Here is a 230,686-nt window from a genome sequence, read left to right on the forward strand (position 1 = left end):
GTAGTAATTCAGTCCAAGGATATCGAGGAAATCTTCGCTGCCGCCCAGTTCCGGGGCGTCGCGTCCGGCCAGCCAATCCCAGGCTTCAAATTGCGCCTGATGTTGCGCGTCGGCATAGGGTTTGCTGTCGGGATTCGCGGGGTCGGTGGCAACCTGTACCAGTGGATCGGTCAGCACAAAACGCGCCTGCGGATAGATCTCGCGAATGGCATGCATCGCTGCCAGCGATGCGCGTACCAGCTGACGCTTCAGCTCTTTGCCGCGCTGACTGGAATAGGGATCGAGCCAGGCGACATCGGCGCCAGCCCACGACCAGAAGGAGATTTGATTGATCGGCGTAAAAAACGGTTGCTGCACCCCTTCATCACGCATCAACTGCGCCATCGCGCGGGCGAAGCGTTCAAAATGCTGGACAAAGGCGGCACTCCAAATGTCGAGATGGTCGGGATAGCCAAAATGCGCCAGTTCCCAGATGATTTGCAGATCATGGCGCGCCGCCGCGTGCACCATTGGCAGAAAAGAGTGCCAGTCATATTCGCCTGGCGTGGACTCAATCAGATACCAGCGTGCGCCATCGCGCGCGGTGCGCAACCCTTCCTGCGCCAGCGCGGCATAATCCTTCTCCAGCAGCATGTCATGACCGCTACTGATCACCATATCCAGTCGCCGCCCTCCGGCACGACGGGAAGTCGAACAGGGAAAACTACCCTGAAAAAAACTGCGAAACAGCCGGGGCTGATAGCGCGGGGATGGGGGATCAAGGGGGTGTTGCGCCATTTTTCCTCTCCTCACGGGGAACGCCGAATGCAGATCGTCCCGCTAAGTCTAGACTAAATTAAGCGCAGGCCAGCCGCTGCAACCGGAAGCCTCTGATTGCGATGCGCGGTGCTGCCACCAACAATAAGAAGATTATGTGTTGCAGGGAACCTGTATGAGCGAAGCCGTACCACGCCATTTTGAGGAACATCAGCGAAACTGGCTTAACGAAATTGTGGATGCACGCTGCGCGCGCCATCCGGGGATGAGTGGCGTCCATCCTCTCAATGATGGGCTGGATGCGTTTGCTGCACGTTATCTGTTGATGGGCATGGCCCGAAACACCATCGATGTGCAGTACTACATCTGGCAAAACGACATGTCAGGCCGCCTGCTGTTCAGCGCGCTGCTCGATGCAGCGGAGCGCGGCGTTAAGGTGCGGCTGCTGTTGGATGACAACAACACGCCCGGCCTCGATGAAACCCTTGCCGAACTGGACCGCCATCCCAATATCGCGGTGCGATTGTTTAATCCTTTCTCGTTTCGCACCTTGCGTATGCTGGGCTATCTGACCGATTTCGCCCGCCTCAATCGCCGTATGCATAATAAAAGCCTGACGGTGGACGGTGCCGTCACCCTGGTGGGGGGACGAAATATTGGCGATGAATATTTTGGCACCGGTGATGAGCCGTTGTTCACCGATCTCGACGTGATGGTCATCGGCCCGGTGGTACCGGAAGTCGCGCAGGATTTTGAGCGCTACTGGCGCAGCAAAGCCGTTTTGCCATTACGCAGCGTGGTGGAGGTGCGCGGCGAACACCAGGCCGTACGACTGCCGGAAGCCTGGCAAGATAGTGAGGCGGTACAGCGTTATCTGGCGCGGCTGGATCACTCCCCATTTGTTGGTCAGATGGCAGAGGGGACGCTGAGTATGACCTGGGCTGCGACGCGCTTGTTAAGCGATGACCCGCGCAAAGGGCTGGGCAAAGCGAAGCGTTCCTCTTTGCTGCCACAGCGAATGCTGGAGGTGATTGGAACGCCACAACAGCAGTTCGACATTATCTCGGCCTACTTTGTCCCGACGCGAGCTGGTGTGGCACAGCTGCTGGCGTTGAAACGGCGTGGGGTCAAAATCGCGGTTCTGACTAATTCACTGGCCGCTAATGACGTCAGCGTGGTGCACGCGGGTTATGCGCGCTGGCGCAAAAAGTTGCTCCGTCACGGCATCGCGTTATACGAACTGAAACCACAGGCCAATGCCAGCGACGCGCCCCACGATCGCGGGCTAACCGGGAACTCCGGTTCCAGCCTGCATGCCAAAACCTTTACCGTGGATAATCGTAAAGTGTTTATTGGATCGTTTAATTTCGATCCTCGTTCAGCGGTGCTTAACACCGAAATGGGACTGGTGATTGAGAGCGACACCCTGGCGCAGCGTACCCATCAACGCTTTATTCAGGGGATGCGGGACCGTGCCTGGATGTTACGGCTTGATGGATGGGGCCGGGTGAATTGGGTGGAATATCCGGGTGAGGCCGGTGAGGTGGTGCATATTCACGAGCCGCAATGTACCTGGTTTCAGCGGCTGATGGTGCGACTGGTGTGGCATTTGCCGATTGAATGGTTGTTGTGAAAGCAGCGGGCCAGCTTAGCTGGCCCGTGGGTTATGCACGCTGTGGTTTGCCGGAGAACAGAAAGCGCAGCAGTGGAATACGCAGATGGATTTCATACAGGGTAAATGACACGCCAAACACCATCAGCAGGCCGAGGAAAAAACCCAGCGTGTTATTGCTGATCAGTGGGGTGATAAAAATGCCGTACAGCAGGGTGAGCGGATGGTGCACCAGATAAATAAACAGCGAGGCATTCACCAGATACATGATGCGGGGCGAATGGCTGTTCAGCAGTTTATGTCCGAAGCAGAAACAGACGTTCAGCATGCACAGGCCCATCAGGGTTGAAATCACGTTGTCGATTTCATACAGCCAGCCATCGCCGCTGCTGAAGCGTTGATTGAGGCTGTAAGCGACAAACACCGCAATGGCACCAAAACACATCACCGGATTAAAACGCACAAACAACGCCTTCAGTGGCGGATGTTTCCAGCTCAATGCTCCCAACATAAAGAAGGGCAGGAAGAACAGGCTTTGCATCACGGCGGTGCTGAACAGGCCATCCATTAACCATGCGGGCTGGAAATAAAAGATTGCGCGGCGGAAGACGCACCACGCCAGCGACCATGCCAGTAACGCCAGCGTCAGTTTGCCCCAGCCCACACGGGTGTAATCAATCTGTCGATGCTGGGAGCGCAGCCAGCGGAAGGTGATCATGCCGAGGCTGGTGAGAATGACCAGCACCACCAAAAACCACAGGTGAGAAATCAGATCCCACACCACCGCATTGTACTTTTGATACAGGGAGAAACTGTCCCAATCTCCGACTTTATCTGTCAGATTTTTTAGCAGAAAAAACTGCGGCAGGGTGATCAACGGCACGGCGGTTAGCAGCGGGATACCCACGCGCTCCAGACGCACCTTCAACCAACGTTGTGGCTTATAGCGCAGATATAGCATGTAGGAAAAATAGCCGGAAATGACGAAAAACACCTGCATGCGAAAAGCGTGAATGAAGTCATTAAACACCGTCAGCCACATCGAGGCATCCTGGCTATTTACTGCCCATTTTTGTGTCGAGTAAATCAGGGAGACGTGAAAGGGTACGCCCAATAGCATTAAATAAGCTCGAATCGAATCGAGAAAATATTCGCGTTCGGATTTTGCTGCAGTCATAAGCATCCAATAGTTTTGTGTCCTGGCCGGTTTCGCCCTGAAACCGGATTATGCCGGACGAAAATTCTACCGGCTGTAAACGAGGTATACTATAGGCTGATTCTGTATCGTCTAATTATCCTAAAAGCGCATTTTCCACTTACAAATAAGGGGAACAATCGGTTACATACGCTGTCGGAAAAAAGAATAATCCTTTAAGATATGCGGGTTTGATCTAAGCACACGCGAAAGGGGGGGATGTGCTGACTTTAGAAAAAAATATGGCCGGACTGAAGAAGATGCGCTGGTTAGGCGCGGCAGTTCTGCTGGCGTTGTACGCGAATAATAGCTGGGCGTTCAACCTCGATGATGTAGCAAAACAGGCTCAGGCGATGGCAGGCAAAAGCTTCGAAGCGCCGAAGAGCAATTTACCCTCTCAGTTTCGTGAAATGAAATTTGCTGACTATCAGCAGATCCAGTTTAACCACGATAAAGCCTACTGGGGCAAACTGCGCACGCCATTTAGACTTGAGTTCTATCACCAGGGTATGTACTTCGATACGCCGGTGAAAATTAACGAAGTCACTGCCAGTACGGTGCGTGAAATCAAGTACAATCCGGACTATTTCAACTTCGGCAACGTCAAGCATGACGCAGACTCGGTGAAAAACCTGGGTTTTGCCGGATTCAAAGTACTTTATCCGCTTAATGAAAAGGGTAAAGACGACGAAATCACCAGCTTCCTCGGAGCCAGCTACTTCCGCGTTATTGGTGCAGGTCAGGTTTATGGCCTGTCAGCGCGCGGTCTGGCCATCGATACGGCGTTACCTTCAGGCGAAGAGTTCCCTCGCTTTAAAGAGTTCTGGATCGAGCGGCCAAAACCGCAGGACAAGCAACTGGTGATCTATGCGTTGCTGGATTCACCGCGTGCCACGGGTGCCTATCGCTTTATCGTACGTCCGGGTAAAGAATCTACTGTCGATGTGCAGGCGAAAGTCTATCTGCGTGACAACGTTGGTAAACTGGGTGTCGCGCCGTTAACCAGTATGTTCCTGTTCGGGGCTAACCAGCCGTCGCCGGTCAGCAACTTCCGTCAGGAGCTGCACGACTCCAACGGTCTGTCTATCCATGCCGGTAACGGTGAGTGGATTTGGCGTCCGCTGAATAACCCGAAACATCTGGCGGTCAGCACCTTTACCATCGAAAGCCCGAAAGGCTTTGGCTTGCTGCAACGTGGGCGTGATTTCAGCCATTATCAGGATCTCGACGATCGTTATGATCTGCGCCCGAGTGGCTGGGTTGAACCGTTAGGCGATTGGGGCAAAGGCCGGGTTGAGCTGGTGGAAATCCCGACGGCGGATGAAACCAACGACAACATTGTGGCCTTCTGGACGCCGGAAAAATTGGCTGAGCCGGGCAAAGAGATGAGTTTCCAGTATCGTCTGCACTTTACCCGTGACGAAAATCTGCTGCACTCCGATGACGTTGCCTGGGTGAAAGATACCCTGCGTTCCGCCGGAGATGTGAAGCAATCAAATCTCGTACGTCAGCCGGATGGCAGCATCGCCTTCACCGTCGATTTTGTTGGCAGAGCGATGAGCAAACTGCCGGAAAATACGCAGGTTGCACCGCAGGTCAGTGTGGGTAATAACGCTGAAGTGGTGGAGCAGAGCGTACGCTACAACCCGGTCACTAAAGGCTGGCGCCTGGTGCTACGTTTGCGCGTGAAAGATAACAAGCAGCCGACCGAGATGCGTGCGGCGCTGGTTAGTGGCGACAAGACATTGACGGAAACCTGGAGCTATCAGCTACCTGCCAATGAATAACTCGACTTTAACACCTCAATCTTACGTGGAAGCCCTGCCGCTCGATGCGGCAGGTCGTGCGCGTCTGAGCGTTTCGTTACAGAATGCGCAGGCGTTCCACGCTATTCATGCGTCGCTGGGACACGATGATGCCGCCAGCGAGCGCCCGGATGATGCGCCGCTAAAATCGGTGTCGTCCCGTGTGCAGTTGGCCTGGCCAGATTCGCTGGCTGAGGGTCAGCAACTGGGTAAAGATTATCTCGGCCGTACTATCCTGAAGGCGATGCCAAAGGTTACGCGTTCGCTGATGTTCCCGGAAGCCTGGCGTACCAACCCGTTGGCTCGCGCCTGGGATTCGTTACGTGGGCATAAATCGACGCCACGTTACAAAACGGCGGAAGAACAAAAAGCGGAAGATAAGTGGCGTCACGTTGGTTCGATGCGCCGCTATGTTCTGCTGATTCTGACGCTGTTTCAGACCGTGGTTGCTACCTGGTACATGAAAACCATTCTGCCGTATCAGGGCTGGACGCTGCTCGATCCGATGGAACTGTTTAACCAGAACTGGTTGCAGTCGGTGGAGTTGATCCTGCCGTATATTCTGCAAACCGGCATTCTGTTCCTGTTCGCCATTCTGTTCTGTTGGGTGTCTGCCGGTTTCTGGACCGCACTGATGGGCTTCCTGCAACTGCTGATTGGTCGTGATAAGTACAGCATCTCGTACTCCACGGTGGGGGATGAAGCCCTCAACCCGGAGCATCGTACTGCACTGATCATGCCGATTTGTAACGAAGATGTGGAACGCGTATTCGCGGGCTTACGTGCGACCTGGGAATCGGTCAAACGCACCGGGAACGCAGAACACTTTGACGTCTACATTCTGAGTGACAGCTACGATGCGGATATCGCGATTGCCGAGCAGAAAGCCTGGATGGAGCTGGTGCGCGATGTCGGTGGTGCGGGCAAGATTTTCTATCGTCGTCGTCGTCGTCGTGTGAAACGTAAAAGTGGCAACATTGATGACTTCTGCCGTCGCTGGGGTAGCAACTACAGCTACATGGTGGTACTGGACGCCGACAGCGTGATGAGCGGTGAGTGTCTCACCGGTCTGGTACGCATGATGGAAGCCAACCCGAATGCCGGTATTATCCAGTCGTCACCGAAAGCGTCAGGCATGGATACGCTGTACGCACGTTGTCAGCAATTTGCTACCCGCGTATACGGTCCGCTGTTTACTGCCGGGTTGCACTTCTGGCAGTTGGGCGAATCCCACTATTGGGGTCATAACGCCATCATTCGTGTGAAGCCGTTTATCGAGCACTGTGCGCTGGCACCGCTGCCAGGCGAAGGCTCCTTTGCCGGTTCGATTCTGTCGCATGACTTTGTCGAAGCTGCATTGATGCGTCGTGCCGGATGGGGCGTGTGGATTGCATACGACCTGCCGGGTTCCTACGAGGAGTTGCCGCCTAACCTGCTGGATGAGCTGAAACGTGACCGTCGCTGGTGTCACGGTAACCTGATGAACTTCCGCCTGTTCCTGGTAAAAGGGATGCACCCGGTACACCGCGCGGTGTTCCTGACGGGCGTGATGTCATACCTGTCAGCGCCGTTGTGGTTTATGTTCCTCGCGCTCTCCACCGCCTTACAGGTGGTCCATACGCTGATGGAACCCACCTACTTCCTGCAACCACGTCAGTTGTTCCCGGTGTGGCCGCAGTGGCGTCCCGATCTGGCGATTGCGCTATTCTCAACCACTCTGGTGTTACTGTTCCTGCCGAAACTGCTCAGCGTGGTGCTGATTTGGTTCAAAGGCGCAAAACCTTACGGTGGGGCAGTGCGCTTGTTCTTCTCGTTGCTGCTGGAAATGCTGTTTTCGGTTCTGCTGGCACCGGTGCGTATGCTGTTCCATACCGTGTTTGTGGTCAGCGCATTCCTCGGCTGGGAAGTGGTGTGGAATTCACCGCAGCGTGACGATGATGCGACGCCCTGGAGTGAAGCCTTCCGCCGCCACGGTTCGCAGATGCTGCTCGGGATTGTCTGGGCTGTCGGCATGGGCGTGCTGGATCTGAACTTCCTGTGGTGGTTGTCGCCGATTGTCTTCTCACTGATTCTGTCACCGTTCGTCTCAGTCATGTCGAGCCGTGCCACCATTGGTCTGAAGAGTAAGCGCGCGAAGCTGTTCCTGATCCCGGAAGAGTACGATCCGCCGCAAGAGTTGGTCGACACGGACAACTATCTGCAACTGAACCGCGAACGTGCGCTGAAGAATGGCTTTATGCATGCGCTGTTCAACCCGGCATTTAACGCTCTGGCGACGGCAATGGCGACTTCACGTCACCTGCACAGCAAAATACTGGATCATTCACGCGATCGGCGTGTGGATCAGGCATTGAGCGATTCGCCGGAAAAACTGAACCGCGAGCAGCGTTTACAGCTGATTAGCGATCCGGTGGTGCTGGCGCGCGTGCATACGCGCCTGTGGGAGAATGGAGAGAAATATCATGAGTGGGTTGAGAGCTATCAAAAGCTGAAGCTAAACCCGCAGGCACTGCCTCAGCAGTCATGATATCGGGTCAGTAACCCAGTTAAAAAGCCGCTATCGCAACACGATAGCGGCTTTTTTTATCTGTTACGACAGCAAGACTGTTCCGACTAACGCAATCTTTACGCTGTCGGGTGTGGTTATTCACCCATACTGACGGCTAAAATAGCGCCAGGCCATTGTGAGAATTTGTTGTGAATCGTTTCATGAAATTCATCGTTGTAAGTGCAGCCATTCTGTTACTGAGCGGATGTGGCAGCATTATCAGTCGTACCGTGCCGGGGCAGGGGCACGGTAATCAATATTACCCAGGAGTGCAGTGGGATGTGCGTGACGGCGCATGGCGGATGCTTACCATCCTCGATTTACCGTTGTCATTGGTGATGGACACGCTGCTATTACCGGTGGATGCCCATCACGGACCTTACGAATAAGCTTTACGCCCAGCGGTCAGAATCACTGTTATCGTCGTCCCATTCGGCTGCTGCGGCTTCACCTTCTTCAGTATCCATCGGCGGTTCGAGCTGAAACTCTCCCTCATCCCATTCATGTAGCGTATTTTCAGATTGCCACTCCTGACGAAGCTCAATTTCGTCATAGTCATCATCAAAAATGGCCTGAGCTGCTTCGCCGCTGCGAATAGGCAGACATTCACCTTGTCCATCCTCATCAGCGAAAAACTCAGCCTGCCACATGATGTCGCCATCCTGCATGACATATTTTTGCAGAGCGAATTGGTTGACGACGGCATCGTCCTCATCCAACTCAGGTTGACTGGCGAGAAACTCTTCACGCGCCGCCTCGATGGCTTCGACTAAGGTGCTATACATGCTCATCGCAATCTCCTTGCCTGTTGAATAGGGCTTCCAGAGAAGAATAGACGAAAAATCACCATGCGAAGGAGGGAATAACATTCGGGCGGATGAGGTGCCACATCCGCCCGAATGTGTCAGTGCATTTTTTGTGGAAAATGCAGTACAGGCCGCACAGATTCGCGGATAACTGGCGCAGAATAACGAATGCAACATTTAATACAGGGTTTCACCTTTTTAAAATTAATGCGCGCAATCGATAAGGCCTGATTTAAATTATAGAGCGTACCAATAAAGACCATATCCTCCTTTTCGGGCAGACGCTTACACTCTTTCCGATGCAGTAAATGGTAATTGTCCTGATCGGTACTGACCGTCACATAATAATAGATGCCTTTATTCATATTATGAGTTCCTGCTGTATATTTGCTGTGTGTAATCTTTATTATTTTTTTGAACAGTTATTGAACTAACTGTCATTAACGAAACTAACTGGAATCGAATTCACTAACAAATTCCAGAAAGGTATAAAGAGGGTGTATCTTTTTTAGAAACGGAATAAGCGTTGCAGCTACCAGGATAATTCCTTGTAAATTAAGTTAATTTTTCTGCATTGATTAGCGATTTCAAAGAATTTAGTAATATTAAATAGGAATATGCCTGGAATTGGAAAAAAACAGGTCCATACAACCATATTGCGATCAATAAATTTTATTTAATCTTTCAGGTGTAAATCAACGACATGCGCATAAGATGTCGCATCGTAAGCAGCACGGGCTTAAGTAATGATCACCATTGTCTGATTTTATTCTGAGAAAGCTCTATAAATATATGGTCTGAGAAAATACGCCAGCTTCAATTAAGTCTGGTACAGTTTTAACAAAAAACTGACGGATAATGTCATGAATTAAGTCGAATTTCAGTTTTGATGCAGAGGGACACTCCCTGTGTCCCACATCACATTAATAACGCGAGGGTTGACCTTCTGGCTGGGTTTTGAAACGACGATGCAGCCACATGTACTGCTCCGGGGCCAGCAATACGCTCTCCTCAACCACTTTATTCATGCAAATTGCGGTGTCGAGTTCGCTTTCCAGCGAAAATTTTTCACGGATATCCGGCATGATTTTCAGTTCGTAGCCACGGCCATGTGGCAGGCGGCGGGCCAGAAAGGGGACAACACTGGGATTTGCCAGACGGATCAGCATATGCGTCCCGGTCGTGGTGGCGGCATCTTCAACGGCAAAAAACGGCGCGAACACACTGCTACGCGGGCCATAATCATGGTCAGGTGCATACCAGATAATGTCGTTGTTTTTCATTGCGCGGATCATGCCCTTAAGGTCTTTACGATCGAGCATGCTTTTATTGGAACGCATACGTCCCCAGGTTTGCAGCCAGTCGATCAGTTTGTTGTCGTTTGGCCGATAAACACCGATGCCGGGATTGTTCATGCCAAAAACACGGGCGCCCAACTCCAGGGTAAGAAAATGCATCCCGATAAGTAAAATACCGCGTCCGGCAGCCAGTGAAGAGTCAATATGCTCCAGACCGGTACAGGCTACCCATTTGCGGATACGCCAGTCCGGCCAGAACCAGGCCATACCGGTTTCAATCAACCCCATGCCGACCGATTCAAAATTGTGTTTTACCATCGCATTGCGTTCGCTGATTGGCATATCAGGAAAACATAACTCCAGATTACGTTGGGCAATTTTGACGCGACGCTTCAGAAACCGCATGGCAATGCGGCCCAGACCACAGCCGATGACGGATAAAACCGGGTAAGGCAATAGCACCAGTAAATAGAGAGCCCCAATACCTAACCAGGTAAACCAGTAGCGTGGATGAAGGAGTTCACGGGAAAATTGTGGAAGTTGAGTCATTGAAATGTCAGTATCCTGCGTCTTGTACCAGAGGTACCGGTTCCTGTTATTTGTGTCTATTGTGCCATTTTTTCTCTCTGACTGAAATCAAGCATAGCTCCACTGCTAATGTCTGAATTCACCTTATCGCATTAAAATATAATTACCGGACAAAAATGCGGCACAGCTCACCCTCGCCGATATTCGCGGCAAAGGCTATGCATTGTGGTGATTTCAGGTATCATGTGCGCGCTCATTTTTTCCTATTGCTAACAGGAACGAACACCATGCCAGTGTTACACAACCTTGTTTCCAATAAAGAGCTGAAGGCACGCATGCTGGCTGAAACCGAGCCGCGTACCACAGTCTCTTTTTATAAATACTTCCAGATTGCCGATCCCAAAGCATTCCGCGATGCGTTGTACATTGGGTTAACCAAGCTCAAGGTATTTGGCCGCGTGTATGTCGCCCATGAAGGCATCAACGCGCAAATCAGTGTGCCTGCCAGCCAGTATGAAAGCATGAAAGCTTTTCTCTACGGCTTCGATCCGGCACTGAATAATCTGCGTATGAATATCGCGCTGGATGATGATGGGAAATCATTCTGGGTTTTGCGCCTGAAAGTACGCGATCGCATCGTCGCAGACGGTATTGAAGACAACAGCTTTGATGCCAGCGATGTCGGTAACTATCTGAAAGCCGCCGATGTCAATGCGATGCTGGATGATCCCAATGCGGTGTTTGTCGATATGCGTAACCACTACGAATTCGAAGTGGGGCATTTTGATAATGCGCTGGAAGTCCCTGCTGATACTTTCCGCGATCAGCTGCCGATGGCGGTCGACATGCTGAAAGACCAGAAAGATAAAAAGATTGTTATGTATTGCACCGGCGGCATTCGTTGCGAGAAAGCCAGTGCCTGGATGAAACATAACGGTTTTGATGATGTTTATCACATCGAAGGCGGCATCATCGAATACACCCGCCGGGCGCGCGAGCAGGGGTTACCGGTACGTTTTAAAGGCAAAAACTTTGTCTTTGACGAACGTATGGGGGAACGCATTTCCGATGATGTGCTGTCGAATTGTCATCAGTGTGGCGTGTCTTGTGACACCCACACCAACTGCGTCAATGACGGCTGTCATTTGCTGTTTATTCAGTGCCCAAGCTGTGCCGAGAAGTTTCACAATTGCTGTAGCCCGCTGTGCATGGAAGAGTCAAAACTGTCGCCGGAAGAGCAGCGCACACGTCGCGCTGGTCGTGAAAATGGCAACAAAGTCTTCAATAAATCGCGTGGTTTGCTCAACATGACGATGGCAATTCCGTTGCCAGAGAAGAAGTAAGTAACCGGCAGCCTGCCATGATGCAGGCTGCCTCATTTTTTTACTGTCGAACCCCTTCGACTGAAATAATCAATTCCGCTTTTTGCGATGCTGGTCCCAGATCTTTGTTGATGTTGAATTCTTTCAACACCACATCGCCACTGGCCTCAAAGCCTGCACGATAGCCTCCCCAGGGATCTTTACCTTCGCCAATCAAATGCGCATTCAGCGTAATCGGTTTGGTTACGCCGTTGAGGGTCAAATCGCCGGTGATTATATACTCCTTGCCTTCTTTCTTAACGGCAGTGGAGACAAACGTCGCCTGCGGGAATTTGTCCGTATTCAGGAAATCAGCACTGCGCAGGTGTTTATCACGTTCGGCATGGTTGGTATCGAGACTACCGGTATTGATGGTGACATTGACTTTGTCGGCACCTGGGTTCGCTTCATCAAAGGTAAAACTGCCATCGAAATCCTTAAAGCTACCGTAGAGCCAGCTGTAGCCGAGATGCTGAATACGGAACTGGACAAAGGCGTGTTGTCCCTGTTTATCAAATTTGTAATCTGCGGCATTGGCCGTCAGGCTGGCGGCCAGTAAACCAGCACCTGAAAGCATCAGCAGGGTCTTCTTAAGCATGTCACTTTTCCTTTTCAGAGGTTAATGGGATGCGGCAACCCAGCATCCTTTGCAGCGTGATATCACGGTCAATAAAGTGGTGTTTCAGCGCGGCAAGCCCGTGTAGTACCGAAAGCACCACCACCGTCCAGGCGAGCCAGAGATGAATATCGCCAGCCACATCGGCTTGTTCTGCTGCCCCAGCAACCAACGCGGGGATATTGAACCAGCCAAACAACGAAACAGATTTACCGTCAGCGGTGGAGATCAAATAGCCACTGACCAGAATGGCCAGCAGCAGGCTGTACAGCAGCCAGTGAGCGGCAATCGCCGCAAACCGGACTACAGGGGAGTAGCTGCGCAGTGGTGCCGGAGGAGGGGACAGGAAACGCCACAGCAGACGTAGCAACAGGGCCATCAATAACAGGATGCCAATACTTTTGTGAATTTCTGGTGCGCTGTGATACCAGCTGTCGTAGTAACCCAGCCCGACCATCCACAATCCGAGCGCAAACATGCCATAAATGGCGAGCGCCATTAGCCAGTGTAATAAGATAGATATCAAACCAAATTGCTGTGGGGAATTGCGCCACATCATCGGTAAATCCTGTTTGGAAATAACTGGTAATTAGAATCCATATATTGAAATACAAAATCAATCACCCTTACTTTTCTATAAACTATGAAATAACCATTCGGTATTTATGGTGATATATGCCTGAAGCGCTCAGAAATATTGAATAACTACGCGGGAAAGTCGCTGGAATAAAGCGTTGAAATTAATTACTACACCTTTTGCGCTGTCATTTAATCCAGTAATTAAATATTTGTGGGTTTATGTCAGGAAGTGTCAGGCAGGCCGCTAGCGTAGCGCAGCGGCCATCAGATGTCAGGCAAAACGCGACAGTGAGAAGGGGGTAATATCGAACGAAAAAGGCTTGTCCTGAGCAAACTCACTGGCCAATTCACCCAGTACGCTGGCGAATTTAAAGCCATGGCCGCTCAGTCCGGTGATAATTAAGCGGTTTGGCTCGCCTGGTAACGTATCAATGATAAAGTCCTCGTCAGGCGTGTTGTCATAGCTACAGGCTTCACCATGTAAACAAACCCCCACGCCAGGCAGAAACTGGCGTAAAAAGCTGAAGGCTTCGCTACCATCGGCGGCGACACTGCCGAACGGCTTGCGATCCGCAGGTGTCTGCATAACCTGCCCACCATCATGTCGGCCTACTTTGAGCGCATTATTGTCTGCCGGGAAGCCATAGAAGTGACTACCGTCGCTCATCTCTACGGTAAAACCAGGGAATTGGTTGTTTTCACTGTAGCGCCCATCCGCCTGATGCCAGGCAAACACTTTTCGCACCGGGGTGACCGGCAAATTGTTCACCAACTGGCTCACCCAGGTTCCGGCACTGACCAGCAGTTTACGGGCGCGAAACATGCCTTCACTGGTGGTGACCTGTTGCAGATCGTTATCCCGACCAATGTCTGTCACCGGGCAGTTAAATAGCTGCGCGCAGCCCGCCTGTTCCGCCAGTTTTACCCAACTGCGCACCGCCTCTTCGCACTTGAGAAAACCGGAATTGGGTTCGAACACCCCAATATAACCATCGGGTACGGAAAATTGTGGCCAGCGTTTGCGGACTTCATCTGCCTGCAAAATCTGTACGTCAAGTTGCCAGACGCGCGCGCTGTCGATGACGTTTTGAATAAAGGTGGAAGTGACAGGAGCGAGGTTGAGGATGCCGCTACGGTGCATAATGCGTTCACCACCGCGTTGTTCCAGTTCATCCCACAAGGTTTGTGCACGCAACACCAACGGAACATAGCGTTCGCCCTCACCGTAGGCGTGGCGGATTAAGCGGGTTTCACCGTGATGGGTACCCTGAGTATGGGGCGGGTGGGCACTATCAATCATCAATACCGAGAGACCCGCCTGAGTGGCATAGTACCCGGCGGCTGCACCTACTGATCCACTGCCAACCACAATCAGATCATAAACCATGTGACATTACTCCTGAAAAACGGCGAACTTTTTCAGCAGCATATCAAAAGAGCGCGCACATGAAAAAGGCACCCTTGAGGGTGCCCCTTACACGCGATGGGAGAAATTAATGCTTTTGATTATCGCGTAGGTATTGCTCGGTAGACTCAATTTTCGCAATGCCAGCTTCAAGTATCGAGATAAACTGTCGGGCCACGTCGGTGGTCAGCCAGTAGGTAGGGCCAACATCAGCTTCTTCTTCTTTCTGATCCTGCGATGATAGCGAGTGCAGGCGAATCATCATGGCGTCATAGCTGTCAACGGTGCTAATGTCCCATCCCACTAATGGATGAGTCTGGATGACGTCTTTATTTCTGTCCATTATAACCTCCTTTTTACTCGTTAAACGAAGTGCTTCTTGAGGTTCAATGCGGCTGTTCTTGCACAAGCGAGATAATTATAACATGAAACGAACGGTACAATAGTTAAAAAATGTGGTGGTGAAAAAAAACACAAAATAAATGCTTTTGAGATGCGTCTTTTTAAAAATAATAATACACCTACCGGCGTGGGTATTTTTCCGCGCAACAAATTACCGACGCTAAAGAGATTATCGGCAGCAAAGTCGCCTGGCTTTAGGAAAACTCTTGAGCCGATGAAAACTGTGAAGTTAGCCCTTTTCCTGGTCCTGAACGGTTCCCGCGCATTTTTGAATCTCTTCAGCCAGACGAGCAAATTGGTGCTGTAACTGCTCGTCGTGGTTCTGATTTTGCGCTTCGAGCGTCAGATTATGGACCAGCAACTGGCTGGCGCGATCGTCCAGACAGAAGGTCAGATTGGCGAAGGCACTTTCCAGCACGGTCAAGCGGCGTTGCTGTTCGCTGATTAATGCCAGCAGCTCGCCAAACGTCATTGCCTCTTCCGGTTTATCGTGAGTCATGTAAAACGTCTCCTGTCAGCATGACGTGCGCAAGAATGGGTGGGGAGTAATGATGATTTTAGATGCAGAGAGTTTGTCTGGCGAGGCGGAAATAAAACAAAAAAGCCGGGTGGCGAAACCCGGCAAAAACTGCGCAGTGGCGGTTAATCGGTAATAAACCAGTCGTCAGCGCTTTCCCAGGTTTCCTGTAAAATATCGCTGATACGTTCGCGATTTTCTTTGCAACCACCAAAAACGCTCAGTTGATTGCCGCTGGCATAGCGAACTTTGACGTGATGTTCATCGTCTGGGAAATCACGGGAGATGCGGCGGGTAAGCTCTGCGCTTAACGCATCCAGTGCGCCCGCAGGAAGGGGCTGAGTTTTTGCTACGGTAATTTCAACACGCATAAACGCCTCCGAGATAATATACTGGTTATTTGTACAGTATAATTATCCCGAAGGCAAGCGTGAAAAATATCAGTCAGTCACACGCCAGTTAAGTGTCTCACCGGCGAGGAAGGGCACCAGGGTATCGTCAGCGACCGCCACGCTCTGTTCAACCGTCCACGGCTCCCGCACCAGCGTCAGTGTCCCTTCATTCAATGGCAAGCCGTAGAAGTTTGGCCCGTTTTCGGAACAGAAGGCTTCAAAGTGCTGCAACGCACCCAGTTCTTCAAATACGGTAGCGTAGGCCGGTAAAGATGTCGGCGCGTTGAAGACCCCGGCACACCCGCAACTGGCTTCTTTCAGATGACGCAAATGCGGCGCAGTATCGGTGCCGAGGAACACACGACGGTTTCCGCTGGCGACCAGTTTGCGCAGTGCCTCCTGATGAATATTACGCTTCAGGATCGGCAGGCAATACAGGTGGGGACGCACACCGCCAACCAGCATATGGTTACGGTTAAACATCAGATGCTGGGGAGTAATGGTCGCGCCCAACAGTTCATTACCGGCAGCAAGATATTCAGCCGCTTCTTTGGTGGTGATGTGCTCCATCACGACTTTCAGGCCAGGGAATTGCTGACGCAGCGGTTCCAGTACGGTTTCGATAAAACGTGCTTCGCGGTCAAAAATATCAATGTGCGAATCGGTTACTTCACCGTGCACCAGCATCGGCATGCCGATTTGCTGCATCCGTTCCAGCACGCGAGCGATGGACGCGATATTGGTCACGCCGTGGCTGGAGTTAGTGGTGGCATGGGCCGGATAGAGTTTTGCGGCCGTAAACACCCCGGCACGAAAGCCTTGTTCAATCTCATCGGGATCCAGAGAATCGGTGAGGTAGCAGGTCATCAGCGGCGTAAAGTTATGCTCTGCTGGCAGTGCAGCGAGAATGCGATCGCGATACGCGATGGCAGCAGCAACGCTGGTCACCGGCGGAACCAGGTTTGGCATGACAATCGCACGACCATTCACCGCACTGGTGTAAGGCAAAACTGCCTGAAGCATTGCGCCATCGCGCAGATGGATATGCCAGTCGTCAGGGCGGCGAATCGTGATTTGCTGGGGTTGGGCTGTCATTCAAAAGGCTCCGGCTAGGTAGAAAACGAAAGGCACGTTTAGGCCGGGGAGTAATCATAAGGATGTGAGCAACCGTTTGCACGGGATTTTATTCATGTTGCGTAGCGGCGCGATTGATCGCGCGGGTTTTACCCCGTACAGCGCGATCAATCGCGCCGCTACGTATCATTGCAAGGGAATTAGTCAGTGAACGGGATCACCAACTGACCGGGTTTCACTTCCAGGCCTTTGGCGAATTTCTTCGCCAGCGCTTCGCCTTTGCTACGATCTTCGCTCAACACATACGCGGGTTTTTCATCGAAGTAACGTTTCAGCGATTCATTGAGATAAGGCGTCAGCGTTTTCATGATCGACGCCATTTTTTCCGGTTGCACCTGGGCATCAACGATCTCCAGATCCTTCAGGTAGATTGCCCCCTGTTGCGCATTGAAAACCGGCTGTGCTTTCATTTTTAGCTGCATTTCAGCTTGCTGTGGGCCAAACAGGGAGCTGACATTAATGTTAGCTTTACCGGATAAGGTGATCTTACCGGGTTCTTCACGGCCAATCTGGCTGCTCAAATCAGTCAACACAATATGCGCATTCACCAGTCCGGAAACACCCACATCCTTCTCGAAGTTGTTGTGTTTTTGCAGTGCCTGATTAACTTCCTGCTCGCTGATTGTGTATTGGGTTAATTGGTTACAGCCGGCCAGCAGCACGGCAAAAAGCAGGGCCATCAGCCCGGGAAATGCCTTCTTCATACTTTCCTCATCCTGAACAATACGGCAAACGTGCCATAGCCTGCCTGAATCAGGGGCGGGTGTCACCAGGAGAGCGATGAGAAACGCGCGGGCGCTCCTCATCAAAACGGTCAGGCAGCAATAGATGACAGCAAATTCACCTGGGTTTGTTTCGCCATATTGTCGCGATAAGCCGCTACCCGGCTTGGCCATTCGATACCGGCAACCAGGGTCAGTGAACGTAACAACGGAAACAAATTGATATCATCTATTGATAGCTCACCGTTTACCGCATTGGGTTTGACGATCAATTTATCCAGCTGACGCAAATCATCGTTGATGTTTTTGATTAATCCGGGTGAATGTTTGCGCAGCTCGCCAAAATCGCCGATGCTGGCCTGCTTTTTCTCCCGGAAATAATGACGGGCTTCAGGGGTGGCGAACTCAGCAAAAGCAGCGTCAGCAATACGCGGCAGCAGAAGTTTATTCACGTAACCATTCACATGGCGCAACCAGTCGGTGATGGCGGGATTGATTTTGCCATTTAACAAGGTTTCGCCATCCTGCTTATCCACCAGACGGACAATATCCATACTCTCCGGCATCGCGCTGCCATCGGCTTTTTGCAGAATGGGTGCCATCTTTTGACCAATGAGCTTTTTGGGGGTGTTCTCGTCGTCATTGAGCATCACGACCAGTTCAATGGGCAGATTTTTCAGGCCAAAAATCATGCGCGCTTTGACGCAAAAAGGGCAGTGATCGTAGATGTAGAGTTTCATCCTGTTTCTCCTCGGTTCCCGGGGGTGACTGGCGTCACCCTTTTTACAGACGTGCGGGAAGTATGGGAGAGATTATGGGTGCGGGCAAATCAGCTGCTGTACAACGCCGGGGCCACCGAGCGCGGTTGAAACTGCCACCACAGCGCCAACAGCGTCATGCTGCCCACCGCGCTGAGCAGCATCCACGGCAATTCCGGCAGCGAAAGTTGCTGCCCGACATCAAACATCCAGCCACCGCCGGAATAACCAATCAGACCACCAATCGCCAGGCCAAGACGGCTGAACCCCATATAGCTACCACGCGCGCGTGGGCTGGCAAGCGAGGCGCTGAGGGTCTCTCGCGCCGGTTCAGCAATGATCGAGCCGAGATAAAACACGGCGATCAGGAAAAACAGCGACGGCAGCGTCGTGGTCAGACCCACCGGCAACAGGCTGATGGTCATCAGAAATAATCCGGCCATCAGCCGTGTCTCCAGCCGGAAGCGTTTTTCACTCCAGCGTGCCAACGGATAGAGCAGGCTCAGCGAAAGTAGCGCTTCAATGGCGTACATCCATTTCACCGCCGCGGGTGCCCCCGCAACCTGGTTAACCATCACCGGTAGCATTAGCATCACCTGCACGGCAAGAATGTAGTAACCGGTCAGCGTCAGTACATACAGGCGAAAACGTTTGTCCTGCCAGACGCGGTGCATACCTTCACGCATCGCGATACGTTCGGTGGAGATACGCCAGGCGGGCAACCAAATAGCGTTAAATAATGCCGCGCTGACAAAAACCGCCGCACCTACCCAACAAACCAGACGGAAGTCCCAGGCCAGTAACCAACTGCCGATCAGCGCACCCAGTACCGCGCCCGCGCTGTCCTGCATCATCAACAGGGAGAAGAAGCGACCACGTTCGCGGGCGCGTACCAGCTTCACCACCATCGCGCTGCGGGGAGGATCGAACAGCGTGCCGCCAAGGCCCGATAACAGGCAGGCCAGCCACAGCACCCAGGGTTCGTGCGCCAGCGCCATACAGGCAAAGCCCGCAGCGCGCATCAGCATCCCCGAAACGATAAGGGGACGAGCGCCGAAGCGGTCAGCAATCGCACCGCCAAAAATACCGAAACCCTGCTGCACAAACTGACGCAGACCCAGCGCAATCCCGACCATCAGCGCGGCCCAGCCGAGTTGTTCGACAAAGTGAATGGAGATGAGAGGAAATACCACAAAAAAACCCAACACCACCAGCATGTTATCTACTAATAAAAATGTTTTACCAAGGCGTCGTGCCCGCGCAACCCGAGACATGCTAAATCCTGAGCAAGGAAGAGAGGAGAAAAGAGACCAGTTGGTCTATTTTCCGCCTGTGCAGGCAGGAAAAACAGGATTATCAGGATGATATTTTTTCATCGAGCCGGTAAAGAAATTAATCCTGAATTGGGATGAATAGCGAAGGGCGGGAAACGGGGTTTTACCGCAAGCAGGGTGACGGTTATAGTGAGATATAACGCCGATGGCGTACTTCCTTCTTAAGTCTTGGATTTCAGGAGTCAAGATGTTTGGCTATCGTTCTGCTGGGCCGCGCGTGCGCCTCACTACCGATCGTTTGGTGGTCCGTTTAGTTCATGAGCGTGATGCCTGGCGGTTGGCAGATTACTACGCGGAAAACCGTGTTTTTCTCAAGCCCTGGGAACCGGTACGTGATGAAAGTCATTGCTATCCGTCTGGCTGGCAGGCGCGTTTGGGATTGATTGCCGACATGCACAAACAAGGCTCGGCATTTTATTTTGTCTTAATGGATCAGGAAGAGCGTGAAGTGCGCGGCGTTGCCAACTTCAGCAACGTGCTACGAGGCTCCTTTCACGCTTGCTACCTTGGCTATTCATTAGGAGAGAAATGGCAGGGGCAGGGACTGATGTTTGAAGCCCTGCAAAGCGCTATTCGATATATGCAGCGGCAGCAGCACATGCACCGTATTATGGCGAACTACATGCCGCATAATCAGCGCAGCGGCGATCTGCTGGCACGTCTGGGCTTTGAAAAAGAGGGTTATGCCAAAGATTACCTGTTAATTGATGGCCGCTGGCAGGATCATGTTCTGACAGCCTTAACCTGGCGCGAGTGGACCCCGGACCGCCGCGGATAAGAAAAGGGAATAATTCGATGAAAATGGCATTATCAGTGCAGGCATTGCGTGTGATTGGTTGTCTGCTGGAAAAACAGGTCACCACACCCGATCAATATCCGCTGTCGCTCAATGGGGTGGTCACCGCCTGCAATCAAAAATCTAACCGTGAACCGGTGATGAACCTGAGCGAGAGCGAGGTGCAATCCCAGTTGGATGAACTGGTCAAAAAGCACCTGGTCACGTCGAACAGCGGCTTTGGTCAGCGCGTCAGTAAATATGAACAACGCTTTTGCAACTCCGCGTTTGGTAATCTGCAACTGAGTAGCGCGGAAGTGGCGGTGTTGACGTTGCTGTTTTTACGTGGAGCGCAGACACCCGGCGAGCTGCGTACCCGCAGTGGTCGCCTGCATGAATTCAGCGATATGAACGAGGTTGAGCAGACGCTGAACGGCTTAATTTCCCGTGAAGATGGCCCTATGGTGGTGCGTCTGGCGCGAGAACCGGGTAAGCGTGAAAGTCGTTATATGCATCTTTTCGGCGGTGATGTGGTAGATGTACCGGCCACAACCACCGCTGAAGATAATGCAGATCTGGAGGAGCGGGTCGCCCAACTGGAAGAAACGGTAGCCCGGTTGCAGGCGCAACTGGAACAGTTGCTGCAACAGGAGCATTAAAATGACATTGCGTATTGGGATGGTCGGATTAGGCGGCATTGCACAGAAAGCCTGGCTGCCGGTGTTGTCGCAAGCGCAAGGCTGGCAACTGGCCGGCGCGTTCTCACCTAATCAGTCCAAAGCGCAGCCGATTTGCGATAGCTACCGCATTCCCTGTTTTGGTCAGCTCGATGCGCTGGCGGCCGCCAGCGACGCGGTGTTTGTGCATAGCAGCACCGCCTCACATTACGAGGTGGTCAAAGCGTTGCTGCTGGCAGATAAAGATGTCTGCGTCGATAAACCTCTGGCGGAAACGCTACAGCAGGCTGAAGCGCTGGTGGCGCTGGCGGAGAAACGCAAACGCAAACTGATGGTGGCATTCAACCGTCGTTTTGCGCCGCGTTATCAACAATTACAGGCTGAAATGGCGCGTGCCGCATCGCTGCGTATCGAAAAGCACCGTGCCGACAGTGTCGGGCCGCAAGATTTGCGTTTTACGTTGTTAGACGACTATCTGCATGTGGTTGACACCGCGTTATGGCTGGCCGGTGGTAAACTCTCGCACCTCCACGGTCATATTGAAACCAACGAGCAGGGAGCGATGCTGTATGCGGAACACCATTTTTCCGCAGGTGCGCTGCAAATCACCACCAGCATGCACCGTCGTGCCGGAACGCAACGTGAAGTGGTGAGTGCCATTTGTGAGGGTGATTACATTCAGGTGGCAGAGATGCGTGACTGGCAACAGGAAAACCTGACAGGGTTACGCCTTGACGCGCCACCCGCATGGCAGAGTCATCTGACACAGCGTGGTTTTACCGGGGCCGCTCACCATTTTATTCAGTGCGTACAAAATCAGACGATGCCTGTAACCAGTGGCGAACAAGCGCTGGCGGCGCAGCGTCTGGTGGAAAAGCTGTGGCGTGATGCCGAACAGGAATAATCCCTTGTAACACTCAATGCTGGTCATTTCCCGCCGTGGCAGTAGACTATCGCCGGGCATTTTCGAATGCCCGCGCTAAGTTGCTCATTTATCCGACTCTTTTCAGGATGCGCCGCTAATTATGAATTTGTTGAAATCGCTGGCAGCGGTCAGTTCGATGACCCTGTTTTCCCGCGTGCTGGGCTTTGCCCGCGATGCCATCGTGGCGCGAGTGTTTGGTGCCGGAATGGCCACCGACGCCTTCTTTGTCGCCTTTAAACTGCCTAACCTGCTGCGACGTATTTTCGCTGAAGGGGCCTTCTCTCAGGCATTTGTGCCGATTCTTGCCGAATACAAAAGCAAGCAGGGCGAAGAAGCGACTCGGGTATTTGTGGCCTATGTTTCCGGGCTATTAACTCTGGTACTGGCGCTGGTGACGGTGTTGGGCATGATTGCCGCGCCCTGGGTGATTGTGGTGACTGCGCCGGGCTTTGCGGATACCGCCGATAAGTTTGCGCTCACCAGTTCGCTGCTGCGGGTGACTTTTCCGTATATCTTTCTGATTTCAATGGCATCGCTGGCTGGGGCCATTCTGAATACCTGGAATCGATTTTCGGTTCCTGCCTTTGCCCCGACGTTGTTGAATATCAGCATGATTGGTTTTGCGCTGTTTGCCGCACCGCATTTCCATCCGCCAGTGATGGCGCTGGCCTGGGCCGTGGTGGTGGGGGGCGTGTTGCAGTTGTTCTATCAACTTCCGCATCTGAAGAAAATTGGCATGCTGGTACTGCCGCGTGTCAACCTGCGTGATGCGGGTGTCTGGCGCGTCATGCGTCAGATGGGGCCGGCGATTCTTGGCGTCTCCGTCAGCCAGATTTCTCTTATTATCAACACCATCTTTGCATCATTCCTCGTCTCGGGTTCCGTCTCCTGGATGTACTATGCCGACCGCCTGATGGAGTTTCCTTCTGGCGTGTTGGGCGTGGCACTGGGGACTATCCTGCTGCCTTCGCTGGCGAAAAGTTTTGCCAGCAATAACCATGATGAGTATTCACGGTTGATGGACTGGGGGTTACGCCTGTGTTTCCTGCTGGCACTGCCGAGTGCGGTGGCGCTGGGCATTCTTTCCGGTCCCCTGACTGTGGCCCTGTTCCAGTACGGGAAATTTACCGCCTTCGATGCAGCGATGACGCAACGTGCCTTGATTGCCTACTCGGTCGGGCTGATGGGGTTAATTGTGGTGAAAGTGTTGGCACCGGGTTTCTATTCTCGTCAGGACATCAAAACGCCGGTGAAAATTGCCATTATCACCCTGATCATGACGCAGCTGATGAACCTGGCGTTTATCGGGCCACTGAAGCATGCCGGGTTGTCGCTCTCCATCGGTCTGGCGGCCTGCCTCAATGCGGCACTGCTTTACTGGCAGCTGCGAAAACAACAGATTTTTCAGCCACAACCGGGCTGGTTTAGCTTTTTGATCCGTCTGTTGATCGCCGTGGTGGCGATGGCGGTGGCGCTGCTGGGCCTGTTGTATGTCATGCCGTCATGGGAAGTGGGACATATGTGGTGGCGTTTACTGCGTCTGGCGGCGGTGTGTGCTGTCGGTGGCGGGGCGTATTTTGTGGTGCTCGGTCTGATGGGATTCCGCCCGCGCGATTTTGCCCGCCGTACGCAGGCATAAAAGCGCTCTGACCTTGCGTGATAAATCGCGCCGCTACAAAAATCCGGGCGCGATTTAACGCACAAAAAACCGCCTCGTTATCAGCGATGGCGGTTTTTTTACATCTGGAACGCGGACGGTTACCCTTTGCGGCTCAGTGTTGACTGACCTTTACCTAATCCGTCCGGACCATAAAATGCCTGCGTTTGATGGGGCTTCAACACCGCTAACGCATCATCGGTAAAACGGATCTGCTGCTGTAGCAGCAAACCATTATGCGTATTGGCGTCACGCAGTTGACGCGTATGTTTCTGGATAGACGTCCAGCGGCGTGACATATCGCTGTTGCCACGATAAGGCGCCTGCGTACCGGTGCTTTGCTCGGTAGTCCGGCGCATCTCGTCAAGATAATTCAGCGTCGAGAGCAGCGCGCTTTTATCTTCGGTGATGCGCTGCAACAGGTTACCGTTAATCAGGCCGGAAGCAAGTTGCTGCTGTTCTTCATTCATCACTTCGCGGAGTGAAGAGAGCACTTCCTGCATCTTATCTAATGTGGTCAACAGATTGTTCATCGGGATTAATTACCCTCTAAATACGCCTTAGTATCAGCAATCAACGCGTCGGCGATCTTGCCGGTATCCATTTTCAGTTCGCCATTGCGAATGGCGGTTTTCAGTTGCTCAACGCGCGCAGTATTGATGTCGCTGCTGCCGGGTTGTGTCAGCTGCGCCTGGGCAGCGCTCAGTTTCACCTGCGCACCACTTTCGCTGGTGCTGGTCGTGGCTGCGGTGCTGCTCTGGCGCACTTTGCTGCCGTTGTCCGTATTTTCACGGGTCTGAACAGTGCTCGGCGGCTGAATAGGCTGGGTTCTGTCGATGCTCATGGTCTTGCTCCTGTAAGGTCAGTTGGGGATAAGCCAACTGAGTCAGCATAGGGTAATTTCTTTGTTGCTTTCACTATCGGCAGAAAAACAGGGTTCTTTAGCGCTTTATAGCGATATAAGAATATTCCCATCCTCGCCGACCCGGCCGCTGACGACCTGACCATTACCCATCCGTACTCTGACCATCTGCGCGGTGGTCGCATTATTTAATGCCTTGCCTTCGCTACTGGCATCAAACCCGTTACCGCTGGCCACCACAATCACATTTTGTCCTGCTTTTACCCGCCAGGGCAGACGCACCATAGTGGCGGTTACCGGCTGCCCGGGGGTGATATCGCGCATGGCGATGGCATCGGCCACGTTATCGGTGGAGAACAGGGTTCGCGCGGGCAGCGTATCCAGCCGCCCGGATTGTAAACGAAAATCGCTGGCCGTGACGTTGCTGCCACGCATTAACTGATGATTTGCCACCAGATAAACACCGGTGACCTGCACCTGAACCTGCAAATAACGGCGATTCTGCCCGCAATTGGTGGCGATGCTCATGTTGCCCCACTGGCGACTGTTGCCGGGCAACACAATTTGTGGCGCAGCGCAGTCTGGCCACTGCGCTTGTGGCGTTCGAATCACCACATTCATCCCTGCCGCGTGTTGCGGATCGCGCGCTTTAAAGTACTGCGTCAGCTGGGCCTGGAGATCGGCCGCCTGACCGGGCAGCGCCAGGGCCAGCAAAATTGGGGCCAGTAAGGTTGTAAATCTGCGCATAACACGCCTCCTGACTGAAGATGGCACTGAGTCTACTCCTCTCGCAAAAAAATCAATGTCAAAAATAGCCAATGTTTTTGGCGCTATTCAGACGATAGCCCTTGCTTTTCCCCAATTAAGCTGTCAGCTCGAAATTCTCATTCGCGGAGGAAGCATGCTCGACAAACTCGATGCCGCGCTGCGATTTGGTACAGAAGCCCTTAACTTGCGAGCGGAGCGTCAGGAGATCCTGGCATCCAACATTGCCAACGCCGATACCCCGGGTTACCAGGCTCGGGATATCGACTTTGCCAGCCAGCTCAGCAAGGTGATGGAAAACGGTCGCTCGGAGGGCAGCAGTTTGGCGCTCAAAGTGACGTCTGCCCGCCACATTGAAGCGCAGAGCGACGCTCAGCCGTCGATGGATCTGCTGTACCGCATTCCCGATCAGCCTGCCGCGGATGGCAACACCGTGGATATGGACCGGGAACGTACGCAGTTCGCCGACAACAGCCTGAAATATCAAACCGATCTCACCCTTATCAGTAGCCAAATCAAAGGCATGATGAGCGTTCTGCAGGGGCAATAACAATGGCATTGCTAAATATCTTTGATATCGCCGGGTCGGCTATGACGGCGCAGTCGCAGCGCCTCAACGTCAGCGCCAGTAACCTGGCTAACGCCGACAGCGTCACCGGGCCGGATGGTCAGCCCTACGTGGCGAAGCAAGTCGTGTTTCAGACCGATGCCGCGCCGGGTATGGCGACCGGTGGCGTCAAGGTGGCGGGGGTGGTGGACGATCCTTCCCCGGCGAAACTGGTGTATGACCCGGGCAATCCGATGGCTGACCAGAAAGGTTACGTCAAGATGCCCAATGTGGATGTGGTGGCAGAGACGGTGAACACCATGTCGGCCTCACGCAGTTACCAGGCCAACGTTGAGGTCCTGAACACCGTGAAATCAATGATGATGAAAACGCTGACCATGGGTCAGTAACGGAGAAACACAATGGGTATCGCGGTAGGCGTTAACGAAAACCTGGACCCCACGGTCCTCAGCTCCTCCAGCAGTAGCAGCACCGGTAACAGCGCAGAAGACTTACAAAACCAGTTTCTGACCATGCTGGTGACGCAGTTGCAGAACCAGGATCCGACTAACCCGATGGATAACAGCCAGCTCACCACGCAGTTGGCACAGATCAACACCCTGAGCGGCATTGAAAAACTCAATACCACGCTGGGTTCGATCTCCGGGCAGATCAGCACCAGCCAGAACCTGCAAAGTACCACGCTGATTGGTCATGGCGTGATGGTGGATGGCAGCCAGATTTTGGTAGGCAGTGGCACCACCACGCCATTTGGTGTGGAGCTGACCACCGCGTCAACCGCCACCACCGCCACCATCAAAGATTCAACCGGTGCAACCGTGCGCACCATTGATCTCGGCGCATTGTCGTCAGGCGTTCATACCTTCTCGTGGGATGGCACCCTGACCGACGGCTCAACTGCCCCGGATGGCAAATATACCGTTTCGATTGCCGCCAGCAATGGCAGCACCCAACTGGTGGCTCAGCCGTTGAATTACGCCTACGTCAGTGGCGTCAGTACAACGGATGACACCTCGACACTGGACCTCGGCACCATGGGCACCGCGACCCTTGATGAAGTACGTCAGATTCTCTAATTAACCTGTAACCCGGAGAAATTAACATGTCTTTTTCCCAAGCGGTGAGCGGCCTGGGCGCTGCTTCAAGCAACCTCGACGTCATTGGTAACAACATCGCCAACTCCGCGACAGCGGGTTTTAAATCCAGCACCATCGCCTTCGCTGACCTGTTCGCCGGTTCAGACGTTGGTCTGGGGACTAAAGTTGCAGCGGTGATCCAGAACTTTAACGACGGCACCACCACCACCACCAGCCGTGGTCTGGACGTGGCGCTGAGCGGCAACGGTTTCTTCCGTATGACTGACAGCAGCGGCGCGGTGTACTACTCGCGTAACGGTCAGTTTACGCTGGATGAAAACCGTAACCTGGTCAACACGCAGGGCCTGTACGTGACCGGCTATCCGGCCAGCGGCTCCCCGGCTACCATTCAGACCGGTGCCAACCCGGTGGCGCTGAGCATTCCAACCACCCAGATGTCAGCAAAAGCGACCTCCACGGCAACGCAGGTGGCGAACCTTAACTCCACCAGTGATATCCCGACGGTCACCACCTTTGATGCGTCGGACGTTGACAGCTACAACGCCAAAAGCACCATGACGGTGTACGACTCCCAGGGTAACGATCACACCCTCGACATGTACTACGTCAAAACCGGTGATAACGCCTGGACCGTCCATGCTATCGACTCCACCACCGGGACTTCTGCGGGTGATTTCGACCTGACGTTTGACAGTAGCGGTAACCTGACCAGCGTGGGCGGCGTGACCGGTGCCACCACCGTAGCCCTGAGTATTGACGGGACCAACGGTGCAGCCGCAGGTCAGTCCATTACCCTGAGCATGCAAGGCAGCCTGCAACAGAACACCGGCACCACCACCTTCGGTAACCCGACTCAGGATGGCTATGCGCCGGGCGATCTGACCACCTACACCATCAACGATGACGGCACCATCACCGGTACCTACTCCAACCAGCAAACGCAGCTGTTGGGTCAGATCGTGCTGGCGAGCTTCTCTAACCCGGAAGGGTTGCAGTCTGAAGGTGACAACGTGTGGAGCGCCACCAGTTCTTCTGGTCAGGCGGCGATCGGTACCGCAGGCACCGGCACCTTCGGTTCACTGACCGCAGGCGCGCTGGAAGCCTCCAACGTGGATTTGAGTCAGGAACTGGTCAACATGATCGTCGCGCAGCGCAACTATCAGGCGAACGCGCAGACCATCAAAACCCAGGACCAGATCCTCAATACCCTGGTCAACTTACGCTAATTCACTAACGGGATTGCATTATGGATCACGCGATATATACCGCGATGGGAGCCGCCAGCCAGACGCTGGAGCAGCAGTCCGTCACGGCCAGCAACCTCGCCAACGCCTCCACGCCGGGTTTCCGTGCTCAGCTGGAAGCGTACCGCGCGGTGCCGGTCAATGGCTGGTCGCTGCCGACGCGTACCCTGGTGACGGCCTCTACGCCGGGTGCCGATATGAGTGCAGGGGCGATGGACAATACCGGTCGCGCACTCGACGTGGCGGTGGGGCAGGACGGCTGGCTGGCGGTACGTACCGCCGACGGCAGCGAGGCTTACACCCGCAACGGTAACATTCAAATCAGCTCCACCGGCATCCTGACAATCCAGGGCAATCCCGTGATGGGCGATGGCGGGCCGATTGCCGTGCCGCAAGGCGCTGAACTGACTATTGCAACGGATGGCTCCATCACCTCTCGTAACCCGGGTGATGCACCCAATGCCACGGTGCAGATTGGTCGTCTGAAGCTGGTCACGGCGACCGGCCAGGAACTGCAACGCAGTGACGACGGGATGTTCCGTCCTACCGCACAAACCCAGGCTACACGCGGTGCGACGCTGGCGCAGGACGCCAACGTGCAGGTGTCGCCGGGGGTGCTGGAGGGCAGTAACGTTAAGCCCGTGGAAACCATGGTCGATATGATCGCCAACGCCCGGCGTTTTGAGATGCAGATGAAAGTGATCTCGAACGTCGATGAAAACGAACAAAAAGCCAATCAGTTGCTCAACATGAGCAGCTAAGGCTGAGGACAAAACAATGATTCGTTCCTTATGGATTGCGAAAACCGGCCTTGATGCCCAACAAACCAATATGGACGTCATCGCCAACAACCTGGCGAACGTCAGCACCAACGGTTTTAAGCGTTCGCGTGCGGTTTTTGAAGACCTGATGTACCAGACCGTGCGCCAGCCGGGCACGCAGTCATCCGAGCAAACCACGTTACCGTCTGGTATGCAGATTGGTACCGGTGTGCGTCCGGTGACCACTGAACGTCTGCATACTCAGGGCAACCTGTCGCAAACCAGTAACTCAAAAGACCTGGCGATTAACGGTCAGGGTTACTTTGAAGTGCAGATGCCGGATGGCACGTCCGCCTATACCCGCGATGGTTCATTCCAGGTGGATCAGAATGGTCAGCTGGTGACCAACTCAGGTTATACCGTGCAGCCAGGTATCACCATTCCTGCCAACGCCACCAGCATCACTGTTTCGCGTGATGGCATCGTGAGTGTGACGCAGCAGGGTCAGACCAACCCGACCCAGGTGGGCCAGTTAACACTCAGTACTTTTATGAACGACGCCGGTCTCGATAGCCTGGGTGAAAACCTCTATCAGGAAACCCAGGCATCGGGTGCGGCTACCCAGAGCACGCCTGGCCAGAACGGTGCCGGTTTGTTGTATCAGGGTTATGTGGAAACCTCGAACGTCAACGTGGCGGAAGAACTGGTTTCCATGATCCAGACGCAGCGCGCTTATGAGATCAACAGTAAAGCGGTCAGCACGTCCGATCAGATGTTAGCGAAGTTAACCCAGTTATAAATCTGGTGTCGTTGGGCCAGCCTGGCTGGCCTGATTAAGAACATGAAAAAGGTCAGAACTCCGTGGCGAAGCAAGTGATTCTCAAGCCTGGTCATTGGTTAGTAGCGTTATCACTACTGACATTAAACGGTTGTGCGCTGGTTCCACGCACGCCACTGGTACAAGGCTCGACAACGGCTGAGCCAACGCCTTCTGCGCCACCGGTGGTGAATGGTTCCATTTTTCAGGGCGTTGCGCCGCTGAACTACGGCTATCAGCCGCTGTTTGAGGATCGTCGTCCACGCAATATCGGCGACACCCTGACCATTACCTTGCAGGAAAACGTCAGCGCCAGCAAAAGTTCGTCTGCCAATGCCAGTCGTGATGGCAGTGGAAGCTTTGGGCTGACTACCGTGCCAACCGCGTTGAATGGTTTGGTCGGCGCGAGTGGGGAGAAGGTCGGTCTTGATGGCGAAGGCAAAAACGACTTCACCGGCAAAGGCGGTGCTACGGCAAATAATACCTTTACCGGCACCATCACCGTCACCGTGAATCAGGTGCTGTCCAACGGCAACCTGCGCGTAGTGGGTGAAAAACAGATCGAGATTAATCAGGGAACCGAATTTATTCGTTTCTCCGGTGTGGTTAACCCCCGCACCATCAGCGCCAGTAACGCGGTGCTGTCAACCGCAGTGGCCGACGCACGTATTGAGTATGTCGGCAATGGTTATATCAATGAGGCGCAGACGATGGGTTGGTTCCAGCGTTTCTTCCTGAACGTTTCGCCGATGTAAGAGGTTACGATGAAAATGAACACTCTGCTGCGTTTGAGCCTGAGCTTCCTGCTCGGATTCAGCCTTATCGCTCATGCTGACCGCATCCGCGATCTGACCACGGTACAGGGCGTGCGCGACAACCAGTTGATCGGTTATGGCTTGGTGGTGGGGCTGGACGGCACCGGTGACCAGACCACGCAAACGCCGTTTACCACACAAACCGTCAGCAACATGCTGTCGCAGCTGGGGATCACCGTACCGACCGGCACCAACATGCAGCTGAAAAACGTGGCGGCGGTGATGGTCACCGCCTCACTGCCGGCCTTTGCGCGTCAGGGACAAACCATTGATGTGGTGGTGTCGTCACTGGGTAACGCCAAAAGCCTGCGTGGCGGTACGCTGCTGATGACGCCGATGAAAGGCGTGGATAACCAGGTCTATGCGCTGGCGCAGGGTAACATTCTGGTCGGTGGTGCCGGTGCCGCTGCGGGTGGCAGCAGCGTCCAGGTAAACCAGTTGAACGGTGGTCGCATTACCGGTGGGGCCACGGTGGAACGTGAGCTGCAAAGCAACTTTGGTAGCCAGAGCACCATCAACCTGCAACTGAACAACGAAGATTTCACTATGGCGCAGCGTATTGCGGATGCCATCAATCGTGGTGGCTATGGTTATGCCCAGCCGCTGGATGCGCGTACCGTGCAAATTCGTGTGTCGCCGAATAATAGTTCGCAGGTGCGCCTGCTGTCGGATATCCAGAATCTGGATGTTTCCGTACCGCTGGAAGACGCCAAAGTGATCATCAACTCACGTACCGGTTCGGTGGTAATGAACCGCGAAGTGACGCTGAGTACCTGTGCGGTCGCGCAGGGCAACCTGTCGGTCACCGTCAATCAGCAGCAGAACGTCAATCAGCCGAATACGCCGTTCGCAGGTGGTCAAACCGTGACGACCAATCAGACGCAGATCGATATGCGCCAGAGTGGTGGGGCGCTGCAACACGTCAACGCCAGCGCCAACCTCAATAATGTGGTGCGTGCGTTGAATGCGCTGGGTGCAACACCGATTGACCTGATGTCAATTCTGCAATCAATGCAGAGTGCGGGCTGTCTGCGCGCCAAACTGGAAATTATCTGATGAGTGATACGCAATCGCTGATGAATGCGGCTTATGACAGCCGCTCGCTCAATGACCTGAAACGCGAAGCCAGTCAGGACCCGAAAGGTAAAGCCTTACAGGTGGCGAAGCAGGTTGAAGGCATGTTCGTGCAGATGATGCTGAAAAGTATGCGTGAAGCGTTGCCAAAAGATGGCCTGTTGAGCAACGACCAGACGCGGCTTTTTACCTCAATGTACGACCAGCAGATTGCGCAGGAGATGGGCAAACGCGGACTTGGCCTGGCTGAAACCATCGTCAAACAGATGCAACCCGCACAGGAACCGGATGAGCGTGCGGGTACCGTACCGATGAAGCTGGATAACAGCTTCATTTACAGCAGCATGGCGCCGATGCAGCTGGAACAAATGGTACGTAAAGCGATGCCGCGACTGCCGGTATCACCCGGCAGTTTATCCGGCGACAGCAGCGACTTTATTGCTCAACTGGCGCAGCCTGCCAAAGTGGCGAGTGACGAGAGCGGTATTCCACACCATCTGATTCTGGCGCAAGCGGCGCTGGAGTCCGGCTGGGGGCAGCGTCAGATTCTGACGCGTGACGGTAAACCGAGCTACAACGTGTTCGGTATCAAGGCCAGCGGTGACTGGAAAGGTGAAACCACCGATATCATGACCACCGAATATGAACACGGCGAAGCGAAAAAAGTACGCGCAACCTTCCGTGTTTACGGCTCCTATCTGGAGGCGCTGACGGACTACGTCAAACTGCTGTCAAACAACCCACGTTATGCCGCGGTCGCCAACGCGCAGACGGCGGAGCAGGGGGCACAAGCGTTGCAGGCTGCCGGTTATGCGACTGACCCGAGATATGCTCAGAAATTGGTGGGAATGATCCAGCAATTCAAAAACATGGGCGAAAAAGTTGTGAAAGCGTACAGCCACGATTTGACCGATTTGTTCTGATTTTTTGCCTCAAGTTTCACTTAAGCACGCCGATAACCTTCATACAACCCGGGCGTTTCATCGCCCCGGTAACCGCACTGATGACAGCCAGCCCGGTGAACGGGAAATTAAGGAACCGAGATGTCCAGTATAATCAACTCAGCGATGAGCGGGCTGAGCGCCGCACAGGCCGCATTAAGTACCACCAGTAACAACATCAGTAACTATACCGTGGCGGGTTATACACGCCAGACGACGATCCTGGGGCAGGCAAACAGCACCCTGTCTGGTGGCAGCTATTACGGTAACGGTGTGAATGTGACGACTGTGCAGCGTGAATATGATGAATTCATCACTGCGCAGTTACGCAGTGCCAGTGCGACCTATAATGCGCAAAATACCCAATATTCTCAGATCTCAAATATTGACGATCTGTTATCAACCTCGACCACCAGCCTGTCAACGTCGATTCAGGACTTCTTCACCAACGTACAAAACGTGGTCAGTAACGCCGACGATCCGTCAGCGCGTCAGTCAATGCTGAGTAATGCTCAGGGATTGGTCAACCAGTTCCAGACGACAGCACAATATCTGACCAATATGCAGACCAGCGTCAACACCGATATCACCTCCAGCGTTGACCAGATCAATACCTACACCAGCCAGATTGCCAACCTCAACACCCAGATTGCCAAACTGACTACCGGTGATGGCACTGCGCCGAATGACCTGCTGGATCAGCGCGACCAACTGGTGAGCAGCCTGAATGATATCGTCGGTGTCACGGTGTCGCAGCAGGATGGCAGCTATATCGTTTCAATGGGCAGCACCACGCTGGTCAATGGCAGCAAAACCACTTCGCTGGTGGCGATGCCTTCCAGCAGCGACCCTTCACGTATCACCGTCGGTTATGTTGATAAGCAGGCGGGTAACGTAGAAATTGCTGAGAAAACCCTGACAACCGGTTCGTTGGGTGGTCTGCTGGCGTTCCGTACCCAGGATTTGGATACCGCTCAGAACCAGCTCGGCCAGCTTGCCGCTGCCTTTGCTACCAGCTTCAATACCATCCATAAAGAAGGGTATGACAGCAACGGTGATCAGGGCACTGATTTCTTTAACATCGGCAGCCCGGAAGTCCTGAGCAACACCAAGAATACCTCCAGTGCCTCACTGTCAGCGGAATGGACCGACACCAGCGCGCTGAAAGCCTCAAACTACACGGTCAGCTACGACGGCACCAACTGGTCGGTGACTCGTCAGTCGGACAACGTTAGCGTGACGGCGACGCAGGGAACCGATGCCGATGGTAACACCACGCTGAGCTTTGATGGTCTTCAGTTAACCGTAAGTGGTACGCCGGCGGCGAAAGACAGCTTCCTGGTAAAACCGGTGCAGAACGTGATTGGTGATATGTCAGTGGCGATCACCGATGAGTCGCAGATTGCGGCGGCAGGTGCCGTAGATGGTGCCAGCGATAATACCAATGCGCAAAAACTGCTGGATTTGCAGGACAGCAAACTGGTGAACGGTAACGCCACCCTGGCCGAGGCGTATGCCAGCATCGTCAGTACGGTGGGTAACAAAACCAGCACGCTGGAAACCACCAGTACCACTCAGGAAAGTGTGGTGAGTCAGTTAAGTGATCGCCAGCAGTCAATTTCGGGCGTCAACCTCGATGAAGAGTACGCCAACCTGACTAAATATCAGCAATATTACACGGCTAACGCGCAGGTGCTGCAAACCGCCAGCACCATTTTCAACGCGTTGATCGATAGCCTCGGCTAAGCAGAGAGGATAAAAAACCATGCGTCTTAGTACCAATATGATTTTTAACCAGCAGGTGCGCGGTATCACGGATTCGCAAGCTTCCTGGCTCAAAGTCGGTGAACAGCTTTCCAGCGGTCGCCGCGTGACTAACCCCTCTGATGACCCGATTGCGGCTTCGCGCGCTGTGGTGTTGTCGCAGACTCAGGCCAAAAGCGCTCAGTACGCTACTGCGCGTAGCTTTGCCAACCAGAGTCTGTCAATGGAAGAAAATACGCTTTCCAGCGTCACCAGCAGCATTCAGGATGCGCAGACCCTGATTGTTCAGGGTTCAACCGGTACGTTGAGTGATGATGACCGTGCCTCGATCGCCACGTCACTGGAAGGGATCCGCTCGCAATTGCTGGGGCTGGCTAACAGTAAAGACGGTAACGGCAACTATATTTTCGCCGGCTATCAAACCGATACCGAGCCATTCACTGATGATGGCACTGGCGTGACCTATGTCGGCGGCAGTGATCCGATTACGCAAAAAGTGGATGACAGCCGCACCATGTCGGTTGGCGATACCGGTACTTCGGTGTTTATGTCGATCACCAGCAACGCCAAAGCAGAGCCGGACGGTAGCGCCAGTGAAACTAACCTGTTCAATATGCTCGACAGTGCGATTGCCGCGTTGAAAGTGCCACAGGACAACGCTGACGATGCCACCAAACAAACGTTCCAGGATGCGATGGATAAGACCAACCGTGGTTTGAGCAACTCACTGAACAACGTGCTGAGCGTGCGTTCTGCGGTGGGCTCAAAAATGTCTGAGCTGGACACGCTGGATGCGCAGGGTGATGACCGCGATACCATTATGGCGTCACAAATGAGTGACCTGGTGGATGTGGATTACACCTCGGCTATCTCCAGCTACACCATGCAGCAGACGGCGTTGCAAGCCTCCTACACGGTCTTTACCCAGATGTCGAAGATGTCACTGTTCCAATTGAATTCGTAACTGACCTGAAGATTTGAGCGTACTTAAACCGGGTGCGCTTGCTTTTTCCCACTGCCCTCACAGGCCGTGGGATTTTTTTTGCCCGCAGCGGCGCGATTTAGCGCGCAATGCGTGAAAAATCCGCGCGATAAATCGCGCCGCTACGGATAGATACAAATAAAAAACCCCGGACTGGCCGGGGTTTGCTGTGTGACGTAGCGCTAACTTAGACGCTTTCTGGCTTGGTTGCCGGTGCGGTCGCCTGCTGTGTGGCGCTATGACCGCCAGCCGATCCACGGCCCGCAAAGGCAAACGGTGGACGTACCCAATCGCTATGGCGAGCCGGTTCAGGTTCCCATGCCGGTGCCGGTGCTTTGGTCATCGGTGCCGAAGCATAATGCTTCCAGCGGGTTTCTGCGTTGTTGGCCACGGTAGCGTGAGCGGCGACTGGCGCATCAGGTTCCGCAACTGGCGCTGGCTGCGCTTCTGCGGCAACCGGCGTGGACAGTACCTCTTCCACTGGCGCAGTCACTTCCGGTGCCACCTGAGCAGGTGCTTCGATGGCAGCGGTTACGGCTTCGTTGACCTCAGCAGCAATATCAACCACCGGTTCGGCCTGCGCGGCGGTTACTTCGGCAACCGCTTCATCCGCCGCTGAAATCACGGTCGGTTCTTCATTGACCGGAGATTCAATCGGACGGGTGTCATCGGTGTTCACTACCGGAACGTCGGTGTGTGCCTGCGGTTCCACTACTTCGACGACTGGCTCAGCAACCACTTCCTGGGCTGGCTCAACGCTGGCAGGCAGAGCAACGGCAGCGGCCGTCTCTTCGCGGCTGTAATCCGGCGTCTCGTTCAGTGCATCCTGTGTGACCAGTTCTTCATTGGTTTGTGCAACCGGATAACGTACCCAGACTTTGCCAGAGGCCATTTCCGGTGAAGCCGAAGCCGCAGCCAGAGGCATTGCAGATTGGGTCGGATAGCGCTCATCACGGTAACGGCGACGACGCTGACCGCTGACACGCAGGTGGCGCGGTGAACGACGTGAACGGCGCGGCATATTGGCGCTGTCACGGTTATCAACGTCATCCTGATCATCATTGACCGCTTCCGGTTCTTCATTAGCGACTGCACGCGGCGCAGTTTCAACCGGAGCGATAACGTTCTCGGTTGTCGCTTCGCTTTCATCACCAAAACGCACTTTCTGGCTCAGTTGGCGTTGTTTACGACGCGGCATGACCTGAACACGTTCTTCTTCCTGCGCTGCCTCATCAACGATTTCAGCCTGCACCACCGGCTCAGCGGCTTTCTGTTCCTGCTGCTGGGCGCGTTTCTCTTCCTGACGACGACGCTGGCGTTCCGCACGTTGTTCGCGACGCTGTTGTTGCTGCTCTTCGCGTTGCTGGCGTGCTTCTTCGCTTTGTGCCGGGCTGCGTTCTTCACGCGGCTCGTTCTGGCGTTTATTGCGGCGGTTTTCGGTGGTTTCACGCGCTTCGCGTGGCTCACGCGGCTCGCGTGCTTCACGTCCCGGCGCATTTTCAGCGTTACGCGGAGTGCGTTCACGACGGTTATTGCGGCGGTTGTTGCGACGATCGCCACGCTGTTGACCGTTTTCATCAGCGTTTGCTTTGCTTTCCTGTTTCTCGCTGGCTTCCGGCGTAGTCGCCGGTGCATCACCAACAAACAGTTTTTTCAATCCACCCAGCAGACGTGCCATAAAGCCGGTTGACGCAGCCGGTGCTGCGACGGTGTCGGTTGTCCTGGCCTTCTTCGGCTCAGCTTTCACCGCAGGCTTGCTCTCTTCTGCCACTTCAACCGGTGCAGGCGGTGCATCCGGCATCACAAAGGCGGCGAGGGCAGGTTGCTCAGGACGACGACGTTCTGACTGCTCTTCTTCGGAAGGCAGTGCCATTTCTGCTTCATGCAGTTTCGGCAGGTGGTAGCTCAGCGTTTGCGTCTCTTCGCCTTTGCGCACGCGCAACACGGAGTAGTGCGGCGTTTCCATCTGATCGTTCGGTACGATGATGGCGCGCACGCCACCCTGACGCTTCTCAATGGCGCTGACTGCATCACGTTTTTCGTTCAGCAGGTAGGAAGCGACCGGAACCGGCACAATGGCGTGGACTTCTTTGGTGTTGTCCTTCAGCGCTTCTTCTTCAATCAGACGCAGAATAGACAGCGACAGCGATTCGTTATCACGGATGGTGCCGGTGCCGCTACAGCGTGGGCAGACGTGATGACTGGACTCGCCCAGTGATGGGCTGAGGCGCTGACGTGACATCTCCAGCAGACCAAAGCGTGAAATATGGCTGATTTGAATACGTGCACGATCCTGACGTACCGCTTCACGCAGACGGTTTTCCACGGCACGCTGGTGGCGTACCGGCGTCATATCGATGAAGTCGATAACAATCAGACCACCGAGGTCACGCAGACGCAGCTGACGAGCGATTTCGTCTGCCGCTTCGAGGTTGGTATTGAACGCCGTCTCTTCGATATCACCACCGCGCGTCGCGCGTGCTGAGTTGATATCAATCGCCGTCAGTGCTTCAGTGCTGTCAATGACGATAGAGCCGCCAGATGGCAGACGCACTTCACGCTGGAAAGCAGATTCAATCTGCGATTCGATTTGGTAGTGGCTGAACAGCGGGATTTCACCGGTGTACAACTTGATTTTGCTGCTGAAGTCCGGACGACCGAGCGCAGCGATATGCTGACGCGCCAGTTCGAGGACTTTCGGGTTATCGATGAGGATTTCACCGATATCCTGACGCAGATAGTCGCGGAAGGCGCGCACGATCACATTACTTTCCTGATGGATCAGGAAAGGTGCCGGGCGGCTTTCAGCGGCTTTTTTGATCGCTTCCCAGTGTTTCAGACGGAAGCTAAGGTCCCACTGTAACGACTCGGCGGATTTGCCAACGCCAGCGGTGCGCACAATCAGGCCCATGCCTTCCGGCAGTTCCAGCGCTGACAGGGCTTCTTTCAGTTCGGTGCGATCATCGCCTTCAATACGGCGCGAAATGCCACCCGCACGCGGGTTGTTCGGCATCAGCACCAGGTAGCTACCGGCCAGTGAAATAAAGGTGGTCAGTGCTGCTCCTTTATTACCACGCTCCTCTTTATCAATTTGAACGATGACTTCCTGACCTTCACGCAGAACATCTTTAATATTGGGACGTCCGTGCGCGTTGTAACTGGCGGGGAAATATTCGCGGGAAATTTCTTTCAGAGGGAGAAAACCGTGACGCTCAGCACCGTAATCAACAAACGCAGCTTCCAGGCTGGGTTCAATACGGGTGATTTTACCTTTGTAGATGTTGGCTTTTTTCTGTTCGTGTCCGGGGCTTTCGATATCCAGATCGTACAGACGTTGTCCATCAACCAGGGCAACGCGCAACTCCTCCTGCTGAGTTGCGTTAATTAACATTCTTTTCATCGTGACTTACTCGTTATTCTCTCATGAGTGACAAAGCTGCGGGCATCGTTACCCTGGACGAGAATCAACCGATGGCCCCGTGTCTTTAATGCACAGACGTCAACCTCACGGTTGTCGGCGGCTAAAGGGGCGCAAATCTTGTCGGTGGCCTGTTTTTCATAAGGAAATCCAGCGCCTGAAGGTGGAAGTGCTACAGAGTATTCAAAAATCCACACATCCCAGTCTGTCGTCCTGGCTGCAACCCGCAGCCCGCTAAGTGCCTGATTTAACATTACGTCTTACGCCATTGCTGCGTGTCCGTTTAATCCGGCAAAATGACTTATTTCGCTCTTTTTTCTGCCTGAATCTTTCCAGGACAGAAACCCCTGCATTATTCCATTGCTCACCAACATATAGCAAGGCGACTTTTGCCGAGCTGTGAAGTTTATTCATCCTTAACCTGTTCATTTGCAGGGGTTATCATCGCATTGTTGAAAAAGTCAGCATTTCGACTCTTTAGCGCCGCGACAACCAGAGAGTTAAGCACAGAAAAAGGGGTGGCGCTATCCGGGGACACTATTTAGAATCGCCGCCATGAAAACTGAGAATCCCGGCGTACAATTTGTCGCCATTACGGCTGAAAATGCCGGACAACGTATCGATAACTTTTTGCGCACCCAATTGAAGGGTGTGCCGAAAAGTATGATTTATCGCATCCTGCGTAAAGGGGAAGTGCGGGTAAATAAAAAACGCATCAAACCTGAATATAAGCTGGAAGAGGGCGATGAGATCCGTATTCCACCCGTACGGGTTGCGGAACGTGAAGAGCAGACTGTCTCGCCGAAGCTGGAGAAAGTGGCTTCACTGGCTGACGCCATCCTGTATGAGGATGATTATCTGCTGGTCCTGAACAAGCCTTCCGGCACCGCCGTACATGGCGGCAGCGGTTTAAGTTTTGGCGTGATTGAAGGTTTGCGTGCGTTGCGCCCGGAAGCGCGTTTTCTCGAATTGGTGCATCGTCTCGATCGCGACACCTCGGGTATCTTGCTGGTTGCGAAGAAACGCTCGGCACTGCGTTCCCTGCACGAACAGCTTCGCGACAAAGGCATGCAAAAAGATTACCTGGCGCTGGTGCGTGGCGACTGGCCATCCCACCTGAAAGTGGTACAGGCACCGTTGCTGAAGAATATCCTGCAAAGCGGTGAGCGCGTGGTGCGCGTCAGCGCGGAAGGTAAACCTTCGGAGACACGGTTTAAAGTGGAAGAGCGTTTTGGCTTTGCCACCCTGGTAAAAGCCAGCCCGGTCACTGGCCGCACTCACCAAATTCGTGTGCATACTTTGCATGCGGGCCATCCCATCGCGTTTGACGATCGTTATGGCGATCGGGAATTTGAACGCCAGTTGGCACCGACCGGACTTTCCCGTCTGTTCCTTCATGCGGCGGCGTTGACGTTTACCCATCCCAATACCGGTGAGATGTTGCGGATGGAAGCGCCGCTGGACGGCGCTTTGAAGCATTGCCTGTCGCAGTTACGCCAGAAAAAGGCGTAACGTCACGGGCATCAACACAAGGGGTTGATGCCCGCTTCTCGTAACATCCCATTCAGCGCAATCAGCGGCAACCCAATCAAGGTATTGGGATCGCGTCCTTCCAGCCGTTCAAACAGACAAATGCCAAGGCCTTCGCTTTTGAAGCTGCCTGCACATTGCAGTGGCTGTTCTTTGGCAACATATCCGGCAATTTCGGCTGCACTCAGCGTGCGAAAATGGACGGTGAAGGGTTCACAGCAGAGAAATTGCTGCCCGCTTTGCGGTTGGATGAGCGCCAGGCCGGTATAGAAGGTGATGGCTTTGCCACTGGCGGCAGACAGTTGCTTGCGCGCGTTTTCTTCCGTGTGCGGCTTACCGGTGATCTGTCCGTCCAGCACGCAGACTTGATCGGAACCGATGATCCAGCGATCCGGATAGTCGGCCGCCAGCGCCCTGGCTTTCGCCAGCGCGAGGCGTTGTACCAACGCATCTGCCGCTTCACCGGGCTGCGGCGTCTCATCGGTGTGCGGTGCCGCGCAGAGAAAAGGCAGGCCAAGCTTACTTAATAAAGCCTGGCGGAAGGGTGAGGTTGAAGCTAAAACCAGCGATGTCGTCATTTTTTTGCAGAATAGATAGCGTAAAGGAGACAGTCATTTTAAACTGTGCGCCGCACTGGATGCGACTAACGGGTGAAAGATGCTGTAAAACGGCCTTTTTCTTTGACTCTATGACGTTACAAAGTTAATATTCGCGCCCTATGCAAAAGGTAAAATTACCCCTGACGCTCGATCCGGTACGCGCTGCGCAAAAACGCCTTGATTATCATGGTGTTTATTCGCCTGAATTGGTGGCGCGCGTGGCCGACTCGGTCGTGAGTGTGGACAGTGATGTGGAATGTGCCATGTCGTTTGCGGTTGACAACCAGCGCCTCGCGGTTCTGCAAGGAACAGCGGATGTGCAGGTAACGTTGTTATGTCAGCGCTGCAACCAGCCGTTTCCGCATCAGGTTCACGTAAGCTATTGCTTCAGTCCTGTCTCTACTGAAGAGCAGGCCGAAGCACTGCCGGAAGCCTACGAACCGATCGATGTCGATGATTTTGGCGAAATCGATCTGTTGGCGGTGATTGAAGATGAAATCATCCTCGCACTGCCGGTGGTTCCGGTGCATGATTCTGAACACTGTGAAGTGTCCGACGCGGACATGGTTTTTGGTAAGTTGCCTGAAGAGGCAGAAAAACCAAATCCATTTGCCGTATTAGCCAGTTTAAAGCGTAAGTAATAGGAGTAAGGTCCATGGCCGTACAACAGAATAAACCCACCCGTTCTAAGCGTGGTATGCGTCGTTCTCATGATGCTCTGACCACCACCACTCTGTCTGTAGATAAAGTTTCTGGCGAAACTCATCTGCGTCACCACATCACTGCGGATGGTTACTACCGCGGTCGCAAGGTTATCGCTAAGTAATTCTTGCGGTTACGCAAGGCGATACTTTGACACGTTTGACCCTGGCGATAGATGCCATGGGCGGGGATTTCGGTCCCTGCGTGACAGTGCCTGCAGCCTTGCAGGCACTGGCCTCTCATTCGCACCTGGTTCTCCTTCTGGTCGGTAATCCCGACACAATCATGCCATTACTTGCCAAAGCGGATTCCTCTGTAGCGGGGCGTGTGCAGGTGATCCCTGCCGAATCGGTTATTGCAAGTGATGCCAGACCCTCACAGGCGATTCGTAACAGTCGCGGCAGTTCCATGCGTATCGCGTTGGAGCTGGTGAAAGAGGGTAAGGCACAAGCCTGTGTCAGCGCGGGGAACACCGGCGCGCTGATGGGGTTAGCCAAATTGTTGCTCAAGCCGCTGGATGGCATTGAGCGCCCGGCGCTGATGACCGTTCTGCCACATCAGCAGCACGGCAAAACGGTGGTGCTGGATTTGGGCGCCAACGTAGAGTCCGACAGTGAAATGTTGGTGCAATTTGCGGTGATGGGTGCGGTGGTCGCCGAAGAAGTGCTTGCCATTAACCAGCCGCGCGTTGCGTTGCTCAATATCGGCCAGGAAGAGACCAAAGGTCTGGAAGCCATCCGCACAGCAGCGGCGGTGCTGCGGGAATCCCCGCAGATCAACTATATTGGTTACCTTGAGGGGAATGATCTCCTCACCGGCAAAACGGATGTGCTGGTTTGCGATGGCTTTGTTGGCAACGTCACGCTGAAAACGATGGAAGGTGTGGTAAGAATGTTTCTTTCGCTGCTTAAATCGTCAGGGGAAGGAAAAAAACGGGCCTGGTGGCTGAAGTGGCTGGGGCGCTGGATCCAAAAGCGTCTGGCGAAGCGTTTCGGTCACCTCAACCCCGACCAGTATAATGGCGCTTGTCTGTTAGGATTGCGCGGAACGGTGATCAAGAGCCACGGCGCGGCGAATCAACGTGCGTTTGCCGTAGCGATAGAACAGGCAGAGCAGGCGGTGCGGCGGCAAGTCCCGGAACGGATTGCTGCGCGCCTGGACACTGTATTAGCCAGGAGTGACAAAGCGTAGATGTTTACCAAAATTCTCGGTACGGGCAGTTATTTGCCCAGCCAGGTACGTACCAACGCGGATCTGGAAAAAATGGTGGAAACTTCGGACGAGTGGATTGTCACCCGTACCGGCATCCGTGAACGCCGCATTGCTGCGCCGGATGAAACTGTCGCCACAATGGGCTTTTCGGCAGCACAGCGCGCGCTGGAAATGGCGGGCGTTGCGGCGAGTGACGTGGGTCTGATTATTGTGGCGACCACCTCTTCGAGCCACGCATTCCCAAGCTCGGCCTGCATGATCCAGCAAATGCTGGAGATCAACGACTGTGCTGCGTTTGACCTTGCAGCCGCGTGCGCAGGTTTTACCTATGCCCTGAGCGTAGCCGATCAGTACATCAAAAATGGCGCAGTGAAACATGCGCTGGTGATCGGTGCGGATGCACTGGCACGCACGCTTGATCCTGCCGATCGTGGCACCATCATTCTGTTCGGTGATGGCGCGGGTGCGGTGGTTCTGGGCCAGAGCAGCGAACCGGGCATTCTTTCTACCCATCTGCATGCGGATGGTCGTTACGGTAAACTGCTGACGCTGCCATATCAGGACCGCGAGCAACAGGATCAACCTGCTTACCTGACGATGGCAGGCAACGAAGTCTTCAAAGTGGCGGTTACTGAACTGGCGCATATTGTGGATGAAACCTTGCAGGCCAACAATCTCGATCGCGAAATGCTCGATTGGCTGGTGCCGCATCAGGCTAATCTGCGCATTATCAGCGCCACGGCGAAAAAACTCGGTATGGGCATGGACAAAGTGGTGGTGACGCTGGATCGTCACGGTAACACCTCTGCGGCTTCTGTACCCAGTGCGCTGGATGAAGCGGTACGTGATGGTCGCATCAAACCGGGACAACTGATTCTGCTGGAGGCCTTTGGTGGTGGTTTCACCTGGGGTTCCGCGCTGGTTCGCTTTTGATTACAGGAACGAATGATGACGCAATTTGCTTTTGTGTTCCCCGGACAGGGATCACAGACTGTGGGCATGCTGGCTGACCTGGCCACTGAATACCCGCAGGTAGAGGCTACTTTCCGTGAAGCTTCAGACGCACTGGGTTATGACTTATGGCAGTTGGTTCAGCAGGGGCCGGCTGAGGAACTGAACAAAACCTGGCAGACACAGCCCGCGTTGCTGGCGGCTTCAGTTGCGATTTATCGCGTCTGGCAGAGCAAAAATGCGCCTCAACCTGCCATCATGGCCGGCCACAGTCTGGGTGAATACTCAGCGCTGGTCTGTGCGGGCGTACTGAATTTTGCCGATGCCATCAAACTGGTTGAGCTGCGTGGCAAACTGATGCAGGAAGCGGTGCCGGAAGGCACTGGCGCGATGCAGGCGATTATCGGACTTGATGATGCCGCCATTCGTAAAGCCTGTGAAGAGAGTGCGCAAGGCCAGGTGGTGTCGCCGGTTAACTTTAACTCGCCAGGCCAGGTGGTGATTGCGGGTAACAAAGAAGCCGTTGAGCGTGCAGGCGCTGCCTGTAAAGCCGCAGGGGCGAAACGTGCGCTGCCGTTACCGGTCAGCGTGCCATCTCACTGCGCGCTGATGAAGCCAGCGGCAGAGAAACTGGCGGTGGCACTGGAAGCGATCAACTTTAATAGCCCGTCAGTCCCGGTGGTTAACAACGTTGATGTGCAGTGTGAAACCTCAGCCGAGGCGATTCGTAGCGCGCTGGTGCGTCAATTGTACAGTCCGGTACGCTGGACAGAAGCAGTTGAGTTTATGGCCGCGCAAGGCGTGACTCAGTTGCTGGAGATTGGTCCGGGTAAAGTGTTGACCGGTCTCACTAAACGTATTGTGGATACCCTGACCGCAGCCGCAGTGAACGATCCTGCTTCATTGACTGCTGCGCTTAGCCAGGAATAAGAGGAAAATCATGGGCTTTGAAGGTAAAGTTGCGCTGGTTACCGGCGCGAGCCGCGGTATTGGTCGCGCCATTGCGGAAACGCTGGCGGCACGCGGTGCCAAAGTGGTGGGAACTGCCACCAGCGAGAGCGGCGCGGAGGCAATCAGTGCTTACCTCGGCGACAGTGGTAAAGGTCTGCTGTTGAACGTGACCGATCCTGCTTCCATTGAGAGTGTGCTCGAGAAAGTGCGCGCAGAATTTGGCGAAGTGGACATTTTAGTCAATAATGCAGGCATTACGCGTGATAATTTACTGATGCGCATGAAAGACGATGAATGGGCGGATATCCTCGATACCAACCTGACGTCAGTTTTCCGTCTCTCGAAGGCGGTTATGCGTGCCATGATGAAGAAACGTGTGGGCCGTATCATTACCATCGGTTCTGTAGTTGGAACCATGGGTAACGCGGGCCAGGCAAACTATGCAGCAGCAAAAGCAGGTTTGATTGGCTTTAGCAAATCACTGGCGCGAGAAGTCGCGTCCCGTGGCATTACCGTAAACGTCGTGGCTCCGGGCTTTATTGAAACGGACATGACGCGTGCACTGAACGAAGATCAGCGCTCGGGCATTCTGGCGGAAGTTCCAGCAGGTCGCTTAGGTGATCCGCAGGAAATCGCCAATGCTGTTGCATTCTTAGCCTCTGACGAAGCCGCCTATATCACGGGTGAGACGCTACACGTCAATGGCGGTATGTACATGGTCTGATAATCACGAAATAATTTGCATTATTCGCGGTAAAAACCGCAGAATAGCGTAAAATCGTGGTTCGACCAGCCGGGATTTTGTTGCATCTTTTTCAACATTTTATACACTACGAAAACCATCGCGAAAGCGAGTTTTGATAGGAAATTTAATAGCATGAGCGACATTCAGGATAGAGTTAAGAAGATCATCATCGAGCAGTTGGGCGTGAAACCGGAAGAAGTGACTAATGAAAAGTCTTTCGTTGACGACCTGGGTGCTGATTCTCTTGACACCGTTGAACTGGTTATGGCTCTGGAAGAAGAGTTCGATACCGAGATTCCAGACGAAGAAGCTGAGAAAATCACTACCGTTCAGGCAGCGATCGACTACATCACTAGCCACCAAGGCTAATGAATATCCTTCAGGCGGTCGCTCGACCGCCTGAGTTTTATAGTTTGTCCCACATAGCTTTTTTTTATCCCTCCCTGGAGGACGAACGTGTCTAAGCGTCGTGTAGTTGTGACCGGTCTTGGCATGTTGTCTCCTGTCGGCAATACCGTAGAGTCTACCTGGAGTGCTCTCCTTGCCGGTCAGAGCGGCATTACCCTGATCGACCATTTTGATACCAGTGCCTATGCAACACGTTTTGCAGGTTTGGTAAGAGATTTTGATTGTGATGAATTCATCTCGCGCAAAGATCAGCGCAAGATGGATGATTTCATCCAATATGGCATCGTTGCTGGCATACAGGCTATGCAGGACTCCGGTCTGGTCGTAACTGAAGAAAATGCTGGTCGTTTTGGTGCGGCGATTGGTTCCGGCATCGGCGGATTGGGTTTGATTGAAGAAAACCATTCCTCGCTGGTCAATGGCGGTCCCCGCAAAATCAGCCCGTTCTTTGTGCCTTCTACCATTGTAAACATGGTCGCGGGTCATCTTACGATTATGTATGGCCTGAAAGGTCCGAGCATCTCTATCGCCACGGCCTGTACTTCGGGTGTACATAACATTGGTCATGCGGCACGCATCATTGCTTACAACGATGCTGATGTCATGCTGGCCGGTGGTGCAGAAAAAGCCAGTACCCCTCTGGGTGTCGGTGGCTTTGGTGCGGCGCGTGCACTCTCCACCCGTAACGATAATCCGCAGGCGGCAAGCCGTCCGTGGGACAAAGATCGTGATGGTTTTGTGCTGGGTGACGGAGCAGGCATTGTGGTGCTGGAAGAGTATGAGCACGCGAAGAAACGCGGTGCGAAGATTTATGCTGAAATTGTCGGTTTCGGCATGAGCAGCGATGCTTACCACATGACCTCTCCGCCGGAAAACGGCGCAGGCGCGGCGCTGGCTATGGTCAACGCTCTGCGTGATGCACAGTTGAATCCGGAACAGATCGGTTACGTCAACGCGCATGGCACCTCAACGCCAGCCGGTGATAAAGCGGAAGCGCAGGCGGTGAAATCGGTCTTTGGTACGGCAGCCAGCTCTGTGATGGTCAGCTCAACCAAATCGATGACGGGTCACCTGTTGGGTGCTGCGGGCGCGGTAGAATCTATCTACTCAATCCTGGCATTGCGCGATCAGGCAATTCCACCGACCATCAACCTCGATAACCCTGATGAAGGCTGTGATCTGGACTTCGTGCCACACACGGCGCGTCAGGTGAGTGGTCTGGAATACACGCTGTGTAACTCCTTCGGTTTCGGTGGAACCAACGGTTCACTGATTTTCCGCAAAGTGTAAGTCACATCGTTCCAGACAGAGGCCCGCAATGCGGGCCTTTTTTATATTTTGTCACGCAGTTGCATAGAATCTTACGGCCTTCAATGCTATTCAAAGCAAGGTCAATTGATTGGGGTCGTTATGATGTGGATAAATGGCGCAGAACAGACGCAACTGACCGCGCGCGATCGGGCGGTGCAATTCGGTGATGGCTGTTTTACCACGGCGGCGGTACAGCAGGGCGAGATCCAACTGTTTGCGGCGCATTTGCAACGTCTGAAACAGGGTTGTGAGCGGTTGCTGATGGCTGAACCTGACTGGCAGCAGCTCGAAGCGGAAATGCGCGTTGCCGCGCACAACCAACAACAGGCGGTGTTAAAAGTCATATTGACCCCAGGCGCAGGTGGACGCGGTTATAGCCGTGCAGGATGCAGCGCCCCAACACGTATTCTCTCACTTTCCCCCTGGCCGCAGCATTATCAGGCGCTACAACAGCAGGGCGTACGTCTGGTAACCAGCCCGGTACGACTGGGACGTAACCCGCTGTTGGCGGGGATCAAACACCTCAACCGACTGGAGCAAGTGCTGATTCGCCATCATCTTGACCAGACCGACGCCGACGAGGCGCTGGTGCTTGACACTGAGGGGACGGTGGTGGAATGCTGTGCGGCCAATTTATTCTGGCGTGAGGGCGACACCGTCTTCACGCCGCGACTTGAACAGGCTGGCGTTGCCGGGATTATGCGGCGTTATCTGATGGCGCAGATGGCAGCCGCAGGTCAGGATTGTCAGTTGATTGATGGCAGCAGAGAGAGGCTACTCGCCGCAGATGAAGTGGTGATATGCAATGCCCTGATGCCAGTTTTACCCGTGCGTAGCATTGACGACATTACGTTTAGCGCACGTTCGCTGTACCAGCAACTGCTCGCCAGTTGCCAGAAAATGGAAGCATCATGACTCGAATGAAAAAAATTATCGCCGGCGCCACGGTGATTATTGGCCTCGCTGCGGCCTTTAGCTATTGGCAGATTGAACGTTTCGCCGATACACCTTTGACGTTGCACCAGGAAACCATTTTCACCCTGCCTGCGGGCACTGGCCGGGTGGCGCTGGAAGCGCAACTGGAGCGCGAACATGTTATCGCGCCGAGCCTGTGGTTTGGTCCCTTATTAAAGCTGGAGCCGGAACTGGCGCGCTTTAAGGCCGGTACTTATCGACTGGAAAGCAATATGACCGTCCGTCAATTGCTGGAATTGCTGGCGAGTGGTAAAGAAGCGCAGTTCCCGGTCCGTTTTGTGGAAGGTTCTCGCCTCAAGGAGTGGCTGGCGCAGTTGCGTGCCGCACCTTATCTGAAGCACACCCTGAAAGATGACCAGTTCGCGACGGTGGCTGCGGCACTGAAACTCGATGCTAACCAGCTTGAAGGCGGATTCTATCCTGATACTTATCTGTATACCGCCAACACCAGTGACGTCGCGTTGCTGGAGCGCGCCCATGCGCGGATGAACAAACTGGTGGATGAGATCTGGCAAGGTCGCATGGATAATCTGCCCTATAAAAAGGAGCAGGATCTGGTGACGATGGCGTCGATCATCGAGAAAGAAACCGGCGTCAGTGAAGAACGTGCACGCGTCGCCTCGGTGTTTATCAACCGTCTGCGGATTGGCATGAAGTTGCAGACCGATCCCACGGTGATTTATGGCCTGGGTGATAACTACACCGGTACTATCACGCGTAAAGATCTCGACACGCCAACCGATTACAATACCTATACCATCAGCGGTATGCCGCCGGGGCCGATTGCGATGCCGGGCCGGGCTTCACTTGAAGCGGCAGCACACCCGGAAAAAACCAATTACCTCTATTTTGTTGCGGATGGCAAAGGTGGTCACACCTTCACCACCAATCTGGTCAGCCATAATAAAGCCGTGCAGGCGTATCGGCTGGCAATGAAGGAAAAAAATGAAAAGTAAGTTTATCGTCATTGAAGGCCTTGAAGGGGCAGGCAAAACCACCGCGCGTGATGCGGTGGTCGAGGTACTGCGCGAGCAGGGCATTGATGATCTGGTGTTTACCCGTGAGCCGGGCGGCACGCCGCTGGCGGAGCAGTTGCGCGTGCTGGTTAAGCAGGGCATTGATGGCGAGCAGGTGACGGACAAAGCCGAATTGTTGATGTTGTATGCGGCACGCGTGCAACTGGTGGAAAACGTGATTAAGCCAGCTCTGGCACGGGGTGCCTGGGTGATCGGCGACCGTCATGATCTCTCATCGCAGGCCTATCAGGGCGGTGGACGCGGCCTCGACACGCAATTGATGACGACGCTGCGTGATGCGGTGCTGGGCGAGTTTCGCCCGGACTGCACGCTGTACCTCGATGTCACACCGGAAATTGGTTTGCAGCGTGCGCGTGCGCGCGGTGAACTAGACAGGATTGAACAGGAATCGCTGCGCTTTTTTGAGCGCACCCGCGAGCGTTATCTGGCCCTGGCGGCCGAGGATCCAACCATTATCACCATCGATGCCACTCAAACATTGCCGCAGGTGACCGCGTCAATCAAAGCGGCGGTGCAGCGCTGGCTGGTGGGTCAGACGGCATGAACTGGTATCCGTGGCTGAATCAACCCTATCGGCGCATCATTACCCGGCATCAGAGCGGCCAGGCGCACCATGCGCTGCTGATTCAGGCGATTGAAGGGATGGGTGATAATGCTCTGGTATGGGGTGTCAGCCGCTGGCTGATGTGCCAGCAACCGGAAGGGTTGAAGAGTTGTGGACACTGCCACGGCTGTCAGTTGATGCAAGCGCAGACGCACCCGGATTGGTATCGACTCGAAGCCGAGAAAGGCAAATCCTCGTTGGGGATAGATGCAGTGCGTGATGTGACGGAAAAACTCTACCATTTTGCCCAGCAGGGTGGGGCCAAAGTGGTGTGGTTGCCGGATGCGGCGCAGTTGACCGAAGCGGCGGCCAATGCCTTGTTGAAGACCCTGGAGGAGCCACCCGCCAATACCTGGTTTTTCCTCAGTACCCGCGAACCCTCGCGCCTGCTTGCCACGCTGCGTAGCCGTTGTATGACCTGGCATCTGTCGCCACCCGATGAAATCCACAGCCTGCAATGGCTGCAAAAGCAGATTTCGCAGCCGGAAGAGACGTTGCGTGCGGCGTTGCGTTTAAGTAACGGTGCGCCTGCGGCGGCGTTGACCTTGTTGCAGCCTGAGCGCTGGCAGACCCGCGAGACGTTGTGTAATGCGCTGGCGGGTGCGTTGCAGCAGGACATCCTGCAACTGTTGCCATGCCTGAATAGCGATGACGTTGCTGACCGTCTCGCCTGGCTCCTCTCGTTGCTGGTCGATGCGATGAAGGTGCAACAAGGCGCGAGTCGCTGGCTGAGCAATGGCGATCGTCCCGATGTGGTGACGTTACTGGCGCAGCAATTAAACAGCAACGCCCTGAATGCCAGCGTGCAGTTGTGGATGCAGTGCCGCGAGCAACTGCAACAGGTGGCGGCGCTCAATCGTGAATTAATGTTGACCGATCGCCTGTTGAGCTGGAGTCGTCTGCTCAGCCCGGCCACCTTCGGATAACGGTAAAAAGAGAGAAGTATGTTTATTGTTGATTCCCACTGCCATCTCGATGGCCTGGATTATGAAAAGCAGCATCGTGACCTGGATGATGTGATCGCCAAAGCGGCGGCACGCGATGTGAAATTTATGCTGGCAATTGCCACCACCTTACCGGATTACCACACCCTGAAAGCGCTGGTGGGTGAGCGCGACAACATTGCGCTGGCCTGCGGGGTGCATCCGCTTAATCAGGAAACGCCGTACGATGTTGAAGAGTTTCGTCGTCTGGCGACGGAAGATCAGGTGATCGCGTTGGGTGAAACCGGCCTCGATTATTTCTATCAGCAGGAAACCAAAGCGCAGCAGCAGGCTTCATTCCGTGAGCATATCCGTACCGGGATTGCGCTTAACAAGCCGATTATCGTGCATACCCGCGACGCGCGTGAAGACACGCTGGCAATCCTGCGCGAGGAACAGGTGGAGAAGTGCGGCGGCGTGTTGCACTGTTTCACCGAAGATCGGGAAACAGCAGAGAAACTGCTGGATATGGGCTTCTATATCTCCTTTTCCGGAATTTTGACGTTCCGTAATGCCGAGCAGATCCGCGATGCGGCGCGTTATGTGCCGCTCGACCGGATGCTGGTCGAAACCGATTCACCTTATCTGGCACCGGTGCCGCATCGTGGCAAAGAGAACCAACCGGCGTTTACCCGCGATGTCGCTGATTATATGGCGGTACTGAAGGGCGTCGATATTGAAACGCTGGCAGCCGCAACCACCGAAAATTTCTCCCGCCTGTTTCATGTCCCGATGAGCCGCTTGGGCGGTTAAGACACTTTATTTCAAACTCTGTAATTAATCAGAAATTCATCAGACTGGCTGTGCCTGAAAGGGCACAGCCAGTCATTTATTGTCGTAAATAGCAGCAAGTCAGTCAGAATTACCTGAAAGCCGAACAGTGGCATGAGCGAAACGTGATAGCCGTCAAAGTAAGAAAATTCTATTTATTTTACTCTTCGTAATAAATCAAAAGACGCTCAGCGTCATCCCGGTAGAGGGTCCTCCCCCCTCTGCCACGCGCACTGCGCGAAATGCACTCATACTCAGGAGCTTCACGCTATGTTCAAGAACGCATTTGCGAACCTGCAAAAGGTAGGTAAATCGCTGATGTTACCGGTGTCGGTATTGCCGATCGCCGGTATTTTATTAGGTGTTGGTTCTGCCAACTTCAGCTGGTTACCTGCGGTGGTATCGCATGTGATGGCCGAGGCTGGCGGTTCGGTGTTTGCCAACATGCCGCTGATTTTTGCCATCGGTGTGGCGCTCGGCTTTACCAACAACGACGGCGTCTCTGCGCTGGCGGCGGTGGTGGCTTACGGCATTATGGTGAAAACCATGGCAGTCGTGGCCCCGTTGGTGCTGCATCTGCCTGCGGCTGAAATCGAGGCGAAACATCTGGCCGATACCGGCGTACTAGGCGGGATTATCGCCGGTGCGATCGCGGCGTATATGTTTAACCGCTTCTACCGTATCAAGCTGCCGGAATACCTTGGCTTCTTTGCCGGTAAACGCTTTGTGCCGATTATCTCTGGCCTGGCGGCTATCGTACTGGGTGTGCTGCTGTCCTTCATCTGGCCACCGGTGGGTACCGCGATTCAGGACTTCTCGCAATGGGCGGCTTATCAGAACCCGGTGGTTGCTTTCGGTATCTATGGCGTGGTTGAACGTGCGCTGGTGCCGTTTGGTCTGCACCATATCTGGAACGTACCTTTCCAGATGCAGATTGGTGAATTCACCAACGCGGCAGGCCAGGTGTTCCACGGTGACATTCCGCGTTATATGGCCGGTGACCCGACTGCGGGCAAACTGTCTGGCGGCTTCCTGTTCAAAATGTATGGTCTGCCAGCCGCTGCTATCGCTATCTGGCATTCAGCTAAACCAGAAAACCGCGCCAAAGTGGGCGGTATCATGATCTCCGCTGCGCTGACCTCGTTCCTGACCGGTATCACCGAGCCGATCGAGTTCTCCTTTATGTTCGTGGCACCGATCCTGTATGTGATTCACGCCATTCTGGCTGGTCTGGCATTCCCGATCTGTATTCTGCTCGGTATGCGTGATGGCACCAGCTTCTCACACGGTCTGATCGACTTTATCGTGCTGAGCGGCAACAGCAGCAAAATCTGGCTGTTCCCGATTGTCGGTATCATCTACGGTCTGATCTACTACACCGTATTCCGCGTGCTGATTGCCAAGCTGAACCTGAAAACGCCGGGTCGTGAAGATAACGCCGTTGAGCAGAGCAGTGCGACCGGTAGTGAAATGGCGGGTAAGTTGGTTACTGCATTCGGTGGTAAAGAGAACATCACTAACCTTGATGCCTGTATTACCCGTCTGCGCGTCAGCGTGGCTGATGTGGGCAAAGTTGACCAGACTGAACTGAAAAGCCTCGGCGCGCGTGGCGTGGTGGTGGCAGGTTCCGGTGTTCAGGCGATTTTCGGCACCAAGTCCGATAACCTGAAAACTGAAATGGATGACTATATCCGTAATATGTAATCACTCCGACGAGTGATAAACAACGGCCCCCAATGTGGGGGCCGTTTTGTTATAAATACACCCGTAAATACTCTGTCAGGCACAGCAGCGCCATCGCCTGACCATAAGGCATCGACGTCAGGGGCACCTGACGGTAATAGTCCAAATCGTTACCCATCGCCGTACCAAACGACACCTGCTTCAGCTCGCCATCGTCATCAATATTGGCAATCACGCCACGTAACGCCTTTTCCGCGACAGGCAAATAGTCGCGTGACAGATAGCGTTTGCGCACCGCTTTCAGGATGCCATAGGCAAAACCGGCAGTGGCGGAGGCTTCGGGGTAACTGTGTGGATCGTCCAGGAGGGTATGCCACAGGCCGCTGCTGTGCTGGCAGTCGGCCAGCGCTTTGACCTGGCTTTCCAGCACCTGAAGCAGGAAACGACGCGTGGCGTGCTGCTCCGGCCAGTTCATCAGTTCGAGGAAATCCGGGATGACAATGGTGACCCAACTGTTGCCGCGCGCCCAGCGCGCGGCGGCAAAGTTGTGGCGGCCGGCGAAATTCCAGCCGTGGAACCATAAACCGGTCTGACGATCCATCAGGTATTGGGTATGGAGAAGAAACTGGAAACTCGCTTCTTCAACAAATTCCGGCCGTTCCAGCAACTGACCAATCTTCGCCAGCGCCATCACGCTCATCATCAGGGTATCGTCCCACAACTGCTGGGTATTTTCGTTGTTATAGACGATGTGCTGCAATCCACCGTTTTCGGTACGTGGCATCTCATACATTACCCATTCCGCCCAGCGCTCCAGTACCGGTCGCCAGGCTGCATTGCGCGTCTCTTCATAGCGGTATGCCAGCGTCAAAAACGGACAGACGGTGTTGACGTTCTTGGTGGGGGTGCCTTCTGCCAGGCGGGTGCTGAACCAGTCATCGATGATCTGCAACGTGGCCAGGTCGCCTGTCTGCTGATAAAAATGCAGCATGCCATACAGCCCGATACCGTGCGTCCACTCCCAACCTGCCCAGCCTTTGGTATCAATTACGCGGCCATCATCGAGGCGCAGCAGAAATTCGCCGCTTTCGTCGCGGATATTGACCAGATTTTGCGTTAACTGATGGATCAGCTGCACCAATTCCTTACGCGGCAGCAGATACTCGGGCTGACGTAACAAGTTGCTATGTTTTACCGGAAATACGGTCATGATCTATTCCTATCGTTTTGAAGGGGCAGGGAGAGGATGTAGCGCGCTGGCTTTTCGCGGTAAAGGCGGTGCCGCGGGCTTAAGGCGATTGAGGTAGCCAACGTTGTTGTTACCCCATAAATGTTCGTAGGGCATCCCCGCCAGCGTTTCGACAATCTCGCGTGCTTCCGGGGTGATACGCTCCGGCACTGGACGCCCGGCATCACGCATCTTCAGCGTCTCTTCACGCAACACGGTGTGGGTATGCAGATTGAGTTTAAAGCGCAGCGACACCAGAAAACCGCAGGTCAGTACGCAGACGGTGCCGATACTGAGGATCGCCAGAATGGTGTGGCTTACCGCCGGTACCTGCGTGGTATGCCCGGAAACAAATCCCGCCAGTTGCAACACGATGCCAACCAGCATGACGGCTCCGGCCTGAGAGGCTTTGCGGGTCAGCGTCATAATGCCGGCAAAGATCCCTTCACGGCGCTGACCGGTGACCACTTCATCCACATCGGCGATATAGGTGTAGGTATTCCAGGGCACATAGTTGATGCCACCCCGTCCCAGTCCGGCCAGGCCGGAAATCAGCACCAGCAGCGCCATGTTGTTATTCATGCCGGTGTACCACAGGCCTGCATAGGAGAGGGCGCTCAGGCCGAACAGTATCACCACCAGACGATACGCCGGTGCCGGTCCCAGGCGGATGCACAGTGGGATCATCGCCATCACCGCGATAAATTGCAGCACCGCCATGGTGCCCATCAGGCTGGAAGCAATCTGCGCGCTTTGCATTAACACGAATACCACGTACCAGGTGAAGACCGCGTTAAACACGTCCTGCGCGATGTAGCCACCGAGATACATGCCGAGATGCTGACGGAAGATACGAATGCGCAGCGTCGAACCGAGTTCGATGTAGAGGCGTTTCAGACTTTGCCACAGCGACAGGCCGGATTTCTCCTGCTCGGCACGCAGGGATTCCGCTGAAAAATCAGCCGGGTGGCGCTCCCAGGTAAAGCGCCACACCAGCGTCAGCACCAGGGCGCAAATCACCGCGAACACCAGGCTGGCATAGAAGAACGACAGCGGATTTTCTTTGCCGAACCAGCCAATCAGGATACCCGGCAGAAACGCCGCCAAAATCGCCGACAGCTGCGCCAGGGCGATGCGTGCGCCCGAGAAGCGAGTTTTCTGTTTGAAATCATCGGTCATCTCTGGCACCAGCGTTTCGTAGGGCACCAGAATCATGGTGTAGACAATATCGAACAACAAATAGGTCAGCAGATACCACCAGAAACTCATGTCGGCGATCCACATCAGGCTATAGCTGAAGACGCAGGGGATACCGAGCATGATAAAGAACTTGCGGCGACCAAAGCGTTTACCCAGCCAGGTGGAGCCGAAGTTATCGGTGAGAAAACCCATTAACGGACTGACCAGCGCATCCAGCACGCGCGCGGCAGCAAAGATAAAGGTGGCTTCGATAGGGGTCAGTCCACAAAACGTGGTGTAGAAATACAGCAGCCAGGCGGCAGTCAGCGCCGTGGTGCCTGCGCCGAGGAAATCCCCGGAGCCATATGCCAGATAGTGGCCCAAACCAATCTTACGTGAGCGCATTGCAGGTACTCCCTGAGACAAATGTGGTGTACATCCCTCATCCTTCCGGACAGCTGGCTCGGATTGGTTAGAAAGTAGAGCGGGAAGCGGTGCTAAACCTTCGCGATTTGGCAAGCTTCCCTGCACAAGTGGCAAAATCGCAAAGAAACGATGGTGATAAATCTAATTTATAAAACAGTGTTTCATTTTCGTGGTGGGAAAAATGTCAGAATTGTGTCGCGACGCGATTTATGGCGCGGAAAAGTGATGTAAACGCAGCCATTTAATGTAAGAAAAGTGGTCCCGAGGTTGAAAGAAACAGAATTCCTCCCGCATACTGCCTGACTAAACTCCAGGTTTAAGGAAATGCACCATGGCTGAAGAAACCATTTTCAGTAAAATCATCCGTCGCGAAATCCCCGCTGACGTGGTTTATCAGGACGAACTGGTTACCGCCTTCCGTGATATCGCACCCAAAGCACCTACGCATATTCTGATCATCCCTAACGTGCTGATTCCCACCGCGAATGATGTGCAGGCCGCACACGAGCAGGCATTGGGGCGCATGATTACCGTCGCAGCGAAAATCGCCCGTGATGAAGGGATCGCCGAAGATGGCTATCGTCTGATCATGAACTGCAACCGTCATGGCGGCCAGGAGGTTTACCACATTCATATGCATCTGGTCGGCGGCAAACCGCTTGGACCGATGTTGGTTGACTAAACCTCAGGCAGGACTTGCTATGCGTCAATGGCTGAGCGGCCTGTTATTGCTGACCCTGGCGGGTTGCAGCAGTGATAAGCCGATGATCAATACTTCGCAATCGCTGGTGATGGAATCGTCAGTGCTGTCGGCCGGTATCATCACCGATGAGCCGAAGCTGGCGGGTAATGATGGGCAACTGCGCGCTGCCAGCGTGCTTTACAATCAACGCGAAACGCCGGTCACTGTACACTATCGTTATTATTGGTACGACGATAAGGGGCTGGAAATCACGCCGCGCGAACCGGCGCAGACGCTAACGGTTCCCGCGCATGGCAGCGTGGAAGCCGCATCGCAAATCGGCAATCTGACCGCCAGCAAGGTGCGTCTCTATCTTTATCTCTGAGGAGTAATCCGTGATTCGCAGTTTACAACGTTCCGGCGCGCTGTTATTTGCGCTGATGCTGACCGGCTGTGTGATTAAACAGCAAACACCGGCTCCGGTAGAACCGACCCAACCGACGACACCGACTCAGCCTGTTCCGCCGCCAACCCAGCCGCAACAGCCACCGGAAACGGTGCCACAGCCGCCTAAGTTGAAAACCATCAACTGGAGCGCCAGCGTACAACCGCTGGTGGCCAACATGGTGCAATCAGCCGGGGTCAATCCGGGCAGCGTGCTGATGGTGGATCGCATCAAGAACAGCACCAATGGCGCGTTGCAGAGCGACAAAGCCACCGATGCTATCCAGAATGCGCTGGCGAACAACGGCAAGTTTACCCTGGTAACGCCGGAGCAACTGGCGCAAGCGAAACAGGCGCTGGGTTTATCGGCGGACGACAGCCTCAACTCGCGCAGCAAGGCGATTGGCCTGGCACGTAACGTGAACGCGCAATATGTGTTGTACAGCAACGCCGCGGGTGATGTGAAATCCCCGACGTTACAAATGCAGCTGATGTTGGTGCAGACCGGCGAAATTATCTGGTCAGGAAACGGTGTTGCACAGCCCTGATATTCAGCTGAATTATCTGATTGAACAACAATGGCCGACGGCGCAAGCTGGCGGTCATTTTTTCACGTTGCCAGGTCTGAGTGGACAGAGTGTACGCATCGATAGTGGGCAGGGTTCATTGCTGGCGCGGCGCGCACCTGGCTCACCGATTCCCTTTGTCGACCGTCAGCGTGAATATCGTCTGCTGAACAAACTCCAGGCCTCCCAACTGGCACCTCGCCCCCTGGGCTGGCGCGAGCCCTGGCTGCTGTTGCCGTGGATAACGGGAGAGGTGTTGTCAGACGCCGAATTCAGCCAACAGCGTGAGGCGGTGGTGGCGTTACTGCAACGTCTGCATCAACAGCCGCTGACCGGCTATCGGCTCTCCCTTACGCCGCTGTTGCAGCGTTACTGGCAGCTTTGTCAGCAGAAACACTGGCGCTGGCAGCGCCGATTGCAGCGGTTGGCGAAAGTGGGTGAGCCGCGTCCATTACGTCTGGCTCCCATCCATATGGATGTTCACGCCGGGAACCTGATCATGACCGATGCGGGACTGCGTCTGATTGACTGGGAGTATGCGGCCGACGGGGACGTCGCGCTGGAACTCGCGGCAATTTGCGCGGTCAATCCAGCACAGCAACAGGAATGGATCGCGACTTATGCCGAGGCGACGCAGCTGATTCCCGCCGTATTGCAGCGGCAAATTCAGCAATGGCAGCCGTGGCTACAGGTGTTGATGGCCAGTTGGTACCAACTCCGCGCCGAGCAGAGCCAGGATGACACGCTGGAGCAACTGGCGCGTGCCAGCTGGCAAGACCTTTGATTTTACAGGATTGATATGATGACGATGAATACCCCCGGACCACTGATGCTCGACGTCGAAAGCTATGAGCTTGACGCCGAGGAGCGGGAAATTTTGCAACATCCGTTGGTAGGTGGCCTGATTCTGTTTGCCCGCAACTATCATGACCCGGCGCAGTTGGCTGAACTGGTGCGGCAGATTCGTGCGGCATCGCATAGCCGCCTGGTGGTCGCGGTGGATCAGGAAGGTGGGCGGGTACAACGTTTCCGTGAAGGATTCACCACGTTACCGGCAATGCAGTCGTTCGCGGCGTTGCATGATCTGCCGACCGCAGGAGACGTGGCGCAGCAGGCAGGCTGGCAAATGGCGGCGGAGATGATTGCGCTGGATATCGACATCAGCTTTGCTCCGGTGCTGGATATTGGTCATATCAGCGCGGCGATTGGCGATCGTTCGTTCCATGCCGATCCGCACATCGCTTTACAAGTGGCGCGTCGCTTTATCGCGGGCATGCATGAAGCGGGTATGAAAACCACCGGCAAACATTTTCCCGGACACGGTGCGGTGAGCGCCGATTCGCATAAAGAGACGCCACGCGATCCGCGTGATGCCGGCACCCTGCGTCAGCATGATATGGCGATCTTCCAGCAACTGATTGACGAGCGTGCGTTAGATGCGGTGATGCCCGCCCACGTTATCTATACTGAGGTGGACCCGTTACCTGCCAGCGGTTCGCCTTACTGGTTGAAAACCGTGTTGCGTGAGGAGCTGGGCTTCGACGGGGTGATTTTCTCCGATGATTTGTCGATGGAAGGCGCCGCCGTCATGGGTAGCTACGCTGAACGCGCGCAACAGTCGCTGAACGCCGGATGTGACATGATTCTGGTATGTAACCATCGTCAGGGGGCGATCAGCGTGCTGGATAATTTGATCCCGATCGGGGCGACGCGGGTGGCGCAGTTATACCATCAGGGACGATTCACGCGCGATATGCTACAGGCGAGCACGCGCTGGCAGCAGAATCAGCGCCAGCTCAGTGAGCTGCAACACCGCTGGCTGGCACACAAAGCGTCGGGCAGATAACGGCCGCTGCCCGGAACGTTCACCACGCTGAGGATAATCATGATCATCTATTTGCACGGTTTCGATTCCAACAGTCCGGGCAACCATGAAAAGGTGCTGCAATTGCAGTTTATTGACCCGGACGTCAGGCTGATCAGTTACAGCACCCGCCACCCAAAACACGATATGCAGTTTTTGCTGAAAGAGTGTGACAAGCTGCTGCATCAGGCTGCCGATGATCGGCCGCTGATTTGTGGTGTCGGCTTGGGGGGGTATTGGGCCGAACGTATCGGCTTTCTGTGTGGCATTCGCCAGGTGATCTTTAATCCTAACCTGTTCCCGGAAGAGAATATGGAGGGCAAGATCGATCGCCCGGAAGAGTACGCCGATATCGCCACCAAATGCGTCAACAATTTTCGCGAGAAGAACCGCGATCACTGCCTCGCCATTTTATCACGCCATGATGAAGCGCTGGATAATCAACGCAGTGCCGCACAGCTGCATCACTTCTATGAAATTGTCTGGGACGAAGAAGCCAGCCATAAATTCAGGAACATCGCACCGCATCTTCAACGCATCAAAGCCTTCAAAACCTTGGTTTAATCCTGCCTGCGCCGTGTGATGCGGCGCAATGTTTGTGTAACATTCTGATAATGCCGCTGAAAGATTGATGTACATCAATTTTGTTGTGATATCCCGATCCCGCCATGATATTCTGCCCTCAGCTCGCGATTTAATTTCGCCAACCCTATGTTTATTAAGGTTTTTTATTAACCATTAATTAACTTTTGGTTTACAACTTTGAGGGGGTCTTTGTTGACTACATCTATGAAAAAAATTGTGATTGTCGGCGGTGGTGCCGGCGGCTTAGAGCTGGCCACCCAGCTCGGACACAAGCTGGGCCGGAAAAAGAAAGCTGAGGTGATTCTGGTTGATCGTAACCACAGCCATCTGTGGAAACCGCTGCTGCATGAAGTCGCTACCGGTTCACTGGATGAAGGTATTGATGCGCTGAGCTATCTGGCCCACGCACGTAATCACGGTTTTCAGTTCCAGTTGGGGTCCCTGACGCAGATCAACCGTGAAAACAAAACCATCGAGCTGGCAGAGATTCTCGATGCGGAAGGTGAAGTGTTGGTGCCGCAGCGTGAGTTGGCCTATGACACGCTGGTGATGGCGCTGGGCAGTACCTCGAATGATTTCGGCACTCCGGGTGTGAAAGATCACTGCATTTTCCTCGACAACCCGCATCAGGCGCGTCGTTTCCATAACGAAATGCTCAACCTGTTCCTGAAATTCTCGGCCAGCGAAGGCCGCCTGGATAAAGTGAACATCGCCATTGTCGGCGCCGGTGCGACCGGCGTTGAGCTGTCAGCGGAACTGCATAATGCGGTGAAACAGTTGCACAGCTACGGCTACAAAGGTCTGGATAGCTCCGCGCTGAATGTCACGCTGGTGGAAGCCGGTGAGCGTATTTTGCCTGCGCTGCCGCCACGTATTTCTGCCGCGGCGCATCAGGAGTTGACCAAACTCGGCGTGCGCGTGCTGACGCAAACCATGGTCACCAGCGCCGCAGCCAACGGCCTGAACACCAAAGGTGGCGAGTTTATCGAAGCCGACCTGATGGTGTGGGCGGCCGGTATCAAGGCACCTGATTTCATGAAAGAGATCGGCGGGCTGGAAACCAACCGCATCAACCAACTGGTGGTGAAGGACACGTTGCAGACCACCCTGGATGATGACATCTATGCCATCGGCGACTGCGCCTCCTGTGCGCTGCCGTCTGGTGGTTTCGTGCCGCCGCGTGCGCAGTCTGCTCATCAGATGGCCTCGCGCGCGCTGGAGAACATCCTGGCGCAGATGAAGGGCAAGCCGCTGAAAGCCTATGTCTATAAAGATCACGGCTCGCTGGTGTCGCTGTCGCGCTTCAGTACCGTCGGCAGCCTGATGGGCAACCTGATGCGTGGTTCGATGATGGTCGAAGGGCGTATCGCCCGTTTCGTCTACATTTCTCTGTATCGTATGCACCAGATCGCCCTGCACGGTTACTTCAAAACGGGCCTGATGATGTTGGTCGGTAGCCTGAACCGCGTGCTGCGTCCTCGCCTCAAGCTGCACTAAGCCATTCCGGGCGGTTTCAGCCGCCCGAATCTGCTAACTGATTGAAAACGTTCAGACCGGCCCGCAGCGCCGTCTGGCGTTTTTCTGAACTAAGAACTCTCCGAAAAGCTGGCCCTGACGGCCCGGCGCTGCGTTTCCTCCATTAATCTGATGTTGCAAAATCGGGCCATCTGTAAAACTTATCTCACAGACACGGCGCGTCGCGCACGCCGGTTATGTCCCGGCTACACAGGATGCTGTGAGTTTCAGGATTGCGCGGTAACAACTTCAGGAGGACATTCCTGTGAACAAATCAATGTTAGCGGGTATCGGTATTGGCGTAGCGGCCGCATTAGGGGTTGCTGCAGTTGCCAGCATGGATGTCTTTGACCGTGGCCCGCAATACGCTCAGGTTCTCTCCGCAACACCGATTAAAGAGAGTATCAAGCAACCGCGACAGGAGTGTCGCAATGTGACATCAACCCATCGCCGTCCGGTGCAGGATGAGAATCGTTTGACCGGTTCCGTATTGGGTGCGGTGGCTGGCGGTGTGCTGGGTCACCAGTTCGGTGGTGGACGCGGCAGGGATGTGGCGACAGTCGCAGGCGCACTGGCGGGTGGCTACGCCGGTAATCAGGTACAGGCAGGTATGCAGGAACGTGATACCTACACCACTTCAGAACAACGTTGCAAAACGGTGTATGACAAACAGGAAAAAATGCTGGGTTATGACGTGACCTATAAAATAGGCGACCAGCAGGGCAAAATCCGTATGGAAAAAGACCCTGGCACCCGCATTCCGCTTGACCGTAATGGTCAGTTGATCCTGAATTCAAATCAGGCCTGATTGGGCAAAGACACATCACAGCAGGGGGCGATCCTCAGGGATCACCCCCCTAATCATTTCTGGCATATATCGCGCGGATTTTTATAAAAAATAGCGCGATAAATCGCGGTGCTACAAATTAAAGTCATTTTTCATGGCTAATTATCGCCTCATCCCTGAGGCGCTACAGATATATGAAAACTACAACCATCAAATACCTGAGTTATTGGTTAACCCACTCAATGCTGAGCCAAGGCCACTCACCACGCCACCGACGGTCGATAGCACCGAACCGAGTAAGCCCGTGACAGTTGAGGTGAGGTTACCCACGACTCCGCTCACATCCGCGACACCGGGAAGTGATACCGCGCCGCCGCTAACCTGTGAAATTTCCTGCTCAGAGAGTTCACGCATTGATTCATTCATAGTTGGACTCCAGATTATCAAAAAATGGTTGACTGGATGATAACGATATTTGAATCGGGCCTTGTTTTTTGAAAGCCCTTATTCAGGATAGACGGCATTGGATGAATGAAAAGAATATTTTTGAAAAATAATTGGCCCTAAAAAAGAAAGTTATTTTTACTGGCGAAAATAAGTCTCCGGTATTTTTCCGGATTATTTTATATAACCATCAATACGGAAAAGAATAATTCCGTAATAAACTCAGTTCTGTCCTAAATAGGTTATGACCACTCAGCCATATCGATCACCCGGTCTGCCGAGGCGATAGTTGAAGGGCGGTGGGCGATCAGGATACGGGTGATGTTCAGCCCGCGGATGGCTGCATTGATTCGGCTCTCGTTATCGACATCAAGGTGGCTGGTTGCCTCATCCAGAAATAACACCTGGGGGCGACGATACAGTGCGCGGGCGATCAGCAGCCGCTGCTTTTGCCCGCCAGAGAGACTTCCCCCTAACTCACTGATCAACGTTTGATACCCCATCGGCATTGCCAGAATATCATCGTGAATTTGGCTGAGTCTGGCGCATTCCTGTATCCACGCATCATCTGGCTGGGTATCAAAGGAGCAAATGTTCTCCGCCACGGAACCGGCCAGTAGCGTGTCCTCCTGAAGTACGCAGGCGATACAGGCCTGCCAGTTGGCGATCCCGCTGGCACGAATGTCGATGCCATTGACATACACCTCTCCGCCTGTCGGCTTCAGCAATCCGGCCATAATCTTCAGCAGGGTGGTTTTTCCTCTACCGGAGGGGCCGGTGATCGCCACACATTCTCTGGCATGAATATCCAAATCCAGCTCATTGAACAGCAAGGGGCTGAACGGGTCGTGCCGGAAGGTCAATTTTCTGACGGATAATGCCGCTGGCTCCTCGTGGTGCAGAAGCGGATGGACAGGCGCGCCAGGTGTCGTTTCAGGTGTCGCAAGGACGATATCGGCCACGCGGTCCTTATGCACAGACAGCATGCGGAGCTGGAGCACATTATCCAGCAGGGCCGCAGTGCGATCGGCAAAGAGTCCACGATAGGTGCTGAAGGCGACAAACATCCCCAGCGTCATATGCCCGGCAATCACCGCATTCGCCCCCAGCCACAACAGGGTAATTTGTTGCAGCGTGGCAATCAGGGTATTGCCGCCTGAAAACAGCATCTCAAAGCGGGTCTTGCGGATGGTGGTATTGGCGCTTTCGACATTCAGGTTTAACCAATGCTGCGCCCGTAGTGCCGCTAATCCCAGCGCTTTGATGGTGTGGATGCCATACAAGGTTTCCATAAAATGGGAACCGGAACGGGCATTTTTGACAATTTGTTCTTCTGAGCTTTGTCGCCATGCCTGGTAGGTACCCAGACGAAACAGGATCCACAGCAGGGTAAACGCCAGCACTACCCATAATAAACTGCCGCCATACAACAGCATCATGATAATCAGACCTACGGTCATAATGCTGTCGATAATGCCGCTGACCACATTACTGGTCAGAGTGGTTTGTAGCGTCTCCAGCGAGGTAAAGCGCGACTGAATATCGCCAAGCTTGCGCTTTTCAAACCATTCGGTTGGCAACGCGAGCAGATGATCAAACAGCCGCGCTTTGCCTTGCACCGTAATCAGGGTGCTCATGACCAGCGAAGTCCAGCCTCTGAGCATGCTGGCACCGGTGCGAAACAGCACAAAAAACACTAATCCGAGACAAATCAACGTCAGTAGTCCGGCATCGCTGGCGGGGATGGCATGGTCCAGCACCATCTGCATCCCCACGGGCAGCAGCAGACTGACGGATTCTATCAGCACCGAGTAACAGAATAATTTGGTGAGCGTAGTTCCCAGGCCAGCAATGCGTCCCGTCAGTGACCAGAGAGGTATGCGTGGGCCGGCAGGGGAATTTTTCGGTATCTCACCCGAGGGCCATAATTCCAGCGCCACGCCGGTAAAATGCAGCGAAACTTCCTGCATCCCCAGCACACGATGGCCTGTAGCCGGATCATGAATAACGACGCGGTTACGCTTAACCGCAACCAGCACTACAAAATGGTTAAGATCCCAGTGCAGGATACAGGGCAACTTCAGCGCTCGCAGATTATCCATCTCCAGCCGTAGTGCGCGCGATTTCAGACCGGCCATCGCTGCGGTATCGATCACGGTACGCAGGGTCGCCCCCCGGGATGAGATGCCGGATTGTTGGCGCAGCAGTCTCAGATCTGCCGGTAACTGATACCAACTGGCGATCATCGCCAGACTAACCAGCCCACATTCAGCCGCTTCAGTTTGCAACAGCACCGGTATGCGACGTCGCAGGCGGATATGCAGGCGGGAGAAGAGTTCTTTCATTTCACCGTTCGTCACTGACTGGCCCCGTGATGCTGTTTTTCAGGAAATAGTAAGGGGAGAGCATCCACTGCCACAGTGGCCGCTTTTCAAGAAACACCGTGGCCTGAAGCTGCATACCACTGGCTAATGGCAGCGTTTTTCCCTGCCAGCGCAATCCCTGGTGATTCAGCGCTACATTGGCTTTAAACCAGGCTCCGGCGATCTGCCCATCCGCTAACCGTGGCGCGCTGCCATAGTTGTTGAGTTCACGCGGTGAAACCGGCGCGGAGGATATCGACAGCACCTTGCCCGGAAACTGACCATATTTCTCCGCCGGGTACGCGGCATAGCTGATATTAATCATGTCACCGGGTTTGACGTAGGGGACGCTGTCGTTCGGTAGCCAGATCACCAGGCTGGGGGTGCTATCGCCGGTCGGTACCAGTTGCGCCAGGCTATCGCCGTCGCTAACCATCTCACCTTCAGTGACGCTTAATGACGAGATACGTCCGGCTGAGGGGGCGGAAATCAGGCGCTCACTGCCTGCGTCAGCTTCCGCCAACTGCCGCTCGATATCGGCCTGACGAATGTGGTACTGCGCCTGCTGGGCGTCAAAATCGGCGGCACGGGTCACCTGCTGGCTGAGCAGCTCTGCAATCTGCATATCCTGTTGTACCCGCTGCGAGTTCAGGCTATGCCAGACACTAAGCTGTTGATAAAAAAGATAGCGTTGATTGTTTTGCTGGTCGGTGGTGATCAACCCCTTACGCATGAAACGGCTATAGTCGTTCATACTGCTGCGCATCACGTTCAACCCTTCAGTGGCAGAATCCACCATCTGTTGGGTTTTTTCGCGGGCGCTGCGTAACTGATCAAGTTGCTGCTGAATGCTGGTCAGGGTGGCGCGTCGATTTTGTTCCAACTGATGCTGCATTTCTCCCATCTGCTGCTGCTGTTTTTTCAGCAGGGCACGGGTGGTGGCGCTGAGGTTGCCGGAAGAGGACACGCGGCTGATATCCAGCGCATACAGCGGCGTACCGGCATTGACCTGTTGGCCGGGGGAGACTAATAAACGGGAAATCACCCCTTGTTCAGGTGCAAACAGATTGATGGTGTGGGGCCAGGTGATGACTTCGCCACTGACATTGGCCCGGCGTGTGTAGCTGCCCTGCCACAGAAAAAGCAACAGTGCGGCAAGAAACAGTAAGGTGATGCACAACGTTATCCATACGGGCCAGCCCGTGATAAGCAGAATCGGTCCGGCGTAACGTGACTGCAAATGTTCACTGACTTCCTTGCGAAACAGCATAAACACACCAGCGCATAAAATGGACTGATGAGAAAGATAGTCAGCAACCCTGGGCTTATCCAGTATCAGGGCTGATATTTTACGTGGGCGGGGTTAAAAAGAGTCATGTTTAATTTTATGATATATAAAGACAATCAATTTATGGTGTTTTCAATGGAATGATAAAACCATTAATTTAATTTAAGCTGATGCGCATTGCTGCGCACCAGCAATAAGCCTTACACTCGATTTTTCATCAGGTCACTGACGAAATTCTGCACCCACTCCATGCGCGTTTTGCGCTCGGCTAAATCGCGGGTGAATTTCAGGCGTGTCGGACCATCCAGCTTCCACTGGCGCGGGTCTTTTTGCAGCAGACCAATCAACCAGCCAGGATCGACGTGGTTCTGCGGCGTGAACTCAAAGAAACCGCCTTTTTCACTGGCCTCGATGCGGCGCACACCCAGCTGACGCGCAACTAAACGCAACGCTGCAATATCCAGCAGATTACGTGCTGCATCAGGCAGGGAGCCAAAGCGGTCAATCATCTCCACCTTAAGCTCAGCCAGTTCGCCGTCATCGCTGGCGCTGGCGATGCGTTTGTACAATGACAGACGGGTGTTCACATCAGGGATAAAATCATCCGGCAGCAGCGCTGGCATACGCAGCTCAATGTCCGTCTGGTTACTGGTGAGGTCTTCCAGCGAGGGTTCACGTCCGGCCTTCAGCGCATCGACCGCGCTTTCCAGCAGCTCCATATACAAGGTAAACCCGATGGTTTCCATCTGGCCGCTCTGATCTTCACCCAGCAATTCACCGGCCCCGCGAATCTCCAGATCGTGGGTCGCCAGCGCAAAACCGGCACCCAAATCCTCCAGTGAGGCGATAGCTTCCAGTCGCTTTTGTGCGTCGGTGGTCATGGCTTTCGGATGTGGGGTCAGCAACCAGGCATACGCCTGGTGGTGCGAACGGCCGACACGACCACGCAACTGATGCAACTGCGCCAGGCCAAAATGGTCGGCACGTTCGATGATGATGGTATTGGCGCTTGGCACGTCGATACCAGTTTCGATGATGGTGGTACACACCAGCACGTTGAAGCGCTGGTGGTGGAAATCGTTCATCACCCGTTCCAGATCGCGCTCACGCATCTGGCCGTGACCAATGGCGATGCGGGCTTCCGGCACCAGTTCCGCCAGCCGTTGGGCCGCCTTTTCGATGTTTTCCACATCGTTGTACAGATAGTAAACCTGGCCGCCGCGCAGCACTTCACGCAGAATTGCTTCACGCACCACCAGGCTATCGTACTCGCGCACAAAGGTTTTCACCGCCAGACGGCGTGCCGGTGGCGTAGCGATAATCGACAGATCGCGCATGCCGCTCATCGCCATATTCAGGGTACGCGGGATCGGGGTCGCGGTCAGCGTCAGAATATCGACATCGGCGCGCATCGCCTTGATGCGCTCCTTGTGACGCACACCAAAGCGGTGTTCTTCATCGACAATTAACAGCCCGAGATCGTGCCACTTCAGGTCACTCATCAGTAGCTTGTGCGTGCCGATCAGGATATCAACTTTGCCCTCTGCCGCCTGCTCCAGTATCTGGTTTTGCTCTTTGGCACTGCGGAAGCGTGACAGCATCTCAATGCGGATGGGCCAGTTGGCAAAACGATCGCGGAAATTATCGTAGTGCTGCTGAGCCAGCAGGGTGGTGGGCACCAGTACCGCCACCTGTTTGCTGTTCTCCACCGCCAGGAAGGCGGCGCGCATCGCAACCTCGGTTTTACCGAAGCCCACGTCACCGCACACCAGACGATCCATGGCCAGCGGCTGACACATATCGCTCAGTACGGCGTTGATCGCCTGGGCCTGATCCGGCGTGGTTTCAAACGGGAAGCCTTCACAGAACAATTGGTATTGATCGCGGTCGTGCTTAAAGGCAAAACCGGCTTTGGCGGCGCGCTGGGCATAGATATCCAGCAGTTCTGCTGCCACGTCGCGCACTTTTTCTGCCGCTTTCTGACGGGCACGGGACCAGGCATCGCTTCCCAGCTTGTGCAGCGGCGCGTTTTCGTCAGCGCCCCCGGCGTAACGGCTGATCAGATGCAACGACGAGACCGGCACATAAAGTTTGGCGTCGCCAGCGTAGGAGAGCATCAGATATTCGGCTTCAATCCCCCCGGCTTCCAGTCGGGTCAGGCCAATATAACGTCCCACGCCGTGTTCCAGATGCACCACCGGCTGACCGGGATGCAACTCGGCGAGGTTGCGGATCAGCACATCCGGGTTAATGGTGCGGCGGTTGTCCTGACGGCGGCGGCTGACACGCTCGCCCAGCAGGTCGCTTTCACAGATAAACGCCAGCTGGCGTGCGTTATCGATAAAACCGCGTTCGCTGGCACCAATCATCAGGCTGTGCGGTTGTGCGCTGGCGTCCGCCAGGCGGCTGATGGGCTGTGGACGCAATTTGATGCGCGCCAGCAGTTCCTGCAAGCTTTCACGCCGGCCTTCGCTCTCGACTGAGAACACCACCGGACCGTTGAACTGTTCCAGGAACTGACGCAGCAGATCGAGTGGCGCTTTGGCCTGAGCCTGCACCGTCAGTTCCGGCAGCGGTTGATAGCCGAGGTTGGTATTGGCGGCCTTGTCAGCCAGCGTTTCGCTGCTTAACTGGACGCGTGGCCAGGCTTTCAGCTCACTGAATAACGCATCCGGACGCAGCCACAACGCCACCGGCTCCAGCAGTGGGCGCATCGGGTCGATACGGCGGTTTTCAAAACGCGCATTGACGTCTTGCCAGAAGCGCTGCGCGCTGCTTTCCAGGTCGCCGCTGTTAACAATCAAAGTGTTGGCAGGTAGGTAGCTGAATAACGTCGGCAGCGCCTGCTCGAAAAACAGCGGCTGCCAGTATTCAATCCCGGCGGGCAGGGTGCCTTTGCTCACCTGCTGATAAACGTGTTCCGCTTCGCGGCGCACATCAAAGGTTTCGCGCCAGCGGGTGCGAAACTGTTCAATGGCGGCTTTATCGGTCGGGAATTCATGGGCTGGTAGCAGATTGATGGCGTCGACCGCTTCCAGCGTGCGTTGGCTGTCGACATCAAACAGGCGCAGGCTATCGATTTCATCATCAAAGAAGTCAATGCGGTACGGCTGATCGCTCCCCATCGGGAACAGGTCGAGCAGCGCGCCACGCGTGGCATATTCCCCGTGCTCCATCACCTGGTCGACATGGCGATAACCGGCTTGTTCCAGTTGGTCGCGCAGGGCATCGCGCGAAAGCTGTTGCCCTTTACGCATCACCAGCGCATGGCCGTGTAAAAAGCTGTGCGGGCAAACGCGCTGCATCAGCGTGTTCACCGGCATGATCAGCATGCCCTGAGTCAGGGTCGGCAATTGATACAAGGTGGACAAACGGGAGGAGATAATGTCCTGATGCGGGGAGAAGCTGTCGTAGGGCAGCGTTTCCCAGTCGGCGAGGTTACTGACCGGCAGATCGGTGAACTGGCGAATCTCTTCCTGTAGTCGCAGGGCAGATTGCATATCCGGGGTAATCATCAGCACCGGACCCTGATGATGTTCGGTGATGCTGGCACACTCCACCGCCTGGGCGGCTCCCACCAGTTGACCGAGTTGACGGTGGTCACCGGCTTTGACTGGCAGGGTATAACGACTCTGTTCGGACATGGGGTCTCGACATTCTCTCCTTTTATTCCAGGGCGTCATCATTCCACAATCCGCCCTGAGGATCACCTGTCGCGGTGCTTTTTTCCCGGTTCCGTTACTTAATTGATTGCTGCGTATAATGCATACGCGGTCGATCGACGTTGGCCCAGGAGAGTTCCTGTTCCAGATGATAACTGTGGTTACCGTCGTCCCACTTCACGTAATAACCGGTTGGCGCATCACCCTGCTCGAACACGTTGACGATCACGCCTTTAATTTCACCCGATTTGTGTTTAACGATACTGCCTTTGGGAAACTTGAGCATATGTTGTACCCCCACACTCAACATCACTACTTAGTGTAGTTTACCGCAGCGGCTGACCAATAAACGTACAATTAACGTCATTATTTTGTCGATTTTTTGTGCATGAGGTCGCTATGCGACGCATTTTGACGCAACTTTGCCGCAGACTCAGAGGGTTAGAGGTTTCATAAAGCAGGCGGCTCCTTTATCATCCCACTACTTATTTTCAGGCTACTGCCAAGACGGATCTCATGTATCAACCAGTCGCGTTATTCATCGGCCTGCGCTACATGCGTGGCCGCGCTTCAGACCGCTTCGGTCGCTTCGTCTCCTGGCTCTCCACTATCGGCATTACGCTGGGAGTGCTGGCGCTGGTGACAGTGCTGTCGGTGATGAACGGCTTCGAGCGCGAGCTGGAGGGCAATATCCTCGGTCTGATGCCGCAGGCGCTGGTGACCAGCGATAAAGGCAGCATCAATCCGCAGCAACTCACGGCGCAAAGCCTTAATTTGCAGGGCGTTAGCCGTGTCGCGCCATTGACCACCGCCGATGTGGTGCTGCAAAGCGCCCACAATGTTTCAGTCGGGGTGATGCTTGGCATCAACCCGGACGAAAAAGACCCCTTAACCCCTTATCTGGTCAATACCCCGCAGAGCGTGCTGCAAGCCGGACAATACAACGTGATTCTCGGTGAGCAACTGGCCGGGCAGTTGGGCGTCAAACGTGGCGACCAGCTGCGTCTGATGGTGCCGTCAGTCAGCCAGTTTACGCCGGTAGGCCGTGTGCCGAGCCAGCGTATCTTTACCGTGGCGGGTACCTATGCCGCCAACAGCGAAGTGGACGGCTACCAGATCCTGGTGAATCAGCAAGATGCCTCACGCGTGATGCGCTATCCGCTTGGCAACATCACCGGCTGGCGTCTGTGGCTGGATAAACCGCTCGACGTGGATACCCTCAGCCAGCAAAAACTGGCCGATGGCCTGGTGTGGAAAGACTGGCGCGAGCGCAAAGGCGATCTGTTCCAGGCGGTACGCATGGAGAAAAATATGATGGGGCTGCTGCTCAGTCTGATCATTGCTGTCGCCGCGTTTAACATCATTACCTCGCTGGGCCTGCTGATTATGGAAAAGCAGGCCGAAGTGGCGATTCTGCAAACCCAGGGCTTAACCCGTCGGCAGATTGTGGCGGTGTTTATGGTGCAGGGCGCCAGCGCCGGTATTATCGGTGCGTTGCTCGGCACGCTGCTGGGGGTGTTGCTCGCCAGCCAGCTCAACCATTTGCTGCCGGTGATTGGCCTGTTCCTCGATGGTGCCGCGTTGCCGGTGGACATCAATGTCTGGCAGGTGGTCACCATTGCGCTGGTGTCGATGGCCGTGGCGCTGCTTTCTACTTTTTATCCGTCATGGCGCGCTGCCGCCGTTCAACCCGCTGAGGCTTTACGTTATGAGTAACACCCCTTTGTTGCAGTGTCGTGACCTGTGCAAACGCTATCAGGAAGGCAGCGTGCAGACCGATGTGCTGCGCAACGTGGCTTTCAGCCTGCAACCCGGTGAACTGACGGCGATTGTCGGCAGCTCCGGTTCCGGTAAGAGTACTTTGCTGCATCTGCTGGGCGGGTTGGATGCGCCAACCTCTGGCGATGTGATCTTTGATGGTAAATCCCTGAATGCGATGTCCTCTTCGGCCAAAGCTGAGCTGCGCAACCGTGAGTTGGGCTTTATTTATCAGTTCCATCACCTGCTGCCGGATTTCACCGCGCTGGAAAACGTGGCGATGCCGCTGCTGATTGGTAAAGCGGCCAAAGGTGAAGCGGAAGCGCGCGCCCGTGAGATGCTGGCGGCCGTTGGGCTGGAGAAACGCGCTGCGCACCGTCCTTCCGAGTTATCCGGTGGTGAACGGCAGCGTGTGGCGATTGCCCGTGCGCTGGTGAATCGCCCGCGTCTGGTAATGGCGGATGAGCCAACCGGCAACCTCGATGCCCGCAACGCTGATGCGATCTTTGAGTTGCTGGGTGAACTCAATACCCGCCAGGGCACCGCATTTCTGGTGGTGACACATGATTTACAGCTGGCGAAACGTCTCAGCCGTCAGATGGAGATGCGCGACGGTCAGTTGAGCGAACATTTAACGCTGGGAGCGCAGTAATGACGCCTTCGTTATCCCTACTGCTGGGGCTGCGCTTCAGCCGTGGCCGTCGGCGTGGCGGCATGGTGTCGCTGATTTCGATTATCTCCACCGTCGGTATCGCGCTGGGCGTGGCGGTGTTGATCATCGGCCTGAGTGCGATGAACGGCTTCGAACGGGAATTGAATAACCGCATTCTGGCGGTGGTGCCGCACGGTGAAATCGAGCCGGTAAACCAGCCGTTTCGCAACTGGCAGCCGATGATTGCGCCGATCGAGCAGGTGCCGGGTATTGCCGCCGCCGCCCCTTACGTCAACTTTACCGGCTTGATTGAGAGCGGCGCGAAGTTACAGGCGCTCCAGGTCAAAGGGGTGGATCCGCAACAGGAGCCGCGCCTCAGTGCGCTGCCGCGTTTTGTTGCTGGTGATGCCTGGTCACAATTTGCGGCCGGAAAACAGCAAATCATTTTGGGCGGTGGTATCGCTAAGTCGCTAAACGTGAAGCAGGGTGACTGGATCACCATCATGATCCCCAACAATGATGGCGAAAATAAGCTGCTTCAGCCGAAACGCATCCGTTTGCAGGTGAGCGGTATTCTGCAACTCAGCGGCATGTTGGATCACAGCCTGGCGCTGGTGCCGCTGGCTGATGCGCAAACGTATCTGGATATGGGTGACAGCGTCAGCGGTATCGCGCTGAAAATGAGCGATCCCTTCAAGGCGCAGAAACTGGTGCGTGACGCCGGTGAAGTGACCCATTCGTACGTCTATATCCGTAGCTGGATTGGGACTTACGGTTATATGTACCGTGATATTCAGATGATCCGCGCCATTATGTATCTGGCGATGGTGCTGGTGATTGGCGTCGCCTGCTTCAACATCGTCTCGACGCTGGTGATGGCGGTGAAGGATAAGAGTAGCGATATCGCGGTGCTGCGCACGCTCGGGGCGAAGGATGGCCTGATTCGCGCCATCTTTATCTGGTACGGGCTGCTCGCTGGGTTGCTGGGCAGCGTCAGTGGCGTGGTGGTTGGCGTGCTGGTGGCACTGAATCTGACACCGATTATGCGCGGCCTGGAACATCTTACCGGCCATCAATTGCTGGCCGGAGATATCTACTTTATCGACTTCCTGCCGTCAGAGCTGCACTGGCTGGATGTGATTTCCGTCCTGGCCACGGCTATAATTCTGAGCCTGCTCGCCAGTTGGTATCCGGCCCGTCGCGCCAGCCGCATCGACCCGGCCCGCGTGTTGAGCGGGCAGTAACCGCAAACAGGCGCAGCGGCGGTATCGCGGCTGCGCAGATTAAGGAGCCTTTATGCGCACACCCCGTCGTCGCTTACGACTCGCCCGCTATAAAAAAACGCGTCGTAAAGTGCATCAGCGCTTTCGCCAGCGTATTTTTGAACGCGATCGTAAAGCCGAGCTGGCCGCGCATCCCTTACCGCGTGTGGTGGTGTTAACCGGGGCGGGAATATCAGCGGAATCGGGCATTCGCACCTTCCGCGCGGCGGATGGCCTGTGGGAAGAACATCAGGTAGAAGATGTTGCCACCCCGGAAGGATTTCACCGCGATCCGGCGCTGGTACAGGCGTTTTACAATGCACGTCGGCGTCAACTGCAACAACCTGACATCCAACCCAATGCGGCGCATCTGGCCCTGGCGGAGCTGGAGCAGGTATTGGGCGATAACTTCCTGCTGGTGACGCAAAATATCGATGATTTGCACGAACGCGCCGGTAGCCAACGCGTGCTGCATATGCACGGTGAATTGCTGAAAGTGCGCTGTGTCAGCAGCGGCCAGGTGATTGACTGGACCGACGATCTCACCCCGGATGACCGCTGTACCTGCTGTCAGTTCCCTTCCGCATTGCGTCCGCATGTGGTGTGGTTTGGCGAAATGCCGCTGGGGATGGAAGAGATTTATCAGGCACTCGATAGCGCCAACCTTTTTATCGCGATTGGCACCTCTGGTCATGTCTATCCGGCGGCCGGTTTTGTCCATGAGGCGGAAATACAGGGCGCGCATACAGTGGAACTGAATCTGGAACCCAGCCATATCGGTAACGAATTTGCTGAAGGTCAGTACGGCCTGGCGAGCGTAGTGGTGCCGGAGTTTGTGCACACCTTTCTGCGTGGGTTGTATAAATAAACAACAAGTTGCGCGATAAATCACGGCGCTACACATATGTGCATGTTTCGTAGCGGCGCGATTTATCGCGCATTTTTGTTAACGTCCCGCTTTGAGTTTCTGGAACAATGTCTCGTACTGCACGCTGGCGTCGCCGACATCATTCTGCCACTCGCCGTGGTTAATCACGTCTGCTGAGGGATACAGCGACGGGTCTTCCGCCACCGCTTTTGGCAACAATTTCTTCGCCGCCAGATTTGGCGTCGGATAACCAATGGTTTCCGCCACTTTTGCGGCGACTTCCGGGCGTAGCAGGAAGTTTATCAACTTCAGCGCGCCGGCCTTGTTTTTGGCATTGGCCGGGATCGCCAGGTTATCCATCCAGAAAATACCGCCTTCTTTTGGCCAGATGACCTGCAACGGTGTGCCGGCCTGACGCGCAACATAGGCGGAACCATTCCAGATCATGCCGAGATTCACTTCCCCTTCCATATAAGGGTTGCCTGGGTTATCGGAGTTGAAGGCCAGCACGTTCGGCATCAGCTTTTTCAACTCTTCATAAGCCGCGTCGATCTCCTTCGGGTCACGGGTGTTGCCCGAGTATCCCAACTTAAGCAGCGCCATCTGGAACACTTCGCGTGCATCATCGGTCAGTAGCAGGCTTTGTTTATATTCCGGCTTCCACAAGTCGGCCCAGCCGCTGACGCTTTTCGGGTCAATGGCGTCGGTATTGATGCCAATCGCGGTTGCGCCCCAGATATAGGGGATCGAGTAATCGTTATTGGGATCGAACGGTTTGTTGAGCAGATTCGGATCGAGGTTGTGAAAGTTGCTCAACTGAGACTTATCAATTTTCTGCAACATCCCTTCATTGCGCATTTTGGCGATAAAGTAAGTGGAGGGCACCACCAGGTCATACGCGCCATCTTTCCAGGTTTTCAGCTTGGCATACATGCTCTCGTTAGACTCGTAGGTGGAGTAAATCACCTTGATGCCAGTTTCTTTGGTGAACTGCTCCAGCAGCCCCGGCGGCACATATTCGGTCCAGTTGTAGAAGTAGAGCGTGTTGCTGTCGTCAGCCTGTGCGCTCTGCATGCCCAGTGCCAGCGCCCCAGCCGCCAGCCAGTGAGACCATTTATTCATGGGTTGTCCTCTATTTAGTTTTATCGCGCAATAACAGCTGACTGGCTGCCACCAACAGCAGCGACAGTAGCAGCAAAATTGTCGCCAGCGCGTTCACCTCGGGCGAGACGCCGACTTTCACCATCGAGTAAATTTTCAACGGCAGAATTTCAAACGTTGGGCCGGTGACGAAGGAGGAAACCACTACATCGTCCATCGACAGGGTAAAGCTCAACAGCCACCCGGCAGCCACCGCGGGCAGCGCCAGCGGCAGCAATATCTTGCGCAGGATGATGATTTCACTGGCGCCGAGATCCCTGGCGGCCTCCAGCATACGCACATCAAACCCTTTCAGACGTGAATACACGGTAATGACGACAAACGGCAGGCAAAAGGTGATATGCGAAAACAACAGCGACCAGAAGCCGAGTGAGATGCCCAGCAACATAAACAGCACCAGCAGCGAAATCGCCATCACAATGTCGGGTGACATCATTACCACGAACAACATGCCGCTGACGAAAGGTTTGCCGCGAAAACGATAACGATACAGCGCGACTGCCGTCAGGGAACCGATAATCGTGGCGCAGCTGGCGGAGAGCACCCCCATCAGCAGCGAATGTTGTGCCGCCTGGAGCAAACTGTCGTTGTTGATCAGCAACCCGTACCACTGGGTACTGAATCCCTGCCAGTTGATGCCGAAGCGTGACGCATTAAACGAATTGACGATCAGGATTATGATCGGAATATAAAACCAGGCGTAAATGACGGCCATAAAGCTGCCGCGTAACCAGCGTGCCATTATTGCAGCTCCACTTTGTTATTCAGCAGTCGCGCCGCGCGCCAGTAAAACAACAGCATCAGCCCCATCAGCAGCGTCATTACGATGCTGGTGGCGGCCCCAAACGGCCAGTCACGGATGTTGAGAAACTGGCTTTTAATCACGTTACCAATCAGCAGATTTCTGGCGCCACCCATCAAATCGGAGACGTAGAACAGACCCATTGCCGGGATTAACACCAGCAGGCAACCGGCAACAATCCCCGGCATGGTAAGCGGCAAAATGATGCGGATAAAGCGTTGCAGCGTATTCGCGCCGAGATCCCGCGCCGCCTCAAGACAGGATCGGTCCAGTTTTTCCAGGCTGGAGTAGAGTGGTAGCACCATAAACGGCAGCAGGATATAAATCAGCCCGAGGATCACCGCTTGCGGCGTGTACATAATGCGAAAAGGTTCATCGATCACCCCGAGCCACAACAAAAAATCATTCAGCCAGCCGCGGGTGCTGAGAAAAATTTTCAGGCCGTAGATGCGGATCAACGAGTTGGTCCAGAACGGCACGATCAGCAGAAACAACATCAGCGGCCGCAGGCGGGGCGACAGCCTGGTCAGGCACCAGGCGAAGGGATAACCCAGCAGCAAGCAGCAGAGGGTGGCAATCACCGCCATATTCAGCGAATGCAGCAGCACCTCGGCATATAACGGGTCGACCAGACGGCTGTAGTTACTGAGGGTAAACACCATGCTGACGAAATGCGCATCGTCACGCGTCAGAAAGCTGGTGACAAAGATCATCAGGTTTGGCAGCAACACGAACAGCGCCAGCCAGCCGACAATCATTGCCACAATAAAATTTTGCAGGCGATTACGCATCAGCTTCATACGGCAGCACCACCTCCCAGCTTTGCACCCAGCTCACCGCCATTTTTTGGTTTAGCGAGTGGTCAAAATCGGGATCGTCCTCATTAAAGAACTCACTCACCGTAAGCAACTTACCGTTTTCCAGTTCGACGGTAGATTCCAGCGTCATGCCTTTGTAGTTGCGTTCGCGAACATAGCCGATCAGCTGGTCGCTGGGGCTGTCGTCTGCTATCTCTTCCACACGTAAATCTTCCGGGCGCAGCAGAACATGCAATTTATCACCCGCGACGACCGGGAAAGGGCAGTGGATCTCACATTCCCGACCTTCCACGCGTGCGCGAACACCGGGGGCGTTATCGCTGTTCAACACCTCGGCATCAAACACGTTGATTTCACCGATAAATCGGGCGACAAACAGATTGGCGGGTTCTTCATAAATCTCGCGGGGCGTGCCATCCTGTTCAATCCGTCCATCACGCATCACCACGATGCGATCCGACATGGTCAGGGCTTCTTCCTGATCATGGGTGACAAAGACAAAAGTGATACCCAGCTTACGCTGCAACGCTTTCAGTTCGTTTTGCATCTGCTTACGCAGTTTGTAATCCAGTGCTGACAACGACTCGTCAAGCAGCAAGACTTTTGGCCGATTCACCACCGCACGGGCGATTGCCACGCGCTGCTGTTGGCCGCCAGAGAGCTGCTGAGGGCGACGCTGTGCAAAACTTTCCAGCTGCACCATCGCCAGCGCCTCGTTGACGCGCCGGGTTATCTCATCCGCCGGGGTTTTCTGCATCCGCAGGCCAAAAGCCACGTTCTCAAATACCGACATATGCGGAAACAGCGCATAGCTCTGAAACACGGTGTTGATATGGCGGTGCTCGGCGGGCGTGTCGGTGATATCGTTGCCATCAAGGATGATGCGACCGTTATCGGCCTCTTCCAGTCCGGCAATCAGACGCAGGATCGTGGTTTTGCCACAGCCGGAGGGACCCAGCAGGGTGATAAATTCGCCGTGGCGGATAGTCAGCTGAAAGTCGGAGATGATGGATTTACCATCGAAAGCTTTACTGATGCCAGAAAGCGTAACCAGCGCCTGTTGCGCGCGTGTTTGCGTCATTTTAGTCACTCAGTCTGAAAATGATCTGATTACAGCATAGTCGTTGGTAACGGCCTGCCGTGATGAAGGGCGGGATAATACCTGAAAAAAGCACCAATGCCATGTTTCAGCGAGGAATTACCTTGAAAAGTCTGAAAAAAATCGGAGTATGCTGTACGGACACACGCTGGCAGGGAAGTCATCTTTCTTTATTTGATGATTAAGCAAATCATCAGGACGGGACTAACCTGATGGATAATGATTTGACGCAACATCGCGTCACCAGCGACCTATGATAATAATGCAGGTTCTTTAGAGGGATGACCGATGGATCAATTACTTGAGCGCTTTCTCAGTTATGTGGCGGTAGAAACCCAATCAAAACCGCAGGCACGACAGGTGCCAAGCAGCGAAGGGCAGTGGACGCTGGCACGTCAGTTACAGGAAGAACTGCTGGCTCTGGGTTTTGTTGATGTGACCTTAAGCGACCATTGCTGCGTGATGGGCACCTTACCGGCGAATGTTGACTGGCCGACCCCGGTGATTGGCTTTATCTCGCATATGGACACCTCGCCGGATTTCACCGCGAAGAATGTCAATCCGCAGATTATTGAGAACTACCGTGGCGGGGATATTGCCCTCGGCAATGGGGACGAAATTCTTTCGCCAGTGATGTTCCCGATATTGCATAAATTGATTGGTCATACGCTGGTTACTACCGACGGTAAAACCCTGCTGGGTGCCGATGATAAGGCCGGGGTGGCGGAAATTATGACGGCGATGGCGCGCCTTGCCAAAGGGGATATCCCGCACGGTGCGATTCGTGTCGCCTTTACGCCGGATGAAGAGATTGGTCGTGGTACGTCGTACTTCGACATTGAGAATTTTGCCGCCGACTGGGCTTATACCGTTGATGGTAGCGACCTTGGCGAATTCGAATTCGAGAACTTTAATGCCGCGTCAGCCGTGGTGAAAATCGTCGGTAACAATGTGCATCCCGGCACCGCGAAAGGCGTGATGGTGAATGCGCTGGAGTTGGCGATGCGTTTCCATGCTGAAGTCCCGGCGCAGGAAAAACCCCAGTTTACCGAAGGTTATGAAGGTTTCTATCATCTGCACAACATCAAAGGCACGGTAGAACATGCCGAGATGCAATACATCATCCGTGACTTTGACGCCGACAACTACGCGAAACGTAAACAGCTGCTGGAAGAGATTGGCCGTCGGGTCAGCAAGGGATTACACGGCGAGTGTTCGGTAAAAGTCGAGATCAGCGACAGCTATCGCAATATGCGGGAGAAGGTGGAGCCACACCCGCATATTATCGAGCTGGCGTTGCAGGCGATGCGTGATTGCGGCATCGAGCCAAACGTGAAACCGATTCGCGGCGGTACTGACGGTTCAGCGTTGTCGTGGAAAGGTTTACCGTGCCCGAATCTGTTTACCGGTGGCTACAACTATCACGGCAAACATGAGTTTGCTTCACTCAACGTGATGGCCCAGGCGGTGGATGTGATTGTGCGCCTTGCAGCGCTGGTGGCAGAGAAGAAATAACGTCCGTCACGGCGCGTTTATCGCGCCGTGACGGTTCAGTGCATACTGTTGTTAGTCCGCGAAGAACCAGTAGCCACTGTTGACCAGTGCAGCGAGCTGCGCCAGCAGCGATGGGTCATCCAACGCAGTACCAAAATCTTCCAGCGTCAACACCTGACGATTGGCCAGCGCCGCCAGCACTTCCGGGTGGCTACAAGCCACGCTTTCACCGTTAACGAACACCACATCACCCAGCGTCAACACACGCAGACCGCCAAGACGGGTCAGGGCGTCCCCCTGTTGCAGGGCGTCGTAGATCTCATCTGGCTGATACGGCGGCTCGGGTGGCGCGATATCCAGTTCGTGACGTGACTGGGAAATAAATTCGCCAAACCACTGGTTAAATTGTTCCGGTTGATTGATCACATCCAACATCGCCGCACGGATGCCTTCCACTTCTGATGGCAGGATTTGCGACGGACAATCACGCGTTGGGACATCAGGATCGCTATAACGATAGCTGCCCAGCTCATGCGCCAGCACATAGTCGGCAAAACCGCTGATCAGTTCACGGCCACTGGGGGCACGGAAGCCTACCGAGTAGTTCAGCGCGTTTTCCAGCGAGTAACCTTCGTGCGGGAATCCCGGCGGAATATAGAGAATATCGCCCGGTTCCATCTCTTCATCGATGATGGCATCAAAGGGTTCCACCTGGAGCAGGTCCGGGTGCGGGCAATGCTGTTTCATCGGCACTTTCTCGCCAACGCGCCAGCGACGACGTCCGGTGCCCTGAATAATAAACACATCATACTGGTCGAAATGGGGACCTACGCCGCCGCCCGGCACGGCAAAGGAGATCATCAGATCGTCAATGCGCCAGTCGGGCAAGAAGCGGAACGGACGCATCAGCGCCGCAGAAGGCTCATGCCAGTGGTTCACCGCCTGCACCAGCAGCGACCAGTTGTTTTCGCCGAGATGATCATAACTCTCAAACGGACCGTGGCTTACCTGCCATTTGCCGTTGTTGTGGCTCACCAGGCGGCTATCCACCTCGTTTTCCATTGCCAGACCGGCCAGCTCATCAGGAGAAATAGGGTCAATAAAGTTTTTAAAACCACGTTTGAGCACCACCGGGCGTTTTTGCCAGTAGCGCTGAATAAAATCGGGCCAGTTAAGATCGAGCTGATAATCCATAGAAGGGTTCCGGTTAGGGCCATGAATGCCTGCAAGTATAACAGCCCGCGTGCCGTTCTACTCGCGACGATGTTCAACTTCCTGACGTTGGAAGATGACTTCCATACGGGCACCGCCCAGCGGGCTGGTGGTGGCGATAACCTGACCGGCATATTGTTCCAGAATGTCGCGCACCACCGCCAAACCCAGGCCCTGGCCGGGACGCAACGTATCGGCGCGCTGCCCGCGTACAAAGATTAAATCCCGCTTACTTTCGGGAATGCCGGGACCATCGTCGTCGATATACAGATGCAGAGCTTTGTCTGTCTGGCGCGCGGTGACCTCAATAAACTCCAGGCAATATTTGCAGGCGTTATCCAGTACGTTGCCCAGCACTTCCATGAAATCGTTTTGATCACCGATAAAGGTCAGCTCAGGGGAGATATCGAGGGTGATTTCCACCCCTTTGCGTTGATAAACCTTGTTTAACGCCGAGCACAGGCTGTCGAGCAACGCGGAGACGGAATGGAGGTCGCGCTGCAACGGGTTATGGTCGGCCTGCATGGTGGCGCGATGCAGGTAATAACCAATTTGCTGCGAGATACGGCTGATTTGTTCCAGCATCACCGGTTCGGCTTGTTCCACCGTCAGCTCTTTGCCGCTGCGTAGTGAACGCAGCGTACTCTGCAACACCGCCAGTGGGGTTTTCAGGCTGTGGGTGAGATCGGACAGTGTGGTGCGATAGCGCGTATAACGCTGTCGTTCGTTGGAAAGCAGCAAATTCAGGTTGCGAACCAGGCTCTTCAGTTCCTGCGGAGGATTATCATCGAGGTTTTCACGCTGGCTGGTTTCCAGCTCGCGTACCTGAGAAGTGAGATCACCAATGGGCCGCAGGCTCCAGTGCGCGGCCAGCCACAGTAACGGGATCACCAGCAGCAGATTCGCGGCCAGCACATAGCTAAACCATGACCACACCACATCCGAATGTTGCAGTTCCTGCGGGATCGAATCGACTACCACAATCGTCAGCGCCGGTAAGTTGGTGGTGGCATCGTAGCGATTGACGGCAACCGAGTGGGTAAAGGTGTCGTTGCTGTCGGTATCCCAGGCGTGTAATTGCCTCTGCGCCACCGGGTTATTCCCCATCGCCGCCAGGCTGGTACGATTGCTGGTATCAATTTCGTAAAAATCTGGTTTGAGTAACCACTCGCGCTGAATTTTCTTGCGAATCTCCGGGACATCGCGCTGTTGCCACAGCAATTTGCCGTGTTCATCGTAGATAAACACCAGCGTCGGGAAATTCAGCGTCATGCGCTCAGGCTGAGCAATGGTGAGTTTGTTGTCCTGCCATTGGGCGAGGGTGAAGAACAGGTTGCTCTCGCCTCGCATCACGCGGTAGGTGTTCTTATCAAAACTCACCACATAACCCACCACGGCAACCATGCCGTAGGAGAGCGACAGAAACAACACAATGGCTGCCGTCGCCAGCAAAAAGCGGGCGCGCAGTGAGAAGGGACGCAGACGACGCAACCAGTTCATTTATCAGAGATCGAAGCGATAGCCCTGGCCGCGTACGGTGTTAATCACTTCCGTCGGATAGAGCGCGAGAATTTTTTTACGCAGACGCCCCATCAGCACATCAATGGTATGACTTTCACGCAGTTCGGCGTCGGGATAAAGCTGCAACATCAGCGAATCTTTGCTGACCACTTTACCGGCGTTGCGGATCAGGGTTTCCACGATGGTGTATTCAAACGCCGTCAGTTTGACCTGTTCTTCATTGATGGTCAGCTCGCGACGCGAGAGGTCAACCTGAAACGGGGGCATCGAGATAATCTGGGAAGCATGACCGCTGTTACGACGCATCAGCGCTTGCAAACGTGCTGCCACTTCTTCGATATGGAAAGGTTTGGTGACATAGTCGTCGGCACCGGCTTCCAGCGCCTCCACTTTTGCCTGCCAGCCTTCACGCGCGGTCAGCACCAGAATCGGTTGGCGAATGGCATCACCACGCCAGCGGCGGATCAGTGACATACCGTCTTCGCCCGGCAGGCCGAGATCGACCAGCGCAATATCCGGCACATGCTCCTGGAGAAAATAATCGGCTTCTTTCGCATCTTCTGCGGCATCCACCTGATGGCCCATTTCGCGCAATTGCACGGCGAGATGATGACGCAGCAGCGCATTATCTTCCACAACCAGAACACGCATAGCATTTCCTTACTTTCAACACATTGATGGAGAAAAGTATATGCCAGGTCAGCTAAACCGCAGATTAACGCAGGCGAGCCGCGGCGCGCCTGCGTGGGTGGCGATTACTTCAGGTCGTCAACCATCTGGACCGCACGGCCAAGGTAGTTTGCCGGCGTCATCTGTTTCAGACGCACTTTTTCTTCTTCCGGCAGTTCCAGGCTATCGATAAACGCCTGCATACCGGCCGCATCCACGCGTTTACCGCGCGTCAGCTCTTTCAGTTTCTCGTACGGCTTCTCGATGCCATAACGACGCATTACCGTCTGGATTGGCTCCGCCAGAACTTCCCAGTTGTGATCCAGCTCGTCAAGCAGACGATCGCGGTTCACTTCCAGCTTAGAGATGCCTTTCAGCGTCGCCTGGTAGGCAATCAGCGCATAACCCACGCCAACGCCCAGGTTACGCAGGACGGTGGAGTCGGTCAAATCACGCTGCCAGCGCGAAACTGGCAGTTTGCTGGCCAGATGTTGCATCACCGCATTCGCCAGGCCGAGGTTACCTTCGGAGTTTTCGAAGTCGATCGGGTTAACTTTATGCGGCATGGTCGAAGAACCAATCTCACCGGCAATAGTTTTCTGTTTGAAGTGGTTGAGCGCCACGTAGCCCCAGATATCGCGATCAAAGTCGATCAGAATGGTGTTGAAACGTGCGATGCAGTCGAACATTTCAGCAATGTAGTCGTGCGGCTCAATCTGCGTGGTGTAGGGGTTCCAGGTGATGCCCAGAGAGGTAACGAAGGCTTCGCTCAGCTGGTGCCAGTCCACTTCCGGATAGGCAGCGATGTGGGCGTTGTAGTTACCTACCGCACCATTGATTTTGCCCAGCACTTCGATGTTGCCCAGCTGACGCAGCTGACGCTCCATACGGTAAGCGACGTTCGCCATCTCTTTACCCATAGTGGACGGGGTGGCAGGCTGGCCGTGGGTACGCGACAGCAGCGGAATGTCACGATATTCCTGCGCCAGGCCTTTCACTGCGGCAATGATTTTGCTCCAGTACGGCAGAATCACGTCACGGCGGGCGGTTTCCAGCATCAGCGCGTGCGACAGGTTGTTGATATCTTCGGAAGTACAGGCGAAGTGGATAAACTCAGATACCGCGTGCAGGGCAGGGACGTCGGCCACTTTCTCTTTTAGAAAGTATTCCACCGCTTTCACGTCGTGGTTGGTGGTGCGCTCGATGGTTTTGATGCGCGCTGCGTCAGTTTCATTAAAATTGGTGACGATAGCGTCAAGGAAAGCGTTTGCGTCAGCATCAAATGCAGGAACTTCCTTGATCTCTGCGGTCGCGGCCAGTTTCTGTAACCAGCGAACTTCAACCTCAACGCGGAATTTCAGCAAACCGTATTCGCTGAAAATCGCGCGCAGCGGGCTGACTTTATCGCCGTAACGACCATCGACAGGTGAGACGGCGGTCAGAGAGGATAATTCCATCAGTGCAACTCCTGAATCGTTTAACAAAGCGTAATGCCGGAAAGACGTTTAATACGCCGTTCCCAGCCGGGATAAAATGGTTTTTGCCTCACTCAGCAAACGCTGACGCGAGAACATCAGTTGCAGGCGGCCACCACCGACCTGCTGCCATAATACGGCAGAACGGATACCCGCCAGCAGTGCGGCGCGCACGCGGCCCTGAATCTGTGAGCTTTGCAGCACCTGTGGGGAGCCGGTCACCTGAATACGTGGGCCAAGCGGGCTAATCACATCGACATAAATCGCTGCCATCGCGCTGGTGATGGTGTCGGATTCCAGTTCATAGTGCGCCAGTTGGCGATCCAACTGGCTGATGCGCTGGGCCAGGGTGTTCAATGCCTGTTTGTTCCCGTGCAGTTTGCGCTCCAGTACCATCAGGCTCAGGGTGTAACGCGTTAATTCTGCACCGGCACCCTGGCGGCTGCTGCTGTTCAGCACCGCCATTAGCGTCTCCAGCCCGAGCCGCAGGTTGGCCTCATCATTGCCATACACCGCCAGCGTTGAGCCGGGATTGAGATCAAGCAGGCTGCGCAGTGACACGCTCAGCGCGTCATTATTGCAGGTACCCTGATGCGCCAGCTGCTGCACCAGATGCGCAGCCTGGCAGACGCCCGCCAGTGCCAGCGTTATCTCATAATAGTTCTTAGCCACGGTTACTCCTGTATACGCGTCGGCAGCGCCGACCTTAGGCCGCTGCCCAGGGCAGACGCTGTTCAATAATGCCGCCACCCAGGCAAACGTCACCGAGGTAAAACACGGCAGACTGGCCCGGCGTGACAGCCGCAACCGGCTCATCAAAACGCACTTCAATACGGTCATCGCCGTGCGGGATAATTTCGCACGGGATATCGGTCTGGCGGTAACGGGTTTTCACCGTGCAACGCAGCGGCGCGGTAATCGGTTGACGATCCACCCAATGCAACTGCTGGGCAATCAGCCCCACGGACATCAAACGCGGATGATCACCACCCTGCGCCACAATCAGACGGTTACGGGCGACGTCTTTATCGACCACGTACCAGGGATCGTCATTGCTTTCTTTACGACCACCAATGCCCAATCCTTTGCGCTGGCCCAGGGTGTGGTACATCAGGCCCTGATGCTCACCGACGATTTCGCCGTCAACGGTTTCAATCTCGCCCGGTTGAGCCGGGAGATAGCGACCAAGGAAATCGCGGAATTTGCGTTCGCCAATAAAGCAGATGCCGGTGGAATCTTTTTTCTTCGCGGTGATCAGATCAAGCTGCTCGGCAATGCGACGCACTTCTGGTTTTTCCAGCTCACCCACCGGGAACAGGCTTTGCGCAACCTGCTCATGGCTCAGGGTGTACAGGAAGTAACTCTGATCTTTATTGCCGTCGAGGCCGCGCAGCAGGCGGCTTTGGCCGTCAACATCCTGACGACGCACATAGTGGCCGGTCGCGATAAAGTCAGCACCGAGATCTTCAGCGGCGAATTCGAGAAACGCTTTAAATTTGATCTCTTTGTTGCACAGAATATCGGGGTTCGGCGTACGGCCTGCTTTGTACTCTTCGAGGAAATGCTCAAAAACATTGTCCCAGTACTCGGCGGCAAAGTTAACTTTGTGCAATTTGATACCGAGTTTGTCACATACGGCCTGCGCATCAGCCAGGTCGTCAGCGGCAGTGCAATACTCCTCGCCGTCGTCTTCCTCCCAGTTCTTCATGAACAGGCCCTCGACCTGATAACCCTGCTGTTGCAGTAACCAGGCGGAAACGGAAGAATCGACGCCGCCGGACATACCGACGATCACTTTTTTCTGGCTGTTGTCAGACATGACGCACTCTTGATTACGATAAAAACAGGCGGCGTATTCTATCACGCGGAAGCCGGGTGCGCACCCTCGTGAAACGGCCACTGGAACGGAGCAACCAGTTGCAGAGGATAGCGTGCCCCCTGTTGCCACAGCCGCACACTTTCCGCCACCAGCGGCGAACGCAGCTTATCGGCGCTGATAATCTGCTCTGGCGTCAGCCACCAGCAGCAATCGATATCATCGTCATGTGGCGTAGTGGCGACCATTTCTGCCAGATCCAGGCCAAACAGGAACCGCACAAAAGGCGTATTATCCGGGGCGATCCACTGCTGCACACCGAGAAAATAGTCCGGCGTGGCGGTGATGCCGGTCTCTTCAAACAGCTCGCGTTGTACCGCTTCCAACAGGGTTTCATCCGCTTCCAGATGACCGGCGGGCTGATTCCATGTAGCGCGGCCATTGACCTGTTCTTCCACCACCAGCAACTGACCTTGCGCCTGCACCAGACACGCCACCGTGACATGAGGTTTAAACATCGATCCTCCCGGATTGTTAACCTGAAGTTATTGAAAATTGTGCGCTGATATCACGCCATTCGCCCGGCGCCAGATTATCCAGCTGATGTTCCCCCAAGGCATAGCGAATCAGGCGCAGGGTAGGGAAACCTATGTGTGCCGTCATGCGTCGCACCTGACGGTTACGCCCTTCATATAAGGTGATCTTTAGCCAACTGGTGGGGATAGCTTTGCGTTCGCGAATCGGCGGCTGGCGTGGCCACAGCCATTCCGGCTCGGCGACGCACTCGACACCGGCAGGCAGGGTGGGGCCATCATTCAGCGTCACGCCCGTGCGCAGGCGGGATAAATCTGATTCCTGCGGTTCGCCTTCCACCTGCACAAAATAGATTTTTCCGGTTCGCTTACCGGGCTGTGTTAACTGCGCCTGGAGTGCGCCATCATTGGTTAACACCATCAGCCCTTCGCTGTCGCGATCGAGGCGGCCTGCGGAGTAGACGTCGGTAACGGGCACGAAATCCTTGAGGGTGCGGCGTCCGGCCTCATCGCTAAATTGCGGTAAAACATCGAAAGGTTTGTTAAAGAGTATGACGCGTACCGGGCCTTTGGGCCGCGTATCACGGCGGACAGGCTTACGTGCCGGGCCGCTGAATCGTTTATCCTGGTGAATTCGTTGAGAAGTTTTTCGCATGGGCTTTGCAGTCGGTGACAATCAGCGCATTATAACGCGAAACTGCGGTGATTGGCGCGGCGGAAATATTCAAGTAGTATTGACGCGCATCTTACAAATCATTAACAAAAAATCGCTCGAAGGAGAGGTTAATGGAAAGCAAAGTAGTTGTTCCGGCGGAAGGTCAGAAAATCACCCTGGATCAGGGCAAACTGGTAGTACCTAATAACCCGATCATCCCCTACATTGAAGGTGACGGCATCGGTGTTGACGTTTCGCCTGTGATGCTGAAAGTGGTTGATGCCGCTGTGAAGAAAGCCTACAACGGCGAGCGAAAAATTTCCTGGATGGAAATTTACACCGGTGAGAAATCAGTAGAACTCTACGGCCAGGACGTCTGGCTGCCGCAGGAAACCCTCGATTTAATCAAAGAATATCGCGTTGCCATCAAAGGCCCGCTGACTACCCCGGTTGGTGGCGGTATTCGTTCTCTGAACGTTGCGCTGCGTCAGGAGCTGGACCTCTACGTATGTCTGCGTCCGGTACGCTATTACAAAGGCACCCCGAGCCCGGTAAAACGTCCTGAAGATACCGACATGGTGATCTTCCGTGAAAACTCCGAAGATATCTATGCCGGTATCGAGTGGAAAGCCGGTACGCCGGAAGCGGACAAAGTGATCAAGTTCCTGCGTGAAGAGATGGGCGTGAAGAAAATTCGCTTCCCGCAGCAGTGTGGCATCGGCGTGAAGCCGTGTTCAGAAGAAGGCACCAAACGTCTGGTGCGTGCCGCAGTGGAATACACCATCACTAACGATCGTGACTCCCTGACCCTGGTGCACAAAGGCAACATCATGAAGTTCACCGAAGGTTCTTTCAAAGACTGGGGCTATCAGCTGGTGAAAGAAGAGTTCGGCGGCGAACTGATCGATGGCGGTCCGTGGATGAAGTTCAAAAACCCGAACACCGGCAAAGAGATCATCGTGAAAGACGTCATCGCTGACGCCTTCCTGCAACAGATCCTGCTGCGTCCGGCAGAGTACGACGTGATCGCCTGTATGAACCTGAACGGTGACTACATCTCTGACGCCCTGGCGGCGCAGGTTGGCGGTATCGGTATCGCACCGGGTGCCAACATCGGTGACGAATGTGCGCTGTTCGAAGCGACCCACGGTACTGCACCGAAATATGCGGGTCAGGATAAAGTGAACCCAGGTTCCGTTATCCTCTCCGCTGAGATGATGCTGCGTCATCTGGAGTGGTTCGAAGCCGCAGACCTGATTGTTAAAGGCATGGAAGGCGCAATCGCCAACAAAACCGTGACCTATGACTTCGAACGTCTGATGGAAGGCGCTAAACTGCTGAAATGTTCAGAGTTTGGCGACGCGATTATCGCGAATATGTAATCTGCCTTAGCGGGTAGAGTGCAAAACGGGAGCCAATGGCTCCCGTTTTTGTTGGTGCGGCATGCATTTGTGAAGAAACTAAAGGTCACTGAGGGAATGATCATGATAAAACTCATGTTGGCAGAAGGTATTGTGGAAGGCTGTCTGTTGATGTTTGATGTAAAACTGGAAATGGACAACTTGCTTTAGAATTAGTATGCCACAACCCACTTAGTGGGCTGTTTGTCCCGACGATAAAGCATGCAGACTATGGGAATAATCTGTCCTTTGCCTCCAGAAAAACCGCAAGAAGCATGAGGAAGGAATAGCAAACCGTGCAAATTATTAATAAACCTTTGAAGACCGGTAACCAGGACATTAATTTGATAGTGTCATTATCCGGAAAGGTGTATACATCGCTGGCTTTCTCAACAAACAGTATGTTCTTCCTGTTCTTTAGTCGAAGGAAAAAGTAAGCCATAAGTGGTGCGCCAAAAAAACCTACCATGCAGCTAAATGAGTACGGAGCAGGAAACGTATATTTTCTTTGGAAGCGATTCAATAATTCGTAGTACTTGGGCCTGTTGATTGCATACCAGATGATTGAGGCGATAAAAGCCAGGCTGGCAACAATGATAATGGCGATTACAAAAATTTTCATTTGCTGTCAGATGTCCAGGTGTTTGTATATTGAATCCATAATCAAGTCAGCTGCGGAACTTCCAGCCAAACGTTGACCACTCATGAACGATCGAGCGGCTTGAAAGGTTTAATGCTCTGCGCATATCTTCGTAAGGCCGAAGTTTAAGATCATAACGGTTTAGAGACTTGAGAAGGGGTTTATTTACCAGTTCTTTCAGTTGGTTCAATAGCTGATTGCGCTCCACAAAAATTGCTGACTTATAAGGGTGCCTTGTGTGCGGAAGTGATTTTGGTAGCTGCCCTCGATTTTCTACAGGGTCTGTTCTATAGAGGAATAGTATTTTTCGCCTGCATCTCCTACAGTACCGAAAATCTTGTCTCCGGCATTTGTCAGGCCCGCGATAACTCCGTAATACTTCTGCATGAAACTGGCTTCTTCTGTGCTGACTCCGTTCAAAGCCTGGTTTATTTTTGTTTTGGCTTGCCTGAGTGCTGACAGTGCCTGCAAAGTCATTGGTGCTGGTGTATCAGGATCGGCAACAATCAATATCTGCCCGGGCTTTAACCAGGGTGTATCAGTATTCATTCTCATGAACATCTGAGCAGCTGGAGTGCGGGTATCTCTGAACAGTTCTCTGGCCTGATAATCAAGTGACCCAGGCCGCTCGACAATACAATAGCCCGGGGCCATATTACGTGCCATGCATCCATTCTCCGTCGGTTGTCGTATGTATGGCGGTGCCACGTTCAATGCCATACTCAAAAATTTCTAATTAATAGTAAATAATTCTCCTGCGTTAGGCAAAAACTGTTGTAGCCAGTTACAAGTGGTCACTTAGACATGCAGCTAAAACAGCGGAACCCTGCCAAATGGCGGGGTTATTTGCTATCGAGGTCCGCAATTTCGTTGTGAGTGTGATATATATGGTTCCAACACTCTTTAATGGCCGAAATAGTTCCTGAACGGGTGTTTTAGTTTTGAATTAAATAATTTCGTGGCTTAACTTTTTTGTGACCCATCATAGTTCATTATTGCATCGGCAATGATTGTCCCTTGGGAAACACCCTTCTCCCGGGCCAGTAACTCTATCTTCTCGATGGCAGTCAAAGAGAGTTTATAGGTTTTAGGTTTAAATCCACGCTTCTCATCGCTGCGTTTCTGAATGCTACTTGCTGATTGAATCATATTATAACCCTTATGAGGTGGCGCGAAATCAGGCGGTAATCATTATCAATTAGATTGGCTTAAATCATCATGGCGATGCCTATATAAACCATCCCAAGTGAGACCTAACTATAGCTTTCAAATTTAGAATTGGCTTGGCTTTAATGAGGTTTTGTTGATGAGATTTATTGCTGTTAAAAATCTATTTTTTCAATAATGTGCGTGATTGTTCTCTTAATCACAATTTCTAAAAACATCATTAATGTTGTAAGTGTTAAGGGCCAAAGGAAGAAGACTTAAGTTTTCTTCCGTAATTCATAAGCCCCTGTGGTTGACGAACCGAGAAATTAATTGCCGGTGCGCGTCGGGGTTTTCATTATCAGAGGGCGCATATGTGTGCTCTTGTTCATTTTTACCCTTTCAATAACTAAGCCAGTGTGAGTGATGTACATAAGCAACGCTGAGGTAACTATTCTTTGATACTACAGGCAGCACCGATCGTAACCACGGAGGTTAGAGGCCATGAAAATGTCAGCAACTGGCTGCTCCTGAGTCTGTCACTCAAACACACGATACTTTTGTTACAAAACGCCGTCACGGAATGCTGATCTTCAGGGTGCAGATGCGTTACCCTCTTGGCCCTCTTTAAGTTGTTGCGTAGGTATGCTGTTTTGAAACGTTGGGTTTTACTGATTTTTGCTTTTGTTTTATCAAGTTGCACCGGACACGGTTCAACGGAGACGGTACTGAAATCTAAACAGCCGTCAGGTCCCTTACTCAAGAACGATGATCCCTATGTGCCGCTGGAAAGCGCTGATTTGAGTAAGCTGCCGACCGAACTTGAGCCAGTTTCCCGAGAGATAATGACATTGAATCCCATGATCAAACTCTCAGCGAAAAGAAATCCGGCCGAGGCAAAAGTCATGACTCCCGCGGAGTTTCCGGTTTCACTCCTTTTCAGCTCAGTAGAAACAGACATTTCGAATTGCGAAAGGTACAGCCAGGGCAAAATACGTCTGCAATGCCGGAACCTTGCCTACACGGCTGTTCGTGATTTCGTGTCGATGATGCGCGACAGTCGAATAAACGCCTATCTCAAGCAGGCCGTGATAGATGACCTTAAAAGCGATCATTATCTGAACCTGTTTAACGCCTCCCGGTTAGCGTATGAAGTGGCGGAGAGCTGTAAGCAGAAGCACCAGGGCGGCTATGTGCGCCTTTACTGGCACGCCGTGCCGTGCAATGGTCAAGGCGATAAACTGTCTTTCATGGATGCCCGTCGCAAAAAGTTGATTAATTAATCCAGTCCCCATGTCATGGTGAGCCGCTGACAGAATGACCACACTTTTGAGTAAAGTGATAATTATTTAGCTAATAATAAGCATGGCAATAAAAGTTAAGTTTTTAGCGCGGATTTTTGAGATGATTCTTATGCCCCTTCAAGAGCTAAGCCATTGCGAGTGCCGGAGATAAGCGCCGGGTGGGGCATTACCTCTTCTCTGGCGATGCGACAAATCGCGCCGCCACGATCCATCCGCAAAATTTTGAGCCAGTTAACATACACAGACAACATTTCGTGTCATCTCGCGTACAAACCGCTATCGTCAGCGCTCATCTAAAGGAGGGTACGATGCAGGGCGTGATGAAATTTGTTAAAGGCTGGCTGCTGTTTTCGCTGCTATGGGGCATTTTTATGTGGTTCGTCTCCTGGCAGAGTCAAGGCAAAGAACCTGGCATGGCGGTAGTCATGAGCCTGTATGCAGGCTTGATCTACCAGGCCTTGATAACCATGGTGGCGCGCTATAAGGCACGTAAATCACAGGCATAATTGTTCGCATCTGCTCAATGCTGCCCACGTAGCTTTGCGTGGCGCTGACATTAATTTGCATCGGTTCAGGCACGCTGGTCGCACTTTTGGATCATTGTGCAGGTGAGTTGATGATGAGGAAGATGCCGCTGGCCGCGTGGTTTTTTCTGCTGTTGTCGTTTGGGTCATGCGCGCAACCGTTACCAGGGCCGCCACATATGCATGCATACAGTGGCCGCCACCTTGATGCCGGCAACAGTGGCATAGCGGATGTGGCGGAAACGCCGGATGAACACATCCAGGAGCGGCGGGATGAGGTGGGGTACCACCAATAAAAAAGCTGCGGTAGACGCTACCGCAGCTTAGGTCATGATTAAGCGAGTTGCTGCTTAATTATTTGTGGTATTTCCACGCCTGAGTCCAGCTGATACCGACTTCTGGCTCATAATGCAGCTGAGACCATTGTCCTGTCTGGCTACACCAGCCTGCTACCACGCACTCAAACACTTTGCCTTTGTGGGTCACCACATCACCGGCTTTGTAGTTGTTGCCATAAGCCCAGGCTGGATAACCTGCGGAACCCGATAACGCCGGAACCGTAAAGTTTTCCATCAACTGACGCGTCTCTTTACCTGCGGTGACGTCCACCTTTAGATTCATCAGCTGAGGACTGCTGGTTTTTTCCACTGAGAAGGTGAAATAAGACAGTCCGTTGGTGCTTTCCTGAGTACCACCCATTGGCGACCATGAGTAATTGGGTTTGCTGGTTGGTGTCTGAGAAGATGCTACTGTACCTGTAATGAAGTATCTGTTGCCTTCGTCTTTGAATTGCAGACCTAACTTCATGCCATTGATAAATGCCTGATCGTTATTCTGCACTTCCTGAGTCACTTTCACCGCGTGTGTTTGAGTGGCAGAACGCGCACCTTTCACACTGCTGGCTGTCACCTCAGCAATATAATCTCCCGCAGCCAGACCCGCTTTGATCTGTCCGTTCTGATCGATACCATTGGCAACGACTTGTGCACCTTGCTTCAGCGTCCATGCATAAGTCACCTGATCAAAGTTAGCTTCGGCTTCCAGTTTAACCGGATTTGCTGAGGCCATAGTGTTCGAACCACTAATGGAAACGGCAGGTTTTACAACATTCACGGTGACAAAAGCTTCGCCAGATTTTTTGTCGCCATTGGTTGCGGTTACACGGAATTTCGCAGAGACATCAAACAGATTTTTCGGTACGACGATTTCAGCTGACGCTTTATCGTAAGACTTCAGATAAATATCGCTGTTGCCCTCAATGCGTTCCCATTTCCAGGTCACAGAATCCTGGTTGCTGCCAGCAATTACCGGGTAGCCAAAGCCATAGTCACTGGTGCCCACCACATTGATGCTGGTTTTATCCAGTGTAACGGTAGGTGCCTGGCTTTCCGGAGTTTCCGGTACTTCTGGGGTGCTTGAGTTGCAATAGTTCTGACCGTTGAAGTTGTACGCGACGGGACCGGACATGCTCTCGTCCACTTTGGTCGGTACGCCATTCTGTGAATCAATGACTTTGGTATCCACAACGCCGTTATAATCTTCGCTGAAGTTGTAGTAGCTGCCATTAGCCTGCTTGTTACATACTGCGGCGTTCATACTGTTCAGAATCAAACCATTGTCATTACTTGCCGCCCAGGCAAACATACCACCCAGTTTGTATTTCTTCACCAGGTCGCCTTTCGCAATCACGGAACGTTGGGAATCGAAGGTTTCAACCTGTGCGGTTGGGTTACCATTGACTTTAGCGATGGGTTTCCAGATATACGCGGCTTCAGCCTGTTTATCGTAGTAAACGTCCTGTTTCTTGCTGATGATGTTATCGTACAGCTCACGATAATCGGTCACGCCATGCTCATAGGAACCGTTGCTACCAAGCCCCTTACGACTCACTTCTTCACCGTTGGCGATACCATGCCAGAACAGTTTATCGTGTTCCTGTTTCACACTGACGCTATGCCAGCCACGGCTATAAGCCGCTGCACCCACCACCAGTTTCTCTGATGGGAAGTTCGGGTTGTTGTCCAGAATGGCTTTCACTGCGCCTTCGGTGCTGAATCCGCGCTGCGTTTGCTCTCCGGTCATATCGTTGCCCTGGCCATCAATGATGATGTTACCGGCTTCGTCTTTGACTTTATCCTGACCACCCTGCTGGTAATATGTCCCGGCGATCGGTTTGGCATAGACGGCAGCCTGGTGACCCGGGTTACGGGCGAAGGCACCGTACATGTCGTAGGTCATGATATTGATAAAATCAAAATCATCTTTCAGGCTGTTAAAGTCGATCGCAGCGAGTTTTGCCGGTGATGCACTGACGGCCGCACTTAACTGCTTACGCTGTGCACCGCTATATTTGGCATCCATCGCTTTACGCAGTTCTTTGACCAGCGCGGTATAGCGTTCTTTTTCTTTCTGATAACCATCGGTGGCCAGATTGCCCATCGCTGACGGTCCGGTAGAACCGACAAATTCCCAGTCAAGGTCAATACCATCCACGAACGGATTTTCGCTGAGGAAGTTCATCACTGAGTTAACGAAGATATCGCGCCCTTCTTTGGTTTCCACCATCGCATGGAACGGCGCACTCATCGACCAGCCGCCGATGGAGACCATCACGTTCAGCTGCGGATTCGCTTTCTTCATTCTTTCCAGCGCTTTCAGGCCATAATAAGACGCTTGCGGATCGTAGCGGGTGACATTGAAATCGCCCTGCTGTTTAGCCGGGGTATCGTTGCCTTGCCAGCTGGTATCGCCGCTTTCTGTCGGCAGGTTGCCCTGGCCGCACATGCCTTTGAGGATTTTCTGTCCGCGTTCGTTACCTTCTGCTACCAGTCCGGTGTTGCCGGTGCTGGGCAGGGTGACATTGCCGGGTCGTTGTGCACCAAAGTCACACAGGCCAAGGAAGCTCCAGAAAATGTGTGTCAGGTTTTTGGCCGGAACTAAATCAGCCGAGAACGAGCGTTCCCAGTAGGCCCACTCGTCATAATACATCCCAACAATCTTGTTGCTGTTCAGTTGGAAAGGGACGTTCTTTTCCAGATTGGCGGCAAAACCATTCTCGTTCTCTTTGAGAATCATTTCATTGCTGTTACCCGATGACGGATAAATGTCACCTGGCTTCGCGTATTCAACTTTATAGACTTGATAGTTCTTCGGGCTATGCGGATGCAGCCCTTCCATATCATTACTCCAGGCTTTCCACTGGATTTTGGTTTTCAGTCGCTCACCACGATGGCGGCTGACTTCACCTGCGGAGCCATGAAGATCGGCACTGATTTTTCCGCTTTCTTCTGGTGTTACTTCAACTGCAAATACATTGCTGCCATAAATTGCAGATAGCGTCGCTATCGCAATAATTGATAACTTCTTCACTGAACATCTCCATTGTATAATTCGATGAAAATAATAAATAAAATGCTCAGGGAATAAGTTGAGAGGATTCTCTGTGAACAATAGAAATGAGGAGGGAATTAAAGAGAACTCAGGCAAAGTCGAATATTTTAAAACATAAACTTACATTCACTGAATTAAGTTTGCGCCTCCATGCGCAAATCAAACGCTTACTTGCGCCCCAGTAAGAAACCGATCACCACACCGACACTGGCGGCGATGGCTATTCCGGTCACCGGATTTTCGCGCACGCTTTTAATCACACAATCGGCAGCATCCTGGGCGACATAGCTGGCCTGCGCCGGGTAGCGCCGTGCTGCACCTTTGAACCGACGTCGGCGTGATCCAGTGACTTCACCCACTTTTTCTTCCACCGCACCCGCGGCTTCATTCAATTTTGCTTCCGCTTTTCCAGTCATAAATGACTCCCTGATAATAGTGAATTGCCATTTCAGCGTAGTCAGGGAATACGTGAGCAGCAACCGGGGTTTGCAGGATAACGAAATCCTGACCAGGCTTGGTTAAGGTATTTGACGTCAGGAGGGGCGATGAAACGTGACGTATTAAGTGAAGACGATTACGACGAAGTTTGCCGGGTAATTGGTGATGCGGTGATTGTGCTGGCGGAGTGCGGGCACGAAACCAAAAGGGAAGAGATCACCAGCCTGCTAAAGCGTACTCGCCAGCATCGCGCCCATGATGAACGCGATGAACAACGTATGCTGGAACATGCTATCCGGCTGGTAAAACCGTCCTGAGAGCCCGGGCGTCAGACCGACGCCCGGCTGTCTTTTATTCCAGTACGACGCCCTGAATCAGGCTGGCTTTAACGACAGTGACATCCTTAATGCCAAGGGCGCGCATATAGCCTTCCACCAACAGCAAATTGCTGACATCGGTAGCGCGGTAATCGCCCGTGAGTTCGCTGTCACCTTTCCATACCTGCTGTTTTGCTACCTGTTCCAGAGTCGCCAGGTCATAGCGATTATCTTTGATTTTCAGTTGATTCTTAATCGAGAAACCGTGTACGCCGCCGATCCCGATCACCCGGCGCGTAGCGAGATCTTGTTTAATCTGCGGCGGGACATCGTTGTGGGCGTAAAACTCGACAAAGCGCAGTACGGAAGGGCGCCAGGAGCCAATTGGATTGGGAGAGGTGGCAGATGGCTGGTTTTTTAATACATCGACGATAAAGTTCTTCAGCGTGACCGAGGCGAGTTTACCTTGATAAACGTCGGAAACCGTCTTACCTGACTGGTCACGCCAGGCAGTCATCTGCATCGAGCCGCCGCCGATGTCCCATACCAGCAGGTCGTTATCGCGTAATGTCGGGTCATGCAGTGCCGCTTTAGCAGAACGGAACCCCAGTTCGGCTTCCTGCTGCTGGCTGATGATTTTGAGTTGTACACCCGCTTGCTGATTAAAACGGTCAATCACCGCCTGGCCGTTACTGGCAGAACGGAACACCGCAGTGGCGACACCGCTGATACGCTGCGGGTGATAGCGCCGAGCCTGGGTGACTAACTGCTGCAAGGCAGTCAATCCCTGTTGTTGGATCGCTTCATCCAGTTGATTGTTGCCGGAACGTGCCAGCGCATCGTTGTAACCCACCGGGCGCTGATCTTCAAACAGCACTTTGCCCAATTGATGCTGGCAGATATTCACTTCAGTCACGGCAATTTTGGTGGTACCGGATCCCATATCGATTCCGGCGCGGGTTTGCCAGCAGTTATCAGCAAAGGCCAGTGAAGGCAGAAATACGGCAAAAAACAGCACTACAACGCGTACCACAAGTCGCATAGCGGCTCCTGTCAGAGGAAAATAATGAAAGGGAAAATTAACGTGTACCGCGATAAGCCGGATACCAGCTCACGAGGAAATGACGCAGATGATCAAAACACCATTCGGCATCTTCCGCCTGCTGGCAGTAGTAGCGTAGGGTGACTTTTTCATAGTGCAAATGGCGTTGATGCAGGGGTGACCAGCTCCAGTCAAGCACTGCGCGCGCATAATTAACCAATGCGCCACCGGCCATATTGTGTTGCTTCTCCTGGCGGGAGAGATAGATTTCAAAGGCCTGATCGAGAGCGAGAGCCTCGTCCTTGCTGCTGGCCGAGTAGAGGGGGCGGAAAGCCACATCAATAAAACCGCACACCCCATCGTCACGCTGCTGCCAGTCACAGGCCAGCGTCATAAACTGGCCGTCCTGTAAATTCACTTCTTCCAGCAAACGCCGGAGATTGGCGGAGTGCTGACACACCGCAATCTCTTCAATGCGGTCAGTCTCCAGGGTGAGATCAATGCCGCAGGGGTTGACTGAACCATCCGCATTGGCGGTCGCGGGGAAGGGAAATTCGATGTAGCCGTTATTATCCAGACTCTTTTCCATGACCCAGTCTCTCAGCTTGACGATTTCTGACAATAAACACGGCTTACGGGCATGTCCAGGTGATCATGGTGTTTTGATACGGATTAATCAGGCGGAACTGTTTATCCGACAAACGCTGGGCGTAATAGCCCTCGCGGGTCACCGCCGAAGGGACGTACTGAAAGCGATCGTTTGAGTGGAGGGGGCCACTTTTTACCATGACGCCATCTTTGCTGACGGAGAAGGCGCTAACCAGGTCGAAAATACGTGCTTCGGTGTTGCCCATCGCCTGACCATAAATGGTAGCGACTTGTCCGGGACAATCTACCCCTTTTGGGGCAGAACTACAGCCTGCCAGTAACAATAAGGTGAGTACAACGGTAATTCGCAACATGGTCCTGTTCCTGGTTCGATCCCTGGTTTGCCGTGGCACGAAAACTCTCTTGAATGACCACGATATGCTGATCATAGCAGGTCTGGCGCCGCTTCCCATTTGCTATTTGCGTAATCGTTAAGCGATGAGAATGTTAAGGGGGTGACTTTGCTAGCAGATAAACGTTATTCTTGCCACTCTTGCGCGATGGACCAGCCTAACCGGGGGGAATGAATGAGAGAAGAACAAGCCAGTCTAATGATTCTTCAGCATGCGATTGATAAGCTTGAAGCTGAACAAAAGCAGCAGGTGATGAACTGTGTCGCGGCAATTCGCGCAACCATGCAACAATTTAATCCTGATGATGCCGGTCTGGCGTTGATGTTAGTGGCGGCTGAAGTGGCCGCCGAAGAGTAGTCCTTAGCGATTCATTTCTCCTGACAACCAGCGGTGGATAATGCGTACGATGTATTGCTGCTGGTCTGTCGATAGCGGCTGATGTGCCGCAATACCATGCCATTTTGCCAAACACCCTCGACAGCAGGTTGCGGTCGCGTGTTGGGCGATAAACACCGGATGACCTCGCATTGGCGTCTGTTTCCCGTCGTTTTGTGGCTCAGCATCCGCCAGGCGACGCGCAATAAAATCCGCCGCATGCTGGCCGATTATCTCCGGCCCTTTATCCAGGCAATACTGCCGCTCCTTTGGCCCCAGGTGAAAGCGACTGCGAAAGGTCGATTGTGCCAGGCGAGCAAAGAGCGCGTTTTCATCTCTCATAACGTCCTCCTGGCGCGATCATAGCGCATTAGTCCTTATCCTGGTTCAGTTTCCTGTTACCTGTGCTAAACCTGACCCTGAGTCCAAAAGGAGGATGAGATGAAAAAAACACTGTTTCTGATTGGTACTTTTAGTCTGGGCCTGCTGCTGGCCGGTTGCGCATCTGACCATGTGATGCACACCAATGATGGTCAAACCATTGTCACCGAGGGTAAACCGGTGGTTGATAAAGATACTGGCATGATTACTTACAAAGATATCTACGGTAAGGAGCAGCAGATAAATCAAAGCCAGATCAAAGACATGTCTTCAGTCGATAATTGATTTTTCCTCGCCAGAACCTTGCGGCCCGCCTTTAGCGGGCCATCCTGCGCCGCACGCTTTTATTTTGTGATACCCTCTGCAAAACCCTAATGAAATCATTACCTAACCTCAGCGGAGAATCCAATGAAGGCGATAGCTATTGTCGCAGGTTTGCTGGCGTGCCAGATTGCGCCCGCCTGGAGTGAAAGCGAATTCCAGATCGCCTGCCCGGGCCGCCCAACCATGACCGTCTCGCGCGCCGAGTATGGCCTCAGCATGCTAATGTGGCCGACACACCATTTCCAGATTGCTGCGGGTCAGCAACGTACCCATTTGCAGGACGGTGATCCGGTGGCGATTACCCGTTTCCGTAATGGTGATCAGTTAATGGTGAATAAAAACAATGGTGATACCTTTTTCGTTTATGCTGACAGCGATAAGCTGGTGCCCTGCAATCGCACGGAAAAGCGCGATATTGATATCCTCTCGCTGGAGCGTTACGACGATAACCAGCATCCGCCTTCATAACATTGCTGCCACAAGGAGTCGACTATGCAACTTAAGGTCACGGAAAGCGTCACTCATCAGGATCTCGATGAGGTTCGCCTCGGGCTGAATGCGTTTAACAGCCGCTTTATCAATGTCGATGAAATCAAATCGATTGGCGTGTTTGTTACCGATACCGACGGGAAAAAACTGGCGGGACTGACCGGATCCACCAGTGGCAACTGGTTGCGTATTGATATGCTATGGGTCAGTGACGCGCTGCGCGGGCAGGGAGTGGGCAGCAAACTGATAGGCGCTGCGGAAGAAGAGGCGCGCGCGCGCGGCTGCTGTTATGCTCAGGTGGATACGGCCAGCTTCCAGGCACGACCCTTCTACGAAAAGCTCGGTTACACCTTACGCTTTAGCCTGGATAACTATCCACGGCATCATCAGCGCCACTATCTCAGCAAAACCCTCTGATTAACCAGGCGGCCGCTGGCGTAAATCCAGCGGTGCCTGTTCTGCTTCGTCGATCGCCGCTAACCAACTTTTCAGCGTCATTTTCTGCCATGACAGATGGCCGCGGGTGGTGCTCATCAGCACCACATCCGGGCGTAATGAACGGTAGAGATCGAGTGATTGTAATAATTCAGCCGGATTGCTTTCCGGTACCAGAACGCTAATCCAGCGATTATGTTCGCGCGTCAGCGTATCGCCAACAAACAGATAGGTGCGACCCAGCGGCGAATGATAAAGGTAGCTGCTGCTGCCTGGGGTATGTCCTGGGGTAGGAAGCAGATGGAAATCACCAAAGTGGACCTCCTGCTGGCTGAAGGTATCATCCGGCTCAATGATCAGGCTGACCGGACCGAGCGCCCGGTTGTGGCAATATAACGCGCTGTTAAAGCGCTGCTGAATCATCAGCGCGCCGGGAGCAGCCTCATGCCAGTGGGTAAGATAATGACGAATCACGCCACCCACATCGGCCAGCACCTCATGATCGAGCTGGTTTTCGACCCGACCAATCAACAGGTTGCCGCGCGGATGGCGCAACATAAACCCATGCATCATCAGGTCACTTTCCGCATTGTCTGCGGGAAATTCGGGTGTGGAGATCCACAAGTCCTCGTAAAGCGGCTTCAATGTCGGTCTCCTGCGGCAATGCCGTTAGCGCAATGTCGGGTGGCCGGTAAAGGCGAACTGGGCTTCTCCGTGCTGAATCTGCAAACTGGTGCTAGCGCCGAGGGGAAGCGTAACGGTGTCAGCGCCGTGACCAAAGGCCAAATCGCTGATCACCGGCAGTTGATACTCATCCCGCACGCGTTGCCAGACGCTCTCGAAATTGAAACCATTGTCGTAATCCGACAGGGTGGTACTGGTGAAGCTGCCGGTCACGATGGCTTTTTGCCGTGCCAGAATGCCGCTTTGATGCAGCTGAATCAGCATGCGTTCAATGCGGAACGGATGTTCGTTAACATCCTCGATCACCAGAATGCCGTCTTCAATCTGTGGCAGCCAGGGGGTGCCAATCAGCGAACAGATCATTGCCAGATTACCGCCCCACAAGGTGCCCTGCCAGCGGCCTTCATCCGGGCTGCTGCTGCGCCAGTGTAACTTGACTGTAGGTGAAGTCAGCGCTTGCCAAAAGTGCGAAACGGTAAAATCAGATAATGTCTCTGCGCCGAAATTACCAGCCAGCATCGGCCCACTGAAGGTGATCAACCCGGTTTGCGTCAGCAGTGCCAGTTGCAGCGCGGTAAAGTCACTGTGGCCGCACAAGGCGACCGGCTGATTCAGCAACTGGCGCTGTAGACCCACATAATCGACATTATCCAGCAAACGCGATGCGCCATAGCCGCCACGTACCGCCAGCACGATGTCCGGCAAGGTGCTGAGTGAGGCCAGTTGATTGACGTCATCCAGCCGCTGCTGATCGCTTCCCGCAAAACGCTGAAAGCGACGGGCGATGGCGATTTGATTGTCGATATGATGGCCTTCTGCCTGTAAACGTGTCACGGCGCGTTGGGCAGCATCCTGATTGTGGCAATAACCGGAAGGGGCGATCAGACGTATCGAACGGGGGGCAACCATATTCTCATCCTGTGTGGGTTGGCTTGCCGATGATGACGAAATGCGTTACGGAAGTCACGACCTGGCAAGTTTTTTTACGAATTTAGGACAAACGGTAATTTTACCCTGCGGCAAGCCAGGTATGATAGGTTGCGCCGAATCTATTGCGGAATCCAACATTCAGTGAAAATCCGACTACTTATGCTCTCTGCGTTATTGCTGGCGGGCTGTGCCAGCGAACCGCAGACCGTGGTAACACCAGAGAAGAATACACCTTTAACCCAGGCTCCACCGTCAAAACTCAATGACGCCTGGTCAATGTTTACTGAAGATGCCGCCAGTCATTATGGCGTTGATGAAAAGCTTATCAGCGCCATTATTAGTGTCGAATCAGGGGGTAACCCCAGCGTGATCAGCCGATCAAATGCGGTCGGACTGATGCAGATCAAAGCCTCAACGGCGGGCCGTGCGGTGTATCGCGCCCAGGGCCGTCGTGGTCAGCCCACTTCATCCGAGTTACGCGACCCGGCAAAAAACATCGATATTGGCGCGGCCTATATCCGTATTTTGCAGGAATCGGAATTGGCAGGTATTCGTGATCCGCTGACTCTGCGTTACGCCACTATTGTTTCCTATGCTAACGGTGCCGGCGCGCTGCTGCGAACCTTCTCACGCGACCGCGATCGTGCCATTGCAATGATCAATGCGATGACGCCGGACGAGTTCTATCAGCACGTACAGAACAAACATCCGGCAGCCCAGGCGCCGCGCTATTTGTGGAAAGTCACCACCGCGTATCGCACCATCAGTTAATCCCGTAGCGGCGCGATTTATCGCGCCGCTACGGTTGGCTTACCCCTCCACCAACAACCTTGCGGTGGGATAATCCACAATCAGCACCTTCACATAGCCCCCGCGCAACGCACCACGAATAGCCTGAGCTTTCTCCTTGCCACCCGCCAGTGCTACCACCTGCGGGCAATTTTTCACCTGTGCCAGCTCCATACCAATCACCGGATCTTCAGCGGTGTTCAGGACGGGCTGCCCATCAGCGTCAAAGTAATGCAGACAGATATCACCCACCGCGCCACGTTGGGCGAGGGTGCGTAACATCTCTTCATCGTAGTAGTTGCCGGAATTACGCAACAGCGCGGAAGGCTCCAGATCGCCAATGCCGACAATCGCCAGATCCACCTGCTCGAATTTCTCCAGCACCACGGCAACATCGGGATTCACCGACAAGCGCTGACGGTCCTGCACCGAATGTTCAATCGATTGTGATGGCAGCAGCCATGCCGGGCAATTTAACAGCGCCGCGAGGTTCTGTGTCAGGATGGTAGCCTGAACATTGCCGTTGGTGCCGACACCGCCGAGTAACTGAATCACCCCGCGACAGGGCGCGTTAAGCGGATGCAGTGCATCCACCATTGCCCGGATCGTCCCGCTCCAAGAGGAGATGCCGATCAACTCATCGGCACGTAAACGCGTTTCCAGATAGTGCGCAGCAGCCGAGCCAATCGCCTGTTTAATCTGTAAGGCGGAAGCCTGCTCCGGCACATCGACGACGATCGCCTGCGGAAGCTGGTAAGTCTGCTCGATGGCTTTCTCCAGCTCGGGAAACACATTCGCGGGCGGGACCACGCTAATCTTTACTACGCCTTCCTTTACGCTGCGATTGAGAATGCGTGAAACAAAGGATTGCGACAATTTCAGTAGCTGTGCGATATCCGATTGCTTCAACCCTTCAACATAATAAAGGGTAGCAATCTTCACCATCAGCCGCTGTTCATCCTGTTTTGCCATGATTTATCCCTCTCCAAATCTGCCTGGTATTGTTAATCAGCCGGTCATAAATAACAACGCTGAACAATTTGTGATCGTTTTCGCTTTTTCAGGATCCGGCATTGGACGGCATCCTCGTTGGGGTGCATAGTCATTATGCATATAAAATCGCATTTGAATATATATTCAAGCGGAGAAAAACCAATGAAAGCATCCCTCGTCAAAGTTACCCTGCTGGCTTCACTCCTGACGTTATCTGCGGCCTCACAGGCGGCAGATAAGGGCCTGCTGGCCATTATTACCCCGTCACACGATAACCCCTTTTTTAAAGCCGAAGCCGATGGTGCGCAGGCAAAGGCAAAAGCGCTGGGCTACACCACGTTGGTGGCCTCGCACGATGATGACGTCAACAAACAAAACCAGTTGATTGAAACCGCCATCGCGCGCAAAGCCAAAGCGATCATCCTCGACAACGCCGGGGCGGATGCCACGGTAGGGCCGGTACAGAAGGCTAAAGATGCTGGTATCCCCACGTTCCTGATTGACCGCGAAATTAACAAGACCGGCGTGGCGGTGGCGCAAATCGTCTCCAACAACTATCAGGGTGCTCAACTCGGTGCGCAGAAGTTCGCCAAGCTGCTGGGCGGAAAAGGGGATTACGTTGAGCTGCTGGGCAAAGAATCTGACACCAACGCGGGTGTGCGTTCACAGGGCTACCACGATGTGCTGGATGACTACGGCGACATGAAGATGGTGGCGCAGCAGAGTGCCAACTGGAGCCAGACGGAAGCCTTCAGCCGCATGGAAACCATTTTGCAGAAGAACCCGAATATCGTCGGCGTGATCTCCGGTAACGACACGATGGCGCTTGGCGCTGAAGCGGCGTTGAAAGCCGCAGGTAAAACCAACGTCATTGTGGTGGGTTTTGACGGTAGCGATTACACCCGCGACTCGATCCTGAATAAAGGCAATATCAAAGCCACGGTGCTCCAGCCGGGCTGGGATCAGGCACAAATGGCGGTGGAGCAGGCGGATTATTACCTGACGCACGGCAAAGCGCAGAAAGAAGAGAAACAGCTGATGGATTGCGTGCTGATCGACGACAGCAATGCCGCGAAGCTGAAAAACTTCCGTCTGGCGCAGTAAGCGGGAGTACGGCATGAAGGGCAGAGCGACAGGCGTAATCATCATGGCGGCACTGGCGTTGATGCTGACGGCGTGCACGGTGGTGGATCTCGACGCAAACGGCAATCCCATCATGCCGAAAGATCCCCACGCCAAACCCGGCTATACCAATCAGACGCCGCAGCAGATCGCCGAGGAGAGCTGGCAAAGTCGGGTGGCACAGCCCGCAGAAAAACAGGCGCTCAGCTGGGGCGATATGGAAACCAAAAGCCATACGCTGAAAGCGGGCACCAGCGAAAGCGTGTTTGTGCGCGCGGGCGGCACCGTGACGGCACTGGATAGCAGTAACGATCGTGAGCGTGTGCTGACTGTCACCGTCAACGGCAAACCGGTCAAGGTGCTGATTGGCCCGGTGTTGCGTAGCAACGCCATCCGTGATGCCGCCGGTTTCCGCTTTGAGGAGTTCACCAATCAGGTGCAGTACGCACAGCTGACCAAAGCGTTAAACCGTCATGCGGTGAAACAACTGCCCACGGTGGACAGTAGCTGGCAAGGCAAACCGGTGCAGATGTTGCTGGCGGTGACGATGGGGCCGGGCACGGTCGATGAAGTGGTGGCGATCCAGCTGCAACAGGGGAATGGATGATGAGCGACGAAATTATCCTGCAAGCGAATCATATGTCGATGCTGTTTCCCGGTACCCTGGCGCTGGACCGCGTGGATTATCGCGTCTGGCGTGGCAAGGTCAACGTCATCATCGGCGAGAACGGCGCCGGTAAATCGACGCTGATGAAAATTCTCGCGGGCGTGCAGCAACCGACCAGCGGCGAAATGTTTCTTAATGGCCAGAAGGTGGTGTTCCACAGTACCCGCGATGCGGCCCGTCACGGTATCGGCATGGTGCATCAGGAGCTGAACCTGTTTGAAAACCTCAGCGTGGCTGAGAACATTTTTCTCGGCCGCGAGATTCAGCGGGGTATCCGTCCGATCAATGAGGCTGAACAGGCGCGACGCACCGCCGCGTTGATGCAGCGCCTCGATCAACCCATCGCGCCACAGGAGAAAGTGGGCAATCTCAAGGTGGGTCAGCAGCAGTTGGTGGAGATCGCCAAAGCGCTGGCGGAAGATGCCGATATTTTGATCCTCGACGAACCGACCTCGGCGCTGAGTAAAACCGAGGTGGAAATCCTGTTCCGGGTGATTCGCGAACTGACGCGTCAGGGCGTCTCCATTATCTATATCTCGCATCGACTGGAGGAGTTAATGGCGATTGGTGATGTGATCACCATTCTGCGTGATGGACGCTTTCAGGCCGAAGCGCAGGTCAGCGATATCGATGTGCCGTGGATTGTGCGTGAAATGCTGGGTAGTGAACCGGTCAGCAATTTCCTCCCCGCACATCGGCAATTCGGTGCGGCAGTGCTGGAAGCGGAGCACATCACCTGCGTCAGCCCGAACGGCAATACGCTGGTGGATGATGTCAGCTTCCAGGTGCGTGCCGGGGAAATTGTCGGCATTTATGGCCTGATGGGCGCCGGTCGCACCGAATTGTTTGAATGCCTGCTCGGCAGCCAGCGCAACTATCTCGGCAAATTGTGGCTCGACAGCAAACCGCTACCCACGCGATTGCCTACCGCTGAACGCATCCGCATGGGGATGAGTCTGGTGCCGGAAGATCGCAAACGCGCGGGCATCTTTCCTATCTCGTCGGTGGCGAGCAACCTGACCATCGCCAGCCTGTGGCGTCGTCTGTCACATCGCATGGTGATTGCGCAGCAGGCCGAGCGGGAAGCGGTAACCAGTACCGTCGGCAACCTGGCGATCAAGGTGTCGTCACCGGATGTCGCTATCAGCGCGCTGAGCGGGGGCAATCAACAAAAAGTGGTGATTGGCCGTTCGTTGCTGACCAATCCGCGCCTGCTGCTGCTGGACGAGCCGAGTCGCGGCATTGATGTCGGGGCTAAAGCGGAGGTGTTCCGCATGATGGTACGGCTGTCGGAGCAGGGTATTGCGGTGCTGTTCTCCACCTCCGACCTGAAAGAGATCATGGCGGTGGCTGACCGTATTCTGGTGATGTCCGGCGGCAAACTTACGGCCGACCTTCCGCGTGCAGAAGCGGAAGAAGCGGCGCTGGTTAAAGCAAGTGCACAGGGGTTCTCGTGATGAAAAGCAACAGTGCCGTGGCATTCGCCGCGCAACCCGCAAAAGCCGTTACCTCTCGTGAAGGCCTGATCCTGCTGTTGTTAAAACTGCGCACCTTTATCGCATTGTTTTTGATTGTCGGGTTCTTTTCGGCCACGGTGCCGGATTTTCTCTCGCTCGGCAGCATGGTGATTATGGTGAAGCATATCGCGATCAACGCCTTCCTGGCGCTGGGTATCACCTTTGTCATCATTACCGCCGGTATTGACCTCTCCATCGGTGCCACGCTGGGCCTGTGCGGCATGATCGCGGGCTGGTTGATCACCAAAGGGATTGTGTTGCCAATGTTCGGCATCGCCATTTTCCCCAGCGTGTGGGTGATTGTGCCGCTGGTGCTGCTGGTCGGCGCGTTAATCGGCGCGGCAAATGGCTGGATTATCACGCGTTACAACGTTGCGCCTTTTATCTGCACCCTCGGCACCATGTACATCCTGCGAGGCGCGGCGATGCTGACGTCCGGAGGTGAAACCTTCCCTGGGCTTCAAGGGAATCCACTGCTCGGCAACACCGGCTTTGACAAAATCGGTGCCGGTTATTTTCTCGGTTTGCCCTGGGCTATCTGGATGATGATCGTGCTGGCGTTGGTGATTGCTTACATTGCGCGACGGCTGCCCTTTGGCCGCCAGGTATATGCCATTGGCGATAACGAACGTGCCGCAGAACTCTCCGGGGTGAAGGTCAGGCAGGTAAAAATCTGGGTGTATACCTTGTCCGGGTTCTGTGCAGCGATTGCCGGGATTGTGGTGTCCTCGCAGTTGGTTGCCAGCCATCCGGCCAACGGTACCTCCTTTGAAATGAACGCCATCGCGGCGGTGGTGCTCGGCGGCACTTCACTGGCAGGAGGACGCGGTACCATCCTCGGCACGCTGGTGGGGGCCTTTGTCATCGGCTTTCTCGCCGACGGCTTAATCATGATGGGGGTCAGCGAGTTCTGGCAGATGGTGATCAAAGGTATCGTCATTATCGTCGCAGTAATCATCGACCAGATGCAGAGCCGGATGCAGCAAAAGGCCGCCGTGGTGGCCCAGAAAGCGCTGATTGAAGAGGGAGGCAGCGGAACGAAGCTTTAATCGGTTGGGGCGCAGACGGCATTTGTCTGTCCCCCTTTTTTTGCTATGCAGGAATATATATTCAGTAACGATTTAAAATTCAGAGGTAACCATGAATCCTTTCAAATACTCTGTGGACGAGCTGACCGCCAAAGCGCGCGCGGTGCGTCGTCGCATCATCCAGCTCAACGCTGGTAGCCCGGCGGGTGGACACACCGGGGCCGATTTGTCGCAGGTCGAAATCCTGACGGCGCTCTATTTTCGCATTCTCAACTGCGCGCCGGACCGCATCAACGATCCGCAACGCGATATGTATATCCAGTCAAAAGGCCATGCGGTGGGTGGCTATTACTGCGTGCTGGCTGAAGCCGGTTATTTCCCGACGGACTGGCTCCCCAGCTATCAACATTCCGACTCCCATCTGCCGGGTCATCCGGTGCGACAAAAAACGCCGGGCGTGGAGCTGAATACCGGCGCACTCGGCCACGGATTGCCGGTGGCGGTGGGCATCGCGCTGGCCGCGAAAAAAGATGGCAGCAACAGAATGGTGTATGTGGTGACCGGCGATGGTGAGCTGGCAGAGGGCAGCAACTGGGAAGCGGCGCTGGTTGCGGCCCATTATGGCCTCGATAACCTGGTGATCATCAACGATAAGAACAAGTTACAGCTGGCAGGGCATACCCGCGACATTATGAATACCGATCCGCTCCCTGAGAAATGGCGCGCGTTTGGTTTAGAGGTCACGGAATGTAATGGCAACGATATGGCGGCAGTGGTGACAACGTTGGAAAACCTGCCGCGTAACGGCAAACCGCAGGTGGTGGTGGCCGATACCGAGAAAGGCTTTGGTATCTCGTTTATTCAAAGCAAAGCTGAGTGGCATCACCGGGTACCGAAGGGAGAAGAGATCGCTCAGGCGCTGGAGGAGTTGAAAGATGAGTAACGCACAACACCTGGCCAATGTCATGGTCAATGCTTTTATCGATGCGGTCAATCGCGGTATTGATCTGGTGCCGGTGGTGGCGGATTCGACCTCCACCGCCAAAATCGCCCCCTTTATCAAGGCGTTTCCGGATCGGCTGGTCAACGTCGGCATCGCCGAACAGACGCTGGTTGGCACCGCGGCCGGGCTGGCGATTGGTGGCAAAGTAGCGGTGACCTGCAACGCCGCACCCTTCTTGATTTCACGCGCCAATGAACAGGTGAAAGTCGATGTTTGTTACAACAACACCAACGTCAAATTGTTTGGTCTGAATGCCGGTACCAGCTACGGCCCGCTCGCCAGTACCCACCACAGCATTGATGACATCGCGATTATGCGTGGTTTCGGCAACATCGAAATTTATGCGCCATCCTGCCCGCTGGAGTGTCGTCAGATAATCGACTACGCGCTGGATCATGTTGGACCGGTGTACATCCGTCTGGACGGCAAGGACTTGCGCCAGCTGCACGATGACAGCTACCAGTTCCGTCCCGGCAATATCGATGTCTTGCGCAGCGGAAAAGAGATTGCGCTGGTGGCGATGGGGTCGACGGTGCATGAGATTGTCGATGCGGCTGAGCAACTGCAAAGCCAGGGAATCGACGCAGGTGTGATCGCCATTCCATCGATTCGCCCTTGTGATACCCAACAACTGCGCGAACTGTTAAATCACTATCCTGCGGTGATTACCGTTGAGGAGCACAACGTCAATGGTGGCGTCGGTAGTCTGGTGGCTGAGGTGCTGGCGGAAGGGGGATGTGGCATTCCGTTATTGCGGCTCGGCATTCCCGATGGGCAATACGCGATTGCGGGCGACCGTGCCTCAACCCGTGCGCGACATAGCATCGATGCGGCCAGCGTGGTGAAAAATGCGCTGCGTATCTGCACAGGAGAGTAAACATGGCAGGTCCGTTAATTCTGGCGATCGATGAGGGCACCACCAACGCCAAGGCGATCGCCGTGGATCGCAGTGGCGCGGTGGTGGCGCGCGGCAGTCAGCCGCTGGCACTCAACCATCCTCAGCCTGGCCTGGCGGAGCAGGACCCTTTAGCCATCTGGCAGGCGGTGAAACAGGCGGTAAGCGACTGCCTTGCGCAGTGCCACGGCGAGCCTGTGGAGGCGGTGGCGATCAGCAACCAGCGTGAATCGGTGTTGATCTGGCAACGGCGCGATGGGCAACCCTTAACCCCGTTGGTGAGCTGGCAGGATCGCCGTTCCGAATCGTTCTGTCGTGACTTACGCCAGGCGGGAAAAGCACCGCGTATCACCGGCCTGACCGGGCTGGCGGTGGACCCGATGTTTCCCGCGGCCAAGCTGACCGGTATGCTGGCGACCTTGCCGGATGGTCTGGCGCGTGCGCAGGCGGGGGAGTTGTGTATTGGTACGGTCGACAGTTGGCTCAGTTGGCAGCTTACGGGCGGCAAATGTTTCGTCACCGATCATGCCAACGCCGCGCGCACCCAGTTGTATAGCCTGCACAGTGGCGACTGGGATGATGAATTGTTGGCGCTATTTCACATTCCCCGCGCGGCGCTGCCGGTCATCGTGCCGTCGGCCAGTGCGCAGGGGGAAGTGGCGATTGAGGATATCCCCGGTTTGCCACCCGGCACGCCGCTGCTGGCACGCATCGGTGATTCCCACGCCGCGCTTCAGGCACAGCGTAGCGGTAGCGAGGAAGTGGTGAAAGCCACCTACGGCACCGGCTCCTCGTTGATGATGTCGATGGCGACACCGTTACTGACCGAAAATGGCCTGAGCACCACGGTGGCGTGGCATGATGGCGCTTTACGCTTTGCCTTTGAGGGCAACATCACCCATACCGGCTCGGGGGCAGCCTGGCTGGGACGGATGATTGGCATCAGCGACCCGCGTGAGTTGACCAGACAGGCGCAAAGCACTGCGAGCAACCAGGGTATCTATTTTGTCCCGGCGCTCTCCGGCCTCGGCGCGCCCTGGTGGGATCTGCAAGCGCGCGGCATGCTGTGCGGTTTGACCGATGCGGCAACCCCGGCGGTGCTGGCACGCGTGGCGCTCGAATCCATTACCTTTCAGATTGCCGATGTGTTTTTTGCCATGCAGCAGGCGAGTGGCGTGCAGCTTCCGGCCCTGTGCGTTGACGGTAGCGCCACGGAAAATAGCTGGCTGATGCAGTTGCAGGCCGATGTGTTGCAACGCCCGTTGCGCCGCGTACCCACTCCCGAAGTCTCAGCGCTGGGAGCCGCGTTGCTGGCCGGACGCACGCTGGGCTGGTGGCAGCAGGGCAGTGACATGGCGGCGTTACAGGGGGGAAGCGTGATCTATCCACGACAGGAGCAGGCGCAAAGCATGCAGGAAAATTATCAGGGATGGCTGGCAGCCGTGGCACGCTGTCGTTACCAGCCTTGACTGGAAGGTGCGGCCTGAGCCCTCACCCCAGCCCTCTCCCGCCAGCGGGAGAGGGAGACGTGCAATCTGCCCGAACTGTTCCCTTCTCCCGCTAACGGAAAATGTGCTCGATCAGTTCCCTCTCTCGCTTGTGGAAATTGTGCTCGATCAGTTCCCTCTCTCGCTGGCGGAAATTGTGCTCGATCAGTTCCCTCTCCCGCTGGCGGGAGAGGGTTAGGGTGAGGGGGAAAGCAGCCAATGCAATACTACTGAAACCGACTCGCCTTATCACGCGCCAGGCGCTCCAGCGCAAAAATCACCTGCTGTAGCTGGCGCTCCTGCACTGGCTCAATGGCGGTAAAACGGAAGCTTAGCCGGGGTGTCACGCGGGTTTCATTCTTACTGGTAATGGTGCTGCGCTCACCGATGTGCAGCAGTTGTGCCGTCACCTCAAACTGACCATATTCGCCCAGTTCGACGCGCAGTTTCTTAAAGGTGTCGCCGCTGTTTAAATCTTCCGGCAGTTTTTCATCCACCAGCACCCCAATGCCACCCAGTGACAGATCCTGCAAGCGAAAGCGTGCTTTGTTACCATCCGGCCATTCACTGTGGCACCAGAAGACAGGCTCCATCGGCGCGTTAACACGGAAGAATTCACGGCGTTGAATTTGCCACACCAGCTCCGGCAGGGCAGCGGCAAAGGCAGGCAACCCCTCGTAGTCCACCTTCTGCAAACTGCTCAGACTGAACTCGACTTTTGCCCCCTGAGTCTCAGCGGCGATGTTGACTTCACCACTCCGCAAAGCCATCTCATTATCCTGGCTATGGCTACCCAGATCGAAGATCACCTGATCTTCATCGGCCGCCAGCATGCGGCTGATAAATTGTCCGCGCGAGAAGTTCACCATTAGCGGGGTCTGGAAACGTAACAGGTCCTTCATTACATTCAGAACGGCCAATGTACCTCGTTTAATATATTGTTCTTTATCGGCTTCTCTCACGTCCTGCTCCACTATCCGATCGTTACTATCACGCGTGCGCGGCTTTCCGTCAGTTATCGGTACATGATAAAAAAGCTTTAGCCTGCTAACTATTATTTCCCGTTGCGTTTGTGCAGCAGCTCAAAATATTCCGTCTATACTTAGCGCTGTGAACACCTTGATTAATAAAGTAAGGAGCAACAAATGGGTATTCTTTCATGGATTATTTTTGGTCTGATCGCCGGGATTGTCGCTAAATGGATTATGCCGGGTAAAGACGGTGGCGGATTCATTATGACCGTGGTTCTCGGCGTAGTGGGTGCGGTGGTTGGTGGCTGGATCAGTACCCTGTTTGGCTTTGGTAAGGTGGACGGATTCAACTTCGGCAGCTTCGTGGTGGCGGTGATTGGTGCCATTGTGGTGCTGTGGATTTATCGTAAAGTGCGCAGTTAACCCATCCGGTTTCCCTGAAACCCGTCATCTGGCAGCAGATGGCGGGTTTTTTACATTCCACGCATGTTGCTGGCGCACTTGGCAGGTAAGTTGGCGTATTTTGCCAGCCAGCGTCTCTCTGGCAGCGTTATACTGAAAAAATGAAACGTAACCAAACTTTTGCGCTGGATATCGGGTGGCAACCGCTGCTCAGGGACATGGGGATTTCCGCTCACCATGTGCTGCGCCGTGCGGGACTGCCGGAAGACAGGTTTTCCCATCAGGATCGCGGGCTGACGTCCGATGAATATTTTCGCTTCTGGCGTGCGATGGCGGCGGAAGCTGGTGACGAGCTGTTTCCACTGCGCATAGTGGCTGCGGTATCCGCCGAATCTTTCAACCCGCCGCTGTTTGCGGCCCTGTGTAGCGCCAATCTGATGCAGGCGGTTCAGCGTCTCGCAAAATATAAGCAGCTGGTAGCACCAATGAGCCTGACGGTGGAGGTCGGTCAGCAGGGTGAGTTGACGGTAGCGCCACGTTGGCTTGAGTTACCCGCTGAGGTCCCGGACTCACTGCAAGTGGCTGAGATCGCCTTTTTCCTGAGATTAGTTCGGCTGGCGACGCGTGAACCGGTCCGGGCGTTGCGGGTGGTCCTCCCGTCAGGCCATAACATCCGCGGTTTCGAGCACTTCTTTGGCACTGCGGTGCAGCAGGGCAAACACCCCACCATTGCCTTTGCTGCGGAAGATGCGTTACGTCCTTTTCTGACCGTCAATGACGGCATGTGGCGGGTATTCGAGCCGGATTTGCGCCGTCGATTGAGTGAGCTCGATATGACGGCCACGGCGACCGAGCGAGTGCGCGCTGTGCTGCTGGAACTGTTACCTGGCAATACGGCCACCATTGATAATGTCGCTGCGCGTCTGTGTATCAGTGCGCGGACCTTGCAGCGCCGCCTTGAGACAGAAGGCGAGAGTTTTCGTGCGCTGGTGAATATGACCCGCGAAAGCCTCGCTCGTCATTATCTCAGCAACACCACCCTCTCCAGTGAAGAGATCGCTTTTCTACTCGGCTTTGAAGACCCCAACTCTTTTTACCGTGCATTCCACGGCTGGACCGGGCAGACGCCTGATGGTGTCCGTAGTGCGATGCGTTGAGTAAAGCCTGGCGCTTTTTGCAAGCAATCTGGCGCTTTTCGCCAGAGAAATGCCTTCACCCATTACCTACACTCTCCCGCTAACAAAGTGGCTAATCCTGGCCGCTTGGCTCTTGCGTTTTCGTTTAAGGAAATCTGTTATGACCACCAAAGTTGCTCTCGTCACAGGCGCTTCTTCCGGTATTGGTGCAGCGACCGCGCATCGTCTCAAAGCCCTGGGTTTCACGGTATATGCTGCCGCGCGCCGTGTTGAACGGATGCAAAATCTGGCCGATAGCGGTGTTCATGTCCTGGCAATGGATGTGACCGATGATGCATCGATGCAGGCGGGTATCGCCCGGATCATCGCCAGGTCAGGACGTATTGACGTGTTGGTGAATAATGCCGGTTATGGCTCGTACGGCGCGGTGGAAGATGTGCCGTTGGACGAGGCGCGCGTGCAATTTGAGGTCAATGTGTTCGGTGCCGCGCGCTTATGTCAGTTGGTGCTGCCGTACATGCGGGCGCAGCGATCGGGCACCATCGTGAATATCAGTTCTATGGGGGGCAAACTCCATACGCCACTCGGTGCCTGGTATCATGGCACCAAGTTCGCACTGGAGGCCATCAGCGACTGTCTGCGCATGGAAGTGCAACCTTTCGGCATCGACGTAGTGGTGGTTGAACCGGGGGGAATTCGCACTGAGTGGGCCGATATTGCCGCCGACAAGTTGCGCGAGGTTTCTGGCCAGGGAGCTTATGCCGGGCAGGCGAAGTCGATGGCCGAATCGATGGGTGGGGAGGCGGGCCGTAAACGTCTGTCTCCGCCAACGCTGATCGCCGACACCATTGCCAGAGCGGTAAAGGCACGCCGCCCCAAAACGCGCTACGCCGTCGGTTTCGGTGCCAGACCGTTGCTCTTCCTGCGTCGCTGGTTATCTGACCGTGCGTTTGACCGCTTAATGCGTCTGGCAACCGGGGTATCGCGCTGATTCAGACCGCATCTGATGATTTCAGCAGATGCGGTCGGGGCATCAGAAATCGTACCCGATGGTCGCTGTCACGGTGCGTTCCGCGCCGCGGTAGCAATAACCGGTGCCATAGCAGGCGGCGAGATATTTACGATCGGTCAGGTTATTACCACTGACCTGCAACCATGCACCTTTCAGGCTGCTGTTCCACGCGGCCAAATCGGCACGTAATGACGCATCAAACAAGGTCACCGAAGGCAAACGCGTGGTGTTTTCGTTATCCGCCCACTGCTTACCAATGTACCGCACGCCAGCTCCGGCACTCAGACCGTAGTCGAACTGATAATGACCCCAGAATGACGCCATGCTGTTGGGGGTGACATACGGAGTATGGCCGTCGTTGCCATCAACAGAATCTTTAAAGCGCAGATGGTTCAGCGTATACCCGGCGATGGTGCTGAAGCGTGGCGTAATCTGGTTACGTGCTTCCAGCTCGATACCCTGTGAATGGACCTTGCCCGATGGCGTATAGGTGCCGGAAATCACATCACGGTTGGCAACATCATTCTGCGTCAGGTCGTACACCGCAATCGAATACATATCGCGTGTGCCAACCGGCTGATACTTCACGCCGGCCTCGTATTGTTCAGAGGTCGTCGGTTTTAGCTGGTTGCCGTAGGGGTCGGTCAGAGAAGCAGGGGTGATGGCCTGGCTCCAGCTGACATACGGGGAGAGTCCATTATCGAAGGCGTACAGCAGGGCGGCACGGCCACTAACGTGATCATCCTGGCGGCGGCTGGTGCCATTTTCTGAAACGATGCGGTCATAGCGGCCAGACAGATCAAGGTGCCAGCGGTCCAGTTGCAGTTCATCCTGCAAATACAAACCGGTTTGATAGTAACGACGCGTCTCAGCTGTCCAGTCGTAGTCCGGCATGCTGCCCACTGCGACGCCGGTCCACGGATTGAGTGAGCTGGCGTAGCCGCTGGCGCTGAGAATATCGTTCTTATAACGATGATATTCCGCCCCGAGAGTGACGCGGTGTTGTACCGCACCGGTGGTGAAATCCGCCTGCAACTGATTATCGGTTGCCCAGGCTGACAGCGACGAACGCTCGCCAGAATAATAGCGCGTCAGCAGGTCCGGGTTAGTTGCATCCCAGCCAATCTGGTAGACCTGATCCAGATCGACATTCGAGTGGCTGTAGCTGCCGGTGGAGTGCACTGACCACACTTCATTGAAACGATGGGAAAAGTCGTAGCTGTAGATCTGCTGATGACGTTTGAACTGATCAAGCGCGCTATCGCCTTCATAAAAACTGTCGCTCAGTTTGCGGCCATTGTGACTGTAGAGCGTACCTTCGGCAGGCACCGAACCATGATAGCCGCCTGACGGATCTTTTTGCAGATAAGCGCGCAGGATCAGGCTGGTATCGTCATTGGGTTGCCACATCAGCTGCGGCGAAATGGCGTATTTCTCTTCGCGAGTATGGTCGTATTGCGTGTCGCTGTTGCGGGTAATGCCGGTCAGGCGAAATGCCCACTGATCGTTAATCGCGTTGGTGTAATCAAAGGCCGCGCTGTTGGTCGCGTTGGTACCGGTCGACAGGCGGAAATGTCCCTCTTCAGCGAATTGCGGTCGTTTACTCACCATATTCACCAGGCCGCCGGGCACCGTCTGGCCATATAACGCCGACGAGGGGCCTTTAATAATATCAATGCGATCCAGGAACCAGGGATCCACTTGCAGGATATTAAAGCTGCCGCCATCGCTCATGACGCGCAGGCCATCAAGGAAGGTGTTATCGACATCACCGCCGTGGAAGCCACGCAGCGAGATGGTGTCGTAACGGGTTGCTGCGCCGCCAAAGTTGGTAAACACGCCAGGGGTGTAATTCAGCGCCTGGTTAAGATCGGTCGCGCCCTGATCTTCCATCTGCTGGCGCGTCACCACCGAAATGGACTGCGGCGTGGTGATCAGCGGCTGGTCGGTTTTACTTGCGCCGCTACTGCGTGTCGCCAGATAGCCTTGCGTGGGGGAGGTGGCGCTCTCCTGCGGTTGTGCGGTGACCACCAGCGTATCTTCAGCAAAACTGATGCCGGGTAACGCCAGGGCCAGTGCGCACAGCACGCGGCAACGATTGAGGGTAAACAGGCAGGTCATCTTAGTTCCTTCGAAAGAAATGAGATAATAGAAATCGTTATAAGAGTGAGAATTATTATCTTTTCGATAAAGGCGTTTCAAGATGTAAATGAGGGTTTGATTAACCGGGCATTGCGTAGCGGCGCGATTTATCGCGTAATGCTTGTCAGTTAAGCCTCAGTCATGCCGGAACGCATAGCGTTTCGGCCTCTTTTTTACCGCCCGTGGATAATGCCTCTGCCTTCGCTTCGGAAGCACGAAGCTTCCTGCCATCTCCATTATTTCATTTATTATTCGCGGGATTTTTCCCGGTGCTACGGCGGGCAGGATGCTTAGCTGGCCCGTCAGATAAAGCGCGGCCTGCTTAAAGCCCATCTGATAAGGTTCCACATTCTTCAGGCTGTAAGCCATCTGCGCCATCATAAAGCGCAGGAGATTGTACGCCAGTGCAACGCCCCATAACTCCTGTCTCACCAGCTCCGGTTTTTTACTTCTCAGCGTCAGTTCATTGTTCAGTAGATGCTGTTTCATCTCCCGGAAGCCATGCTCGATTTCCCAGCGATACCCGTAAAGCTCAACGATATCCGCCTTCGGATAACGACGCGCATCGCACATCGAGGTCAGGATTTGTACTGTTTTCCCGTTAACCTGCTTGCTTATCAGCCGCGCCGTCAGTGTCTCCGGCGCATCTTTCCATTTTTTGCGCGCCTGCCACGACAGGTCGAACTCTACCAGCTCGTGGCCTTTGTCCAGCTTTTTCAGAACCCGGTACTTTGCATCTTTACGCAATGGAAGCATCCAGTGTCGCCCTGTCCCGGATGTCTGCCAGTAGTGCAGCAGGCCGAGCGCATAGAAGCCTTTATCCAGTATAGTCAGTGAGTTATCGGGAGTCTGTTTCACCAGCCCGGCGGCAAGGTCAACTTCGCTGGTTTCTGTCACACTGCCAAAACTCACACCTGACAGCAGATGGCTGGTCACTTCCATCTGGCAGACCATGCGTAACTGCGGCCAGTCAGAGCGGCTGTGTATATTTGCCGTTCGTCCAAAAGCGGCATCGTTTTCCGGCGTATCGGGCGCACGCCATAGCGTGCCATCGACGGCCAGCAGGGTCAGACCATTCCAGTTCGACAAGGGTGTTTTGTCGAACCAGAGCTGGCGGGACTTCTCAAAAACCAGACGAACAACATCTTCACCGAGTCGCTGACGCGCCTGCACCACGGCGCTGGGCGCGACAAAAGGACGTTTACCCGGTAACACGATATCCAGATGAGAAACAATCTGGTTCATGGAAAGCGAACGAAACAGGGACATGCCGGTAACAGCCCAGACCATCATATCCATTGGGAGGCGGCGTTTTCGCAGAGTCACGACACCGGTATCAACCAGACATTCATCAATGAGTTCGGGTGAGAGCAGATCGGAAAGCGCAGAAAATTCTTTCGGCGTAAAGTTCAGGACGGTATCGAGAGCCTGGCTGAGTAACATAAAAAAATCCGTAATCCCCGGGAGATTACAGATTTTTGCAGAACTACAGGATCGTTCAATCGATCATTTCATGCTTAACTGATCGGCATTACGCGATTTATCGCGCGGTTTTTACCGACATCGAACGCGGAAATGCGTGATAAATCGCGCCGCTACGATGGATAAATAGCCGGATCGAATGACCCGGCCAGGAGAGAAGGATTACGGTTGTGTCGCGGTCAGCGTGGGCATATTCGGAATGTCGTGCGCGCTGTCGCAGGTTTTCTCTTTTGGACAATATTTGTCGAGCAGCATCAGGGTTACGCCGTTGGTCCAGCCAAAGCCATCCTGTAACGGATACTCGCCCCCGCCGCCACCGCCGAGTTTCGCCCCTTCCACCACGTATTTCTCAACCAGCTTATGCTCCTTGTCATAGGTCATCTGTACGTTCTGTAAAAAGCGCTGACCAATCTGCTGGGCCAGTTGCGGCTGCTTATAATGTTCCAGTCCGGTCACCGCGACCCACTGCAACGGAGCCCAGCCGTTAGGGGCATCCCACTGCTGGCCGTTATTGATGGTAGTGGTCACCAGCCCGCCGGGTTTCAGCAACTGTTTTTCCACGGCAGTAGCGGTGCGATCCGCCTGTTTATCGCTGGCGAGTTGCAGATATAACGGGAACAACGCCGCCGCCGTGAGTTGTGGATGAACCTGCTTACTTTGCCAGTTGTAGTCGGCGTACCAGCCATGCTGCTCATCCCACAGATAACGATTGATCGCCGCCTGGCGGGTTTCCGCTTTGCTGGCAAACTGCTGCGCCCGATCATTGTGATGCGCCAGCTTCTCGGCTTTAGATAACGTCTGTTCCAGATGGAACAGCAGGCTGTTGAGATCGACCGGGGCCAGTTGGCTGGTACGAATGGTCGCCAGATTGTGCGCATCGGTAAACCAGCGTGAGCTGAAGTCCCAACCGGATGCTGCGCCGGCGCGCAAATCGCGATACACCTGCGCCTTATCACGCTGCGTCGCTTTCTTCGCGGTATTCACGTCATCCAGCCAGGATTCGGTACGCGGCACATCGCGATCGTCCCAGTAACGGTTGAGTAGAGTACCGTCGCTCAGTTTAATCACCCGCTTACTGGCCTGACCGGCAGCCAGCGTGTCACTGCCCGCCATCCAGTAGTCATACTCTTTCTGTAACTGCGGCAAATAGTGGGTGTAGACGCTGTCACCGTCGTGGGACGCCAGCAGGTCGATCATCAGGCTAAAAAACGGTGGTTGCGAGCGGCTCAGATAGTAGCTGCGGTTGCCATTGGGGATATGGCCGTAACGATCCAGTTCCGAGGCAAAGTTATCCACCATATCCTGCACCCGATCCCAGTGGCCGCTTTCCGCCAGGCCGAGCATGGTGAAGTAGCTATCCCAGTAATACACCTCACGGAAACGACCACCGGGCACCACATAGGGTTTGGGCAACGGCAGCAGAGAATCGTACTGGCTGGTCTGCGGTGTGGATCGTGTCAGTACCGGCCACAGGCCATCTATGTGGGCACGCAGGCTCTGACCGGCGGGAGGCACGTATTTATCCTGCTCTTTGGGCAGCGTGAAATTGGCATCAACGAAATGTTTCAGGTCGAAGTTGCGCTGGCTTTTCTGCATCTGCCAGTCGGCGAGAATCGATGAGGGGTTATATTTCGGCACCGCATCGGCAAAGGTTTTCTGGTCCGGATAAAATTTTGCCTGTTGCACCGCATTAAAAAGAGGACCGAGACGGATATCGGGTGGCTGAGGCTGGTTGTTAAGCATACGGCCATTATCTTCGGCATGAGCCACGGCACTTCCCATCAGCAGAGCGGTACTGAGCAACAGGCGCAGATGCCCTGATGTAAATACGACATTTTTTATCATCGGTTTTTCTCCTTGTCCGAAAAGGTGGTGCGCTAACGCATTGACCACCCAAACAACTTTAGTCGCTATCACCGGGCTTAGCCGCTTATGGCACAGGAAATGTGAAGCACCTGGAATTAATCACGGAAGAAATTGCATTCGCGCTAAGTTTTTTGCTTGCCCTGCGACGCTATTTCCCTGAGGCTGAAAGAAAAAAAGGAGAGCAGTATGGAGATTATCTGGTATCACCCGTCGATGGACCCCGAGAGCTGGCTCAGTGGGTTACGTCAGCGTTTACCGCAGGCTAAGGTCCGTCGCTGGCAGCCAGACGATAATGCACCGGCGGATTATGCGGTGGTCCGTTCACCACCGGTGGAAATGCTGCGTGGACGTGCGTTAAAAGGCGTGTTTGCGATGGGCGCAGGCGTGGACGAAATTTTACAGCAACTGCGTCAGCACCCGGAAATGCTGGCAGCAGAGGTGCCGCTGTTCCGGCTGGAAGATACCGGCATGGCACGACAGATGCAGGAATACGCGACATGGTGCGTACTCGGCTGGTTCCGCCGCTTTGCCGATTATCAGCGCCAGCAACAACAGGCACACTGGCAGCAGCTCAAACCGTACACGCGTGAAAACTTCACCATTGGTATTCTCGGGGCTGGCGTGCTGGGCAGTAGCGTGGCGCAGAGCCTGCGTCAGTGGGGCTTCCCGGTACGTTGCTGGAGCCGTTCAGCGAAAACGCTTGAGGGGGTGACCACGTTCCATGACCGTGATCAGTTGCCCGCGTTTCTCGATGGCACTCAGGTGTTGATTGACCTGCTGCCAACCACGCCTGAAACCACCAACCTGATTGATCGCCAGTTGCTTAGTGGTTTGCCACAAGGGGCGTATTTTCTCAACATCGCACGAGGTGCGCATGTGGTGGAAGACGATTTGCTGGCGGCACTCAACAGCGGCCAACTGGCGGCGGCAGCTCTGGACGTCTTCCAGACCGAGCCGCTACCGGCGCACCATCCGCTCTGGTCACATCCGCATGTCACAATCACGCCCCATAATGCGGCCATTACCTTACCGCATGAGGCGATGGATTATATTGCCGGTGCCATACTTGAGCTGGAGCAGGGACAGCAGCCCACCGGACGGGTGGATCGTCAGCGCGGTTATTAATTTACTTTGCTGCCTGCGCGTGGCAGGCGGTCTGTCAGGAGAATCCGATGTATCCCGTTGATTTACATATGCACACCGTGGCCAGCACCCATGCCTACAGCACCCTGCATGACTATGTCGTGCAGGCGAAACAGAACGGTCTGAAGTTATTCGCGATTACCGACCACGGCCCGGATATGGCCGATGCGCCGCATTACTGGCACTTCGTTAACATGCGTATCTGGCCGCGCGTGATTGACGGTGTGGGCGTGCTGCGCGGTATTGAAGCCAATATCAAAAACCAGCAGGGCGAGATTGATTGCAGTGGCCCGATGCTGGATGCGCTGGATCTGATCGTCGCCGGGTTCCATGAACCGGTGTATGCCCCGCGCGACAAAGCGCATCATACCGAAGCGATGATCGCCACGATGGCGAGCGGCCTGGTGCATATCATCAGCCATCCGGGCAACCCGAAATTCCCGGTGGATATCCGCGCGATTGCGGAAGCGGCGGCGCATTATGATGTGGCGCTGGAGCTGAACAACTCATCGTTCACCCATTCTCGTCCGGGCAGTGAACCTAACTGCCGTGCTATCGCCGAAGCGGTACGCGATGCCGGTGGGCGTCTGGCATTTGGTTCCGACTCCCATACCGCCTTTACCCTCGGAAATTTCGAACATTGCCTGCGTATCGCGCGTGAAGTGGATTTTCCGGAAGATCGCGTGTTAAATGTCACGCCGCGCCGCCTGCTCGATTTTCTCGAACAGCGTACCGGCAAGCATATTGCCGAACTGGCGGATTTTTAACTTTTTTGCCTCAAGGAATTCTGTTGCATGAATGAGTTTTCCATTCTCTGCCGTGTCATCGGCTCGTTGTTCAATCGTCAGCCGCAGGACCCGCTGCTGGTGCCCCTGTTCACCTTACTGCGTGAGGGGAAATTACAGGCGCAGTGGCCGCTGGAGCAGGATGAGCTGCTGACCCGGTTGCAGCAGAATAGCGACCCACAGGCGCTGGCCGCCGACTATAACGCGTTATTTGTCGGCAGCGACTGTAGCGTGCCGCCCTATGCCTCACAGTGGCCGAATGGTGCGACCGAAGCGGAGGTGCGCGCGTTTCTCAGCTCTCGCGGCATGCCACTGAGCGACGCGCCTGCCGATCATTTCGGCGTACTGCTGCTGGCGGCATCCTGGCTGGAAGATCAGTCGGCGGAAGATGAATCTGCCGCGCAAACGGCGTTGTTTGATGACTACCTGCTGCCGTGGTGCGGCACCTTCCTTGGCAAGGTGGAGGCGCACGCCAGCACCGCGTTTTATCGCACCCTGGCGATGCTGAGCCGCGAAGCGATTCAGGCGATGCGTGACGAGCTGGCGGAAGAAGCCGGCGACGCGGAATAAGTTACCAGCGAGCGGCGCTGCTGCCGAGCGGGACGCCCGGCGTAGCGCACAGCTGCGGCGTGCCGGGCAGGTATGACGCCGCACGCAGCCGCTCACCGATCCCCCAATGGGTGATTTCCAGCGTTGGCAGCACATCATCAGGCTGCGGCGTGATGCCGTTCTGCGTTCCGCTGGGGGCAAAGCCGTGTTGCTGCAACAGCAGAGCGGTGCGCGCCAGCGACAGACGTGCCTGCCAGCCCGTGCCTTTCAGGCGGCGCTGACGTAATCCCTCCAGCACGGCGGCTGCCAGCATATAACCGGTGGCGTGATCCAGCGCCTGCACCGGCAAAGGTGTGGGTTTGGTGCTGCCGCTCCACTGCATCCCCTGATGTGCAATGCCGCAAGCCATCTGCACCAGACTGTCGAAACCGCGTCGGTTACGCCACGGGCCGCGCCAGCCCCAGGCATTCAGGCTGACATCAACCAGTGCCGGCGCGAGTTGCTGGCGAGTGGCGGCATCCAGTCCGAGATTTTCCAGCGCATCGGCGCGATAGCCGTGCACCAGTACATCAGCCTGACTGAGCAGCGTGCGCAACTGATCCAGTCCGACCACACTTTTCAAATCAAGCCGCGCACAGCGTTTGCCGCTGGTGATCTCCTCTTCCAGCGAGGGTTCCAGCCAGTCGGGAGGATCGATGCGCAGCACCTCGGCACCCAGGCTGGCGAGAAAACGTGTGGCGACCGGGCCAGCGATGATGCGCGTCAGATCCAGCACGCGGATGCCCCGTAACGGACGTGCTGCGCTGAGCGGCCAGTCGGGAATCTCTCCGCTCGCGGTGGCTTGTTGCGCGAACAACGGCTCCTGACCTACGGCAATGCCTTGCGCATGCTGCTGCCACTGCTCGACGCTGCGCATCTGTGCAGCGCAACCGCCGGCATCCACCACCGCCTGTTCCAGGGCTGCTGCCGACCAGTTCAGCACTTCAGTTGCCAGTGCCGTGCGATCGCGATGCACACCAAGCACCTTCTCCATCGCCTGGCGGTGATGACTGGCGTTGGTATGCAGGCGGATCCAACCATCACGCGTGGCGTAATCCCCGGCGAACGGATCCCACAATGCCGCCGGTGGGCGGTTAAGCGGTATAAAACTGTGCTGGAACCAGCGCGAGGCCAGACGCACATTGACACTCACCGGAGCCGAACGTCCCAGCAGATCGCTCACCGCCTGGGTCGCCAGTCCAATGCTGGTGGCCGCCAGTTCGCTGACGGCATAGGCCGAAGGGAAGGTGTCGGCCTGAGAAAAGGTGAGGGGCGGCGGGGTATCAGCTGTGCCTCGTAATCCTTGCCACATGTGCTGCCAGAGTGCGGCAGCGAGTTGGTAATCCATGCGAAGCCTCCGGGTCAATCAGAGCGGGATCTTAGCGACGGCGCAGGCGCGGAAAGCGCGCGTGCATCCGCAGATTGCGCAGGTTAATCACCGCAATTGCCGTGCCCAACACCACCAGCGATGCGCCGAGGATCTTAAAACTGTTCAGGCTATCGCCCAGAACCACCACGCCCATCAGCACCGCCAGCACCGGGGTGAGTAGCGAGTAGGGCATTATCAGGTTGACGTTGTACTTTTTCAGCAACGTATACCACAGGGTATAGGCAATGATAGATGAGGCGAGGGCGCTGTAAAGAATCGCAAACCAGCCACGCCAGCCCGCGTGCCCGAGGGCGTAAAATTGTTGCGACTCGGTAAGCCAGGAGGCGACACCCACGATCGGCACGGCCAGAAATGAAATCCAGCCGGTCAGGGTCAAGGGTTTAATCGGCGGCGATTTCTTCACAATCATATTGCTCACCGCCCAGCCGGTGGCGCTGCACAGCAGGATACACAATACCCACCAGGCGGGAATGGTGGGGCTACCGGAGAGCACCACCACGCCGCTTAATGAAATCACGATGCCAAGTAATTGCACCAGGCGTAGCTTCTCTTTCAGTACCACCATCGCCAGCAGCATGGCTATCGGCGTGCCGAGTTGGACCACAATGGCACCGGTGCCGGCGTCGGTGTAGCGCATGCCGACAAACAGCAGCGAGAAGTGCAGAAAGCCAAAGGTGAAGGCCAGCAGCAACAGCCACGGCAACTGCTCACGGGTGATGCGGCAGAAGGGGATCAACATGATCGCCACCACCACAAAACGCATCCAGGTCAGAAACAGTGGCGGAAGTTCCAGCAATCCCCACTTTATCGCCACGTTGTTGAAGGCCCAGATGGATACCACCAGCAGGACCAGAAAAAAATGCCGCACAGCCACAATGTCATCCTTCACGGAAATTCTGTTGTCACCGGCTAATGATGGCATGAAGCGGTGTGGTTGGTGCAGCGCAGGCAAAAATATTTTCTCTCGATGCTTTCCCGCAAAAAATCTACACATTGCAGGCAATTACTGTCAGACTGGTTTTCCGAAACGTGACCTTGCAGAGGACAGTCTTCGGAATGACACAGACCCGCGCTTTACCCCTTGCCCTGATTCAACTTGAAGTACCGCCACCGGCCGTTGTGGCGCAAATCGGTGAACAACCCGTCTGGTTTATTGATGCGCTGGCGCTTCAGCCCGGCGACTATGTGATCGTGCGACCGCACCTCGGTGATGAGTTGCCCGCTTTTGATCGCGTCAGCGGCGCGATCCTCAGTGGCTCCTGGGCGATGGTGACCGACCATGCGGAATGGAGTGAACGCACCGCAGCCTGGATTCGGGCGGCGCTGGAGGCGGAGCTGCCACTGCTGGGGGTTTGCTATGGACATCAACTGATGGCCTATGCGCTGGGTGGTAAAGTTGCGGATAACCCCAATGGCTGGGAACGTGGCCTGAAACCCCTGACCCGCCATGCGCAGGCGGCACAAGATCCCTGGCTGGCAACCCTGCCGGACGATTTTCATGCCTGGCTGTCACATCGTCAGTCGGTGATCACACCACCGGCCCAGGCGCGGGTCCTGGCTTCCTCCGAACTGGATGGCTGCCAGATTCTGCGTTATTCCGCGCAGGCATTATCGGTACAGTTTCACCCTGAATTTACCCGCGGCATCATGACCGCCTGTTTACCGGCAGGCGTGGCGGATGAGGGGAGTGAGCTGACGGGTGAAGACTGGGCGCGGGAACTGCTGCATCGCTTCTGGCAGCAAACGCGGCCACAGCCGCGCGTGCAGGCTCAGGGCGCGTAATGACGGGTGCAGCGATAAACCCAGGCGGGTGGCACGTTTTTTAGCACCCGCTGGCGCTGCCAGGTGAAATAACGGGACAAGCTGGGTTGCGTGAGCGAAGTGTACTGAAATTGTACGAAGACGCCGCGCGGTCCCAGCGCATCATGCACGGCTTGCAGGATGGCGTCTCGGGTCGCTACCGGCAGTGACAGCAGCGGCAGGCCGGAAAAAATCGCATCATATTCACCGGACAGATATTCCGCCGAACAGGCGCGTACCTGCATACGATCATCCGGTAAAGCACGTAACGTCTTCACCAGCTCCGGGCTGATTTCAAACACATCCAGTTGGGCCTGTGGCGACATGCGTTGCAGAATCTGTCGCGTCAGCACCCCATCGCCCGCACCCAATTCAGCAATACGAAGGCTACGATCCCAGTTAACCGCATCGGTCATGGTTCGACATAATGCCGCGGAGGAGGGCGTGATGCTGCCCATTTTGCGGGGGTTGCGAATGAACTGATGAACAAAATTTGCTTTGGCGCGCATTAACGTCAGGGCTGAAGCCAACATCTCTTTCTCCTGGTTAGTGTCCTGCTTCATATTGACCCTATTTATCGGACATGTTCCGCTTTTTACTGCATAACCGGCAAAAGTCGGAATTTTCCAGGCAGCAAACCGGCGCGATTTATCGCGCGGTGTCACAGTTTCCCACCGGCAGATCTGACAGCGTGCTATTGATCGATCAATGTTAATAATAAGTTTCGCAGTTGTTACACACAACCTCTGTCCCGCAAGGAGAAACATCATGCGTTACGCTGCACCTGGAGAACAAGGTTCTCTGATTAGACTCCAAAAACGCTATGGCAACTTTATCAACGGTGAGTTTGTGGCACCGGTGAACGGTAACTACTTCGTCAACACCTCGCCGATTAATGCCTCGTCGATTGGCGAGTTTCCGCGCTCCGACCGTGAGGATATTGATAATGCTGTCGCTGCCGCCCATGCCGCCGCAGAGGCCTGGGGCAAAACCTCCCCGCAGGCACGTTCCCTGGTACTGTTGAAGATCGCCGATCGGCTGGAGGAAAACCTCGAATATCTGGCGGTGAATGAAACCTGGGATAACGGTAAACCGGTGCGTGAAACCCTCGCTGCCGATATGCCGCTGGCGGTGGACCATTTCCGCTATTTCGCCGGTTGTGTGCGCGCACAGGAAGGCACCGCTTCGGAGATTGATGAGTTCACGGCGTCTTACCACTTCCACGAGCCGCTGGGCGTGGTAGGGCAGATTATCCCGTGGAATTTCCCGTTGCTGATGGCTGCGTGGAAACTGGCTCCGGCACTTGGGGCGGGTAACTGCGTGGTGCTGAAACCGGCAGAACAGACGCCGCTATCCATCACCCTGTTCCTTGATTTGATCAAAGACCTGGTCCCGCCGGGAGTGATCAATGTGGTGCATGGCTACGGTAAAGAAGCCGGTGAAGCGCTGGCATCGCACCCGGGTATCGCCAAAATCGCCTTTACCGGTTCAACCGCCACCGGTGGCCATATTCTTGAGCTGGCGGCGAAAAGCCTGATCCCGTCCACCGTCGAACTGGGCGGTAAATCACCCAATATCTTCTTCGAAGATATTATGCAGGCCGAGGAGAGCTTTATTGAGAAAGCGGCGGAAGGGGTGGTGCTGGGCTTCCTTAATCAGGGCGAAGTCTGTACCTGCCCGTCACGCGCGCTGGTACAGGAATCGATTTTCGAACCCTTTATGGCGGCGGTGATGAAACGCATCAAAACCATTAAACGTGGCAACCCGCTCGACACCGAAACCATGATCGGTGCACAGGCGTCACAGCAGCAGTTCGACAAAATCCTCTCCTATCTGGAAATTGCCCAACGTGAGGGGGCTGAGGTGCTGCACGGCGGTGGCATCGAGAGTGTCGGAGAAGAGTTCGCCAGCGGTTACTATATTCAGCCGACGCTGCTGAAAGGCAGCAACAGCATGCGGGTGTTTCAGGAAGAAATCTTTGGCCCGGTGGTCGGCATCCTGACCTTTAAAGATGAAGCGGAAGCTATCGCCTTAGCCAATGATTCCATGTATGGCCTGGGTGCGGGCGTCTGGACACGCGATATCAACCGGGCTTACCGGATGGGACGCGCGATTAAAGCCGGCCGCGTCTGGACCAACTGTTATCATCTCTACCCGGCACATGCGGCGTTTGGCGGCTACAAAAAATCGGGAATTGGCCGTGAAACCCACAAAATGATGCTCGATCATTATCAGCAAACCAAAAACCTGCTGGTGAGTTACAGCACCCAACCACTCGGTTTCTTCTGATGAAGCTGGCAGCGGGGTTACCCGCTGCCATTTCCCCACGCTCCCGTAGCGGCGCGATTTATCGCGCGTTTTGTCCCCCGCACTGCACACCAAATTGCACGATAAATCGTGCCGCTACAATTTATCCCCCCTGGCGGCGCTGATCGCACCGCGGTGTTTTTTTGCACCATCAGCTCACTTTATGCACTCCGTTGGTGATTCTCTGTTCAACGTGCCAGGCCGCACCCGCTGCCGTCTCACGCCTCATCCCTTGTGCTCTCTGCTCTCATGATTAATTAATCAGTTATTTAAAAACTGGCATAACGCTTGCAATTCTTCCTGCGCACCGTCTTCCTTTTTTGCTTTTTTAAATCATCAGGGTCTTCAGGCATCGCGCCTTTCTACTGGAGTTAAAAGCATGAGAATGAAAAGTCTGGTTGTTGCTGCATCGCTGTTGGTTTCTGCACTGACGCAATTTTCCACGCAGGCCGCCGATGCGCCACTCAAAATGCATGCCTCCCTGCATGCGCAGTTACCCGAAAAAATCCGTAGCAGCAAAACCCTCAATCTGGTCACTGATGCTCACTACCCGCCGTGCGAATCCTTCGCGGAAGACAATAAAACCATGGTCGGCTTTGAGCCGGACCTGTGGGACGCGATCGGCCAGGTGCTGGGTATCAAAGTCAAACCGGTTTCGATCGATTTCGCCGGGCTGATACCGGGCGTAAAAAGCGGTCGTTATGACGTGGCAATGGAGTGTATCTCCGACAGCGCCGAACGTGAAAAGCAGGTGTCGTTTGTTAACTACGCCTACGCCACCAGCGAGGTGTATACGCTGGCGACCGAAAAATCCATCACCAACGATCCGCTGACCCTGTGCGGCCTGAAAGTGGGCGTGCAAACCGGTACCGATTTCGAAAAAGCCATCAGCGAGATCTACACCCCGAACTGCACCAAAAACGGCAAACCGGCGATCGAACAGGTGACGCTGCCGTCGGCTGATGCGGTCCTGCTCGGTCTCTATTCGGGCCGGGTGGATTTTGTGTTGAACGATGCCGCCTCGGTGGATGACATCAAGCAAAAAGCCCCGCATCCCATTCGCACCGTGCAGATGCCACTGATGCCGAAATACTACCTCGGTATTGTGGTGGCGAAAGAGAACACCCAACTGGCGGAGGTGCTGCTGAAGGCGCTTAACGTGCTGCATGAAACCGGCACCTACGACAAGATCATGGAGAAGTGGGATCTGGAGGCGATGAAGCTGGATAAACCCGGCATCAACCTCACCAGCACACAGCCATTATGAGTGGGGGTCGCCAGTGTGATGTGCTGGTGATCGGTTCCGGTGGTGCGGCGCTAAGCGCCGCACTGCGGGCGGCGGTGGGCGGTTTGTCGGTACTGGTGCTGGAAAAAAGCGCCTGGTTGGGCGGCACCACAGCGATGTCTGGCGGGGCCACCTGGGTGCCAGCCAACCATCACGCCCTGGCCGCCGGCCTGGCCGATTCATCACAAGAGGTGCTCGATTATCTGCGTGCCAGTGCGCCTGAAGGTTGGCAGGCGAGCGAGGACACGCTCTGGCAGGCGCTGGCGCAGCAAGCTCCGTTGATGCTGGCGTTTGTCGAGCAGCACAGCGCATTGCGTTTCGCCCTGACGCCAGAGGGCGATCCACTGTGGCCGCTGCCGGGAGCCAAACAGCAGGGGCGGATGCTGGCACCCATGCCGTTGCAACCGCAACGTCCGTGGCGCTTACGTCCCACGCCGTTACCGCGCCTGTTTTCCTACCACGAACTGCTGACGAGTGACCTCTGGCATCAGCCGATACGGACGTATCTGCGCGCGTTGCCGCGTCTGCTCCGGCGACAGTGGCGTGGGGAACTGACCAAAGGCGCGGCGCTGGTGGCCGGGTTGCTTGATGGCTGTCAGGCGGCGGGCTGCGAGTTTATCACTGAGGCAGCGGTGCAGGGCTTACTGATGCGCGGTAGCCATCAGGTCACGGGCGTACGTTACCGGCATCAGGGCGAGGAACGGGAGATTGAGGCGCGTTGTGGCGTAGTGATCGCCAGCGGCGGTTTCGAGTGGGATGCGCAGCAACGGCAGCAGCATTTCCCAGGTCCGTATGATTTTATCGCCAGCCCCCGCGATAACAGCGGTGATGGGCAGCGTATGGCGGAAAGCGCAGGTGCGCAGTTGGCGCATATGGATCAGGCCAATATCGGGGGCGGTATACCCGCCGCGCCAGGCCAGCCGTGGAGCGGGTTGTCTGTTTTCTTCCATTACGAACCCAACGCCATTCTGGTCGATCGCCACGGTCAGCGTTTCACCAATGAATTTGTTTTTAACCTCGGTGCGGCGCTGGATGCGCGTGATGCGCAGGGGTTGCCGCGCCATCTGCCGGTCTGGCTGATCAGCGACGCTCGTTTGCTACGCCGGGCACCGCTGCTGCGTTACTACCGCTGGCGTACACCGGGTTGGCTGCGGCAGGCCGCGACGCTGACGCAACTGGCGCAACAACTGGCATTGCCTGCGGGTGCACTGGAGGCCAGCGTGGCGCGGTTTAACCACAGTTGCGCCCGGGGCATTGATGAAGATTTTTCCCGTCATCTGAGTGCTGCGCATGGCAAAGCTGACCGGCGCTTGCAGGGGGGATTAGCGGCGATCTGCCATGCCCCGTTTATCGCCATACCGTTCAACCGCACCTTCCTTGCCACCAAAGGCGGGCCGCGTACCGATGCCAGCGGTAATGTGCTGCATCGCGATGGTCGGCCACTGGCGGGCTTGTATTGTGCCGGGGCGGCGATGGCTAATCCGATCGGCAGCAAAGCGGTCAGCGCAGGCACCACGCTCGGGCCCAACCTGACCTGGGGCTATATCTGCGGTTCGTCGCTGCTGGCACGCCGTCAGGCATTAACCGAGGAGGCAAGATTATGCACAGCGTAAAAACCGCGCTGATTACCGGCGGTTCACGCGGTGTCGGCCTGTGTATTGCCCGCGAACTGGCGCGGCAGGGCTATGCCATCGCGCTGCTGGTGCGCAGCGATGTCGAGGCGGCGCAACACGCGGTGGACAAACTGACGGCGCAGGGGGCGCGGGCGGCTTTCTGGCGGGTCGATATCACCGATCGCCCGGCGGTGCAGCAGGTTCTCGACGAGGTGGTCAACGTGCTTGGCGCACCGAGTCTGCTGGTCAATAACGCCGGATCAACTGCGGCGGCTCCGTTGCTGGAACTGCGCGATGAACAGTGGCAGCAGGTGCTGAATACCCAGCTAACCGGCACCTTTGTGATGAGTGTCGAAACGGTGCGGCGCATGGCACCCGGTGGAGTGATTATCAATATCGCCGGTGCGTCTGCCCATCGTTGCTACCCCAATGCGGGTGCCTTTGGTCCGTCGAAGGCGGGCGTGGTGAATCTGACGGCGCAAATGTCGATTGAATGGGCACCTCGCGGTATCCGCGTGTGCGGCATCAGTCCGGGACCGATTCGTGACCCGGATAGTCACTGGGCTACCCAGGAGCCACTGCTGGCGCAGGAGGTGGCGCGCTTGCCACTGCAACGTCCGGTCAGCAGTGATGAGGTGGCGCGCAGCGTGGCATTTCTGGCCACCACGGCCTCTTTCACCGGCCAGATGCTGATCCTCGACAGCGGTGGCCTGAATACCTGGTACATGACCGAACAGGAGGCGAGATGAGCAAAACGCTGATGGTGGATGCGCAGCAGGTCACCAAATCGTTTCACGGCGTGGAGATCCTCAAAGGGGTGGATCTCAGCGTTGAACAAGGCGAGGTGGTGTGTCTGATTGGCCCCTCCGGCTCGGGAAAATCCACCTTCCTGCGCTGTATCAATCACCTGGAAAAGATTGACGGCGGTGAGCTGTGGGTCAATGGCGGTATGGTCGGCTACCGATTGCAGGGGGAAAAGTTGTACGAACTGAAGGAGGCTGAGGTGGCGCGTAACCGCGTCAATATTGGCATGGTGTTTCAGCGCTTTAATCTGTTCGGCCATATGACGGCGCTGGAAAACGTGATGGAAGCGCCGATGACGGTAAAAAAAGTGCCGCGCGCCCAGGCGATGGCGGAGGCCAAAGCGCTGCTGGATCGCGTCGGGCTCAGCCATCGTTACCATTCGCGTCCGGCGGCGCTGTCGGGTGGTCAGCAGCAGCGGGTGGCGATTGCACGGGCGATGGCGATGAAGCCGTCGCTGATGCTGTTTGATGAACCCACCAGCGCGCTCGATCCTGAGCTGGTGGGGGAAGTGCTGGCGGTGATGCGCGATCTGGCGCGTGACGGTATGACGATGGTGATTGTCACCCATGAGATGGGTTTTGCGCGTGATGTCGCCAATCGTGTCGCGTTTATGGACAACGGCGCAATCATTGAAGTGGCGGAATCTAAACACTTTTTTTCCGCACCACGCCATCCCCGTACCCGAGATTTTCTCGCCCGAGTGCAGGCAGTGAGCACCGAATGATTGACAGATGCGCAGGCAGACTGTAGATCTTAATTAATCAGTTAATTAAATTTGTCCGGTTAAAACGATGAAGAGAACGCTGATGACGGATAAAACCCTGACTTCCCCGCTGAATGCCACGCGCACACCAGCGGATCATGGCCGCCATGTGGTGGCACAGCGCTATCCCGGTCGCTGGATCTCCGCACTGGTGCTGGCGGTGCTGCTGGCGCTGGTAGCGCATTCGATGATCACCAACCCTAATTTCGCCTGGGCGACGGTGGGTAAATACCTGTTCTCACCCACCATCCTGCTCGGTCTGTGGACCACCTTCTGGCTGACGCTGGTGATCATGGTGCTGGCGATTGTACTCAGCGTGCTGCTGGCGGTGATGCGCCTCTCCAGTAACCCGCTGCTGGTGGGTTTCAGCCGCGGCTGGATTTGGTTCTTTCGCGGCACGCCGGTGCTGGTGCAGCTGATTTTCTGGTACAACCTCGCGGCGCTCTATCCGCAGGTCAGCCTGGGGATCCCCGGCCTGTTTACCCTGTGGAGCGGGAGCACCAACGATTTGATCACTCCGCTGGCCGCAGCGATTCTCGGCCTTGGACTGAATGAGTCGGCCTATATGGCGGAGATCATCCGTGCCGGGATCTCCTCGGTGGATGATGGCCAGCAGGAGGCCGCCCGGGCGCTGGGTATGACACGCGGCCAGTATCTGAAGCGGGTGATCCTGCCGCAGGCCATCCCGTTCATCATTCCACCCACCGGCAACCAGGTGATTGGCATGTTGAAAACCACCTCGTTGGTGAGCGTGATTTCGCTCTCGGATTTGCTCTACTCGGCGCAGGCGATCTACTCACGCACATACGAAAACATCCCGCTGCTGATTGTTGCCTGTATCTGGTATCTCGCCGCCACCACCGTGCTTAGTCTGGTGCAGGCGCGTGTGGAACATCACTATCGCTGGACAAGGGGTTAATGATGCAACTCGGTCTGTTCAACCTGATGTCGTATAAAGACAACCCGCGCGGTGTACAGGGGGTGATTGAGGATATGCGCAGCATGGTGCTGCTGGCGGAGGAGATCGGCTTCGATACCGCGTGGTTTGCCGAGCATCACTTCACCAACTACTCGCTCAGCGTATCGCCGCTGATGCTGGTGGCACATATGGCCGGTTATGCGCGGCGTATCCGCTTGGGTACGGCGGTGGTGGTATTGCCGTTGTACCAGCCGATGCGTATTGCGCAGGAGATTGCGCTGGTCGATCGCCTGACGGAAGGGCGGCTGGTGCTGGGTATAGGCAGCGGTTATCAGGCGTGGGAATTTGACCGCTATGGACTGGATGTAGAAACCCGTGGTCAGCAACTACTGGCGCACTGGCAGTTTATCAGCGATGCCCTGACCCAGGGCTATACCCACTCGCCAGACCGTTTTGGTCAGCCGCTGCGTACCGATTTTCTGCTCGACACGTTGCAGAAACCCTTACCGCCGCTGTACCTCACCTCATCCAATCCGCAACTGATTGCGCAGTTTCAGCGCTGGCAGGCGACGCCGTTTTTTACTGCGGGTTATCGCGGCACTCACAAATTGCAGCAGATGGTGGCCGATGCGCGTCTCGGCTGGCAGCAGGCGGGCCTCGACGCGGCGATGCCGGTGGCGGTGCAGCAATATATCCACGTTTGTGACAACCGCCAGCAGGCCCATGCCGCAGCGGAACGCGCGCTGTTTGTCGCGCGCATGATCGCGGCGTTGCGCGAGAACACCAGCGTCAGCGAGCAGGCGTTTATCCACGCGCCAGCGTTAGCAGATGAACCTTCGCTGGAGACGGTGAGCAATAACCTGATGATTGGCGATGCGGAAACCGTCGCTGAGCGCATGCTGGCGGAGATCCGCACCCTCCGTCCCAGCCACTACAACTGTTTCTTCCAGTTTGGCGATATGCCGATTGCTGATGCGCGTCGTTCGCTGACGCTGTTTGGCGAGCGGGTCGTGCCGCTGCTGGAAAAAGAGCTTGGTCCATTGACCTTTCGTACCGCCAGAGGAGAGTGAAATGTATCGCGAGAAGATTGATGTGGTGTTTGATGACGGTGACAGCATTCTGCAACGGATGCTGGAGCAGCAACGCCATGATGCCAGCCGTGCAGAAACCCTGCCGCCAGAAGCCTATAACAGCGACAGTTTTTTCCGTCTCGAAGAAGACAAAGTGTTCCGCCAGGACTGGTTATTTGTCGGCCATGAGTCGCAAATTGCTAACCTGAATGATTTCTTCACGCTGGATGTGGTGGGCGAGCCGTTACTGATTTTGCGGAACGACGCTGGCATTGCGGTGTTCTCCAACGTTTGTCTGCATCGCTGGGCGCCGATTGCGCACGGCAGCGGCAACAGCCGTTCATTTATCTGTCCATTCCACAACTGGACCTACAACACCCACGGCAAGCTGAGTGGCGCGCCATCCATGAATCAGGCGCAGGACTTTGACCGTCAGCAGTGCAGCCTGCCGAAGATCCGCCATGAGGTGGTGTTCGGCATGATCTTTGTCACCTTCAACGCCGATGCCCAGCCGCTGGCACCCCGGCTGGCACCGCTCACCGAACGTTTTCAACGCTACCACGTCGCCGATCTGGTAACCGCTTACACGCTGGATTACGACTGTCCGTACAACTGGAAAATGGCGATCGAAACGTTTATGGAGTGCTACCACCATGCGGCGGTGCATCGCACCACGCTGGAGGATAGCTTTCCCGGTCGACTCAGTTCGATCATTGATGAAGGCCCGGGCTGGACCATCTGTCATCAGCCGCTGCGGAAAAACGGTGAACTGAGCGAGATCCTGACCGCCGGTCTGGAACCGTTCAGTGGCCTGAGCGACGAGCAGATGCGCTTCAGTGAATTGCTGCTGCTGTTTCCCAACTGCCTGATCTCACTGAATCCGGATCGTCTCTCCATCAGTGCCATTCTGCCGGTGTCGCCACATGCTACTCGCTGGCACCGCGTGGTGCTGGTATCGCAGGCGTCTGCGGCGCGGGAGGATTTTCCTCAGACCGCCGCGACGATGAAGCAGGGCAGCCTGGCGATTATCGATGAAGACCAGTGGATCAACGCCGAGCAGCAGCGCGGTAGCCGTTCCCGTCTCGCACGTCCGGGACGCCTGAGCCACCTCGAAACCACCGTCTGGCATCTGGCCAATTACCTGAAAATCCGCATGGCGGAGTGAGGAGCAGGCAATGCGTTATCTGAAGCTGGGACACTCCGGCCTGGATGTCTCTGCGCTCTGTCTGGGGACGGTGACCTATGCGCCACCGGCGCGCAGTGGCCGGAGCTGGACGCTGGATGAAGCCGCCAGCCGCGAACTGATCCGTGCCGCGCTGGAGCAGGGCATCAACTTTTTCGACAGCGCCAATATCTATGCCAAAGGGGCGAGTGAAGAGATCCTTGGTCGTGCGCTGCGTGATTTCGCCTCCCGCGATGAAGTGGTGATCACCAGCAAACTGTATAACCCAATGCGCAGTGGACCAAACAGCAAGGGGTTGTCGCGTAAGGCGATTATGCAGGAGTGCGATCACAGCCTGCGCCGACTCGGCACCGATTACATCGACTTGTATGAAATCCACCGCTGGGATAATGACACGCCGATTGAAGAGACGCTGGAGGCGCTCAACGACCTGGTGAAGGCTGGCAAGGTGCGTTACCTCGGAGCGTCGTCCATGTTCGCATGGCAGTTCAGCAAGGCGCTGCAAATCCAGAAGTACGAACGCTGGAGCCGTTTTATCGCCATGCAGAACCACCTCAACCTGATCTATCGCGAAGAAGAACGCGAAATGCTGGCGCTGTGTCAGGCGGAAGGGGTCGCGGTGACGCCCTGGAGCCCACTGGCGCGCGGACGGCTGGCCCGCCCGGTGGAGGCGGCGAAGTCGAGTACGCGTGGTGCCGACGACAGCTATACCGATTTTCTCTATGCCGCGACTGAGCACGCCGATAGCGCGGTGATCCGCGCGGTGGAGCAGGTAGCGCAGGCGCGTGGCGTGCCGATGGCACAGGTGGCGCTGGCATGGATCTACAGCCGTCCGGCGGTGGTGGCGGCCGTGATTGGAGCCACCCGTCCCCTGCATTTGAGCGACGCACTGGCGGCGCTGGATCTGACGTTAAGCGCTGACGAAATCGCCGCGCTCGACGCCCCATATATTCCCCATTCTATTGTTGAACATGACTAAGGCAGGGCACCAATGAAAAGCGCAGCACAGATCGCCGAGATCAAACAGGCCCTGATGGCTAAAGGGGTGGAGTACTGCATGGGCGCGTACGTGGACATTCACGGTGTCCCCAAGGGTAAAGTGGTGCCGATTGGTCATCTGGATCAGATGGCACAGGGTTCCGAACGTTACACCGGCTATGCGCTGGACGGTCTGGGTCAGTCGCCGCACGAAGATGAACTGACCTCGGTGCCGGATCTCGACCACATCATCCAGTTACCCTGGGAACCGAAGATTGCGTGGATGCCCGCCGATAACCACTTTCAGGGCGAACCCTATGCGCTCAGCACGCGGGTGGCGTTGCAGAACGTGATTAAACAGGCTAACGCCCTGGGTTTTGGGTTTAACCTCGGCATCGAGTGCGAAATTTATTTGTTGAAGCGGGAACAGGATGGTCGGCTGGTGGTGCCGGAACCGGATAACAAACTCAACAAGCCCTGCTACGACTTGCAGGGCTTCGTGGACCAGTTTGGCTGGCTGGATGAGGTTTCCTCCACCATCAACGCGCTGGGCTGGGATCTCTATTCGCTTGACCACGAAGATGGCAACTCGCAATACGAGTTCGACTTCAACTACGCCGATGCGCTGACCACCTGCGATCGTTTTATCTTCTTCCGCTTTATGGCGAAGCATTACGCCAAACAGCGCGGGCTGATCGCCACCACCATGCCGAAGCCGTTCGCCGATAAAACCGGCACCGGCGCGCACTTCAATATGTCGCTGTATGACATCAATACCGGTGCCAACGTGTTTAAACGCGACGCCAGCAGCGCGGATGATCCCTGGGGCCTGGGCCTGAGTGATACCGGTTATCACTTTATCGGCGGGCTGTTGAAGCATGGCCGTGCGCTGTGCGCTGCCTTTGCCCCGACGGTCAACAGCTACAAACGTCTGGTACGCCAGGGGGCGATGAGCTACTTCTCGTGGGCACCGGTGTTTAACTCCTGGGGTTCCAATAACCGCACCAACGCGGTACGCGTCCCGGCCGGTGGTGGCCGTTGTGAATCGCGTAATGCCGATGGCGCGGTCAATCCCTATCTGGCGGCCACGCTGGCGTTAGCTGCCGGGCTGGAAGGTATTCGCGAGAAGATCGATCCGCGTCAGCCGAATGAAGACAATCTGTATGCCATCAGCGAAGCGGAGCGCCGCGCGCGTGGCATCGATTTTCTGCCGCAAAACTTGCTGGAAGCGGTGGAAGCCTTTGATGCCGACCCGTTTGTCGCTGCGACGCTGGGTGAAGCGCTGAAAAAAGAGTTTATTCACTACAAGTTGCAGGAGTGGAACAGCTATCACCTGCATGTCAGCCAGTGGGAAATTGATCGCTACAGCACCATTTTTTAATGGTTTATCGGTAACCCGCACGACATTGCGCGATGAATCGCGCCGCTACACATCATGAACATCCCGTAGCGGCGCGATTTATCGCGCGGATTTAACCGGCAACTCAGGCATCGAGCTTTTCAAACACAAAATTGCGCATCACGTTGATGGCCTGTTTGTATTTGAAATTGGGGAACATCACATTACGGAACAGCACGCCATCAAGGTAGGTGGAGATCAGCATCGCCATATCTCCCGGGTTCACCTCACGGAACAACCCGCTGGCGATCCCCTCTTTGATGGTGTTCTTCAGAATCACCGATTCCTTTTCGTAGAACTTTTTAATCGCTTTATCAATGCTGGCGATGCGGCCATTGGTGCTGGAGTAATCCAGACTGATTTTGGCCAGTTTTTGCAACAGATGGAACTGGAGGATGTGGATCTCAATCCACAGAAAAATCAGGTCGCGCGGCCCGTTGGCGCTGGCTTTGATGTCGTCAAACTGCACAAAGGCACGCTCCACCGCGGACTCAATCACCTTGATAAACAGGTCTTCTTTTGAGCCGAAGTAGTAATAAATCAGCGCCGAGTTCAGCCCGGTAGCGGTGGCGATATCTTTAATTCGTACCGACGAATAGTTCTGGGTGGCGAACAAATCAAAGGCTGAGGATTGCAACAACTCGGCGACGTCGCGCTGGGTTTTACGCAGTTTCTTGCCAGGTTCAGCGGCTGGAGTTTCCTTCATGGCGACATCCTTATGAAATTAACTAATTAATTAACTTTACCATATTGAGTCAGGAGAACGGCATGGGTTTATGCGCTTTTTATACGCCCGGCGATCTGCCGCTGGCAAGCGGAGAAACGTTGCGTGAGACGGCCATTGGTTATCAGACCTTTGGTCAGCTTAACGCTGCACGCGACAATGCAGTGGTGATCTTTAGCTACTACAGCGGCACCCATGAACGTTATTTACCGTTGATTGGCGCAGGAAAAACGCTCGACCCGACGCACTGGTTTATTGTGTTGGTGAATAAACTCGGTAATGGCGTATCCAGCTCGCCTTCTAACTCACGTTTGCAGCCGGGAGCGGCTTTTCCATCGGTGACGCTGGTCGATAACCTGCGGGCGCAGGAGCGGCTGCTGTTTGACCATCTCGCCATTAACCGCATCGCGCTGGCGTATGGCTGGTCGATGGGGGCGATGCAGGCCTGGCATCTGGCGGTGGCGCGACCACAACAGGTGCGGGCGCTGCTGGCGGTGTGCGGTTCGGCGCGCTGTTGGCCGAATAATCAGGTGTTTCTTGAGGGGGTTCGGGCCGCGCTGCGTTGCGATGCGCAGTTTGCCGACGGCCACTATGTCGAGCCTCCGTTACGCGGGCTGGCGGCATTTGGTCGCGTCTATGCCGGCTGGGCCTATTCTGCTGCGTTTTTTCGTGAAGCGCGTTGGCGCGATCTCGGCTTCGACTCGCTGGAGGCGCTGCTGGTGGACTGGGAGCGGGATCATCAGGCGCTGGATGCCAATGATCTATTGTGCGCCCTGCACAGTTGGTATCACGCCGATGTTGGTGTGCTGGCAAACGGAGACTGGCGTGCGGCGCTGGCGCGTATCCGCGCGCGTTGCATCGTGATGCCGTGCGACAGCGATCGTTATTTTACGGTGGAAGAGGCGGCACTGGAGGTAGCGGAATTAGGTCAGGGTGAGTTACGCACTCTCGTTTCACCTTACGGACATTGTGCCGGCGCGCCCGCGCGCTTTGCGGCCGCGTCGGCACAGATTGACAGCGCCATGCAGGCGCTGCTCAACCCTTAATCAATGATGCTCAGCTCGACAGTACGTCCCTGATCAAACCAGGTTTCCAGGCCGGTGACGCGCAGTTCGAGCTTGCCTTCAATCACCTGACCGATATAGGAAATCGGCAGCGGCTCGTCAGCGGTATCGTCGCCGTACACCACACACATCTGCTGGCGCGGGCTGTAGTAACATACCGCGCCGGTCACTTCGCCGTACTGTTCACGGCGCAGTTTGCCAACATCCTGCGTCAGATATTTGTTTTCCCACGGGGCGACGATCGGCAGGGTGAAAAACACCATGTCGCCAATCAACTTGCCGTGTTGCAGCACGCTTTTCAGCGGCAGCTTTTCACGCAACACTTTCGCCAGGTTGGGGACTTTGTCTTCCCACACCTCAATCACACAAATCTTCTTATCGGCAACATGCATAGCCAGTTTCATGATCTTCTCTCTCCCAATCAGGCGTTGACGCGACGAAAACCGTCCCCGAGACCCCAGGGAAGAATGAAATCGACCCACATATGCAGGCGGTTGGCCCAGGAGAGGGCGCTGTGCGACAGACGAACCAGGTCGCTCAGGGTTTCACATTCACCCGCCACCTCGACATAAGTGTGCAGCATTCGGGCCGCATCCGGCAGGCTGACGAAATCAAAGAAGTTAGCTTTGTAACCCATGATCTCTTTGATCAGCAGTTGCAGGGTTTTTAGATCGGCCTCCGGGTTGTCCTCGCCGACGCGAATCAGCCCCCACAACATCTCATCGGCTAGCGTACGGGTTTCCCCTTCGGCGAAGATGATGGTGCTGAGGTACTGACCACGGGAACCGGTACCGCGTGGTACTTCACCCTTACCGAGTGCGGCAATTTCTGCCGGTTGTTCAAACCAGATCTTTTCGCGCTGCGCGTCAAACAGCGCTATCGCTTCATCGACCGTCATAACGTTCTCCTGGTGTTGGCGTGAATGTGGCGGTTGCCACGAATTTAATTAATCAGATAATTAAAAGTGAGCAATTTTTGTGCCATGCGGGGAATAAAAATTAATCAGTTAATTAATAGTGGGTTAGGTAAAAAACCGCGCAGGGAGAGGTTTCAGGCGACGTGAGGCTGTTGTATCGCAGTGCAGATTGCACCATTTCGTAGCGGCGCGATTTATCGCGCAATATTTGTGGCTCGTTGCCAACACGCGCGATATGACGAGTTTGCATAAGTCGTAGCGGTGCGATTTATCGCGCCATTCGGCGGGGTTTATTCAGGGGGAAAGGGCGCGCATCACTGCGCACCCCATAAGGTTACTTCACGCAGGCCGCACACTGGTTATGGATCTGCTGGAAGAAGTCGTTACCTTTGTCATCCACCAGGATAAACGCCGGGAAGTTTTCCACTTCAATCTTCCAGATCGCTTCCATACCCAGTTCTGCGTACTCCACGCATTCGAGGCTCTTGATACTCTGCTGCGCCAGTACCGCTGCCGGGCCACCGATACTGCCGAGATAGAAGCCGCCGTGTTTATGGCAGGCATCTGTCACCTGCTGGCTGCGGTTGCCTTTCGCCAGCATCACCATGCTGCCGCCGTTGGCCTGCAACAGGTCAACGTAGGAATCCATACGGCCTGCGGTGGTTGGGCCGAGTGAACCTGACGCATAACCTTCTGGCGTCTTGGCCGGTCCTGCGTAATACACCGGATGGTCTTTGATGTACTGCGGCAGACCTTCACCGTTATCAATACGTTCTTTCAACTTGGCGTGGGCAATGTCACGCGCCACGATAATGGTGCCGTTCAGCGACAGGCGGGTCGATACCGGGTAGGAAGAAAGTTGCGCCAGAATCTCGGTCATCGGACGGTTGAGGTCCACGTTGACCACTTCGCCTTCACCCTGCTGACGCAGTTCTTCCGGGATAAAACGGCCTGGATTATGCTCCAGTTGCTCGATCCAGATGCCTTCACGGTTAATCTTCGCCTTGATATTGCGGTCAGCCGAGCAGGAAACCCCCATACCCACCGGGCAGGACGCGCCATGACGTGGCAGACGCACCACACGGATATCGTGCGCGAAGTATTTACCGCCAAACTGCGCACCGAGGCCCAGTTTCTGCGACGCTTCCAGCAACTCCTGCTCCAACTGCACATCACGGAACGCCTGACCGTGCTCATTACCTTCAGTCGGCAGCGAATCGTAGTAGTGGGTGGAGGCCAGTTTCACGGTTTTCAGCGTGCTTTCCGCCGAGGTGCCACCGATAACAAACGCGATATGGTAAGGCGGGCAGGCGGCGGTGCCGAGCGACATCATTTTATCGATCAGGTAGTTCTTCAGTTTCGCCGGAGTGATCAGCGCTTTGGTTTCCTGATAGAGATAGGTTTTGTTGGCGGAGCCGCCCCCTTTGGCGATACACAGGAATTTGTACTCGTCACCGTCAACGCTGTAGAGGTCAATCTGTGCCGGCAGGTTAGTACCGGTATTCACCTCTTTGTACATATCCAGCGCGGCGTTCTGTGAGTAGCGCAGGTTATCTTCGATAAAGGTGTTGTACACCCCCTGGGACAACGCCGCTTCGTCGCCGCCACCGGTCCACACACGCTGGCCTTTCTTACCCATGATGATGGCGGTGCCGGTGTCCTGACAGGTCGGCAGCACGCCTTTGGCTGCGATTTCGGAGTTACGCAGGAACTGCAAGGCGACATATTTGTCGTTCTGGCTGGCTTCATCATCGGCCAGAATCGCGGCCACCTGTTGCTGATGGGCAGCGCGCAGCATAAATGAGGCATCGTGGAACGCCTGCTGCGCCAGCAGGGTCAGCGCTTGCGGATCAACTTTTAACACTTCTTCGCCTGCGAATTTCTCCACGGAGACGTAATCGCGGCTGAGCAGGTAGTACTCAGTATCATCTTTGGCGAGAGGAAAGGGATCTTGATAGTAGAAGGGTTTGTTCGACATGTTGGCTCACTCAGTTATGTGTCGCTCGTCTGGTACAGAGAAGACAGGCGACATCATTAGCGATTCGTTATAGGTTTTTTCTCTCGCCAGCCCAGCTCAGGGCTGACTGGCGAGTATCATAGCATTTTAACATTCTTTCGCGGCTGCGATTTTTAACATCGAAGCAACATCATCAGAACATCAGCACCATCCACGGATAGGCAATCAGCATCAGCAGCACCAGGAACAGCGCACCGAAGATGGTGCCCAGACGCCAGTAGTCTTTGGTTGGCAGATAGCCGCTACCGTAATAAATCGGGCTGGGGCCAGTACCGTACGGGGTGATGATACCCATCACACCCAGTGAGGTCGCCAGCATCAGACAGAACACCGGCATATTGATGCCTGGGATAGCAGCCGCAATGGTCAGCATGGCTGGCAGCAGGGCAGTGGTGTGTGCGGTGGTGCTGGCAAACAGGTAGTGCAGTACATAGAAAGCCACCAGTAAGACCACGGCAGAGACTTGTGGATCATACCCTTGCAGCAGTTGCCCGCCTTCTTTACCCAACCAGGCAATGAAGCCGACTTTCGCCAGACCATCGGCGAGGGCAACCAGGGTCGCGAACCAGGCGAAGGTGTTCCACGCAGCTTTGTTGCTGGTGATATCGTTCCAGTTCAGTACGCCGGTCCACAGCATCAGCACAATCACCAGCAGCGCGGCCATTGCCGGTTCAATCCAGGCTGTGGCAAAGATCCACATCAGCAGCGCAGAAATCACGAACACCAGCAGCAGGATTTCATTGCGCGACAGTTTGCCCAGTTTTGCCAGCTCGGCTGTTGCCCAGCGCGGCACTTCATCGTTCAGTTTCACTTCCGGTGGATAGAGCCAGTAGGCCAGCAGCGGCATGGTGAGAATCAACAGCACACCCAGCGGCAGGAAGGCAAGGAACCACATGCCCCAGGAGATATCAAAACCTACCACGCTTTTTATCAGCGCCAGCGCCAGCAAGTTGGGAGCCAGTGCAGACAGGAACATAGAACTGGTGATACAGGTGGCGGTGATGGCAACCCACATCAGATAAGAACCAATTTTGCGCGCACTCGGGTCGTTAGGTTTTGAACCGTACAGCGGCGGCAGGTTGGCGATAATCGGATAGATGGTGCCGCCACTGCGTGCGGTGTTGGACGGTGTGAACGGTGCCAGCAACAGGTCTGCGAAGGTGATGGCGTAACCCAGCGTCAGGCTGCGACGGCCGAGATATTTCACCAGAATCAGCGCCAGGCGGCGACCGAACTGGGTTTTATCGTAACCGGCGGCAAACATAAAGGCACCGAAGATCAGCCACACGGTGGAGTTACCGAAGCCGCTGACCGCCCATTTGAAGGACTGGCCTGCCATTTTAAACTTCGGATCCGCCAGCTCGGCCGGGCTAAACAGCAGGTACTGACTGAACAGCGCGATCACCACCACGCCGGTCAGGCCGATCACCGCGCCAGGCAGAGGTTCGAAGATCAGGCCGACAATCACGCCAACAAAGATTGCGAAGAAGTGCCACGCATAAGGTTCGAGTCCTTCCGGTGTGGGCACCAGTAACAACAGCACAGCAACAACCACCGGCAGGCACAGCATCAGCAGCCGGTTTTTATTCCCCGGCGCGGCAGGCGGCGCTTTTAGGGGTTCATTCTGGATAGTTTGTGTTTTCATAGTTTTGGTCTGCAAGTTATGGAGAATGCGATTAACGTTCCGGGAAAACAGGTGTTACTTTGCTCTACTCAGATGATACTTTTTTAATCTGCCGTTACGTCTTTAATGCTTCTTTAATTGCAATGTTGAAGAGAGAGGATTGCGTAATGTAAATATGATGCGATTTATTAAAAACTCCATTTTGATCTGGATCAAAAAATCGATTCAGTATTAAATCCTTTTTGTATTTGACATATATTCTTACCCTTACTTAATTCTTTTCTGCTGGTGACAAGACGCCATAAAGCTCAAGGCGGAAGGCGTTGTCATCTGGGATGTGTCTGATAACGTCATGATTTATCATAAATTAATTTCTATGTAAATGAAAAAATTGATTTTTGACAACGTTTCGCTAACATTTTAAGTGGCGAATATTCAGTCTTAGTGTTTATTTCCAGAATAATTTAAAAGTTAAAAAACTAAATTTATTAATTATGTAACTAAAGAAATTGGTATATTGTTTACATGAAATCGGACCTCTTAAATAAATTTGAAATAACTGCGTCTGCGACAGAATTCGAAACTTTTAAATTTTGGAGTTGTTATCATGAATACGCTCACCCCGATTCTTAATCCACTGACACTGCCGAAAGGCGCGGTATTGAAAAATCGCCTGGTCATGGCCCCAATGACCACCTGTACCGGTTATTTTGACGGCGGCGTGACCAGCGACCTGGTGGACTACTATCGTGTACGTGCGGGCAGCATTGGCACGGTGATTGTCGAATGCTGTTTTATCGATAACCGTGGCCCGGCCTTCCCCGGTGCCATCGCCATCGATAGCGACAACAAAATCCCCGGCCTGGCCAGGATTGCTGATGCGATCAAATCTCAGGGTTCCAAAGCCATTTTGCAGATCTACCACGGTGGCCGTATGGTGGATCCCGCGTTGATCGGCGGTAAAACGCCAGTCGCGCCCAGCGCGCTTGCCGCACCGCGTGAAGGTGCGCCGACTCCCCAGGCGCTGACGGCGGAAGAAGTCGATGTCATGATCACTAAATTTGGTGATGCGGTGAACCGTGCCATCAAGGCCGGTTTCGATGGCGTTGAGATCCACGGCGCTAACACTTACCTGATTCAGCAGTTCTACTCACCAAACTCCAACCAGCGCGATGACAAGTGGGGCGGTAGCCGCGACAACCGTGCTCGCTTCCCGATGGAAGTGCTGGAAATCACCCATAAAATGGCGGACCGCTTTGCGGCAGCCGACTTTATCATCGGCTATCGCTTCTCGCCGGAAGAGCTGGAAGTGCCGGGTATTCGTTTTGACGACACCCTGTATCTGCTGGAGAAACTGGCGGCGCGTGGTCTGGATTATGTGCACTTCTCCGTCGGCCAACTGCTGCGTCCGTCGATTGTTGATACCCAAGACCCGACACCGTTGATCACCAAATACCTGGCGCTGCGCTCACCGACGCTGGCTAAAGTTCCGGTGATTGGTGTTGGCGGCGTGGTAAATAAAGAAGATGCGGAAAATGCGCTGGAGCACGGTTTCGATCTGGTGGCGATTGGTAAAGCCTGTATCGCCTACCCGGACTGGGCCGACCGGATTATCCGCAACGAGCATATGGAGCTGTTTATCGACAGCACCAAACGCGAGGAGCTGGTGATCCCTGAGCCGCTGTGGCGCTTCTCGCTGGTGGACGCGATGATCCGCGACACGAGCGATACTGGCCGTAAATATAAAGCGGGCGTGTTCCAGGAGAAAGTGGAAGCCGAAGCGCTGAAGCTGAAAATCAACGTCACTCTGGACACCGACCGTATCACCGACATCTCGCTGGTGCCGGACGCCACGCTGGACGTCGACTTTACCAGCACTTTTGAGAGCCTGCGTTCGCGCATTCTGGTGGCAAACAGCCCCCACGTTGATGCCGTGACCGGTGCCACCACCCAGAGTGAGGCGCTGAAAAAAGCCGTATCCCGTGCGCTGGCCACCTCCAGCAAAGAGCATGTCATTGAAGAGGGTGGCAACCCGAATGCACCGGTCAGCTACGATGTGGTGGTGGTTGGCAGTGGCGGTGCCGGTCTGGCAGCGGCAATTCAGGCGCATGATGATGGCGCGCGCGTGGTGATCATCGAGAAGATGCCGACCATCGGTGGTAACACCATCAAAGCCTCGGTCGGGATGAACGCAGCGGAAACCCGCTACCAGCGTCTGAAAGGCATCGAGGACAGCAAAGAGTTGTTCTATGAAGAGACGCTGAAAGGCGGCAAATTCAAAAACAATCCAGTGCTGTTGCGTGAGTTTGTTGAACAGGCACCGGGTGCGATTGACTGGCTGACAGATAAAGGTATCGAACTGTGCGACATCACCATCACCGGTGGGATGAGCATTGACCGTACGCACCGCCCGGAAGACCGTTCGGCGGTGGGGGGCTTCCTGATCAGCGGCCTGGTGAAAAACGTTAACCAGCGCAATATCGAAGTGCTGCTGGAAACCTCGGTGGCGGAAATCCTGTTCGAAAACGGCGCGGTCAGCGGCGTGAAAGTGGTGGATGAGTACAACGACAGCCGCATTCTCAACGCGAAAAGCGTGATTGTCGCCACTGGCGGTTTCAGTGCTAACCGTGAGATGGTGGTGAAATATCGTCCTGAGCTGGATGGCTTCGTTACCACCAACCACAAAGGGGCGACCGGTAGCGGGATCGCCATGTTGCAGAAAATTGGTGCGGATACCGTGGATATGGGCGAGATCCAGATTCACCCGACAGTGGAGCAAACCACCTCTTATCTGATTTCTGAAGCGATTCGTGGCGGCGGTGCCATCCTGGTGAGCCAGGCGGGCAAGCGCTTCTTCAATGAGATGGAGACGCGCGACAAAGTCTCGGCGGAAATTATCGCACTGCCGGAGAAAAGCGCGTGGATCATGTTCGATGAGCAGGTTCGTCTGAACAACAAAGCGGCGGATGAGTACATCGCCAAAGGGTTCGTCATCAGCGCGCCAACGCCACACGAACTGGCGGTGAAACTGAATATGGATCAGGAGACGTTGCAGACCACCCTGAACCGTTACAATCAGTTTGTTGAGCAGCAGAACGACGAAGATTTTGGCCGTAAAACTGCGCTGCGTCATCCGCTCAACCACGGTCCTTACTACGCCATCCGTATCGCCCCTGGGGTGCATCACACTATGGGCGGCGTGACCATCAATACTGACACAGCGGTACTGGATGCACAGAAACAGGTGATCCCGGGTGCCTGGGCAGCGGGTGAAGTGGTTGGCGGTATTCACGGTGCCAACCGTATCGGCGGCAACGCGGTTGCTGATATCATCATCTTTGGTATCAAAGCCGGACGTAACGCCGCGGCACTGGCGTTAGGCTAAATCACACCATCCGTAGCGGCGCGATTTATCGCGCTCTTTTAAGAACCGCGCGATAAATCGTGCCGCTACAACTGTAAGAGGCGATAATGACTCCAGACGCAGGCGTCTATGCCTATTCCGCCGTTCTAATGGGTTCGCCCATTCTGCTTAAACTCTTCGAAGACAATCAACCTCTCGCGGCGCAGGTATTCCGGCTGATCAAACAGCAGGAAAATCTGTTTACCGTCAATCGTGCTGACTCTGAAGTGATGGCGATCAACCACGCCGCGGGCCGCCATCCGGTGGTGGTCAGTGAACCGGTGTTTGCCTTGATCAGCGTGGCGCATGCGGTGAGTTTGTTGCCGAACAGCGCCTTCAACTTCACCATCGGGCCGGTAGTGAAACGCTGGAAAATTGGCTTTCAGGGTCATGAGGTGCCACCGGCTGCTGACATCGCGGCGCGGCTGCGGCTGACCGATCCGCATCAAGTGATATTGAATGAGGCTGAACGCTCGGTGTTCCTGCAACAGCCGGGGATGGAGATTGATCTCGGTGCCATCGCCAAAGGCTATATTGCCGATCGCGTGCAGGGCTTTTTACGCCAACAGGGTGTGCAGCAGGCGTTGATTAACCTCGGTGGCAACGTGCAGACGTTGGGGTGTCCCCCCCATGATGCGGCGGGGTGGGGGATTGGCCTGAAAAAACCCTTTGGCCGCGAGGATGAACTGCTCGGCGTGTTGCGCGTGCAGGGTAAGTCGGTGGTGACCTCCGGCATCTACGAACGCTACTTCGAACGGGATGGCCGCTGCTGGCACCATATCTTCGATCCGCGCACCGGCTATCCGCTCGACAACGAATTACTCAGCATCACGGTGATTTCCGATCGTTCCATTGATGGCGATATCTATACCACACTGCTGTATGGCATGGGGGTGGAACAGGGGCTGGCGTATCTTGCTGACCAGCCCGAACTGGACGCGGTCTTTGTGACGCGCGACCGGCAGATAATCTGCTCCTCCGCGCGCCATTTCAGCTTTAATCCGCTGGATGCGGCGTGGCAACTGCGTTACTGACAATATTGTTGCAGCAGCGAATGGTATTCCGGTTGCAGGCGATAGCGGTACACCGGACGGCCTGTGGCACCGTAATGGATGCTGGTGAACAGGATATTAATCTGCGCCAGCCAGATCAGATACTTACGGCAGGAAACCCGGGAGATATTCACCTCGGCCGCCAGTTCATCGGTGGAGAACTCGGTGCCCGGATGGGCATCGATCCACTGACACAGGGTGCGTAGCGTCTGCGGCGTCAGCCCTTTTGGCAGGCGTTTGCTGTCGTGCTGGGTCGCCGGGCTGCCGTGAATCAGTAGGTCGACATCCGATTGCTGATAATAATGCTGGTTATCCATCAGCGATTTTTTCTGCCGCCATTGGGTCAGCGCTTCTTCAAAACGCGGGAACTGGAAGGGCTTGATCAGGTAATCCACTACGCCGTAGTGCAACGAGGTTTTGATGGTTGCGGCATCGGCGGCGGAGGAGATGATAATCACCTCCACCGGGCTGTTGGCTTTGCGCAGCTCCGGCAGCAGGTCGAGGCCGTTTTCCTGTTGCATATAGATATCCAGCAGCACCAGATCAACCGGTGGTTCGCTGTTGAGGATCTTCTCTTTCGCCTGCTGTAAGGTTGAGGCGGTGCCACAGCAGCTAAAGCCGGGCACCTGGCCGATATAGCAGCGATTAAGCTCTGCCACCATTGCATCATCGTCGACTACTAACACGTTGATCATGCGGTTTGATTTCCTCCATCCCAGGGTAGCTGGACTAAAAATTGGGTATAAACGCCGGGTTCTGATTCCACGCTGACGTCGCCGCCAAGGCTTTCGGTTTGCTGTTTCAGCAGGAACAAACCGACGCCGCGATCGTCACCTTTGGTGGAGAAGCCTTTGTCAAAAATGGTGGGCAACACCTCGGGATCAATACCGGGGCCATCGTCGCTCACTTCACACGCCAGCCAGCCATTCTGGTAGTGCAGCATCACATGGATCTCACCTTCAGTCTGGGAGCCAAGTGCATCCAGCGCATTCTCCACCAGGTTGCCAATCACGGTAATCAGTACCGCCATCTGCTGCTCGTTGCCGCTGTCGGGTAAGAAACTGGCATCGCTGATGGTCAGGTGATGGCCACGATCGGAAGCTCGATTGATCTTACTGAGCAGGAATCCGGCAATCACCGGTGACTTAATTTTCTGCACCAGCGAGCCAATTTCCGTCTGATAGTTATTGGCGGTTTTCAGCACATAGGCTTCGACCTGCGCATAGTTTTTCATATGCAGCAGGCCGAGGATAACGTGCAGCTTATTCATAAATTCGTGTGAACGCTCACGGAGCGCATCGACATAGTTTACCATGCCGCTCAGGCGCTGCATTAGCTGGCTAATCTCGGTCTTATCCCTGAAGGTACACACCGCGCCAATAATACGTCCCTGGCTGCGTACCGGCACCGTGTTGCTGAGCAGCACATGGCCGTTAACGTTCAATTCTTCGTCGCGCCGTGGTCGGCCGCTCTGCAACACATCCTGCAAATGGGCGTTGATCACCGAGGCATCGTAAATACGTTCGGCACTGATAGCGCTGGTCGCGATCTCGGCATTCAACAGCTTCTGTGCCGCCTGATTGACCAGCGTCACCGCGCCCTGATCGTCCACCGCCACCACGCCTTCTTTTACCGAGTTGAGGATCGCCTGACGTTGTTCAAACAGCGTCGAGATTTCATGCGGTTCGAGGCCGAACAAAATACGTTTTAGCACGCGTACCAGAATCAAGGTGCCCAGCGCACCGACCAGCGCGCCAATCAAGATCGTCCATAACACGCTCCAGCGGCTCTGGTTGATTTGATCGGTCACCGCGCTGAGCGAGATACCAATCACCACCACGCCAATCTGTTGATGTTGAGCGTTATAGATTGGGGTAAATACGCGCAGGGCTTTGACTAACGCGCCTTTATTGACCGAGACGTTCTCATGTCCACGCAACGCCGGTTCGATGTCGTCGCCAATAAAATGCTGGCCGACCAACTCCGGGTTGAGATGTGAATAGCGGATACCCTGCATATTGGTGACCACCACAAACAGCAGGTTATTGCTTTGCTGAATCTCCTGGGCGATGGGCTGAATCGGCAGGGTGCCGGGCGGCTGTAGCACCGCGCGTTGGATTTCTGGCGAATCCGCCAGGGTCCGCGCCACGGCCATCGCTTTGTCTTCCAGTTGCATCCGCGTCATCGCGCCGATTTGAAAGAAATAGATCAGATGGACGCTGAACAGCACCAGGGCGATCACCGTACTGAGCATCAGCGTGACCAGGGTATTGAGCTTTATGGGCCGCTTACGCGGTGGGGAATGCGTGGGTGGAGAATCAAATTCTGGCATAGGGCAGCTTTCGTAGCGGCGCGATTTATCGCGCGGATTTATAACGGGTGCGCATTACGCGCACCCGCATCGCATTAGCCCTGCGATTTTACCCGATTGGCAAAATTTTTCTTCAGCTTCTGCAACTTCGGAGGGATGACCGCCAGGCAGTAACCGTTACGCTGACCGGCACCATCCCAGTAATCCTGATGATAATCTTCCGCCGGATACCACTCGCCCAGCGGCTCGATGGTGGTGACGATCGGATCTTTGTTATCTTCCTGAGCACGGGCGATGGCCGCGATCGCTTCCGCTTCCTGTTCGGCATTGGCCGGGAAAATGGCGGAACGGTACTGAGTACCGATGTCATTGCCCTGGCGGTTTAGCTGGGTTGGATCATGGGTGACAAAGCTGACATCCAGCAGATCGCCGAAGCTTATCTGTGCCGGATCGAAACCGATGCGGATCGCTTCGGCGTGGCCGGTGGCACCGCTGCATACCTGCTCGTAAGTCGGGTTGGCACGCGTGCCGCCGGTATAACCGCTTTCCACGGACTCAACGCCAATCAGACTTTTAAACACTGCTTCGGTACACCAGAAACAGCCACCCGCGATCACCGCGTATTCAATTGCCATGTCTTTACTCCTGTCAGGGCGAAAGCGTTACTGTGGGGGCGCGCTTTCGTGAATTCAACCTTGTTTAAATTAACATTTCTGGCTTAAAGTCGCGGTGCTTATCAAGCAGCAGATTGCTCATCACGGTAAAACGACCTTCCCCCGTGTAGTGCAGGGTGGGCGGAAACTCCGGCTTATCCGCCACATGCGCTTTAACGATCTCGAAGATAAACAGATTGTAGTTATCCACCATGCTATCGTCGTAGAGCTGACATTCAAAGCTGGCGAAGCACTCCCTGATCAGTGGCGCATTCACCTTGCTGGCCGGTTCAGCGGTCAGTTTGAAGGCATCAAACTTATCGATGCGATCGCCGTGGCTGTTGCCGATGGCCACCACGCTATCAATTAAGTCGGCGGCCGGCACGTTGATCACGCACTGGCCGCTGTGACGAATCAATTCATGGCTAAAATTGCCGCTGGCGATCATGCAGCCGACCAGCGAGGGTGAGAATTCCAGGATGGTATGCCAGCCGAGCGTCATGATGTCGTGCTGACCTTCATACTGCGAGCTGACCAACACCACCGGTCCGGGTTCCAGATATTTCCGCGCCTTGCTGACCGGAAAATCGATTTTATGTTCATTCTGGCTCATTGCGCTGCTCCTTTTTTGAAGGATGCTGTAAGTGTAGCGAACCTGCGCAGGTCTTTACCTGCGCGCCAATTACAGGCATGGTATGCAGTCATCTTAAAAGGAGTGGTTTTATGGCGTCTGCGCGCGCGTTAACACAATCCCCAGCGACCCTGCACCTGCTGTGCGGCAAAATTGCCGCAGGTAAATCGACGTTGGCCCATCGGCTGGCTCAGGAAACCGGGGCAGTGATCATTAGCGAGGATGCCTGGCTGGCGCATCTGTTTGCCGACGAAATGCGTGATGTGGCGGATTATGTGCGCTGTGCTGCGAAGCTGCGTAATGCTATGACACCGCACCTGATTTCGCTGCTGCGCTGTGGTGTCTCCGTGGTACTGGATTTCCCGGCCAACACGCTGCAAAACCGGCAATGGATGAAGGCGGTGATTCAGGCTGCCGATGCCGCGCATCAGCTCCATGTCCTCGATGTTCCGGATGAGGAGTGCAAAGCGCGGCTGCATGCGCGCAACAACGCAGGTGAACATGATTTTGCTGCCACCGATGCACAGTTCGCACTGATCAGCAGTTACTTTGTCGCGCCGCAGCCGGATGAAGGGTTTACGGTGATCAATCATTAGTGCGCGATTTATCGCCCAAGGCCTACCGCACCACCGGCACATCAGAAAATCGGGTGGTGTAAGCCGGTGACAGCATTTCACGTTTCATTGACCAGGCTTTCTGCACCCCCTGACCGGCAAACCACAACGCGCCGCGCTGGTGGGCATTCATCTGATCGATCAACTGCATCAGTTGTTCGCTATTACGCCGAGGCTGATAGTCGGCAAACAGGTCAAACTGCGCCACGCCATCACTGAAAAAATCCCCCAGCATCACACCGCCTTTCATATAACGTTTGCCAGGGATCCAGATCTTGTTCAGACAACTGAGCGCGGCATGCATGATGTCGCGGCTATCCTGTGTCGGCGTGACCAGCAAGGTGTCAGCCGAGTTGGCATAATAAGGGTGATGAGGATCGTGGGGACTGGTACGGATAAACGTACCAATATGGCGGCAATACTGGCGCTCGCTACGTAGCTTTTCCGCCGCGCGCGCGGCGTAATTGCTGATGGCTTCGCGCATGTCGTTATACTCCGTCACCCGCTCACCAAAGGAGCGCGAGCAAAGAATATTTTGCCGCTGTGGGATCACCTCTTCAAAGGCCAGGCAGGCCTCACCGCGTAACTCGCGTACCGTGCGTTCCAGCACCACGCCAAACTGCTTGCGGATCAGTGCCGTGGGGGTATCGGCCAGTTGCACGGCCTTTTCGATCCCCATCAGGTTGAGTCTTTTCGCCAACCGACGGCCGACGCCCCAGACCTCGTCCACCGGCACCATCGCCATCAGTTTGCGTTGACGCACCGGGACAGAGAGATCCATCACCCCCTCCGCCTGGGTCCAGCGTTTGGCTGCCCAGTTCGCCAGCTTGGCGAGGGTTTTGGTCGGTGCAATTCCCACACCGACCCGCAGATGCGTCTCTTTATAAAGACGATCGCGCATCTGACGACCAAAGGCTTCCAGCGAGAGGCAGTTATCAACGCCGGTCACATCGACAAAGGCTTCATCAATTGAATAGACATCCACGCGCGGGGCCATCAACTCCAGCGTCTCCATCACCCGCAGCGACATATCGCCATACAGCGCATAGTTGGAGGAGAACACCACCACCTGATGGCGCAGCAAGGCTTCACGCTGCTTAAAGTAAGGGGCACCCATTTTGATGCCGAGTTTTTTCGCTTCTTTGCTAAGCGAGATGATGCAACCGTCGTTGTTGGATAGCACCACAACCGGTTTGCCGCGCAGGTCGGGGCGGAATACGGTTTCGCAGGAGGCGTAGAAGGAGTTGACGTCGACAAGTGCGTACATAATTGCGTTCATAAATAACTGTTGTTATATACAGTATTTTCCGGTTGACCCTGTTCGTCAAGCGCTGATTCGCAACACGCTTGTCCCGCGATGGTGCGCCGGATGCACCATTAACTTTCCCTAATTGATTAAGCCACAGTGAGAAAACCTTAACGCACGGTAATTCTGTTACCTGGCACAACTTCTGCATAGTTGCCAGTGGCTTGTATACAAGGCCGCATACCAGTCAATCACTTGGGGGAATCACCGTGCGCAACAATGATAAAGAGAAAATTAACGCTCAGCGTCGCCAGATGATGAAATATTCGATGCTGGCATTAAGTGGCGTCGCGCTCAGTGGCATGTTGGGCAGCCCATCAGCCGTGGCGGCAGATGATGAGATTCTGATTGGCTACTGGCCGATTGTCGGTGGTTTGCCGTTGTATGCCGGTATCGAGAAAGGCATCTTTAAACAAGCCGGTTTGAACGTACGCGCCGTCAAATTCGCCAGCCCGCAGCAGGTGGTGGAAGCGATGATCACCGGGCGTATTCATGGTTGCGCCAACGGCACCGCCACCGGGGCGTTGGGGTTGGGGGCCATTACCAGCCCGGACCTGTTCAAAATCATCTGTTCTAATCCTTCGAATGAAAAAATGGTGCTGGATGAGTTTCTGGTGCCGGTCAACAGTAGCGCCAAATCGATCAGCGATCTGAAGGGTAAACGCATTGCCAGCGGCCCCGGTATCCAGAACGTCACTATGGCGAAAATTATCCTGGAGAAGAATGGCTTTACCGATACCAAGGTGATCGAGTTGCCGGTCGGCCAGCATGCGCCATCGTTAGCTGCCGGGCAGATTGATGGGGTATACACGCTGGAACCCACCGGCACAGTGGCACGCATGAAAGGCATGGGCAAAGTGCTGGAAACCGGGGTGATTGCCAAATATGTGCTCGGCGATGCCAGCGCACCGTGGTTTGGGGGTGCGGCGGCGCTGACCACCAGCTTTATCAATGCCGACAAAGCGCGGGCGCGGCAGGTGATTGATGCGTATGGCGCAGCGGTCAAGTTTATCCAGCAACAGCCGGAAGAGGCGCGGCAATATGTGGCGGGTTACACCGGCATTGAAGCGGCGCTGGTGAAGGAAGTGCCGCTGCCTGGCTTCGTGATGTATGACCAGTTAACCGGGACTAACCTGCAATGGTTCCAGAAATTTTATGATGTGTTTGCCGAGCGGAAAATTTTCAGCAAGCCGCTTCAGGTGGAACCGTTGATCTATCGCGCATAAGGAGAGTGCCATGATGCGAATCTGGCGACGCAGGCTGCTGCCGCTGATCGGGCCGCTGCTGCTTTTTCTGCTGTGGCAGACGGCAGTCAGCGCCAAATGGCTCAACCCGGTGTTGCTACCATCGCCGGGGGAAACCCTCGGCTATCTGTTTAGCGCGCTGGCGGATGGCAGCATGAATCAGGATATCGGCGATACGCTCTACCGTACGCTGATGGCCTTTGTGGTGGCGGCGGTTATCGGTGTGCCGTTGGGGGTGATGCTCGGCAGTAGCGAACGTCTGTATCGCAGCGTCGAATTTTTGGTGGATTTTTTCCGCTCAACGCCATCATCCGCACTGATCCCTTTGTTTATGCTGATTTTCGGTATTACCGATACCAACAAAATCGCCATTGCCGCCTTCGCGGCGGTGCTGGTGATCCTGTTTAACAGCGCCTACGGCGTGATGAACGCGAAGAAGACCCGCATTATGGCGGCGCAGGTGATGGGGGTTTCACGCTGGCATGTGTTTAAGGACATCATGCTGATGGAAAGCCTGCCGCAGACCTTTGTCGGTTTGCGTACCGGCGTCTCGATGGCGCTGGTGATCGTCATCGTCGCCGAAATGTTTATTGGTTCTGAAACCGGGTTGGGGCACCGCATCATTGATGCGCAGCAGCTGTTCAACATTAAAGATATGTACGCCTCGATTCTGATCACTGGTGCTTTTGGCTATCTGCTGAATCTGGGTTTTCTGCTGATTGAAAAACGCTGTGTGCACTGGAGTGGCAAAGCATGAAAAAACCCGATTATCCGCAACCCAATACCCATGTCACTATTCGCGGGCTGGATAAAAGCTTTGCCGGGCAGCCGCTGTATCAGGATCTCAACCTCGATTTACCCAAAGGCAAGATCGTCTCGATATTTGGGCCTAATGGCTGTGGCAAATCGACGCTGATGAACATGATTGCCGGATTGATTCCGATCGATCGCGGGCAAATCCTGTTCGACGGCAAAACGTTGGCGGAGACGAAGATCGGTTATGTGTTCCAGAATTACCGCGATGCGCTTTTTCCCTGGTTAACCGCCTGGCATAACATTGCCTATCCGTTAAAACGCCAGGGCATAAAGGCGGCGGCGGTCAAACAACGTGTGGCTGAATTGGCGGCAATGTTTGATATTCGCTTCGATCTGCAACGTTATCCGTATGAACTCTCCGGTGGGCAACAGCAAACGGTGTGTATCATGCGCGCGCTGGCGACGCAGCCTGAAGTGATGTTTCTTGATGAGCCGTTCTCGGCGCTCGATTTTGAGATGACGCTGTTTATCCGCGATAAATTGCAGCAGGTCCAACTGGCGACCGGCGTCACCATGCTGATCGTCTCACATGATCTGGAGGATGCGGTGTTTCTGGCGGATGAAATCTTGTTGCTGACACGGCGGCCTACGCGCGTGGCCGAGATTGTGCCCTTTGTCCTGCCGCGCCCGCGTACTGCTGAGATGATGAGTCACCCGGAGTTTGTCCGGGTGAAAGCCCATACACTCGCGGTGTTTAAACGCGAGATGGCAGGTTAACGCATAACGTAACGGCGCGATTTATCGCGCGGGTTTTTCCTGCAACGCGCACGGGATTGTGCGATGTATCGCGCCGTTACGAAAAGAATAAAAAGTGCGGTTATTTACCGCCGCATCCCACCTGATTTAATGACCTCGTGAAATTATCCCCGTCTGCGAATAACCAGTAAGCACAAATATTTTAACCTGTAAAATGTCAGGGTATTCATTCCTAAACCATTAATAAACGGGATGGTGGCGTTTCTGCGCTGATAATTAATGACGGTAGTTAATTAGCTGGGGCGCATTATGATTGTTATTGATGTAAATGTTATTGGTTTGTTTTTAAGTAGTGACTGAAAAGATGTGGATTTACATTTATTGACATCTAATTAACACAAACATACAGTCCTTACGATTTTAACTAACATGTCACTATTTTAAATTATCGGGGAGTGTATGGATATTAAGGAACAAGGGTCTGGACGGCGTTCAGGCTTGTCATTTGTCCTGAGCATCATTTTTGCGTTGCTCACGCTGGCGACCGCCATCGCTATTATTATTGGCGGCGGAAAACTTATTTCACTGGGTGGATCGGCATATTATCTGATTGCCGGTATCGCCTATATCGTGCTGGTGGTGCTCTATTTTAAAAAACCAGCGGCGGGTTTCATTTTTTCCTGCCTGATTTTTGCACTGACGATTATCTGGTCGCTGGTGGAAGTTGGCGGCCTGATCTATTGGGATTTGCTGCCGCGCCTGGTGGTACCCGCGCTGTTATTTCTGCTGAGTTTGCTGGTGACCGCCACCGATAAAGGTGTGCTGTCGTCGCAGCGTCGTCTCTCTGGCGGGCTTAGCCTGGTGGTGTTTGTGGCATTAATCGCCACCTTTATTGGTGGCTTCTTCCCGCATAACACCCTCTATAACCCGGAAGCCGTCTCTGCCGAGCCGTTGCAACCAACGGATAGCGATGCTTCCAAAGCGGGTCAGGACTGGCGCTATATCAGCCGCAACGCCAGCGGCACGCGCTTTGTGCCGCTCGATCAGGTCAACGCGGATAACGTTAAAGATTTGCAGGTGGCCTGGACTTATCACACCGGTCGCCGTCTGACAGGCAATGCGACGGGGGTTGATGAAAACACACCGATTCAAATTGGTTCCGTGCTTTATACCTGTACGCCGGAAAACCTGATTGCCGCAGTGGATGCCGATACCGGCAAACCAATCTGGAAATTCGATCCGCATGCGCGCACCTATGAACACGTTACCTGCCGTAGCGTCGGTTATTACGACTACGACAGCGATGAAACCCTCAGTGCCGAGCAGAAAGCGGCGTATACCGATACGGCCTGCCGTCAGCGCATTATTGTTTCCACCGTTGATGCCCGTCTGATTGCGCTGGACGCGCATACCGGCGAGCTGTGCCCGAACTTCGGCCAGAATGGCATGGTCAACCTGCAACAGGGGATGGGCGATACTGCCGACAGCCGTCGTTATCACCCGACCAGCGTGCCGGTGATTATGGGCCATCTGACAGTATTCGGTTCTTGGGTACGTGATATCACCGAAGATGAACCCTCCGGTGTGTTGCGTGCGTATGATGTGCGTGACGGTTCGCTGGCGTGGGCGTGGGATGTTGGCAACGTCGAAGGGGCGAAGCAGGGTGATGCACATTATACCCTCAGCACCCCGAACGTCTGGGCCATCCCGACTTACGATAAAGATCTCGGCCTGGTGTATGTCTCCACCGGTAACGGCCCACCAGATTACTGGGGCGGTAACCGTAATGCGGCGAAAGAGAAATACGGTTCGTCAGTGATTGCGCTGGATGTGAATACCGGCAAAACCAAATGGGTCTTCCAGACCGTCCATCACGATATCTGGGACTACGACTTACCGTCGCAGCCGGTGATGTACAACATGAAGAATGAGCAGGGCGAAGTGGTGCCTGCGCTGATTCAGACCAGCAAAATGGGTGAAATCTTCGTCCTGGATCGCCGCACCGGTAAGCCGGTGAGTAAAGTCGAAGAGAAACCGGTACCGACTTCTCCGGCAGCGCAGGAAGAACATCTGTCGCCGACCCAGCCGTTCTCAGTGGATATGCCAACTATCGGTCTGGAGCAACTGAACGAGAAGAAGATGTGGGGCGTCAGCATGTTTGACCAGCTCTACTGCCGCATTCTGTTCAAATCGGCGCTCTATTCCGGCATCTTCCAACCGAACAGTGAGAAAACCTACCTGGAGTTCCCGGCGACCATGGGTGGCATGAACTGGGGTGGGGTGTCTATTGATGAAACTTCCGGCATTCTTTACGTCAATGATATCCGTCTGGGTATGCTGATGGCGCTGAAGAGTAAGGAAGAAGCGAAGGGACAGAAAATCTCCCTGAACGAAGTTCCGCAATGGGCCGGTACTATCCGTCCTCAGATCAGCGGGCCTTACGTTGGCGTGCGGATGGATAACTTCGCATCCTTCCTGCAAGTGCCGTGTCAGCATCCGCCGTTTGGCACCATGACCGCCATCGATCTGCACAGTAAGAAAATCGTCTGGCAGGTGCCAATGGGCACGGTGGAAGACACCGGTCCTCTGGGGGTAAAAACCCATTTGCCGATGCCGGTAGGTATGCCAACGTTGGGCGGCCCGACCACCACCAAAAGCGGTTTAGTATTCTTTGCCGGTAGCCAGGATAATTACCTGCGTGCGCTGGACAGCAAAACCGGTAAGGAAGTGTGGAAAGCGCGTCTGCCGGTGGGAGCGACTGCGTCACCGTTGATTTATCAGTCAGCGAAAACCGGTAAAGAGTACATCGTGATCTCGGCAGGCGGTGCGGCGCACTCGCCGGATGTCGGTGATTATCTGATTGCTTACGCCTTGCCAGACAAAGCGTAAGTCTGACAACGCCCGGCGATATAAGCTGGGCGTTGTCACTCAACGTGCCGCATAAATAATAAAAGTCACCACGCCAAAGATCTCCAGTTGTTCATCTTCTCCCGGGGTAATCGGCGCGTAGCGTGGGTTCATGGCGAGCAGTTGCACACGCGGAAACTGTTGTAACCGTTTAACCGTAAACTCGCCGTTAATGGCCGCCACCACAATATCGCCATGTTTCGCATCCAGCGCACTGTCGACCACCAGTAAATCCCCTTCACTGATATTCGCGTCGCGCATGGAATCCCCTTCCACCCGGACAAAATAGGTGGCGTTGGGATGGGCGACCAGATGCTTGTTCAGATCCAGTCTGCGCTCGACGTAATCTGCTGCCGGGGAGGGGAAGCCGCAGTGGACTCGCTCAAGAAAGAGTGGCAATTGATGCGGCGGCGCACCGGGCATCGGACGCATCAAGAGAGGAGAGAAGGGATGAACTTTCATGGCGAATTCTCAATGATAAAACTGTATGTATATACAGTATTATTATCAGTCAATTCTGAGATCGCAATACGTTATCCCACCATTATTTTGTAAAACCCATAGATATCAATTAATTGATGAGTTTTCCCGGTGTAATGTCACCGCCGGTCCCTCAGCCAGCGTTTTTCCTTTATTTGCGCTAACAGACACATGATCCAGCCTTGCGGTGACGTATCTGGCCTGCACCCCGTATTCAGCGGTGATGGCAATATGGTGCAGATTGACATCGGTGATCGGTGCTTCCGGCAATCCGCTCAATATCATGGCGTATTTGGCACCGGTCGCCGCCAGATGATTGACGGTGATACCTGAGATAAAAGGCGTGGTGGCCGTCACCGGCGCTGGCGTGATAGGGGCAACCAGTGAATGACCTGCCGCACCGGCCTGACCGGAGTAACTGTCGGTAACCAGCAGCGGTGTGGCAACATTTGTCATCGTCACATGGTCAACCAGGAATGGCCCAATCTTGTTGCCGCGATCGCGACCTGATTTCACGCGCAGCCCATTTTCTGCGCCGATAAATCTCACATGTGAAACCACCACATTGCCGATACCGTTGATCGTCTCGCTACCCAGTGAAATCCCATGTCCTTGTCTCATCACGGAATCCTGAACAGTGATATTTTCAGATTTTCCTCCGCTGCCCACGGTGATACCTGATTTGATGGCGATATGATCATCACCGGTACTGATGTCGGCGTGTTTTATCCGGATGTCTGTAGAAGAAACGATATCGATACCATCGGTATTCGGTGAGGTGATGGGGTTATCGACGGTCAGTTGATCAATGTTCAGCTGATGGCTATTTCTGAGTACCAGGTTCCACATGGGGGAGTTGGTCAGCCGGATATGATGAATCTCTGAGGATGACACATTATTCATTTCCACCAGCCAGGGCCTGGGCATGCCATTTGCCAGAGGTATCCCTTTATATTTTGCTGTAAAAGCCTCCGGATGGCCGGACCTGACGGTATTGCGCAAATCGATCGCGGCTGGCCACCAGGCTTGCGCACCGTTGCCATCAATGGTCCCGCCACCCTCAATCGCCACATGACTGACACCATTGGCGAGGATGAATGCCTCATTCGGCTGTGTGAGCCTGCCAAGAAAGGCATCCACGAACTGGCGAGTATCGGGGGTGGCTTTCAGGGTAACGCCGTCGGGAATCACTAATCTCACGTTGCTTTTTAACGCGATCGGACCTGAAAGCCACACCCCTGACCCCAGTGTGACTTTACCTCCGCCTTTTTGCGCACACAGATCAATCGCTTGTTGAATGGCCCTGGTATTCAGCGTTACGCCATCGCCCTTGCCACCGAAATCAGCGGGGGAGCAAAGAAAGGGCGCGGCAGCGGCGCACAAGGGAGTAAGGCTTACGGCGACTAAAGCAAAACCGAACGTTGTTTTCTTCATGATATTGACGTCAATCCATAGAAATTAAGCACAGCCCATCAATGTAGCGTTGCCGACAAAAGCGGAGTAGAAGAAAGCCGCGTAGTGGGGTCGCGTTTTCTTGAGTATTTGTTTTTTCGATGTATTTATTCCGGGCAAATGCAAGCAAATATTGCGCGAAGTTATTTGCCATTGCCATTATCCGGCCACGGTGACTGGCAAAATCCTTATTCGCGTCTACACTTAACCGCATTGATGTTCGCAGTCTGGTTACGGTGTTGACTATAAACTTGTTAATTTGTGGAGCGTTACCCATCGAAATACCATCCAGTCGGCAAACCCTCCCCGTTATACGTATCTTATCCTGCACGCAACCCGCCTCCGAACATCGATATTGCTATCAGCCATTCGTACAGGAGGAGTGACGTGACCCCAGCGGTACATGAGATCAGCACCCTACCGTCGTTGAGCGGCGGGCTTTTTGCCTTCTTTTTTGATGTTGATGGCACGCTGGCGACGATTCAACCGCAGCCCGAGATGGTGGCGATACCTGCATCGGTGCGCCAGCATCTGCAACAACTCTCCAATCTTAATCACGGCGCGCTGGCGCTGGTGTCTGGTCGACCGATTGCGCAACTGGATGACCTGGTTGCGCCGCTGGAAGCCTCAGCGGCAGGTGTGCACGGGGCTGAACGCCGTGATGCCAGTGGCCGTATACATCGCCACTCACTGCCCGCCGATGTTGCGCAAACGCTGCAACGGGAATTGCAGGAAACGCTGGATCAATGGCCCGGCACTCAGCTGGAAGCCAAAGGGATGGCGTTTGCGCTGCATTATCGTCAGGCGATGACATATGAACAGGCGGTTATCAAGCTGGCGCAGGATGCTGTCGCCCGTTTTCCGGGGCTGGCGCTGCAACCGGGAAAATGCGTGGTGGAACTGAAACCGCAGGGCATCGATAAAGGCGCGGCGATCCGTGAATTTATGCGAGAAGCGCCTTTTGCCGGACGCATTCCGGTATTTGTGGGAGACGACCTGACAGATGAACAAGGCTTCCTGGCGGTTAACGCCCTGGGCGGTATCTCAGTCAAGGTCGGAGAAGGTTCCAGCTATGCGCGCTACCGCCTCAGCAGTGTGGATGCGGTCTGGAGCTGGCTGGAACAATTACTATTACAATCAAAGCATGACAACGTCGGTAAGGAGTCAAGGTTATGAGTCGCTTAGTAGTCGTATCTAACCGTATTGCCATTCCTGATGGGACCAAAGCCAGTGCAGGCGGCCTCGCCGTGGGTTTACTGGATGCGCTGAAAACCACCGGAGGATTATGGTTTGGCTGGAACGGCGAGATCAGCGAGATTTCCGGTGAAGAAGAGGATGAGGTGAGTGTCAGCGAGGTTGACGGCATCACCTATGCTGCGATGCCGCTGAATCAGAATGATTATGATCTTTACTACTGCCAGTTCTCCAACACCGTTATCTGGCCAGCTTTCCATTATCGCCTCGATCTGGTGCAGTTTCAGCGCGAAGCCTGGGAGGGCTATTGCCGCGTCAATACCCTGTTGGCGGATCGCCTGAAACCGCTGTTACGTGCAGACGATATTTTATGGATTCACGATTATCATTTGCTGCCCTTTGCCGCCGAGTTGCGCAAACAGGGTATTAACAACCGTATCGGATTCTTTCTGCATATCCCGTTCCCGACGCCGGAAATCTTCAATGCGCTGCCACCCCATCAGGCGCTGCTGGAGATGCTGTGCGACTACGACTTGTTGGGTTTCCAGACAGAATCCGATCGCGTGGCCTTTCTCGATAGCCTGAGCCAGTTGACGCAGCTACAGAATAAAGGTGAGAAGAAACATCGGGCGTTCGGCAATACGTTTATGACCGAGGTCTACCCGATTGGTATCGAGCCTGACAGTATTAAAGAGATGGCTGAGGGGCCGTTGCCACCGAAAATGGCGGCGATGAAGCGGGAACTGGGGGATGTGCAGAACATCATCGCCTGTGAGCGACTGGATTACTCCAAGGGCCTGCCAGAGCGTTTTCTGGCCTATGAAGCGTTGCTGGAGCATTACCCACAGCATCGCGGCAACATCCGCTATTCGCAGATCGCGCCAACCTCACGCGGTGAGGTGCAGGCTTATCAGGACATTCGTCATCAGCTGGAAACCGAAGCCGGACGTATCAACGGGAAATATGGCACGCTGGGCTGGACGCCGCTTTATTACCTCAACCAGCATTTTGATCGCCGTCTGTTAATGAAGATTTTCCGCCTGACGGACGTAGGGCTGATCACGCCGTTACGTGATGGCATGAATCTGGTGGCGAAGGAGTACGTGGCGGCGCAGGACCCGGATGACCCTGGTGTACTGATTCTGTCGCGCTTTGCCGGCGCGGCTAACGAGCTGACGTCAGCCTTAATCGTCAACCCTTATGACCGCGATGAAGTCGCCGCCGCGCTGGACCGGGCGCTGACCATGCCACGTACTGAGCGTATATCGCGTTATAACGACATGATGGCGGTATTGCGACAACACGATATCTCACACTGGCGTGAGCGTTTCCTGGCGGATTTAAACACCCTGCCGGAACGCAGCGCAGATCACGGTACCGCGCAGAAAGTCGCAACCTTTCCGAAACTGGCCTGATTCAGCAGGGGACTCTGAAATGTGTTCCCCTGGAACGTAGCGGCGCGATTTATCGCGCAATTTCGTATGCGCTGCCGGCAAAACCCGCACGATAAATCGCACCGCTACGCTGGCAGCGTTTACATTCGCTTTCCTCACTCATTATTACGCCCCGTAATCGACGCTTTTTCGTTAAGCCGCGAATATACGATATATCAGGCAATTCCGTTATTTTCGCTCAAAAAAGCAACAATCAGGTGTGAAAACGCTTTTTTTCTCGATGCAATCCTAAAGATCTTCATCCCGCTGCCGATAGTTTTGCTACATCAATGCCTAAGCGCAACGATTCATTCATATCCCTAATGTAACGCATTGTTACATCCACTGTCGTTCACTAAACACTCCCTACGAACCGTTAACGCTATGTTGGCGCTCCGCGCAGACTATTCACATAACGCTTGCGGCACGCCGTTTATGACTTTGCGCAATATTCCCTGTAAGTGATTAATTTGAAAGCGAATAATTTCGACTTAATTTAGCATATTATGCTACTTGTTCTTTTAAAGGTGGTGCATTGCCGCGACCTAATCGCAACGTGGCAGATAAAAGATCGCTTCAGGCTGTTGATATGCCAGATAGCGATTTGTAAGCGAAACGACAGGGAAATATTAGCGAAATAATGCATTTTTGATTAAAAAATGAGCAACAGAAAAGCAAAGCTGAAGGGTTGGAGAAAAAATTTGCCTTAAAAGTGTGACGTAGATCACACTTTATCTAAAATTTCACCCTTATCACGTTGTATGTCGAAATCAGACGATATAGATTTGCCTTGTTTTCGGAATAGTCTTAAAAAACTGTAAGCAGACGTCACGGAAGATGGTTACAACTCAAGAAAAGATTGGCCTGGAGTTATGACTACTACTGATCAGTGTCCCGGTGGGAAGTGAAACAGTTCAGTACACGTTTGGCTATGCCTGAATATTTTTTGCCATCTTTAGATTTACCAACCAGCAACCCGAACCATAGAGATATTCTTTCTGTGGCCGTATATATGTCGCGTCTATCAGGATGGAAAAAATGGGTACATCAGAATTACTAAAACATATCTATGACATCAACTTGTCATATTTGTTACTTGCTCAGCGTTTAATTAACCAGGAAAAAGCTTCAGCAATGTTTCGTTTGGGTATCGATGAGTCGATGGCCGATGCATTGTCACAATTAACTCTACCTGAGATGGTAAAATTAGCGGAAACCAATCAACTGGTTTGCCAGTTCCGCTTCACTGACCACAACATTATTAATCGCCTGACACAAGAATCGCGCGTGGATGATTTACAACAAATCCACACCGGTATTTTATTATCCAGCCGTTTACTGCGTAACGCGTCCAAAGACGACGTTGGCACGAAAAAGAGGGCGGTATAATGAGCGAAAAAAGTATTGTTCAGGAAGCGCGCGACATTCAACTCGCCATGGAGTTGATTACGCTGGGCGCGCGACTGCAAATGCTGGAAAGTGAAACGCAGCTGAGCCGCGGTCGCCTGATTAAGTTGTACAAAGAACTGCGCGGTAGCCCACCGCCAAAAGGGATGTTGCCGTTCTCCACTGACTGGTTCATGACCTGGGAACAAAATATCCATGCTTCCATGTTCTGTAACGCCTGGCAGTTCCTGTTAAAAACCGGGTTGAGCAACGGTGTGGAAGCGGTAATCAAAGCGTACCGTCTCTATCTTGAGCAGTGTCCACAATCTGATGATGGCCCGCTGCTGGCGCTGACGCGTGCGTGGACGCTGGTACGATTTGTGGAAAGTGGCATGCTGGAACTCTCCGATTGTAAATGCTGCAACGGTAGCTTTATTAACCACGCACATCAGCCAGCAGGCAGCTTTGTGTGCAGCCTGTGCCAGCCGCCATCACGCGCGGTAAAAAGACGTAAACTTTCTGCAGATTCTGCCGATACCTTTCCACAACTGCTGGATGAACAGGTTAAACACGCCGTTTAAGTTTGTTCGCATCGTGGAAGCCATCCAGCAGCGGTTAATCCGCTGCTTTTTTTTTGCGCTACGTTTGTGAATAACACCTGCGGCTCTCTGGCTTAACTTCCACCAACACGTTACGGACGTAAGGATTTTTTTGTGCTGATTATTCTGGGTTATATCGTGGTCCTCGGGTCCGTGTTAGGCGGCTACTTGTTGGTTGGCGGCCATCTGGGCGCGCTTTATCAGCCATCGGAGTTGCTGATAATTGGCGGCGCTGCCGTTGGTGCTTTTTTGGTCGGTAACAATGGCAAGGCAATTAAAAAGACCTTAAAAGCATTTCCCTTGTTAATGCGCGGCTCGAAATATAACAAAGCCGTATACATGGATTTAATGGCTCTGCTGTATCGCCTGATGGCGAAATCCCGTCAGCAGGGGATGTTATCTCTCGAGCGCGATATTGAAGATCCCAGTCAGAGTGAAATTTTTGCTAACTATCCGCGTATTCTGGCCGATAAACAGTTAGTGGATTTTATTACCGATTATTTGCGTTTGATGGTGAGCGGAAATATGAACGCCTTCGAAATCGAAGCGTTGATGGACGAAGAAATTGAGACCTATGAGCACGAGTGTGAAGTGCCAGCGCAAAGTTTATCCGCGGTCGGTGACGGCTTACCCGCCTTTGGTATCGTGGCAGCGGTAATGGGCGTGGTGCACGCACTGGCATCGGCGGACCGTCCGGCAGCAGAACTGGGTGCGTTGGTGGCACATGCGATGGTGGGGACCTTCCTTGGCATCCTGCTGGCTTACGGCTTTATTTCGCCGCTGGCCTCACTGTTACGTCAGAAATGCGCTGAATCCACCAAGATGATGCAGTGCATTAAAGTGACTTTGCTCTCCAGTCTCAACGGTTACGCCCCGCAGATCGCGGTAGAGTTTGGGCGTAAAACCCTGTACTCCACAGAACGTCCGTCGTTCCAGGAGTTGGAAGAACACGTACGCAACGCGAAAAACCCGGCTAAACAGACCTCGGATGAAGCCTCATGAAGCATGGCAATCGCCCCATTGTGCTGATCAAACGGCGCAAACATAAAAGGCATGAAGGAGGTCATGGCTCATGGAAGATCGCCTATGCCGACTTTATGACGGCGATGATGGCGTTCTTTATGGTGATGTGGCTGCTCTCGATCGCGAACCCGCAGCAGCTGATACAGATTGCGGAATACTTCAGAACGCCGTTGAAAGTGGCGTTAACCGGTGGACAGCGCAGCAGCGACAGCGACAGCCCCATTCCTGGTGGCGGTGATGATCCGACCAAAAAGCAGGGTGAGGTCAAGAAAGCGGTCGATATGGATGCACAGAAACGTCAGCTGGATGATATCCGTCTGAACCGTCTGCGTGAAAAACTCGACCAGCTGATTGAAGCCGATCCGCGTCTGAAAGCGCTGCGTCCCCATTTGATCATCAATATGGTGGAAGAGGGGTTGCGTATCCAGATCATCGATAGCCAGAACCGACCGATGTTTAAAACCGGCAGCGCCGAGGTTGAGCCTTATATGCGCGATATCCTGCGTGCCATTGCGCCGTTGTTGAATGCTATCCCCAACAAAATCAGCCTGGCGGGGCACACCGATGACTTCCAGTATGCCAATGGCGATCGTGGTTACAGCAACTGGGAACTGTCGGCAGACCGTGCCAACGCCTCACGTCGCGAGTTGGTGATGGGGGGGCTTGATGCCGGCAAAATGCTGCGCATCGTCGGTATGGCTGACACCATGAAACTGAAAAACCGCGGGGGTGATGATGCTGTTAACCGCCGCATTAGCCTGCTGGTGTTGAACCATGACACTGAAGCAGCAATTGAAAAAGAGAACGCCGAGAGCGATGCCGTCCAGGTTAGCGACCCGGCACAGATAATTCCCGATATTACCGCGCCCGCAGTTCCGGCTGCGCCGACAGCACCAGCGGCTTCAACGACACCGGCAGCGCCGGCTGCTTCGACGACGCCAGCTGCTCCGGCCAATCCGGGTGCAAGTGCGGTGACTACTGACCACTCCTCACAGCCGAGGTGATCCCGTGAGCATGGACATCAGCGATTTTTACCAGACGTTTTTTGATGAGGCCGATGAGCTGTTAGCGGACATGGAGCAACACCTGTTGGGACTGGATCCCCAGGAGCCAGATTCCGAACAGTTGAATGCTATCTTCCGCGCTGCCCACTCGATTAAGGGCGGAGCCGGTACGTTCGGCTTTACCGTTTTACAGGAAACCACTCACATCCTGGAAAACATTCTGGATGGTGCGCGTCGTGGCGAAATGGCGCTCAGCACCGACATCATCAACCTGTTTTTGGAAACCAAAGATATTATGCAGGAACAGCTCGATGCCTATAAAACCGCGCAGGAACCGAACGCAGAAAGCTTTAACTACATCTGCGAAGCCCTGCGTCAGCTGGCGCTGGAAGCCAAAGGGGTAGCGCCAGCCGCACCGGCCGCTGCTGCCGTGGTGGTAAACGAGGTGCCTGCGGTGCCGGCCACCGGCGCTGCGGGACTGCGTCTGCAACTGGTTGACCTGAAAGAAAAAGAACCCGATTTGTTGCTGGAAGAACTGGGCAATCTCGGTACGTTAAGTGACGTGGTAAAAGGTGCCAACACACTGGAAGCCACTATCGACGGCGTGGGTAAAGATGACATCGTCGCGGTGCTGTGCTTTGTGATTGAAGAAGCACAGATTCGCTTCCCGGAAGGTGCCGCTGCGCCTGAAGCCGCTCCGGCACCTGCGCCAGTGGTTGCGGCTGAACCGGCACCCACTGCCACCGTAACCGATATTACTCCGGCGAAGCGCGAAACCAAACGCGCAGCCGCACCGGCCAAAGCCAGCGAATCCAGCAGTATCCGCGTTGCGGTAGAGAAAGTTGATCAGTTGATCAACCTGGTGGGTGAACTGGTGATTACCCAGTCGATGCTGGCACAGCGTTCCGGCGAACTGGACCCGGTGGCACACGGTGATCTGCTGAACAGCATGGGGCAGTTGGAACGCAATGCGCGCGACCTCCAGGAATCGGTGATGTCGATCCGTATGATGCCGATGGAGTATGTCTTCAGCCGCTTCCCGCGCCTGGTGCGCGACCTTGCCAGCAAGCTGGGTAAAGAGGTGGAACTGACGCTGCTCGGCAGCTCGACCGAACTGGATAAGAGCCTGATCGAACGCATTATCGATCCGTTAACTCACCTGGTGCGTAACAGTCTCGACCACGGTATTGAATCACCGGAAAAACGTCTGGCCGCCGGGAAAAGCGGTGTCGGTAATTTGACGCTGTCTGCGGAACATCAGGGCGGCAACATCTGTATCGAAGTGGTCGATGACGGTGCGGGCCTCAACCGTGAACGTATTCTGGCGAAAGCGATGTCCTCTGGCCTGCCGGTCAGTGAAAGCATGAGCGACGAAGAAGTCGGCATGTTGATCTTCGCACCTGGCTTCTCCACCGCTGAACAGGTAACCGACGTGTCGGGCCGTGGTGTTGGCATGGATGTGGTGAAGCGAAATATTCAGGAAATGGGCGGTCACGTCGAAATCGCCTCGAAGCAGGGCAAAGGCACCACCATCCGCATTCTGCTGCCGTTGACGTTGGCTATTCTGGATGGGATGTCCGTACGTGTTGCCGATGAAGTGTTTATCCTGCCACTCAACGCGGTGATGGAATCGCTGCAACCGCGTGCCGAAGAACTGAAACCGCTGGCCGGTGGCGAACGCGTGCTGGAAGTGCGTGGTGAGTATCTGCCGCTGGTGGAACTGTGGAATGTGTTCGATGTGCAGCACGCCAAAACCGATGCTACGCAGGGGATTGTGGTGATCCTGCAAAGCGCAGGCCGTCGCTATGCCCTGTTGGTTGATCAGCTGATTGGTCAGCATCAGGTGGTGGTGAAAAACCTCGAAAGCAACTACCGCAAAGTGCCGGGCATCTCCGCCGCCACCATCCTTGGCGATGGCAGCGTGGCGTTGATTGTGGATGTCTCAGCCCTGCAATCGCTGAACCGTGAAAAACGTGTGGCCGGTGCCGCAGCGTAATCGATAACGAAAAGGTAAATACAATGACTGGAATGGCAACCGTGACGAAAATCGCTGGCGAAACCGTGGGCCAGGAGTTCTTAGTCTTCACGCTGGGAGATGAAGAGTACGGTATCGATATCCTGAAAGTGCAGGAAATTCGTGGCTACGATCAGGTAACGCGTATCGCGAACACGCCGGAATTTATCAAAGGCGTGACCAACCTGCGCGGCGTGATTGTGCCGATTATCGATCTGCGCGTGAAGTTTTCGCAGCCAGATGTGGATTACAACGAGAACACCGTGGTGATTGTGCTGAATCTTGAGCATCGCGTGGTGGGTATCGTGGTGGACGGTGTTTCTGATGTGCTGTCCCTGACGCAGGATCAAATCCGTCCGGCACCGGAATTCGCCGTGACCATGTCGACTGAGTATCTGACGGGCCTTGGCGCGTTGGGTGAGCGCATGCTGATTCTGGTGGATATCGAGAAGCTGCTGAGCAGCGAAGAGATGGCGCTGGTCGATACCCTGCGCAGCGCATAAGACCTGACTAATTAACGGGTCGGCTCGCCCGGCCCGTTATCATTTCATGTGGAAATAATTCCTTATAAATCAACATTATTTTTGCATTTTCTTCACCATCTGATCTCAATTTCATCCCTGCCACGCCGATAACTTCACTGCATTTTTTTCACTTTTCAGGGCAATGTATGTTTACGAAAATCCGTGTTGTCACCAGCTTATTGCTGGTGCTGTTGATCTTTGGCTTTTTGCAGTTGGCTTCAGGGTCGCTGTTTTTTAAAGCACTGAGTGATGACAAAACCAGTTTTAACGTCGCGCAGCTGGCGAGCAAAAACATCGCTGCAATCAATGATGCTTACATGAGCCTCAATCAGAGTCGGGTGCTGCTGACACGCATTATGTTACGTGTTGCTAACAGCAAACTGTCGGGCGAAACCGCCGATTTGACCTCGCTGTATGACCAAAGCAAAGGCTTTCAGGATAACGCGACAACAAACTATCAGCTGTTCAAGAACACCCCGGATACCCCAGGGCAGGATGCACAGCTCAATAAACATCTGGATGAGACGTTTAGCGCTTACGCCAGTGCATTGAGTCAGATGCAGGATGCGTTGCAGGCCAACGATATTGAAAAAGCCGGTAAGCTGCCGGTGGCACCTACCCAGAGCGCTTTCCTGAAGGATTACACGCAGTGGCGTGCCGATCAGGATCGCCTGACTGAAGCCGGTGTGGAAGCCAATATCTCTGCCTATACGCGCATGATGTGGCTGCTTGGCATTGTGATGGCGGTGGTGGTGGCAGTGATTGTGCTGTGCTGGTTTGGTCTGCGTAAGGTGCTGATCAACCCGCTTAACAGCAACATTCGTCATATTCAGCACATCGCGCAGGGTGACCTCACGCAAACCATCGCCATTGAGGGGCGCAATGAAATGAGCCAACTGGCGAGTAACCTGCATGAAATGCAGCAGTCGCTGGTGCGTACCGTCAGCAACGTGCGCGACGGCTCTGACGCCATCTTTACCGGTGCCAGCGAGATTTCTGCTGGCAACAACGATCTGTCGGCGCGTACTGAAGAACAGGCAGCCTCGCTGGAGCAGACCGCCGCCAGCATGGAGCAGCTGACTGCCACGGTGAAACAGAATGCCGAGAATGCGCGTCAGGCGTCGCAGTTGGCACTCAGCGCCTCAGAAACCGCGCAGAAAGGCGGCACGGTGGTGGATGGCGTGGTACGCACCATGCAGGATATCGCCGGCAGTTCGAAGAAGATCGCCGATATTACCAGCGTGATTGACGGTATCGCCTTCCAGACCAACATCCTGGCCCTGAACGCGGCGGTGGAAGCTGCGCGTGCCGGAGAACAGGGTCGTGGTTTTGCCGTGGTGGCCGGTGAAGTGCGCAGTCTGGCCCAGCGTAGCGCCCAGGCGGCGAAGGAGATCAAGGGACTGATTGAGGACTCGGTCAATCGCGTCAATACCGGTTCCACGCTGGTCGGCACCGCCGGGGAAACAATGAGCGATATCGTCAATGCGGTGACGCGCGTGACGGACATCATGGGCGAGATTGCGTCGGCGTCGGACGAGCAGAGCCGGGGTATCGACCAGGTCGGCCAGGCGGTGACCGAGATGGACCGCGTAACGCAGCAGAACGCCTCGCTGGTGGAGGAGTCGGCGGCGGCGGCAGCGTCGCTGGAAGAGCAGGCGAGTCGCTTAAGCCAGTCGGTGTCGGTGTTTAAAATCCCGCGTGCGCAGGCCGTTGCCGCCGTGACGCGTCACCCGCAGATTGCACCGAAGCTGCTGGATACACCGCGTAAAGCGGTGACTGCGCCAGTCAGCGACAGCAACTGGGAAACGTTCTAACCCCACGCTGACTGACAGCGCGTATAAATCGTGCCGCTACGGACAGTGAACTAAAAAATGCGCCTGAAAAGGCGCATTTTTTTTACTGTTAATTTTTTTAGTTATAAAACTCTGCAATCAACATAAATGGCAGAGTTTTAGTTTGTAAAGACGCTTAAACGCCCTCAGAAACTCAGAGGCGTGGTCGATAACAGGGGGAGCCGAAACACTTTTTTGGAGAACCCATGTTAAAACGAATCAATGTAGTGACCAGCCTGATCACCGTCTTGTTGGTCTTTGGTGCTTTGCAGTTAATTTCGGGCGGCCTGTTCTGGTCAGCCTTACAAAAAGATAAGGAGGCATTTGCGGTCGCACAGGTGTCTACCAACAATGTTGCGGCGATGAGCGATGCGTGGATTGAACTCAACCAAACCCGTACGGTGCTGAACCGCGCGATGTTACGTATGCAAGGCAGCATGGCGGCACAAACCAATGGCGGCCAGTTGGCGGCACTGATTGCACAGACGGAAAAGCAGCTCAAGGCAGCCGATGGCTATTTCCAGCGTTATTACAATTTGCCAGCCACACCGGGGTTTCCGGTTGAGCTGCGTGACCGACTGGAGGCGGATTATGCTGCCTATGACAACGGTCTGAAAGCGATGCTGGAGCGCCTGAAGGCCGATGACCTGCAAGGCATGTTTGCGCAGAACATCGAGGCCAAACAGGTGGTGATGAAGGGGACCTATGAAGCCTGGCGTACTAAACAGAGTGAGCTGGCGGCGGCAGGTGTTGCGCAGAATGAACGCGCCTTCAACACCATGATGTGGTTGCTTGGCAGCATGGTGGTGGTGGTGCTCGCGGTCATCATCGGCTGTTGGTTTGGCCTGCGTAGCGTGTTGATTCAGCCGTTACAACAGCTGCTGACGCACATTCGCCATATTGCGGCGGGTGATTTGACCCAGCCGATTAAGGTGGAAGGTCGCAACGAGATGAGCCAACTGGCGGAAGGACTACTGGAGATGCAGCAGGAGCTGGTGCGCACCGTCAGCAACGTGCGCGACGGTTCCGACGCCATCTTTACCGGTGCCAGCGAGATTTCTGCTGGCAACAACGATCTGTCGGCGCGCACTGAAGAACAGGCGGCCTCGCTGGAGCAGACCGCCGCCAGCATGGAGCAGCTGACCGCCACGGTGAAACAGAATGCCGAGAATGCGCGTCAGGCGTCGCAGTTGGCACTCAGCGCCTCAGAAACCGCGCAGAAAGGCGGCACGGTGGTGGATGGCGTGGTACGCACCATGCAGGATATCGCCGGCAGTTCGAAGAAGATCGCCGATATTATCAGCGTGATTGACGGTATCGCCTTCCAGACCAACATCCTGGCCCTGAATGCGGCGGTGGAAGCCGCGCGTGCCGGAGAACAGGGTCGTGGTTTTGCTGTGGTGGCCGGTGAAGTGCGCAGTCTGGCCCAGCGTAGCGCCCAGGCGGCGAAGGAGATCAAGGGACTGATTGAGGACTCGGTCAATCGCGTTAATACCGGTTCCACGCTGGTCGGCACCGCCGGGGAAACCATGAGCGATATCGTCAATGCGGTGACGCGCGTGACGGACATCATGGGCGAGATTGCATCGGCGTCAGACGAGCAGAGCCGGGGTATCGACCAGGTCGGCCAGGCGGTGACCGAGATGGACCGCGTAACGCAGCAGAACGCCTCGCTGGTGGAGGAGTCGGCGGCGGCGGCAGCGTCGCTGGAGGAGCAGGCGAGTCGCTTAAGCCAGTCGGTGTCGGTGTTTAAAATCCCGCGTGCGCAGGCCGTTGCCGCCGTGACGCGTCACCCGCAGATTGCGCCGAAGCTGCTGGATACACCGCGTAAAGCGGTGACCGCGCCAGTCAGCGACAGCAACTGGGAAACCTTCTAACCCCCGCACTGACTGACAGGCATATACGGAGCGGCGCGATAAATCGTGCCGCTACGATAAGTGCCAGTGGACAGACTCAGCTGGTCCAACCCCTTCTATCCAACATAAAGATCACCCCCTGGACGCCGATAACAGAAGCGATCCGCCAACCAATGAGGTGTTTATGTTTAGTCGTGTTCGTGTCGTTTCCGGCCTGCTGTGTGTGCTGGCGCTGTTTGCCTTACTACAGCTGTTTTCCGGAGGGATGTTTTTTCAAACGGTGAAAGCCGATAAGGATAATTTTGCCTACAACCAGCGCCTCAGTACCTTGCAGCGGGCGATGGGCACCTCATGGGTTTCGTTGGTTCAGGCGCGCAACACGCTGAACCGTGCCGGAATCCGTTATCTGCTGGACACTCAGCAGGCTGGTTCGGGTGCTACCGTGAAAGAATTGGTGGCATTGGCCAGTGAGGAACTGAAAGTGGCCGATCAAGGGTTTGCTGAATTTAACGCCAACCTGTCTGAAAAGGGTAAAACGGCAGAAAACGTGCTGACGCTTCAGGCGAATTACAACGCTTATCACGGCGCGTTGCAGGAACTGATCGATTTTCTCAATACCGGTAACTTCAAAGGATTTGTCGACCAGCCCACTCAAGGGTTCCAGGACAAATTTGCTAAGGATTACAACGCCTGGCTGAGTTACAACAAAATTCTCGCCCTGCGCGGCATTGATGACAACCTGGCTGCCTATCACAAGTCAGTCTGGCTGATTGTCGCCATGCTGGTGGTGACGCTGGTGTTGATCGCCCTGGTGTGGAGCGGGATGCGTACTGCGTTGATCCGCCCGCTGACGCAGAGCATCGAACATATCCGCCATATTGCGCGCGGCGATCTGACGCAGCAGGTTGAGGTTAATGTGCGCAACGAAATGGGTGAGCTGCTGAGTTCTCTGCAACATATGCAGCAGGAACTGGCCCGCACCGTCCGTACCGTGCGTGATGGATCTGACGCCATTTATACCGGTGCCAGCGAAATCGCGATGGGCAACAACGATCTCTCCTCACGTACCGAGCAGCAGGCGGCATCACTGGAGCAGACTGCCGCCAGCATGGAGCAGCTGACTGCCACCGTCAAACAGAACGCCGAAAATGCCCGTCAGGCCTCACAGCTGGCGCTGACTGCGTCAGAAACTGCCCAGCAGGGCGGCAAAGTGGTGGATGGCGTGGTCACCACCATGAAAGAGATTGCCGGTAGCTCGAAGAAGATTGCGGATATCACCAGCGTGATTGATGGCATCGCCTTCCAGACCAACATTCTCGCGTTGAACGCGGCGGTGGAAGCCGCCCGTGCCGGGGAGCAGGGACGTGGTTTTGCGGTGGTCGCCGGTGAGGTGCGCAGTCTGGCACAGCGCAGCGCCCAGGCGGCGAAAGAGATCAAAGGTTTGATCGAGGACTCGGTCAGCCGTGTTGATACCGGCTCGGTGCTGGTGGAAAGCGCGGGTGAGACCATGACCAACATCGTCAATGCGGTCACGCGCGTGACCGACATCATGGGTGAGATTGCCTCTGCGTCGGACGAACAGAGCCGGGGTATCGACCAGGTGGGTCTGGCGGTTAACGAGATGGATCGCGTTACGCAACAAAACGCCGCGCTGGTGGAAGAGTCAGCGACTGCGGCGGCGGCACTGGAAGATCAGGCCAGCCGACTGAAACAATCGGTGGCGGTGTTCAATATCGGTAAAGAATTTGTCGCCCAGGCCGTTAACGTAACTACAGCGCCAAAATTATTGCGTCCGGCTGCCTCTAAAGCACTGGCACAACCGGCAGGCGCCCGCGCTGACGATAACTGGGAAACCTTTTAAACCTGTGGCCGTGGCAACACGGCCCCTGTACCTGGGTGCGCACTGGCAGCACAGTAGCAACCGCAGTAATCACAATTTAATCAGTTTGTTGCCGGGTGACCTGAGATGAAGAAATCGACGTTAATGGATCAAAATGAAGCGACCTCGCTGCTTACGCAGATGGTGCAGCGCCTGCCGCTTTCTGATGCGCACTTTCGTCGTATCAGTCAGCTGATCTATCAGCGAGCAGGCATCGTGCTGGCCGACCATAAACGCGAGATGGTTTACAACCGTCTGGTACGTCGCCTGCGGATGCTGAACATTGATGATTTTGGCCGTTATCTGGCGCTGCTGGAGCAGGATCCTAACAGCGCCGAGTGGCAGGCATTTATTAATTCCCTGACCACCAACCTGACGTCTTTTTTCCGTGAGGCGCACCATTTTCCTATCCTGGCCGATCATGCGCGGAAGCGCAGTGGTAGCTACAACGTGTGGTGTGCTGCGGCGTCCACCGGCGAAGAACCTTATTCGATCGCCATGACGCTGGCAGAAACGCTGGGTAGCGGGCCGGGGAAGTTTCAGGTCCATGCCAGCGATATCGATACACAGGTGCTGGAAAAAGCGGTTGCAGGCGTTTATCGCCAGGAAGAGTTGCGCACGCTGTCGCAATCGCAGTTGCAGCGCTTTTTCCTGCGTGGCACAGGCCCGCATGAAGGGATGGTGCGGGTGCGTTCGGAACTGTCGAGCCAGGTCAGCTATGCCCAGCTCAATTTGCTGGCGAATGACTGGTCGCTGCCTGGCCCCTTCGACGCGATCTTTTGTCGCAACGTGATGATCTATTTCGATAAAGAGACGCAGGAGCAAATCCTGCGCCGTTTTGTTCCCCTGCTGAAGCCAGGCGGCGTGCTGTTTGCCGGGCATTCAGAGAACTTCAGCCAGATCAGTAAAGAGTTCTGGCTGCGTGGACAGACAGTCTATGGACTGACCAAGGAAAGACGATGAGCAAAATCACCGTGATGTGCGTGGATGACTCTGCGCTGATGCGGCAGTTGATGACCGAAATCATCAACAGCCATCCTGATATGGAGATGGTTGCGACTGCACCGGACCCGCTGGTGGCGCGTGACCTAATCAAGCAGTACAACCCGCAAGTGCTGACGCTGGATGTGGAAATGCCGCGCATGGACGGCCTCGATTTTCTCGAAAAGCTCATGCGTCTGCGTCCGATGCCGGTGGTGATGGTGTCATCCCTCACCGGGAAAGGTTCCGAGATCACCCTGCGGGCGCTCGAATTAGGGGCGGTGGACTTTGTCACCAAGCCGCAACTCGGTATCCGTGAAGGCATGTTGGCTTATAGCCAAATGATCGCCGACAAAATCCGCGCCGCGGCACGGGCTAAATTGCACGTTCGTACCGCCACGGCGGTACCAGCCACGTTGAAAGCGGTGCCGTTACTGAGCAGTGAAAAGCTGATTGCCATTGGTTCCTCAACCGGCGGCACCGAGGCGATTCGCCATGTGCTCCAGCCACTGCCCGCGACCAGCCCGGCGCTGCTGATTACCCAGCATATGCCACCGGGATTCACCCGATCGTTTGCTGAGCGGTTGAATAAGCTGTGCCAGATCACCGTGAAAGAGGCGGAAGACGGCGAACGTATTCTGCCCGGCCATGCCTATATCGCGCCGGGTGCGATGCATATGGAGCTGGCACGTAGCGGCGCCAACTACGTGGTGAAGATTAACGACGCACCGCCTGTCAATCGTCATAAGCCGTCAGTGGACGTGCTGTTCCGATCGGTGGCGGTCAACGCCGGACGAAATGCAGTGGGCGTGATTCTGACCGGGATGGGGAACGACGGCGCGGCCGGGATGCTGGAAATGCATCGCGCGGGTGCCTGGACCATCGCGCAGGATGAAGCCAGTTGCGTGGTATTTGGCATGCCGCGCGAGGCGATTGCACTCGGCGGTGCCAGCGAAGTGGTCGATTTGGGCCACATCAGCCAGCACATGCTGGCGAAAATTAGCGCCGGACAGGCATTGCGAATTTAACAGGCCCGTCCTGCCGGGCGAGACAACACAGGAGTAGATATGGCTGATAAAAATATGCGCTTTTTGGTGGTGGACGATTTCAATACGATGCGTCGTATCGTTCGCAACCTGTTAAAAGAGCTGGGATTCAATAACGTTGAAGAGGCAGAAGACGGTGCTGATGCACTGACGAAACTGCGCGCAGGCGGCTTTGACTTTGTGATTTCCGACTGGAACATGCCCAACATGGACGGTCTGGAACTGCTGCAAACCATCCGTGCCGACGCCACGCTGGGCAAACTGCCGGTATTGATGGTCACCGCGGAAGCGAAGAAAGAGAACATCATCGCGGCGGCGCAGGCCGGGGCCAGCGGATATGTGGTGAAGCCGTTTACTGCGGCCACACTGGAAGAAAAATTGGGCAAGATCTTCGAAAAACTGGGTATGTAAGGAGATGTGATGAGCGACCTTCCGAAACCAACAGAAGAAGTCTCGGCACAGGATATCATTTCCCGCATTGGTTCGCTGACGCGCATGCTGCGTGACAGCCTGCGCGAGCTGGGGCTGGATCAGGCGATTGCAGAAGCGGCGGAAGCGATTCCTGATGCGCGTGACCGTCTGGATTATGTGGTGCAGATGACAGCGCAGGCCGCTGACCGTGCGTTGAACTGCGTTGAAGCGGCGCAGCCGCACCAGGACAAAATGGAAGCCGGGGCCAACCAGCTGAAAGGTCGCTGGGATGCCTGGTTTGAAAACCCAATTGAGCTGGCGGATGCTCGCGAGTTGGTTACGGATACGCGCGAATTCCTCTCCGCCGTACCCGAGCACACTGCGTTTACCAATAAGCAGCTGCTGGAAATCATGATGGCGCAGGACTTCCAGGATCTGACCGGTCAGGTGATCAAGCGCATGATGGATGTGATCCAGGAAATTGAGCGCCAACTGTTGATGGTGCTGCTGGAAAACATGCCAGAAGTGAGTGCCGAGCAGCGTAAGCAAAGCACCAGCCTGCTGAATGGTCCGCAAATCCATTCGGACGCGCCGGGTGTGGTAGCAAACCAGGATCAGGTGGACGATCTGCTGGATAGTTTAGGGTTTTAATTAACCGGGTCGCTTTCGACAGCGACCTTTCTGCTATGCGTAGCGGCGCGATTTATCGCGCAAATGTTTTGGCGCGTTTACCGGTACCCGCGCGATAAATCGCGCCGCTACGATCACATTGCCCGGCGTTGTGCCACGGCCAGTGGGGCAACCAACACCTGTACCCCCAATGCTTCAAACGCGGCAATCTGTGCGGGGGTAATGCCGCTATCTGTTATCAGATAGTGAATATGGCTCCAGTCACAGGGCAGGGCGAACATCGATACCTTGTCGATCTTGCTTGAATCCGCCACGACATAAACGGTGCTGGCTGAGTTAATCATCGCCATCTTCACCTTGATGTCCGTCTCACTGGGAAAACTCAAGCCCAGGCGGGGTGAGATACAGGCGGTGGCAAGAAACAACTTTTCTGCCAGGACATTCTCAAAAAACGAAGCGGCCTTCTCTCCCGATGTTGATAACGTCGGAAATTTAAAGGTGCCGCCGGTCAGTAAGATATTGATACCCGGCTCTCCGCCCAACTTCAGTGCGATATTCACCGCCGTGGTAATCACCGACAGACGACGGATATGCCCGATCGCCTCAGCAATCGCCGTAGTGGTGGTGCCGGAATCGAAAATCACCGTATCGCCGTTTTCCACATAATGTGCCGCGAGACGGCCAATCGCCTCTTTCTCTTCCAGATGCGTCTGACGCTCCAGCAGCAGTGCGCCGGTATTCTGCTTGCCAGTCATGAGCGTGGCACCGCCGTGGTAGCGTTGCACATGCCCGGCCTTCTGCAACATACGCAGATCGGTCCGGATGGTCGCTTCGGTTAAGCCAAAGGTTTCTGTCAGCGCTTTTACGGTGACCGTGCCGTCTTCACGGATCATCTCCAGGATCTTATCACGGCGCTGTTGCATATCGGCCAGCTGCTCAGTTTTGCTTTTCAATCGAAACGCTCCCTTTTTCCAATCACGGTCTGATCTCTGCAAAAAGAAACCCGAGCTGATTTTACTCTGCGCGTGTGGGATTTGCGAGATGGCTCGCGCACATATGTATTTTCGAACGAAAATGAAGTTGAGTTATGAGATTGATTTCGCAGAAAGGCGATAGCGTCTTTATCCATGCCTGTTTTTTGCATAATAAATAATTATTATTTAATTCAGTAAGATAATAAATATTCCAGTAATTTGTATGAAATTTGATCTCACCCACAAACCGTTAACAAACGATAGCTTATATTTTTGTTCGAAAATGAGTGGCGTAAGTCACAACCCGACCAACCATAACCAGAGCCATCGACAAACAACCAAGGAGAGTGAGGATGAGTGGGGAATATGATGTCAATCTGCGCTACGGCGTGAACACCGATCTTGATCTGACCGGCAAAGTGGCGGTGGTGACGGGCGGTCTCGGCGGTATCGCGATGGCAACGAATGCCATGCTGCTGGAGAAAGGAGCCCGGCTGGCGCTACTTTACCCGCCCTTCGAAAGTGACAAAGTTGCCAGCGTCAGCAGCCAGTTTGATTCCGGTCGCGTGTTGTTGGTCTGCTGTGATGTTACCGATCCTGACTCGGTGGAAGAGGCGTTCGCGACCGTGGAGCAGCATTACGGCCAACTCGATATCCTGGTGAACTGCGCGGGCTACGTCATGTTGCAGCCGGTACTGGAAACCGATTTTGCCGAATGGCAGAAGCAGATCGCCGTCAACCTCACCGGGCCTTTCCTTTGTTCACAGGCGGCGGGCAAACGCATGGTGCGTGCGGGTAAGGGCGGCAAAATTATTAATATCGCCTCACAAGCGGCGTCCATCGCCATTGATAACCATGTGGCCTACACCTCAGCCAAAGCCGGTCTGCTGGGAATGACCAAAGTGATGGCGAAAGAGTTCGCCCCGCATCGCATCAACGTCAACACCCTGTCACCGACGGTGGTGCTGACGCCAATGGGGGAAAAAGCCTGGCGTGGTGAGAAAGGGGAAAAAATGAAAACCCTGATCCCGCTGGGGCGTTTTGCCTACACCGACGAAATCGCTGCGGCCGTGCTGTTTTTTGCCAGCAACGGCAGCGACATGATCACCGGTGCCGATCTGATGATCGACGGTGGTTTCACCATTTGGTAATTCCGCGCCTGCACCAGAGAAGGCGACACCCTGCAAATGTAATAATTACAAAGAGAGACATCACCATGAAAACCCGTACCCTGCTGTTTACTGCTCTTGCCGGTTGCCTGGTTTCGCATGCCAGCCTCGCGGCGGATAAAGGCACCATCATGATTTTGGTGAATTCACTGGATAACCCTTATTACGCATCTGAAGCCAAAGGGGCCAACCTTAAGGCGCAGGCGCTTGGTTACAAAACCACCGTGCTATCGCATGGTGAAGATGTGAAAAAGCAGAGTGAACTGATCGATGCCGCTATTGGTAAAAAAGTGCAGGGTATCGTATTGGATAACGCCGACTCCACCGCCAGCGTGGCCGCGATTAAAAAGGCCAAAGATGCCGGTATTCCGGTGGTGCTGATTAACCGTGAAATTCCAGTGGATGATGTGGCGTTGGTGCAGATTACCCACAATAACTTCCAGGCCGGTTCTGATGTTGCCAACGTGTTTGTCGAGAAGATGGGTGAAAAAGGCAAATACGCTGAACTGACCTGTAACCTCGCAGATAACAACTGCGTTACCCGCTCTAAATCCTTCCATCAGGTGCTTGACCAATACCCGGATATGCAAAGCGTGGCACGCCAGGATGCCAAAGGCACCCTGATTGACGGCAAACGCATTATGGACAGCATCTTGCAGGCGCACCCGGATGTGAAAGGGGTGATTTGTGGCAACGGTCCGGTAGCGCTGGGGGCCATCGCTGCGCTGAAAGCGGCAGGGCGTAACGATGTCATCGTGGTGGGCATTGACGGCAGCAACGATGAGCGCGATGCGGTGGAAGCGGGTTCATTAAAAGCCACCGTGATGTTACAGGCACAGGCGATTGCGGCAGAAGGGGTGACGGATCTTGATAACTATATCCAGAAGGGCGCGAAACCCGAGAAACAACGTGTGATGTTCCGCGGCATTCTGATCACGCCGGACAATGCGAAAAACGTGCAGGATTTTAATTACAAATCTTAATTACGTACAGGTGCGCCCGCGTGCCGGGCGCCAGGGAGAATGTGATGTACAGACGACTCTGGCTACTGCTTCCTGTCGTGATCCTCAGCGGTTGCCGCATTGTGTCGCAGCAGGAGCTGGCCGACCTGAAAAATCCCCCCAATCCGCAGATGGCGAATATCCCACAAACGTGGCAGCAGAAGCTGGTGCCACAGGTGGCGCATGAGGCTAAGCCCCTTGCGCAATTGATGAAAGAATTGCAGTCGGCGAAGGATTTTGACGCTGCCTGTAAAACTTATGGTTATCGCAGCCAGGAAGAGAACCCCTGTGTATTCAGCGTCAGCGTACAGGGGGAGGTGACGGCGGTGAACACCACCTCGCGCAGTGGAAAAATGACGGTGAAAGACAGTTCCGGTGAAGAGGTCACGGTGCAGATGGGGCCGATTATTCGCGGCACCGCCTTGCGTGATGTGTATAAAGGCGCCAGCTATCAGGATTTCAATGATCAGGTGCTGTTTGGTGACTATGGACGGGCCATCAACCAGCAGGCCTCGAACATGATGCAGGGGTTTAAACCGCAGGTGGGCGATAAAGTGGCGCTGGCTGGCGTGTTCAGCAGCTGGGATATTCCGCAACAGGCCCCGGATATCACCCCGGCGCAAATCACCCGGCAATAAGGAGATGGCGATGCAAAATCTTCAGCCCGCCGAACAGTCGGATGTGATTATCGAAACCCGTAATGTTTCGCGCATTTATCCAGGCGTCACCGCCCTGGACCAGGTCAATTATCGCGTTTATCGCAATAAGGTGAACGTGTTAATTGGCGAAAACGGGGCGGGTAAATCCACCATGATGAAAATGCTGGCGGGGGTGGAAACACCCTCCTCTGGCGAAATCTTGCTGGATGGTCAACCGGTTTCGCTGCACTCCACCCATCAGGCCGAACAACACGGCATCAGCATTATCTTTCAGGAGCTGAACCTGTTCCCGAATATGAATGTGATGGACAACATCTTTATCGCCAACGAGTTTTTCCAGCGTGGGGTGATCAACGAAAAATATCAGTACGCGCTGGCGAAATCGCTGCTGGAGCGACTGGAGCTGGATGTCGATCCCTATGCCCCATTGGGGGAACTGGGCATTGGGCATCAGCAGTTGGTGGAGATTGCCCGTGCACTGTCGAAAGATACGCGGGTGCTGATTATGGATGAGCCGACCAGCGCGCTCAGTCAGTCGGAAGTGAAGGTGCTGTTCAACGTGATTGAACAGCTGAAGCGACGCGGTGTGACCATCATCTATATCTCACATCGGCTGGAGGAGCTGATGGAGATTGGCGACCATATCACCATTTTTCGTGATGGGCGTTTTATCAGCGAGCGTGAAGTTCGTGATGCGTCAATCCCGTGGATCATCGAGCAGATGGTGGGTGATAAGAAAAAGCATTTTGATTACCAGCCAGCCCCCCAGGGCGACACGGTACTGAATGTTAGCGGTTTGACGGCGCTGCATCAGAACGGTGGCTACAAGCTGAACGACGTCTCATTTTCGCTACGTAAAGGTGAGGTGATCGGTATCTACGGTCTGCTGGGCGCCGGGCGCACCGAATTGTTTAAGGGGCTGATTGGCATGATGCATTGCCAGTCGGGTAGCGTCAGCCTGAACGGGGAAATCCTCGACCGGCAAAACTTCCAGCAGCGGCTGAAAAAAGGCATCACCCTGGTGCCGGAAGATCGCCAGACCGAAGGTGTGGTGCAACTGATGTCGATCACCGCCAACATGACGCTGACGGAACTCAGCCTGCGCGGTTTTCGTCGTGCGCTGCGTCTGCTCAGCCCACAAAAGGAGCAGCGGCGGGTGGATGAAATGATCGGCCATCTGGCGATTAAAGTCAGCGACCCCGAACTGCCAATTACCTCACTCAGCGGCGGTAACCAGCAGAAAGTGGTACTGGGTAAAGCATTGATGACCGGTCCCCAGGTGGTGCTGTTGGATGAACCGACACGCGGCATTGATGTTGGGGCAAAAACCGATGTGTACCACCTGATTGGCAACCTGGCGCAGCAAGGGCTGGCGGTGATGTTCTCCTCTTCCGAACTGGATGAGGTGATGGCGCTGGCAGACCGCATTCTGGTGATGGCCGATGGCCGCATCACCGCCGATCTGCCACGACGTGAAGCGACCAGGGAAGCCCTGATCAGCGCTTCGACACCGCATGACTGAGCCTTCCGGAGAAAATCATGAATCAGAAATATTTGCTTTATATGTATCTGCTGAAGGCGCGTACCTTTATTGCCTTATTAATTGTCATCAGCTTTTTCAGCCTGATGGTGCCGAACTTTCTGACCACCTCCAACCTGCTGATCATGACCCAACATGTGGCGATTACCGGTTTATTGGCCATCGGCATGACGCTGGTGATCCTGACGGGGGGTATCGATCTGTCGGTGGGGGCGGTCGCCGGGATTTGTGGCATGGTGGCCGGGGCGTTACTCACTAATGGCCTGCCATTGTGGGGCGGCAACGTGATGTTCTTCAACGTACCGGAGGTGATTCTGGTGGTGGCGCTGTTTGGCGTGCTGCTGGGATTGATAAATGGCACGGTCGTGACGCGTCTGGGTGTGGCTCCCTTTATCTGCACCCTCGGCATGATGTATGTCGCACGCGGATCGGCGTTGTTGTTCAACGACGGCAGCACTTACGCCAATCTGGTGGGGATGCCCGCGTTAGGTAATACCGGTTTTGCGTTGCTCGGTTCCGGCACGGTGTTGGGTATTTACATCCCTATCTGGCTGATGGTGGGTTTTCTGCTGCTTGGCCTCTATCTGACTCGCAAGACCCCCCTTGGGCGCTATATCTATGCCACTGGCGGCAACGAATCCGCTGCACGCCTGGCGGGTGTGCCGATCATTAAAGTAAAGGTGTTTGTTTACGCTTTCTCCGGCCTGTGTGCGGCGCTGGTGGGATTGGTGGTGGCTTCACAGCTGCAAACCGCACATCCGATGACCGGCAATATGTTTGAGATGGATGCGATTGGTGCCACGGTGTTGGGGGGAACGGCGCTGGCGGGGGGGCGTGGCCGGGTATCTGGCTCGATTATCGGGGCATTTGTCATCGTATTTCTGGCCGATGGCATGGTGATGATGGGGGTCAGTGATTTCTGGCAAATGGTGATCAAAGGCCTGGTGATTGTCACGGCGGTGGTGATTGATCAGTTCCAGCAAAAATTACAAAGCAAGGTGGTGCTGCTGCGCAGGCATGAAAAAAAGCAGCAATCAGCCGCCCTGTCTGAAGTCACACACGGATAACAGGAGGCAATATGACGCGCGATTTTAGTGGAAAGACAGTGGTGATTACCGGTGCCTGTCGTGGCATTGGTGCGGGCATTGCCGCGCGATTTGCGCGCGACGGTGCGCGGCTGGTCATGGTGTCGAATGCAGAACGGGTGTTTGCCACGGCGAAGCAGTTAACGCAGCAGTACGGTAGCGAGATCCTGGCACTTCAGGTGGACGTCACTGACGAGGCGCAGGTACAACAGCTTTATCAGCAGGCGGCAGAACGCTTTGGCAGTATTGATGTATCCATTCAGAATGCGGGTGTCATCACCATTGATCGCTTTGACACCATGCCTAAAAGTGATTTCGAAAAGATTTTGGCGGTGAATACGACCGGCGTTTGGTTGTGCTGTCGCGAGGCCGCGAAATATATGGTGAAGCAGGGGGGCGGTAGTTTGATCAACACCTCATCCGGCCAGGGGCGACAGGGGTTTATCTACACCCCGCATTATGCCGCCAGCAAGATGGGGGTGATAGGTATCACGCAAAGTCTGGCGCTGGAACTGGCACCCTGGCACATCACCGTTAACGCTTTTTGTCCGGGCATCATTGAAAGCGAGATGTGGGATTACAACGACCGGGTGTGGGGCGAAATCCTCAGCAATGAAAGGAAACAATACGGTAAAGGCGAGTTGATGGCCGAATGGGTGGAGAATATTCCGCTGAAGCGTGCCGGGCAACCGGAGGATGTCGCCGGGCTGGTGGCCTTTCTTGCGTCTGATGATGCGCGCTACATCACCGGCCAAACCATTAACGTCGATGGCGGTTTGATTTTTTCTTAAACGAACGTGCAGGTTGCCAGCAATGGCAGCCTGCGCGATAAATCGCGCCGCTACGAATCCAGCAACACCAAAATTCACCGGCAGTATCCACCCATAGCCGTAATCAGACTGCATGAGGCTGCGAAAACGCAGGAATATGTTAAGGTAAAAAGAAGTGACTTTGTGATGGACCTCTGATTTTTACCTGAACTGAACCCTGATTTTGCCCATGCTACCTGCTGTTTTATTGTCCTTATCCCAACGTTTCGTCCTCGGTGCGATAGCACTGCTCTCCGTGATGCCTGCCGTTCAGGCGTTCACCCGCGAGGCTGCGATCTCTGACACGCCATTCAACGATGCAACGCGTTTTCAAAAAATGGCCGAGGCACTCCCCGCGCTGGGTTACCAAAGCGACAGCAGCAATTTCTCCCAAAGGCTGGCCGATATGGCCAAAAGCATTGGTGAAGCCAGTGAAAGTAGCAGCGACACGACCTTTGGTCATCAGGCCGGGATCTGGGCGTTTAATCATTTTCGTGAAGAGGTGGCACAGCGGGTGTCGAGCGAAGGGGAGTCGTTACTTTCCCCCTATGGCAACGCGCAAATCGATTTTGCTGTTGATATGAACGGCAGTTTCACCGGGAGTGGGGCTGAATTGCTCACCCCGTGGGCTGACCGCAATCGCTACCTTACCTTCAGCCAACTGGGATTTCATCAAACCGATGATGGGTTGGTGGGTAATGCCGGGCTGGGCCAGCGTTGGGTTGCCGGTAACTGGCTGCTGGGTTACAACGCCTTTGTTGACCATATGTTTACCAGTCGCTTGCAGCGCGGCTCCCTGGGCACCGAGGCCTGGGCGGATTATCTGCGTTTTTCAGCCAATTACTATTATCCGTTATCCGGCTGGCATAATGGCGACTCCACGCAGCAACAGCGTATGGCTCGCGGCTATGATTTCACCACTCAGGGTTATCTGCCATTTTATCGCCAGCTGGGTGTTTCCGTCAGTTGGGAGCAGTATCTGGGGCAGGATGTTGATCTGTTTAATTCCGGTACCCTTTATCACAATCCATCGGCGCTTACCTTCGGGTTGTCCTACACCCCGGTGCCGCTGGTCACCGTTTCCGCCAGCCACAAAACCAGCAGTGAAGGGGAGAGCCAGGATCAGTTCGGACTGCGCCTCAACTATCGCTTTGGTGTGGCATTAAGTCAGCAACTGAGCGCCGATAACGTGGCGGCAGCCCGCTCACTGCGCGGCAGTCGCTATGATACGGTGACGCGCAACTACACGCCGGTGTTGGAATATCGCCAGCGCAAAACGTTGACGGTTTTTCTCGCGACGCCACCGTGGCAATTGAATGCGGGGGAAAGCCTGCCATTGAAACTGCAAATTCGCGCTGCCAATGCCATCACGGGAGTGAGCTGGCAGGGTGATACTCAGGCGCTGAGTTTGACGCCACCTGCCAATAATCAGGATCCCCAGGGCTGGAGCATTATTATGCCCGCATGGGATAGCACGCCGGGTGCCAGCAACAGCTATCGCCTCGCGGTTACGTTAGCAGACAGCAAGCAACAGCGTGTGACGTCAAACTGGATTACCTTGCAGGTTGAGCAACCGTTTGAAATGGAGTCGGCGAGCGATAACCGGTTTGACCTGTTGGAGCCGTAGCCAGAGCAAAGAAAAGGGCAGCTTTCGCTGCCCTTTTAGCATCCGGTTGACACAGGCCGGATGTGCAATGAGGGTAAACGCCCTTAGAACTGGTACACCAGACCCACAACAGTGATGTCGTCGGTCGCCAGACCCAGCGGGTTGTTGTCCTTCAACAGGTTGATGCGGTATTCCGCATAAGTGGACATGTTTTTGTTGAAGTAGTAAGTGGCACCAATTGAGGTGTACTTCACGATATCCGCATCACCGATGCTTTCAATGTCTTTACCTTTGGAAGAGACATAAGCCACAGACGGACGGAAACCGTTCAGGAACTGGTACTGCGCAACGGCTTCGAAGTTGACAGCTTTGTTAGCAAAGCCACCAGAGATCGGCGTAGCGTTCATGGTCTGACCATACATGGTCGCCAGGTAAATCTGGTTAGCATCATATTTGATTGCGGTAGCCCAGTGCTGCGCTTTGTCACCGTGACCACGGGTGGCGGCGTTCTGGGTTTCAGTACGATCCAGGCTGGCGTAACTACCCACCACGCTCAGACCGAAGTCGAAATCGTACGAGGTCGACAGGGCGAAACCGTCGCCGTTAGAACGACGTACTGCGATGTCGGAGTAGCTGGTGCGGTCGTTTTTGCCTTCGTACTGCGCAGCAATATTCCAGCCTTTCACCAGACCGAAGAAATCTTTGTTACGCCAGGTCAGCACGCCAGTTGAACGGCCAGACAGGAAGGCGTCAGTGTAACCAGAGTCACCGCCGAAGAATGGCAGCATGTCGGTGTAGCCCAGAGCATCGTAAACCAGCCCATAGTTGCGGCCGTAATCCAGTGAACCGAACTCACCGTATTTCAGACCGGCGTAGCCCAGACGGGTACGGTTACCGGTTTGTGAATCAGAACCACCTTCAGAGCGGCTCAGGCTGTACTGGTACTGCCAGAAACCATAGCCGGTCAGCTGGTCAGTGATTTTGGTTTCGCCTTTGAAGCCCAGACGGGTGTAAGAGGACGTTTCACCATCGTTGCTGCTGTCATCGGAAAACAGGTGTGAAACGTTAATTTTGCCGACCAGGTCGAGTTTGTTGCCATCTTTGTTATAGATTTCGGCGGCCTGAGCCGTAGAAAGTCCCAGCAGTAACGGCATTACTGCTGCCAGTAAAGTGCGCTTCATCATTTAATTTTTTACCCTGTGTTATTTTTTAATTGTTGCCCTGCAATGGGGCGAAATGAAAATGACACAAAAGGTTAAAGATCGAAAGTGCAATAAATGTAACTAAATATTTCTAGTTGGCTTTTTGTGCGAAATTTAATCTTCAATTCCATTATGTGGGATTGTTTATTGTTTTTACTTATCTCTAATCATGACGCTGTTAACATTAAATTAATATATAACTAAATGATTTTATTGGTTTATATGTTTTTTGATTATTTGTGTCTAATAGGTTTTTTGATGCTCGTAAATAGCACAAGCCTATGTGTTTTTGTTCAATAACAAATACGCTGCGCCTGATAATAATTAGCATGATCACTTTTTCTATAAACATACTGTTTCTGGTTATTTCTAAAATTATAATAACCTTAGTCACTAACATTATTAGGTTCATACGGAGAAGAGTAGTGGCGAAATAAAACGCAAAGGTGTTATTTATTTGTTGGCTTTTGTATTAAAAATGACCATTCCGTGTGGTTATTTCCACGCACCACTATCGCACTTTTGTGCACTGTTATGGTTCAGTCTGAACCATTTTGGTGCTTGCACTGCGTCATTCTGGCGAAATATTTCCTCGGCGATCACAAAAGCAATATTTCATTTTGTGAATGCATAAATCCGCTTAAGAATTCTCTGACATATAGACGCCATCAGACGGTTATTCACTTTTTATGCAGTTAAAGTGAATAGGTGCTGGTGTTAACTCATTGATATTTCGTTGGTGAAACCCGTTTATGCATTTTTTCCGCTGGCTGGCACGGTTACTGCAATATACAGTTAAGCTGAAAGTCACCGGTTTTTAACAATTTTAAAACAAAGGCTTCACCTGGTGTGGAGCAGGAGAAAGGGCTATGTCACTGCAGGTTTCACGTCACGATTTCGATCAATGGATGATGCCGGTTTATGCACCCGCTGCGTTTGTACCGGTGCGTGCCGAAGGTTCAACGCTTTGGGATCAGCAGGGCAAAGATTACATCGATTTTGCCGGAGGAATTGCTGTCAATGCTCTCGGGCATGCGCATCCGGCGTTGCAACAGGCGTTGCAGGAACAGGCCAGCAAACTGTGGCATACCGGTAACGGTTACACCAATGAACCGATTTTGCGCCTGGCGAAGCAATTGATCGACGCGACTTTTGCAGACCGGGTGTTTTTCTGTAACTCCGGTGCCGAAGCCAACGAGGCGGCACTCAAGCTGGCACGCAAAGTGGCACATGATCGCTTTGGCGCGGAGAAAAGTGGCATCGTCGCCTTTAATAACGCCTTCCACGGACGCACGCTGTTTACCGTCACCGCCGGGGGACAGCCTGCGTATTCCCGCGATTTTGCCCCGTTACCGCCTGATATCCAGCATGCCCCTTTTAATGATCTGGAAGCTGCGGCAGCCATGATCAATGACCACACTTGCGCGGTGATTGTTGAACCGATTCAGGGCGAAGGTGGTGTGGTACCGGCTGACCCGGCTTTCCTGCGCGGTCTGCGCGCACTGTGTGATAAGCATCATGCAGTACTGATCTTTGATGAAGTGCAAAGTGGCATGGGGCGTACCGGTTCCCTGTATGCCTATATGCATTACGGCGTGACTCCGGATGTCCTCACCACCGCGAAAGCGCTGGGAGGTGGCTTCCCGATTGGTGCCATGCTGACACGCGAAGATCTGGCGCTGGTAATGGGTGTCGGTACGCACGGTACCACCTACGGCGGTAACCCGCTGGCTGGTGCTGTCGGTGGCAAAGTGGTGGAGTTGATTAACCAGCCTGCGTTTATGGCCGGGGTTGTGGAACGCCATCAGTGGTTCGTCACGGCGCTGGAGGAACTGAATCAGCGTCTGCCGTTATTTAAAGAGATTCGCGGTCTGGGTCTGCTGATTGGTGCCGTGCTGAATGATGATTTTGCTGGTAAAGCCAAGCAGTTTAACCTCGCTGCGGCGGAAGAGGGCGTGATGGTACTGATTGCCGGTGCCAACGTGGTGCGCTTTGCCCCGGCGTTGAATATCAGCGAACAGGAAGCCAAAGAAGGTTTGGCGCGTTTCGCCCGTGCCTGTGAACGCGTGCTCAAAGGAGCAGCATCATGATGGTAATCCGCCCCGTCGAACGTGACGACCTTGCGCAGTTGCTGTCGCTGGCGGGCAAAACCGGTGGCGGCCTGACGTCGCTACCGGCGGATAGCACGACCTTGCAGGCGCGTATCGAACGTTCCTTGCAGACCTGGCAGGGGGCGCTGCCGCGTGCCGAGCAGGGGTATGTGTTTGTGCTGGCTGACAGCGAAGACAATCGTGCGGTGGGCATTTGTGCCATCGAAGTTGCGGTCGGTTTGCAGGATCCCTGGTACAACTTCCGTGTTGGCACTCAGGTGCATGCATCGAAAGAGCTGAATGTCTATGCCAGTCTGCCGACGCTGTCGCTGAGTAACGACCACACCGGCAGCAGTGAGTTGTGCACGCTGTTTCTCGATCCCGACTATCGCGATGGTAAGAATGGCTATCTGCTGTCCAAATCGCGTTTTTTGTTTATGGCTAATTTCCGCGATCGCTTTATGAAACATGTGGTTGCGGAGATGCGAGGCGTCAGCGATGACCAGGGCCATTCTCCTTTCTGGGACAGCGTTGGCAGTCGCTTCTTTTCGATGGAGTTCAGCAAGGCTGATTTCCTGAGTGGCACCGGTCAGAAAGCCTTTATCGCCGAACTGATGCCCAAACATCCGTTATATATCCATTACCTGAGTGAAGAAGCGCAAAAAGTGATTGGCGTGGTGCATCCGAAAACTGCGCCCGCCCGCGCAGTGCTGGAAGCCGAAGGGTTTCGTTACCTCAACTATGTCGACATTTTCGACGGCGGTCCGACGCTGGAGTGTGAAATTGACCGCATCCGCGCCATTCGTAAAAGTCAGTTGCTGACGGCGGTGGCCGGTGAAGCCAGTGAAGAGTGGCCGCTGTGTCTGGTGGCTAACCTCGATTATCAACAGTTTCGCGTGGCGCTGCTGCCGGTGGATATCGCTTCCGGTCGCGTGCGCCTCAACGACAGTCAGCGTGATGCGCTGAGCTGTGCTTATGGCGACAACCTGCGTGTGGTCACGTTGGGTCGCGAGGAGAAAAAAGCATGACGCATTTTATTAACGGTCAATGGCTGACCGGCGGCGCTGAAGCCTTTAGCAAACAAAATCCGGTCAGCGGTGAAACCCTGTGGCAGGGCAAATCCGCGTCAGCTTCACAGGTTGCTGCGGCCTGTGAAGCGGCGCGCGCCGCATTTCCACACTGGGCACGTAGGCCTTTTGCCGAGCGCCAGGCGTTGGTGGAAGCCTTTGGACGTCAGTTGGACGCGCATAAAAATGAACTGGCTGAGACGATCGCTTGTGAAACCGGTAAACCTCGTTGGGAAACGCTGACTGAAGTGCAGGCGATGATCAACAAAATCGCCATTTCGATAAAGGCATACCATACCCGCACCGGCGAAACGGCGGAGGGAGAAAGCTCGCTACGTCACCGGCCACACGGCGTGCTGGCGGTCTTCGGTCCGTATAACTTTCCGGGCCATCTACCGAACGGCCATATCGTACCTGCCTTGCTGGCGGGTAACTGCGTGGTGTTTAAACCAAGCGAACTCACGCCGATGACGGCGGAAAAAACCGTGCAACTGTGGCAAAAAGCCGGTATCCCCGCCGGGGTACTTGGCCTGGTACAGGGCGGTCGCGATACCGGCCAGGCGCTGGCGGCGGAAACCCAGATTGATGGCCTGCTGTTTACCGGCAGTGCGGCAACCGGTTATCACCTGCATCGGCAATTTGCCGGGCAGCCGGAAAAAATGCTGGCACTGGAGATGGGCGGCAACAACGCTTTGATCGTCGAAAATCCGGCGGATATTGATGGCGCGGTGCATATCGCTATCCAGTCAGCGTTTATTACTGCCGGGCAGCGCTGTACCTGTGCCCGTCGTTTGCTGGTGAAACGGGGGGCGGCGGGCGATGCCTTTTTACAGCGTCTGGTCGAGGTCAGTGCCCGCTTGCAACCTGCGGCCTGGAATGCCGAGCCTCAACCCTTTATGGGTAGCGTGATCTCCCCAACCGCTGCCGGGCAGATTTTTGCCGCCTGGCAAAAGCGTGTGGATTTGGGAGGCAACGTGTTGCTGGGGATGCACTGGCCCGATCGCGACAGCGCCATCATTACGCCGGGTATCATTGATATGACAGAGGTGCGTGCGTTACCGGATGAAGAAGTGTTCGGCCCGCTGTTGCAGGTGGTGCGCTATGACAACTTTGAACAGGCGATTCGCCTGGCGAATCAGACGCGCTATGGCCTCTCTTGTGGCTTGATTTCACCTGATCGCGCGCAGTTCGATCAGTTATTGCTGGAAGCCCGCGCGGGTATCGTTAACTGGAATAAACCGCTGACCGGCGCGGCCAGTTCCGCACCGTTTGGTGGCATTGGTGCCTCCGGTAACCATCGCGCCAGCGCCTGGTATGCGGCGGATTATTGTGCCTGGCCGATGGCCTCGCTGGAAAGCCCCAGTCTTGATCTGCCGGGCACGCTGTCGCCAGGTCTTGATTTCTCTGCGGCGGGGGCGGCGAAATGAAAGCCTTTGAAGCCAACTTTGACGGCCTGGTGGGGCTGACGCACCATTACGCCGGATTATCCTTCGGCAACGAAGCCTCGACACGCAACCAGTTGCAGCCCTCCAACCCGCGTCTCGCGGCGAAGCAGGGGCTGCTGAAGATGAAAGCACTGGCCGATATGGGCTATGTGCAAGGGGTGATTCCGCCACACGAACGTCCCAATCTGCCACTGCTGCGGCAGTTGGGTTTTAGCGGCAGTGATGAACAGGTGCTGGCACAGGCAGCGAAACAGGCACCACAACTGCTGTCGGCCGCCAGTTCCGCTTCGGCGATGTGGGTAGCGAACGCTGCCACCGTCTCACCGTCTGCCGACAGCGCCGATGGGCGTGTGCATTTTACCGTGGCTAACCTCAACAACAAATTCCATCGCGCCATTGAAGCGCCGGAAACCGCCGATTTGTTGCGTGCTATCTTCCGCGATCCGCAGCATTTCAGCGTCCATGATGCGTTGCCGCAGGTGGCGCTGTTTGGCGATGAGGGGGCGGCTAACCATAACCGTTTCGGCGCGGATTACGGTGATGCCGGGGTGCAGTTGTTTGTTTATGGTCGTGAGGGCAAGTCATCAGGCACAGAACCGGCGCGCTATCCGGCACGCCAGACGCGAGAGGCCAGTGAGGCGGTGGCGCGTTTGCATCAGCTGCATCAGGAACGCACGGTCTATGCCCAACAGAACCCGGCGGTTATCGATCAGGGCGTGTTCCATAACGATGTTATCGCGGTGAGTAACCAGCAGGTGTTCTTCTGTCATGAGGACGCCTTTGTCAATCAGCCCCAATTGCTGGCAGATTTGCAGACGCGAATTCCCGGCTTTTGCGCGATTGAAGTGCCGCGCAATAAGGTTTCGGTCGCCGATGCGGTCAATACTTACCTGTTTAACAGCCAGCTGTTGCAACGGGCCGATGGCGGCATGCTGCTGGTGTTGCCGGAGGAGTCACGCCAGCATAGCGGCGTATGGCGTTATCTGAGTGAACTGGTGGGGAGCGGTGGGCCGATTCGTGAACTGAAGGTGTTTGACCTGCGTGAGAGTATGTACAACGGTGGGGGCCCGGCTTGTTTACGGTTACGTGTGGTACTGACGGAAGCGGAGCGTCAGGCGTTGAATCCGGCGGTATTGATGAATGACCGCCTGTTTGGCGTCCTCAATGACTGGGTCGACCGCCATTATCGCGATCGCTTAACCCAGGCGGATTTGGCCGATCCGCAATTGCTACGTGAAGGGCGCTACGCACTGGATGAACTGACACAGCTGCTAGACTTAGGCTCTGTCTACGCATTTCAGCGCTGACGCCGGGGGCGCATATGTCGCCCCTTGATTTACGTAAGGAGAAAGAATGCAGGACTTTTTACAACAAACATTGTCTGGTCGGGTGCCACTGGAGCGTCAGGGGCAAAACGCCCACCTCAGTTGGCAGTGGCTGGACGAGGGCATTCTGTCCTTAACCCCGCATACCCCAACGTCGCAGGCGCTGGTGTTGTCGGCGGGGATCCACGGTAATGAAACCGCGCCTGTTGAGATCCTGAACCTGCTACTGACGCCCTTGCTGCGCGGCGAAAAACCGCTGGCGGTACGTCTGCTGGTGCTGTTGGGTAATCCGCAGGCATTACGCAGCGGCAAACGTTATCAGCAATATGATATCAATCGTCTGTTTGGTGGCCGCTGGCAGCAGGTGTCTGATGTGGCGGAGGCACGGCGTGCATTGCGGCTGGAGCAGGCGTTGGAAACCTTCTGGCACACCTGCCTGACGACTGAAACACGCTGGCATCTCGATTTGCATACCGCGATCCGTGGTTCTTACCATACCCGCTTTGGCGTGATGCCCCTCAATCAACGTCCGTGGCCGCAGGATTTTATGCACTGGCTGGCGGTCGCAGGGCTGGAAGCGTTGGTATTCCATCGTTCTCCCGGCGGTACCTTTACCCATTTCAGTTGCGAACATTATGCCGCCGCCAGTTGTACCCTGGAGCTGGGTAAGGCGCTGCCGTTTGGTGAGAACGATCTGACTCAATTCAGCGCGGCATATCAGGCGCTGGCGGCGTTGTTATATGGAGACGCACTGCCAGAGGTACAGGCGCAGCCCCGCCATTATCAAGTTGCGCAACAAATCACCCGGCATGGCGAAGACTTTGTGCTGCATATGGGCGCGGAAACCCTCAACTTCACCGCTTTTCCCCAAGGGACGTTGTTGGCGGAAGAGGGAGATACCCGTTACTACGTGCAGCAGGCACGCGAGTATGTCTTGTTTCCCAACCCGAATGTTGCAGCGGGATTGCGTGCCGGCTTGATGCTGGTGGAAGAGAATGAGCAAACCCAGGCGTTGACGTTATAACGACTGTCGTGGCGGCGCGATGTATCGCGCTGCTGCGCCGCAATTTATCCTTTCGTTACGCCGACAATACCGTTACACTCCTCCTTAATTCCTGCGCTTTTTGCCTTATTCGTCATACTCTTTTGCAATTCCTCACGCATTTCTTCTCATTCTCTCCATGATCGCCTGATATCTGTCTTTTATGCTTTCAGGGCTTTACTCAGCCTCTGAGTAGTTGACGTTCAGCGTCGTATGCTTGTTTCCGAAGACGCGACACAGGCTGTCGTCATGAAACTGATAAGTAAGGACAATATTATGCGTAAACTGACTTCCCTCTTCCTGGCTACCGCGATGGCTCTCGGTGCTGCCAATATCGTCCATGCTGCGGCAGACAATCTGACGCCACCGCCGGCCGGCAGCGAGAAACCAATGCATAAGCCGCCGATGCGTCATGGTGGTATGGACATGATGTTCAAAGGTCTGAACCTGACCGACGCCCAGAAAAAACAGATGCATGACATCATGCGTGAAAGCCACAAAGACTTTAAACGTCCGTCGCTGGAAGAGCGTCGCGCTAACCACGCGCTGATTGCCTCTGACACCTTCGACCGGGCGAAAGCCGAAGCGCAGGCAGAGAAAATGACGGCTAATGCCAAAGAGCGTGCTGTGGCGATGATGGAAACGCAGAACAAACTCTATAACGTGTTGACGCCGGAGCAGAAAAAGCAGTTCAACGCGAACTTTGAGAAACGTCTGACAGAGAAACGCCCGCACGATGGTAAGATGCCGCCACCACCGGCTGATGGCGAATAATTCGCATAGCCTGACGGTTTGAGACCGCCGACGTTGTCCATCGCATTCGATGCTTTGGGCAGCGTCGGCGGTTTTGCTTTATAGCTCGATCAGCGGGAACTCACCCGATAGCAGAGGGCGGCAGAGGATTTTATAGCCGTCGTGATCAAAGCCATGAGGGATGCGTTGTAGCTGGCGAGCTTCGGCTTCGCTACTCACCGAACCCAGCCAAAACCAGTGATCAATAACGTGGATTTGCGTCATGGCGATACCGCGTTCCACCATTCCCACCGCGCCGGACCACGGCCAGCACACCACCCGTAACGCTTCCAGTGCCTGTTGCAAACGTTGTTGATGCGCTTCTGGCGGTTCGTTGCCGCAGCAGGCGCCGGCACAGCGTTTAAGCGCGGCACGAAAACAGCCCCGGCCGCTGCGCAGATTCTCCAGCCCCAGCAAACCGTGACACAGGCGCTGTTCATCAGCGATGCTTTTCAGCTTTTCCAGCGCGGCGTGGCGGCTACGAAACAAACCATAAAGGTTTGAGGTACAGGAGAAATCGAGGTCGCGGGCGTAAACTACTTGCGGCACGGTGTCGTTAAGCTGGAGTGAGCAGAGCTGACGGTTTTTGCGCAGGCGTTTATTGAACAACGGCTGTTGCGTTTTGATCATCTGCGCTTCCAGTAACTGCGCACCCAGATCGCCAGCCGTGGGGATCCAACTGACACGTCTTGCCTGGCGCAGCATGCTGGCTTCATCCGGCGTGCGGAAATGGGACATCACGCGACTGCGCAGGTTAACGCTTTTGCCGATATACAGCGGCAGGTTATCGCTTTCGCCGTGGAAGACATACACGCCGGGCTGATTGGGTAAACCGTCCAGCCACTGGCGAAGATGTTCGGGATACTGGTAAATGGCTGCCGCATCAAATTCAAGGCGGTAACTGGTGGCTCGTCTGACCAAGGAGGACTCCGGTTACTGGTTGTCCATCCAGTATATCAGCGAGCCTGTTTTTCCGCCAGCCGCTACAGGCGACGGGTCGCCAGCCAGCAGATCAATGAGCCGAGGGTGATCATCAGCACCCCTTGCCAGAAGGTCAGGGAGGGCGTCAGGCCAAGCCAGAGTGACGCCAGCAGCGCCGACAGCACCGGTGTGAAGTAGGATGCCGTTGCCAGTAATGTCAGATTACCGTGTTGAATGCCGTGGTTCCACGCCGAGTAGGCTACCGCGGTGGAGACACCCATAAATAACACCTCCAGCGCCGGGATCAGGCTGAAATGCAGTGAGCTGACCTGTTCGGTGAGGGCGAATTTGAACCACAGCGCCAGCGCGGTGACGACAAAGAACAGATTGACGCCGCTTTTACCGTTGGCATAACGGCGCGTCACGTTGTTGTATAACCCCCAGGCGAAAGCAGCAATAAAAGCCAGACCATACGCCAGCGGGTTACTCAGCAGATTATGCCCAAGCTGTGATAATGAACTGCCGCCGCGGCTCTGTAGCACCCAGACAATGCCCGCCAGTGACAACAACAATCCCGGCCATAGCCAGACGCGGAAGCGCTGCTGGTTGATCGGAATGGCAAACACGACGGTCAGACAGGGCCACAGGTAGTTGATCATCCCCAGCTCCAGCGACTGGGCACGATCCTGCGCCAGACCAATCGCCAGCGCGAGGCAGATTTCATAGCCGACAAACAGCAGCCCTCCGCCCCACAAATAACGCGTTGGCATCTGGCGGAAATCCGGCAGGCCGCGTGTCAGGCAGAGCAGGATCGCCGTGGTGGTATAAATCAGCGCTGCGCCACCGGTGGCGCCAAAGGCTTCACTGACGCTGCGCATCAGGCCAACGGTAGTGCTCCAGAGTAAAATCGCGCTTAAACCGATCAGGGTGGCGCGCGGCAAATGTGCAGGCATATAAAAGCGTTCAGAAAAGGCAAGGAAAGGCGTCTTCCGTCCCGAACTGGAAAACGCCGGATGGGGTTATTTTTTCCAGAAATCGTCGAACACGGTAATTGGTGGGCGACGTTTATGCTCGGTTTTCAGATACCAGCCTTCAATGATTTTGGCAGCAGACGCATCAATGGTCTTGCCTTCCAGATAGGCATCAATCAGCTGATAGGTCACGCCGAGAGCCACTTCATCCTGTAATCCTGGACGATTATCTTCGAGGTCAGCCGTCGGATGCTTCAGGTAAAGATGCTCCGGGCAGCCCAGCAGTTTCAGCAACTGTTTGCCCTGGCCTTTGTTGAGGCGGAAAATCGGGTTGATGTCAGTGCCGCCATCGCCATATTTGGTGAAGAAACCGGTGACGGCTTCAGCGGCATGATCCGTCCCCACGACTACGCCTTTGGTCATCCCCGCGATGCTGTATTGGGCTTTCATGCGCTCACGCGCTTTCTCGTTACCGCGAATATAGTCAGACAGGGTGATGCCCGCGTCCTGTAAGGCGCGCTCACTTGCCAGCACCGCTTCTTTAATGTTGACCACCAGCGACCGATCCGGTTGGATAAACGCCAGCGCATCCTGACAATCCTGCTCATCGGCCTGCACGCCATAAGGCAGACGCACGGCAATGAAGGTGTAGTCGTTATCACCGGTCTCTTCGCGCAGTTCACGAATGGCGGTTTGTGACAGGATGCCGGTCAGTGTGGAATCCTGACCACCGCTGATACCCAGTACCAGGGTCTTAATCCCCGGATTGGTTTTCAGGTAGGACTTCAAAAAATCAACGCTGACGCGAACTTCTTGCTGGGGATCGATGACGGGTTTAACACCAAGGGCTTCAATGATTTCCTGCTGCAGTGACATGAACCTCTCCTCAAGTCAGTTGCCGGACGGCACAATGCGAATCATTTCCTAAAGCTAACGCGGCTGGCCCAAAACAACAAGCCGTATGGCTTGTTGTTCGGGTTATTTGCTGGCAAATCAGGCGCTTTTTGGCTTCTGAGCCAACACCAGGAACATCACAATCGCCAACATAAAACAGCCAAAAATCGTGCCAGTCATACTCAGTAGCGAGGTGCCACCGAGACCAGTGAGCGGTACGCTGATGGCCCCCAGTGTGAACATGGTGACGCCAATCACTGCTGAGGCGCTGCCTGCGCGGTGGCCCTGGCTTTGCATGGCCAGTGATGAGGCAGTGGTGGCGATAACACCATTGCTGGCGATGGTGAAGAACAGCGCCAGCAGAATCACCGGCAGCGATGCACCGAGGATGCCCGCGAGTAACAGACAGGCGGAGGCGACAAAGGCCAGCAGCAGGCCACCTTTCAGTACCCGGTATTCTCCCCAACGTCGGCACAGGCGGGCGCTGGTCTGAGAAGCAATAATCAGACCGAATCCGTTGGCGGCAAAGCAGAAGCTAAAGGCCTGCGGAGACAAACCGTAGATCTGTTGCAGGACAAACGGTGATGAACCGATGTAAGCGAGCATCCCCGCCATCATAAAACCCTGCGTTAAACAGAAGCCCATAAATGAACGATGGGTAAATACCTCACCCAGCGCGGCCCAGGCGGAGAAAATGGAACCCCGATTGCGTTTTGCTTCGGGCAAAGTTTCATGCAGTTTCCAGCGCGTCAGCAGGATGAGCAAAATGGCCACCGCTCCCAGCACCATAAAAATGCCACGCCAGTTCAGCACAGTTAGCATAAAACCGCCGAGAACCGGGGCGGCGATCGGGGCCAGACCATTGACCAACATCAACAAGGCAAAAAAGCGCGTCAGTTCATAGCCACTATACATATCACGCGCGACGGCACGCGACAGCACGGCGCCACCACCCCCCGCCAGGCCTTCAAACAGACGGGCCACCAGTAGTTGATTAATATCCTGCGCCACGGCACAACCGATTGAGGCGACAAACAGCAGCAGCAGTGAGACGCGTAAAGGACGCAGGCGACCAAATTTGTCGCTCAACGGACCGAACAGCAGCTGGCCGGCACCAAGGCCTACCAGTGTCGCGGTGAGGCTTAACTGGGCAGTGGCGGTTTCGGTGTGCAGGTCCTGTGCCAGTTCAGGCAGGGCGGGCAGGTAGAGATCGATACAGAGCGGCCCAAGGGCAGCGAGCAGGCCAAGGGTTATGGCATAAACCAGACGGTTAGAAGGTGCAGGTGTCATTTATCCTCTGTCTTTATTAGGTGTGAAATCAGGTTCTGATAAAGGTGTTGCAGGGTCACCGCTGACGCTTTCTGTGGCGTCAGGCGGCGCAGGGCCGTGCCGTCAAACAACACGGCCAGTACTTCGACACAGGCGTCCACCTGTTCGTCGCCCAGTTCAGGATGACTGGCGCGGATCTTGTGACGGGCCTGGCTGAACATGCGGGCATCCGCCGCTTCGAGCATTGCCGCGACGCGTGGATTACGACCGGCTTCGGCGGCGACATCCAGCATCAATAATTCATCTTCCGGGTTCAGGCTTTCCCGCCAGGCAAGCGTGGTGGCGATTTGATCGCTGTCGACCCGATCGCGCATCGCGGCAACGCGACCATCGACAATACGTTTCACCATCTCTTCAATGATGGCGTCCTTGCTGGGGAAGTACCGGTAGATTTGCCCCACGCTGAGATTGGCGGCGCACGCCAGCCGCGCCATGCTGGCAGCATGGAACCCCTCCCGACGAAAACATTCGCGCGCAGCACGGATGATTTCATCCTGGCGCAGGCGGTGGCGTTCATCTTTATTATTTTCTCGTTGTCTGGTCATAACCGCCCTGAAAATAGTTTTGAGAGTGCTCATTCTCATTTGGTGATTATACGGAGCCTGTTAAAGGAACACAGGCACTTTTACGCAATCCTGACGCTTCGGAACAAACCGAATATGCTGCCATAAAATTGATTAATCTGGATTTATGTTCCAGGCTTAGCGTTACATGGACACAGTAATGAGGAACAACAAGATGAATAAAGTGCTGGGATGTATCGCTGCTGCGTTAACGCTGGCAGCACTCTCTGGTTGTACGGCTTACGATCGCGCAGAGAGCTTCGTGACCAAACCTGTGGTGAAGGATGTGAAGAAAGGAATGACCCGTGATCAGGTGCGTCAGATTGCCGGGGCACCGTCTACTGAGATCACTATGGTGCATGCGCGCGGCACCTGCCAGACTTATGTGCTGGGTGAGCGCGATGGCAAAGTCCAGACTTACTTCGTCAGCTATAACGACACGGGACATGTGATGAACTACGGCTTCCAGAGCTGTAAAGAGTACGATACCGACCCGCAAGCGACGCAGTAAAGGTTGCAGAATAGCAAACGGCCCGTCAGTGACGGGCCGTTTTTGTTTGTGGCTTACAAGCCGTAGGGGCGTGGCACTTCGTTATAGCTGCCGTTGATATCGCGCTGATAGTAATGACCATCCTGCACGTAATAACGCTTGCCGTTGAAGTCGAGCACACGCATACCGGCTACCGGCTCTGACTGCGGTGGCTGCACCACAACGTAGGTATCGCCCTGACGCTGATAGTAGCTGCCATTCAACAGATAATAGGTCAGACCGCCAATCAACACCGCTGTCGCGGCATCGGGTAAGAAACGTAATGGACCTGGTCCACCCCAGTGCGGTCCAGGACCTGGGCCGGGTCCCCACGGACCTGGGTGGGCAAGGGCGATGGCTGGTGTTAATAAGGTTAACGCCAGCACGGAGGCGATAACTTTTTTCATCGGTAGTTCTCCTGCTATGACTGGTAGCAGGATTGGCTTTTCACCGGCAAAACACAAGCGGAAAGTGGCTGGTTTTTCCACTATTTACCATGCTTAACACTTTCCTGACGGTAGCGCCATGATTGCCAGAGATTGAGGAGAGGAACGCGTAGCGGCGCGATTTATCGCGCGGATTTCGGGTGTGGAACCTCGCACGATACATCGTGCCGCTACGGGATGTGCAGGTAATTAACGATGCGCCAGTTCGGCGTGGTCGTCGCTCTCCAGCACTTTTTTGTCGGTCAGGCCAAGCCAGCGGCTGGTCAGGGAGCCAGCGGTCATTGCGCCATTGACGTTGAGCGCGGTGCGGCCCATATCAATCAACGGTTCGATGGAGATCAACAGCGCGACCAGTGTTACCGGCAGGCCCATCGCGGGCAGCACGATCAAGGCGGCAAAGGTGGCACCGCCGCCCACACCGGCCACACCGGCTGAGCTGAGGGTGACGATCCCTACCAGGGTGGCAATCCACAGCGGGTCAAACGGGTTGATCCCGACAGTCGGTGCAACCATCACCGCCAGCATGGTCGGATACAGACCGGCACAACCATTCTGTCCAATGGTGGCACCAAAGGAGGCCGAGAAGCTGGCGATGGATTCCGGCACACCAAGGCGACGCGTCTGGGTTTCAACGTTCAACGGGATACTGGCGGCGCTGGAACGGCTGGTAAAAGCAAAGGTAATCACCGGCCACACTTTGCGAAAGAAACGCAGCGGATTGATGCCGTTGAAAGAGAGCAGCAGCGCGTGCACGCCAAACATAATCGCCAGGCCCAGATAAGAGGCCACAACAAAGCCACCGAGCTTAATGATGTCCTGAAGGTTAGAACCCGCGACTACTTTGGTCATCAGGGCCAGCACACCGTAGGGTGTCAGCTTCATGATCAAACGAACCAGTTTCATCACCCAGGATTGCAGGGTGTCGATTGCCACCAGCACACGTTCGCCTTTCGCTTTGTCATCTTTCAACAACTGCAACGCCGCCACGCCGAGAAACGCGGCGAAAATCACCACGCTGATGATCGAGGTCGGGCTAGCGCCGGTGAGATCGGCAAACGGATTTTTAGGGATAAAGGAGAGCAGCAGTTGTGGCACGGTCAGATCGGCCACTTTTCCGATGTAGTTGCTCTGAATCGCGTTCAGGCGCGCGGTTTCCTGCGCACCTTGCACCAGGCCATCTGCGGTTAAACCAAACAGGCCAGTGACCATCACGCCTACCAGCGCTGAAATCGCCGTAGTAAACAACAACACGCCGATGGTCAGTACGCTGATTTTGCCCAGTGAAGAGGCATTGTGCAGGCGAGCCACCGCGCTGAGGATGGAAGCGAAGACCAGCGGCATCACGATCATCTGCAACAATTGCACGTAACCGTTGCCGACAATGTTGAACCAGCCAATCGAGGCTTTCACCACCGGGCTGTTCTCACCGTATATGGCTTGCAGCGCCAGACCAAACAACACGCCGAACACCAGGCCAGTTAATACGCGTTTTGACAGGCTCCAGCGCGCGTTGCCAATGCGTGCTAATAACACCAGCAACGCGGCGAACACCACGAGATTAATAATCAGGGGAAAATCCATGCTCTACTCCAGAGATTTGCCGCGCCTCTGCATGTTCAGGCGCGGAATACAGGGTGATTCCTGAAAGGAATCCGCGCATGTTAACAGTTCATAAATGGGCAGGCTTATATCCAAATGGAATTGATTATAACTTTATCCTGATTTTTGTCTGATTATCGCGCGCTTTGACTGTTTATTATGCGGCCTACGCCATTTTGTAAGGTATTGAACAATTGTTCAGGCCAGCCGTTTGCACCAAAAGACGGCAAGCCAGGTGGAAACCACAGCGCGTAGCCGACCAGTGCGAGGCAAAGGGCGCGCTCCAGTTGGTTGCCTTTTTGGCTGTTCAGCAGCGGCAGGCGAAAGCGCCAACGGCAGGGCCACAGCAGGGGAACGCCAGCGGGTGTCAGCATATCGGCGACAATATGGCTGAGATAGCCCAGAGTCATGCCCTGCAACACATCCGCAGGGATGGGCCAACTGGCGGGGACATTAATCTGAAACAGCCACAAGCTTACTGCCACCGCCAGCAGGCTGTGGGTAAAACCGCGATGACCAAAGGCGCGAGCGATGGGCTGGGAAAGCCACTTCAGACGTTGTCCCAGCACCGATTTGGGATGATCAATATCCGGCAGCAAACAGGTCAGCAGTGCAGCCGGCACCAGATGCCACCAGTCGGCACTGGCCATTACCGGCGTGAGCTCCGCGCGCTTGGCAAAAATAGCACTGGCAATGGCGAAAATGATGTGGCCTTCGGCCGTCATGATAAAACCTGGCTGCAAACTGTCGATGCATCCAGTATAGGGATTTATCCAGTGAATGAGAATATGTGACGCTGTAACCAGGCGTGAATTTAAGACGATACCCGCGTCAGAATGACGCGGGAAAAGAGCAGCTTAGCGCGCCAGCCAACCGCCATCCACCGCTAGCGTATAGCCGTGAACGTAATCCGATGCACTGGAAGCGAGGAACACCACTGGCCCCATCATATCGTCCGGTGCGCCCCAACGTCCGGCAGGGATACGGGCGAGGATCTCTTCACTGCGCGACTCATCATCACGGATTTGTTGCGTGTTGTTCGTCGCCATGTAACCGGGGGCAATGGCGTTGACATTGATGCCGTGCTTCGCCCATTCATTGGCCATCAGCCGTGTCAGCCCCATGACGGCGCTTTTCGATGCGGTATAGGAGGGCACGCGGATTCCACCCTGGAAAGAGAGCATCGAGGCGATGTTGATGATCTTGCCGCCATTCCCCTGCGCGATAAATTGTCGCGCCACCTGTTGAGAGAGGAAAAACAGGCTCTTGCTGTTGATATTCATCACATCGTCCCAGTCTTTTTCGCTAAAGTTCAGCGCATCCTCACGCCGGATAATCCCCGCGTTATTGACCAGAATATCAATGCGTCCCGCCAGTGCGACCGCCTGTTCCACCACCTGTGGCACGATGGAGGGGTGGCTCAGATCGGCCTGAATCGGCCAGAAACGGCGTCCCAGTGCTTCAACTTTGGCGGCGGTATCATCCGGTCCGGCGCGGTTGACACCAATAATATCGCAGCCCGCCTGTGCCAGACCGATCGCCATCCCCTGACCCAATCCAGTGTTACAACCGGTGACCAGCGCGATTTTTCCTTCAAGATGAAAAGCGTTCAGAATCATTATCTTCTCCTTAGGCACTAGCGCAGAGCGCTGACGCTGACGTGGTCCATGTCATCAAACACCTGATTTTCACCCACCATGCCCCAGATAAAGGTATAGCGTTGGGTGCCAACACCGGCATGGATTGACCAGCTTGGCGAAATCACCGCCTGTTCGTTATGTACCAACAGATGGCGGGTTTCCTGCGGCTGTCCCATCATATGAAACACCGCGCTGTCCTCAGCCATATCAAAATAGAAATAGACCTCCATGCGGCGTTCATGGGTGTGGCACGGCATGGTGTTCCACAAATTGCCGTCGTCAAGACGCGTCAGGCCCATGGTCAGCTGACAGGTTGGTAGTACATCCGGCACGATAAATTTGTTGATGGTGCGGCGGTTAGAGGTGGCGGCATCACCGAGGGTGGCTTTCACGGCATCCTCAAGGGTGATTTTTTTGTCCGGATAGTGGGTATGCGCCGGGGCGCTGTTGTAATAAAACTTCGCCGGATGACTGGCTTCGCTGCTGCGAAAAAGCACCTGTTGTGCGCCCTGGCCGACATACAACGCTTCCTGGTGACCAATTTCCCAGGTTTTGCCATCCACTTCAATCAGGCCGGGGCCGCCGATGTTTATCACCCCCAGTTCGCGGCGTTCGAGAAAATAACTCACGCCCAACTGCTTACCCACTTCACTGCCGATGGTCACCGACCTGGTCACCGGCATCACGCCACCAATGATGATGCGGTCGATATGGCTGTAGGTCAGGGTGTAATCATCCGGGGTGAAAATTTTTTCAATCAAGAACTCGCGGCGCAGGGCGGCGGTATCGAGAGTTTTGGCATGTTCGCTGTGAATACTTTGACGTATGTCCATCTCAGGCCTCTGGATAAAAGAAGGTATAGGTCCCGATGCGGGTCTGTTGGCATCTTAGGCAGGATGGGATGTGAATTCAATAAAAATGAAACGTTGTTTTATTTATTTGTGTTGGCGATCAAATCGACATAAAAAAGCCCGCTGTGAGAGCGGGCTGTTGGGCGCTTAACCGTGTAGATGTTCGGCGGCGAGTTGGGTAAGGTCATCCAGCCTGACATTCGCCAGTGCCCAACGTGCATCATCACGATGTTCTGCCGCAGGCACCACGATGGAGCGCATACGTGCCGCTTTACTGGCGACCATGCCGTTGAACGAATCTTCCAGCGCCACGCAGTTGAGGGGATCAACGCCTAATTGTGTGGCGGCATCCAGATAAACCTGCGGATGCGGTTTGCTGTAGGGAAGATGCTCGGCGGAGGCGAGTTGATCAAAATAATGGCGCAGGTTGAACATCTCCAGAACCCGCTCCAGCATATGCAGTGGGGAGGCGGAGGCGAGGGCAATTTTCAGGCCCTGGTCGCGACATAAACGCAGTGCCTGTTCCACCCCGGGCAGCAGAGGGCGAGTTTCTTCCACCAGTTCAAGAGCGCGTGCGATGATACGGTCCGTCACTTCCTGTTGGTCCGGGCCGTTCCACGGCAGCGTTTCGTACCACATGCGTACGGTTTGATCGATGCGTAATCCCAGGGTATCTGGCAATTCGTGGCGGCGGGTGAGATCCACCCCCAGCGTGGCGAAAATATCGAGTTCGGCGCGATCCCACAGCGGTTCTGAGTCAATCAGCAATCCATCCATATCAAAAATGGCGGCCAGAACAGGGCGACGATAAGACATACAACGGCTCCGTTTGAAATTTGGCCTACCTTAGCATGAATGCCAGGCAACCAGCATGCTGCGCTTTTTTCAGGAAAAAAAGATGCAGTACAGGTAGACTTAGGGCAAATCTTATTCCGTTCAGGGAGACACCATGACTTACCAACAGGCTGGCCGCATCGCCATCCTTAAGCGAGTGGCTGGCTGGGTGATTTTTATTCCGGCGCTGCTTTCCACCATCATCTCCGTATTGGGCTTTATGTTTAAGCACAGCGAAAAGCAACCGGGTATTGACGCGGTGATGCTTGATTTTGTGCATGTGATGATTGATATGGTGAAATTCAACACGCCGTTTCTCAGTTTCTTTTGGCAAAACTCCCCGGTGCCGGAATTCAACGGCGGCACCAATATCGGTTTCTGGATTATCTATTTTTTGATTTTCGTCGGTATCGCGTTGCAGGCTTCAGGCGCACGTATGTGGCGTCAGTCGCGCCATATCAAAGAGGGTATTGAGGACCAGTTAATTCTTGAGCAGGCGAAGGGCAACGAAGGACGCAGCCGGGCGCAGCTTGAGGAGAAAATTAATGTGCCACGTCACACCATTTTATTGCAGGTGTTTCCGTTATATATCCTGCCAATTGTGATCGCGATTGCCGGTTACTTTGTGCTGAAACTGCTCGGACTGCTGTAAGGCGTCAGGCCGGTCTGGCCTGACGTTGTCCCATCACATCTTCATCCAGCAACTGACCGATGGCGAACGTCGCTTCGTCCATCCAATTGCCGCCAAACACATTGGCGCGATTAAGCAGGTAGTAAAGTTGATATACCGGCTGACGTTGCGAGAAGCCTTCAGGCAACGGCCATACGGAATGATATCCTTCGTAAATCTGCCGTGGCAGCTCGGCGTAATAGCTCAACATTGCCAGATCACATTCGCGATCGCCCCAGTAGCAGGCGGGATCAAAAATCCACGGCCCAGCAGGGCTACCGGCGCAATTTGCCGGCCACAAGTCGCCATGCAACAACGAAGGCTGTGGATGGTGGTTGGCCAGAGCGCGCTGCACACAATCAACAATCAGGTCAGTGTCACCATAATTGATGCCTTTCTCCGCTGCCAGTTGCAACTGCCAGCCAATGCGCTGCTCGGCAAAAAAGACCGACCAGCGGCGCAACCAACTGTTAGGTTGGGGAGTGGTGGTGATGTTGTTGTCGAAATCGAGGCCAAACTGGGGTTGCTCGCTCCATTGATGGAGGTGCGCCAGTTGCTGACCAAGCTGAAACGCGGTGTGCTCATTGAGGGGTTCAGGCGGCAAATATTCCAGCAGGAGAAAGCTGGTGTCACGATCGTTGCCGACACCATAAACCTCTGGGACGCGCACGGTATGCGTACGCGCCAGCAGTGCCAGCTGATCCGCTTCCCAACTGAACAGGGTGAGCATATCGCGCGTGTTGCATTTGACGAAAACGTCGAGTTTGCCGTAACGAATGCGCCAGGCTGGATGGACATCGCCCCCGGGCAGTTCGTGACGTTCGGTGATTTCGGCATCGCCGGCGTATTCGCTTAACAGTCGACTAATGGCTGACCACATGGGGTAATCCTCTTTATTCGCTGCCTGAGTTCAATTGTAACGCTCAAAACATGAACAAAACCAGCACCGGCGCGCGCTTTTCACATCCCGTCAGGGTTGTGCTTTTAAAAACGCTTCCAGTGTGGTGATTTCTACCTCGGGTTTTTCGCCCAGCGCTACCGAAGCTAATCCGGCGGCCTGTTCAGCCAGCGCCTGCTCCTCCAGCGCGCTGACCACTCCGAAACTGTTGGTACCCAGCTCATGCGGATGTCCCTCGGTATCTTTTAACGTGGTGTTATAGCCCGCGTTAAGCATTTCGCTGTTGAGGGATTGCAGGTCGCTCAGTCCCTTCTCCTGATAATGAAAGGTCACAATGTAACGCTTTAAGTCGCTCATCTTTCACCTCATTGTTCCGAAACAGATGTCAGCGTAGACCAGTGGACCAGATTGAGCGAATTTGCAGCAATTTGACATTGATGAGCGTCAAAAAACATCGCCAGCAGGTTCGGAAAATTCTTGTAGCAATTCAGCTGCTATTTCGCTAATTGCCCTCTATAATGCGCGCGGGTAATGGGATTAATCCCATTTGGCGCGCGGCTTCAGCGCAAAAACAGGCTTTTCCGGTGACTTCATACTTATTTACAAAACTTACCGTAAATTGCGTTGATCGTCCGGGAAAACTCTTCAGACTCATCACTTTTTAAACCGCCGTACGGATCACATTTAAATGAAAGCCTTTAACAAGCTGTCCGCTGTTCTTTTGCTCTCTGCTGGAGCATTTTGTCACCAGGCATTTGCAGATAACACCGTCTTCACCTCCATGGATGACCCTTCAACGGCGAAAAAACCGTTTGAAGGCAGCGCGTCAGCGGGTTACCTGGCGCAAACGGGTAACACCACCAGTTCCGCGCTCAGTGCTGCAACCTCAATGACATGGTATCGCACCAACACCGCATGGAGTTTGTGGGGCAACGCCGCCAACAACTCATCTAACGATGAACGTTCTTCCGAGACTTACAATATCGGTGGCCGTTCACGTTATAACCTCAACAGCGCCGACTACTTGTTTGGTCAGGCTAGCTGGTTGAGCGATCGTTTCAACGGCTACGATTCACGCGACGTGCTGACTGCCGGTTACGGTCGTCAGTTGTTGAGTGGTCCGGTGCACTCGCTGCGTGCTGAATTTGGTCCGGGTGTGCGTTATGACGATTTCCATGATGGCGGCCACGAAACCAAAGCGCTGGGCTATGGTGCGGTAAGCTATCAGTGGCAACTGACTGATACTACCAAGTTCATCCAGGGTGTTTCTGTGCTGAGCAGCTTCGGTGAAGACACCACGGTGAACTCAGAAACCGGTTTGCAGGTCGCGATTAACGAACACTTCGCGCTGAAGATGGCCTACAACGTTACCTGGAACAACAATCCGCCGGAATCTGCGCCGGATCGCACCGATACCAAAACCACCATCCAGTTGACTTACGCTATGTAAGATCACCTGAAGGTGAACGCCGCTGCCTGGCCTGTGCCGCGCAGCGGTTTTTTTTTTTAGCTGGCGCAGGCTTAGCGCATTTTCTGCGGGTTTTGCTTGCCGCAGAAAGCTGTTATCATTTGCGGCGCTTTATTTCCCTGGCGTCATTCCGACAATGTGGGTCTGACATCACGCCGGGTTACTCTTATTGAACTCAATGTTGCATGTAGGCTTTCGTGTGGCTTACCACTGCAATTAAGGATATGAAATGCCAGTAATTACTCTTCCTGATGGCAGCCAGCGTAGTTTTGACCGTCCGGTCAGCGTGATGGATATCGCGCTGGATATCGGTCCGGGTCTGGCCAAAGCCTGTATTGCCGGTCGCGTGAATGGCGAGTTGGTGGACGCAGTTGATCTGATTCATGACGATGCTCAGGTGGCGATTATCACCGCCAAAGATGAAGCGGGTCTGGAAATTATCCGTCACTCCTGCGCGCACCTGTTGGGTCATGCTATCAAGCAGTTGTGGCCGAACACCAAAATGGCCATCGGGCCGGTGATCGATAACGGTTTCTATTATGATGTCGATCTCGACCACACCCTGACTCAGGAAGATATTGAGCAGCTGGAGAAGCGTATGCACCAGCTTGCAGAGACCAATTACGACGTTATCAAGAAAAAGGTGAGCTGGCAGGAGGCGCGTGACGTCTTTGCCGCGCGTGGTGAAAGCTACAAAACCACCATTCTTGATGAAAACATCAGCCATGATGACCGTCCGGGTCTGTATCATCATGAAGAATACATCGACATGTGCCGTGGTCCGCATGTGCCGAACATGCGTTTTTGCCATCACTTTAAGCTGCAAAAAATCTCCGGCGCTTACTGGCGCGGCGACAGCAACAACAAAATGTTGCAGCGTATTTATGGCACCGCATGGGCCGATAAAAAACAGCTGGCTGCCTATTTGCAGCGTCTGGAAGAGGCAGCGAAACGCGATCACCGTAAAATCGGTAAACAGCTCGACCTGTATCATATGCAGGAAGAAGCGCCGGGTATGGTATTCTGGCACAACGACGGCTGGACCATCTTCCGCGAGCTGGAAGTGTTCGTGCGTAGCAAGCTGAAAGAGTACCAGTACCAGGAAGTCAAAGGTCCGTTCATGATGGACCGTGTGCTGTGGGAAAAAACCGGTCACTGGGAAAACTATAAAGAAGCGATGTTCACCACCTCTTCGGAGAACCGTGAATACTGCATCAAACCGATGAACTGTCCGGGACACGTCCAGATCTTCAATCAGGGTCTGAAATCCTACCGTGACTTACCGCTGCGTATGGCGGAGTTCGGTAGCTGCCATCGTAATGAGCCGTCAGGTTCCTTACATGGTCTGATGCGTGTGCGTGGCTTCACCCAGGATGATGCTCACATCTTCTGTACCGAAGATCAGGTACGTGATGAGGTGAACAGCTGTATCCGTATGGTGTATGACATGTATAGCACCTTCGGTTTTGAAAAAATTGTGGTAAAACTTTCCACCCGTCCGGAAAAACGTATCGGTACCGATGAAATGTGGGACCGTGCGGAAGTGGATTTGGCGGAAGCACTGAAAGAAAACCAGATTCCGTTTGAGTATCAACCGGGTGAAGGGGCTTTCTACGGTCCGAAAATTGAATTCACCCTGCACGATTGTCTTGATCGTGCCTGGCAGTGTGGCACCGTTCAGCTAGACTTCTCGCTGCCGAAGCGTCTGGACGCCACCTATGTGGGTGAAAACAACGATCGTCAGACACCGGTTATGATTCACCGCGCGATTTTGGGTTCTATGGAACGCTTTATCGGTATTCTGACCGAAGAGTTCGCTGGCTTCTTCCCAAGTTGGTTGGCTCCGGTACAGGCGGTGGTGATGAATATCACCGATAGTCAGGCAGAATATGTCAGCGAATTGACAAAGAAATTGCAGAATGCAGGCATTCGTGTCAAAGCAGACTTGAGAAACGAGAAGATAGGCTTTAAAATCCGCGAGCACACATTACGTCGCGTCCCTTACATGCTGGTTTGCGGTGAGAAAGAGGTGGAAGCAGGCAAAGTTGCCGTGCGCACCCGCCGTGGTAAAGACCTCGGGAGCATGGACGTAGATGTGTTTGTTGAGAAGCTGCAACAAGAGATTCGCAGCCGACATCTTCACCAATTGGAGGAATAAGGTATTAAAGGCGGAAAACGAGTACAACCGACGCGTCCTAATCGTATCAACGGCGAAATTCGCGCTACTGAAGTGCGCCTGACTGGCGTTGATGGCGAGCAACTTGGCATTGTCTCTCTGCGCGAAGCTATCGAGAAAGCAGAAGAAGCTGGCGTAGATTTAGTTGAAATCAGCCCGAACGCCGAACCGCCGGTTTGCCGTATTATGGATTACGGCAAGTTCCTCTATGAAAAGAGCAAATCTTCTAAGGAACAGAAGAAGAAGCAGAAAGTTATCCAGGTTAAGGAAATTAAATTCCGTCCTGGTACCGACGAAGGCGACTATCAGGTAAAACTCCGCAGCCTGATTCGTTTTCTGGAAGAGGGCGATAAAGCCAAAATCACGCTGCGTTTCCGTGGTCGTGAGATGGCGCACCAACAGATCGGTATTGAAGTGCTTAACCGCGTGAAAGACGATCTGAGTGAACTGGCAGTGGTCGAATCCTTCCCATCGAAGATCGAAGGCCGCCAGATGATCATGGTGCTCGCACCTAAGAAGAAACAGTAGGCTTTCAAGTAATAAATGCCGCGCAGCGTTCGCGCTGTGCGGATTTTTATTCGCCTGTCTGGTTCATTTTATTAACAATGCGAAGTGGATATTTGTAAAAATGCCAAAGATTAAAACTGTACGTGGCGCGGCTAAGCGCTTCAAGAAGACCGCTTCTGGCGGCTTCAAGCGTAAGCACGCAAACCTGCGTCATATTCTGACCAAAAAATCAACTAAGCGTAAACGTCACCTGCGTCCGAAAGGCATGGTGTCTAAAGGCGATCTGGGCCTGGTAGTAGCCTGCCTGCCGTACGCTTAAGTTTAATTTTTTCACTCCCGATAGATTTCGGGTTGCAGCAAGGCAGTTAACGCCGCTGCGGCACGAAAGATGAAGGGAAAACTCAGAATATAGAAACAGGAGAGTCCCATGGCTCGCGTAAAACGTGGTGTAATTGCTCGCGCACGTCACAAGAAAATCTTAAAACAAGCTAAAGGCTACTACGGTGCACGTTCTCGTGTATACCGCGTTGCCTTCCAGGCTGTTATCAAAGCTGGTCAGTATGCTTACCGTGACCGTCGTCAACGTAAGCGTCAGTTCCGTCAGCTGTGGATCGCGCGTATCAACGCTGCGGCACGTCAGAACGGCATCTCTTACAGCCGTTTCATCAATGGCCTGAAAAAAGCGTCCATTGAAATCGACCGTAAGATCCTGGCAGACATCGCTGTATTCGACAAAGTGACCTTCACGGCACTGGTTGAAAAAGCGAAATCAGCTCTGGCGTAAGTCAGGTAAAAAAGGGAGCTTGCTCCCTTTTTTATTATCCGCAAGCCACGCAAAAGATTGACATTTTACTCGCCGCGCTTTTCAATAGTGCCGTTGAAATCATGACAAGGTAACGCAAGCATGAATGCTGCTATTTTCCGTTTCTTTTTTTACTTTAGCGCCTGACATCCGGGGGCTTTTGCGCATAAGAAAAGAAACGAAAAATCGCGCTGAAAGCCTCCCTCGTGGAGGCTTTTTTGTTTCTGGCGACACTACATTGGATCGAAAGATCCCAACGAGAACAGACCAGCCTGACTGGAAGAAGAGGAAATCATGTCCCAACTCGCAGACCTGGTGGCCCGTGCCACGGCCGCCATCGACGAGGCGTCGGATATCGCCGCTCTGGACGCTGTGCGCGTCGAATTCCTGGGGAAAAAAGGCCATCTGACATTACAGATGACCACCCTGCGCGAACTGCCGGCAGAAGAACGTCCGGCGGCCGGTGCGGTTATTAACGACGCCAAGCAGCAGGTACAGGATCGTCTTAACGCGCGTAAAGAGACGCTGGAGAACGCCGCGTTGAATGCGCGTCTGGCGGCAGAAACCATCGACGTTTCACTGCCGGGTCGCCGTACAGAGAACGGTGGTCTGCATCCGGTCACCCGCACCATCGATCGTATCGAAACCTTTTTCGGTGAATTGGGTTTCGCGGTCGCCACCGGGCCGGAAATTGAAGACGACTACCACAACTTTGACGCGCTGAATATTCCGGGTCATCACCCGGCACGCGCTGACCACGATACCTTCTGGTTCGATGCCACCCGTCTGCTGCGTACACAGACCTCTGGCGTGCAGATCCGTACCATGAAAAACCAGCAGCCGCCGATTCGCATCATCGCGCCGGGCCGTGTGTATCGTAACGATTACGATCAGACTCACACCCCGATGTTCCATCAGATGGAAGGGCTGATTGTGGATAAAGATATCAGCTTCACCAACCTGAAAGGCACGCTGCACGATTTCCTGAATAACTTCTTTGAAGAAAATCTGCAAATCCGCTTCCGTCCGTCTTACTTCCCGTTCACCGAACCGTCCGCTGAAGTGGATGTGATGGGCAAAAACGGCAAGTGGCTGGAAGTGCTGGGTTGCGGCATGGTGCATCCGAACGTGTTGCGTAACGTTGGTATCGACCCGGAAATCTACTCCGGCTTCGCCTTCGGTATGGGTATGGAGCGTCTGACCATGCTGCGCTATGGCGTAACCGATTTGCGCGCCTTCTTCGAAAATGATTTACGTTTCCTCAAACAATTTAAATAAGGGCAGGTTATCCAATGAAATTCAGTGAACTCTGGTTACGCGAATGGGTAAATCCAGCCCTGGACAGCGCTGCGCTGTCTGAACAGATCACCATGGCCGGCCTGGAAGTGGACGGCGTTGATGCGGTTGCCGGTGCATTTAACGGCGTTGTGGTAGGAGAAGTGGTGGAGTGCGGCCAGCATCCTAACGCAGACAAACTGCGTGTCACCAAAATCAATGTCGGTGGCGATCGCCTGCTGGATATCGTTTGTGGCGCACCAAACTGCCGTCAGGGCCTGAAAGTTGCGGTAGCAACCGTGGGCGCGGTACTGCCGGGTGATTTTAAGATTAAAGCCGCGAAGCTGCGTGGTGAGCCGTCTGAAGGCATGTTGTGCTCGTTCTCTGAGCTGGGTATTTCCGACGATCACAGCGGCATTATTGAGCTGCCAACCGATGCGCCTATCGGCACCGATATTCGCGAATACCTGAAGCTGGACGATAACACCATCGAAATCAGCGTGACGCCGAACCGTGCCGACTGTCTTGGCATCATCGGTATCGCCCGCGATGTGGCGGTGCTAAATGGTCTGCCGCTGAATGCGCCTGTTATCGAGCCGGTAAAAGCCACCATCAGCGATACCTTCCCGATTCGGGTTGAGGCTACCGCTGCCTGCCCGCGTTACCTTGGCCGCGTGGTAAAAGGTGTGAACGTCAAAGCGGCAACCCCGCTGTGGATGCGTGAAAAACTGCGTCGCTGCGGTATCCGCTCTATCGATCCGGTGGTCGATATCACCAACTATGTGCTGCTGGAGCTGGGTCAGCCGATGCATGCCTTCGACCTTGATCGTATCGATGGCGGCATTGTCGTGCGTATGGCGAAAGAGGGTGAAAGCCTGACGTTGCTGGACGGCAGCGAAGCGAAACTCAGCAGCGACACGCTGGTGATTGCCGATCACCACAAAGCGCTGGCTATGGGTGGCATCTTCGGTGGTGAACATTCTGGTGTTAATGAAGAGACGCAAAACATTCTGTTCGAATGCGCCTACTTCGATCCACTGGCGATTACCGGTCGTGCACGCCGTCAGGGTCTGCATACCGATGCTTCTCACCGTTATGAGCGTGGTGTCGATCCAGCACTGCAATACAAAGCGATTGAGCGTGCAACCCAACTGCTGCTGGAGATCTGTGGTGGCGAAGCCGGTCCGGTTATTGACCAGACTGATGCGGCGACATTACCGCCGCGTGCCACTATCCGTTTACGTCGCGAAAAGCTGGACCGTCTGACCGGTCATGTAATTGCGGATGAGCAGGTCACCGATATCCTGACGCGCCTGGGTTGTGAAGTCACGGTTAGCGCCGGTGAGTGGACCGCCATCGCACCAAGCTGGCGTTTCGATATGGCTATCGAAGAAGACCTGGTTGAAGAAGTCGCGCGTATTTACGGCTACAACAACATCCCGGATGTCCCGGTGAAGGCCAGCCTGGTCATGACCCAGCATCGCGAAGCAGATTTGTCACTGAAACGTGCCAAAACACTGCTGGTGGATAAAGGCTATCAGGAAGCGATCACCTATAGTTTCGTCGATCCGAAGGTCCAGCAACTGCTGCATCCGGGCGAAGAAGCGCTGATTCTGCCCAGCCCGATTTCCAGCGATATGTCGGCGATGCGTCTGTCTTTATGGACCGGTTTACTGGGTGCGGTAGTGTACAACCAGAACCGTCAGCAGAGTCGTGTACGTCTGTTTGAAAGTGGTTTGCGCTTTGTGCCTGATACTCAGGCCGATCTCGGCATCCGTCAGGATCTTATGCTGGCGGGCGTATTGAGCGGTAATCGCAATGAAGAGCATTGGGATCTGGCGCGCCAGGCGGTTGACTTCTATGATTTAAAAGGCGATTTAGAGTCGCTGCTGGATTTAACCGGCAAACTGGATGCGATTTCTTTCCGTGCAGAAGCGAATCCAGCCCTGCATCCGGGACAAAGCGCAGCAATTTATTTAGGCGATGAACGAATCGGATTTATCGGGGTGGTTCATCCGGAGCTGGAACGTAAGCTGGATCTCAACGGTCGCACCTTAGTGTTTGAACTGCTTTGGAATAAGGTCGCAGACCGCGTCCTGCCTGACGCGCGCGAGATTTCACGCTTCCCGGCGAACCGTCGCGATATCGCTGTGGTAGTGGCTGAAAACGTGCCCGCAGCAGATATCATCGCGGAGTGTAAGAAAGTTGGCGTAAATCAGGTAGTTGGCGTAAACTTGTTTGACGTGTACCGTGGTAAGGGCGTAAACGAAGGCGAAAAGAGCCTTGCGATTAGCCTGATTTTGCAGGATACCAGCCGGACACTCGAAGAAGAGGAGATTGCCGCGACCGTTGCCAAATGCGTTGCGGCATTAAAAGAGCGATTCCAGGCAACCTTGAGGGATTGAACCTATGGCGCTTACAAAAGCTGAAATGTCAGAGTACCTGTTTGAAAAGCTCGGGCTGAGCAAACGCGACGCCAAAGAGTTGGTCGAGCTATTTTTTGAAGAGGTTCGCCGCGCGTTGGAAAACGGAGAACAGGTTAAACTGTCCGGATTTGGTAATTTTGATCTGCGTGACAAAAACCAGCGTCCGGGCAGAAACCCAAAAACCGGGGAAGATATTCCGATCACTGCCCGTCGGGTGGTGACTTTCCGTCCCGGTCAGAAGTTGAAAAGTCGCGTTGAGAACGCGACACCCAAGGATGCTGACTAATTTCAGTAAAACAAAAAGGCCGCTTAGCGGCCTTTTTTATTTTGGTGAGAAAATCACCGTTCTCCATGCTTTTTTCATAATGTAAAGAATTCGTAAGTATGCGGAAAATAGCATGAAAATCGGCACTTGCTGATAGTGACCTCTTCAGCGCTTTTGTTATAACAGCGCCAACATAAAACAAGAGGTTAAGCTGATGAAAAAGACAGCACTTTTATTAAGCATCCTGTTAGGCATGCCGCTGCTCGCCAGTGCAAATGTTTCCGTAAACATCAACACGCCGGGCGTATCGATTCATATCGGTGACCAGGACAAACGCGGCTATTTCTGGGATGGTTACGACTGGCGCTCACCGTCATGGTGGAAGCAGCACCATAACCAGCGTGTGGGGATGAAAGGCCCACACGGTTACTGGAACGGTAATGGCTGGCAGACACAGCATCCGGGTAATAAAGAACCGGAGAAGCGCCCGCCACAGCACGACAACAAGCCGCAGCAGAATCACGACAACCGTGATAACCACAACGGCCAACCCGTTCCTCCGCGTAATTAATGCTTCATCAGCGGCGTCGTTCTGACGCCGCAATTGCCTTTCTTTTTGCTGTAATCTCACTACAATCAAATCTCTGTTTTCTCAGCCAATCTTATTTATGACTCTGCTGGACCAGCTTGCCCATCAGGCAGACCGCCACAGCCAGCGTTGGCTAATCGCCCTGGGCGCGTTACTCATTATTCTGCTGGTAGTAAGCCTGTGCGCGGGTGACAGCTGGATATCACCGCTGCGTTGGTTCTCAGGCGAGGGGGATCTCTTCGTCTGGCAACTGCGTCTGCCACGTACTCTCGCGGTGCTGTTGGTAGGGGCAGCGTTAGCCGTGTGCGGCGTGGTGATGCAGGCGCTGTTCAATAATCCGCTGGCTGAACCAGGCTTGCTAGGCGTATCAAATGGCGCGGGTATCGGTTTGGTGCTGGGTGTGATGCTCGGTAACGGTTCGTTATGGAGCCTGGCACTGGCGGCGATGGCCGGGGCGCTGTTGATTACCTTAATCCTTCTTCATTTCGCCCATCGTCATTTATCTGTCAGTCGTTTGCTGCTGACGGGCGTCGCGCTGGGGATTATTTGCAGCGCCATCATGACGTGGGCGGTTTACTTCAGCACCAGTCTCGATCTGCGCCAGTTAATGTACTGGATGATGGGTGGCTTTAGCGGTATTGACTGGCGTTATGGCTGGATGATGCTGGCGCTGATCCCGGCCATCATCGCGTTGATTGCAACGTCACGCGTTCTCAACCTGCTGGCGTTGGGAGAGACGTCAGCACGCCAGTTGGGCCTGCCGATGTTGCTGTGGCGTAACCTGCTGGTGCTGACGATGGGTTGGCTGGTGGGTGTCAGCGTGGCGCTGGCCGGTGCTATCGGTTTTGTCGGGCTGGTGATACCGCATTTGTTGCGTCTGTGTGGTTTCAGCGATCATCGCTATCTGCTCCCCGCCTCAGCGCTGGCCGGTGCCGTGGTATTGTTGGCGGCGGATATTATCGCCCGACTGGTCCTGACCTCGGCTGAATTACCCATCGGCGTGGTGACCGCCACACTCGGTGCACCACTGTTTATCGTGTTATTAGTGAAATCCTCGCGCTAGCTGCGGCTGGCACTCTTGGCATCAACAACAGGAATCGACAATGAGCATTTATCAAACAGAACTGGTTACGCTTGACGGTGAAAAAACCACCCTGGAACAATGGCAGGGTAAGGTGCTGCTGGTGGTGAATGTGGCCTCGAAATGTGGCCTGACGCCGCAGTACGAGCAACTGGAAGCGCTGCAAAAAGAGTGGCAGGCGAAAGGTTTTAGCGTACTCGGTTTTCCCTGCAATCAGTTTCTGGAGCAGGAGCCAGGCAGCAGCGAAGAGATTAAAACCTTTTGCAGCACGACCTACGGCGTCACTTTCCCAATGTTTGAGAAAACCGATGTCAACGGCCCGGCTCGCCACGCATTGTACAGCGTGCTGGTGGCAGCACAGCCTGAAGCGCTGCGCTCGGAAGGCAGTGGCTTCTATGAGCGTATGGTGAGCAAAGGCCGTGCGCCGAAAGCACCGGGTGATATCCTGTGGAATTTCGAAAAATTCCTGATCAATAAGCAAGGTGAAGTGGTTGCGCGGTTTGCGCCAGACATGACACCGGATGATGCCACCATTATTGCCAGCATCAAACAGGCGTTGGCATAAGCCATGCTGATGCAGTGCCAGGGAGCCAGCGTCAAAGGGCGGTTGGCTCCCGTCGACCTTGAGCTGCAAGCCGGAGAGTTGGTCCATCTGGTGGGGCCTAATGGTGCCGGTAAAAGCACGTTACTGAACGTGCTGGCGGGTTTACTCCCCGCCATCGGCGATATTCGTTTTTCCGGCCAGCCATTGGCGCAAATGAACGGTGCCGCGCTGGCCCGGATGCGCGCCTGGTTGCCACAGCAACAGCCAGCACCCGGACAGATGCCTGTCTGGCACTATCTGCGCATGCATCTGCTGCACGTCAACGCTGAAGCCGACAGGCTGTTAATCCAGGTGCTGGAGATGCTGGGGCTGAAGGATAAGTTGATGCGCAACGTGCTGCAACTTTCCGGCGGTGAATGGCAGCGGGTACGCCTCGCGGCTGTTGCACTGCAAATTCATCCGGCAATTAATGCGCAGGGTAAATTGCTGATCCTCGATGAGCCGATGAGCGCGCTGGACGTTGCGCAGCAAAAGGCGGTAGACACATTACTGGCACAGTTATGTGCAGCTGGTATCGCCATTGTTGCCAGCGGTCATGATCTGAACCACAGTCTGCGCCATGCTGATCGGGTCTGGCTGATGCATCAGTCGAGGTTGGTGGCACAGGGGACGGCCGCCAGCGTGCTCACCGTCGGGCAATTGGCTCCGCTATACAACATTCAGTTTCAGCGTATCGAAACCCCCCAAGGCGCATTATTACTGGTGCCCTGACGGTGCGCGCCTTGCACCGAATCAGGTTTTGCCGCTAAAGTGTTGCTCGGGCAACGGATTTAAGGATTTTTCTGATGCGGCTGATAATGTTGATTCTGGTGCTGCTGTTGGCAGGATGTAGCCACCATGCGCCACCGCCCAATGGCCGCTTGGCCGATTCCATCACCGTGATTGCGCAACTTAATGAGCAGCTCAACAACTGGCACGGTACACCTTATCGCTATGGTGGTTTGAGCCGAGGCGGTGTTGATTGCTCCGGTTTTGTCTATCTCACCTTCCGCGATCGGTTCGATCTCCAGTTGCCACGTTCAACCGACGCCCAAAGCGATATCGGTACGCGTATTGATAAAGATGATTTATTGCCCGGCGATTTGGTGTTTTTTAAAACGGGCAGTGGTGAAAATGGCCTGCATGTTGGCATTTATGATACCGATAACACCTTTATTCATGCCTCTACCAGCCAGGGTGTGATTCGCTCATCACTGGATAACGTTTACTGGCGAAAAGTATTTTGGCAGGCACGGCGTATTTAGTACGTATTTGTCTGAGAACACTTTTGGCTAAAAGTGTGTCGCCAAAATCTGTACTTAAATTAAATCCTGCCCCTAAAGTGCTCTGCTTTAAAATGGCACTTTACCTGAAGGGGATTTAATACTATCTATGATGCCTTAATGTAATTAACGGTATGGATAATATTCGATGGTTATTTGGCTTAAGGATTAATTCAGCGTAAAAATGACACCATCAGGCAAAAAAGCACCTCTCTTCTAACGTTTGGTCCTATTGCCTGAGCGTTTTCATTGATATACGATGCGCCAATCGCCACTGCTTCTGGCTGTTAAAATGAAAGTTCATTTATCTGCCGACTATCAGTCGGAAACCTGGTTTTATCCAGCCTATTCTTTAGCGGGCCAGCTAACTGCGGTTGAACTGGTTACGCAATTTGTCCACGACAGTGCTCCTATCACGCTGCCGCAGGATTTGCTATTGCCTCAATTAGATGATGCACAACAACTGCGCCTGTTGCAGAGCCAGCTGGCACTGCTGGAAAAGTACCGCGACTTTTTTGAGTTAAATCAAATTACCGCCCTGGTTCGTATTGATGATTCGATGGCAGTGACGCTGCTGGAGAGTGACTTTCTGTTAAGGAAATTTAAGCAACTGCCGTTTATTGCGTTGGATATCAGCGAAAGCTTTCCTCAATTATGGCAGGGTAAATCACATCCACTATTGAGTACCTTGAAAAGTGAATTTCGTTTATCGCTTTCGCAATTTGGTGCAGGAAAAGCACCGGCAACGGCGGTTTACGATAATCTTTTTAGCGTTCTGAAGATGGATAAGAACTTTATTCAGGCGCTGGCAAAACGTGCATCTTTTATACCTTTTATTCAGACGCTTATCGACAATTTTACCGGCGATGACACGCAGATTATTATTTGTGGTATTGATGATTCAGCAATGCTGGAGAAAGTGACGGCACTCAGCGGCGCACATTTGCAGGGCAGTCTGTTTCCGGTGGTCAAAGCTGAACGGTTGAATGATTTGATTTATCCCGATGTGACTCTTAATTCTCCGTTACAGCAGTAATCCTTTCATCTGTTTTCTCCGCAGTGTCGGCGTTACACTATCCGTTGATTTTCAACCCAATCGCGGTGCCTGTAAGCGATGCACCTCGCGGAGTGACTATGCAGTTTACCAACAGCTGGCAGCAGGAGTTGCCGGGATTCTATACCGCGCTGGACCCAACCCCTTTGCAGGGTGGCCGTTTGCTTTACCATAACGCGCCCCTGGCAACAGAAATGGCGCTGGATCCCGCGTTATTCAACGGGGCTGGGCATGGCGTCTGGTGTGGGCAAGCGCTGTTACCGGGTATGGCACCGCTGGCACAGGTCTACAGTGGCCATCAATTCGGTGTCTGGGCCGGGCAGTTGGGTGATGGGCGTGGCATCCTGCTGGGTGAACAGCAACTGACGGATGGACGTAAGCTGGACTGGCATCTGAAAGGCGCGGGGCTGACGCCCTATTCACGAATGGGTGATGGGCGTGCGGTGATCCGTTCCACAGTGCGTGAATTTCTTGCTTCGGAAGCCTTATATCATCTGGGGATCCCGACCACTCGCGCACTGACTCTGGCGATCGGTGATGAACCTGTGTTACGTGAAACCCCGGAACGTGGCGCGATGCTGATGCGTATCGCTGAAAGTCATCTGCGCTTCGGCCATTTCGAGCATTTCTATTATGGTGGCGAGCAGGACAAGGTTCGTCAGCTGGCGGATTATGCCATTCGTCATCACTGGCCAACGTTACAGGATGAGGCAGATCGCTATATGTTGTGGTTCACGGATATTGTGAAGCGCACCGCCAGTCTGATCGCCCAATGGCAGAGCGTCGGCTTTGCCCACGGTGTGATGAATACCGATAATATGTCGATACTCGGGCTGACCCTCGATTATGGCCCCTACGGTTTTCTTGACGATTATCAGCCTAACTTCATCTGCAATCACAGTGATTATCAGGGGCGCTACGCTTTCGATAATCAACCTGCGGTCGGTTTATGGAATCTCAACCGTCTGGCACATGCCCTGTCCGGATTGATGACCACCGATCAACTGAAGCAGGCACTGAGTCAATATGAACCAGAATTGATGCGCGTCTGGGGTGAGAAAATGCGCGCCAAACTCGGACTACTGACTCCGGATGCCAATGACAACGCGATTCTGACCGGATTGCTGGCACTGATGACGCATGAACACAGCGACTATACCCTGACGTTCCGTCTGCTGAGTGAGACACAACAGCAGCAAACGCGTTCGCCATTGCGCGATGAATTTATCGACCGTGATGCGTTTGACCGTTGGTACGAGGACTATCGTCAGCGTCTGTTGCGCGATGAAGCCAGCGACGAAACGCGGCAACAAGTGATGAAAGCTGCAAACCCGGCATTGGTGTTGCGCAACTATCTGGCCCAGCAGGTGATTGAAGAGGTTGAGCGTGGCGAAACTGGCGCGCTGTCCCGCTTGCATCTGGCTTTACAGCAGCCATTTAATGATGAGGCCGTCAGCGCGGAATTGCGCCAACGGCCCCCTGAGTGGGGTAAAACGCTGGAGGTGAGCTGCTCCAGCTAACGCCGCGAATCAGAAACGGCTGTCGACTGCGGCAGCCAGGCGAGCCAGCACTTCGGCGCTGTCGTCCCAACCCAGGCAAGGATCGGTAATCGATTGCCCGTACACCAATGGTTGGCCGCCGACTACCTTCTGATTACCTTCCTCGAGGAAGCTCTCAATCATCACCCCGGCAACGGCACGGGAACCCGCGCGGATCTGTGTCGCCACATCATCGGCTACATCACGCTGACGCCGGTGTTGTTTCTGACAGTTGGCATGGCTGAAATCAATTACCAGTTGTTCCGGCAGATTAAAATCACGCAGGTTAGCTGCCGCGGCCGCCACATCATCTGCATGGTAGTTGGGCTGACGACCACCACGCAGGATCACATGGCCATGTGGATTGCCGCTGGTCTGATAGATGGTCATCTGACCATTTTTGTCAGGGGACAGAAACATATGGCTGGCACGCGAGGCACGAATCGCATCAACGGCGATCTGCACGTTGCCGTCAGTGCCATTTTTAAAACCTACCGGGCAGGAGAGCGCAGAGGCCATTTCGCGATGGATCTGGCTCTCGGTGGTCCGCGCGCCGATGGCTCCCCAACTGATCAGGTCGGCAATAAACTGACCGATCACCATATCGAGGAATTCGGTTGCTGTTGGCATGCCAGTCGCGTTGATATCAAGCAGTAACTGGCGGGCAATAGCAATGCCGCGATTCACATCAAAGCTGCCGTCCAGGTCTGGATCGGAGATCAAGCCTTTCCAGCCAACCACGGTACGTGGCTTTTCAAAATAGGCACGCATCACAATTTCCAGCCGGTCCTGGTACTGTTCGCGCAATACGTTCAGGCGCTGAGCATATTCCAGCGCAGCTTTCGGATCGTGGAGCGAGCAGGGGCCAATAATCACCAGCAGGCGACGGTCTTCTCCGGTGAGAATACGGGCAATGCGCTGACGCGCTGCCGTCACAGTTGCGGCAATTTCTGCCGAAATAGGGTGTTGTTGCGCTAACGCGGCGGGCATTATCAGGCTGCCGATGCGCGCGGTACGCAGTTCATCAGTTTTGTTCATCAGGGTTCTCGAAAATCTGTTCTTCGCAACGGTGAAATACCGGGAAGTGATGAGGGTCACAATAAACCATTAGCCTGCGAATTCAACCTGCTAAAGCGAAAGGGATTTCAATAGTTCGGCAGCCCCGCTTTACAAACACGTATTGGTCACCTTCCGGCGCGGCGCGATGGGCAAAAAATCGCGCCGGCAGGTCAATACATCCGTCGTGTCAGGCCCATGATGTCGAGAATTTTGGTGGCGATCTCTTCCACCGAGTAGTTGGTACTGTTGAGATAGCGAATCTGATGGGTGCGGAACAGGGCTTCAACTTCACCCACTTCCAGTCGGCACTGGCGCAGCGAGGCATACCGCGTGTTCTCTGCACGTTCCTGGCGAATGGCGGCCAGTCGCTCGGGGTCGATAGTCAAACCAAACAGTTTATGTTGATGGGCCCGCAGGGCGGGCGGCAGTTTCAGGTTATCCATATCGTCAGCAATAAACGGATAGTTGGCGGCGCGGACGCCAAACTGCATCGCCAGATACAGGCTGGTAGGGGTTTTACCACAGCGCGATACACCCAGCAGGATCACCTGCGCATCCTCAAGACCGCGCAGCGAGATGCCATCATCATGGGCCAGGGTGTAATCAATCGCGGCGATACGCGCATCGTATTTGCCCAGATTGCTGGCGGTCAGCCCGTGAGTACGGTGGGCAACGGGCATGGAGGGCACACCTAACTCACTCTGCAACGGGCCGACCAACGCCTGGACAATATCCTGACAGAACCCTTCGCTCTCAAGGATAATTTCCCGCACATCAGGCGTGACGATTGAAAAAAATACCAGCGGGCGGATACCGCTTTGCTGATAAAGTGCGTTGATCTGGGCTTTAACTGCCTGAGCACGTTGCACATTTTCGACAAATGGCAGGGTTACGCTATTGGTGTTCACCGGGAATTGCGATAACACCGCGTGGCCCAACACTTCAGCGGTAATGGCGGTGCCATCGGAGATATAAAACACGCTACGTTCTGTGCTCATAATGAATGCCTTCCTCCTGATAACCTTTATGCAACATTATCATTGCCAATATTTCATTTTTTATAATAATAAAATGAAATCTCCATATGGCAAAGAACCCTGGCATCGAGATATTAATCTAACCTTCAATATAGATGAAATAGCGTTTCGGAAATCGTCATTTTTTCGGTTATTTTTCTTCGCGCACAAAATAAAGTCTGATTTTGTTGCGCAACAAAATGCAAGCGCTAACCCTCTGAAATTGAGAAATTTAATGATGCAGCAATCTGTTAGCGTTAATTGCTGATGTTGCGCAACCTGGATAATTGCGGGTACTAATCCGATTTTTCAATTCTTTCGCTGCTTTAACGATTCAACACTTAGTCTTTATATTCTGCTTGTGCCAGGCTGTATTTGCGAATAGCAAAATGTTCCATGTGCCCCCAATCATTTAAAAGGATAATCTCGATGTCCAATAAAGGCGAACAGCCGCTAGTGCTCTGGTACAACCAGCTTGGCATGCATGATGTTGATCGGGTGGGAGGTAAAAATGCCTCTCTGGGTGAAATGATTACCAATTTGTCGTCGCTGGGTGTGGCTGTACCCAATGGTTATGCGACTACATCTTATGCTTTTAATCAGTTTCTCGATCAAAGCGGGCTGAACCAGCGTATCTATGATTTGCTGGACAAGACTGATATTGATGACGTTGATGAGTTGGCGAAAGCGGGCAAGCAAATCCGCCAATGGGTGGTTGATACGCCGTTCCAGCCTGAACTGGAAACAGCTATTCATGATGCCTACCAACAATTATCTGCCGATGATGCCGAAGCCTCGTTTGCCGTGCGTTCTTCGGCGACCGCTGAAGACATGCCCGATGCTTCCTTTGCCGGGCAACAGGAAACGTTCCTGAATGTGCAGGGCATTGATGCGGTAATGGTGGCGGTGAAGCACGTCTATGCGTCGTTATTTAACGATCGCGCCATCTCTTATCGTGTGCATCAGGGCTATGACCATCGCGGCGTCGCGCTGTCGGCAGGGATCCAGCGGATGGTGCGTTCCGATCTCGCCTCGTCTGGCGTGATGTTTACCATTGATACCGAATCCGGCTTTGATCAGGTGGTGTTTATCACCGCCGCCTTTGGTTTAGGTGAAATGGTGGTACAAGGGGCGGTGAACCCGGATGAATTCTACGTGCACAAACCGACGCTGGCGGCGAATCGTCCGGCTATCGTCCGTCGCAACATGGGTTCTAAAAAGGTGCGGATGGTGTACGCCGACTCCCATGAACACGGCAAGCAGGTTCGCATTGAAGATGTGGCTGAAGACGAACGTGATCGCTTCTGTCTGAGCGATGATGAAGTGCAGGCGCTGGCGCGCCAGGCAGTACTCATCGAGCAGCACTACAAACGCCCAATGGATATCGAGTGGGCGAAAGATGGTCACACTGGCAAACTGTTTATTGTCCAGGCGCGCCCGGAAACAGTACGTTCCAGTGGTCAGGTGATGGAACGTTACAATCTGCATGGAAAAGGCAACATTGTCGTGGAAGGCCGTGCGATTGGTCACCGTATTGGTGCCGGTGAAGTGAAGGTGATTCAGGATATCAGCCAGATGAATCGGATCGAAAAGGGGGACGTGTTGGTTACCGACATGACCGACCCTGACTGGGAACCGATCATGAAAAAAGCGTCAGCGATTGTCACTAACCGCGGCGGACGTACCTGCCATGCGGCGATTATCGCTCGTGAATTGGGTATTCCGGCGGTAGTGGGATGCGGCGATGCGACTGAACGTCTGAAAGATGGCCGCAAGGTCACGGTGTCCTGCGCTGAGGGTGACACCGGCTATGTTTATGACGACCTGCTGGATTTTGAAGTCACCAGTTCTCAGGTGGACAGCTTGCCGGACCTACCGCTGAAAATCATGATGAACGTCGGTAACCCGGATCGTGCTTTCGATTTTGCCTGCCTGCCGAATGAAGGTGTGGGCCTGGCGCGTCTGGAATTCATCATTAACCGTATGATCGGCGTGCACCCGAAAGCGTTGCTGGAATTTGACCAGCAGACGCCAGAGCTGCAACAGGAAATTCGTCAGATGATGAAAGGCTTTGACGATCCAGTTGAGTTCTATATTGCGCGACTCACCGAAGGGATCGCCACCCTGGGTGCCGCGTTTGCTCCGAAACGTGTGATCGTACGCCTGTCGGATTTCAAATCGAATGAGTATGCCAACCTTGTAGGTGGTGAACGTTACGAACCGGAAGAAGAGAACCCGATGCTGGGCTTCCGCGGTGCGGGTCGCTATGTGGCTGACAGTTTCCGCGACTGCTTCGCGCTGGAGTGTGCGGCGGTGAAACGTGTGCGCAATG

222 protein-coding genes, 1 pseudogene and 1 other annotated feature (2 of these 224 cut by a window edge) are annotated in these 230,686 nt (G+C 54.5%); of the genes and pseudogenes, 137 read left to right on the forward strand and 86 right to left on the reverse strand.

The annotated features are described in order from the left end of the window. Positions 1-777 carry the 5' portion of a hypothetical protein gene (locus AC6I8T_RS07685; RefSeq protein WP_036627705.1) on the reverse strand. The gene continues 384 nt to the left of window position 1, outside the view, so 777 of the gene's 1,161 nt are visible here — the first part of the coding sequence; it begins with the start codon at positions 775-777; its stop codon lies beyond the left edge, outside the window. Between the two features lie 154 nt (positions 778-931). On the opposite strand from AC6I8T_RS07685, the gene AC6I8T_RS07690 reads away from it, so the two are divergent. Beyond that, a complete protein-coding gene (locus AC6I8T_RS07690; RefSeq protein WP_302474907.1) occupies positions 932-2,389 on the forward strand; it encodes a phospholipase D family protein in 1,458 nt (485 codons plus the stop codon). Between the two features lie 31 nt (positions 2,390-2,420). Here AC6I8T_RS07690 and mdoC read toward each other — a convergent pair whose 3' ends face one another. Beyond that, positions 2,421-3,545 carry a glucans biosynthesis protein MdoC gene (mdoC, locus tag AC6I8T_RS07695; protein ID WP_036627695.1) on the reverse strand — a complete coding sequence of 375 codons (1,125 nt, stop codon included), beginning with the start codon at positions 3,543-3,545 and terminating at the stop codon, positions 2,421-2,423. A gap of 269 nt (positions 3,546-3,814) precedes the next feature. Between mdoC and AC6I8T_RS07700 the strand changes: the two genes are divergently transcribed. The 3 genes from AC6I8T_RS07700 to AC6I8T_RS07710 all read left to right on the forward strand — a co-directional run bounded on the left by AC6I8T_RS07700 (position 3,815) and on the right by AC6I8T_RS07710 (position 8,305). After that, positions 3,815-5,350: a glucan biosynthesis protein G gene (locus tag AC6I8T_RS07700; protein ID WP_200864688.1), complete on the forward strand. Its 1,536-nt coding sequence runs from the start codon at positions 3,815-3,817 to the stop codon at positions 5,348-5,350. Continuing rightward, positions 5,343-7,895 carry a glucans biosynthesis glucosyltransferase MdoH gene (gene mdoH, locus AC6I8T_RS07705; RefSeq protein WP_208725229.1) on the forward strand — a complete coding sequence of 851 codons (2,553 nt, stop codon included), beginning with the start codon at positions 5,343-5,345 and terminating at the stop codon, positions 7,893-7,895. Before AC6I8T_RS07700 ends, mdoH begins: the two co-directional genes overlap by 8 nt. A 182-nt stretch (positions 7,896-8,077) precedes the next feature. Then, on the forward strand, positions 8,078-8,305 hold the full coding sequence (locus tag AC6I8T_RS07710) for a YceK/YidQ family lipoprotein (RefSeq protein ID WP_021186042.1): 228 nt from the start codon (positions 8,078-8,080) through the stop codon (positions 8,303-8,305). A 3-nt stretch (positions 8,306-8,308) separates the two neighbouring features. On the opposite strand, the gene AC6I8T_RS07715 is transcribed toward AC6I8T_RS07710, so the two are convergent. From AC6I8T_RS07715 to AC6I8T_RS07725, 3 genes are all read right to left on the reverse strand, one after another. Continuing rightward, complete coding sequence (locus tag AC6I8T_RS07715) at positions 8,309-8,707, reverse strand: MysB family protein (protein ID WP_021186041.1); 399 nt, start codon at positions 8,705-8,707, stop codon at positions 8,309-8,311. Positions 8,708-8,820: 113 nt separating this feature from the next. After that, positions 8,821-9,087, reverse strand: coding sequence for a hypothetical protein (locus AC6I8T_RS07720; protein ID WP_021186040.1), 267 nt, complete (start codon positions 9,085-9,087; stop codon positions 8,821-8,823). 558 nt (positions 9,088-9,645) lie between these two features. Continuing rightward, positions 9,646-10,569 carry a Kdo(2)-lipid IV(A) acyltransferase gene (locus tag AC6I8T_RS07725; RefSeq protein ID WP_208725230.1) on the reverse strand — a complete coding sequence of 308 codons (924 nt, stop codon included), beginning with the start codon at positions 10,567-10,569 and terminating at the stop codon, positions 9,646-9,648. Between the two features lie 266 nt (positions 10,570-10,835). On the opposite strand from AC6I8T_RS07725, the gene trhO reads away from it, so the two are divergent. Further along, the gene (gene trhO / locus AC6I8T_RS07730) at positions 10,836-11,891 is read left to right on the forward strand and encodes an oxygen-dependent tRNA uridine(34) hydroxylase TrhO (protein ID WP_497833684.1); all 1,056 of its coding nucleotides are present in this window, start codon (positions 10,836-10,838) and stop codon (positions 11,889-11,891) included. 40 nt (positions 11,892-11,931) lie between these two features. On the opposite strand, the gene AC6I8T_RS07735 is transcribed toward trhO, so the two are convergent. The 10 genes from AC6I8T_RS07735 to mdtH form a co-directional block, all read right to left on the reverse strand. Continuing rightward, a complete protein-coding gene (locus AC6I8T_RS07735; protein WP_208725231.1) occupies positions 11,932-12,507 on the reverse strand; it encodes a YceI family protein in 576 nt (191 codons plus the stop codon). A 1-nt stretch (position 12,508) separates the two neighbouring features. Beyond that, complete coding sequence (locus AC6I8T_RS07740; protein ID WP_208725232.1) at positions 12,509-13,084, reverse strand: cytochrome b; 576 nt, start codon at positions 13,082-13,084, stop codon at positions 12,509-12,511. Positions 13,085-13,375: 291 nt separating this feature from the next. Further along, positions 13,376-14,491: an N-methyl-L-tryptophan oxidase gene (solA, locus tag AC6I8T_RS07745; RefSeq protein ID WP_208725233.1), complete on the reverse strand. Its 1,116-nt coding sequence runs from the start codon at positions 14,489-14,491 to the stop codon at positions 13,376-13,378. Positions 14,492-14,597: 106 nt separating this feature from the next. Further along, positions 14,598-14,852, reverse strand: coding sequence for a biofilm formation regulator BssS (bssS, locus tag AC6I8T_RS07750; protein ID WP_013508627.1), 255 nt, complete (start codon positions 14,850-14,852; stop codon positions 14,598-14,600). A gap of 288 nt (positions 14,853-15,140) precedes the next feature. Beyond that, on the reverse strand, positions 15,141-15,410 hold the full coding sequence (locus tag AC6I8T_RS07755; RefSeq protein ID WP_208725234.1) for a hypothetical protein: 270 nt from the start codon (positions 15,408-15,410) through the stop codon (positions 15,141-15,143). A gap of 143 nt (positions 15,411-15,553) precedes the next feature. After that, the gene (gene dinI, locus AC6I8T_RS07760; RefSeq protein WP_013508629.1) at positions 15,554-15,799 is read right to left on the reverse strand and encodes a DNA damage-inducible protein I; all 246 of its coding nucleotides are present in this window, start codon (positions 15,797-15,799) and stop codon (positions 15,554-15,556) included. Between the two features lie 69 nt (positions 15,800-15,868). Next, positions 15,869-16,915, reverse strand: coding sequence for a dihydroorotase (gene pyrC / locus AC6I8T_RS07765; RefSeq protein WP_021186033.1), 1,047 nt, complete (start codon positions 16,913-16,915; stop codon positions 15,869-15,871). Between the two features lie 179 nt (positions 16,916-17,094). Then, positions 17,095-17,658, reverse strand: a complete 564-nt coding sequence (locus AC6I8T_RS07770) for a lipoprotein (protein WP_036627684.1) — start codon at positions 17,656-17,658, stop codon at positions 17,095-17,097. Between the two features lie 110 nt (positions 17,659-17,768). Further along, positions 17,769-18,416, reverse strand: coding sequence for a glutaredoxin 2 (gene grxB, locus AC6I8T_RS07775; protein WP_021186031.1), 648 nt, complete (start codon positions 18,414-18,416; stop codon positions 17,769-17,771). Positions 18,417-18,505: 89 nt separating this feature from the next. Next, a complete protein-coding gene (mdtH, locus tag AC6I8T_RS07780; RefSeq protein ID WP_021186030.1) occupies positions 18,506-19,708 on the reverse strand; it encodes a multidrug efflux MFS transporter MdtH in 1,203 nt (400 codons plus the stop codon). Positions 19,709-19,955: 247 nt separating this feature from the next. Here mdtH and rimJ point away from each other — a divergent pair, with 247 nt between their 5' ends. The 4 genes from rimJ (at position 19,956) to murJ (ending at position 23,784) form a co-directional block, all read left to right on the forward strand. Then, a complete protein-coding gene (gene rimJ / locus AC6I8T_RS07785) occupies positions 19,956-20,546 on the forward strand; it encodes a ribosomal protein S5-alanine N-acetyltransferase (protein WP_013508634.1) in 591 nt (196 codons plus the stop codon). A 17-nt stretch (positions 20,547-20,563) separates the two neighbouring features. Further along, a complete protein-coding gene (locus AC6I8T_RS07790; RefSeq protein WP_208725236.1) occupies positions 20,564-21,202 on the forward strand; it encodes a DUF480 domain-containing protein in 639 nt (212 codons plus the stop codon). A 1-nt stretch (position 21,203) separates the two neighbouring features. After that, the gene (locus AC6I8T_RS07795; protein ID WP_208725237.1) at positions 21,204-22,124 is read left to right on the forward strand and encodes a Gfo/Idh/MocA family protein; all 921 of its coding nucleotides are present in this window, start codon (positions 21,204-21,206) and stop codon (positions 22,122-22,124) included. 121 nt (positions 22,125-22,245) lie between these two features. Then, the gene (gene murJ, locus AC6I8T_RS07800; protein ID WP_208725238.1) at positions 22,246-23,784 is read left to right on the forward strand and encodes a murein biosynthesis integral membrane protein MurJ; all 1,539 of its coding nucleotides are present in this window, start codon (positions 22,246-22,248) and stop codon (positions 23,782-23,784) included. A gap of 119 nt (positions 23,785-23,903) precedes the next feature. On the opposite strand, the gene flgN is transcribed toward murJ, so the two are convergent. The 3 genes from flgN to flgA form a co-directional block, all read right to left on the reverse strand. Then, a complete protein-coding gene (gene flgN, locus AC6I8T_RS07805) occupies positions 23,904-24,335 on the reverse strand; it encodes a flagellar export chaperone FlgN (RefSeq protein ID WP_021186025.1) in 432 nt (143 codons plus the stop codon). 5 nt (positions 24,336-24,340) lie between these two features. Further along, positions 24,341-24,646 carry a flagellar biosynthesis anti-sigma factor FlgM gene (gene flgM, locus AC6I8T_RS07810; protein WP_021186024.1) on the reverse strand — a complete coding sequence of 102 codons (306 nt, stop codon included), beginning with the start codon at positions 24,644-24,646 and terminating at the stop codon, positions 24,341-24,343. A gap of 105 nt (positions 24,647-24,751) precedes the next feature. Then, on the reverse strand, positions 24,752-25,411 hold the full coding sequence (gene flgA, locus AC6I8T_RS07815) for a flagellar basal body P-ring formation chaperone FlgA (protein WP_021186023.1): 660 nt from the start codon (positions 25,409-25,411) through the stop codon (positions 24,752-24,754). Positions 25,412-25,565: 154 nt separating this feature from the next. Here flgA and flgB point away from each other — a divergent pair, with 154 nt between their 5' ends. From flgB to flgL, 11 genes are all read left to right on the forward strand, one after another. Further along, on the forward strand, positions 25,566-25,979 hold the full coding sequence (gene flgB / locus AC6I8T_RS07820) for a flagellar basal body rod protein FlgB (protein ID WP_021186022.1): 414 nt from the start codon (positions 25,566-25,568) through the stop codon (positions 25,977-25,979). Positions 25,980-25,981: 2 nt separating this feature from the next. Continuing rightward, on the forward strand, positions 25,982-26,386 hold the full coding sequence (flgC, locus tag AC6I8T_RS07825; protein ID WP_013508642.1) for a flagellar basal body rod protein FlgC: 405 nt from the start codon (positions 25,982-25,984) through the stop codon (positions 26,384-26,386). Between the two features lie 12 nt (positions 26,387-26,398). Beyond that, complete coding sequence (gene flgD / locus AC6I8T_RS07830; protein ID WP_021186021.1) at positions 26,399-27,073, forward strand: flagellar hook assembly protein FlgD; 675 nt, start codon at positions 26,399-26,401, stop codon at positions 27,071-27,073. Between the two features lie 26 nt (positions 27,074-27,099). Continuing rightward, on the forward strand, positions 27,100-28,320 hold the full coding sequence (gene flgE, locus AC6I8T_RS07835) for a flagellar hook protein FlgE (RefSeq protein ID WP_021186020.1): 1,221 nt from the start codon (positions 27,100-27,102) through the stop codon (positions 28,318-28,320). A gap of 20 nt (positions 28,321-28,340) precedes the next feature. Then, on the forward strand, positions 28,341-29,099 hold the full coding sequence (locus AC6I8T_RS07840) for a flagellar basal body rod protein FlgF (protein ID WP_021186019.1): 759 nt from the start codon (positions 28,341-28,343) through the stop codon (positions 29,097-29,099). A 16-nt stretch (positions 29,100-29,115) separates the two neighbouring features. Then, positions 29,116-29,898 (forward strand): flagellar basal-body rod protein FlgG, encoded by a 783-nt coding sequence (gene flgG, locus AC6I8T_RS07845; protein WP_013508646.1) that lies wholly within the window; start codon positions 29,116-29,118, stop codon positions 29,896-29,898. Between the two features lie 62 nt (positions 29,899-29,960). Beyond that, positions 29,961-30,671 carry a flagellar basal body L-ring protein FlgH gene (locus AC6I8T_RS07850; RefSeq protein ID WP_021186018.1) on the forward strand — a complete coding sequence of 237 codons (711 nt, stop codon included), beginning with the start codon at positions 29,961-29,963 and terminating at the stop codon, positions 30,669-30,671. A gap of 9 nt (positions 30,672-30,680) precedes the next feature. Beyond that, a complete protein-coding gene (locus tag AC6I8T_RS07855) occupies positions 30,681-31,787 on the forward strand; it encodes a flagellar basal body P-ring protein FlgI (protein ID WP_021186017.1) in 1,107 nt (368 codons plus the stop codon). Further along, on the forward strand, positions 31,787-32,728 hold the full coding sequence (gene flgJ / locus AC6I8T_RS07860; RefSeq protein ID WP_021186016.1) for a flagellar assembly peptidoglycan hydrolase FlgJ: 942 nt from the start codon (positions 31,787-31,789) through the stop codon (positions 32,726-32,728). The genes AC6I8T_RS07855 and flgJ overlap by 1 nt, the downstream gene beginning before the upstream one ends. A 120-nt stretch (positions 32,729-32,848) precedes the next feature. Further along, a complete protein-coding gene (flgK, locus tag AC6I8T_RS07865) occupies positions 32,849-34,492 on the forward strand; it encodes a flagellar hook-associated protein FlgK (RefSeq protein ID WP_208725240.1) in 1,644 nt (547 codons plus the stop codon). Positions 34,493-34,511: 19 nt separating this feature from the next. Continuing rightward, entirely contained in the window at positions 34,512-35,474 is a 963-nt protein-coding gene (gene flgL / locus AC6I8T_RS07870; RefSeq protein ID WP_021186014.1) for a flagellar hook-associated protein FlgL, read from the forward strand. Positions 35,475-35,679: 205 nt separating this feature from the next. Here the strand turns inward: flgL and rne are convergent, their stop codons facing one another. Further along, complete coding sequence (gene rne, locus AC6I8T_RS07875) at positions 35,680-38,892, reverse strand: ribonuclease E (protein WP_497833685.1); 3,213 nt, start codon at positions 38,890-38,892, stop codon at positions 35,680-35,682. Positions 38,893-39,465: 573 nt separating this feature from the next. Here rne and rluC point away from each other — a divergent pair. Beyond that, positions 39,466-40,422, forward strand: coding sequence for a 23S rRNA pseudouridine(955/2504/2580) synthase RluC (gene rluC, locus AC6I8T_RS07880; protein ID WP_208725242.1), 957 nt, complete (start codon positions 39,466-39,468; stop codon positions 40,420-40,422). Between the two features lie 11 nt (positions 40,423-40,433). On the opposite strand, the gene AC6I8T_RS07885 is transcribed toward rluC, so the two are convergent. Continuing rightward, positions 40,434-41,018 carry a Maf family protein gene (locus AC6I8T_RS07885; RefSeq protein WP_208725243.1) on the reverse strand — a complete coding sequence of 195 codons (585 nt, stop codon included), beginning with the start codon at positions 41,016-41,018 and terminating at the stop codon, positions 40,434-40,436. A gap of 140 nt (positions 41,019-41,158) precedes the next feature. On the opposite strand from AC6I8T_RS07885, the gene yceD reads away from it, so the two are divergent. The 14 genes from yceD (at position 41,159) to ptsG (ending at position 53,393) form a co-directional block, all read left to right on the forward strand. Further along, positions 41,159-41,680: a 23S rRNA accumulation protein YceD gene (gene yceD / locus AC6I8T_RS07890; RefSeq protein ID WP_021185599.1), complete on the forward strand. Its 522-nt coding sequence runs from the start codon at positions 41,159-41,161 to the stop codon at positions 41,678-41,680. A 14-nt stretch (positions 41,681-41,694) separates the two neighbouring features. Continuing rightward, positions 41,695-41,865: a 50S ribosomal protein L32 gene (gene rpmF / locus AC6I8T_RS07895; RefSeq protein ID WP_013508656.1), complete on the forward strand. Its 171-nt coding sequence runs from the start codon at positions 41,695-41,697 to the stop codon at positions 41,863-41,865. 26 nt (positions 41,866-41,891) lie between these two features. After that, complete coding sequence (plsX, locus tag AC6I8T_RS07900; RefSeq protein ID WP_021185600.1) at positions 41,892-42,932, forward strand: phosphate acyltransferase PlsX; 1,041 nt, start codon at positions 41,892-41,894, stop codon at positions 42,930-42,932. Next, complete coding sequence (locus AC6I8T_RS07905; protein WP_021185601.1) at positions 42,933-43,886, forward strand: beta-ketoacyl-ACP synthase III; 954 nt, start codon at positions 42,933-42,935, stop codon at positions 43,884-43,886. A 15-nt stretch (positions 43,887-43,901) separates the two neighbouring features. Further along, positions 43,902-44,834, forward strand: coding sequence for an ACP S-malonyltransferase (gene fabD, locus AC6I8T_RS07910; RefSeq protein WP_497834284.1), 933 nt, complete (start codon positions 43,902-43,904; stop codon positions 44,832-44,834). A 10-nt stretch (positions 44,835-44,844) separates the two neighbouring features. Further along, positions 44,845-45,579, forward strand: a complete 735-nt coding sequence (gene fabG, locus AC6I8T_RS07915; protein ID WP_021185603.1) for a 3-oxoacyl-ACP reductase FabG — start codon at positions 44,845-44,847, stop codon at positions 45,577-45,579. 153 nt (positions 45,580-45,732) lie between these two features. Further along, positions 45,733-45,969, forward strand: a complete 237-nt coding sequence (gene acpP, locus AC6I8T_RS07920; RefSeq protein ID WP_208725246.1) for an acyl carrier protein — start codon at positions 45,733-45,735, stop codon at positions 45,967-45,969. A gap of 87 nt (positions 45,970-46,056) precedes the next feature. Further along, a complete protein-coding gene (gene fabF, locus AC6I8T_RS07925; RefSeq protein ID WP_208725247.1) occupies positions 46,057-47,298 on the forward strand; it encodes a beta-ketoacyl-ACP synthase II in 1,242 nt (413 codons plus the stop codon). A 120-nt stretch (positions 47,299-47,418) separates the two neighbouring features. After that, on the forward strand, positions 47,419-48,234 hold the full coding sequence (gene pabC, locus AC6I8T_RS07930; RefSeq protein WP_208725248.1) for an aminodeoxychorismate lyase: 816 nt from the start codon (positions 47,419-47,421) through the stop codon (positions 48,232-48,234). After that, complete coding sequence (gene mltG / locus AC6I8T_RS07935; RefSeq protein WP_497833686.1) at positions 48,231-49,250, forward strand: endolytic transglycosylase MltG; 1,020 nt, start codon at positions 48,231-48,233, stop codon at positions 49,248-49,250. The genes pabC and mltG overlap by 4 nt, the downstream gene beginning before the upstream one ends. Beyond that, complete coding sequence (gene tmk / locus AC6I8T_RS07940) at positions 49,240-49,875, forward strand: dTMP kinase (protein WP_021185609.1); 636 nt, start codon at positions 49,240-49,242, stop codon at positions 49,873-49,875. The genes mltG and tmk overlap by 11 nt, the downstream gene beginning before the upstream one ends. After that, the gene (holB, locus tag AC6I8T_RS07945; RefSeq protein WP_497833687.1) at positions 49,872-50,861 is read left to right on the forward strand and encodes a DNA polymerase III subunit delta'; all 990 of its coding nucleotides are present in this window, start codon (positions 49,872-49,874) and stop codon (positions 50,859-50,861) included. Before tmk ends, holB begins: the two co-directional genes overlap by 4 nt. Before the next feature lie 18 nt (positions 50,862-50,879). Further along, positions 50,880-51,671 (forward strand): metal-dependent hydrolase, encoded by a 792-nt coding sequence (locus AC6I8T_RS07950; protein WP_497833688.1) that lies wholly within the window; start codon positions 50,880-50,882, stop codon positions 51,669-51,671. Positions 51,672-51,959: 288 nt separating this feature from the next. After that, positions 51,960-53,393 (forward strand): PTS glucose transporter subunit IIBC, encoded by a 1,434-nt coding sequence (ptsG, locus tag AC6I8T_RS07955; protein WP_021185612.1) that lies wholly within the window; start codon positions 51,960-51,962, stop codon positions 53,391-53,393. Positions 53,394-53,442: 49 nt separating this feature from the next. Here ptsG and bglB read toward each other — a convergent pair whose 3' ends face one another. Further along, positions 53,443-54,582, reverse strand: coding sequence for a beta-galactosidase BglB (gene bglB / locus AC6I8T_RS07960; protein WP_497833689.1), 1,140 nt, complete (start codon positions 54,580-54,582; stop codon positions 53,443-53,445). Positions 54,583-54,591: 9 nt separating this feature from the next. Beyond that, positions 54,592-56,184: an MFS transporter gene (locus AC6I8T_RS07965; protein ID WP_497833690.1), complete on the reverse strand. Its 1,593-nt coding sequence runs from the start codon at positions 56,182-56,184 to the stop codon at positions 54,592-54,594. Positions 56,185-56,536: 352 nt separating this feature from the next. Here AC6I8T_RS07965 and hinT point away from each other — a divergent pair, with 352 nt between their 5' ends. The 8 genes from hinT to AC6I8T_RS08005 all read left to right on the forward strand — a co-directional run bounded on the left by hinT (position 56,537) and on the right by AC6I8T_RS08005 (position 62,669). Further along, positions 56,537-56,887, forward strand: coding sequence for a purine nucleoside phosphoramidase (gene hinT, locus AC6I8T_RS07970; protein ID WP_013508671.1), 351 nt, complete (start codon positions 56,537-56,539; stop codon positions 56,885-56,887). A gap of 19 nt (positions 56,888-56,906) precedes the next feature. Continuing rightward, on the forward strand, positions 56,907-57,272 hold the full coding sequence (locus tag AC6I8T_RS07975) for a YcfL family putative periplasmic lipoprotein (RefSeq protein ID WP_021185615.1): 366 nt from the start codon (positions 56,907-56,909) through the stop codon (positions 57,270-57,272). A 10-nt stretch (positions 57,273-57,282) separates the two neighbouring features. Then, the gene (gene lpoB / locus AC6I8T_RS07980; protein WP_021185616.1) at positions 57,283-57,879 is read left to right on the forward strand and encodes a penicillin-binding protein activator LpoB; all 597 of its coding nucleotides are present in this window, start codon (positions 57,283-57,285) and stop codon (positions 57,877-57,879) included. Beyond that, a complete protein-coding gene (gene thiK / locus AC6I8T_RS07985; protein ID WP_208725254.1) occupies positions 57,866-58,681 on the forward strand; it encodes a thiamine kinase in 816 nt (271 codons plus the stop codon). Before lpoB ends, thiK begins: the two co-directional genes overlap by 14 nt. Before the next feature lie 18 nt (positions 58,682-58,699). Beyond that, entirely contained in the window at positions 58,700-59,743 is a 1,044-nt protein-coding gene (gene nagZ, locus AC6I8T_RS07990) for a beta-N-acetylhexosaminidase (RefSeq protein WP_208725519.1), read from the forward strand. Positions 59,744-59,782: 39 nt separating this feature from the next. Continuing rightward, positions 59,783-60,325: an alpha/beta hydrolase YcfP gene (ycfP, locus tag AC6I8T_RS07995; protein WP_021185619.1), complete on the forward strand. Its 543-nt coding sequence runs from the start codon at positions 59,783-59,785 to the stop codon at positions 60,323-60,325. A gap of 213 nt (positions 60,326-60,538) precedes the next feature. Beyond that, positions 60,539-61,843: an NAD(P)/FAD-dependent oxidoreductase gene (locus AC6I8T_RS08000; RefSeq protein ID WP_152521908.1), complete on the forward strand. Its 1,305-nt coding sequence runs from the start codon at positions 60,539-60,541 to the stop codon at positions 61,841-61,843. 283 nt (positions 61,844-62,126) lie between these two features. After that, entirely contained in the window at positions 62,127-62,669 is a 543-nt protein-coding gene (locus AC6I8T_RS08005; protein ID WP_021185621.1) for a glycine zipper 2TM domain-containing protein, read from the forward strand. 189 nt (positions 62,670-62,858) lie between these two features. Here the strand turns inward: AC6I8T_RS08005 and AC6I8T_RS08010 are convergent, their stop codons facing one another. The 5 genes from AC6I8T_RS08010 to AC6I8T_RS08030 all read right to left on the reverse strand — a co-directional run bounded on the left by AC6I8T_RS08010 (position 62,859) and on the right by AC6I8T_RS08030 (position 70,691). Beyond that, a complete protein-coding gene (locus AC6I8T_RS08010; RefSeq protein ID WP_021185622.1) occupies positions 62,859-63,074 on the reverse strand; it encodes a hypothetical protein in 216 nt (71 codons plus the stop codon). Positions 63,075-63,334: 260 nt separating this feature from the next. Beyond that, entirely contained in the window at positions 63,335-65,452 is a 2,118-nt protein-coding gene (locus tag AC6I8T_RS08015) for a peptidase domain-containing ABC transporter (protein ID WP_497833691.1), read from the reverse strand. After that, on the reverse strand, positions 65,439-66,725 hold the full coding sequence (locus tag AC6I8T_RS08020) for an HlyD family secretion protein (protein WP_208725256.1): 1,287 nt from the start codon (positions 66,723-66,725) through the stop codon (positions 65,439-65,441). The genes AC6I8T_RS08015 and AC6I8T_RS08020 overlap by 14 nt, the downstream gene beginning before the upstream one ends. A 218-nt stretch (positions 66,726-66,943) precedes the next feature. After that, a complete protein-coding gene (gene mfd / locus AC6I8T_RS08025; protein WP_497833692.1) occupies positions 66,944-70,387 on the reverse strand; it encodes a transcription-repair coupling factor in 3,444 nt (1,147 codons plus the stop codon). A 94-nt stretch (positions 70,388-70,481) separates the two neighbouring features. Continuing rightward, positions 70,482-70,691 (reverse strand): hypothetical protein, encoded by a 210-nt coding sequence (locus AC6I8T_RS08030; RefSeq protein WP_021185626.1) that lies wholly within the window; start codon positions 70,689-70,691, stop codon positions 70,482-70,484. Positions 70,692-70,921: 230 nt separating this feature from the next. Between AC6I8T_RS08030 and lolC the strand changes: the two genes are divergently transcribed. Genes lolC through cobB form a run of 4 tightly spaced genes read left to right on the forward strand, consistent with a single transcriptional unit; the run spans position 70,922 to position 74,945 of the window. Next, entirely contained in the window at positions 70,922-72,121 is a 1,200-nt protein-coding gene (gene lolC / locus AC6I8T_RS08035; RefSeq protein ID WP_021185627.1) for a lipoprotein-releasing ABC transporter permease subunit LolC, read from the forward strand. After that, the gene (gene lolD / locus AC6I8T_RS08040; protein ID WP_021185628.1) at positions 72,114-72,815 is read left to right on the forward strand and encodes a lipoprotein-releasing ABC transporter ATP-binding protein LolD; all 702 of its coding nucleotides are present in this window, start codon (positions 72,114-72,116) and stop codon (positions 72,813-72,815) included. The genes lolC and lolD overlap by 8 nt, the downstream gene beginning before the upstream one ends. Then, positions 72,815-74,059 (forward strand): lipoprotein-releasing ABC transporter permease subunit LolE, encoded by a 1,245-nt coding sequence (gene lolE / locus AC6I8T_RS08045; RefSeq protein ID WP_415175146.1) that lies wholly within the window; start codon positions 72,815-72,817, stop codon positions 74,057-74,059. Before lolD ends, lolE begins: the two co-directional genes overlap by 1 nt. A gap of 52 nt (positions 74,060-74,111) precedes the next feature. Next, positions 74,112-74,945: a Sir2 family NAD+-dependent deacetylase gene (gene cobB / locus AC6I8T_RS08050; RefSeq protein WP_497833693.1), complete on the forward strand. Its 834-nt coding sequence runs from the start codon at positions 74,112-74,114 to the stop codon at positions 74,943-74,945. A gap of 78 nt (positions 74,946-75,023) precedes the next feature. Here cobB and potD read toward each other — a convergent pair whose 3' ends face one another. The 4 genes from potD to potA are packed head-to-tail and all read right to left on the reverse strand — an operon-like array spanning position 75,024 to position 78,807. Further along, positions 75,024-76,067, reverse strand: coding sequence for a spermidine/putrescine ABC transporter substrate-binding protein PotD (gene potD / locus AC6I8T_RS08055; protein ID WP_021185631.1), 1,044 nt, complete (start codon positions 76,065-76,067; stop codon positions 75,024-75,026). 10 nt (positions 76,068-76,077) lie between these two features. Beyond that, positions 76,078-76,851 carry a spermidine/putrescine ABC transporter permease PotC gene (potC, locus tag AC6I8T_RS08060; RefSeq protein WP_036627384.1) on the reverse strand — a complete coding sequence of 258 codons (774 nt, stop codon included), beginning with the start codon at positions 76,849-76,851 and terminating at the stop codon, positions 76,078-76,080. Next, positions 76,848-77,699, reverse strand: a complete 852-nt coding sequence (gene potB, locus AC6I8T_RS08065; protein ID WP_200864680.1) for a spermidine/putrescine ABC transporter permease PotB — start codon at positions 77,697-77,699, stop codon at positions 76,848-76,850. Before potB ends, potC begins: the two co-directional genes overlap by 4 nt. After that, positions 77,692-78,807 carry a spermidine/putrescine ABC transporter ATP-binding protein PotA gene (gene potA / locus AC6I8T_RS08070; RefSeq protein ID WP_497833694.1) on the reverse strand — a complete coding sequence of 372 codons (1,116 nt, stop codon included), beginning with the start codon at positions 78,805-78,807 and terminating at the stop codon, positions 77,692-77,694. The genes potB and potA overlap by 8 nt, the downstream gene beginning before the upstream one ends. A 306-nt stretch (positions 78,808-79,113) precedes the next feature. On the opposite strand from potA, the gene pepT reads away from it, so the two are divergent. Continuing rightward, the gene (pepT, locus tag AC6I8T_RS08075; protein ID WP_021185635.1) at positions 79,114-80,340 is read left to right on the forward strand and encodes a peptidase T; all 1,227 of its coding nucleotides are present in this window, start codon (positions 79,114-79,116) and stop codon (positions 80,338-80,340) included. Positions 80,341-80,391: 51 nt separating this feature from the next. On the opposite strand, the gene AC6I8T_RS08080 is transcribed toward pepT, so the two are convergent. The 8 genes from AC6I8T_RS08080 to rluE all read right to left on the reverse strand — a co-directional run bounded on the left by AC6I8T_RS08080 (position 80,392) and on the right by rluE (position 88,200). Next, complete coding sequence (locus AC6I8T_RS08080; RefSeq protein ID WP_208725260.1) at positions 80,392-81,513, reverse strand: ribosomal protein uL16 3-hydroxylase; 1,122 nt, start codon at positions 81,511-81,513, stop codon at positions 80,392-80,394. Positions 81,514-81,570: 57 nt separating this feature from the next. After that, the gene (gene phoQ, locus AC6I8T_RS08085; protein ID WP_021185637.1) at positions 81,571-83,031 is read right to left on the reverse strand and encodes a two-component system sensor histidine kinase PhoQ; all 1,461 of its coding nucleotides are present in this window, start codon (positions 83,029-83,031) and stop codon (positions 81,571-81,573) included. 3 nt (positions 83,032-83,034) lie between these two features. Further along, positions 83,035-83,703, reverse strand: a complete 669-nt coding sequence (phoP, locus tag AC6I8T_RS08090; protein ID WP_021185638.1) for a two-component system response regulator PhoP — start codon at positions 83,701-83,703, stop codon at positions 83,035-83,037. 104 nt (positions 83,704-83,807) lie between these two features. Beyond that, positions 83,808-85,178: an adenylosuccinate lyase gene (gene purB / locus AC6I8T_RS08095; RefSeq protein WP_208725261.1), complete on the reverse strand. Its 1,371-nt coding sequence runs from the start codon at positions 85,176-85,178 to the stop codon at positions 83,808-83,810. A 48-nt stretch (positions 85,179-85,226) separates the two neighbouring features. Next, positions 85,227-85,868 (reverse strand): high frequency lysogenization protein HflD, encoded by a 642-nt coding sequence (gene hflD, locus AC6I8T_RS08100; protein WP_013508697.1) that lies wholly within the window; start codon positions 85,866-85,868, stop codon positions 85,227-85,229. Positions 85,869-85,902: 34 nt separating this feature from the next. Continuing rightward, the gene (gene mnmA / locus AC6I8T_RS08105; protein ID WP_415175150.1) at positions 85,903-87,015 is read right to left on the reverse strand and encodes a tRNA 2-thiouridine(34) synthase MnmA; all 1,113 of its coding nucleotides are present in this window, start codon (positions 87,013-87,015) and stop codon (positions 85,903-85,905) included. 41 nt (positions 87,016-87,056) lie between these two features. Then, complete coding sequence (locus AC6I8T_RS08110) at positions 87,057-87,530, reverse strand: NUDIX domain-containing protein (protein WP_497833695.1); 474 nt, start codon at positions 87,528-87,530, stop codon at positions 87,057-87,059. Positions 87,531-87,546: 16 nt separating this feature from the next. Further along, entirely contained in the window at positions 87,547-88,200 is a 654-nt protein-coding gene (gene rluE, locus AC6I8T_RS08115) for a 23S rRNA pseudouridine(2457) synthase RluE (RefSeq protein ID WP_497833696.1), read from the reverse strand. A 131-nt stretch (positions 88,201-88,331) separates the two neighbouring features. Between rluE and icd the strand changes: the two genes are divergently transcribed. After that, positions 88,332-89,582 carry an NADP-dependent isocitrate dehydrogenase gene (gene icd, locus AC6I8T_RS08120; protein ID WP_013508701.1) on the forward strand — a complete coding sequence of 417 codons (1,251 nt, stop codon included), beginning with the start codon at positions 88,332-88,334 and terminating at the stop codon, positions 89,580-89,582. A 704-nt stretch (positions 89,583-90,286) separates the two neighbouring features. Here the strand turns inward: icd and AC6I8T_RS08125 are convergent. Then, positions 90,287-90,906 (reverse strand): annotated as a pseudogene (locus tag AC6I8T_RS08125) (hypothetical protein); the annotation flags it as partial. 297 nt (positions 90,907-91,203) lie between these two features. Continuing rightward, positions 91,204-91,389: a ribbon-helix-helix protein, CopG family gene (locus AC6I8T_RS08130; RefSeq protein WP_208725265.1), complete on the reverse strand. Its 186-nt coding sequence runs from the start codon at positions 91,387-91,389 to the stop codon at positions 91,204-91,206. A gap of 650 nt (positions 91,390-92,039) precedes the next feature. On the opposite strand from AC6I8T_RS08130, the gene AC6I8T_RS08135 reads away from it, so the two are divergent. From AC6I8T_RS08135 to AC6I8T_RS08145, 3 genes are all read left to right on the forward strand, one after another. Beyond that, positions 92,040-92,669, forward strand: a complete 630-nt coding sequence (locus tag AC6I8T_RS08135) for a hypothetical protein (RefSeq protein WP_497833697.1) — start codon at positions 92,040-92,042, stop codon at positions 92,667-92,669. Between the two features lie 329 nt (positions 92,670-92,998). Then, the gene (locus tag AC6I8T_RS08140) at positions 92,999-93,196 is read left to right on the forward strand and encodes a DUF6404 family protein (protein WP_021185645.1); all 198 of its coding nucleotides are present in this window, start codon (positions 92,999-93,001) and stop codon (positions 93,194-93,196) included. A gap of 110 nt (positions 93,197-93,306) precedes the next feature. After that, entirely contained in the window at positions 93,307-93,510 is a 204-nt protein-coding gene (locus AC6I8T_RS08145) for a hypothetical protein (protein ID WP_021185646.1), read from the forward strand. Positions 93,511-93,568: 58 nt separating this feature from the next. On the opposite strand, the gene AC6I8T_RS08150 is transcribed toward AC6I8T_RS08145, so the two are convergent. Both AC6I8T_RS08150 and AC6I8T_RS08155 read right to left on the reverse strand, forming a co-directional pair. Continuing rightward, positions 93,569-96,583, reverse strand: coding sequence for a glycoside hydrolase family 18 protein (locus AC6I8T_RS08150; RefSeq protein WP_208725267.1), 3,015 nt, complete (start codon positions 96,581-96,583; stop codon positions 93,569-93,571). A gap of 188 nt (positions 96,584-96,771) precedes the next feature. Further along, on the reverse strand, positions 96,772-97,020 hold the full coding sequence (locus AC6I8T_RS08155; protein WP_208725268.1) for an ElaB/YgaM/YqjD family protein: 249 nt from the start codon (positions 97,018-97,020) through the stop codon (positions 96,772-96,774). 129 nt (positions 97,021-97,149) lie between these two features. Here AC6I8T_RS08155 and AC6I8T_RS08160 point away from each other — a divergent pair, with 129 nt between their 5' ends. Then, the gene (locus tag AC6I8T_RS08160; protein ID WP_021185649.1) at positions 97,150-97,359 is read left to right on the forward strand and encodes a DUF2767 family protein; all 210 of its coding nucleotides are present in this window, start codon (positions 97,150-97,152) and stop codon (positions 97,357-97,359) included. A gap of 34 nt (positions 97,360-97,393) precedes the next feature. Here the strand turns inward: AC6I8T_RS08160 and AC6I8T_RS08165 are convergent, their stop codons facing one another. Genes AC6I8T_RS08165 through AC6I8T_RS08175 form a run of 3 tightly spaced genes read right to left on the reverse strand, consistent with a single transcriptional unit; the run spans position 97,394 to position 99,363 of the window. Continuing rightward, positions 97,394-98,401: a Ppx/GppA phosphatase family protein gene (locus AC6I8T_RS08165; RefSeq protein ID WP_021185650.1), complete on the reverse strand. Its 1,008-nt coding sequence runs from the start codon at positions 98,399-98,401 to the stop codon at positions 97,394-97,396. Positions 98,402-98,438: 37 nt separating this feature from the next. Further along, entirely contained in the window at positions 98,439-98,990 is a 552-nt protein-coding gene (locus AC6I8T_RS08170) for a hypothetical protein (protein WP_497833698.1), read from the reverse strand. A gap of 43 nt (positions 98,991-99,033) precedes the next feature. Further along, positions 99,034-99,363 carry a hypothetical protein gene (locus tag AC6I8T_RS08175; protein WP_208725269.1) on the reverse strand — a complete coding sequence of 110 codons (330 nt, stop codon included), beginning with the start codon at positions 99,361-99,363 and terminating at the stop codon, positions 99,034-99,036. A 213-nt stretch (positions 99,364-99,576) separates the two neighbouring features. Here AC6I8T_RS08175 and AC6I8T_RS08180 point away from each other — a divergent pair, with 213 nt between their 5' ends. Beyond that, a complete protein-coding gene (locus tag AC6I8T_RS08180) occupies positions 99,577-99,759 on the forward strand; it encodes a hypothetical protein (protein WP_036627398.1) in 183 nt (60 codons plus the stop codon). A 3-nt stretch (positions 99,760-99,762) separates the two neighbouring features. Here the strand turns inward: AC6I8T_RS08180 and AC6I8T_RS08185 are convergent, their stop codons facing one another. Next, entirely contained in the window at positions 99,763-100,119 is a 357-nt protein-coding gene (locus tag AC6I8T_RS08185; protein ID WP_208725270.1) for a DUF4186 domain-containing protein, read from the reverse strand. 99 nt (positions 100,120-100,218) lie between these two features. Here AC6I8T_RS08185 and AC6I8T_RS08190 point away from each other — a divergent pair, with 99 nt between their 5' ends. From AC6I8T_RS08190 to AC6I8T_RS08200, 3 genes are all read left to right on the forward strand, one after another. Next, positions 100,219-100,443 carry a YgdI/YgdR family lipoprotein gene (locus AC6I8T_RS08190; protein WP_013508714.1) on the forward strand — a complete coding sequence of 75 codons (225 nt, stop codon included), beginning with the start codon at positions 100,219-100,221 and terminating at the stop codon, positions 100,441-100,443. Positions 100,444-100,566: 123 nt separating this feature from the next. After that, the gene (locus tag AC6I8T_RS08195; RefSeq protein WP_021185655.1) at positions 100,567-100,950 is read left to right on the forward strand and encodes a hypothetical protein; all 384 of its coding nucleotides are present in this window, start codon (positions 100,567-100,569) and stop codon (positions 100,948-100,950) included. Positions 100,951-100,974: 24 nt separating this feature from the next. Further along, a complete protein-coding gene (locus AC6I8T_RS08200; RefSeq protein WP_021185656.1) occupies positions 100,975-101,388 on the forward strand; it encodes a GNAT family N-acetyltransferase in 414 nt (137 codons plus the stop codon). Here AC6I8T_RS08200 and AC6I8T_RS08205 read toward each other — a convergent pair whose 3' ends face one another. Beyond that, positions 101,389-102,051 (reverse strand): MBL fold metallo-hydrolase, encoded by a 663-nt coding sequence (locus AC6I8T_RS08205; protein ID WP_021185657.1) that lies wholly within the window; start codon positions 102,049-102,051, stop codon positions 101,389-101,391. It abuts the gene before it with no gap. A 24-nt stretch (positions 102,052-102,075) separates the two neighbouring features. Then, on the reverse strand, positions 102,076-102,999 hold the full coding sequence (ldcA, locus tag AC6I8T_RS08210) for a muramoyltetrapeptide carboxypeptidase (RefSeq protein ID WP_208725271.1): 924 nt from the start codon (positions 102,997-102,999) through the stop codon (positions 102,076-102,078). Positions 103,000-103,149: 150 nt separating this feature from the next. Between ldcA and emtA the strand changes: the two genes are divergently transcribed. Continuing rightward, the gene (gene emtA, locus AC6I8T_RS08215) at positions 103,150-103,791 is read left to right on the forward strand and encodes a membrane-bound lytic murein transglycosylase EmtA (RefSeq protein ID WP_152521912.1); all 642 of its coding nucleotides are present in this window, start codon (positions 103,150-103,152) and stop codon (positions 103,789-103,791) included. Positions 103,792-103,830: 39 nt separating this feature from the next. Here the strand turns inward: emtA and AC6I8T_RS08220 are convergent, their stop codons facing one another. Next, entirely contained in the window at positions 103,831-104,781 is a 951-nt protein-coding gene (locus AC6I8T_RS08220; RefSeq protein WP_021185660.1) for a sugar-binding transcriptional regulator, read from the reverse strand. A 183-nt stretch (positions 104,782-104,964) separates the two neighbouring features. Here AC6I8T_RS08220 and AC6I8T_RS08225 point away from each other — a divergent pair, with 183 nt between their 5' ends. From AC6I8T_RS08225 to AC6I8T_RS08255, 7 genes are all read left to right on the forward strand, one after another. Then, entirely contained in the window at positions 104,965-105,906 is a 942-nt protein-coding gene (locus AC6I8T_RS08225; protein WP_021185661.1) for a D-ribose ABC transporter substrate-binding protein, read from the forward strand. A 13-nt stretch (positions 105,907-105,919) separates the two neighbouring features. Further along, the gene (locus AC6I8T_RS08230; protein WP_208725272.1) at positions 105,920-106,531 is read left to right on the forward strand and encodes a DUF2291 family protein; all 612 of its coding nucleotides are present in this window, start codon (positions 105,920-105,922) and stop codon (positions 106,529-106,531) included. Next, positions 106,531-108,048 (forward strand): sugar ABC transporter ATP-binding protein, encoded by a 1,518-nt coding sequence (locus AC6I8T_RS08235; protein WP_208725520.1) that lies wholly within the window; start codon positions 106,531-106,533, stop codon positions 108,046-108,048. The genes AC6I8T_RS08230 and AC6I8T_RS08235 overlap by 1 nt, the downstream gene beginning before the upstream one ends. After that, on the forward strand, positions 108,048-109,157 hold the full coding sequence (locus AC6I8T_RS08240) for an ABC transporter permease (RefSeq protein WP_021185664.1): 1,110 nt from the start codon (positions 108,048-108,050) through the stop codon (positions 109,155-109,157). Before AC6I8T_RS08235 ends, AC6I8T_RS08240 begins: the two co-directional genes overlap by 1 nt. A 91-nt stretch (positions 109,158-109,248) precedes the next feature. After that, positions 109,249-110,079: a transketolase gene (locus AC6I8T_RS08245; RefSeq protein WP_021185665.1), complete on the forward strand. Its 831-nt coding sequence runs from the start codon at positions 109,249-109,251 to the stop codon at positions 110,077-110,079. Next, entirely contained in the window at positions 110,072-111,016 is a 945-nt protein-coding gene (locus tag AC6I8T_RS08250; protein ID WP_208725273.1) for a transketolase family protein, read from the forward strand. The genes AC6I8T_RS08245 and AC6I8T_RS08250 overlap by 8 nt, the downstream gene beginning before the upstream one ends. Positions 111,017-111,018: 2 nt before the next feature. Then, entirely contained in the window at positions 111,019-112,503 is a 1,485-nt protein-coding gene (locus AC6I8T_RS08255; RefSeq protein WP_208725274.1) for an FGGY family carbohydrate kinase, read from the forward strand. A 245-nt stretch (positions 112,504-112,748) separates the two neighbouring features. Here the strand turns inward: AC6I8T_RS08255 and AC6I8T_RS08260 are convergent, their stop codons facing one another. Continuing rightward, positions 112,749-113,483: a flagellar brake protein gene (locus tag AC6I8T_RS08260; protein WP_021185668.1), complete on the reverse strand. Its 735-nt coding sequence runs from the start codon at positions 113,481-113,483 to the stop codon at positions 112,749-112,751. Positions 113,484-113,666: 183 nt separating this feature from the next. Here AC6I8T_RS08260 and AC6I8T_RS08265 point away from each other — a divergent pair, with 183 nt between their 5' ends. The 3 genes from AC6I8T_RS08265 (at position 113,667) to AC6I8T_RS08275 (ending at position 116,021) form a co-directional block, all read left to right on the forward strand. Beyond that, complete coding sequence (locus AC6I8T_RS08265) at positions 113,667-113,915, forward strand: GlsB/YeaQ/YmgE family stress response membrane protein (protein ID WP_021185669.1); 249 nt, start codon at positions 113,667-113,669, stop codon at positions 113,913-113,915. A 140-nt stretch (positions 113,916-114,055) separates the two neighbouring features. After that, positions 114,056-115,051, forward strand: a complete 996-nt coding sequence (locus AC6I8T_RS08270; protein WP_208725275.1) for an AraC family transcriptional regulator — start codon at positions 114,056-114,058, stop codon at positions 115,049-115,051. Between the two features lie 139 nt (positions 115,052-115,190). Beyond that, a complete protein-coding gene (locus AC6I8T_RS08275; protein ID WP_208725276.1) occupies positions 115,191-116,021 on the forward strand; it encodes an oxidoreductase in 831 nt (276 codons plus the stop codon). Between the two features lie 42 nt (positions 116,022-116,063). On the opposite strand, the gene AC6I8T_RS08280 is transcribed toward AC6I8T_RS08275, so the two are convergent. The 3 genes from AC6I8T_RS08280 to treA all read right to left on the reverse strand — a co-directional run bounded on the left by AC6I8T_RS08280 (position 116,064) and on the right by treA (position 121,511). Continuing rightward, positions 116,064-118,163 carry a TonB-dependent siderophore receptor gene (locus tag AC6I8T_RS08280; RefSeq protein ID WP_208725277.1) on the reverse strand — a complete coding sequence of 700 codons (2,100 nt, stop codon included), beginning with the start codon at positions 118,161-118,163 and terminating at the stop codon, positions 116,064-116,066. A gap of 156 nt (positions 118,164-118,319) precedes the next feature. Next, the gene (locus AC6I8T_RS08285) at positions 118,320-119,627 is read right to left on the reverse strand and encodes an IS4 family transposase (protein WP_303465395.1); all 1,308 of its coding nucleotides are present in this window, start codon (positions 119,625-119,627) and stop codon (positions 118,320-118,322) included. A gap of 201 nt (positions 119,628-119,828) precedes the next feature. Further along, positions 119,829-121,511, reverse strand: coding sequence for an alpha,alpha-trehalase TreA (gene treA, locus AC6I8T_RS08290; protein ID WP_208725278.1), 1,683 nt, complete (start codon positions 121,509-121,511; stop codon positions 119,829-119,831). 207 nt (positions 121,512-121,718) lie between these two features. Here treA and ghrA point away from each other — a divergent pair, with 207 nt between their 5' ends. The 3 genes from ghrA to AC6I8T_RS08305 are packed head-to-tail and all read left to right on the forward strand — an operon-like array spanning position 121,719 to position 124,030. Then, entirely contained in the window at positions 121,719-122,657 is a 939-nt protein-coding gene (gene ghrA / locus AC6I8T_RS08295; RefSeq protein ID WP_208725279.1) for a glyoxylate/hydroxypyruvate reductase GhrA, read from the forward strand. A 47-nt stretch (positions 122,658-122,704) separates the two neighbouring features. Further along, a complete protein-coding gene (locus AC6I8T_RS08300; protein WP_208725280.1) occupies positions 122,705-123,442 on the forward strand; it encodes a phosphatase in 738 nt (245 codons plus the stop codon). Positions 123,443-123,469: 27 nt separating this feature from the next. Continuing rightward, positions 123,470-124,030 carry a TorD/DmsD family molecular chaperone gene (locus tag AC6I8T_RS08305; RefSeq protein WP_021185677.1) on the forward strand — a complete coding sequence of 187 codons (561 nt, stop codon included), beginning with the start codon at positions 123,470-123,472 and terminating at the stop codon, positions 124,028-124,030. Position 124,031: 1 nt separating this feature from the next. Here AC6I8T_RS08305 and AC6I8T_RS08310 read toward each other — a convergent pair whose 3' ends face one another. Together AC6I8T_RS08310 and AC6I8T_RS08315 are read right to left on the reverse strand one after the other, a co-directional pair. Continuing rightward, positions 124,032-125,396, reverse strand: coding sequence for a CoA transferase (locus AC6I8T_RS08310; RefSeq protein WP_497833699.1), 1,365 nt, complete (start codon positions 125,394-125,396; stop codon positions 124,032-124,034). A gap of 31 nt (positions 125,397-125,427) precedes the next feature. After that, positions 125,428-126,312 (reverse strand): DMT family transporter, encoded by an 885-nt coding sequence (locus tag AC6I8T_RS08315; protein ID WP_497833700.1) that lies wholly within the window; start codon positions 126,310-126,312, stop codon positions 125,428-125,430. A 182-nt stretch (positions 126,313-126,494) separates the two neighbouring features. Between AC6I8T_RS08315 and AC6I8T_RS08320 the strand changes: the two genes are divergently transcribed. Continuing rightward, entirely contained in the window at positions 126,495-127,220 is a 726-nt protein-coding gene (locus AC6I8T_RS08320; protein ID WP_021185680.1) for a glutamine amidotransferase, read from the forward strand. Here the strand turns inward: AC6I8T_RS08320 and AC6I8T_RS08325 are convergent. Then, positions 127,208-127,771, reverse strand: a complete 564-nt coding sequence (locus AC6I8T_RS08325; RefSeq protein WP_021185681.1) for a class I SAM-dependent methyltransferase — start codon at positions 127,769-127,771, stop codon at positions 127,208-127,210. The two genes, AC6I8T_RS08320 and AC6I8T_RS08325, sit on opposite strands and share 13 nt — an antisense overlap. A 235-nt stretch (positions 127,772-128,006) precedes the next feature. Here AC6I8T_RS08325 and exaC point away from each other — a divergent pair, with 235 nt between their 5' ends. From exaC to glnT, 10 genes are all read left to right on the forward strand, one after another. Then, entirely contained in the window at positions 128,007-129,527 is a 1,521-nt protein-coding gene (exaC, locus tag AC6I8T_RS08330; RefSeq protein WP_021185683.1) for an acetaldehyde dehydrogenase ExaC, read from the forward strand. A 397-nt stretch (positions 129,528-129,924) separates the two neighbouring features. Continuing rightward, positions 129,925-130,812 (forward strand): ABC transporter substrate-binding protein, encoded by an 888-nt coding sequence (locus tag AC6I8T_RS08335; RefSeq protein ID WP_208725282.1) that lies wholly within the window; start codon positions 129,925-129,927, stop codon positions 130,810-130,812. Then, complete coding sequence (locus AC6I8T_RS08340) at positions 130,809-132,443, forward strand: FAD-dependent oxidoreductase (RefSeq protein WP_497833701.1); 1,635 nt, start codon at positions 130,809-130,811, stop codon at positions 132,441-132,443. The genes AC6I8T_RS08335 and AC6I8T_RS08340 overlap by 4 nt, the downstream gene beginning before the upstream one ends. Beyond that, positions 132,431-133,192 carry an SDR family NAD(P)-dependent oxidoreductase gene (locus AC6I8T_RS08345; protein ID WP_021185686.1) on the forward strand — a complete coding sequence of 254 codons (762 nt, stop codon included), beginning with the start codon at positions 132,431-132,433 and terminating at the stop codon, positions 133,190-133,192. The genes AC6I8T_RS08340 and AC6I8T_RS08345 overlap by 13 nt, the downstream gene beginning before the upstream one ends. Next, positions 133,189-133,971: an amino acid ABC transporter ATP-binding protein gene (locus tag AC6I8T_RS08350; RefSeq protein ID WP_302474908.1), complete on the forward strand. Its 783-nt coding sequence runs from the start codon at positions 133,189-133,191 to the stop codon at positions 133,969-133,971. Before AC6I8T_RS08345 ends, AC6I8T_RS08350 begins: the two co-directional genes overlap by 4 nt. Positions 133,972-134,038: 67 nt before the next feature. Then, positions 134,039-134,929 (forward strand): amino acid ABC transporter permease, encoded by an 891-nt coding sequence (locus AC6I8T_RS08355; RefSeq protein ID WP_244634030.1) that lies wholly within the window; start codon positions 134,039-134,041, stop codon positions 134,927-134,929. Beyond that, positions 134,929-135,999, forward strand: coding sequence for an LLM class flavin-dependent oxidoreductase (locus AC6I8T_RS08360; RefSeq protein ID WP_021185689.1), 1,071 nt, complete (start codon positions 134,929-134,931; stop codon positions 135,997-135,999). Before AC6I8T_RS08355 ends, AC6I8T_RS08360 begins: the two co-directional genes overlap by 1 nt. A 1-nt stretch (position 136,000) precedes the next feature. Beyond that, positions 136,001-137,164 (forward strand): aromatic ring-hydroxylating oxygenase subunit alpha, encoded by a 1,164-nt coding sequence (locus AC6I8T_RS08365; protein ID WP_208725284.1) that lies wholly within the window; start codon positions 136,001-136,003, stop codon positions 137,162-137,164. A gap of 10 nt (positions 137,165-137,174) precedes the next feature. Then, a complete protein-coding gene (locus AC6I8T_RS08370) occupies positions 137,175-138,161 on the forward strand; it encodes an aldo/keto reductase (protein ID WP_208725285.1) in 987 nt (328 codons plus the stop codon). A gap of 12 nt (positions 138,162-138,173) precedes the next feature. After that, a complete protein-coding gene (gene glnT / locus AC6I8T_RS08375) occupies positions 138,174-139,541 on the forward strand; it encodes a type III glutamate--ammonia ligase (RefSeq protein ID WP_021185692.1) in 1,368 nt (455 codons plus the stop codon). Positions 139,542-139,644: 103 nt separating this feature from the next. On the opposite strand, the gene AC6I8T_RS08380 is transcribed toward glnT, so the two are convergent. Next, positions 139,645-140,265 (reverse strand): TetR/AcrR family transcriptional regulator, encoded by a 621-nt coding sequence (locus AC6I8T_RS08380; RefSeq protein WP_208725286.1) that lies wholly within the window; start codon positions 140,263-140,265, stop codon positions 139,645-139,647. A gap of 62 nt (positions 140,266-140,327) precedes the next feature. On the opposite strand from AC6I8T_RS08380, the gene AC6I8T_RS08385 reads away from it, so the two are divergent. Further along, entirely contained in the window at positions 140,328-141,329 is a 1,002-nt protein-coding gene (locus tag AC6I8T_RS08385) for an alpha/beta fold hydrolase (RefSeq protein WP_497833702.1), read from the forward strand. Here the strand turns inward: AC6I8T_RS08385 and AC6I8T_RS08390 are convergent. The 4 genes from AC6I8T_RS08390 to AC6I8T_RS08405 all read right to left on the reverse strand — a co-directional run bounded on the left by AC6I8T_RS08390 (position 141,326) and on the right by AC6I8T_RS08405 (position 145,925). After that, positions 141,326-141,751, reverse strand: a complete 426-nt coding sequence (locus AC6I8T_RS08390; RefSeq protein ID WP_013508755.1) for a DUF3830 family protein — start codon at positions 141,749-141,751, stop codon at positions 141,326-141,328. The two genes, AC6I8T_RS08385 and AC6I8T_RS08390, sit on opposite strands and share 4 nt — an antisense overlap. Before the next feature lie 17 nt (positions 141,752-141,768). Beyond that, positions 141,769-142,245, reverse strand: coding sequence for a cucumopine synthase-related protein (locus tag AC6I8T_RS08395; RefSeq protein ID WP_208725288.1), 477 nt, complete (start codon positions 142,243-142,245; stop codon positions 141,769-141,771). A 352-nt stretch (positions 142,246-142,597) separates the two neighbouring features. Continuing rightward, positions 142,598-144,241 carry a class I fumarate hydratase FumA gene (gene fumA, locus AC6I8T_RS08400; RefSeq protein ID WP_208725289.1) on the reverse strand — a complete coding sequence of 548 codons (1,644 nt, stop codon included), beginning with the start codon at positions 144,239-144,241 and terminating at the stop codon, positions 142,598-142,600. Between the two features lie 172 nt (positions 144,242-144,413). After that, positions 144,414-145,925 (reverse strand): anion permease, encoded by a 1,512-nt coding sequence (locus tag AC6I8T_RS08405; protein WP_021185697.1) that lies wholly within the window; start codon positions 145,923-145,925, stop codon positions 144,414-144,416. 586 nt (positions 145,926-146,511) lie between these two features. Here AC6I8T_RS08405 and AC6I8T_RS08410 point away from each other — a divergent pair. Both AC6I8T_RS08410 and AC6I8T_RS08415 read left to right on the forward strand, forming a co-directional pair. Further along, positions 146,512-149,289, forward strand: coding sequence for a flavocytochrome c (locus AC6I8T_RS08410; protein WP_208725290.1), 2,778 nt, complete (start codon positions 146,512-146,514; stop codon positions 149,287-149,289). An 86-nt stretch (positions 149,290-149,375) separates the two neighbouring features. Then, complete coding sequence (locus AC6I8T_RS08415; protein WP_208725291.1) at positions 149,376-150,341, forward strand: FAD:protein FMN transferase; 966 nt, start codon at positions 149,376-149,378, stop codon at positions 150,339-150,341. On the opposite strand, the gene dcuR is transcribed toward AC6I8T_RS08415, so the two are convergent. The 4 genes from dcuR to AC6I8T_RS08435 form a co-directional block, all read right to left on the reverse strand. Beyond that, positions 150,335-151,054: a two-component system response regulator DcuR gene (gene dcuR / locus AC6I8T_RS08420; protein WP_021185700.1), complete on the reverse strand. Its 720-nt coding sequence runs from the start codon at positions 151,052-151,054 to the stop codon at positions 150,335-150,337. The genes AC6I8T_RS08415 and dcuR overlap by 7 nt on opposite strands. Beyond that, on the reverse strand, positions 151,051-152,691 hold the full coding sequence (locus AC6I8T_RS08425) for a sensor histidine kinase (protein ID WP_051337989.1): 1,641 nt from the start codon (positions 152,689-152,691) through the stop codon (positions 151,051-151,053). The genes dcuR and AC6I8T_RS08425 overlap by 4 nt, the downstream gene beginning before the upstream one ends. A gap of 74 nt (positions 152,692-152,765) precedes the next feature. Then, entirely contained in the window at positions 152,766-153,305 is a 540-nt protein-coding gene (gene msrA / locus AC6I8T_RS08430) for a peptide-methionine (S)-S-oxide reductase MsrA (protein WP_021185702.1), read from the reverse strand. Positions 153,306-153,369: 64 nt separating this feature from the next. Further along, positions 153,370-153,936, reverse strand: a complete 567-nt coding sequence (locus tag AC6I8T_RS08435; RefSeq protein ID WP_208725293.1) for a flavin reductase family protein — start codon at positions 153,934-153,936, stop codon at positions 153,370-153,372. A 110-nt stretch (positions 153,937-154,046) separates the two neighbouring features. On the opposite strand from AC6I8T_RS08435, the gene AC6I8T_RS08440 reads away from it, so the two are divergent. Next, positions 154,047-154,550 (forward strand): P-loop nucleotide/nucleoside kinase family protein, encoded by a 504-nt coding sequence (locus tag AC6I8T_RS08440; RefSeq protein WP_021185704.1) that lies wholly within the window; start codon positions 154,047-154,049, stop codon positions 154,548-154,550. A 22-nt stretch (positions 154,551-154,572) separates the two neighbouring features. Here AC6I8T_RS08440 and umuC read toward each other — a convergent pair whose 3' ends face one another. After that, on the reverse strand, positions 154,573-155,835 hold the full coding sequence (gene umuC, locus AC6I8T_RS08445; RefSeq protein ID WP_497833703.1) for a translesion error-prone DNA polymerase V subunit UmuC: 1,263 nt from the start codon (positions 155,833-155,835) through the stop codon (positions 154,573-154,575). 293 nt (positions 155,836-156,128) lie between these two features. Here umuC and AC6I8T_RS08450 point away from each other — a divergent pair, with 293 nt between their 5' ends. The 4 genes from AC6I8T_RS08450 (at position 156,129) to AC6I8T_RS08465 (ending at position 161,519) form a co-directional block, all read left to right on the forward strand. Further along, the gene (locus tag AC6I8T_RS08450) at positions 156,129-157,100 is read left to right on the forward strand and encodes an ABC transporter substrate-binding protein (protein ID WP_208725523.1); all 972 of its coding nucleotides are present in this window, start codon (positions 156,129-156,131) and stop codon (positions 157,098-157,100) included. Between the two features lie 10 nt (positions 157,101-157,110). Beyond that, positions 157,111-157,875, forward strand: coding sequence for an ABC transporter permease (locus tag AC6I8T_RS08455; RefSeq protein WP_021185707.1), 765 nt, complete (start codon positions 157,111-157,113; stop codon positions 157,873-157,875). Continuing rightward, positions 157,872-158,651 (forward strand): ABC transporter ATP-binding protein, encoded by a 780-nt coding sequence (locus AC6I8T_RS08460; protein WP_208725296.1) that lies wholly within the window; start codon positions 157,872-157,874, stop codon positions 158,649-158,651. The genes AC6I8T_RS08455 and AC6I8T_RS08460 overlap by 4 nt, the downstream gene beginning before the upstream one ends. A gap of 438 nt (positions 158,652-159,089) precedes the next feature. After that, positions 159,090-161,519 carry a membrane-bound PQQ-dependent dehydrogenase, glucose/quinate/shikimate family gene (locus tag AC6I8T_RS08465; RefSeq protein ID WP_208725297.1) on the forward strand — a complete coding sequence of 810 codons (2,430 nt, stop codon included), beginning with the start codon at positions 159,090-159,092 and terminating at the stop codon, positions 161,517-161,519. A 39-nt stretch (positions 161,520-161,558) separates the two neighbouring features. Here the strand turns inward: AC6I8T_RS08465 and umuD are convergent, their stop codons facing one another. Both umuD and AC6I8T_RS08475 read right to left on the reverse strand, forming a co-directional pair. Then, positions 161,559-161,969, reverse strand: coding sequence for a translesion error-prone DNA polymerase V autoproteolytic subunit (gene umuD, locus AC6I8T_RS08470; protein WP_208725524.1), 411 nt, complete (start codon positions 161,967-161,969; stop codon positions 161,559-161,561). Between the two features lie 135 nt (positions 161,970-162,104). Continuing rightward, positions 162,105-163,451 carry a glycoside hydrolase family 28 protein gene (locus AC6I8T_RS08475; RefSeq protein WP_497833704.1) on the reverse strand — a complete coding sequence of 449 codons (1,347 nt, stop codon included), beginning with the start codon at positions 163,449-163,451 and terminating at the stop codon, positions 162,105-162,107. A gap of 405 nt (positions 163,452-163,856) precedes the next feature. Between AC6I8T_RS08475 and otsB the strand changes: the two genes are divergently transcribed. The 15 genes from otsB to cheZ all read left to right on the forward strand — a co-directional run bounded on the left by otsB (position 163,857) and on the right by cheZ (position 181,302). Further along, a complete protein-coding gene (gene otsB / locus AC6I8T_RS08480; RefSeq protein ID WP_208725299.1) occupies positions 163,857-164,645 on the forward strand; it encodes a trehalose-phosphatase in 789 nt (262 codons plus the stop codon). Then, complete coding sequence (otsA, locus tag AC6I8T_RS08485) at positions 164,642-166,078, forward strand: alpha,alpha-trehalose-phosphate synthase (protein WP_021185714.1); 1,437 nt, start codon at positions 164,642-164,644, stop codon at positions 166,076-166,078. The genes otsB and otsA overlap by 4 nt, the downstream gene beginning before the upstream one ends. Positions 166,079-167,134: 1,056 nt before the next feature. Next, on the forward strand, positions 167,135-167,485 hold the full coding sequence (flhD, locus tag AC6I8T_RS08490) for a flagellar transcriptional regulator FlhD (RefSeq protein ID WP_013508776.1): 351 nt from the start codon (positions 167,135-167,137) through the stop codon (positions 167,483-167,485). Then, a complete protein-coding gene (gene flhC / locus AC6I8T_RS08495; RefSeq protein ID WP_013508777.1) occupies positions 167,485-168,063 on the forward strand; it encodes a flagellar transcriptional regulator FlhC in 579 nt (192 codons plus the stop codon). Before flhD ends, flhC begins: the two co-directional genes overlap by 1 nt. Before the next feature lie 132 nt (positions 168,064-168,195). After that, on the forward strand, positions 168,196-169,083 hold the full coding sequence (gene motA / locus AC6I8T_RS08500) for a flagellar motor stator protein MotA (RefSeq protein ID WP_208725300.1): 888 nt from the start codon (positions 168,196-168,198) through the stop codon (positions 169,081-169,083). Continuing rightward, positions 169,080-170,108, forward strand: coding sequence for a flagellar motor protein MotB (gene motB / locus AC6I8T_RS08505; protein WP_021185715.1), 1,029 nt, complete (start codon positions 169,080-169,082; stop codon positions 170,106-170,108). Before motA ends, motB begins: the two co-directional genes overlap by 4 nt. A 10-nt stretch (positions 170,109-170,118) precedes the next feature. Next, positions 170,119-172,104, forward strand: a complete 1,986-nt coding sequence (cheA, locus tag AC6I8T_RS08510; protein ID WP_208725525.1) for a chemotaxis protein CheA — start codon at positions 170,119-170,121, stop codon at positions 172,102-172,104. 23 nt (positions 172,105-172,127) lie between these two features. After that, the gene (gene cheW / locus AC6I8T_RS08515) at positions 172,128-172,625 is read left to right on the forward strand and encodes a chemotaxis protein CheW (RefSeq protein ID WP_036627437.1); all 498 of its coding nucleotides are present in this window, start codon (positions 172,128-172,130) and stop codon (positions 172,623-172,625) included. Positions 172,626-172,792: 167 nt separating this feature from the next. After that, positions 172,793-174,460 (forward strand): methyl-accepting chemotaxis protein, encoded by a 1,668-nt coding sequence (locus AC6I8T_RS08520; RefSeq protein ID WP_303464890.1) that lies wholly within the window; start codon positions 172,793-172,795, stop codon positions 174,458-174,460. 224 nt (positions 174,461-174,684) lie between these two features. Continuing rightward, positions 174,685-176,355 carry a methyl-accepting chemotaxis protein gene (locus tag AC6I8T_RS08525; protein WP_208725303.1) on the forward strand — a complete coding sequence of 557 codons (1,671 nt, stop codon included), beginning with the start codon at positions 174,685-174,687 and terminating at the stop codon, positions 176,353-176,355. Positions 176,356-176,518: 163 nt separating this feature from the next. Beyond that, positions 176,519-178,195, forward strand: a complete 1,677-nt coding sequence (locus AC6I8T_RS08530; protein WP_021185307.1) for a methyl-accepting chemotaxis protein — start codon at positions 176,519-176,521, stop codon at positions 178,193-178,195. A 105-nt stretch (positions 178,196-178,300) separates the two neighbouring features. Next, positions 178,301-179,176 (forward strand): protein-glutamate O-methyltransferase CheR, encoded by an 876-nt coding sequence (gene cheR, locus AC6I8T_RS08535; RefSeq protein WP_497833705.1) that lies wholly within the window; start codon positions 178,301-178,303, stop codon positions 179,174-179,176. Beyond that, positions 179,173-180,222, forward strand: a complete 1,050-nt coding sequence (locus AC6I8T_RS08540) for a protein-glutamate methylesterase/protein-glutamine glutaminase (RefSeq protein ID WP_021185305.1) — start codon at positions 179,173-179,175, stop codon at positions 180,220-180,222. Before cheR ends, AC6I8T_RS08540 begins: the two co-directional genes overlap by 4 nt. A gap of 39 nt (positions 180,223-180,261) precedes the next feature. Next, the gene (gene cheY, locus AC6I8T_RS08545) at positions 180,262-180,651 is read left to right on the forward strand and encodes a chemotaxis response regulator CheY (protein ID WP_013508787.1); all 390 of its coding nucleotides are present in this window, start codon (positions 180,262-180,264) and stop codon (positions 180,649-180,651) included. Between the two features lie 9 nt (positions 180,652-180,660). Beyond that, positions 180,661-181,302 carry a protein phosphatase CheZ gene (gene cheZ, locus AC6I8T_RS08550; RefSeq protein ID WP_021185304.1) on the forward strand — a complete coding sequence of 214 codons (642 nt, stop codon included), beginning with the start codon at positions 180,661-180,663 and terminating at the stop codon, positions 181,300-181,302. A 113-nt stretch (positions 181,303-181,415) separates the two neighbouring features. Here the strand turns inward: cheZ and AC6I8T_RS08555 are convergent, their stop codons facing one another. Beyond that, complete coding sequence (locus AC6I8T_RS08555; RefSeq protein WP_013508789.1) at positions 181,416-182,234, reverse strand: DeoR/GlpR family DNA-binding transcription regulator; 819 nt, start codon at positions 182,232-182,234, stop codon at positions 181,416-181,418. Between the two features lie 374 nt (positions 182,235-182,608). Between AC6I8T_RS08555 and AC6I8T_RS08560 the strand changes: the two genes are divergently transcribed. From AC6I8T_RS08560 to AC6I8T_RS08590, 7 genes are all read left to right on the forward strand, one after another. Next, positions 182,609-183,406 carry a GolD/DthD family dehydrogenase gene (locus tag AC6I8T_RS08560; protein ID WP_497833706.1) on the forward strand — a complete coding sequence of 266 codons (798 nt, stop codon included), beginning with the start codon at positions 182,609-182,611 and terminating at the stop codon, positions 183,404-183,406. 65 nt (positions 183,407-183,471) lie between these two features. Beyond that, positions 183,472-184,407, forward strand: a complete 936-nt coding sequence (locus AC6I8T_RS08565) for a D-ribose ABC transporter substrate-binding protein (RefSeq protein ID WP_021185302.1) — start codon at positions 183,472-183,474, stop codon at positions 184,405-184,407. A 44-nt stretch (positions 184,408-184,451) separates the two neighbouring features. Further along, on the forward strand, positions 184,452-185,063 hold the full coding sequence (locus AC6I8T_RS08570) for a DUF2291 family protein (RefSeq protein WP_021185301.1): 612 nt from the start codon (positions 184,452-184,454) through the stop codon (positions 185,061-185,063). A gap of 10 nt (positions 185,064-185,073) precedes the next feature. Further along, positions 185,074-186,606, forward strand: a complete 1,533-nt coding sequence (locus AC6I8T_RS08575; protein WP_497830538.1) for a sugar ABC transporter ATP-binding protein — start codon at positions 185,074-185,076, stop codon at positions 186,604-186,606. Between the two features lie 17 nt (positions 186,607-186,623). Further along, on the forward strand, positions 186,624-187,691 hold the full coding sequence (locus AC6I8T_RS08580) for an ABC transporter permease (protein ID WP_021185299.1): 1,068 nt from the start codon (positions 186,624-186,626) through the stop codon (positions 187,689-187,691). Positions 187,692-187,702: 11 nt separating this feature from the next. Continuing rightward, the gene (locus AC6I8T_RS08585) at positions 187,703-188,500 is read left to right on the forward strand and encodes a glucose 1-dehydrogenase (RefSeq protein ID WP_208725307.1); all 798 of its coding nucleotides are present in this window, start codon (positions 187,703-187,705) and stop codon (positions 188,498-188,500) included. A 208-nt stretch (positions 188,501-188,708) separates the two neighbouring features. Beyond that, a complete protein-coding gene (locus AC6I8T_RS08590; RefSeq protein WP_497833707.1) occupies positions 188,709-190,145 on the forward strand; it encodes a YchO/YchP family invasin in 1,437 nt (478 codons plus the stop codon). An 83-nt stretch (positions 190,146-190,228) separates the two neighbouring features. Here AC6I8T_RS08590 and AC6I8T_RS08595 read toward each other — a convergent pair whose 3' ends face one another. Continuing rightward, positions 190,229-191,308 (reverse strand): porin, encoded by a 1,080-nt coding sequence (locus AC6I8T_RS08595; protein WP_021185295.1) that lies wholly within the window; start codon positions 191,306-191,308, stop codon positions 190,229-190,231. A gap of 887 nt (positions 191,309-192,195) precedes the next feature. Here AC6I8T_RS08595 and AC6I8T_RS08600 point away from each other — a divergent pair. The 6 genes from AC6I8T_RS08600 to spy all read left to right on the forward strand — a co-directional run bounded on the left by AC6I8T_RS08600 (position 192,196) and on the right by spy (position 199,069). Next, a complete protein-coding gene (locus AC6I8T_RS08600) occupies positions 192,196-193,416 on the forward strand; it encodes an aspartate aminotransferase family protein (RefSeq protein WP_497833708.1) in 1,221 nt (406 codons plus the stop codon). Further along, the gene (gene astA, locus AC6I8T_RS08605; RefSeq protein WP_208725309.1) at positions 193,413-194,444 is read left to right on the forward strand and encodes an arginine N-succinyltransferase; all 1,032 of its coding nucleotides are present in this window, start codon (positions 193,413-193,415) and stop codon (positions 194,442-194,444) included. Before AC6I8T_RS08600 ends, astA begins: the two co-directional genes overlap by 4 nt. Further along, positions 194,441-195,910 carry a succinylglutamate-semialdehyde dehydrogenase gene (gene astD / locus AC6I8T_RS08610; protein WP_497833709.1) on the forward strand — a complete coding sequence of 490 codons (1,470 nt, stop codon included), beginning with the start codon at positions 194,441-194,443 and terminating at the stop codon, positions 195,908-195,910. The genes astA and astD overlap by 4 nt, the downstream gene beginning before the upstream one ends. Continuing rightward, complete coding sequence (gene astB, locus AC6I8T_RS08615; RefSeq protein WP_497833710.1) at positions 195,907-197,235, forward strand: N-succinylarginine dihydrolase; 1,329 nt, start codon at positions 195,907-195,909, stop codon at positions 197,233-197,235. The genes astD and astB overlap by 4 nt, the downstream gene beginning before the upstream one ends. A gap of 46 nt (positions 197,236-197,281) precedes the next feature. Continuing rightward, positions 197,282-198,277 (forward strand): succinylglutamate desuccinylase, encoded by a 996-nt coding sequence (gene astE, locus AC6I8T_RS08620; RefSeq protein ID WP_497833711.1) that lies wholly within the window; start codon positions 197,282-197,284, stop codon positions 198,275-198,277. 294 nt (positions 198,278-198,571) lie between these two features. Then, the gene (gene spy / locus AC6I8T_RS08625) at positions 198,572-199,069 is read left to right on the forward strand and encodes an ATP-independent periplasmic protein-refolding chaperone Spy (protein ID WP_208725312.1); all 498 of its coding nucleotides are present in this window, start codon (positions 198,572-198,574) and stop codon (positions 199,067-199,069) included. Positions 199,070-199,147: 78 nt separating this feature from the next. Here spy and cho read toward each other — a convergent pair whose 3' ends face one another. The 5 genes from cho to AC6I8T_RS08650 form a co-directional block, all read right to left on the reverse strand. Then, on the reverse strand, positions 199,148-200,008 hold the full coding sequence (cho, locus tag AC6I8T_RS08630) for an excinuclease Cho (protein ID WP_208725313.1): 861 nt from the start codon (positions 200,006-200,008) through the stop codon (positions 199,148-199,150). A 62-nt stretch (positions 200,009-200,070) separates the two neighbouring features. Beyond that, on the reverse strand, positions 200,071-200,961 hold the full coding sequence (gene yddG / locus AC6I8T_RS08635) for an aromatic amino acid DMT transporter YddG (protein ID WP_208725314.1): 891 nt from the start codon (positions 200,959-200,961) through the stop codon (positions 200,071-200,073). Between the two features lie 66 nt (positions 200,962-201,027). Further along, positions 201,028-201,855 carry an NAD(+) synthase gene (nadE, locus tag AC6I8T_RS08640; protein ID WP_021185288.1) on the reverse strand — a complete coding sequence of 276 codons (828 nt, stop codon included), beginning with the start codon at positions 201,853-201,855 and terminating at the stop codon, positions 201,028-201,030. Positions 201,856-201,972: 117 nt separating this feature from the next. Continuing rightward, positions 201,973-203,163: a multidrug effflux MFS transporter gene (locus AC6I8T_RS08645; RefSeq protein WP_021185287.1), complete on the reverse strand. Its 1,191-nt coding sequence runs from the start codon at positions 203,161-203,163 to the stop codon at positions 201,973-201,975. Then, on the reverse strand, positions 203,160-203,747 hold the full coding sequence (locus tag AC6I8T_RS08650; RefSeq protein WP_208725315.1) for a TetR/AcrR family transcriptional regulator: 588 nt from the start codon (positions 203,745-203,747) through the stop codon (positions 203,160-203,162). Before AC6I8T_RS08650 ends, AC6I8T_RS08645 begins: the two co-directional genes overlap by 4 nt. 193 nt (positions 203,748-203,940) lie before the next feature. Here AC6I8T_RS08650 and osmE point away from each other — a divergent pair, with 193 nt between their 5' ends. Next, positions 203,941-204,276 carry an osmotically-inducible lipoprotein OsmE gene (osmE, locus tag AC6I8T_RS08655; RefSeq protein WP_208725316.1) on the forward strand — a complete coding sequence of 112 codons (336 nt, stop codon included), beginning with the start codon at positions 203,941-203,943 and terminating at the stop codon, positions 204,274-204,276. Positions 204,277-204,329: 53 nt separating this feature from the next. Here the strand turns inward: osmE and AC6I8T_RS08660 are convergent, their stop codons facing one another. The 6 genes from AC6I8T_RS08660 to hxpB all read right to left on the reverse strand — a co-directional run bounded on the left by AC6I8T_RS08660 (position 204,330) and on the right by hxpB (position 209,646). Then, positions 204,330-204,701, reverse strand: a complete 372-nt coding sequence (locus AC6I8T_RS08660; RefSeq protein WP_021185285.1) for a DUF6515 family protein — start codon at positions 204,699-204,701, stop codon at positions 204,330-204,332. A 228-nt stretch (positions 204,702-204,929) separates the two neighbouring features. Then, the gene (locus AC6I8T_RS08665; protein ID WP_208725317.1) at positions 204,930-206,321 is read right to left on the reverse strand and encodes an L-cystine transporter; all 1,392 of its coding nucleotides are present in this window, start codon (positions 206,319-206,321) and stop codon (positions 204,930-204,932) included. Between the two features lie 152 nt (positions 206,322-206,473). Next, the gene (locus tag AC6I8T_RS08670) at positions 206,474-207,064 is read right to left on the reverse strand and encodes a metal-dependent hydrolase (RefSeq protein WP_208725318.1); all 591 of its coding nucleotides are present in this window, start codon (positions 207,062-207,064) and stop codon (positions 206,474-206,476) included. Between the two features lie 132 nt (positions 207,065-207,196). Further along, positions 207,197-207,958 carry a 2-dehydro-3-deoxy-D-gluconate 5-dehydrogenase KduD gene (kduD, locus tag AC6I8T_RS08675; protein ID WP_021185282.1) on the reverse strand — a complete coding sequence of 254 codons (762 nt, stop codon included), beginning with the start codon at positions 207,956-207,958 and terminating at the stop codon, positions 207,197-207,199. 17 nt (positions 207,959-207,975) lie between these two features. Continuing rightward, positions 207,976-208,812 (reverse strand): 5-dehydro-4-deoxy-D-glucuronate isomerase, encoded by an 837-nt coding sequence (gene kduI, locus AC6I8T_RS08680; protein WP_208725319.1) that lies wholly within the window; start codon positions 208,810-208,812, stop codon positions 207,976-207,978. Between the two features lie 165 nt (positions 208,813-208,977). Next, entirely contained in the window at positions 208,978-209,646 is a 669-nt protein-coding gene (gene hxpB, locus AC6I8T_RS08685) for a hexitol phosphatase HxpB (RefSeq protein WP_208725320.1), read from the reverse strand. Between the two features lie 133 nt (positions 209,647-209,779). Here hxpB and AC6I8T_RS08690 point away from each other — a divergent pair, with 133 nt between their 5' ends. Continuing rightward, a complete protein-coding gene (locus AC6I8T_RS08690) occupies positions 209,780-210,316 on the forward strand; it encodes a YniB family protein (protein ID WP_036626946.1) in 537 nt (178 codons plus the stop codon). Between the two features lie 4 nt (positions 210,317-210,320). Here the strand turns inward: AC6I8T_RS08690 and AC6I8T_RS08695 are convergent, their stop codons facing one another. Both AC6I8T_RS08695 and ghoS read right to left on the reverse strand, forming a co-directional pair. Further along, entirely contained in the window at positions 210,321-211,214 is an 894-nt protein-coding gene (locus AC6I8T_RS08695; protein ID WP_036626944.1) for a fructosamine kinase family protein, read from the reverse strand. Between the two features lie 90 nt (positions 211,215-211,304). Next, positions 211,305-211,589: a type V toxin-antitoxin system endoribonuclease antitoxin GhoS gene (gene ghoS, locus AC6I8T_RS08700; RefSeq protein ID WP_208725321.1), complete on the reverse strand. Its 285-nt coding sequence runs from the start codon at positions 211,587-211,589 to the stop codon at positions 211,305-211,307. A 331-nt stretch (positions 211,590-211,920) separates the two neighbouring features. On the opposite strand from ghoS, the gene AC6I8T_RS08705 reads away from it, so the two are divergent. The 16 genes from AC6I8T_RS08705 to AC6I8T_RS08780 all read left to right on the forward strand — a co-directional run bounded on the left by AC6I8T_RS08705 (position 211,921) and on the right by AC6I8T_RS08780 (position 226,261). After that, positions 211,921-212,682 (forward strand): DUF481 domain-containing protein, encoded by a 762-nt coding sequence (locus AC6I8T_RS08705; protein WP_021185276.1) that lies wholly within the window; start codon positions 211,921-211,923, stop codon positions 212,680-212,682. Positions 212,683-212,929: 247 nt separating this feature from the next. Then, complete coding sequence (gene thrS, locus AC6I8T_RS08710) at positions 212,930-214,858, forward strand: threonine--tRNA ligase (RefSeq protein WP_013508821.1); 1,929 nt, start codon at positions 212,930-212,932, stop codon at positions 214,856-214,858. 3 nt (positions 214,859-214,861) lie between these two features. Beyond that, the gene (infC, locus tag AC6I8T_RS08715; RefSeq protein WP_208725526.1) at positions 214,862-215,404 is read left to right on the forward strand and encodes a translation initiation factor IF-3; all 543 of its coding nucleotides are present in this window, start codon (positions 214,862-214,864) and stop codon (positions 215,402-215,404) included. 100 nt (positions 215,405-215,504) lie between these two features. Then, on the forward strand, positions 215,505-215,702 hold the full coding sequence (rpmI, locus tag AC6I8T_RS08720; RefSeq protein ID WP_006118955.1) for a 50S ribosomal protein L35: 198 nt from the start codon (positions 215,505-215,507) through the stop codon (positions 215,700-215,702). 108 nt (positions 215,703-215,810) lie between these two features. Further along, on the forward strand, positions 215,811-216,167 hold the full coding sequence (gene rplT / locus AC6I8T_RS08725) for a 50S ribosomal protein L20 (protein WP_007892678.1): 357 nt from the start codon (positions 215,811-215,813) through the stop codon (positions 216,165-216,167). 115 nt (positions 216,168-216,282) lie between these two features. Then, positions 216,283-216,408: a sequence feature (Phe leader region), on the forward strand. Then, positions 216,288-216,332 (forward strand): pheST operon leader peptide PheM, encoded by a 45-nt coding sequence (gene pheM, locus AC6I8T_RS08730; RefSeq protein WP_106120997.1) that lies wholly within the window; start codon positions 216,288-216,290, stop codon positions 216,330-216,332. It overlaps the preceding feature by 45 nt. Positions 216,409-216,479: 71 nt before the next feature. Beyond that, positions 216,480-217,463: a phenylalanine--tRNA ligase subunit alpha gene (pheS, locus tag AC6I8T_RS08735; RefSeq protein WP_021185274.1), complete on the forward strand. Its 984-nt coding sequence runs from the start codon at positions 216,480-216,482 to the stop codon at positions 217,461-217,463. Between the two features lie 14 nt (positions 217,464-217,477). Next, on the forward strand, positions 217,478-219,865 hold the full coding sequence (pheT, locus tag AC6I8T_RS08740; protein WP_497833712.1) for a phenylalanine--tRNA ligase subunit beta: 2,388 nt from the start codon (positions 217,478-217,480) through the stop codon (positions 219,863-219,865). Positions 219,866-219,869: 4 nt separating this feature from the next. Further along, on the forward strand, positions 219,870-220,172 hold the full coding sequence (gene ihfA, locus AC6I8T_RS08745) for an integration host factor subunit alpha (protein WP_007892687.1): 303 nt from the start codon (positions 219,870-219,872) through the stop codon (positions 220,170-220,172). Positions 220,173-220,365: 193 nt separating this feature from the next. After that, positions 220,366-220,722, forward strand: a complete 357-nt coding sequence (locus AC6I8T_RS08750; protein ID WP_497833713.1) for a DUF2502 domain-containing protein — start codon at positions 220,366-220,368, stop codon at positions 220,720-220,722. A gap of 97 nt (positions 220,723-220,819) precedes the next feature. After that, entirely contained in the window at positions 220,820-221,803 is a 984-nt protein-coding gene (gene btuC / locus AC6I8T_RS08755; RefSeq protein ID WP_208725323.1) for a vitamin B12 ABC transporter permease BtuC, read from the forward strand. A gap of 40 nt (positions 221,804-221,843) precedes the next feature. After that, positions 221,844-222,386, forward strand: coding sequence for a glutathione peroxidase (locus AC6I8T_RS08760; protein WP_497833714.1), 543 nt, complete (start codon positions 221,844-221,846; stop codon positions 222,384-222,386). Positions 222,387-222,389: 3 nt separating this feature from the next. Next, complete coding sequence (gene btuD, locus AC6I8T_RS08765; RefSeq protein ID WP_208725325.1) at positions 222,390-223,136, forward strand: vitamin B12 ABC transporter ATP-binding protein BtuD; 747 nt, start codon at positions 222,390-222,392, stop codon at positions 223,134-223,136. Positions 223,137-223,210: 74 nt separating this feature from the next. After that, complete coding sequence (locus AC6I8T_RS08770; RefSeq protein WP_208725326.1) at positions 223,211-223,669, forward strand: C40 family peptidase; 459 nt, start codon at positions 223,211-223,213, stop codon at positions 223,667-223,669. A 310-nt stretch (positions 223,670-223,979) separates the two neighbouring features. Beyond that, positions 223,980-224,723 (forward strand): EAL domain-containing protein, encoded by a 744-nt coding sequence (locus AC6I8T_RS08775; RefSeq protein ID WP_208725527.1) that lies wholly within the window; start codon positions 223,980-223,982, stop codon positions 224,721-224,723. Positions 224,724-224,821: 98 nt separating this feature from the next. Beyond that, entirely contained in the window at positions 224,822-226,261 is a 1,440-nt protein-coding gene (locus AC6I8T_RS08780; protein ID WP_497830554.1) for a protein adenylyltransferase SelO, read from the forward strand. Positions 226,262-226,270: 9 nt separating this feature from the next. Here AC6I8T_RS08780 and AC6I8T_RS08785 read toward each other — a convergent pair whose 3' ends face one another. Together AC6I8T_RS08785 and ppsR are read right to left on the reverse strand one after the other, a co-directional pair. Continuing rightward, positions 226,271-227,317, reverse strand: a complete 1,047-nt coding sequence (locus AC6I8T_RS08785) for a 3-deoxy-7-phosphoheptulonate synthase (RefSeq protein ID WP_208725328.1) — start codon at positions 227,315-227,317, stop codon at positions 226,271-226,273. A gap of 191 nt (positions 227,318-227,508) precedes the next feature. Beyond that, positions 227,509-228,336, reverse strand: coding sequence for a posphoenolpyruvate synthetase regulatory kinase/phosphorylase PpsR (gene ppsR / locus AC6I8T_RS08790; RefSeq protein ID WP_021185264.1), 828 nt, complete (start codon positions 228,334-228,336; stop codon positions 227,509-227,511). A gap of 447 nt (positions 228,337-228,783) precedes the next feature. On the opposite strand from ppsR, the gene ppsA reads away from it, so the two are divergent. Beyond that, a protein-coding gene (gene ppsA, locus AC6I8T_RS08795) for a phosphoenolpyruvate synthase (protein ID WP_208725329.1) crosses the window boundary here: on the forward strand, positions 228,784-230,686 show its 5' portion. 482 nt of this gene lie beyond the right edge of the window; 1,903 of the gene's 2,385 nt are visible here — the first part of the coding sequence; it begins with the start codon at positions 228,784-228,786; its stop codon lies beyond the right edge, outside the window.

Source organism: Pantoea sp. X-Soil-OKNW-556 (assembly GCF_059730695.1).

Bases quoted from the DNA above. Each gene is read 5' to 3' on its own strand.
- AC6I8T_RS07690 (WP_302474907.1), top strand. From the start codon at position 932: ATGAGCGAAGCCGTACCACGCCATTTTGAGGAACATCAGCGAAACTGG.
- mdoC (WP_036627695.1), bottom strand. From the start codon at position 3,545: ATGACTGCAGCAAAATCCGAACGCGAATATTTTCTCGATTCGATTCGA.
- mdoH (WP_208725229.1), top strand. From the start codon at position 5,343: ATGAATAACTCGACTTTAACACCTCAATCTTACGTGGAAGCCCTGCCG.
- AC6I8T_RS07710 (WP_021186042.1), top strand. From the start codon at position 8,078: ATGAAATTCATCGTTGTAAGTGCAGCCATTCTGTTACTGAGCGGATGT.
- AC6I8T_RS07715 (WP_021186041.1), bottom strand. From the start codon at position 8,707: ATGAGCATGTATAGCACCTTAGTCGAAGCCATCGAGGCGGCGCGTGAA.
- AC6I8T_RS07720 (WP_021186040.1), bottom strand. From the start codon at position 9,087: ATGAATAAAGGCATCTATTATTATGTGACGGTCAGTACCGATCAGGAC.
- AC6I8T_RS07725 (WP_208725230.1), bottom strand. From the start codon at position 10,569: ATGACTCAACTTCCACAATTTTCCCGTGAACTCCTTCATCCACGCTAC.
- trhO (WP_497833684.1), top strand. From the start codon at position 10,836: ATGCCAGTGTTACACAACCTTGTTTCCAATAAAGAGCTGAAGGCACGC.
- AC6I8T_RS07735 (WP_208725231.1), bottom strand. From the start codon at position 12,507: ATGCTTAAGAAGACCCTGCTGATGCTTTCAGGTGCTGGTTTACTGGCC.
- AC6I8T_RS07740 (WP_208725232.1), bottom strand. From the start codon at position 13,084: ATGATGTGGCGCAATTCCCCACAGCAATTTGGTTTGATATCTATCTTA.
- solA (WP_208725233.1), bottom strand. From the start codon at position 14,491: ATGGTTTATGATCTGATTGTGGTTGGCAGTGGATCAGTAGGTGCAGCC.
- bssS (WP_013508627.1), bottom strand. From the start codon at position 14,852: ATGGACAGAAATAAAGACGTCATCCAGACTCATCCATTAGTGGGATGG.
- AC6I8T_RS07755 (WP_208725234.1), bottom strand. From the start codon at position 15,410: ATGACTCACGATAAACCGGAAGAGGCAATGACGTTTGGCGAGCTGCTG.
- dinI (WP_013508629.1), bottom strand. From the start codon at position 15,799: ATGCGTGTTGAAATTACCGTAGCAAAAACTCAGCCCCTTCCTGCGGGC.
- pyrC (WP_021186033.1), bottom strand. From the start codon at position 16,915: ATGACAGCCCAACCCCAGCAAATCACGATTCGCCGCCCTGACGACTGG.
- AC6I8T_RS07770 (WP_036627684.1), bottom strand. From the start codon at position 17,658: ATGAAGAAGGCATTTCCCGGGCTGATGGCCCTGCTTTTTGCCGTGCTG.
- grxB (WP_021186031.1), bottom strand. From the start codon at position 18,416: ATGAAACTCTACATCTACGATCACTGCCCTTTTTGCGTCAAAGCGCGC.
- mdtH (WP_021186030.1), bottom strand. From the start codon at position 19,708: ATGTCTCGGGTTGCGCGGGCACGACGCCTTGGTAAAACATTTTTATTA.
- rimJ (WP_013508634.1), top strand. From the start codon at position 19,956: ATGTTTGGCTATCGTTCTGCTGGGCCGCGCGTGCGCCTCACTACCGAT.
- AC6I8T_RS07790 (WP_208725236.1), top strand. From the start codon at position 20,564: ATGAAAATGGCATTATCAGTGCAGGCATTGCGTGTGATTGGTTGTCTG.
- AC6I8T_RS07795 (WP_208725237.1), top strand. From the start codon at position 21,204: ATGACATTGCGTATTGGGATGGTCGGATTAGGCGGCATTGCACAGAAA.
- murJ (WP_208725238.1), top strand. From the start codon at position 22,246: ATGAATTTGTTGAAATCGCTGGCAGCGGTCAGTTCGATGACCCTGTTT.
- flgN (WP_021186025.1), bottom strand. From the start codon at position 24,335: ATGAACAATCTGTTGACCACATTAGATAAGATGCAGGAAGTGCTCTCT.
- flgM (WP_021186024.1), bottom strand. From the start codon at position 24,646: ATGAGCATCGACAGAACCCAGCCTATTCAGCCGCCGAGCACTGTTCAG.
- flgA (WP_021186023.1), bottom strand. From the start codon at position 25,411: ATGCGCAGATTTACAACCTTACTGGCCCCAATTTTGCTGGCCCTGGCG.
- flgB (WP_021186022.1), top strand. From the start codon at position 25,566: ATGCTCGACAAACTCGATGCCGCGCTGCGATTTGGTACAGAAGCCCTT.
- flgC (WP_013508642.1), top strand. From the start codon at position 25,982: ATGGCATTGCTAAATATCTTTGATATCGCCGGGTCGGCTATGACGGCG.
- flgD (WP_021186021.1), top strand. From the start codon at position 26,399: ATGGGTATCGCGGTAGGCGTTAACGAAAACCTGGACCCCACGGTCCTC.
- flgE (WP_021186020.1), top strand. From the start codon at position 27,100: ATGTCTTTTTCCCAAGCGGTGAGCGGCCTGGGCGCTGCTTCAAGCAAC.
- AC6I8T_RS07840 (WP_021186019.1), top strand. From the start codon at position 28,341: ATGGATCACGCGATATATACCGCGATGGGAGCCGCCAGCCAGACGCTG.
- flgG (WP_013508646.1), top strand. From the start codon at position 29,116: ATGATTCGTTCCTTATGGATTGCGAAAACCGGCCTTGATGCCCAACAA.
- AC6I8T_RS07855 (WP_021186017.1), top strand. From the start codon at position 30,681: ATGAAAATGAACACTCTGCTGCGTTTGAGCCTGAGCTTCCTGCTCGGA.
- flgJ (WP_021186016.1), top strand. From the start codon at position 31,787: ATGAGTGATACGCAATCGCTGATGAATGCGGCTTATGACAGCCGCTCG.
- flgK (WP_208725240.1), top strand. From the start codon at position 32,849: ATGTCCAGTATAATCAACTCAGCGATGAGCGGGCTGAGCGCCGCACAG.
- flgL (WP_021186014.1), top strand. From the start codon at position 34,512: ATGCGTCTTAGTACCAATATGATTTTTAACCAGCAGGTGCGCGGTATC.
- rne (WP_497833685.1), bottom strand. From the start codon at position 38,892: ATGAAAAGAATGTTAATTAACGCAACTCAGCAGGAGGAGTTGCGCGTT.
- rluC (WP_208725242.1), top strand. From the start codon at position 39,466: ATGAAAACTGAGAATCCCGGCGTACAATTTGTCGCCATTACGGCTGAA.
- AC6I8T_RS07885 (WP_208725243.1), bottom strand. From the start codon at position 41,018: ATGACGACATCGCTGGTTTTAGCTTCAACCTCACCCTTCCGCCAGGCT.
- yceD (WP_021185599.1), top strand. From the start codon at position 41,159: ATGCAAAAGGTAAAATTACCCCTGACGCTCGATCCGGTACGCGCTGCG.
- rpmF (WP_013508656.1), top strand. From the start codon at position 41,695: ATGGCCGTACAACAGAATAAACCCACCCGTTCTAAGCGTGGTATGCGT.
- AC6I8T_RS07905 (WP_021185601.1), top strand. From the start codon at position 42,933: ATGTTTACCAAAATTCTCGGTACGGGCAGTTATTTGCCCAGCCAGGTA.
- fabD (WP_497834284.1), top strand. From the start codon at position 43,902: ATGACGCAATTTGCTTTTGTGTTCCCCGGACAGGGATCACAGACTGTG.
- fabG (WP_021185603.1), top strand. From the start codon at position 44,845: ATGGGCTTTGAAGGTAAAGTTGCGCTGGTTACCGGCGCGAGCCGCGGT.
- acpP (WP_208725246.1), top strand. From the start codon at position 45,733: ATGAGCGACATTCAGGATAGAGTTAAGAAGATCATCATCGAGCAGTTG.
- pabC (WP_208725248.1), top strand. From the start codon at position 47,419: ATGATGTGGATAAATGGCGCAGAACAGACGCAACTGACCGCGCGCGAT.
- mltG (WP_497833686.1), top strand. From the start codon at position 48,231: ATGACTCGAATGAAAAAAATTATCGCCGGCGCCACGGTGATTATTGGC.
- tmk (WP_021185609.1), top strand. From the start codon at position 49,240: ATGAAAAGTAAGTTTATCGTCATTGAAGGCCTTGAAGGGGCAGGCAAA.
- holB (WP_497833687.1), top strand. From the start codon at position 49,872: ATGAACTGGTATCCGTGGCTGAATCAACCCTATCGGCGCATCATTACC.
- AC6I8T_RS07950 (WP_497833688.1), top strand. From the start codon at position 50,880: ATGTTTATTGTTGATTCCCACTGCCATCTCGATGGCCTGGATTATGAA.
- ptsG (WP_021185612.1), top strand. From the start codon at position 51,960: ATGTTCAAGAACGCATTTGCGAACCTGCAAAAGGTAGGTAAATCGCTG.
- bglB (WP_497833689.1), bottom strand. From the start codon at position 54,582: ATGACCGTATTTCCGGTAAAACATAGCAACTTGTTACGTCAGCCCGAG.
- AC6I8T_RS07965 (WP_497833690.1), bottom strand. From the start codon at position 56,184: ATGCGCTCACGTAAGATTGGTTTGGGCCACTATCTGGCATATGGCTCC.
- hinT (WP_013508671.1), top strand. From the start codon at position 56,537: ATGGCTGAAGAAACCATTTTCAGTAAAATCATCCGTCGCGAAATCCCC.
- AC6I8T_RS07975 (WP_021185615.1), top strand. From the start codon at position 56,907: ATGCGTCAATGGCTGAGCGGCCTGTTATTGCTGACCCTGGCGGGTTGC.
- nagZ (WP_208725519.1), top strand. From the start codon at position 58,700: ATGACGATGAATACCCCCGGACCACTGATGCTCGACGTCGAAAGCTAT.
- ycfP (WP_021185619.1), top strand. From the start codon at position 59,783: ATGATCATCTATTTGCACGGTTTCGATTCCAACAGTCCGGGCAACCAT.
- AC6I8T_RS08010 (WP_021185622.1), bottom strand. From the start codon at position 63,074: ATGAATGAATCAATGCGTGAACTCTCTGAGCAGGAAATTTCACAGGTT.
- AC6I8T_RS08020 (WP_208725256.1), bottom strand. From the start codon at position 66,725: ATGCTGTTTCGCAAGGAAGTCAGTGAACATTTGCAGTCACGTTACGCC.
- mfd (WP_497833692.1), bottom strand. From the start codon at position 70,387: ATGTCCGAACAGAGTCGTTATACCCTGCCAGTCAAAGCCGGTGACCAC.
- AC6I8T_RS08030 (WP_021185626.1), bottom strand. From the start codon at position 70,691: ATGCTCAAGTTTCCCAAAGGCAGTATCGTTAAACACAAATCGGGTGAA.
- lolC (WP_021185627.1), top strand. From the start codon at position 70,922: ATGTATCAACCAGTCGCGTTATTCATCGGCCTGCGCTACATGCGTGGC.
- lolD (WP_021185628.1), top strand. From the start codon at position 72,114: ATGAGTAACACCCCTTTGTTGCAGTGTCGTGACCTGTGCAAACGCTAT.
- lolE (WP_415175146.1), top strand. From the start codon at position 72,815: ATGACGCCTTCGTTATCCCTACTGCTGGGGCTGCGCTTCAGCCGTGGC.
- cobB (WP_497833693.1), top strand. From the start codon at position 74,112: ATGCGCACACCCCGTCGTCGCTTACGACTCGCCCGCTATAAAAAAACG.
- potD (WP_021185631.1), bottom strand. From the start codon at position 76,067: ATGAATAAATGGTCTCACTGGCTGGCGGCTGGGGCGCTGGCACTGGGC.
- potB (WP_200864680.1), bottom strand. From the start codon at position 77,699: ATGCGTAATCGCCTGCAAAATTTTATTGTGGCAATGATTGTCGGCTGG.
- potA (WP_497833694.1), bottom strand. From the start codon at position 78,807: ATGACGCAAACACGCGCGCAACAGGCGCTGGTTACGCTTTCTGGCATC.
- pepT (WP_021185635.1), top strand. From the start codon at position 79,114: ATGGATCAATTACTTGAGCGCTTTCTCAGTTATGTGGCGGTAGAAACC.
- AC6I8T_RS08080 (WP_208725260.1), bottom strand. From the start codon at position 81,513: ATGGATTATCAGCTCGATCTTAACTGGCCCGATTTTATTCAGCGCTAC.
- phoQ (WP_021185637.1), bottom strand. From the start codon at position 83,031: ATGAACTGGTTGCGTCGTCTGCGTCCCTTCTCACTGCGCGCCCGCTTT.
- phoP (WP_021185638.1), bottom strand. From the start codon at position 83,703: ATGCGTGTTCTGGTTGTGGAAGATAATGCGCTGCTGCGTCATCATCTC.
- purB (WP_208725261.1), bottom strand. From the start codon at position 85,178: ATGGAATTATCCTCTCTGACCGCCGTCTCACCTGTCGATGGTCGTTAC.
- mnmA (WP_415175150.1), bottom strand. From the start codon at position 87,015: ATGTCTGACAACAGCCAGAAAAAAGTGATCGTCGGTATGTCCGGCGGC.
- AC6I8T_RS08110 (WP_497833695.1), bottom strand. From the start codon at position 87,530: ATGTTTAAACCTCATGTCACGGTGGCGTGTCTGGTGCAGGCGCAAGGT.
- rluE (WP_497833696.1), bottom strand. From the start codon at position 88,200: ATGCGAAAAACTTCTCAACGAATTCACCAGGATAAACGATTCAGCGGC.
- icd (WP_013508701.1), top strand. From the start codon at position 88,332: ATGGAAAGCAAAGTAGTTGTTCCGGCGGAAGGTCAGAAAATCACCCTG.
- AC6I8T_RS08130 (WP_208725265.1), bottom strand. From the start codon at position 91,389: ATGATTCAATCAGCAAGTAGCATTCAGAAACGCAGCGATGAGAAGCGT.
- AC6I8T_RS08140 (WP_021185645.1), top strand. From the start codon at position 92,999: ATGCAGGGCGTGATGAAATTTGTTAAAGGCTGGCTGCTGTTTTCGCTG.
- AC6I8T_RS08145 (WP_021185646.1), top strand. From the start codon at position 93,307: ATGATGAGGAAGATGCCGCTGGCCGCGTGGTTTTTTCTGCTGTTGTCG.
- AC6I8T_RS08155 (WP_208725268.1), bottom strand. From the start codon at position 97,020: ATGACTGGAAAAGCGGAAGCAAAATTGAATGAAGCCGCGGGTGCGGTG.
- AC6I8T_RS08160 (WP_021185649.1), top strand. From the start codon at position 97,150: ATGAAACGTGACGTATTAAGTGAAGACGATTACGACGAAGTTTGCCGG.
- AC6I8T_RS08165 (WP_021185650.1), bottom strand. From the start codon at position 98,401: ATGCGACTTGTGGTACGCGTTGTAGTGCTGTTTTTTGCCGTATTTCTG.
- AC6I8T_RS08170 (WP_497833698.1), bottom strand. From the start codon at position 98,990: ATGGAAAAGAGTCTGGATAATAACGGCTACATCGAATTTCCCTTCCCC.
- AC6I8T_RS08175 (WP_208725269.1), bottom strand. From the start codon at position 99,363: ATGTTGCGAATTACCGTTGTACTCACCTTATTGTTACTGGCAGGCTGT.
- AC6I8T_RS08180 (WP_036627398.1), top strand. From the start codon at position 99,577: ATGAGAGAAGAACAAGCCAGTCTAATGATTCTTCAGCATGCGATTGAT.
- AC6I8T_RS08185 (WP_208725270.1), bottom strand. From the start codon at position 100,119: ATGAGAGATGAAAACGCGCTCTTTGCTCGCCTGGCACAATCGACCTTT.
- AC6I8T_RS08190 (WP_013508714.1), top strand. From the start codon at position 100,219: ATGAAAAAAACACTGTTTCTGATTGGTACTTTTAGTCTGGGCCTGCTG.
- AC6I8T_RS08195 (WP_021185655.1), top strand. From the start codon at position 100,567: ATGAAGGCGATAGCTATTGTCGCAGGTTTGCTGGCGTGCCAGATTGCG.
- AC6I8T_RS08200 (WP_021185656.1), top strand. From the start codon at position 100,975: ATGCAACTTAAGGTCACGGAAAGCGTCACTCATCAGGATCTCGATGAG.
- ldcA (WP_208725271.1), bottom strand. From the start codon at position 102,999: ATGGTTGCCCCCCGTTCGATACGTCTGATCGCCCCTTCCGGTTATTGC.
- AC6I8T_RS08220 (WP_021185660.1), bottom strand. From the start codon at position 104,781: ATGGCAAAACAGGATGAACAGCGGCTGATGGTGAAGATTGCTACCCTT.
- AC6I8T_RS08225 (WP_021185661.1), top strand. From the start codon at position 104,965: ATGAAAGCATCCCTCGTCAAAGTTACCCTGCTGGCTTCACTCCTGACG.
- AC6I8T_RS08230 (WP_208725272.1), top strand. From the start codon at position 105,920: ATGAAGGGCAGAGCGACAGGCGTAATCATCATGGCGGCACTGGCGTTG.
- AC6I8T_RS08235 (WP_208725520.1), top strand. From the start codon at position 106,531: ATGAGCGACGAAATTATCCTGCAAGCGAATCATATGTCGATGCTGTTT.
- AC6I8T_RS08240 (WP_021185664.1), top strand. From the start codon at position 108,048: ATGAAAAGCAACAGTGCCGTGGCATTCGCCGCGCAACCCGCAAAAGCC.
- AC6I8T_RS08245 (WP_021185665.1), top strand. From the start codon at position 109,249: ATGAATCCTTTCAAATACTCTGTGGACGAGCTGACCGCCAAAGCGCGC.
- AC6I8T_RS08250 (WP_208725273.1), top strand. From the start codon at position 110,072: ATGAGTAACGCACAACACCTGGCCAATGTCATGGTCAATGCTTTTATC.
- AC6I8T_RS08255 (WP_208725274.1), top strand. From the start codon at position 111,019: ATGGCAGGTCCGTTAATTCTGGCGATCGATGAGGGCACCACCAACGCC.
- AC6I8T_RS08265 (WP_021185669.1), top strand. From the start codon at position 113,667: ATGGGTATTCTTTCATGGATTATTTTTGGTCTGATCGCCGGGATTGTC.
- AC6I8T_RS08270 (WP_208725275.1), top strand. From the start codon at position 114,056: ATGAAACGTAACCAAACTTTTGCGCTGGATATCGGGTGGCAACCGCTG.
- AC6I8T_RS08275 (WP_208725276.1), top strand. From the start codon at position 115,191: ATGACCACCAAAGTTGCTCTCGTCACAGGCGCTTCTTCCGGTATTGGT.
- AC6I8T_RS08280 (WP_208725277.1), bottom strand. From the start codon at position 118,163: ATGACCTGCCTGTTTACCCTCAATCGTTGCCGCGTGCTGTGCGCACTG.
- AC6I8T_RS08285 (WP_303465395.1), bottom strand. From the start codon at position 119,627: ATGTTACTCAGCCAGGCTCTCGATACCGTCCTGAACTTTACGCCGAAA.
- treA (WP_208725278.1), bottom strand. From the start codon at position 121,511: ATGATAAAAAATGTCGTATTTACATCAGGGCATCTGCGCCTGTTGCTC.
- ghrA (WP_208725279.1), top strand. From the start codon at position 121,719: ATGGAGATTATCTGGTATCACCCGTCGATGGACCCCGAGAGCTGGCTC.
- AC6I8T_RS08300 (WP_208725280.1), top strand. From the start codon at position 122,705: ATGTATCCCGTTGATTTACATATGCACACCGTGGCCAGCACCCATGCC.
- AC6I8T_RS08305 (WP_021185677.1), top strand. From the start codon at position 123,470: ATGAATGAGTTTTCCATTCTCTGCCGTGTCATCGGCTCGTTGTTCAAT.
- AC6I8T_RS08310 (WP_497833699.1), bottom strand. From the start codon at position 125,396: ATGGATTACCAACTCGCTGCCGCACTCTGGCAGCACATGTGGCAAGGA.
- AC6I8T_RS08320 (WP_021185680.1), top strand. From the start codon at position 126,495: ATGACACAGACCCGCGCTTTACCCCTTGCCCTGATTCAACTTGAAGTA.
- AC6I8T_RS08325 (WP_021185681.1), bottom strand. From the start codon at position 127,771: ATGTTGGCTTCAGCCCTGACGTTAATGCGCGCCAAAGCAAATTTTGTT.
- exaC (WP_021185683.1), top strand. From the start codon at position 128,007: ATGCGTTACGCTGCACCTGGAGAACAAGGTTCTCTGATTAGACTCCAA.
- AC6I8T_RS08335 (WP_208725282.1), top strand. From the start codon at position 129,925: ATGAGAATGAAAAGTCTGGTTGTTGCTGCATCGCTGTTGGTTTCTGCA.
- AC6I8T_RS08340 (WP_497833701.1), top strand. From the start codon at position 130,809: ATGAGTGGGGGTCGCCAGTGTGATGTGCTGGTGATCGGTTCCGGTGGT.
- AC6I8T_RS08345 (WP_021185686.1), top strand. From the start codon at position 132,431: ATGCACAGCGTAAAAACCGCGCTGATTACCGGCGGTTCACGCGGTGTC.
- AC6I8T_RS08350 (WP_302474908.1), top strand. From the start codon at position 133,189: ATGAGCAAAACGCTGATGGTGGATGCGCAGCAGGTCACCAAATCGTTT.
- AC6I8T_RS08355 (WP_244634030.1), top strand. From the start codon at position 134,039: ATGAAGAGAACGCTGATGACGGATAAAACCCTGACTTCCCCGCTGAAT.
- AC6I8T_RS08360 (WP_021185689.1), top strand. From the start codon at position 134,929: ATGATGCAACTCGGTCTGTTCAACCTGATGTCGTATAAAGACAACCCG.
- AC6I8T_RS08365 (WP_208725284.1), top strand. From the start codon at position 136,001: ATGTATCGCGAGAAGATTGATGTGGTGTTTGATGACGGTGACAGCATT.
- AC6I8T_RS08370 (WP_208725285.1), top strand. From the start codon at position 137,175: ATGCGTTATCTGAAGCTGGGACACTCCGGCCTGGATGTCTCTGCGCTC.
- glnT (WP_021185692.1), top strand. From the start codon at position 138,174: ATGAAAAGCGCAGCACAGATCGCCGAGATCAAACAGGCCCTGATGGCT.
- AC6I8T_RS08380 (WP_208725286.1), bottom strand. From the start codon at position 140,265: ATGAAGGAAACTCCAGCCGCTGAACCTGGCAAGAAACTGCGTAAAACC.
- AC6I8T_RS08385 (WP_497833702.1), top strand. From the start codon at position 140,328: ATGGGTTTATGCGCTTTTTATACGCCCGGCGATCTGCCGCTGGCAAGC.
- AC6I8T_RS08390 (WP_013508755.1), bottom strand. From the start codon at position 141,751: ATGAAACTGGCTATGCATGTTGCCGATAAGAAGATTTGTGTGATTGAG.
- AC6I8T_RS08395 (WP_208725288.1), bottom strand. From the start codon at position 142,245: ATGACGGTCGATGAAGCGATAGCGCTGTTTGACGCGCAGCGCGAAAAG.
- fumA (WP_208725289.1), bottom strand. From the start codon at position 144,241: ATGTCGAACAAACCCTTCTACTATCAAGATCCCTTTCCTCTCGCCAAA.
- AC6I8T_RS08405 (WP_021185697.1), bottom strand. From the start codon at position 145,925: ATGAAAACACAAACTATCCAGAATGAACCCCTAAAAGCGCCGCCTGCC.
- AC6I8T_RS08410 (WP_208725290.1), top strand. From the start codon at position 146,512: ATGAATACGCTCACCCCGATTCTTAATCCACTGACACTGCCGAAAGGC.
- AC6I8T_RS08415 (WP_208725291.1), top strand. From the start codon at position 149,376: ATGACTCCAGACGCAGGCGTCTATGCCTATTCCGCCGTTCTAATGGGT.
- dcuR (WP_021185700.1), bottom strand. From the start codon at position 151,054: ATGATCAACGTGTTAGTAGTCGACGATGATGCAATGGTGGCAGAGCTT.
- AC6I8T_RS08425 (WP_051337989.1), bottom strand. From the start codon at position 152,691: ATGCCAGAATTTGATTCTCCACCCACGCATTCCCCACCGCGTAAGCGG.
- msrA (WP_021185702.1), bottom strand. From the start codon at position 153,305: ATGGCAATTGAATACGCGGTGATCGCGGGTGGCTGTTTCTGGTGTACC.
- AC6I8T_RS08435 (WP_208725293.1), bottom strand. From the start codon at position 153,936: ATGAGCCAGAATGAACATAAAATCGATTTTCCGGTCAGCAAGGCGCGG.
- AC6I8T_RS08440 (WP_021185704.1), top strand. From the start codon at position 154,047: ATGGCGTCTGCGCGCGCGTTAACACAATCCCCAGCGACCCTGCACCTG.
- umuC (WP_497833703.1), bottom strand. From the start codon at position 155,835: ATGTACGCACTTGTCGACGTCAACTCCTTCTACGCCTCCTGCGAAACC.
- AC6I8T_RS08450 (WP_208725523.1), top strand. From the start codon at position 156,129: ATGATGAAATATTCGATGCTGGCATTAAGTGGCGTCGCGCTCAGTGGC.
- AC6I8T_RS08455 (WP_021185707.1), top strand. From the start codon at position 157,111: ATGATGCGAATCTGGCGACGCAGGCTGCTGCCGCTGATCGGGCCGCTG.
- AC6I8T_RS08460 (WP_208725296.1), top strand. From the start codon at position 157,872: ATGAAAAAACCCGATTATCCGCAACCCAATACCCATGTCACTATTCGC.
- AC6I8T_RS08465 (WP_208725297.1), top strand. From the start codon at position 159,090: ATGGATATTAAGGAACAAGGGTCTGGACGGCGTTCAGGCTTGTCATTT.
- umuD (WP_208725524.1), bottom strand. From the start codon at position 161,969: ATGCGTCCGATGCCCGGTGCGCCGCCGCATCAATTGCCACTCTTTCTT.
- AC6I8T_RS08475 (WP_497833704.1), bottom strand. From the start codon at position 163,451: ATGAAGAAAACAACGTTCGGTTTTGCTTTAGTCGCCGTAAGCCTTACT.
- otsA (WP_021185714.1), top strand. From the start codon at position 164,642: ATGAGTCGCTTAGTAGTCGTATCTAACCGTATTGCCATTCCTGATGGG.
- flhD (WP_013508776.1), top strand. From the start codon at position 167,135: ATGGGTACATCAGAATTACTAAAACATATCTATGACATCAACTTGTCA.
- flhC (WP_013508777.1), top strand. From the start codon at position 167,485: ATGAGCGAAAAAAGTATTGTTCAGGAAGCGCGCGACATTCAACTCGCC.
- motB (WP_021185715.1), top strand. From the start codon at position 169,080: ATGAAGCATGGCAATCGCCCCATTGTGCTGATCAAACGGCGCAAACAT.
- cheA (WP_208725525.1), top strand. From the start codon at position 170,119: ATGGACATCAGCGATTTTTACCAGACGTTTTTTGATGAGGCCGATGAG.
- cheW (WP_036627437.1), top strand. From the start codon at position 172,128: ATGACTGGAATGGCAACCGTGACGAAAATCGCTGGCGAAACCGTGGGC.
- AC6I8T_RS08520 (WP_303464890.1), top strand. From the start codon at position 172,793: ATGTTTACGAAAATCCGTGTTGTCACCAGCTTATTGCTGGTGCTGTTG.
- AC6I8T_RS08525 (WP_208725303.1), top strand. From the start codon at position 174,685: ATGTTAAAACGAATCAATGTAGTGACCAGCCTGATCACCGTCTTGTTG.
- AC6I8T_RS08530 (WP_021185307.1), top strand. From the start codon at position 176,519: ATGTTTAGTCGTGTTCGTGTCGTTTCCGGCCTGCTGTGTGTGCTGGCG.
- cheR (WP_497833705.1), top strand. From the start codon at position 178,301: ATGAAGAAATCGACGTTAATGGATCAAAATGAAGCGACCTCGCTGCTT.
- AC6I8T_RS08540 (WP_021185305.1), top strand. From the start codon at position 179,173: ATGAGCAAAATCACCGTGATGTGCGTGGATGACTCTGCGCTGATGCGG.
- cheY (WP_013508787.1), top strand. From the start codon at position 180,262: ATGGCTGATAAAAATATGCGCTTTTTGGTGGTGGACGATTTCAATACG.
- cheZ (WP_021185304.1), top strand. From the start codon at position 180,661: ATGAGCGACCTTCCGAAACCAACAGAAGAAGTCTCGGCACAGGATATC.
- AC6I8T_RS08560 (WP_497833706.1), top strand. From the start codon at position 182,609: ATGAGTGGGGAATATGATGTCAATCTGCGCTACGGCGTGAACACCGAT.
- AC6I8T_RS08565 (WP_021185302.1), top strand. From the start codon at position 183,472: ATGAAAACCCGTACCCTGCTGTTTACTGCTCTTGCCGGTTGCCTGGTT.
- AC6I8T_RS08570 (WP_021185301.1), top strand. From the start codon at position 184,452: ATGTACAGACGACTCTGGCTACTGCTTCCTGTCGTGATCCTCAGCGGT.
- AC6I8T_RS08575 (WP_497830538.1), top strand. From the start codon at position 185,074: ATGCAAAATCTTCAGCCCGCCGAACAGTCGGATGTGATTATCGAAACC.
- AC6I8T_RS08580 (WP_021185299.1), top strand. From the start codon at position 186,624: ATGAATCAGAAATATTTGCTTTATATGTATCTGCTGAAGGCGCGTACC.
- AC6I8T_RS08585 (WP_208725307.1), top strand. From the start codon at position 187,703: ATGACGCGCGATTTTAGTGGAAAGACAGTGGTGATTACCGGTGCCTGT.
- AC6I8T_RS08590 (WP_497833707.1), top strand. From the start codon at position 188,709: ATGCTACCTGCTGTTTTATTGTCCTTATCCCAACGTTTCGTCCTCGGT.
- AC6I8T_RS08595 (WP_021185295.1), bottom strand. From the start codon at position 191,308: ATGATGAAGCGCACTTTACTGGCAGCAGTAATGCCGTTACTGCTGGGA.
- AC6I8T_RS08600 (WP_497833708.1), top strand. From the start codon at position 192,196: ATGTCACTGCAGGTTTCACGTCACGATTTCGATCAATGGATGATGCCG.
- astA (WP_208725309.1), top strand. From the start codon at position 193,413: ATGATGGTAATCCGCCCCGTCGAACGTGACGACCTTGCGCAGTTGCTG.
- astD (WP_497833709.1), top strand. From the start codon at position 194,441: ATGACGCATTTTATTAACGGTCAATGGCTGACCGGCGGCGCTGAAGCC.
- astB (WP_497833710.1), top strand. From the start codon at position 195,907: ATGAAAGCCTTTGAAGCCAACTTTGACGGCCTGGTGGGGCTGACGCAC.
- astE (WP_497833711.1), top strand. From the start codon at position 197,282: ATGCAGGACTTTTTACAACAAACATTGTCTGGTCGGGTGCCACTGGAG.
- spy (WP_208725312.1), top strand. From the start codon at position 198,572: ATGCGTAAACTGACTTCCCTCTTCCTGGCTACCGCGATGGCTCTCGGT.
- yddG (WP_208725314.1), bottom strand. From the start codon at position 200,961: ATGCCTGCACATTTGCCGCGCGCCACCCTGATCGGTTTAAGCGCGATT.
- nadE (WP_021185288.1), bottom strand. From the start codon at position 201,855: ATGTCACTGCAGCAGGAAATCATTGAAGCCCTTGGTGTTAAACCCGTC.
- AC6I8T_RS08645 (WP_021185287.1), bottom strand. From the start codon at position 203,163: ATGACACCTGCACCTTCTAACCGTCTGGTTTATGCCATAACCCTTGGC.
- AC6I8T_RS08650 (WP_208725315.1), bottom strand. From the start codon at position 203,747: ATGACCAGACAACGAGAAAATAATAAAGATGAACGCCACCGCCTGCGC.
- osmE (WP_208725316.1), top strand. From the start codon at position 203,941: ATGAATAAAGTGCTGGGATGTATCGCTGCTGCGTTAACGCTGGCAGCA.
- AC6I8T_RS08660 (WP_021185285.1), bottom strand. From the start codon at position 204,701: ATGAAAAAAGTTATCGCCTCCGTGCTGGCGTTAACCTTATTAACACCA.
- AC6I8T_RS08665 (WP_208725317.1), bottom strand. From the start codon at position 206,321: ATGGATTTTCCCCTGATTATTAATCTCGTGGTGTTCGCCGCGTTGCTG.
- AC6I8T_RS08670 (WP_208725318.1), bottom strand. From the start codon at position 207,064: ATGACGGCCGAAGGCCACATCATTTTCGCCATTGCCAGTGCTATTTTT.
- kduD (WP_021185282.1), bottom strand. From the start codon at position 207,958: ATGATTCTGAACGCTTTTCATCTTGAAGGAAAAATCGCGCTGGTCACC.
- kduI (WP_208725319.1), bottom strand. From the start codon at position 208,812: ATGGACATACGTCAAAGTATTCACAGCGAACATGCCAAAACTCTCGAT.
- hxpB (WP_208725320.1), bottom strand. From the start codon at position 209,646: ATGTCTTATCGTCGCCCTGTTCTGGCCGCCATTTTTGATATGGATGGA.
- AC6I8T_RS08690 (WP_036626946.1), top strand. From the start codon at position 209,780: ATGACTTACCAACAGGCTGGCCGCATCGCCATCCTTAAGCGAGTGGCT.
- AC6I8T_RS08695 (WP_036626944.1), bottom strand. From the start codon at position 211,214: ATGTGGTCAGCCATTAGTCGACTGTTAAGCGAATACGCCGGCGATGCC.
- ghoS (WP_208725321.1), bottom strand. From the start codon at position 211,589: ATGAGCGACTTAAAGCGTTACATTGTGACCTTTCATTATCAGGAGAAG.
- AC6I8T_RS08705 (WP_021185276.1), top strand. From the start codon at position 211,921: ATGAAAGCCTTTAACAAGCTGTCCGCTGTTCTTTTGCTCTCTGCTGGA.
- thrS (WP_013508821.1), top strand. From the start codon at position 212,930: ATGCCAGTAATTACTCTTCCTGATGGCAGCCAGCGTAGTTTTGACCGT.
- rpmI (WP_006118955.1), top strand. From the start codon at position 215,505: ATGCCAAAGATTAAAACTGTACGTGGCGCGGCTAAGCGCTTCAAGAAG.
- rplT (WP_007892678.1), top strand. From the start codon at position 215,811: ATGGCTCGCGTAAAACGTGGTGTAATTGCTCGCGCACGTCACAAGAAA.
- pheS (WP_021185274.1), top strand. From the start codon at position 216,480: ATGTCCCAACTCGCAGACCTGGTGGCCCGTGCCACGGCCGCCATCGAC.
- pheT (WP_497833712.1), top strand. From the start codon at position 217,478: ATGAAATTCAGTGAACTCTGGTTACGCGAATGGGTAAATCCAGCCCTG.
- ihfA (WP_007892687.1), top strand. From the start codon at position 219,870: ATGGCGCTTACAAAAGCTGAAATGTCAGAGTACCTGTTTGAAAAGCTC.
- AC6I8T_RS08750 (WP_497833713.1), top strand. From the start codon at position 220,366: ATGAAAAAGACAGCACTTTTATTAAGCATCCTGTTAGGCATGCCGCTG.
- btuC (WP_208725323.1), top strand. From the start codon at position 220,820: ATGACTCTGCTGGACCAGCTTGCCCATCAGGCAGACCGCCACAGCCAG.
- AC6I8T_RS08760 (WP_497833714.1), top strand. From the start codon at position 221,844: ATGAGCATTTATCAAACAGAACTGGTTACGCTTGACGGTGAAAAAACC.
- btuD (WP_208725325.1), top strand. From the start codon at position 222,390: ATGCTGATGCAGTGCCAGGGAGCCAGCGTCAAAGGGCGGTTGGCTCCC.
- AC6I8T_RS08770 (WP_208725326.1), top strand. From the start codon at position 223,211: ATGCGGCTGATAATGTTGATTCTGGTGCTGCTGTTGGCAGGATGTAGC.
- AC6I8T_RS08775 (WP_208725527.1), top strand. From the start codon at position 223,980: ATGAAAGTTCATTTATCTGCCGACTATCAGTCGGAAACCTGGTTTTAT.
- AC6I8T_RS08780 (WP_497830554.1), top strand. From the start codon at position 224,822: ATGCAGTTTACCAACAGCTGGCAGCAGGAGTTGCCGGGATTCTATACC.
- AC6I8T_RS08785 (WP_208725328.1), bottom strand. From the start codon at position 227,317: ATGAACAAAACTGATGAACTGCGTACCGCGCGCATCGGCAGCCTGATA.
- ppsR (WP_021185264.1), bottom strand. From the start codon at position 228,336: ATGAGCACAGAACGTAGCGTGTTTTATATCTCCGATGGCACCGCCATT.